201 protein-coding genes, 1 tRNA gene and 2 pseudogenes are annotated in these 226466 nt (G+C 73.6%); 82 read left to right on the forward strand and 122 right to left on the reverse strand.

Annotated elements, in window-relative coordinates:
- Positions 1–1042: hypothetical protein (locus amrb99_RS08665; protein WP_206699874.1), on the reverse strand; the 1042-nt coding region annotated here is incomplete at its 3' end.
- Between the two features lie 18 nt (positions 1043–1060).
- Positions 1061–2221: a glycosyltransferase family 4 protein gene (locus tag amrb99_RS08670; protein ID WP_347256602.1), complete on the reverse strand. Its 1161-nt coding sequence runs from the start codon at positions 2219–2221 to the stop codon at positions 1061–1063.
- 161 nt (positions 2222–2382) lie between these two features.
- On the opposite strand from amrb99_RS08670, the gene amrb99_RS08675 reads away from it, so the two are divergent.
- Both amrb99_RS08675 and amrb99_RS08680 read left to right on the forward strand, forming a co-directional pair.
- Entirely contained in the window at positions 2383–3513 is a 1131-nt protein-coding gene (locus tag amrb99_RS08675; protein ID WP_190854488.1) for a DUF1972 domain-containing protein, read from the forward strand.
- A 4-nt stretch (positions 3514–3517) separates the two neighbouring features.
- The gene (locus tag amrb99_RS08680; RefSeq protein ID WP_190854490.1) at positions 3518–4435 is read left to right on the forward strand and encodes a phosphotransferase; all 918 of its coding nucleotides are present in this window, start codon (positions 3518–3520) and stop codon (positions 4433–4435) included.
- 105 nt (positions 4436–4540) lie between these two features.
- Here amrb99_RS08680 and amrb99_RS08685 read toward each other — a convergent pair whose 3' ends face one another.
- From amrb99_RS08685 to amrb99_RS50810, 3 genes are all read right to left on the reverse strand, one after another.
- Positions 4541–6169, reverse strand: coding sequence for a hypothetical protein (locus tag amrb99_RS08685; protein WP_190854492.1), 1629 nt, complete (start codon positions 6167–6169; stop codon positions 4541–4543).
- Positions 6170–6445: 276 nt separating this feature from the next.
- Positions 6446–8089 carry a PQQ-like beta-propeller repeat protein gene (locus amrb99_RS08690; RefSeq protein WP_190854494.1) on the reverse strand — a complete coding sequence of 548 codons (1644 nt, stop codon included), beginning with the start codon at positions 8087–8089 and terminating at the stop codon, positions 6446–6448.
- Positions 8090–8298: 209 nt separating this feature from the next.
- A complete protein-coding gene (locus amrb99_RS50810; protein ID WP_190854496.1) occupies positions 8299–11460 on the reverse strand; it encodes a LamG-like jellyroll fold domain-containing protein in 3162 nt (1053 codons plus the stop codon).
- 240 nt (positions 11461–11700) lie between these two features.
- Here amrb99_RS50810 and amrb99_RS08700 point away from each other — a divergent pair, with 240 nt between their 5' ends.
- On the forward strand, positions 11701–12282 hold the full coding sequence (locus tag amrb99_RS08700; RefSeq protein ID WP_190854498.1) for a hypothetical protein: 582 nt from the start codon (positions 11701–11703) through the stop codon (positions 12280–12282).
- Between the two features lie 57 nt (positions 12283–12339).
- Positions 12340–14151: a right-handed parallel beta-helix repeat-containing protein gene (locus amrb99_RS08705; protein ID WP_190854500.1), complete on the forward strand. Its 1812-nt coding sequence runs from the start codon at positions 12340–12342 to the stop codon at positions 14149–14151.
- Positions 14152–14436: 285 nt separating this feature from the next.
- Here amrb99_RS08705 and amrb99_RS08710 read toward each other — a convergent pair whose 3' ends face one another.
- Positions 14437–15324, reverse strand: coding sequence for a sulfotransferase (locus amrb99_RS08710; RefSeq protein ID WP_190854502.1), 888 nt, complete (start codon positions 15322–15324; stop codon positions 14437–14439).
- A 98-nt stretch (positions 15325–15422) separates the two neighbouring features.
- On the opposite strand from amrb99_RS08710, the gene amrb99_RS08715 reads away from it, so the two are divergent.
- Positions 15423–16781 carry an O-antigen ligase family protein gene (locus amrb99_RS08715; protein ID WP_190854504.1) on the forward strand — a complete coding sequence of 453 codons (1359 nt, stop codon included), beginning with the start codon at positions 15423–15425 and terminating at the stop codon, positions 16779–16781.
- Here the strand turns inward: amrb99_RS08715 and amrb99_RS08720 are convergent.
- Positions 16725–17765: a hypothetical protein gene (locus amrb99_RS08720; protein WP_190854506.1), complete on the reverse strand. Its 1041-nt coding sequence runs from the start codon at positions 17763–17765 to the stop codon at positions 16725–16727. The genes amrb99_RS08715 and amrb99_RS08720 overlap by 57 nt on opposite strands.
- Positions 17766–17812: 47 nt before the next feature.
- Here amrb99_RS08720 and rfbC point away from each other — a divergent pair, with 47 nt between their 5' ends.
- The gene (rfbC, locus tag amrb99_RS08725; protein ID WP_190854508.1) at positions 17813–18412 is read left to right on the forward strand and encodes a dTDP-4-dehydrorhamnose 3,5-epimerase; all 600 of its coding nucleotides are present in this window, start codon (positions 17813–17815) and stop codon (positions 18410–18412) included.
- On the opposite strand, the gene rfbD is transcribed toward rfbC, so the two are convergent.
- Entirely contained in the window at positions 18385–19260 is an 876-nt protein-coding gene (gene rfbD, locus amrb99_RS08730; RefSeq protein WP_190854511.1) for a dTDP-4-dehydrorhamnose reductase, read from the reverse strand. The genes rfbC and rfbD overlap by 28 nt on opposite strands.
- Positions 19257–20255, reverse strand: coding sequence for a dTDP-glucose 4,6-dehydratase (gene rfbB, locus amrb99_RS08735; protein WP_190854513.1), 999 nt, complete (start codon positions 20253–20255; stop codon positions 19257–19259). Before rfbB ends, rfbD begins: the two co-directional genes overlap by 4 nt.
- 116 nt (positions 20256–20371) lie before the next feature.
- On the opposite strand from rfbB, the gene amrb99_RS08740 reads away from it, so the two are divergent.
- Entirely contained in the window at positions 20372–21541 is a 1170-nt protein-coding gene (locus amrb99_RS08740; protein ID WP_241755392.1) for a transposase, read from the forward strand.
- 58 nt (positions 21542–21599) lie between these two features.
- Here the strand turns inward: amrb99_RS08740 and amrb99_RS08745 are convergent, their stop codons facing one another.
- The 11 genes from amrb99_RS08745 to amrb99_RS08795 all read right to left on the reverse strand — a co-directional run bounded on the left by amrb99_RS08745 (position 21600) and on the right by amrb99_RS08795 (position 33745).
- Positions 21600–22667, reverse strand: a complete 1068-nt coding sequence (locus tag amrb99_RS08745; protein WP_190854517.1) for a glucose-1-phosphate thymidylyltransferase — start codon at positions 22665–22667, stop codon at positions 21600–21602.
- Positions 22668–22731: 64 nt separating this feature from the next.
- Positions 22732–23994 carry a GTP-binding protein gene (locus amrb99_RS08750; protein WP_190854980.1) on the reverse strand — a complete coding sequence of 421 codons (1263 nt, stop codon included), beginning with the start codon at positions 23992–23994 and terminating at the stop codon, positions 22732–22734.
- A gap of 59 nt (positions 23995–24053) precedes the next feature.
- Complete coding sequence (cysD, locus tag amrb99_RS08755) at positions 24054–24971, reverse strand: sulfate adenylyltransferase subunit CysD (RefSeq protein ID WP_151542371.1); 918 nt, start codon at positions 24969–24971, stop codon at positions 24054–24056.
- A 120-nt stretch (positions 24972–25091) separates the two neighbouring features.
- On the reverse strand, positions 25092–26084 hold the full coding sequence (locus amrb99_RS08760) for an inositol monophosphatase family protein (protein ID WP_190854520.1): 993 nt from the start codon (positions 26082–26084) through the stop codon (positions 25092–25094).
- A gap of 187 nt (positions 26085–26271) precedes the next feature.
- Positions 26272–27747 (reverse strand): sugar transferase, encoded by a 1476-nt coding sequence (locus tag amrb99_RS08765; RefSeq protein WP_190854522.1) that lies wholly within the window; start codon positions 27745–27747, stop codon positions 26272–26274.
- A gap of 189 nt (positions 27748–27936) precedes the next feature.
- Positions 27937–28512: an aminoacyl-tRNA hydrolase gene (gene pth, locus amrb99_RS08770; protein ID WP_190854524.1), complete on the reverse strand. Its 576-nt coding sequence runs from the start codon at positions 28510–28512 to the stop codon at positions 27937–27939.
- 74 nt (positions 28513–28586) lie between these two features.
- A complete protein-coding gene (locus tag amrb99_RS08775) occupies positions 28587–29231 on the reverse strand; it encodes a 50S ribosomal protein L25/general stress protein Ctc (RefSeq protein ID WP_190854527.1) in 645 nt (214 codons plus the stop codon).
- A 652-nt stretch (positions 29232–29883) separates the two neighbouring features.
- Complete coding sequence (locus amrb99_RS08780; RefSeq protein ID WP_190854529.1) at positions 29884–30864, reverse strand: ribose-phosphate diphosphokinase; 981 nt, start codon at positions 30862–30864, stop codon at positions 29884–29886.
- A gap of 184 nt (positions 30865–31048) precedes the next feature.
- The gene (gene glmU, locus amrb99_RS08785) at positions 31049–32491 is read right to left on the reverse strand and encodes a bifunctional UDP-N-acetylglucosamine diphosphorylase/glucosamine-1-phosphate N-acetyltransferase GlmU (RefSeq protein ID WP_190854531.1); all 1443 of its coding nucleotides are present in this window, start codon (positions 32489–32491) and stop codon (positions 31049–31051) included.
- A 180-nt stretch (positions 32492–32671) separates the two neighbouring features.
- Positions 32672–32742, reverse strand: a tRNA-Gln gene (locus amrb99_RS08790).
- A 103-nt stretch (positions 32743–32845) separates the two neighbouring features.
- Positions 32846–33745: an ADP-ribosylglycohydrolase family protein gene (locus amrb99_RS08795; RefSeq protein ID WP_190854533.1), complete on the reverse strand. Its 900-nt coding sequence runs from the start codon at positions 33743–33745 to the stop codon at positions 32846–32848.
- Positions 33746–33905: 160 nt separating this feature from the next.
- Between amrb99_RS08795 and amrb99_RS08800 the strand changes: the two genes are divergently transcribed.
- Together amrb99_RS08800 and amrb99_RS08805 are read left to right on the forward strand one after the other, a co-directional pair.
- Positions 33906–34859, forward strand: coding sequence for an acyl-CoA desaturase (locus tag amrb99_RS08800; protein WP_190854535.1), 954 nt, complete (start codon positions 33906–33908; stop codon positions 34857–34859).
- A gap of 53 nt (positions 34860–34912) precedes the next feature.
- Positions 34913–35674 (forward strand): TetR/AcrR family transcriptional regulator, encoded by a 762-nt coding sequence (locus amrb99_RS08805; RefSeq protein WP_190854538.1) that lies wholly within the window; start codon positions 34913–34915, stop codon positions 35672–35674.
- A 149-nt stretch (positions 35675–35823) separates the two neighbouring features.
- Here amrb99_RS08805 and amrb99_RS08810 read toward each other — a convergent pair whose 3' ends face one another.
- Both amrb99_RS08810 and amrb99_RS08815 read right to left on the reverse strand, forming a co-directional pair.
- Positions 35824–36186, reverse strand: coding sequence for a VOC family protein (locus amrb99_RS08810; protein ID WP_190854540.1), 363 nt, complete (start codon positions 36184–36186; stop codon positions 35824–35826).
- A gap of 225 nt (positions 36187–36411) precedes the next feature.
- A complete protein-coding gene (locus tag amrb99_RS08815; RefSeq protein WP_190854542.1) occupies positions 36412–37206 on the reverse strand; it encodes a trans-aconitate 2-methyltransferase in 795 nt (264 codons plus the stop codon).
- Between the two features lie 167 nt (positions 37207–37373).
- Here amrb99_RS08815 and amrb99_RS08820 point away from each other — a divergent pair, with 167 nt between their 5' ends.
- Positions 37374–38156 (forward strand): patatin-like phospholipase family protein, encoded by a 783-nt coding sequence (locus amrb99_RS08820; RefSeq protein WP_190854544.1) that lies wholly within the window; start codon positions 37374–37376, stop codon positions 38154–38156.
- Complete coding sequence (locus amrb99_RS08825) at positions 38156–38758, forward strand: nucleoside triphosphate pyrophosphatase (RefSeq protein WP_190854547.1); 603 nt, start codon at positions 38156–38158, stop codon at positions 38756–38758. The genes amrb99_RS08820 and amrb99_RS08825 overlap by 1 nt, the downstream gene beginning before the upstream one ends.
- Here the strand turns inward: amrb99_RS08825 and amrb99_RS08830 are convergent.
- The 3 genes from amrb99_RS08830 to amrb99_RS08840 are packed head-to-tail and all read right to left on the reverse strand — an operon-like array spanning position 38748 to position 42788.
- Positions 38748–39398: a response regulator transcription factor gene (locus amrb99_RS08830; RefSeq protein ID WP_347256603.1), complete on the reverse strand. Its 651-nt coding sequence runs from the start codon at positions 39396–39398 to the stop codon at positions 38748–38750. The genes amrb99_RS08825 and amrb99_RS08830 overlap by 11 nt on opposite strands.
- 13 nt (positions 39399–39411) lie before the next feature.
- Positions 39412–40599, reverse strand: coding sequence for a sensor histidine kinase (locus amrb99_RS08835; RefSeq protein ID WP_190854549.1), 1188 nt, complete (start codon positions 40597–40599; stop codon positions 39412–39414).
- A 5-nt stretch (positions 40600–40604) separates the two neighbouring features.
- On the reverse strand, positions 40605–42788 hold the full coding sequence (locus amrb99_RS08840) for an MMPL family transporter (protein ID WP_190854551.1): 2184 nt from the start codon (positions 42786–42788) through the stop codon (positions 40605–40607).
- Between the two features lie 202 nt (positions 42789–42990).
- Between amrb99_RS08840 and amrb99_RS53020 the strand changes: the two genes are divergently transcribed.
- Genes amrb99_RS53020 through amrb99_RS08855 form a run of 3 tightly spaced genes read left to right on the forward strand, consistent with a single transcriptional unit; the run spans position 42991 to position 44917 of the window.
- Positions 42991–43911, forward strand: a complete 921-nt coding sequence (locus amrb99_RS53020; protein ID WP_190854553.1) for a zinc-binding dehydrogenase — start codon at positions 42991–42993, stop codon at positions 43909–43911.
- A 32-nt stretch (positions 43912–43943) separates the two neighbouring features.
- Positions 43944–44384, forward strand: a complete 441-nt coding sequence (locus tag amrb99_RS08850) for a nuclear transport factor 2 family protein (protein WP_206699875.1) — start codon at positions 43944–43946, stop codon at positions 44382–44384.
- A gap of 44 nt (positions 44385–44428) precedes the next feature.
- A complete protein-coding gene (locus tag amrb99_RS08855) occupies positions 44429–44917 on the forward strand; it encodes a MarR family transcriptional regulator (RefSeq protein ID WP_190854555.1) in 489 nt (162 codons plus the stop codon).
- Positions 44918–44947: 30 nt separating this feature from the next.
- Here the strand turns inward: amrb99_RS08855 and amrb99_RS08860 are convergent, their stop codons facing one another.
- From amrb99_RS08860 to amrb99_RS08895, 8 genes and pseudogenes are all read right to left on the reverse strand, one after another.
- A complete protein-coding gene (locus tag amrb99_RS08860; RefSeq protein ID WP_190854557.1) occupies positions 44948–46060 on the reverse strand; it encodes an amidase in 1113 nt (370 codons plus the stop codon).
- A gap of 57 nt (positions 46061–46117) precedes the next feature.
- A complete protein-coding gene (locus amrb99_RS08865; protein ID WP_190854559.1) occupies positions 46118–47893 on the reverse strand; it encodes an ATP-binding cassette domain-containing protein in 1776 nt (591 codons plus the stop codon).
- Between the two features lie 42 nt (positions 47894–47935).
- On the reverse strand, positions 47936–48181 hold the full coding sequence (locus amrb99_RS08870; RefSeq protein ID WP_190854561.1) for a hypothetical protein: 246 nt from the start codon (positions 48179–48181) through the stop codon (positions 47936–47938).
- Between the two features lie 75 nt (positions 48182–48256).
- Positions 48257–48400 carry a hypothetical protein gene (locus amrb99_RS08875; protein ID WP_190854563.1) on the reverse strand — a complete coding sequence of 48 codons (144 nt, stop codon included), beginning with the start codon at positions 48398–48400 and terminating at the stop codon, positions 48257–48259.
- A gap of 137 nt (positions 48401–48537) precedes the next feature.
- Positions 48538–49458: a 4-(cytidine 5'-diphospho)-2-C-methyl-D-erythritol kinase gene (locus amrb99_RS08880; RefSeq protein ID WP_347256613.1), complete on the reverse strand. Its 921-nt coding sequence runs from the start codon at positions 49456–49458 to the stop codon at positions 48538–48540.
- Between the two features lie 30 nt (positions 49459–49488).
- A complete protein-coding gene (locus amrb99_RS08885; RefSeq protein WP_241755393.1) occupies positions 49489–50697 on the reverse strand; it encodes a hypothetical protein in 1209 nt (402 codons plus the stop codon).
- Between the two features lie 166 nt (positions 50698–50863).
- Positions 50864–51712, reverse strand: a pseudogene (gene rsmA, locus amrb99_RS08890) (16S rRNA (adenine(1518)-N(6)/adenine(1519)-N(6))-dimethyltransferase RsmA); the annotation flags it as partial.
- 18 nt (positions 51713–51730) lie between these two features.
- Entirely contained in the window at positions 51731–52525 is a 795-nt protein-coding gene (locus amrb99_RS08895; protein WP_190854567.1) for a transglycosylase family protein, read from the reverse strand.
- 617 nt (positions 52526–53142) lie between these two features.
- On the opposite strand from amrb99_RS08895, the gene amrb99_RS08900 reads away from it, so the two are divergent.
- Positions 53143–53535, forward strand: coding sequence for a nuclear transport factor 2 family protein (locus tag amrb99_RS08900; protein ID WP_190854569.1), 393 nt, complete (start codon positions 53143–53145; stop codon positions 53533–53535).
- A gap of 28 nt (positions 53536–53563) precedes the next feature.
- Here the strand turns inward: amrb99_RS08900 and amrb99_RS08905 are convergent, their stop codons facing one another.
- The 3 genes from amrb99_RS08905 to metG are packed head-to-tail and all read right to left on the reverse strand — an operon-like array spanning position 53564 to position 57920.
- Positions 53564–55237, reverse strand: coding sequence for an FAD-binding dehydrogenase (locus amrb99_RS08905; RefSeq protein ID WP_190854571.1), 1674 nt, complete (start codon positions 55235–55237; stop codon positions 53564–53566).
- Between the two features lie 53 nt (positions 55238–55290).
- Positions 55291–56121 (reverse strand): TatD family hydrolase, encoded by an 831-nt coding sequence (locus amrb99_RS08910; RefSeq protein WP_347256604.1) that lies wholly within the window; start codon positions 56119–56121, stop codon positions 55291–55293.
- Positions 56118–57920, reverse strand: coding sequence for a methionine--tRNA ligase (gene metG / locus amrb99_RS08915; RefSeq protein WP_190854573.1), 1803 nt, complete (start codon positions 57918–57920; stop codon positions 56118–56120). Before metG ends, amrb99_RS08910 begins: the two co-directional genes overlap by 4 nt.
- A 196-nt stretch (positions 57921–58116) precedes the next feature.
- On the opposite strand from metG, the gene amrb99_RS08920 reads away from it, so the two are divergent.
- Positions 58117–59727 carry a glycosyltransferase family 39 protein gene (locus amrb99_RS08920; protein WP_190854575.1) on the forward strand — a complete coding sequence of 537 codons (1611 nt, stop codon included), beginning with the start codon at positions 58117–58119 and terminating at the stop codon, positions 59725–59727.
- Between the two features lie 16 nt (positions 59728–59743).
- Here the strand turns inward: amrb99_RS08920 and amrb99_RS08925 are convergent, their stop codons facing one another.
- Both amrb99_RS08925 and amrb99_RS08930 read right to left on the reverse strand, forming a co-directional pair.
- Positions 59744–61528 (reverse strand): hypothetical protein, encoded by a 1785-nt coding sequence (locus tag amrb99_RS08925; RefSeq protein ID WP_347256605.1) that lies wholly within the window; start codon positions 61526–61528, stop codon positions 59744–59746.
- Positions 61529–61697: 169 nt separating this feature from the next.
- Positions 61698–63032: a glycosyltransferase family 2 protein gene (locus amrb99_RS08930; protein WP_347256606.1), complete on the reverse strand. Its 1335-nt coding sequence runs from the start codon at positions 63030–63032 to the stop codon at positions 61698–61700.
- Positions 63033–63559: 527 nt separating this feature from the next.
- On the opposite strand from amrb99_RS08930, the gene amrb99_RS08935 reads away from it, so the two are divergent.
- The gene (locus amrb99_RS08935; protein ID WP_241755394.1) at positions 63560–65179 is read left to right on the forward strand and encodes a glycosyltransferase family 39 protein; all 1620 of its coding nucleotides are present in this window, start codon (positions 63560–63562) and stop codon (positions 65177–65179) included.
- Positions 65180–65265: 86 nt separating this feature from the next.
- Here the strand turns inward: amrb99_RS08935 and amrb99_RS08940 are convergent, their stop codons facing one another.
- Together amrb99_RS08940 and rsmI are read right to left on the reverse strand one after the other, a co-directional pair.
- Positions 65266–65565 carry a hypothetical protein gene (locus amrb99_RS08940; RefSeq protein WP_190854577.1) on the reverse strand — a complete coding sequence of 100 codons (300 nt, stop codon included), beginning with the start codon at positions 65563–65565 and terminating at the stop codon, positions 65266–65268.
- 191 nt (positions 65566–65756) lie between these two features.
- Positions 65757–66596 (reverse strand): 16S rRNA (cytidine(1402)-2'-O)-methyltransferase, encoded by an 840-nt coding sequence (rsmI, locus tag amrb99_RS08945; protein WP_190854579.1) that lies wholly within the window; start codon positions 66594–66596, stop codon positions 65757–65759.
- A 76-nt stretch (positions 66597–66672) separates the two neighbouring features.
- On the opposite strand from rsmI, the gene amrb99_RS08950 reads away from it, so the two are divergent.
- Positions 66673–68376 (forward strand): phospholipid carrier-dependent glycosyltransferase, encoded by a 1704-nt coding sequence (locus amrb99_RS08950; protein ID WP_190854581.1) that lies wholly within the window; start codon positions 66673–66675, stop codon positions 68374–68376.
- A gap of 25 nt (positions 68377–68401) precedes the next feature.
- On the opposite strand, the gene amrb99_RS08955 is transcribed toward amrb99_RS08950, so the two are convergent.
- Positions 68402–69604: an MFS transporter gene (locus amrb99_RS08955; protein ID WP_190854583.1), complete on the reverse strand. Its 1203-nt coding sequence runs from the start codon at positions 69602–69604 to the stop codon at positions 68402–68404.
- A 114-nt stretch (positions 69605–69718) separates the two neighbouring features.
- Here amrb99_RS08955 and amrb99_RS08960 point away from each other — a divergent pair, with 114 nt between their 5' ends.
- From amrb99_RS08960 to bla, 3 genes are all read left to right on the forward strand, one after another.
- Entirely contained in the window at positions 69719–70723 is a 1005-nt protein-coding gene (locus amrb99_RS08960) for a substrate-binding domain-containing protein (RefSeq protein ID WP_190854585.1), read from the forward strand.
- A gap of 109 nt (positions 70724–70832) precedes the next feature.
- The gene (locus tag amrb99_RS08965) at positions 70833–71864 is read left to right on the forward strand and encodes a magnesium transporter CorA family protein (RefSeq protein WP_190854588.1); all 1032 of its coding nucleotides are present in this window, start codon (positions 70833–70835) and stop codon (positions 71862–71864) included.
- Between the two features lie 105 nt (positions 71865–71969).
- Entirely contained in the window at positions 71970–72938 is a 969-nt protein-coding gene (bla, locus tag amrb99_RS08970; protein ID WP_190854590.1) for a class A beta-lactamase, read from the forward strand.
- A 75-nt stretch (positions 72939–73013) separates the two neighbouring features.
- On the opposite strand, the gene amrb99_RS08975 is transcribed toward bla, so the two are convergent.
- Positions 73014–74663 carry a penicillin-binding transpeptidase domain-containing protein gene (locus amrb99_RS08975; protein WP_190854592.1) on the reverse strand — a complete coding sequence of 550 codons (1650 nt, stop codon included), beginning with the start codon at positions 74661–74663 and terminating at the stop codon, positions 73014–73016.
- A gap of 108 nt (positions 74664–74771) precedes the next feature.
- Here amrb99_RS08975 and amrb99_RS08980 point away from each other — a divergent pair, with 108 nt between their 5' ends.
- Both amrb99_RS08980 and amrb99_RS08985 read left to right on the forward strand, forming a co-directional pair.
- Positions 74772–75734 carry a LysR substrate-binding domain-containing protein gene (locus amrb99_RS08980; protein WP_190854594.1) on the forward strand — a complete coding sequence of 321 codons (963 nt, stop codon included), beginning with the start codon at positions 74772–74774 and terminating at the stop codon, positions 75732–75734.
- A complete protein-coding gene (locus tag amrb99_RS08985; protein WP_190854596.1) occupies positions 75731–76639 on the forward strand; it encodes a serine hydrolase in 909 nt (302 codons plus the stop codon). Before amrb99_RS08980 ends, amrb99_RS08985 begins: the two co-directional genes overlap by 4 nt.
- Positions 76640–76647: 8 nt before the next feature.
- On the opposite strand, the gene amrb99_RS08990 is transcribed toward amrb99_RS08985, so the two are convergent.
- A complete protein-coding gene (locus amrb99_RS08990) occupies positions 76648–77175 on the reverse strand; it encodes a hypothetical protein (RefSeq protein WP_190854598.1) in 528 nt (175 codons plus the stop codon).
- A gap of 178 nt (positions 77176–77353) precedes the next feature.
- Here amrb99_RS08990 and amrb99_RS08995 point away from each other — a divergent pair, with 178 nt between their 5' ends.
- Together amrb99_RS08995 and amrb99_RS09000 are read left to right on the forward strand one after the other, a co-directional pair.
- A complete protein-coding gene (locus tag amrb99_RS08995) occupies positions 77354–80062 on the forward strand; it encodes an AAA family ATPase (RefSeq protein WP_190854601.1) in 2709 nt (902 codons plus the stop codon).
- A gap of 102 nt (positions 80063–80164) precedes the next feature.
- On the forward strand, positions 80165–81715 hold the full coding sequence (locus amrb99_RS09000) for a toprim domain-containing protein (protein ID WP_190854604.1): 1551 nt from the start codon (positions 80165–80167) through the stop codon (positions 81713–81715).
- On the opposite strand, the gene amrb99_RS09005 is transcribed toward amrb99_RS09000, so the two are convergent.
- On the reverse strand, positions 81716–82990 hold the full coding sequence (locus tag amrb99_RS09005) for an amidase (RefSeq protein WP_190854608.1): 1275 nt from the start codon (positions 82988–82990) through the stop codon (positions 81716–81718). It lies immediately after the preceding gene.
- A gap of 460 nt (positions 82991–83450) precedes the next feature.
- On the opposite strand from amrb99_RS09005, the gene amrb99_RS09010 reads away from it, so the two are divergent.
- From amrb99_RS09010 to amrb99_RS09035, 6 genes are all read left to right on the forward strand, one after another.
- On the forward strand, positions 83451–85007 hold the full coding sequence (locus tag amrb99_RS09010; RefSeq protein ID WP_347256607.1) for a gamma-glutamyltransferase: 1557 nt from the start codon (positions 83451–83453) through the stop codon (positions 85005–85007).
- 122 nt (positions 85008–85129) lie between these two features.
- Positions 85130–87502, forward strand: a complete 2373-nt coding sequence (locus amrb99_RS09015; protein ID WP_190854610.1) for a phosphoketolase family protein — start codon at positions 85130–85132, stop codon at positions 87500–87502.
- 36 nt (positions 87503–87538) lie between these two features.
- Positions 87539–88600, forward strand: a complete 1062-nt coding sequence (locus amrb99_RS09020; protein WP_190854612.1) for an acetate/propionate family kinase — start codon at positions 87539–87541, stop codon at positions 88598–88600.
- A 99-nt stretch (positions 88601–88699) separates the two neighbouring features.
- The gene (locus tag amrb99_RS09025) at positions 88700–89941 is read left to right on the forward strand and encodes a GAF domain-containing SpoIIE family protein phosphatase (RefSeq protein WP_190854614.1); all 1242 of its coding nucleotides are present in this window, start codon (positions 88700–88702) and stop codon (positions 89939–89941) included.
- A gap of 11 nt (positions 89942–89952) precedes the next feature.
- Positions 89953–91329: a sigma-70 family RNA polymerase sigma factor gene (locus tag amrb99_RS09030; protein ID WP_190854617.1), complete on the forward strand. Its 1377-nt coding sequence runs from the start codon at positions 89953–89955 to the stop codon at positions 91327–91329.
- 60 nt (positions 91330–91389) lie between these two features.
- Entirely contained in the window at positions 91390–92169 is a 780-nt protein-coding gene (locus amrb99_RS09035; RefSeq protein WP_190854619.1) for an SDR family oxidoreductase, read from the forward strand.
- 363 nt (positions 92170–92532) lie between these two features.
- Here amrb99_RS09035 and amrb99_RS09040 read toward each other — a convergent pair whose 3' ends face one another.
- Positions 92533–92922 carry an ATP-binding protein gene (locus tag amrb99_RS09040; RefSeq protein ID WP_190854621.1) on the reverse strand — a complete coding sequence of 130 codons (390 nt, stop codon included), beginning with the start codon at positions 92920–92922 and terminating at the stop codon, positions 92533–92535.
- A gap of 160 nt (positions 92923–93082) precedes the next feature.
- On the opposite strand from amrb99_RS09040, the gene amrb99_RS09045 reads away from it, so the two are divergent.
- The 3 genes from amrb99_RS09045 (at position 93083) to amrb99_RS09055 (ending at position 94329) form a co-directional block, all read left to right on the forward strand.
- Positions 93083–93892: a helix-turn-helix transcriptional regulator gene (locus amrb99_RS09045; protein ID WP_190854624.1), complete on the forward strand. Its 810-nt coding sequence runs from the start codon at positions 93083–93085 to the stop codon at positions 93890–93892.
- Positions 93880–94068 (forward strand): DUF397 domain-containing protein, encoded by a 189-nt coding sequence (locus tag amrb99_RS09050; RefSeq protein WP_190854626.1) that lies wholly within the window; start codon positions 93880–93882, stop codon positions 94066–94068. Before amrb99_RS09045 ends, amrb99_RS09050 begins: the two co-directional genes overlap by 13 nt.
- 75 nt (positions 94069–94143) lie before the next feature.
- Positions 94144–94329, forward strand: coding sequence for a DUF397 domain-containing protein (locus amrb99_RS09055; protein WP_190854628.1), 186 nt, complete (start codon positions 94144–94146; stop codon positions 94327–94329).
- Between the two features lie 27 nt (positions 94330–94356).
- Here amrb99_RS09055 and amrb99_RS09060 read toward each other — a convergent pair whose 3' ends face one another.
- Together amrb99_RS09060 and amrb99_RS09065 are read right to left on the reverse strand one after the other, a co-directional pair.
- On the reverse strand, positions 94357–94752 hold the full coding sequence (locus amrb99_RS09060) for a DUF3224 domain-containing protein (RefSeq protein ID WP_190854630.1): 396 nt from the start codon (positions 94750–94752) through the stop codon (positions 94357–94359).
- A 144-nt stretch (positions 94753–94896) separates the two neighbouring features.
- Complete coding sequence (locus amrb99_RS09065; protein WP_190854632.1) at positions 94897–95484, reverse strand: NAD(P)H-dependent oxidoreductase; 588 nt, start codon at positions 95482–95484, stop codon at positions 94897–94899.
- Between the two features lie 88 nt (positions 95485–95572).
- On the opposite strand from amrb99_RS09065, the gene amrb99_RS09070 reads away from it, so the two are divergent.
- Positions 95573–96058: a MarR family transcriptional regulator gene (locus amrb99_RS09070; protein WP_190854634.1), complete on the forward strand. Its 486-nt coding sequence runs from the start codon at positions 95573–95575 to the stop codon at positions 96056–96058.
- 48 nt (positions 96059–96106) lie between these two features.
- Here the strand turns inward: amrb99_RS09070 and amrb99_RS09075 are convergent, their stop codons facing one another.
- Positions 96107–96724 carry a TetR/AcrR family transcriptional regulator gene (locus amrb99_RS09075; RefSeq protein WP_190854636.1) on the reverse strand — a complete coding sequence of 206 codons (618 nt, stop codon included), beginning with the start codon at positions 96722–96724 and terminating at the stop codon, positions 96107–96109.
- A gap of 84 nt (positions 96725–96808) precedes the next feature.
- Between amrb99_RS09075 and amrb99_RS09080 the strand changes: the two genes are divergently transcribed.
- Positions 96809–97564 (forward strand): SDR family oxidoreductase, encoded by a 756-nt coding sequence (locus amrb99_RS09080; protein ID WP_190854639.1) that lies wholly within the window; start codon positions 96809–96811, stop codon positions 97562–97564.
- Between the two features lie 25 nt (positions 97565–97589).
- On the opposite strand, the gene amrb99_RS09085 is transcribed toward amrb99_RS09080, so the two are convergent.
- A complete protein-coding gene (locus amrb99_RS09085) occupies positions 97590–98387 on the reverse strand; it encodes an aminotransferase class IV family protein (RefSeq protein WP_190854641.1) in 798 nt (265 codons plus the stop codon).
- A 73-nt stretch (positions 98388–98460) separates the two neighbouring features.
- On the opposite strand from amrb99_RS09085, the gene amrb99_RS09090 reads away from it, so the two are divergent.
- Positions 98461–98826 carry a MerR family transcriptional regulator gene (locus amrb99_RS09090; protein ID WP_347256608.1) on the forward strand — a complete coding sequence of 122 codons (366 nt, stop codon included), beginning with the start codon at positions 98461–98463 and terminating at the stop codon, positions 98824–98826.
- On the opposite strand, the gene amrb99_RS09095 is transcribed toward amrb99_RS09090, so the two are convergent.
- Positions 98823–99371, reverse strand: coding sequence for a CGNR zinc finger domain-containing protein (locus tag amrb99_RS09095; protein ID WP_190854642.1), 549 nt, complete (start codon positions 99369–99371; stop codon positions 98823–98825). The genes amrb99_RS09090 and amrb99_RS09095 overlap by 4 nt on opposite strands.
- Before the next feature lie 36 nt (positions 99372–99407).
- Between amrb99_RS09095 and amrb99_RS09100 the strand changes: the two genes are divergently transcribed.
- Positions 99408–100112, forward strand: coding sequence for a hypothetical protein (locus amrb99_RS09100; protein ID WP_190854644.1), 705 nt, complete (start codon positions 99408–99410; stop codon positions 100110–100112).
- A 52-nt stretch (positions 100113–100164) separates the two neighbouring features.
- Positions 100165–102843, forward strand: coding sequence for a DUF4132 domain-containing protein (locus tag amrb99_RS09105; RefSeq protein ID WP_190854647.1), 2679 nt, complete (start codon positions 100165–100167; stop codon positions 102841–102843).
- 19 nt (positions 102844–102862) lie between these two features.
- On the opposite strand, the gene amrb99_RS53025 is transcribed toward amrb99_RS09105, so the two are convergent.
- On the reverse strand, positions 102863–103459 hold the full coding sequence (locus amrb99_RS53025; protein ID WP_190854650.1) for a TetR/AcrR family transcriptional regulator: 597 nt from the start codon (positions 103457–103459) through the stop codon (positions 102863–102865).
- A gap of 90 nt (positions 103460–103549) precedes the next feature.
- Here amrb99_RS53025 and amrb99_RS09115 point away from each other — a divergent pair, with 90 nt between their 5' ends.
- A complete protein-coding gene (locus amrb99_RS09115) occupies positions 103550–103954 on the forward strand; it encodes a nuclear transport factor 2 family protein (protein ID WP_190854652.1) in 405 nt (134 codons plus the stop codon).
- A gap of 80 nt (positions 103955–104034) precedes the next feature.
- Positions 104035–105423: a DUF6882 domain-containing protein gene (locus amrb99_RS09120; protein WP_190854655.1), complete on the forward strand. Its 1389-nt coding sequence runs from the start codon at positions 104035–104037 to the stop codon at positions 105421–105423.
- Positions 105424–105457: 34 nt separating this feature from the next.
- On the opposite strand, the gene amrb99_RS09125 is transcribed toward amrb99_RS09120, so the two are convergent.
- Positions 105458–106021 carry a TetR family transcriptional regulator gene (locus amrb99_RS09125; RefSeq protein WP_190854657.1) on the reverse strand — a complete coding sequence of 188 codons (564 nt, stop codon included), beginning with the start codon at positions 106019–106021 and terminating at the stop codon, positions 105458–105460.
- Between the two features lie 99 nt (positions 106022–106120).
- On the opposite strand from amrb99_RS09125, the gene amrb99_RS09130 reads away from it, so the two are divergent.
- Positions 106121–106999: an SDR family NAD(P)-dependent oxidoreductase gene (locus amrb99_RS09130; RefSeq protein ID WP_190854659.1), complete on the forward strand. Its 879-nt coding sequence runs from the start codon at positions 106121–106123 to the stop codon at positions 106997–106999.
- Between the two features lie 66 nt (positions 107000–107065).
- On the opposite strand, the gene amrb99_RS09135 is transcribed toward amrb99_RS09130, so the two are convergent.
- A complete protein-coding gene (locus amrb99_RS09135) occupies positions 107066–107551 on the reverse strand; it encodes an Lrp/AsnC family transcriptional regulator (RefSeq protein WP_190854662.1) in 486 nt (161 codons plus the stop codon).
- 130 nt (positions 107552–107681) lie between these two features.
- Between amrb99_RS09135 and amrb99_RS09140 the strand changes: the two genes are divergently transcribed.
- Together amrb99_RS09140 and amrb99_RS09145 are read left to right on the forward strand one after the other, a co-directional pair.
- On the forward strand, positions 107682–111167 hold the full coding sequence (locus amrb99_RS09140) for an indolepyruvate ferredoxin oxidoreductase family protein (RefSeq protein WP_190854664.1): 3486 nt from the start codon (positions 107682–107684) through the stop codon (positions 111165–111167).
- A 151-nt stretch (positions 111168–111318) separates the two neighbouring features.
- Positions 111319–111843, forward strand: coding sequence for a hypothetical protein (locus amrb99_RS09145; RefSeq protein ID WP_190854666.1), 525 nt, complete (start codon positions 111319–111321; stop codon positions 111841–111843).
- A 59-nt stretch (positions 111844–111902) separates the two neighbouring features.
- On the opposite strand, the gene rpmG is transcribed toward amrb99_RS09145, so the two are convergent.
- From rpmG to amrb99_RS09160, 3 genes are read right to left on the reverse strand one after another with little or no spacing between them, the layout of a single operon-like run.
- Positions 111903–112067, reverse strand: coding sequence for a 50S ribosomal protein L33 (gene rpmG, locus amrb99_RS09150; protein WP_190854668.1), 165 nt, complete (start codon positions 112065–112067; stop codon positions 111903–111905).
- A 50-nt stretch (positions 112068–112117) separates the two neighbouring features.
- A complete protein-coding gene (locus amrb99_RS09155) occupies positions 112118–112366 on the reverse strand; it encodes a hypothetical protein (RefSeq protein WP_206699876.1) in 249 nt (82 codons plus the stop codon).
- Positions 112367–112404: 38 nt separating this feature from the next.
- Entirely contained in the window at positions 112405–113133 is a 729-nt protein-coding gene (locus amrb99_RS09160; RefSeq protein ID WP_190854671.1) for an SDR family oxidoreductase, read from the reverse strand.
- A 58-nt stretch (positions 113134–113191) separates the two neighbouring features.
- On the opposite strand from amrb99_RS09160, the gene amrb99_RS09165 reads away from it, so the two are divergent.
- Together amrb99_RS09165 and amrb99_RS09170 are read left to right on the forward strand one after the other, a co-directional pair.
- Complete coding sequence (locus amrb99_RS09165) at positions 113192–113785, forward strand: TetR/AcrR family transcriptional regulator (RefSeq protein WP_190854673.1); 594 nt, start codon at positions 113192–113194, stop codon at positions 113783–113785.
- Between the two features lie 69 nt (positions 113786–113854).
- A complete protein-coding gene (locus amrb99_RS09170) occupies positions 113855–114898 on the forward strand; it encodes a hypothetical protein (RefSeq protein WP_206699877.1) in 1044 nt (347 codons plus the stop codon).
- A 163-nt stretch (positions 114899–115061) separates the two neighbouring features.
- On the opposite strand, the gene amrb99_RS09175 is transcribed toward amrb99_RS09170, so the two are convergent.
- A complete protein-coding gene (locus amrb99_RS09175) occupies positions 115062–116483 on the reverse strand; it encodes an MFS transporter (RefSeq protein WP_190854675.1) in 1422 nt (473 codons plus the stop codon).
- A 67-nt stretch (positions 116484–116550) separates the two neighbouring features.
- On the opposite strand from amrb99_RS09175, the gene amrb99_RS09180 reads away from it, so the two are divergent.
- On the forward strand, positions 116551–117048 hold the full coding sequence (locus tag amrb99_RS09180; protein WP_194736675.1) for a helix-turn-helix domain-containing protein: 498 nt from the start codon (positions 116551–116553) through the stop codon (positions 117046–117048).
- Between the two features lie 64 nt (positions 117049–117112).
- On the opposite strand, the gene amrb99_RS09185 is transcribed toward amrb99_RS09180, so the two are convergent.
- The 15 genes from amrb99_RS09185 to amrb99_RS09255 form a co-directional block, all read right to left on the reverse strand.
- The gene (locus amrb99_RS09185; RefSeq protein WP_190854681.1) at positions 117113–117796 is read right to left on the reverse strand and encodes an ATP/GTP-binding protein; all 684 of its coding nucleotides are present in this window, start codon (positions 117794–117796) and stop codon (positions 117113–117115) included.
- Entirely contained in the window at positions 117777–118325 is a 549-nt protein-coding gene (locus amrb99_RS09190) for a DUF742 domain-containing protein (protein WP_347256609.1), read from the reverse strand. Before amrb99_RS09190 ends, amrb99_RS09185 begins: the two co-directional genes overlap by 20 nt.
- 168 nt (positions 118326–118493) lie before the next feature.
- Positions 118494–118913 (reverse strand): roadblock/LC7 domain-containing protein, encoded by a 420-nt coding sequence (locus tag amrb99_RS09195; protein WP_190854686.1) that lies wholly within the window; start codon positions 118911–118913, stop codon positions 118494–118496.
- Positions 118910–121540, reverse strand: coding sequence for a nitrate- and nitrite sensing domain-containing protein (locus amrb99_RS09200; protein WP_190854689.1), 2631 nt, complete (start codon positions 121538–121540; stop codon positions 118910–118912). Before amrb99_RS09200 ends, amrb99_RS09195 begins: the two co-directional genes overlap by 4 nt.
- 118 nt (positions 121541–121658) lie before the next feature.
- Positions 121659–122006 (reverse strand): hypothetical protein, encoded by a 348-nt coding sequence (locus tag amrb99_RS09205; RefSeq protein ID WP_190854691.1) that lies wholly within the window; start codon positions 122004–122006, stop codon positions 121659–121661.
- 152 nt (positions 122007–122158) lie between these two features.
- Positions 122159–122671, reverse strand: a complete 513-nt coding sequence (locus amrb99_RS09210) for an ATP-binding protein (protein ID WP_190854693.1) — start codon at positions 122669–122671, stop codon at positions 122159–122161.
- Between the two features lie 219 nt (positions 122672–122890).
- Positions 122891–123472: a PadR family transcriptional regulator gene (locus amrb99_RS09215; RefSeq protein ID WP_190854696.1), complete on the reverse strand. Its 582-nt coding sequence runs from the start codon at positions 123470–123472 to the stop codon at positions 122891–122893.
- 59 nt (positions 123473–123531) lie between these two features.
- Positions 123532–125394, reverse strand: coding sequence for a fatty acyl-AMP ligase (locus amrb99_RS09220; RefSeq protein WP_190854699.1), 1863 nt, complete (start codon positions 125392–125394; stop codon positions 123532–123534).
- A gap of 7 nt (positions 125395–125401) precedes the next feature.
- A complete protein-coding gene (locus amrb99_RS09225) occupies positions 125402–127150 on the reverse strand; it encodes an acyl-CoA dehydrogenase (RefSeq protein ID WP_190854702.1) in 1749 nt (582 codons plus the stop codon).
- A 136-nt stretch (positions 127151–127286) separates the two neighbouring features.
- Positions 127287–127682: a nuclear transport factor 2 family protein gene (locus amrb99_RS50830; protein ID WP_190854705.1), complete on the reverse strand. Its 396-nt coding sequence runs from the start codon at positions 127680–127682 to the stop codon at positions 127287–127289.
- On the reverse strand, positions 127679–127855 hold the full coding sequence (locus amrb99_RS50835) for a hypothetical protein (protein ID WP_190854707.1): 177 nt from the start codon (positions 127853–127855) through the stop codon (positions 127679–127681). Before amrb99_RS50835 ends, amrb99_RS50830 begins: the two co-directional genes overlap by 4 nt.
- 42 nt (positions 127856–127897) lie before the next feature.
- Positions 127898–128521, reverse strand: coding sequence for an SGNH/GDSL hydrolase family protein (locus amrb99_RS09240; protein ID WP_190854709.1), 624 nt, complete (start codon positions 128519–128521; stop codon positions 127898–127900).
- Positions 128521–128778, reverse strand: coding sequence for an acyl carrier protein (locus tag amrb99_RS09245; RefSeq protein ID WP_206699878.1), 258 nt, complete (start codon positions 128776–128778; stop codon positions 128521–128523). Before amrb99_RS09245 ends, amrb99_RS09240 begins: the two co-directional genes overlap by 1 nt.
- A 468-nt stretch (positions 128779–129246) precedes the next feature.
- Positions 129247–130278 (reverse strand): sulfotransferase, encoded by a 1032-nt coding sequence (locus amrb99_RS09250; RefSeq protein ID WP_190854712.1) that lies wholly within the window; start codon positions 130276–130278, stop codon positions 129247–129249.
- A 114-nt stretch (positions 130279–130392) separates the two neighbouring features.
- Positions 130393–131007, reverse strand: coding sequence for a hypothetical protein (locus tag amrb99_RS09255; protein ID WP_190854714.1), 615 nt, complete (start codon positions 131005–131007; stop codon positions 130393–130395).
- 453 nt (positions 131008–131460) lie between these two features.
- Between amrb99_RS09255 and amrb99_RS09260 the strand changes: the two genes are divergently transcribed.
- From amrb99_RS09260 to amrb99_RS09270, 3 genes are all read left to right on the forward strand, one after another.
- A complete protein-coding gene (locus amrb99_RS09260) occupies positions 131461–132285 on the forward strand; it encodes a hypothetical protein (RefSeq protein WP_190854717.1) in 825 nt (274 codons plus the stop codon).
- 62 nt (positions 132286–132347) lie between these two features.
- Complete coding sequence (locus tag amrb99_RS09265; protein WP_190854720.1) at positions 132348–134384, forward strand: flotillin family protein; 2037 nt, start codon at positions 132348–132350, stop codon at positions 134382–134384.
- A 97-nt stretch (positions 134385–134481) separates the two neighbouring features.
- Positions 134482–139329 (forward strand): DNA repair ATPase, encoded by a 4848-nt coding sequence (locus amrb99_RS09270; protein WP_190854722.1) that lies wholly within the window; start codon positions 134482–134484, stop codon positions 139327–139329.
- Between the two features lie 180 nt (positions 139330–139509).
- Here amrb99_RS09270 and amrb99_RS09275 read toward each other — a convergent pair whose 3' ends face one another.
- The 3 genes from amrb99_RS09275 to amrb99_RS09285 are packed head-to-tail and all read right to left on the reverse strand — an operon-like array spanning position 139510 to position 141322.
- Positions 139510–139659, reverse strand: a complete 150-nt coding sequence (locus amrb99_RS09275; protein ID WP_190854725.1) for a hypothetical protein — start codon at positions 139657–139659, stop codon at positions 139510–139512.
- The gene (locus amrb99_RS09280) at positions 139656–140540 is read right to left on the reverse strand and encodes a hypothetical protein (protein ID WP_190854727.1); all 885 of its coding nucleotides are present in this window, start codon (positions 140538–140540) and stop codon (positions 139656–139658) included. The genes amrb99_RS09275 and amrb99_RS09280 overlap by 4 nt, the downstream gene beginning before the upstream one ends.
- Positions 140528–141322, reverse strand: a complete 795-nt coding sequence (locus amrb99_RS09285; protein WP_190854728.1) for a DUF6084 family protein — start codon at positions 141320–141322, stop codon at positions 140528–140530. Before amrb99_RS09285 ends, amrb99_RS09280 begins: the two co-directional genes overlap by 13 nt.
- Positions 141323–141883: 561 nt before the next feature.
- Between amrb99_RS09285 and amrb99_RS09290 the strand changes: the two genes are divergently transcribed.
- Together amrb99_RS09290 and amrb99_RS09295 are read left to right on the forward strand one after the other, a co-directional pair.
- Positions 141884–142924: an aldo/keto reductase gene (locus amrb99_RS09290; protein ID WP_190854730.1), complete on the forward strand. Its 1041-nt coding sequence runs from the start codon at positions 141884–141886 to the stop codon at positions 142922–142924.
- The gene (locus tag amrb99_RS09295) at positions 142921–143370 is read left to right on the forward strand and encodes a VOC family protein (RefSeq protein WP_190854731.1); all 450 of its coding nucleotides are present in this window, start codon (positions 142921–142923) and stop codon (positions 143368–143370) included. Before amrb99_RS09290 ends, amrb99_RS09295 begins: the two co-directional genes overlap by 4 nt.
- A 50-nt stretch (positions 143371–143420) precedes the next feature.
- Here the strand turns inward: amrb99_RS09295 and amrb99_RS09300 are convergent, their stop codons facing one another.
- A complete protein-coding gene (locus amrb99_RS09300) occupies positions 143421–144113 on the reverse strand; it encodes an SDR family oxidoreductase (protein ID WP_190854732.1) in 693 nt (230 codons plus the stop codon).
- Between the two features lie 171 nt (positions 144114–144284).
- Here amrb99_RS09300 and amrb99_RS09305 point away from each other — a divergent pair, with 171 nt between their 5' ends.
- The gene (locus amrb99_RS09305; protein WP_190854733.1) at positions 144285–145295 is read left to right on the forward strand and encodes a helix-turn-helix transcriptional regulator; all 1011 of its coding nucleotides are present in this window, start codon (positions 144285–144287) and stop codon (positions 145293–145295) included.
- Positions 145296–145483: 188 nt separating this feature from the next.
- Here the strand turns inward: amrb99_RS09305 and amrb99_RS09310 are convergent, their stop codons facing one another.
- Both amrb99_RS09310 and amrb99_RS09315 read right to left on the reverse strand, forming a co-directional pair.
- Entirely contained in the window at positions 145484–146365 is an 882-nt protein-coding gene (locus tag amrb99_RS09310) for an alpha/beta hydrolase (protein WP_190854734.1), read from the reverse strand.
- A 126-nt stretch (positions 146366–146491) separates the two neighbouring features.
- On the reverse strand, positions 146492–147070 hold the full coding sequence (locus amrb99_RS09315) for a TetR/AcrR family transcriptional regulator (protein ID WP_190854735.1): 579 nt from the start codon (positions 147068–147070) through the stop codon (positions 146492–146494).
- Positions 147071–147818: 748 nt separating this feature from the next.
- Between amrb99_RS09315 and amrb99_RS09320 the strand changes: the two genes are divergently transcribed.
- A complete protein-coding gene (locus amrb99_RS09320; protein WP_190854742.1) occupies positions 147819–149093 on the forward strand; it encodes an HNH endonuclease signature motif containing protein in 1275 nt (424 codons plus the stop codon).
- Between the two features lie 424 nt (positions 149094–149517).
- Here the strand turns inward: amrb99_RS09320 and amrb99_RS09325 are convergent, their stop codons facing one another.
- Positions 149518–149811, reverse strand: a complete 294-nt coding sequence (locus amrb99_RS09325) for a DUF397 domain-containing protein (protein ID WP_190854743.1) — start codon at positions 149809–149811, stop codon at positions 149518–149520.
- Here amrb99_RS09325 and amrb99_RS09330 point away from each other — a divergent pair.
- Positions 149791–150152, forward strand: a pseudogene (locus tag amrb99_RS09330) (transposase); the annotation flags it as partial. The gene amrb99_RS09325 and the pseudogene amrb99_RS09330 overlap by 21 nt on opposite strands.
- 172 nt (positions 150153–150324) lie before the next feature.
- On the forward strand, positions 150325–150831 hold the full coding sequence (locus amrb99_RS09335) for a LysE family translocator (protein WP_190854744.1): 507 nt from the start codon (positions 150325–150327) through the stop codon (positions 150829–150831).
- A 277-nt stretch (positions 150832–151108) separates the two neighbouring features.
- Here the strand turns inward: amrb99_RS09335 and amrb99_RS09340 are convergent, their stop codons facing one another.
- Positions 151109–151783, reverse strand: a complete 675-nt coding sequence (locus amrb99_RS09340) for a TetR/AcrR family transcriptional regulator (protein ID WP_190854751.1) — start codon at positions 151781–151783, stop codon at positions 151109–151111.
- Positions 151784–151883: 100 nt separating this feature from the next.
- Between amrb99_RS09340 and amrb99_RS09345 the strand changes: the two genes are divergently transcribed.
- On the forward strand, positions 151884–152750 hold the full coding sequence (locus tag amrb99_RS09345; RefSeq protein ID WP_190854753.1) for an alpha/beta hydrolase: 867 nt from the start codon (positions 151884–151886) through the stop codon (positions 152748–152750).
- A 218-nt stretch (positions 152751–152968) separates the two neighbouring features.
- Positions 152969–154564, forward strand: a complete 1596-nt coding sequence (locus tag amrb99_RS09350) for a CehA/McbA family metallohydrolase (RefSeq protein WP_190854756.1) — start codon at positions 152969–152971, stop codon at positions 154562–154564.
- Positions 154565–154606: 42 nt separating this feature from the next.
- On the opposite strand, the gene amrb99_RS09355 is transcribed toward amrb99_RS09350, so the two are convergent.
- The 11 genes from amrb99_RS09355 to amrb99_RS09405 all read right to left on the reverse strand — a co-directional run bounded on the left by amrb99_RS09355 (position 154607) and on the right by amrb99_RS09405 (position 164533).
- Positions 154607–156757, reverse strand: a complete 2151-nt coding sequence (locus amrb99_RS09355) for an acyl-CoA dehydrogenase (protein ID WP_190854758.1) — start codon at positions 156755–156757, stop codon at positions 154607–154609.
- A gap of 71 nt (positions 156758–156828) precedes the next feature.
- Positions 156829–157245 (reverse strand): VOC family protein, encoded by a 417-nt coding sequence (locus amrb99_RS09360; protein WP_190854760.1) that lies wholly within the window; start codon positions 157243–157245, stop codon positions 156829–156831.
- Positions 157246–157292: 47 nt separating this feature from the next.
- A complete protein-coding gene (locus tag amrb99_RS09365; protein WP_190854762.1) occupies positions 157293–157979 on the reverse strand; it encodes a YoaK family protein in 687 nt (228 codons plus the stop codon).
- Between the two features lie 87 nt (positions 157980–158066).
- Complete coding sequence (locus tag amrb99_RS09370; protein WP_241755395.1) at positions 158067–159359, reverse strand: AI-2E family transporter; 1293 nt, start codon at positions 159357–159359, stop codon at positions 158067–158069.
- Positions 159360–159425: 66 nt separating this feature from the next.
- Complete coding sequence (locus amrb99_RS09375) at positions 159426–160250, reverse strand: ABC transporter permease (RefSeq protein ID WP_190854764.1); 825 nt, start codon at positions 160248–160250, stop codon at positions 159426–159428.
- Positions 160247–161251 (reverse strand): ATP-binding cassette domain-containing protein, encoded by a 1005-nt coding sequence (locus amrb99_RS09380; RefSeq protein WP_190854766.1) that lies wholly within the window; start codon positions 161249–161251, stop codon positions 160247–160249. The genes amrb99_RS09375 and amrb99_RS09380 overlap by 4 nt, the downstream gene beginning before the upstream one ends.
- A gap of 4 nt (positions 161252–161255) precedes the next feature.
- A complete protein-coding gene (locus amrb99_RS09385) occupies positions 161256–161807 on the reverse strand; it encodes a MauE/DoxX family redox-associated membrane protein (RefSeq protein WP_190854768.1) in 552 nt (183 codons plus the stop codon).
- Positions 161804–162232, reverse strand: coding sequence for a lasso peptide biosynthesis B2 protein (locus tag amrb99_RS09390; RefSeq protein WP_190855001.1), 429 nt, complete (start codon positions 162230–162232; stop codon positions 161804–161806). The genes amrb99_RS09385 and amrb99_RS09390 overlap by 4 nt, the downstream gene beginning before the upstream one ends.
- A 2-nt stretch (positions 162233–162234) precedes the next feature.
- On the reverse strand, positions 162235–162504 hold the full coding sequence (locus tag amrb99_RS09395; RefSeq protein WP_190854771.1) for a lasso peptide biosynthesis PqqD family chaperone: 270 nt from the start codon (positions 162502–162504) through the stop codon (positions 162235–162237).
- Entirely contained in the window at positions 162495–164321 is a 1827-nt protein-coding gene (locus tag amrb99_RS09400) for an asparagine synthase-related protein (protein ID WP_190854773.1), read from the reverse strand. Before amrb99_RS09400 ends, amrb99_RS09395 begins: the two co-directional genes overlap by 10 nt.
- 86 nt (positions 164322–164407) lie before the next feature.
- Positions 164408–164533, reverse strand: a complete 126-nt coding sequence (locus amrb99_RS09405; RefSeq protein ID WP_190854782.1) for a lasso RiPP family leader peptide-containing protein — start codon at positions 164531–164533, stop codon at positions 164408–164410.
- 184 nt (positions 164534–164717) lie between these two features.
- On the opposite strand from amrb99_RS09405, the gene amrb99_RS09410 reads away from it, so the two are divergent.
- On the forward strand, positions 164718–165716 hold the full coding sequence (locus amrb99_RS09410) for an LLM class flavin-dependent oxidoreductase (RefSeq protein ID WP_190854784.1): 999 nt from the start codon (positions 164718–164720) through the stop codon (positions 165714–165716).
- A 25-nt stretch (positions 165717–165741) separates the two neighbouring features.
- Here the strand turns inward: amrb99_RS09410 and amrb99_RS09415 are convergent, their stop codons facing one another.
- Positions 165742–166515, reverse strand: a complete 774-nt coding sequence (locus tag amrb99_RS09415; RefSeq protein ID WP_190854786.1) for an AfsR/SARP family transcriptional regulator — start codon at positions 166513–166515, stop codon at positions 165742–165744.
- Positions 166516–166825: 310 nt separating this feature from the next.
- Between amrb99_RS09415 and amrb99_RS09420 the strand changes: the two genes are divergently transcribed.
- Positions 166826–167551 (forward strand): LuxR C-terminal-related transcriptional regulator, encoded by a 726-nt coding sequence (locus tag amrb99_RS09420; RefSeq protein WP_190854788.1) that lies wholly within the window; start codon positions 166826–166828, stop codon positions 167549–167551.
- 199 nt (positions 167552–167750) lie between these two features.
- A complete protein-coding gene (locus amrb99_RS09425; RefSeq protein ID WP_190854790.1) occupies positions 167751–169178 on the forward strand; it encodes an LCP family protein in 1428 nt (475 codons plus the stop codon).
- On the opposite strand, the gene amrb99_RS09430 is transcribed toward amrb99_RS09425, so the two are convergent.
- Both amrb99_RS09430 and amrb99_RS09435 read right to left on the reverse strand, forming a co-directional pair.
- A complete protein-coding gene (locus amrb99_RS09430) occupies positions 169179–170600 on the reverse strand; it encodes an ATP-binding protein (RefSeq protein ID WP_190854792.1) in 1422 nt (473 codons plus the stop codon). It lies immediately after the preceding gene.
- On the reverse strand, positions 170597–171340 hold the full coding sequence (locus amrb99_RS09435; RefSeq protein WP_190854795.1) for a response regulator transcription factor: 744 nt from the start codon (positions 171338–171340) through the stop codon (positions 170597–170599). The genes amrb99_RS09430 and amrb99_RS09435 overlap by 4 nt, the downstream gene beginning before the upstream one ends.
- 114 nt (positions 171341–171454) lie before the next feature.
- Between amrb99_RS09435 and amrb99_RS09440 the strand changes: the two genes are divergently transcribed.
- The gene (locus tag amrb99_RS09440; protein WP_190854797.1) at positions 171455–172816 is read left to right on the forward strand and encodes a ferredoxin reductase family protein; all 1362 of its coding nucleotides are present in this window, start codon (positions 171455–171457) and stop codon (positions 172814–172816) included.
- 83 nt (positions 172817–172899) lie between these two features.
- Here amrb99_RS09440 and amrb99_RS50840 read toward each other — a convergent pair whose 3' ends face one another.
- On the reverse strand, positions 172900–173085 hold the full coding sequence (locus tag amrb99_RS50840) for a hypothetical protein (protein WP_241755396.1): 186 nt from the start codon (positions 173083–173085) through the stop codon (positions 172900–172902).
- Between the two features lie 19 nt (positions 173086–173104).
- Between amrb99_RS50840 and amrb99_RS50845 the strand changes: the two genes are divergently transcribed.
- The 3 genes from amrb99_RS50845 (at position 173105) to amrb99_RS09455 (ending at position 174579) form a co-directional block, all read left to right on the forward strand.
- Positions 173105–173335, forward strand: coding sequence for an FMN-binding protein (locus tag amrb99_RS50845; protein WP_347256610.1), 231 nt, complete (start codon positions 173105–173107; stop codon positions 173333–173335).
- Complete coding sequence (locus amrb99_RS09450; RefSeq protein ID WP_190854811.1) at positions 173328–174116, forward strand: FAD:protein FMN transferase; 789 nt, start codon at positions 173328–173330, stop codon at positions 174114–174116. Before amrb99_RS50845 ends, amrb99_RS09450 begins: the two co-directional genes overlap by 8 nt.
- Positions 174117–174195: 79 nt before the next feature.
- Positions 174196–174579, forward strand: coding sequence for a BlaI/MecI/CopY family transcriptional regulator (locus tag amrb99_RS09455; RefSeq protein WP_190854813.1), 384 nt, complete (start codon positions 174196–174198; stop codon positions 174577–174579).
- 64 nt (positions 174580–174643) lie between these two features.
- On the opposite strand, the gene amrb99_RS09460 is transcribed toward amrb99_RS09455, so the two are convergent.
- The gene (locus amrb99_RS09460) at positions 174644–176017 is read right to left on the reverse strand and encodes a glycosyltransferase family 4 protein (protein ID WP_347256611.1); all 1374 of its coding nucleotides are present in this window, start codon (positions 176015–176017) and stop codon (positions 174644–174646) included.
- A gap of 284 nt (positions 176018–176301) precedes the next feature.
- Between amrb99_RS09460 and amrb99_RS09465 the strand changes: the two genes are divergently transcribed.
- Entirely contained in the window at positions 176302–177591 is a 1290-nt protein-coding gene (locus amrb99_RS09465; RefSeq protein WP_190854815.1) for an HD-GYP domain-containing protein, read from the forward strand.
- Between the two features lie 234 nt (positions 177592–177825).
- Here amrb99_RS09465 and amrb99_RS09470 read toward each other — a convergent pair whose 3' ends face one another.
- Entirely contained in the window at positions 177826–178614 is a 789-nt protein-coding gene (locus amrb99_RS09470; RefSeq protein ID WP_190854817.1) for an ABC transporter ATP-binding protein, read from the reverse strand.
- Positions 178611–179690 carry an ABC transporter permease gene (locus amrb99_RS09475; protein ID WP_190854819.1) on the reverse strand — a complete coding sequence of 360 codons (1080 nt, stop codon included), beginning with the start codon at positions 179688–179690 and terminating at the stop codon, positions 178611–178613. The genes amrb99_RS09470 and amrb99_RS09475 overlap by 4 nt, the downstream gene beginning before the upstream one ends.
- Before the next feature lie 166 nt (positions 179691–179856).
- Between amrb99_RS09475 and amrb99_RS09480 the strand changes: the two genes are divergently transcribed.
- Together amrb99_RS09480 and amrb99_RS09485 are read left to right on the forward strand one after the other, a co-directional pair.
- Positions 179857–181083 carry a sensor histidine kinase gene (locus tag amrb99_RS09480; protein ID WP_190854821.1) on the forward strand — a complete coding sequence of 409 codons (1227 nt, stop codon included), beginning with the start codon at positions 179857–179859 and terminating at the stop codon, positions 181081–181083.
- Positions 181080–181718, forward strand: a complete 639-nt coding sequence (locus tag amrb99_RS09485; protein ID WP_190854823.1) for a response regulator transcription factor — start codon at positions 181080–181082, stop codon at positions 181716–181718. Before amrb99_RS09480 ends, amrb99_RS09485 begins: the two co-directional genes overlap by 4 nt.
- Before the next feature lie 9 nt (positions 181719–181727).
- Here amrb99_RS09485 and amrb99_RS09490 read toward each other — a convergent pair whose 3' ends face one another.
- On the reverse strand, positions 181728–182852 hold the full coding sequence (locus amrb99_RS09490; protein ID WP_190854825.1) for an enolase C-terminal domain-like protein: 1125 nt from the start codon (positions 182850–182852) through the stop codon (positions 181728–181730).
- Positions 182853–183006: 154 nt separating this feature from the next.
- Between amrb99_RS09490 and amrb99_RS09495 the strand changes: the two genes are divergently transcribed.
- Entirely contained in the window at positions 183007–184809 is a 1803-nt protein-coding gene (locus tag amrb99_RS09495) for a thiamine pyrophosphate-requiring protein (RefSeq protein WP_190854827.1), read from the forward strand.
- 90 nt (positions 184810–184899) lie between these two features.
- On the opposite strand, the gene amrb99_RS09500 is transcribed toward amrb99_RS09495, so the two are convergent.
- The 7 genes from amrb99_RS09500 to amrb99_RS09530 form a co-directional block, all read right to left on the reverse strand.
- Entirely contained in the window at positions 184900–185544 is a 645-nt protein-coding gene (locus amrb99_RS09500; RefSeq protein ID WP_190854829.1) for a class F sortase, read from the reverse strand.
- Entirely contained in the window at positions 185541–186347 is an 807-nt protein-coding gene (locus tag amrb99_RS09505) for a hypothetical protein (protein ID WP_190854831.1), read from the reverse strand. Before amrb99_RS09505 ends, amrb99_RS09500 begins: the two co-directional genes overlap by 4 nt.
- 228 nt (positions 186348–186575) lie before the next feature.
- A complete protein-coding gene (locus amrb99_RS09510; RefSeq protein ID WP_190854833.1) occupies positions 186576–188726 on the reverse strand; it encodes a trehalase family glycosidase in 2151 nt (716 codons plus the stop codon).
- A gap of 26 nt (positions 188727–188752) precedes the next feature.
- Positions 188753–190774 (reverse strand): beta-galactosidase, encoded by a 2022-nt coding sequence (locus tag amrb99_RS09515; protein ID WP_190854835.1) that lies wholly within the window; start codon positions 190772–190774, stop codon positions 188753–188755.
- 50 nt (positions 190775–190824) lie between these two features.
- Positions 190825–191736 carry a carbohydrate ABC transporter permease gene (locus tag amrb99_RS09520; RefSeq protein ID WP_190854838.1) on the reverse strand — a complete coding sequence of 304 codons (912 nt, stop codon included), beginning with the start codon at positions 191734–191736 and terminating at the stop codon, positions 190825–190827.
- Positions 191733–192668: a sugar ABC transporter permease gene (locus tag amrb99_RS09525; protein ID WP_190854840.1), complete on the reverse strand. Its 936-nt coding sequence runs from the start codon at positions 192666–192668 to the stop codon at positions 191733–191735. The genes amrb99_RS09520 and amrb99_RS09525 overlap by 4 nt, the downstream gene beginning before the upstream one ends.
- Position 192669: 1 nt before the next feature.
- The gene (locus amrb99_RS09530; protein ID WP_190854842.1) at positions 192670–193992 is read right to left on the reverse strand and encodes a sugar ABC transporter substrate-binding protein; all 1323 of its coding nucleotides are present in this window, start codon (positions 193990–193992) and stop codon (positions 192670–192672) included.
- Between the two features lie 102 nt (positions 193993–194094).
- Here amrb99_RS09530 and gcvPA point away from each other — a divergent pair, with 102 nt between their 5' ends.
- Complete coding sequence (gene gcvPA, locus amrb99_RS09535; RefSeq protein WP_190854845.1) at positions 194095–195459, forward strand: aminomethyl-transferring glycine dehydrogenase subunit GcvPA; 1365 nt, start codon at positions 194095–194097, stop codon at positions 195457–195459.
- Between the two features lie 30 nt (positions 195460–195489).
- On the opposite strand, the gene amrb99_RS09540 is transcribed toward gcvPA, so the two are convergent.
- Positions 195490–196692 carry an RNA-guided endonuclease TnpB family protein gene (locus tag amrb99_RS09540; protein ID WP_190854848.1) on the reverse strand — a complete coding sequence of 401 codons (1203 nt, stop codon included), beginning with the start codon at positions 196690–196692 and terminating at the stop codon, positions 195490–195492.
- Between the two features lie 155 nt (positions 196693–196847).
- On the opposite strand from amrb99_RS09540, the gene gcvPB reads away from it, so the two are divergent.
- From gcvPB to amrb99_RS09565, 5 genes are all read left to right on the forward strand, one after another.
- Positions 196848–198419, forward strand: coding sequence for an aminomethyl-transferring glycine dehydrogenase subunit GcvPB (gene gcvPB, locus amrb99_RS09545; RefSeq protein ID WP_190854852.1), 1572 nt, complete (start codon positions 196848–196850; stop codon positions 198417–198419).
- A complete protein-coding gene (locus amrb99_RS09550; protein WP_194736676.1) occupies positions 198416–199531 on the forward strand; it encodes an NAD(+)/NADH kinase in 1116 nt (371 codons plus the stop codon). The genes gcvPB and amrb99_RS09550 overlap by 4 nt, the downstream gene beginning before the upstream one ends.
- 42 nt (positions 199532–199573) lie before the next feature.
- Positions 199574–200332: an SDR family NAD(P)-dependent oxidoreductase gene (locus tag amrb99_RS09555; RefSeq protein ID WP_190854861.1), complete on the forward strand. Its 759-nt coding sequence runs from the start codon at positions 199574–199576 to the stop codon at positions 200330–200332.
- Between the two features lie 42 nt (positions 200333–200374).
- Positions 200375–201016 carry a GntR family transcriptional regulator gene (locus tag amrb99_RS09560; RefSeq protein ID WP_190854864.1) on the forward strand — a complete coding sequence of 214 codons (642 nt, stop codon included), beginning with the start codon at positions 200375–200377 and terminating at the stop codon, positions 201014–201016.
- A gap of 78 nt (positions 201017–201094) precedes the next feature.
- Entirely contained in the window at positions 201095–201760 is a 666-nt protein-coding gene (locus tag amrb99_RS09565) for a VTT domain-containing protein (RefSeq protein ID WP_190854866.1), read from the forward strand.
- A gap of 60 nt (positions 201761–201820) precedes the next feature.
- Here the strand turns inward: amrb99_RS09565 and amrb99_RS09570 are convergent, their stop codons facing one another.
- From amrb99_RS09570 to amrb99_RS09585, 4 genes are all read right to left on the reverse strand, one after another.
- The gene (locus tag amrb99_RS09570) at positions 201821–202174 is read right to left on the reverse strand and encodes a PRC-barrel domain-containing protein (protein WP_190854868.1); all 354 of its coding nucleotides are present in this window, start codon (positions 202172–202174) and stop codon (positions 201821–201823) included.
- A gap of 101 nt (positions 202175–202275) precedes the next feature.
- A complete protein-coding gene (locus amrb99_RS09575; RefSeq protein WP_190854870.1) occupies positions 202276–202944 on the reverse strand; it encodes a hypothetical protein in 669 nt (222 codons plus the stop codon).
- Between the two features lie 71 nt (positions 202945–203015).
- The gene (locus amrb99_RS53030; RefSeq protein WP_190854873.1) at positions 203016–204221 is read right to left on the reverse strand and encodes an ATP-binding protein; all 1206 of its coding nucleotides are present in this window, start codon (positions 204219–204221) and stop codon (positions 203016–203018) included.
- Positions 204196–204837: a response regulator transcription factor gene (locus amrb99_RS09585; protein WP_190854875.1), complete on the reverse strand. Its 642-nt coding sequence runs from the start codon at positions 204835–204837 to the stop codon at positions 204196–204198. The genes amrb99_RS53030 and amrb99_RS09585 overlap by 26 nt, the downstream gene beginning before the upstream one ends.
- Before the next feature lie 102 nt (positions 204838–204939).
- On the opposite strand from amrb99_RS09585, the gene amrb99_RS09590 reads away from it, so the two are divergent.
- The 3 genes from amrb99_RS09590 (at position 204940) to amrb99_RS53035 (ending at position 211278) form a co-directional block, all read left to right on the forward strand.
- Positions 204940–206034: a 3-oxoacyl-[acyl-carrier-protein] synthase III C-terminal domain-containing protein gene (locus amrb99_RS09590; RefSeq protein WP_277819873.1), complete on the forward strand. Its 1095-nt coding sequence runs from the start codon at positions 204940–204942 to the stop codon at positions 206032–206034.
- A 139-nt stretch (positions 206035–206173) separates the two neighbouring features.
- Entirely contained in the window at positions 206174–206575 is a 402-nt protein-coding gene (locus amrb99_RS50855) for an isoprenylcysteine carboxylmethyltransferase family protein (protein ID WP_347256612.1), read from the forward strand.
- Between the two features lie 98 nt (positions 206576–206673).
- Positions 206674–211278, forward strand: a complete 4605-nt coding sequence (locus amrb99_RS53035) for a cation-translocating P-type ATPase (RefSeq protein WP_206699880.1) — start codon at positions 206674–206676, stop codon at positions 211276–211278.
- Between the two features lie 18 nt (positions 211279–211296).
- On the opposite strand, the gene amrb99_RS09605 is transcribed toward amrb99_RS53035, so the two are convergent.
- Positions 211297–211854, reverse strand: coding sequence for a DinB family protein (locus amrb99_RS09605; RefSeq protein WP_190854880.1), 558 nt, complete (start codon positions 211852–211854; stop codon positions 211297–211299).
- Positions 211855–211951: 97 nt separating this feature from the next.
- Between amrb99_RS09605 and amrb99_RS09610 the strand changes: the two genes are divergently transcribed.
- Complete coding sequence (locus tag amrb99_RS09610; RefSeq protein ID WP_190854883.1) at positions 211952–212926, forward strand: YafY family protein; 975 nt, start codon at positions 211952–211954, stop codon at positions 212924–212926.
- Between the two features lie 12 nt (positions 212927–212938).
- Here the strand turns inward: amrb99_RS09610 and amrb99_RS09615 are convergent, their stop codons facing one another.
- The 4 genes from amrb99_RS09615 to amrb99_RS09630 all read right to left on the reverse strand — a co-directional run bounded on the left by amrb99_RS09615 (position 212939) and on the right by amrb99_RS09630 (position 218666).
- Positions 212939–214108, reverse strand: coding sequence for a hypothetical protein (locus amrb99_RS09615; protein WP_190854884.1), 1170 nt, complete (start codon positions 214106–214108; stop codon positions 212939–212941).
- A gap of 67 nt (positions 214109–214175) precedes the next feature.
- The gene (locus amrb99_RS09620) at positions 214176–215828 is read right to left on the reverse strand and encodes a serine/threonine-protein kinase (protein ID WP_190854886.1); all 1653 of its coding nucleotides are present in this window, start codon (positions 215826–215828) and stop codon (positions 214176–214178) included.
- A 101-nt stretch (positions 215829–215929) separates the two neighbouring features.
- Positions 215930–217873: a potassium transporter Kup gene (locus tag amrb99_RS09625; RefSeq protein ID WP_241755397.1), complete on the reverse strand. Its 1944-nt coding sequence runs from the start codon at positions 217871–217873 to the stop codon at positions 215930–215932.
- Positions 217874–217961: 88 nt separating this feature from the next.
- Positions 217962–218666, reverse strand: a complete 705-nt coding sequence (locus amrb99_RS09630; RefSeq protein ID WP_190854889.1) for a GNAT family N-acetyltransferase — start codon at positions 218664–218666, stop codon at positions 217962–217964.
- 168 nt (positions 218667–218834) lie between these two features.
- Between amrb99_RS09630 and amrb99_RS09635 the strand changes: the two genes are divergently transcribed.
- Positions 218835–220385, forward strand: a complete 1551-nt coding sequence (locus amrb99_RS09635; protein ID WP_206699881.1) for a N,N-dimethylformamidase beta subunit family domain-containing protein — start codon at positions 218835–218837, stop codon at positions 220383–220385.
- Between the two features lie 21 nt (positions 220386–220406).
- On the opposite strand, the gene amrb99_RS09640 is transcribed toward amrb99_RS09635, so the two are convergent.
- A complete protein-coding gene (locus amrb99_RS09640) occupies positions 220407–221312 on the reverse strand; it encodes an arginase family protein (protein ID WP_190854892.1) in 906 nt (301 codons plus the stop codon).
- A gap of 32 nt (positions 221313–221344) precedes the next feature.
- Complete coding sequence (locus amrb99_RS09645) at positions 221345–221662, reverse strand: hypothetical protein (RefSeq protein ID WP_190854894.1); 318 nt, start codon at positions 221660–221662, stop codon at positions 221345–221347.
- A gap of 70 nt (positions 221663–221732) precedes the next feature.
- Here amrb99_RS09645 and amrb99_RS09650 point away from each other — a divergent pair, with 70 nt between their 5' ends.
- The gene (locus tag amrb99_RS09650) at positions 221733–222590 is read left to right on the forward strand and encodes a LysR family transcriptional regulator (RefSeq protein WP_190854896.1); all 858 of its coding nucleotides are present in this window, start codon (positions 221733–221735) and stop codon (positions 222588–222590) included.
- A gap of 42 nt (positions 222591–222632) precedes the next feature.
- Positions 222633–223328: a pentapeptide repeat-containing protein gene (locus amrb99_RS09655; protein WP_190854898.1), complete on the forward strand. Its 696-nt coding sequence runs from the start codon at positions 222633–222635 to the stop codon at positions 223326–223328.
- A 30-nt stretch (positions 223329–223358) separates the two neighbouring features.
- Here amrb99_RS09655 and amrb99_RS09660 read toward each other — a convergent pair whose 3' ends face one another.
- From amrb99_RS09660 to amrb99_RS09675, 4 genes are all read right to left on the reverse strand, one after another.
- Positions 223359–224378, reverse strand: coding sequence for an aminotransferase class V-fold PLP-dependent enzyme (locus tag amrb99_RS09660; RefSeq protein WP_190854901.1), 1020 nt, complete (start codon positions 224376–224378; stop codon positions 223359–223361).
- Between the two features lie 61 nt (positions 224379–224439).
- Positions 224440–225390 carry an NAD(P)-dependent oxidoreductase gene (locus amrb99_RS09665; protein ID WP_190854904.1) on the reverse strand — a complete coding sequence of 317 codons (951 nt, stop codon included), beginning with the start codon at positions 225388–225390 and terminating at the stop codon, positions 224440–224442.
- A 46-nt stretch (positions 225391–225436) separates the two neighbouring features.
- Entirely contained in the window at positions 225437–226030 is a 594-nt protein-coding gene (locus amrb99_RS09670) for a dihydrofolate reductase family protein (protein WP_190854906.1), read from the reverse strand.
- Positions 226031–226047: 17 nt separating this feature from the next.
- Entirely contained in the window at positions 226048–226434 is a 387-nt protein-coding gene (locus tag amrb99_RS09675) for a pyridoxamine 5'-phosphate oxidase family protein (RefSeq protein ID WP_206699882.1), read from the reverse strand.
- Positions 226435–226466: the final 32 nt, after the last annotated feature.

Here is a 226466-nt window from a genome sequence, read left to right on the forward strand (position 1 = left end):
CGGCCCTGCGGGCGCGGTGGCCGCGGCCCCGCTCGGGGGCGGGCGCGGGCGGCGGCGGCTGCTCCTCCGCGTAGGCGTCGGACCGGTAGCCCTCGTGCCGGTACGCGTCGTCGCGGCCGTCGCCGAGGGACCGGCGGCCCTGGTAGGACCGGCCGGCCGGAAGCTCGGGCATCGGCGTCCCGGGGCCGCCGAGCATGCCGCCCGGGGCGCCTCCGGGCACGCCGCCCATCGCGCCGGCGGGCGCGGCCTGCACCTGGCCGCGCGGCCGCGAGGAGGCGCGCAGGAACGACACGATGCAGGCCAGGATCGCGCCGATCGCGAAGCCGATCGCGCCGTTCTGCGGCAGCTTGCTGGGCGTCGGCGCGGTCGGGTCGGCGGTGTCGGTGAACTGGACGCCGTCATTGTTCTTCGACCGGGCCGACAGCAGGCCGCTCTCGTCCGACTGCATCTTCGCGAGCTGGCTCGCCAGCATCTTGTACGGCCGCGTGCCCGCCTGCGTGGACTGCATCTGCTGCGTGATCTTCGTCTCCTGCTCCTTCAGCCCCTTGATCTGCTCGTCGAGGTTGCTGTTGTTCGTGGAGACGGTGACGTCCTGGTAGGCCTGGAGCACCGCGTTGGCGATGACGGCGGCCTCGGGCATGTTGGAGCCGTTGGCGGTGACGACCACGACCCCGCCGTCCGGCTTGCTGGAGGTCTTCACCCGGCCGCGCAGCTGCTCGCCGGTGAGGTTCGGGCCGTGCTTGCTCTTGACGATCTCGGCGGCGCGGGCCATCACGGGCGTGGAGCCGGCGAACGCCGCGCGCTGCGCGGTGTACGCGGCGTACCCCTGCCCGGACACGACGCCCATGCGCAGCGCGTTGTTGTTGTTCGTCGGGTCGGTGACGGCGAACCTCGCGGTGGCGGTCGCGCCGCTGAACAGGATCTGGGTGGCGGCGACCGAGGCGAGGACGCTGGCCAGCACGATGATGAGAGACATCAGCCGGTAGCGCCAGACCGCCTCGACGAGGCTGATCTCCGGTGTGACGGGGGTCTGTGCTGTCATCGGATGCTCTTGGAGTCCTCAGGAGGCCGTGGGCGGGATGAAGTCGGCGTCGGGTCCGGCGAGACGGCGGACGGCGTCCCGCAGCTCGTGGTGGTAACGGTCCTTGCCGAACCGCCGGGCGGCGTCGGCGCCGGCCCGCTTGGCCATCGCCTGGGCGCCGTCCCAGTCGTCCAGCAGCCGGGCGATCCCGGCCGCCAGGGCGTCCGGGTCGTCCGGGTCGACCAGCACGCCGTTGTCGCCGTCGGCGACGATCTCGACCAGCCCCTGGGTGGCGCTGGCGACGACCGGCCGGCCGGCGAGCATCGCCTCGACGGCGACGTTACCGAAGGGTTCGACGCGCGAGGGGACGATCGCGATGTCCGCCTCGGCGAACGAATTCCAGACCGACGCGCGGAAACCCGCGAAGGCCACCGCGCCGTCGTCGCCGGCGAGGCCGCGCAGCTCCTCCTCGAACCACTCATATCCGGGGAAGACGCTCCCGACCAGGGTCAGGTTCGCATCGTAGCCGCGATCGCGCAGTGATCGGACGGCGCGGACCGCGACATCGGACCCCTTGCGCGGCGACAGCCGCCCGACCAGGACGATCCGGGCGGGCCCGTCGAGCACCGCGCGCGGCGGCGCGACCGGCTCCGGCGGCTCCTCCACCCCGTTGTAGATGATCCGGGCGCCGCGGCCGGCGGAGCCGAGCGCGGCGGCGCTGGCGCGGCTGTTGACGACGATGGAGCGGGCGAGCCGCAGCGGCATCGACAGCGCGGCGCGCACCGGGCCGGGCACGTCGTCCTCGGCCTCGTGCACGTGGCACAGGGAGGGCACGCGGGCGAGCCGGCCGGCGAGCAGCCACAGCGGGATCGTCACGGTGTTGACGTAGAGCGCGGCGGCCCGTTCGCGGCGCAGGAGCCGCCACGCCTTCGGCAGCGCCCGCGTCGCGGCGAACGCCAGCCGGACGAGGCCGAGCGGCGTCATGTACGACTTGCGCAGGACCGGGACGGGCAGGACGACGACCTCGGCGCCCGCGTCCCTCAGCACCGGCGCGAGCGGCCCGTCCGCGGGCAGCGTCACGATGACGCGGTGGTCGGGGACCAGCGCGCGCACCGACTCCACGAGCATCCGGTCGGACCCGTAGAGATCGGGCGACGGGTGCGCCAGCACCACCGCGGACCTCGCGTGCCGTTCGGCCACTTGCCCCTCCTTCTGGTGATCCAGCCCCCTGGATACCAGTCTCCCGCAACCTTCAGATTAACTGTCGTTTACCGCAGGGACGCGCAACCCCCCTTCCGCATAATCTGTGCGGATCAATCACAAAGTGACGGTAATGGCTGGGGGTCAGGGTGCGCATCGCCATGGTAGGGACGCGCGGGGTGCCGGCGCGGTACGGCGGCTTCGAGACGGCGGTCGAGGAGATCGGCAAGCGGCTCGCGGCCGGCGGGCACGAGGTGACCGTCTACTGCCGGGGCGAGCGGCATCCGGAGCCGGAGTACCTCGGCATGCGGCTGGTGTACCTGCCGGCGATCGAGAAGAAGGTGGCCGAGACGCTCAGCCACACCGGGCTGTCGGTGCTGCACGCCTTCCGCAGCAAGATCGGTAAGGAGGGCGCGGACGTCGCGCTGCTGTTCAACGCGGCGAACGCGCCGATGCTGCCGATCCTGCGGACGCTGCGGATCCCGGTCGCGACGCACGTCGACGGCCTGGAGTGGAAGCGCACCAAGTGGAGCGGTACCGGGCAGAAGTACTACCGGGCCGCCGAGGCGATGGCGGTGCGCTGGTCGGACGCGCTGATCGCCGACGCCGTCGGCATCCAGGACTACTACCGCGAGCGGTTCGACGCCGACACGGTGTTCATCCCGTACGGCGCGCCGATCCTGACGAGCACCGACACCGGGAAGCTGGCGGAGGCGGGGTACGAGCCGGGCGGGTTCCACCTGGTCGTGGCCCGGTTCGAGCCGGAGAACCACGTGCACCTGGCGGTGGAGGGCTACCGGCGCAGCCGGGCCTCGAAGCCGCTCGTCGTCGTCGGCTCGGCGCCGTACGCCGACGAGTACACCGCGCAGGTGAAGGAGCTGGCGGGCGACGACCCGCGCATCACGTTCATGGGCGGCGTGTGGGACCAGGACCTGCTGGACGCCCTGTACGCGGGCGCGCTCACCTACATCCACGGCCACTCGGTCGGCGGGACGAACCCGTCGCTGCTGCGCGCGATGGGCGCCGGGGCGTCCGTGCTGGCCTACGACGTGAACTTCAACCGCGAGGTGCTGGGCGAGGAGGCGGGCCGGTTCTTCGGCGACGCGGCGGAGCTGGCGGCGCAGGTGGAGGCGGCGGAGGCCGACCCGGGCGCGGCGGCCGACCGGGGCGACGCGGCGCGCAAGCGGGCGGCGGAGCGGTACGTGTGGGACGACGTCGCGGCGTCCTACGAGCGGCTGTGCGAGGACCTGGTGGCCGGTCGCCGTACGCGCAAGACCATTCGCGGCAAGTGACGACATGAACGAGCAGATGACCACATCTGGTCATGAATTCGTCCGTCCCCGGATGGGCACCGGCAACGTCCTGGTCCCCGCCGGTTCACGGCGCGGTGCCCGCGCCGGCGTCTCGCTGTTCACCCGGTCGAAGCTGCCCGCGCTGGCCGCCCAGTGGGCGCTGTACGGCGCGGTGGCGGTCGCCGGGCCCCGCGTCCTGCCGGGCCCGCGCGTCCGCTGGGAGCCACCGGGAGGGCCGGAGCGGTGGCAGACGCTGGTCGACCGGATCGGCACGTTCGACGGCCTCGCCCTCTACGAGCGCCCGCAGGCGTCCCGGACGGGCCTGGCGGCGGTGCTGCTGCGCGACGGGCGCCCCACCGGGTTCCTCAAGCTCCGCGACGACCCGGGCGAGCTGGATCGCGAGGAGCGCGCGCTGTCGGCGTTCCCCGAGGGGCGCGCGGACGGCTTCCGCGTCCCCCGCGTCCTGGACCGCGACGAGACCGCCGGATGGCACTGGATGGTGATCGAGGCGATGCCGCCGCGCCCGGCCCGCCCGGTGCGCGGGATCGCGCTGGCGCCGCTGCTGGCGGACCTGCAGCGGCGGCTCGCGGCGGTGCTGCCCCGCCCGTCCGGGACCCCGGACCACTGGGCGCCGATGCACGGCGACCTGACGGCCTGGAACCTGCGGCACTGCGGCCGGGGCCTGCCGTGGCTGATCGACTGGGAGGACGCGGCATGGGCGCCGCCGGGCGCCGACCTCGTCTACTACGAGGCGACGCACGCCACCGTGTTCGGGAAGCCGTCCGGGCGCGACGACGTGAGCGGCTGCGCGGAGGCGGCGGAGTTCTGGCTGAAGCGGGTCGCGCAGCGCTCCGCGGGCGACCACGACGCCGCCTTCAACACGCGGCTCAGCGAGATCCTGCGGGGCATCGGCCGGGGCTGAGCCCCCGGCCGGGGCCTGCGGTCCCGGAACCCCGCGCGCACGACGAACGCGCCCCGGTGACGTCCACCGGGGCGCGTTCTCGTGTCAGGGGTCAGTGCGCGCGGGTCACCAGGTGACGGCCGCGGACGCCGGGCCGGTGATCGTGTTGCCCAGCGGGTCCTTCACGCGGATCCGGTAGGTGTGCTTGCCCTTCGCCGCCTTGGTGTCGGTGAAGGACATCGACGGCTCGGCCCAGAACTTCGACAGCTGCTTGACGGTGGTCAGCGCGGTCGTCGAGCTGTCGCGCAGCACCTCGTAGTGCAGCCAGCCGTTGTCCATGTCCCAGGTGCCGGTCCAGGCCACCTTGAGGCCGGTGGAGGTCTTGGTCACCGTCGGCGCCTTCAGGGAGCCGGCCTCCGGCCCGACCTTGTTCGCCGCGTTGGCCTTGATGGTGAACCGGACGAGGCCCGCCTGCGCCTTGCCGTTCACGTTCGGGAACTCGCCGCCCATCGCGATGTAGCTGCTGTTGCCCGTGACGGCCCACGCCGCCTGGTACTGCTGGGTGAAGGTGCCCATGCCGAGCTTCGGGAACCAGTCCAGCAGCTGCGGGATCGGCTGCTTGCTGTAGTTGCTGTTGGTGCCCGGCTTGCCCTTGTCGGTGCCGCGCGCGTCGAAGGTCTCGGCGATCGTGCGGTGGTACGTCTCCGGGTCGGTCTCCGGGAAGGCGCCGAGCGAGGTGCAGTCGTGCGCGTGGCCGACGCTGTAGACGGTCTGGCCGACGGGCAGGATGCCGTAGGTGGCGCCGTAGCAGTTGTCCAGCCACACCAGGTCGCCGTTGCTCGCCTTGGCGGCGAACCGGCCGTCGAACCAGTGGTACCGCTCGCCGTCGGCCGCGCCGTAGACGACGCCGTTCTGGATCCGCAGGTCCGTGACGTAGGAGTAGCCGTACTTGCCCGCGCTGTCGGGCTCGGTGGCCTTGGTCGGGATCGGCTTGCTGGTCCACTCCAGCGTGCCGCCGTTGGTCGCGCTGACGGCGCCGATGCCGACGTGCTTCTCGCCGTTCAGCTGCTGGAACCGGCCGCCGACGATCACGCGGTCGCCGTACACCGCGAGCGCGTAGACCTCGTCGTCGTTGGCCGCGGGCTTCCAGGTGTCGATGTTGGAGCCGTCGGACGCCTTCACCGCCGCGAGCCGCGTCCGCGACTTGCCGTTGACGTTGAAGAAGTTGCCGCCGATGTACACGGTCGAGTCGGTCGCGGCGATCGCGCGGACGCGGTTCTTCACGTTCGGCGCGAACGAGTCGATCAGCGCGCCGGTGGCGGTGTCGAACGCGGCGAGGTGGTTGTGCGCCTTGCCGTCCACCTTCGTGAAGTCGCCGCCGACGTAGACGCGCTTGCCGTCCGGCGAGGCCATGATCCGCAGGCCCTGGCCGTCGAGGGTGTGCACGAAGCCGGTGCTGAGCTTCCCGGTCGTCAGGTCGAACGCCATGATGTTGCCGCGGTCGACCTCGCCGGCCCCGCCCGCCTTGACGCCCGCGGGGCGCGCCTTGGTGAAGTTCCCGGTCGCGTAGACGGTGTTCCCCACGGTCGCCATGCTCCACACGACGCCGTTCACCTGCGCGGTCGGCAGCGGGTCGGCGCTCACGGTCGCGGGCACGCCCGAGGCCGGCATGGTGTCGGCCGCGACCGGTCCGGCCGGGACGAGGGCGGCGCCCACCAGCGCGAGGGCGGCGGCCGCCCCCAGGCTCGCGCGCACGCCGGTACGGCGCTGTCGGATAGAAGCACTCACGAGTCGGTTCCCCTAAAGCACGTGACCCCCGGTGGCCCCCTCGGCCACTCCGGTCTGGAGATCTTAGTGGCCGCCGGGCGCCGTCCATCCGCGGAATTGGGAAATCGTGATCGAAATCGCTTACAGAGCGCTTGATACCGACTGCTCAGCGCAGTATGGCCAATTCCGGAAATAGAAAAGCGCCCCGAGGTGTAAACCTCGGGGCGCTTTCACGCGTCGCTGTCCCGGTCGCCCGGGACGCCGTCACCGCCGGACGGAGTTGGACGCCGCGCTCGTCGCGGCGTTCCCGTTCGGGTCGACCGCGCGGATCTTGTAGGTGTGGGCGCCCTTCGGGGCGCTCGTGTCGGTGTAGGTGAGCGTCGCCGGGTTCCAGAACGACGCCGACTTCTCCAGCGTCGCGATCGGGGTCGTGCCGCCGTCGCGCAGCACCTGGTACTTCAGCGTCGCGTTGTCCATGTCCCAGGTGGTCTTCCACGAGACCCGGATGCCGCCGCTGCGCAGGCTCGCCGTCGGCGCCTTCAGGTCGGCCGTCTCCGGGCCCACCTTGTTCGGCGCGTCCGCCTTCACCGCGAACCGGACGAGCCCGGCCTGCGCCTTGCCGTTCACCTTCGGGAACTCGCCGCCCATCGCGACGTAGCCGCCGTTGCCGGTGACCGCCCACGCCGCCTGGTACTGCTGGGTGAACGACCCGATGGCGAGCTTGGGGAACCAGTGCAGCAGGCTCGGGACGGGCTGCCGGCTGTAGTTGCTGTTGGTGCCCGGCGCGCCGCGGTCGGTGCCGGTCGCGGCCTTGGTCTCCGACAGCGCCCGGTGGTTGGTCTGCGGGCTGGTGTCGGGGAACGCGCCGAGCGAGGTGCAGTCGTGCGCGTGCGAGACGCTGTAGACCTCGTTGGCCACCGGGTACACGCCGTAGGTGGCGCCGTAGCAGTTGTCCAGCCACACCAGGTCGCCGGTGTCGGCCTTGGCGGCGAACCGGCCGTCGTACCAGTGCAGGCCCTCGCCGTCGGCGCCGGCGTAGACGATGCCGTCGTCGACGCGCAGGTCCGTCACGTACGAGAAGTGCTTGCTGTCGAGCTTCGTGGGGATCGGCCGGCTGCTCCACGGCAGCGTGCCGCCGTTGTTCGCGCTCACCGCGGCGATGCCGACGTGGGTCTCGCCGTTCAGCTTCTGGAACTTGCCGCCGACGAGCACGCGGTCGCCGTACAGCGCGAGCGCGTAGACCTCGTCGTCGTCGGCGGTCGGCCGCCACGTCCCGACGTTGGACCCGTCGGACGCCTTGACCGCCGCCAGCCGCGTCCGGCCGCTGCCGTTGACGTTGAAGAAGTTCCCGCCGACGTACACGGTCGAGTCGGTCGCGGCGATCGCGCGGACCCGGTTGTGCACGTTCGGCGCGAACGAGTCGATCAGCGCGCCGGTCGTGGTGTCGAACGCGGCGAGGTGGCCGTGCGGCTTGCCGTCGACCTGGGTGAAGTCGCCGCCGACGTACACCCGGCTGCCGTCCGGCGACGCGATGATCCGCAGGCCCTGGCCGTCGAGGGTGTGCACGAACGTGGTGCTGAGCTTCCCGGTCGTCAGGTCGAACGCCATGATGTTGGACCGGGCGACCTCGCCGGCGCCGCCCTCGGCGACGCCCGCGGGGCGCGCCTTGGTGAAGCTGCCGGTCGCGTAGACGGTGTTGCCGACCGTCGCCATGCTCCACACGACCCCGTTGACCTGCGCCGTCGGCAGCGGGTCGGCGCTGACGGTGGCCGGTGTCCCGGACGGCGGGTCGGTGTCGGCGGCGACCGGACCGGCCGGTACGAACACGGCGCCAGCCAGCGAGAGGGCGGCGGCCGCCGCCAGGCCCGCGCGGACCATCGTCCGGCGCTGTCGCAGAAGAGCTCTCACGAGTCGGATCCCCTAAGCCTTGGCCCGGTGGCCACTCGCGGCCACTCCGGTGCACGGATCCTATTGGGCCGCCAATCCGATACATCCGGCCCCTTATGAAATCGTGACCGAAGTCGCTTTCGCTGGCTGACCGGGGGAATCCCGATCTTCGGCGCGGCACGGGAGAGCGCCCCGGGGCGCGGGCCCCGGGGCGCTCTCCGCGCCGGTCGTCAGCCCGCGGCCCGGGACGCGCGCAGGTCGTCGATCGACACGACCGTGGGCCCGTTGGTGGAGTTGCCCGCCAGGTAGGCCCGGACCCCGACCGCGCCCGCGGCCTGGAGGCCGCCCGTCGCGTCGGTGCCGGTCGCCTGCCAGTCCGGCTCGGCGGTGCCGTCCGCCCACACCTTCGCCTTCAGCGCGGTCGGCGACCCGCCGGTCACCTGGAGGCGCAGGCGCAGCGGCGCACCGGGCCGGTAGGTCACGCCCGCCACGGTCTGCTCGGTGCCGACGGCCGTCTCGGCGTTGCTCGCGTCGGTGCGGCTGAGCTGCAACGACACCACCCCGGACGGGCGCAGCCTGATCCGCGCCCGGTAGTCGCCCTGGCCGGCGACCCGCCGCCCGATCGCCCACACGTAGACGCCGTTGCCGGTGCCCTCCTTGTCGGTCGCGACGGTGAACGCCAGGTCGGTGTCCTGCGACGACACCGCGTTCAGGTTCGCGCCGCCGTCGTTCTTCGCGGCCGGCATCTCGATCTGCCCCGTGCCGCCCACCGACAGCACGCCGCCGGAGCCGACCCTGCTCCAGGCGCCGCCCGCGTCGGCGGTGCCCCAGCCGCCGGTGACCGTCCGCCCGAACGCGTCCGACGCCAGCACCGCCGACGTCGCCTTCACCGTGTGCACGACCTCGCCGGTCGCGCCCTTGTCGTCGGTGACGGTGAGCTTGACGGTGTAGTCGCCCGCCGACGCGTAGGCGTGCGACGGCTGCGCGCCGGTCCCCGCCGTCCCGTCGCCGAAGTCCCACGCGTAGCCGGTGACCGTCCCGTCGGGGTCCGACGACGCGGACCCGTCGAACGAGCAGGCCAGCGAGTCGCACGACGAGGTGAACGCCGCCGCGGGCGGCTGGTTCGGCCGCACCGTGCCGGTGCCGAGGCCGTGGTGGCGGGAGACCTGGTCGGCGGTCAGCGCGCGCGGGTACACCGCGGGCTCGTCGATCGTCCCGTTCAGGTAGTCGCTGGACGGCCGGTTCGGCCAGCCGGAGAGGTTGTCGCCGCCGATCCGCCAGTAGCCCGCGTAGCTCTGCGCCGACGTGACGCCGCCGTCGGCCGCGACCTGCTCGCCGTCGACGTACAGCCTCATCCCGGCGCTCCCGTCGAGGGTCCCGACGACGTGGTGCCACGCGCCGTCGTTCAGCCCCGCGCCGCTCTGGACCGTCTTCGCGGCGCCCGGGTAGACGCCGAACACGACCCGGCCGTCATTGGTCATGTACAGGTGCCGGTCGTAGGACGAGCTGTTGCCGGACGCGCTGCCCCCGTACCCGATGATCTTCCCGCCGCTGCGGGACGCCGTCTTCACCCACGCCTCGACGCTGAAGTCCCCCGGCGTGGACGCGGCGCCGCTTCCGGCCGACGAGCCGAGGAACCCGCCGAAGCCCACCGCCTTGTCGGCGTCGCCGGAGACCGCGCCGGCCTGGCCGCGCGTCGTGCCGGCGCCGAGCGCGAGGTCGTTGGAGCCGGCGTAGTCGTACGCGGGGCCGCTCGCCTCGCCGAGCCGCCAGTAGGCCTGCGCCCCGTCCGCTCTGATCTGGTCCGAGTACGGGCCGGGCGTGCCGTCCGCCGCCGTCGCCGGGTCGGACGCGGCGCTGGTCACGGCGTTCCCGGCCGCGTCCACCGCCCGCACCCGGTAGGTGTGCGCGGTGCCCGGCGCCGCCGTCTCGTCGAAGTAGGCGGCGTTCGGCTCGTCCCAGAACGTCGACGTCCGGTCGACCGTCCCGACGGGCGTCGTGCCGCCGTCGCGGAGCACCTCGTACTTCAGCGAGGCGTTGTCCATGTCCCAGGTGGTCTTCCAGCCGACGCGGACGCTGCCGTCCGCCATCGCGGTCGCGGTCGGGGTGCCGAGGTCGCCGGCCTGCGGGCCGGCCTTGTTCGGCGCCTTCGCCTTCACCGCGAACCGGACGAGCCCGGCCTGCGCCTTCCCGTTCACGCTCGGGAACTCGCCGCCCATCGCGACGTAGTCGGCGTTGCCGGTGACGGCCCACGCCGCCTGGTACTGCTGGGTGAACGACCCGATCGCCAGCCTCGGGAACCAGTGCAGCAGGCTCGGGATCGGCTGCTTGCTGTAGCTGCTGCCGACGCTCGGACTCCCGTGGTCGGTCCCGGTGGCCGCCGTCGTCTCGGCCAGCGCCCGCTGGAACGTCTGCGGGCTGGTGTCGGGCCAGGCGCCGAGCGAGGTGCAGTCGTGCGCGTGCGACACGCTGTAGACGGACTGGCCCTGCACGAACATGCCGTAGGTGGCGCCGTAGCAGTTGTCCAGCCACACCAGGTCGCCCGTGGCGGCTTTGGCGGCGAACCGCCCGTCGAACCAGTGCCAGCCCTCGCCGTCCGCGCCGGCGTATACGGTGTCGCCGGAGACGTACAGGTCCGTCACGTAGGAGAACAGGCTGCTGCCCTGCTTGGCGGGGATCGGTGTACTGCTCCACGGCACCGTCCCGCCGCCCGCCGCGTCGACGGCGCCGATGCCGACGTGCTTCTCGCCGTTCAACTGCTGGAACCGGCCACCGACGATCACGCGGTCGCCGTACAGCGCGAGCGCGAACACCTCGTCGTCGTCGGCGGTCGGCCGCCACGCGTCGATGTTGGCGCCGTTCGACGCCTGCACCGCGGCGAGCCGCGTCCGCGACTTGCCGTTCACGTTGAAGAAGTTCCCGCCCAGGTAGACGGTCGAGTTCGTCGCGGCGATCGCGCGCACCTTGGCCGACACGGAGGGAGCGAACGACGCGTCGAGGGCGCCGGTGGCGGTGTCGAAGGCGGCGACGTGGTTGCGGGTCTGACCGTCCACGGCGGTGAAGTCGCCGCCGACGTAGACGCGCTTGCCGTCGGGCGAGGCCGCGATCCGCAGGCCCTGCCCGTTCAGCGAGTGGTCGAAGGACGAGATGAGGTTCCCGGTCGTGAGGTCGAAGGCGAGGATGTTCTGCCGGGCGACCTCGCCCGCCCCGCCCTCCGCGACGCCCGGCGGGCGCGCCTTGGTGAAGCTCCCCGTCGCGTAGACGGTGCCGCCGACGGTGGTCATGCTCCACACGACCCCGTTGACCTGCGCGGTCGGGAGCGGATCCGCGCTGACGGTGGCCGGCGTGCCCGCCGGCGGGTCGGTGTCGGCCGAGGCGGGTGCGGCCGGCATGGCGGCGGCGCCGGCGAGCGCCGTCGCGAAAGCGGTGAAGACGGCTATCGCCGTTTTACGGACGCGCGGCGCGCGCCGGTGCGAAGGTACAGATCCCACTGAGCGATCCCCTGCCGATCATCTCCGGCGGCCCCCTCGGTCCCGGAGTGAGAGCAGGGTAATCCCGGGATTCCTGTTTACACTGTTCTGCCCTGGAACTTCGTTTTCGTTTTCCACTGATACCGATGAGGAGAGAGCCGGATGTCCGATCGGGGAGCGCGTCCGCACAGGCATCTCGCCGCGACGGGTGCCGTCCTCGCCCTCGCGCTGGCGCTGACCGGATGCGGCGGCGGGAAGAAGAAGGCGGCCGACCCGACGCCGCCCCCACCGCCGAGCGAGCAGCCGACCGAGCAGGCCAACGCGGCGCCCGGCTCCGCCGCGCTGAAGTCGTCCGGCGGGCTGCGCAAGCCCGTCACCTACGACGACAAGGTCAGCGTGGCGATCAGCAACATCCGCTACGTCAAGAACAAGGACCAGGGGCCCGGCGAGCTCACCGGCAAGGTGCTCACCATCTTCACGCTGAAGTTCAGCAACGGCTCCGGCAAGCCCCTCGACCTCAACAAGGTGCAGGTCACGGCCGTCTACGGGGCCAAGAAGACGCGGGCCCAGCACACCTCCTACGCCAACCTGAACGACTTCTACGGGACCGTCCCGGCGGGCGGGACCAAGTCGGCGTCCTACGCCTTCGACCTGCCGTCGACCGGCTACAAGTCCGTCATGGTCGGTGTCAAGTTCGACGCACAGCACAAGACCGCGCTGTTCGCGGGCGCCCTCCACAACTGACGGTTCCGCGAGGTACGTTCGTGGTTCCAGCGTTCCCCGGGGGTAAAGGGTCGTGACATGTCTGGCTCGAACCGGTCGCGCACCGCTCAGCGCGCGATGATCGTCAAGGTGCTCGCCCTGCCGGTGATCGCGGGCGTCGGCTTCCTCGGCTGGCAGCTGCCGCAGAGCCACGACCCGGCCCCGGAGACCGTCCCGGTGCCGGGCGCGCCGGGCGCCGCGCCCGTCGGGTCCACCGCCTACGAGATCCCCGACGGGGCGCTGTTCGTGTCCCCGACGGGGAGCGACGGCGCGGACGGCACCAGGAAGCACCCGCTGCGCACGCTCGCCAAGGCGGTCGCGAAGGCGCGCTCCGGCGGCACGGTCGTGCTGCGCGGCGGCGTCTACCACGAGTCGGTCACCGTCCCCGGCGGCAAGCGCCTGACCGTCCAGTCCGCGCCGCACGAGGCCGTCTGGCTCGACGGCAGCTCGCCCGTCGGCGGCTGGCGGCAGGGGAACCGCGCCTGGGTGCACGAGGGCTGGACGACCCGGTTCGACAACAGCCCGACCTACACGGCGGGCGCCCGCGCCAGCGGCGACTCCGACTTCCGGTTCGTCTCGCCCGACCACCCGATGGCCGCGCACCCCGACCAGGTGTGGCTGGACGGCGTCCCGCAGAAGCAGGTCGGGTCGCGCGGCGACGTCAAGGACGGCACCTTCTACGTCGACGAGGCGTCCCACCGGCTCTACCTCGGGACCGACCCGCGCGGCCACGACGTCCGCGCCAGCACCCTGTCCGAGGCGCTCACCATCGGCGGCGCCGGGTCCCGGCTGCGCGGCCTCGGGGTGCGCCGCTACGCCACGTCCCTCCCCCAGCTCGGCAGCGTGAAGGTCACCGCGCCGGACGTCACCGTCGAGAACGTCGCGGTGAACGAGTCGGCCACCACCGGCCTCAGCGTGCTCGCCGCGCACGCCCGCGTCCGGCACGTCACCACGACCGGCAACGGCATGCTCGGCGTCCACGCCAACTACGCCGACGACCTGCGGCTCGACGCGGTGCGCAGCACCGGCAACAACGTCGAGCGCTTCAAGTACTCGCCGGTCTCCGGCGGCGTAAAGGTGACCCGGTCCCGGAAGGTCGCGGTGACCGGCGGCGTGTTCGCCGACAACCTCGGCAAGGGCGTGTGGATGGACGAGTCCGTCTACGACATCACGCTCACCGGCGACCGGATCCTGCGCAACGCCGACCACGGCGTCTCGCTGGAGCTGAGCGCCAAGGCGGTCGTCGCCGGCAACGTCATCGGCGACAACGCCGGCGACGGGGTGAAGGTGAACAACACCTCCGACGTCCAGATCTGGAACAACTCGCTGTCCGGAAACGGCCGCACGATCCACCTCGCCCAGGACCCGCGCAGCCCGTCCGACCCGCACGCGGCGGGCCGCGACCCCCGGCAGAAGACCGCCGACCCGGCGATGACCTGGCGCGTCTCCAAGATCGTCATCAGCAACAACACGCTCGCCGACGCCCGCGCGGGCACCCCCTGCCTACTGTGCGTCGAGGACGGGACGCACCAGCGCGGCGGCGGCCAGATGGGCGTCACCGTCAACGGCAACGTCTACGTCCGCCCGGGCGGCGGCCCGAGCACCCTCGTCCGGTGGGCGCGCGGCTCCGGCGGCACCACCGACTTCGGCGACCTCGGCCGGTTCCGGTCGGAGACCGGGCAGGAGGCGCGCGGCGTCCTGAAGACCGCCGCGACCGCCGCCGGGCCGGGCGGCGAGCTGGAGCGCGGCCTCGCCGCCCAGGCGGACGCCGGCAACGCGCTCCCCCTCCCCGCCCCGATCGCCGCCCTCGTCGGCAAGCCCACCGGAACCCGCCACATCGGCTCGTTCTAATTGCATCGCCCTTGGCGGTCGGGCCCTGGGGCCCTCCCTTCAACGGGCGATGCGTGCGATCGCAGCATCGCTCCGACTCGCCCTGGGGGCTCGCTGCGCGATCAAGTTCTCGCTTCGCTCGAATCCGGCTTCGCACGCGATCGCGACGCTTGAGGTCCGCGACGGCTGGGGTGACGGGCTGGGGCCGGCGCTCAGACACGCTGCTGAGGCCGGCGCTCGGGCTCGCTCAGGCGTGCCGGTGAGGCCGGCGCTCAGGCTTGCTGAGGCCGGCGCTCGGGCTCGCGGTTAAGGGCGCGTCCAGGGGAACTCGCGGCCCAGGAGGGCTTCCAGGTCGGCGTTGTAGGGGGCGTAGTGCTCGGCGAGCGCCTGGCGGGTCGCGGGGGCCAGGTCCTGGCTCGGCGCCGCGTTCCACACCTTGACCGCCGACGGGGGCAGCGGCGCGGGCTCCAGCCCGAGGAACCGCGCCACCGTGTCGCAGGCGCCCTGCGGGTCGGCGTAGAACTCCTCCGCCGCCAGCACGCAGAACCGCTCCGCCGGGAAGTGCTTCATCCAGCGCCGCAGGTGCGGGGCGTACTCGCCCTGCGCCCGGTACGACTGCTGCTCGTGCGCGTAGCTGGTGTAGCCGGGCTGCTCGGCGACGATCCGCTCCTCCTCGCCGGCGAGCCGGTCCGCCTCGGCGGCCAGCGCCTCCTCGAACGAGGGCAGGTCCTCGGCGTTCTGCCGCCGCCGCTCCCGGTAGTGCGAGAACGCCCGCTCGATCGGGTCGCGCAGCACCAGCAGGATCTTCGCGTCCGGGACGTCCCGCCCCGCCCGCTCCGCCGCCAGCGGATGGAACAGGTAGTACGGCGACCCCTCGCCCACGACCTTCCCGGCCCGCCGCGCGGACGCGGGGAAGTGCGACCGGTACCAGGCGGCGCCCTTGTCGTAGTTGGAGTCGAAGTAGTGCACGCCCTTGGTGTGGTTGTCCTTGGGCAGCAGCCGCGCGTTCGGGAACAGCGGCATCACCTGCGGATGCTCCAACAGCGTGTAGTACAGCGAGGTGGAGCCCCCGCGCTTCGCCCCGATCAGCAGGAAGTCGGGGCCGGGGCGCAGCGCCGCCGTGCTCATCCCGTACCCACGGATCATGCTGCGGCCCGCGGCGACGACCGGGCCGGGAAGAGTCCCTCGATTCACATCGGACAGATTACCGGCCCGGCGCCCGTATTCTTGGTCTCGTCTTTAACGGGCCCGCGAGGGCGCGGCGGCGGCCGGACTCACCCAGGGAGGGCCTCATGACCGTCAGGAGCGTCTTCCCGCGCCGCCGGCCGCCCGCGCCGAGCGCCGGCTGGTGGGCGTTCACCCTGCCGCTCGCCCTCATGCTCGCCAGCGACTACAAGCTGCGCAGCCGCGACGTCGACAACGCCGTCGGCGGCAGCGCCGACCTGACCGTCCTGGTCGAGATCGCGATCTACGGCGCCGCCGCCTTCTACCTGGTGTGGAAGTTCGGGCTGCGGGCGCCGCGCCGCCGCACCACCGGGCTGCTGCTCGCGGCATGGCTGTTCTGCGGGTACGTGGCGTTCTCGGCGCTGTGGTCGCCGTTCAAGTCGCTCGGCCTCGTCCGCGGCGTGCAGCTGCTGATCACGATGCTGGTGGCGCACACCATCGCGACCCGCGCCACCCCCGCCGACCTGCGCAAGCTCGCGCACATCTTCGTCGGGATCGTGCTGGTGTCGGTGGGCATCGGCGTCGCGCACCCGTTCCCCCGGACGCTGCACACCGAGTCCCGGTTCAACTGGCTGTACGTCCACCCCGTCATCGCCGGCGTGTACCTCGCGGTCGCGATCCTGCTGGTCGTCGGCTACCTGATCCGGTGGAACCGGCCGCAGGACCGGCTGTGGCACCCGGCCGTCTACGCGGTGGCGCTGGCGGTCCTGACCGGCGCGCTCGTCGCCACCGGGACGCGCGGCGCCGCGCTCGGCTGCGCCGCCGGGCTGCTCGTCCTGTTGGCCACCGCCCGCGGCCCCAAGGGCCGGATCGACCTGATCGTGATGGGCGCCGCGGTCGCCGTGCTGGCGGTGCTGGCGTTCTCCGACAAGATCCTCGCGTTCGTGGCGCGCGGCGAGAGCACCCAGCAGCTCGCCACCCTGAACTCCCGCACCGAGCTGTGGTCGCTGGCGATGGACGCGTTCCGGGAGGAGCCGATCTTCGGCCGGGGCCTCGGCGCGTCCCGCGGCCTCTTCCTGGACAGCATCGGCCTCGGCGGCGGCCACAACGCGTTCATCAACGCGCTCGTCGACAACGGCGTGGTCGGCACCGTCGCGTTCGCCGCGCTGCTGCTGACGCTCGGGTTCGTGCTGCTGACGCTGTGCCGGCACCGGACGCTGCGCGCCGACGCCGGCATGCTGCTGGGGATCTTCGGCTGCTTCCTCACCGACAGCATGACCACCGAGGGTCTCGCCGCCCCCGCGAACGTGTCGTCGGTGTGGCTGTTCATCCTCGTCGCGTGGGCGGAGACGCTGCGCAGGCAGGGCGGCGACCCGCTCCCGGTCGTCCAGCGGTCGCCCGCGGAGACGGTCGTCGACGCGGCCGGCTGGTCACCCGCCGCCGTGACGGCGACCGCGCAGATAGAAGCCGGCCCCGACAAGCCCTAGCAGGACCAGCCCGACCAGCGCCCCGGTCCCGAGTAGACCGCCCGGCATGCCGGACTTGGACGGGATCTCCACCGGGGAGCCGCCGCCGTCGGTCGCCGGCGACGCCGACGGGTCCGGCTCCGTCGCCGCGTTCGCCTCGGGCAGCGCCACCGTCCGGAACACCGGACGGGCGCCCGCCCCCGCCAGCAGGACCTTCCGGCCGTCCGACGACACCCCGAACGCGGGCCCCGCCAGCGACGCCGGCGTCTTCACGACCTGCCCGACGTCGTCCCGGATCCCGCCGAGGATCCGCACGTCCGTGGTCGTCTTCAGGATCACCCGCCCGTCCCGGGTGAAGTCGCCGCCGCGCACCGGGAACGGCAGCGTCCGCAGCCGCGTCAGCGCGTTGTTCGACGGGCCGAGCACCCCCGGCAGCGCGAACACGGCCGCGGCCGCGGCGTCCCGGGTGATGATGTAGACGCGGCTCTCCGCCGGGTCGGCCAGCAGCGCCGCGCCCCGGTGCCCCCCGTCGGGGTACTTGAGCCTGAACGTCTTCACCGGCAGCGTCCCGCCGGACAGGGTCCTCGGCTCGGCGACCCGGTGCAGCAGCAGGCCCCCCGTCCGGCCGGAGCTCAGGTCCCCGACGAACAGCCCCGACTCCCCGGCCCCGTTCTTCACGATCGTGATGGCGTCCCACCGCGTCGCCGTCGCACCGGACAGCGTGTACGTCGCGCGGGTGCGGCCCTTGGCGTCCAGCGCGAACAGCCGGGGCCCGCCGGCGGCGGCCGCGACCGTCCACCAGATGTCGGGGTGCAGCACGCCCGCGACCATCGCGGCGGGCCCGGCCAGCGCGGGCCGGAACGCGGTGCGGGCGGCCGCCGTGGTCGTCACGGCGGGACTCGGTGACGGCGCCGTCTCCGCGACCGCCTCCGGCCCCGTCAGGACCACGAGCACCACCGCCGCGCCACCCGCGGCGAACCGGAGCCTGAGGGGGTTCGTTCTCACAGTCTGACGTCCATCTCTGCCGGGAACCGTGTGGCATTCTTGCGCATGTGGATCCGCTCGGCATTAAAGGTACTTACTGCTTCACCCCCCGCGTGCACGGTGACCAGCGGGGATCTTTCCATGAGTGGTTCCGGGACGACGCGCTGCGGACGGTCACGGGACACGGGCTGAACCTGGCGCAGGCGAACTGCTCGGTGTCGTCCAAGGGGGTGCTGCGCGGCGTGCACTTCGCCGACGTCCCGCCCGGCCAGGCCAAATACATCACGTGCCTGCGCGGGGCGATCCTCGACGTCGTCGTCGACCTGCGCGTCGGATCCCCCACGTTCGCTCAGTGGGAGGCCGTCCGGCTGGACGACGAGACGCGCCGCTGCCTGTACATCGCCGAAGGCGTCGGCCACGCTTTCATGGCGCTGACGGAAGACGCGACGGTCGTCTACCTGTGCTCGGAGCCCTACGCGCCGGGCCACGAGCACGGCGTGCACCCGCTCGACCCGGAGATCGGCATCGAGTGGCCCGCCGGCATCGAGCCGGTCCTGTCCGACAAGGACGCGCAGGCCCCGACCCTGGAGGAGGCCCGCCGCACCGGGCTGCTGCCGTCCTACCAGGACTGCCTCGACCACTACGCCAAGCTCGGCCTGCCCGGCTGAGCCTCCGGCCACGCCGCCGCCAGGGACGGCCAGGCGGCGTGCAGGGCGTCCCGCCAGTCGCGCATGGGCGCCAGGCCCGCCGCCGCCCACCGGCCGTGCCCGAGGACGCTGAACGCCGGACGCGGCGCGGGCCGCACGAACCTCTCGCTCGTCGTCGGCCGCACCCGGGCCGGGTCGAGGCCGAGCAGCGCGAACACCTCGCGGGCCAGCCCGTACCAGGTCGTCCGGCCCGCGCTGGTGCCGTGGTACGCCCCGGCGGGGGCGTCCGCGCGGGCCAGCGCGATGATCCGGTCGGCGAGGTCGCCGGTCCAGGTCGGCTGCCCGGCCTGGTCGTCGACCACCTCGACGGTGTCGCGCTCCCCCGCCAGCCGCGCCATCGTCCGGACGAAGCTGGGCCCGTGCGCCCCGTACAGCCACGCCGTCCGCACCACGTACCCGCGCTCGTAGCCGAGCACCGCCGCCTCGCCGGCGAGCTTCGTCCGGCCGTAGGCGTTGACGGGCGCGGCCGGCGCGTCCTCCGGGTACGGCTCGGTGGCGGAGCCGTCGAACACGTAGTCGGTGGACACCTGCACGAGCTTCGCGCCGATCTCCGCGCACGCCGCGACGAGCGCCTCGACGGCGGTGCCGTTGACGGCGAGCGCCGCGTCCTCGTGCGCCTCCGCGTCGTCCACGGCCGTCCAGGCGGCGCAGTTCACCACCACGTCGGGCCGGTGCCGCCGCAGCGCCTCCCGGACCGCGCCCGCGTCGGTCATGTCCAGCTCACTCCGCCGCGGCGCCACCGCGCCGTCGAGGCGCGCGACGACGTCGGTGCCGAGCATCCCGCCGGCACCGGTGACCAGCCATGTCACGCCGCGTCCTCCGAGCGCTTCTTCAGCGGCTCCCACCAGGCGCGGTTCTCCTCGTACCAGCGGACCGTCGCGGCCAGCCCCTCGTCGAACGCCACCTGCGGCGCATACCCGAGGGCGCGCAGCTTCGCGTCCGACAGCGAGTACCGGCGGTCGTGGCCCTTGCGGTCCTCGACGCGCTCGACCATGTCCCAGCCGGCGCCGACCGCGTCGAGCAGCCGCCGCGTCAGCTCCAGGTTCGTCAGCTCCGCCGTGCCCGCGATGTGGTACACCTCGCCGGGCTCGCCGCGCTCGGCGACCACCTGGATGCCGCGGCAGTGGTCGGCGGCGTGGATCCAGTCGCGCACGTTCCCGCCGTCCCCGTACAGCGGCACCGTATGGCCGTCCATCAGGTTCGTGGCGAACAGCGGGATGACCTTCTCCGGGTACTGGTACGGCCCGTAGTTGTTGCCGCAGCGGGTGATGCTGACCGGCAGCCCGTGTGTGCGCGCGTAGGCCCGCGCCATCATGTCGCCGCCGGCCTTCGCCGCCGAGTACGGCGAGTTCGGCGCGAGCGGCGCCTCCTCGTCCCAGGAGCCCTCGTCGATGCTGCCGTACACCTCGTCGGTGGACACCTGCACGACCCGCGGCGTCCCCGCGTCCAGGCACGCCTGCATCAGCGTCTGCACGCCGAGCACGTTCGTCCGCGCGAACTCCGCGCCGCTGGCGATCGACCGGTCCACGTGCGACTCGGCCGCGAAGTTCAGCACCACGTCATGCCCCGGCACCAGCTCCGCGAGCAGCCCGCCGTCGCAGATGTCGCCGTGGACGAAGGTGAACCGCCCTTCGACCGGCTCCAGGTTCGCCAGGTTCCCGGCGTAGGTCAGCTTGTCCAGCACGGTGATCTCGGCGCCGGCCCACGCGGGGAACGCCCCGGACGCGAGGTCCCGCACATACTGCGACCCAATGAACCCGGCCCCACCCGTCACCAGCACCCGCGGGGGTCGGTCACCCGTCATGTCCATCTGAACTCCTCATTCGGACATCCGCCTTCCGGCACAGGAGCAGCGGAGGTGGCCATGGAACTTCGAACAAACGCACGACGCAGAGCAAACGAACCGCTACAGTCCGTCCCATGCCGCGGACCGTCAAGCGAGCGTTCAAGTACCGCTGCTACCCCACGCCTCAACAAGCCACGCAGCTTGTACGGACCTTCGGTTGTGTCCGCCTCGTCTATAACAAGGCCCTGGAGGAGCACATCCGGGTCTTCCGCACCGAAGGTCGTCACCTTGGTCTCAACGAGGCGTCGGCGAGGCTCACGCAGTGGAAACGCGACCCGGCCTTCCGCTTTCTGGCGGAGGTCTCGTCGGTTCCGCTTCAGCAAGCTCTGCGGCACCTGCGGAGCGCGTTCACCAACTTCTTCTCGGGACGCGCGCGCCATCCGTCCTTCAAGTCGCGGAAGAAGGGCAAGGCAAGTGCCGAGTACACCAGGTCGGCGTTCGCCTACCGGAACGATGAACTGACGCTCGCCAAGATGGACGCGCCGCTCCGTGTCGTCTGGTCGCGTCCGCTTCCCAGCGGAGCGACGCCGTCCAGGGGCACGGTCACCCGCGATGCGGCGGGGCGGTGGTTCGTGTCCCTGCTGTGCGAGGACAGTGTCGCCGCGCTGCCTCCCGTCGCGCAGCGCACAGGCGTGGACTTCGGCATCACGGCGCTGGCGACCCTTTCGACGGGCGAGAAGGTCACCAATCCCCGGTACGGCGATCGTGACCGGAAGCGACTCGCCGAAGCTCAGCGCAGCCTCTTTCGGAAACGCAAGGGCTCGGCCAATCGCGCCAAGGCGCGGCGGCGCGTCGCGCGCGTCCATGCGCGGATCGCCGACCGGCGGCGCGATTTCCTGCACAAGCTTTCGACTCGGCTCGTCCGCGAGAACCAAGTGGTCGTGATCGAGGACCTGGGCGTCGGGAACATGCTCAAGAACCCGTCCCTGGCTCGCGCCATCGCCGATGCGGGCTGGCGCGAGCTGCGCACGATGCTGGAGTACAAGGCCGACTGGTACGGACGCGAACTGACCGTGGTCGATCGTTGGTTCCCGTCCAGCAAGCTGTGCAGTTCCTGCGGACGCCGTGCTTCCGCGATGCCCTTGGCGGTCCGCGAGTGGAGCTGCGCCGCCTGCGGCGCCCGTCACGACCGGGACGTCAACGCTGCGCAGAACATCCTCGCCGCCGGGCCGGCGGAGAGGCGAAACGCCTGCGGAGCTGCTGTAAGACCTCAACGGAGATTCTTCCCGGCGGGCGAGCGGTGATGAAACAGGAAGCCCGGCGGGCGACCGCCGGATTCCCCTTTCGCAAGGGGACTGCCGGTCAATTGCTGATCTGCACTTTGCTGTGATCTCCCAGGACGAGGCGGTGGGCCTTCGGGACGCGGGGGGCGGGGGTGACCTCGGCCTCGCGGCCGATCAGGGAGCACTCGATGCGGCCGACGCCGTCGATGGACGCGCCGCGCAGCACGATCGAGTACTCGATCTCGCTGTCCAGGACCGCGCAGTCGCGGTCGATGGAGGTGAACGGGCCGACGTAGGAGTCGCGGACCACCGAGCCGGCGCCGACGATGACCGGGCCGACGACGCGGGACCCCGCGACGCGGGCGCCCGCCTCCACAACGACCCGGCCGATCAGCTCGCTGGCCCCGTCCACCTCGCCCTCCACATGAGGTTCGACGCCCTCCAGGACGAGGCGGTTGACCTCCAGCATGTCGGTGACGTTGCCGGTGTCCTTCCAGTAGCCGGTGATCACTGTGGACTCGACCCGGTGGCCGTGGTCGATCAGCCACTGGATCGCGTCGGTGATCTCCAGCTCGCCGCGCGCGGACGGCTTCAGCTCCGCGACCGCGTCGTGCACCGCCGGGCTGAACAGGTACACCCCGACGAGCGCCAGGTCGCTCTTCGGGAACTCCGGCTTCTCCTCCAGCGCGACGACGCGGCCGGCGCCGTCGAGTTCGGCGACGCCGAACGCGCGCGGGTCGGAGACGTGCGTCAGCATGATCTGCGCCTGCGGGCGCTCCGCGCGGAACCGGTCGACGAGCCCGTCGATGCCGCCGACGATGAAGTTGTCGCCGAGGTACATCACGAAGTCGTCGCCGCCGAGGTACTCGCGGGCGATGAGGACGGCGTGCGCCAGCCCGCGCGGGGCGTCCTGGCGCAGGTACGTCACGTCGAGGCCGAACGCCGAGCCGTCGCCGACGGCGCCGCGGATCTCCGGCTCGGTGTCGCCGACGACGATGCCGACCTCGCGGATGCCGGCGTCCCGGATCGACTCCAGGCCGTAGAACAGCACCGGCTTGTTCGCGACCGGGACGAGCTGCTTCGCCGAGGTGTGGGTGATGGGGCGGAGCCGGGACCCGGCGCCGCCCGCCAGCACGAGGGCCTTCACGGCGCGACGGCGGAGGTCGGGCCCTGGGGGGCGGGCAGGTACACGGGGGGCTCCAAAGGGGTGCTTATCGGGCGCCGGTGATCATCCCGGCGCCGACGGTGTTGTTGGTGGCCTCGTCGATCAGGATGAAGCCGCCGGTCAGCCGGTTGCGGTTGTAGTCGTCGACGAACAGCGGCTGCGTCACCCGCAGCGAGATCCGGCCGATCTCGTTCAGGCCGAGGCCCTCCGCCTGCTCGTCGCGGTGCAGCGTGTTGACGTCCAGCCGGTAGTGCAGGTCCTTCACCAGCGCCTTCGCGGTGCGGGTGGTGTGCTTGATGATCAGCTTGGAGCGCGGGGTGAGGACCCGGTCCGGGGTCATCCAGCACACCATCGCGTCGAGGTCCTGCGCGACCTCCGGCCGGTTGTGCGGGCGCGCGATCATGTCGCCGCGGGAGATGTCGATGTCGTCGGCGAGCCGCAGCGTCACCGACATCGGCGCGTACGCCTCCTCGACCGGGCCGTTCGGGCCGTCGATGTGGGTGATCGTCGTGGTCAGCCCGGACGGCAGGTGCACCACCTCGTCGCCCGGCTTCAGCACGCCGCCCGCGACCTGCCCCGCGTAGCCGCGGTAGTCGTGCAGGTCGGGGTCGGTGGAGGCGTGCGGACGGATCACGTACTGCACCGGGAACCGCACGTCGATGAGGTTGCGGTCGGAGGCGATGTGCACGTGCTCCAGGTGGTGCAGCAGCGACGACCCGTCGTACCACGGCATGTTCACGCTGCGCTCGACGACGTTGTCGCCGTGCAGCGCCGAGATCGGGATGAACGTCAGGTCGGAGACGTCCAGCTTGGAGGCGAACGCGGTGAACTCGTCGACGATCCGCTCGTAGACGGCCTGGTCGTAGTCGACGAGGTCCATCTTGTTGATCGCCACGACCAGGTGCGGGACCTGCAGCAGCGTGGTCAGGAACGCGTGCCGCCGGGACTGCTCCAGGATCCCCTTGCGGGCGTCCACCAGGATGATCGCCAGGTCGGCGGTGGACGCGCCCGTCACCATGTTCCGGGTGTACTGGATGTGCCCGGGGGTGTCGGCGATGATGAACTTGCGGCGCGGCGTCGCGAAGTAGCGGTACGCCACGTCGATGGTGATGCCCTGCTCCCGCTCGGCGCGGAGCCCGTCGGTCAGCAGCGCGAGGTTCGTGTACTCCTCGCCGCGGTCCACGCTGGTCTTCTCGACCGACTCCAGCTGGTCCTCGAAGATGGACTTGGAGTCGAACAGCAGCCGCCCGATCAGGGTGGACTTGCCGTCGTCGACGCTGCCGGCGGTGGCGAACCGCAGCAGGTCCATGCCCTTGACCTGCTCGGTCGTGGCGGACGCGCGCTCGGCGGGCTCGTTCGTGCTGGCCATTAGAAGTAGCCCTCCTTCTTGCGGTCCTCCATGGCGGCCTCGCTGGTCCGGTCGTCGGCGCGGGTCTGGCCGCGCTCGGTGATCCGCGTCGCGGCGATCTCCGCGATCACCTCTTCCAGCGTCGCGGCGTTCGACTTCACCGCGCCCGTGCAGGACGCGTCGCCCACCGTCCGGTACCGGACGGACGCCTCGAACTCCGGCTCGTCGTCACCGCGGTTCGCGAACCCGGTCTCGGCGTCCAGCAGCAGCCCGTCGCGCTCGAACACCCGCCGGGTGTGCGCGAAGTAGATCGGCGGCAGCTCCAGCTCCTCGCGCCGCACGTAGTCCCAGATGTCCAGCTCGGTCCAGTTCGACAGCGGGAACACCCGGACGTGCTCGCCCTGCGTGATCCGCGTGTTGAACAGGTTCCACAGCTCCGGCCGCTGGTTCTTCGGGTCCCACTGGCCGAACTCGTCCCGGAACGACACCACGCGCTCCTTCGCGCGCGCCTTCTCCTCGTCGCGGCGCGCACCGCCGAACGCCGCGTCGAACCCGTGCTCCTCGATCGCGTCCAGCAGCGGCGTGATCTGCAGCCGGTTCCGCGACGCGCGGCGCCCCTTCTGCTCCACCACCCGGCCGGAGTCGATCGCGTCCTGCACCGACGCCACGACCAGCCGGACGCCCAGCTCGGCGACGCGCCGGTCGCGGTACTCCATCACCTCGGGGAAGTTGTGCCCGGTGTCGACGTGCATCACCGGGAACGGGATCGGCGCGGGCCAGAACGCCTTCTGGGCCAGGCGCAGCATCACGATGCTGTCCTTGCCGCCCGAGAACAGCAGCACGGGCCGCTCGAACTCGGCCGCCACCTCCCGGAAGATATGGATCGACTCGGCTTCGAGGACGTCTAGCTGGGACAGCAGGTAATCGCAACGCTGCATGGTCTGGGACTCTCTCCACGCTGTACTGGCAGATGCAACCGGTGGCACGGGACGGGCGCACGCGCTTCCCACCGGATCGAACGTCGGCCCGCCGCTGATCAATCCCGCCTGGCGAGGCGGTCAGTCGGGCAGGCTGTCGCTCACGTCTCCGATGCCGGTCAGCAGCGTCGACGCCGACACGGGATGGCACACCAGGATATCCGGCAGCCTCGGGTCCTTCCGGTTGTACTCCAGCGGGGCCCCGTCGACGCGCGACGCGTGCGCGCCCGCCGCGAGCGCCACCGCCGCCGGCGCCGCCGAGTCCCACTCGTACTGGCCGCCCGCGTGCACGTAGGCGTCCACCTCGCCGAGCAGCACCGCGGAGATCTTCGCCCCCGCCGAGCCGATCGGCACCAGCTCCACGTCCAGGCCTTCCGAGGGGGGACGACCCCCCACGCCCCCCGCAACCGCCTTTTCCAGCTTCTCGGCGAGCCGCTGCACGAACTCCGGCGGCCGCGTCCGGCTCACCGCGATCCGCAGCTTCCCCGGATCCGGCGCGGGCACGTGCAGCGGCACCTCCCGCGGCAGGCCCCGACGCGCGGCGTCCGAGCCCGCGGTCACCGGGTCCGGCTCGCCGGGGTCGTCGCGGACGAGCGCCGCGCCGCCCGTGGCGTCGGTGCGCAGCGTCAGGCCCTGCGCCGGCAGCGCGACCGCGCCCGCCGACAGCCGCGCCGTGCCCGCCGCGTCCCGCTCCCACAGCGCCACGTGGACGGCCCAGTCGCGGCGGCCCTCCTCGGAGAACTCCCGGGTCCCGTCCAGCGGATCGATGATCCACACGCGGGACGCCGACAGCCGCTCGGCCTCTCCGGTGTTGCGCGTCGGGGCGCGGTCGTCGCCCTGGGAGCGCTTGCCCGCCACCGACGAGCGGCCCTCCTCCGAGAGCACGGCGTCACCGGGACAGCGCTCCGCCAGCGCCGCCATCAGGTACTCGTGCGACCGCAGGTCGCCGGTGTCCTTCAGGGCGCGCCCGTCGGCGAAGCCCATCTCGTCCCGCACGCCCAGCAGCAGCCGCCCCGCCGCCGCGGCGAGCTCCGCCGCCAGCGCGTGGTCGTCCGCCACGGCTCTCTCGGTCATCCGTTGATCACATTCCCGACTCGACTGGTCTGCCCGGTCTACTTTCTCATGCATACCCCACACCGCCCGGTGCCAGGGTCACGTCCCACCTGGCGAGACCGGGCGTCCGGCGCGTACCGGTGTCCGGTACGCGCCGCGGCACTCGGCACCCGCCGCTCGCGAGCGCCTGCGGCCGGTGCCGCCGCGGTCAGTAGGCGCCGGAGCCGCGGAACACCGCCGACCACGTCTTCCACATGATCTGCAGGTCCAGCGCGAGCGACCAGTTGTCCACGTACCGCAGGTCGAGCCGGACCGACTCGTCCCACGTCAGGTCCGAGCGGCCGCTGACCTGCCAGAGGCCCGTCAGTCCCGGCTTCACCACGAGCCGCCGGTACACGTCGCCGCCGTACTGCGCGACCTCCTCCGGCAGCGGCGGGCGCGGCCCCACCAGCGACATGTCGCCCCGCAACACGTTGAACAGCTGCGGCAGCTCGTCCAGCGAGTAGCGGCGCAGCCACCGCCCCACCTTCGTGATGCGCGGGTCCTCCCGGATCTTGAACAGCACGCCGTCGTTCTCGTTGTGCTCCATCAGCGCGTTCTTGCGCGCCTCCGCGTCCTGCACCATCGTGCGGAACTTCAGCACCGTGAACTCGCGGCCGCCGCGCCCGACCCGGACCTGCTTGAACATCACCGGCCCGGCGCTCGTCACCTTGATCAGGAACGCGACCACCAGCATCAGCGGGCTCAGCAGCAGCAGGCCGGTCAGCGCCGCCGTCCGGTCGAACAGCCCCTTCAGCACCCGCCGGCCGCCGTCCAGCTCCGGATGCTCCACGTGCAGCAGCGGCAGGCCCGACACGGGACGGATCGAGATCCGCGGACCCGTCACGTCCATCAGCGCCGGTGCCACCACCAGCTCGACGTCGTCCCGCTCGATCTGCCACGCCAGCCGGCGCAGCGCCACCCCGTCCATCTCCGGACAGGCGAGCACCGCCACCGAGTCGGCGCCGGTCCGCTCCGCGACGGCCGCGGTCTGGCCGAAGTCGCCGAGCACCGGCACGCCCTCCACCTCGTGGACGGCGTCGTCGCCCGAGGCCAGCGCCGGCGGCAGGCACACCGCCACGATGTCCATCCCGTGGTACCGCTTCTGCCGCAGCAGCCGGATCAGGTCCGCGACGGACGTGCGGTGCCCCACCGCCACGACCCGCCGCATGCACTCCCCGTTCCAGCGCTTGCGGTGCAGCCACTTGCGCAGCCGGTACCGCGCGACCAGGTCCAGGAACGTGCCGAGCGGCATCGCCATCACGACGTACCCGCGCGCCACCTCCGTCTTGGTGGCGTACGCCAGGATCGCCAGCGTCGCGGTGAAGATGAACCCCGCGCGCAGGACGCCCTTGAACTCCTCGTACCCCACGCCGATGTACCGCGGCTGGTACGCCCGGCACAGCATCAGCATCGGCACCCAGAGGACCGGCAGCGCCACCGTCAGCGCGACGTACGGCGCCGTCGGATCGCTGGGCACCCCCGGGAAGCGGAGCACGAACGCGATCACCCCGGCCGCGAGCATGCTGAAGAAATCGAGCCCGCCGGCGAACCGGCGGTACCATCCACTCCAGCTCTGCGCATCCGGGCGACGTTGCTCCTGGCGAATCGGTGACTCGGCCTGAACCTTGTCAACGACGGCCATACGACCTCACCCAACCCATGTAACGCGCGCCCCGAAAAGCTCGATCCACCCCAGAGACGGTTGAACAGCTCCCAAGGTTCACATAAAACGTGAACCTCATCCGCGCAGAATTTTACGAGCGCCGCGCCGTGTCCGCCTCGGCACGGACCGCATCCGGCCGATTGTCGAAAACGCCTGCCCCGCGTGGTTTCAGCCCGCGTGGAACTCGTTCTGCGCGGCCTCCAGACTCCCGGTCAGCAGCGCCTCCACCGCGTCCGCCGCCCGGTCGACCTCCAGGTCCAGGACCTTCCGCTCCGCCGCCGAGAAGTCCTTCAGCACGAACGCCGCCGCGTCCATCCGCCCGGGCGGCCGCCCGACCCCGAACCTGACCCGCAGGTACTCCTTGTCGCCGAGCGACTTCGTGATCGACCGCAGCCCGTTGTGACCGTTGTCACCGCCGCCGCGCTTCAACCGCAGCGCCCCGAACGGGATGTCCAGCTCGTCGTGGACGACGATCAGCCGCTCCACCGGAACCTTGTAGAAGTCCCGCAGCCCCTTCACCGGGCCGCCCGACTCGTTCATGTACGTCCGCGGCTTCGCCAGCACCGCGCGGACGCCCGCGAGCCGGCCCTCCAGCACGTCCGCCCGCGACCGGTGCGCCTTGAACCGGCCGCCGGCCCGGCCCGCCAGCACGTCCAGCACCATGAACCCGGCGTTGTGCCGGTTGCCGGCGTACGACGGTCCCGGATTGCCCAGGCCGACCACCAGCCAGACGTCCGTGCTCACCCGATCTCCTCACAGCCGAAGACCCCCGCAGGCGTGCCTGCGGGGGCCGTTCGTCGTTCCGCCGTTCCGCCGTGCTACTCGGCGGGCTCCTCCGCCTCGGCCTCGGCCGCCGCCTCGGCGGCCTCCGCCGCGGCTTCGGCGGCCTCCGCCTCGGCCGCGGTCTCGGTGTCGCCCGCGGACGCCGACGCGTCGGCGATCTGCAGGATCAGCGTCTCCTCGTCGGTCGCCAGCGTGGTGCCCGACGGCAGCTTCAGGTCCTTGGCCAGCAGCTGCGTGCCGACCTCGACGCCCTCGATGGACAGCTCCACCGACTCGGGAATGTGCGTCGCCTCGGTCTCGACCGAGATCTGCACGGCCTCCTGCTGCACGACGCCGCCCGCGACCACCTCGCCGACGACGTTCACCGGCAGGTCGACGGTGACCTTCTCGCCCCGCTTGACCAGCAGCAGGTCGACGTGCTCCAGGAAGCCCTTGATCGGGTCGCGCTGCACGTCCTTGGGCAGCGCGAGCTCCGCACCGCTGCCGACGCCCTCGATGGTCAGCAGCACGTTCGGGGTCTTCAGCGCGAGCATCAGCTCGTGGCCCGGCAGCGTGATGTGCTGCGGGTCGGTGCCGTGACCGTAGAGGACGGCGGGCACCTTGCCGGCCCGGCGGGTGCGCCGCGCGGCACCCTTACCGAACTCGGTGCGCGGCTCGGCGGCGATGCGTACCTCGGACACGGCGAAAACTCCTTGCTTGTTGCGATCCACGGCCGTCCCGCAGGACGTCCGCTACGGACAGAGCGAATCAGGCGTAGCTCGATGCGTCAGGCGCCTCGAAGATTCTTTGCGTTACCCGGGGAGTACGGACCTGAACGGAGCCGCACTGACGACCCGGGGCATACGCGGATTCAAGAAGTCTAGCCGATCGTTTCCACGCGCAACGCCATCGCCCCCGCGACGACCCGCCGCGGGGGCCCTTCTCCTACGTTGACGGCCCGGTCAGAGCCGGACGCGAACGGCACCCTCGCCTGGAAAGACGAACGCCCGCCCCGCCGGGTTCCGCTACCCCGGCGCGCCGACCGCATAACGGCCGCCCGCCCTCGTCGCCAAAGCCGCGAACCGCAGCAAATACCGAGGCGACGCAGCGACCTCAGCCACGGCTTGACCGACGACCTCAGCCACAAGAGTGACCTTGACCGACGACCTCAGTGGACGGCCCCGGCCACGCACCGACCTCGACCGTTGCGATCGCGAGCGAAGCCAAGTTCGAGCTTGCGAGAACTTGATCGCGCAGCGAGCCCCCAGGGCGAGTCGGAGCGATGCAGCGATCGCACGCTTTGTCCGTTGAAGGGAGGGCCCCCAGGGCCCGACCGCCGAGGACAAAGCAATGTCAGCTGTGCCCGCCGAAGAGGCTGGTGACGGAGCCGTCGCTGAAGACCTCGTTGATCGCGCGGGCGACCAGCGGGGCGATCGACAGGACCGTCAGCTTGTCGAACTGCTTGTCCTCCGGGATGGGGAGCGTGTTGGTCAGGACGACCTCGGAGATCCGGGAGTTCTTCAGCCGGTCCACCGCGGGGCCGGACAGGACGCCGTGGGTGGCGGCGACGACGACCTTGTCGGCGCCGTGGTCGAACAGCGCGTCGGCGGCCTTCACGATGGTCCCGCCGGTGTCGATCATGTCGTCGACCACGACGCAGGTGCGGCCCTTGACCTCGCCGACGACGTCGAAGACCTTCACCTCGTTGGCGACGTCCGGGTCGCGCTTCTTGTGGATGATCGCCATCGGGACGCCGCCGAGCCGGTCGGACCAGCGCTCGGTCACCCGGACGCGGCCGGCGTCGGGCGCGACCACGGTCACCCGGGAGGTGTCGAGGCGGCTCTCGAAGTGGTGCGCCAGCAGGTCCAGCGCGAACAGGTGGTCGACGGGGCCGTCGAAGAACCCCTGGATCTGCGCGGTGTGCAGGTCCACGGTGATCAGCCGGTCGGCGCCGGCGGTCTTGAACAGGTCGGCCATGAGCCGCGCCGAGATCGGCTCGCGGCCGCGGTGCTTCTTGTCCTGCCGGGCGTAGCCGAAGAACGGCGCGACGACCGTGATCCGCTTGGCGGACGCGCGCTTCAGCGCGTCCACCATGATCAGCTGCTCCATGATCCACTGGTTGATGGGAGCTGTGTGGCTCTGGATCACGAAGGCGTCGGAGCCACGGACCGACTCCAGGAACCGCACGAACGTCTCACCGTTGGCGAAGTCGTACGCGGACGTCGGCGTCAGGTCGACGTGGAGGTTGTCGGCGACCTCCTTGGCCAGGTCCGGGTGGGCTCGGCCGGTGAAGAGCATCAGCTTCTTCTGACCGCTCGCTTTGATCCCACTCACCTCTGACAACTCCCCCTCAATGGAACTTGCACTCATGTGGGTTGTCGTCCCCACTCCCCGGGCACCACAAGAGTCCTCTCGGTGATGCCCGGTCGTCTGTTGTCCGTGGGGGACGCCGCTGTCCTCCACCTCCCCGCCGGACGGCGGGGCAGTCATCGGCGCGCCTGCTCTCCGGCGCGTGCCGTCAGGCCGGCTCGTCCCGGTCCTCGGCGGCGCGGCGCGCCGCTTCCGCCGCCGGCGAGCCGGGCCGCTTGCGCTCGACCCAGCCCTCCACGTTGCGCTGCCGCGCCCGCGCGACGGCCATCGCCCCCGGCGGGACGTCCTGGATGATCACCGAGCCGGCGGCGGTGTAGGCGCCGTCGCCCACCGTCACCGGCGCGACGATCATGTTGTCGCTGCCGACCTTCACGTGGGAGCCGATCACGCTGCGGTGCTTGCGCTCGCCGTCGTAGTTCACGAACACCGAGCTCGCGCCGATGTTGGAGTGGTCGCCGATCTCGGCGTCGCCGACGTAGGTGAGGTGCGGCACCTTGGTGCCCTCGCCGATCTCGGCGTTCTTGGTCTCGACGTAGGTGCCGATCTTGCCCTTGCGGGCCAGCCGCGTCCCGGGCCGCAGGTAGGCGAACGGGCCGACGGACGCCTCCGGGCCGATCTCGGCCTCGACGCACACGGCGTTCACCACGGACGCGTCGGCGCCGACGCGGGTGTCGGTCAGGGTGCAGTTCGGCCCGACGCTGGCGCCAGCCTCCAGGTGGGTGCGGCCGTGCAGCTGGGTGCCCGGGTGCACGACGGCGTCCGGTTCGGCGGTCACGTCCGCGTCGATCCAGGTGGACGCGGGGTCGACGATCGTCACGCCGGCCCGCATGTGGGCCTCGAGGATGCGGTCGTTCAGCTGCCGGCGCGCCTGGGCCAGCTGGACCCGGTCGTTCACGCCCTGCGTCTCGACCCAGTCGGCGACCAGGTGCGCGCCGGCCCGGTGGCCGTCGCCGCGCAGGATCGCCACGACGTCGGTGAGGTACTCCTCGCCGCCGGCGTTGTCGGTGGTCACCCGCTTGAGCGCGTCCTCCAGCAGGGTGCCGTCGAAGGCGTACATGCCGACGTTGATCTCGGTGACGGCGCGCTGCACCTCGGTGGCGTCCTTGTGCTCGACGATCGCCTCGACGCTGCCGTCCGCCGCGCGGATCATCCGCCCGTATCCGGTCGCGTCGGGCATCTCGGTCGTGAGGACGGTGACCGCGTTGCCCTCGTCCTCGTGCGTGCGGACGAGCGCGGCGAGGGTCTCGCCGCGCAGCAGCGGATGGTCGCCGTTGGTCACCACGACGGTGCCGTCGAGCGATCCGGTCTGCTCCAGCGCCATCCGGACGGCGTGCCCCGTTCCGCCCTGGACCTCCTGGACGACGGGCTCCACGTCCGGCGCGTGCTCGCCCAGGTAGGCGACGGCCTGCTCGCGGCGGTGCCCGACGACCGCGACGAGCCGCCGCGGCTCGAGCTCGCGGGCGGCGGCGAGCACGTGGCCCAGCATCGCGCGCCCGCACAGCTCGTGCAGGACCTTCAGGGTGCGGGACTTCATTCGCGTGCCCTCGCCCGCGGCGAGAACGATGACGGCGGCCGGGCTGTTGGCACTCACTAGGAGGCTCCTCGGCATCGCGGACGGGATCGGCTGCGAGCGCGTCCACCTGCGACATCAGGGCATGGCAGGCCGGAGCGCACCCGACACGGGAAGGATACCGCCCGCTGGGCGCGCGTCACCCCGCGGGCCACCTCACCAGGACAGACGCCCCAGAAGACGGCGATTCGGACAGATGTGCTCCCGGGGGAGGAATCGAACCTCCGTTGACTGAACCAAAATCAGTTGTCCTGCCCCTAGACGACCCGGGAAGGGCGATGTGAACCTCTCTGCGATGGAGTGTCAGCTCGCACGGGAACACGATACCGAGTGGATCCCGGGCGCCCCTACGGCTTTTCCCTCGCCCGCAGGACTTTACCGGGCGAGCCAGCCGGGCAGCGGCTCGCGGGCCTGAGACCATGCGGCGGGGACGGCCTCGGCGCCGAGATGGGCGGCCACGATCCCGCCGGCGATCGCGGACGTGGTGTCCATGTCGCCGCCGACCATGACGCACGCGCGTACCGCCGCCTCGTAGTCGGTCAGCCGGGTGGCCGCCGCCCACAGCGCGTACGGCACGGTGTCCTGCGCCGAGATGCGGTTGCCGTTGCCCAACTCGTGGGCGGCGTCCTGCGGGGACTTGGACAGCAGGCGCAATGCCCGCTTGAGGCCGCGCCGCACGTACTCCCCCATCGCGGTGTGCTCCAGCGCCACCTCGACGACGTCCCTGGGGGCGACGCCGCCGTCCTTCTGGGAGGCGACGTAGGCGGCGGCGACGGCCACCGCCACGGCGCCGGCGATCCCCTCGACGTGCGAGTGGGTGATCTCGGCCGAGAGGGCCGCCTGGGCCGCGGCGCGGTCGAGGTCGTCCGCGAAGAAGGCGCCGAGGGGCGCGACGCGCATCGCCGCGCCGTTGCCGAAGGAGCCCTTCCCGTCGAACAGCTCCCGCGAGGCGCGATGCCAGTGGTCACCGCCCCGGATGCGCTCCAGCAACTCGACGGCGCCCGCGCCGTAGCGGCGGTGGACGTCGAACCGGTCGGCGAACGACCGCGCCAGTGCGTCCTGGTCGATTTGCCCGAATCGGTTTAGAACGTCTACTACCGAGCACGCCATCTCCGTGTCGTCCGACCACCCCCACGGCGCCGGCGGCACACCCGCCTCCGCGGACACGTGCCGGTTGGCCAGGACGAAGAACTGGTCGCCGAACGCGTCGGCGGTGGAGAGGCCCGCCAGGGAGGCGTGGGCGCGCGCGGAGCGCTCGGCCGGAGTCGGGGGCATGGGCGGTCCTTCCGGGACGGACGGTGAGGTTTCGCAGGAGAGTTTTGTGGCCCATGAGAGAGATTCCCACTGAATTTACCGGCCGTCCCTGTCCAACTTACGGATCCGTAGGTTACGTTGGCGTAGGTAAGGCAGCTCTAGTCACAGGAAGTGGTGACGCATGACAACGGCTCCGACCATGGCTCCTCCCCGACCCGAACGGCGTCCCGAACTAGCACCCGACCAGCAGGGCAACGCCGAACGCGCGCTCGTCGCGGTGTTCACCGGTGTCCCGTTCCTGGCCCTGTTCGCGGCCGTCCCGCTCGCCTGGGGCAGGTTCCTCGGCTGGACCGACGTCGCGCTGACGGCCGTGTTCTACCTGCTGTCCGCGGGCGGGATCACCGTCGGCTACCACCGGTACTTCACGCACGGATCGTTCAAGGCGAACCGCGGACTCAAGATCTTCCTCGCGCTGGCCGGCAGCATGGCCATCGAGGGCCCGGTCATCACCTGGGTCGCCGACCACCGGCGCCACCACAAGCACTCCGACCAGGAGTTCGACCCGCACTCGCCGTGGCGGTTCGGCGACGACTGGAAGGCGCTCGCCAAGGGCCTGCTCTGGGCGCACTACGGCTGGCTGTTCGACGCCAACCGGACGTCCAAGCAGCGGTTCGCCAAGGACCTGCTCAAGGACCGCGACATCACCCGGATCCACCTGGCCTTCCCGGGACTGGTGGCGGTGTCGTTCCTGCTGCCGGCCGCGCTCGGCGGCCTGATCACGATGTCGTGGCTCGGCTTCTTCACGGCGCTGTTCTGGGCCGGGTTCGTGCGGATCACGCTCGTCCACCACGTGACGTGGGCGATCAACTCGATCTGCCACACGTTCGGCAAGGAGGACTTCGAGGTCCGCGACAAGTCCCGCAACGTCTGGTGGCTGGCCATCCCGTCGCTCGGCGAGTCGTGGCACAACCTGCACCACTGCGACCCGACGTGCGCGCGGCACGGGGTGCTGAAGGGGCAGATCGACATCAGCGCGCGGATCATCTGGGCGTTCGAGAAACTGGGCTGGGCGCGGGACGTCCGGTGGCCGAAGGACGACAGGCTGTCCGCGAAGCGCACGAAGCAGGCGGCTTGACCGTCACAATTGATCCCGTGACAGATCCCGCTCCCAGGCCCCGCAGAAAGCGGATGACCGGCAAGGAACGCCGCGAGCAGCTCCTCGACATCGGCCGCACCCTGTTCGCCGAGCGTGGCCTGGACGGCACCTCGGTGGAGGAGATCGCCTCCGCCGCGGGTGTGTCGAAGCCCGTGGTGTACGAGCACTTCGGCGGCAAGGAGGGGCTCTACGCCGTCGTCGTCGACCGGGAGTTCGAACGGCTGCTGAGCCTGGTGACCGAGGCGCTGAACTCGGCGATCCACTACCGGAGCAAGCTGGAGAAGGCGGCGCTGGCGCTGCTGGAGTACATCGAGGGGCATCCGGACGGGTTCCGGATCCTCGTGCGGGACTCGCACGGCGGCACCGGGACGGGCAGCTACGCGAGCCTGCTGAGCGAGATCGCCGGCGAGGTGGAGTACATCCTCGCCCAGGAGTTCGACCGCCACGACTACGACGACAAGTTCGCTCCGCTGTACGCGCAGAGCCTGGTCGGCATGGTGGCCCTGACGGGCCAGTGGTGGCTGGACGTGCGCAAGCCGAAGCGCGAGGAGGTCGCCGCGCACGTCGTGAACCTCGCGTGGAACGGCCTCGCGGGGCTGGAGCCGAAGCCGTCGCTGGACCCGCGGCAGCGGCGCAAGGAGATGGAGCGCGCGGAGAAGCGCGCGGAGAAGGCCGCCGCGAAGGCGGAGAAGGCGGAGAAGGCGGCGGCGGCGCGGGCCGAGAAGGCGCAGCGGAGGAGCCGCCGCGAGGCGGAGGCGGACTTCACCGACCCGAGCCCGCATCCGTCGGTCTGACCCGGTTCGAGGGCCGGTCGTGCGCTGCGGCGCGCGGCCGGCCTTCGGCTTTCGTGCCCCGAGCGGCCCCTTAGCGGCCCCCTGGCCTTCCGCGCGGTTTCGGCCTTCCGCGCGCTGCGGGGCGGCACCCGTCCCGGCGGGGCGGGCGGTCAGTCCTCGGGCTGGAGGAATTCGAGGCGGTTGCCGACGGGGTCGTCGGCGTAGAAGCGGCGGTAGCCGGGGAACAGGCCGTCGCGGCGGACGTCGTGGCCGGCGGCGCGGAGCCGGTCGGCGAGAGCGTCGAGGTCGCCGGTGAGCAGGCCCGGGTGGGCCTTGCGGGCGGGGCGGAAGTCCTCCTCGATGCCGAGGTGGAGTTCGAGGCCGGGGCCGCGGAACCAGGCGCCGCCGCGCTTGGCGAGCTCGGGCGGCTTGGGGATCTCCTCGAGGCCGAGGACGCCGGCGTAGAAGGCGCGGAGGGCGTCCTCGCTGCCGGGCGGGGCGGCCAGCTGGACGTGGTGGAGGGCGGTGAGCATGCGGGCCTCCTCGCGAACGGACGCCGGCGGCCGTCCGGAGTTCGTCCGGGCGGCCGCCGGCAGGGGTCGCCGGCATCGGGTCGCGAAGCCGGGGTTCGGTGCCGGGCCGGGCGGTCTGCGATCATGTGCGGGTCGCGTCCGCGCGGCCTGGATGCCGCCCGCCGGCCGAGCTGGCACACCGCAGGGGAACGAGTCGCTTCCCTCGGCCGGCGGGCGGCACCCCGTCTAGGGGGCGTGACGTGTGGCGATCACGAACACTCTCCTGAACGGGAAGACGGTGCCGTAGGGGCGGCGGGGGTAGGCGTCGCGGAGCCGGTCCCGGTAGGCGGCGAGGAACTCGCCGGCCTCGTCCGGCGGGAGCGCGGACAGCACGGGGCGCAGCGCGGTGCCCTTCACCCATTCGAGGACGGGGTCGTCGCCGCCGAGGACCTGCATGTAGGTGGTCTCCCAGGCGTCGACGGCGCATCCGTGGCGGGCGAGGCGGTCGAGGTAGCCGGCGGGGTCGAGGACGGGGTCGTCGCGGACGGTGCCGGCGAGGCGGTCGCGCCAGCGCGGGGAGCGGCACAGCTCGCGGAGCAGGACGTGGCTCGGCGCGTCGAAGTTGCCGGGGACCTGGAAGGCGAGGCGCCCGCCGGGGGCGAGGGAGTCGACCCAGCGCGGCAGCAGGTCGAGGTGGCCGGGGACCCACTGCAGGACGGCGTTGGAGACGATCAGGTCGACGGGGCCGTCGGGCCGCCAGTCGGCGACGTCGGCCACGTCGAAGGAGAGCCGTCCGGGGATCGCGTGGGCGCGGGCGGCGGCGATCATCTCGGGGGAAGAGTCGAGGGCTCGCACGACCGCCCGGGGCCACCGGCCTGCGAGGGTCGCGGTGAGCTCCCCGCTCCCGCACCCGAGGTCGACGACGTGCCGGGGCTCGATCGGTCCGAGCCGGCCGACCAGTTCGGTGAACGGCCTGGCGCGCTCGTCGCCGTAGACCCCGTACTGCGCGGGGTCCCACACGGCCTCAGCTTGTCTCGACATCAAGAGACATGATGCCGCGCCCATATCTTGATGTCAAGAATCTTGTCCGCCGCCGCGCCGGACCGGTCGACTGACGGATGCCGGGCGCGGCGCGCGCTCCGTAGCGTCGGCGGCACGGCGTCCGGCGGAGGGTCCGTCGCGGCGTCCGGCGGAGAGGGAGTGGGCACGTGAGCTGGGGACTGGTGCTGGGTCCTGGAGGGCCGGTCGGCACGGCGTGGCTGGCCGGGCTCGCCGCGGGGCTGCGGGAGGCGGGGGTCGACCCGGCCGGCGCGGGGACGATCGCGGGCACGTCGGCGGGCGCGATCGCGGGGGCGATGATCGCGACCGGCCGGGACCTGGCGGCGGTCGCGGAGCTGCCCCCGGCGAACGGCCCGCGCCCCGCGCGGGACCCGGCGGTGATGGAGCGGATGTTCGGGCTGATGCGCGATCCGGCGCTGGAGCCGGACGAGGCGCGCCGCCGCGTCGGACGGCTGGCGGCCGAGGCCGAGGCACTGCCCGCCGAATGGCACCGCAGGCGGATGGAGTTCCTGGTCGGGACGGACGCGTGGCCGGAGGGCCGGCTGCTGGTCACGGCGGTGGACGTGGCGTCCGGGGAGCCCGTCGTCTGGGACCGGGCGAGCGGCGTGCCGCTGTCGGCGGCGGTCGCGGCGAGCAGCGCGGCGCCGGGCCACGCCCGTCCGATCGAGATCGATGGGCGGCTCTACATGGACGGCGCGTTCGGCGGCGGCGCGTGGCCGTGGCTTGCGCGGGACGAGGCGAAGGTCGTGCTGATCGAGCCGCTCGCGCACATGTCGGACGGCGCGGGGGGCGACGTGCGGATCGTCCCGGACGACGCGGCGCTGGAGGCGTTCGGCGGCGACGTGGGCGACGTGAGCCGGTGGGCGGAGTGCTACCGGGCGGGCGTCCGGCAGGCCCCCGACGCCGCGCGGCTGATCGCTACTGTGGCCTGATGCGGAAGGTGGTGCTGGCGTCGGCGTCGACGGCGCGGTTGCGGATCCTGCGGGAGGCGGGCGCGGACCCGCAGGTCCTCGTCAGCGGCGTCGATGAGTCGAAGATCGCGGCCGGGTCGGTCGCGGGGCTGGCGCGCGCGCTGGCGAAGGAGAAGGCGGGCGCGGTCGCGGGCGGCGTCGCGGACGCGATCGTGATCGGCTGCGACTCGCTGCTGGAGGTGGACGGGCGGGCGTTCGGCAAGCCCGCGTCGGCGGAAGAGGCCGCCGCGTGGTGGGCGGCGCGGCGCGGCGTAACGGGCGTCCTGCACACCGGGCACTGCGTGGTCGACACGGCCTCCGGGCGGGACGCGCTGGAGGTGGCGAGCACCCGGATCCGGTTCGGCGACCCGTCCGAGGAGGAGATCGCCGCGTACGTCGCCACGGGCGAGCCGCTGCACATGGCGGGCGCGTTCACGCTGGAGGGGCGCGGGGCCTGGTTCATCGACGGGATCGACGGCGACCCCGGCACGGTGATGGGCCTGTCGCTGCCCCTCCTGCGCCGGATGCTGGCCGGTATCGGGGTTCCGCTGACCGAGGTGTGGCCGGTCCCGCTCACCGCTTGAGCAGGCCGCGCTCCATCGCCACGACGACCGCGCGGGTGCGGTCGCCGACGTCGAGCTTGGCGAACACGCGGAGCAGGTGCGTCTTCACCGTCGCCTCCGCGATGACGAGCCGCCGCCCGATCTCGGCGTTGGACAGCCCGTCCGCGACCGCGTTCAGCACCTCCGCCTCCCGGGCGGTGAGCGCGACGGGCACGGGCTGCCGCATCCGCGCGACGAGCCGCTGCGCGACGCGCGGGGCGAGGACGGTCTCGCCGCGCGCGGCGGCGCGCACCGCGTCGGCGAGCTGCTCGCGGGTGGCGTCCTTGAGCAGGTAGCCGACGGCGCCCGCCTCGACCGCGCGCTCGATCTCCTCGTCGGTGTCGTAGGTGGTGAGGATCAGCACGCGGGTGCCGGTGCGGCGGGCGAGGATCTCGGTGGTGGCGGACACCCCGTCCAGCACGGGCATCCGCAGGTCGACGAGCGCGACGTCGGGCCGGAGCCGCTCGGCGAGGCCGACCGCCGCGCGGCCGTCGCCCGCCTCGCCGACGATCTCGATGCCGGGCTCGCCGGCCAGCAGCGCGGCCACGCCGGCGCGCATCACGGTGTGGTCGTCCACGAGGATCACGCGGACCGTGCCGTCGTTCGGGGTGCGGTCGTTCACGGGGTGCCGCCGTTCATGGGGTGCTCTCGCGGGGAAGCAGGGCGAGGACGCGGGTGCCCTCGCCGGGGGCGCTGGTGACGGTGAGCAGGCCGCCGAGCTCGGCGAGGCGGCGGCGCATCCCGTCCAGCCCGAACCCGCCGGACGCGGCGCCGGGCGCGAAGCCGCGGCCGTCGTCGGTGATCTCCAGTTCGACGCCGTGCGGGTGCGCGGCGAGGACGACGCCGACGGTGGTGGCGGCGGCGTGCTTGCGGACGTTCGCGAGCGACTCCTGGGTGCAGCGCAGCAGCGCGACGCGGGTCGGCTGGTCACAGCGGACGTCGGGCAGGTCGGCGTCGACGGTGAGGCCGGTGTCCTCGGCGAACCGGTCGAGGGTGCGGCGCAGGGTCGCGGCGATGGAGCCGGCCGCGACGCCCTCGCGCGGTGCGGAGCCGACGAGGACGCGGGCCTCGGCGAGGTTCTCGCGGGCGGTCCGCTCGATGGACGCCAGCTGCCGGGCGCTCGCCTCCGGGTCGGTGCCGATGCCCGCGCGGGCGGCCTCGGCGAGCACGACGATGGACGCCAGGCCCTGCGCGAGGGTGTCGTGGATCTCGCGGGCGAGCCGCTCCCGCTCGTCGGCGGCGCCCTGGCGGCGCTGCGCCTCGGCGAGGCGCCGCTCCGCGTCCTCCAGGTCGGCGGCGAGGAGGCGGGCGCGCTCGGACTGCCGGTCGACGACGCGGGTCATCCAGATCCCGACGAGGATGCTCGCGGCGTAGCCGGTGAGGGCGGCGACCGAGTTGCCGGTGACGAGCGCCCCGTCGGGATGCCTCTGGACGGCCATGCCCGCGACGGCGGCCGCGGTCGCGGCGCCGCTGAGGGCGATCGCGCGCCGCGGGCCGCCGCCCTGGATCCAGAAGTGCGGGAGGGACACGATCAGCAGCGACGCGGTGCCGTCCGCGAGGTAGGACACCGCGCCGATGCCGGCGGTCAGCACGCCGAGGAACGTGTACCGGCGGACGGCCGCGTTCCCCGGGAACGTCCCGGTGATCGGGTGGCAGACGGCGAGCAGGGCCAGCAGCGCGAGCGTCCCGGACCGGATCCCCTCGCTGCGGTCCCAGGCGGCGATGCCCGGCGGGACGAGGCCGAAGCAGATCCACAGGGCGGTGTACCAGCGGCGCACCGCCCGTGCCTGGAGCCGGTCGTCGTGCTGTGGCCGTCGCTCCATGCCGGTCAGCCTACTTTCGCGGGGGCGGGCGCCGGGACGGCGGCGGGCGCCGGCCGGGACGGCCACCAGGTCCGCTCGCCGAGCAGCAGCATCAGGGCGGGCAGCACCACGATGCGGATGACGAACGCGTCCACCAGCACCGCCACGGCGAGCGCGAAGCCCATCTGCTTCATCTCGATGATGTGCAGCGGGATGAAGCTGGCGAAGACGGTCACCATGACGAACGCGGCGCTGGTGACGACGCCGGCGGAGCGTCCGATGCCGTCGAGGACGGCGGTGCGGGTGGAGGCGCCGGCGAGCCGCGCCTCCCGGATCCGGCTGATCACGAAGACCTGGTAGTCCATGGACAGGCCGAACAGGATCACGAACAGGAACAGCGGGACGCGGGAGCCGATCGTCCCGGTGGAGGTGAAGCCGAGCAGGCCCTCCGCCCACGTCCCCTGGAACGTCAGGACGAGCAGGCCGAGCGCGGCGCCGGCCGACAGCAGGTTCAGCAGCACGCCGACCGCGCCGAGGACCACGGACCGGAACGCCCACACCGTCATCCCGAAGGTGACCAGCAGCAGCGACGCGATGATGAGCGGCAGCTTCTGCTTCTGGTGGTCGGGGTAGTCGGCGTAGCGGGCGACGTCGCCGGTGACGGCGACCTCGACGCCGGGCAGCCTGCCGACCGTGGCGGGGACGTAGTCGTCGCGGACGCTCTTCAGGGACGCGACGGCGGCCGGGTCGCTGACGTAGTGCGGGACGGGCAGTTCCAGCAGGCTGGTCCGGCCGTCCTGCGAGACGCGGAGCCGGGACGTCCCGGACAGGCGCGGGTCGTGCCGCGCGCGGCGGCCGAGGTCGCGCAGCGCGTCCGCCACCTCCGCCCGGCGCGCCGGGTCGGCCTCCACGACGACCTGGTGCATGGCCTTGAGCTCGGGGAACGCGGCGTTGAGCCGGTCGTAGACCTGCATCGCCGGGATGGCGCGGGGGTGGGTCTCGCGGCCCATGTCGGTGAGCTTCATGCCGAGGAGCGGCGCGGTGAGGGCGAGCATGGCCAGCAGGCCGACGGCCAGCGTGGCGGCGGGGTGCTTCCCGGTCGGCCGCAGCAGGGCGCGGGTGATCCGCCCGCCGGACTCGGAGCGCGCCCCGCGCACCCGCTTGCCGCGCCGGATCCGGCGCTCCCGGCGGCTCTCCGCCCACTGGCCGAGCTTGGCGAGCAGCGCGGGCAGGACGGTCAGGGAGCTGAGGACGGCGACGACGGTGACGACGATCGCGCCGGTCGCGATGGAGGAGAAGATCACGTCGTCGGCGAGGTACAGCGTGGCGCTGGAGACGGCGACGGCGATGCCGGAGACGACCACGGCCCGTCCGGACGTGGCGGCGGCCAGTTCCACGACGGCGGCGGGCGACAGCCGGCCGCCCGACCGGGCGCGCTCCTCGCGCTCCCGCTTCAGGTAGAAGAGCGTGTAGTCGACGCCGACGGCCATGCCGATGAGCAGGATGACGTTGGTGCCGACGCCCGCGTCCGGGAAGACGTGCGAGGCCAGCATCGACAGCCCGACGGCCGCGGCGATCGAGGACAGCGCGAGCAGCAGCGGCACCACGGCCAGCGCCACCGACCCGAACACGACCAGCAGCGTGACCAGCGTGACGGGCAGCGCGATCACCTCGGTCCGCGACAGGTCCTGCCCGCGCAGGTGGTCGACGCCCTTGCTGACCGACGGGCCGCCCGTCTCCTCGACCCGCACCCCGGGGTGCGCGGCCTGGACCCGCTCGGTCTGCGCGATCAGCGGCGCGACGTGCTTCTTGCCCTCCAGCTCCGGGCCCCGCAGGGTGACCTGGACGCGGACCGCCGTCCCGTCCGCCGCGCGGATCGGCGGGGACACCGACGCGACCTCGGGCAGCCGCGCCATCCGGGCCGCGGCGTCGCGGGCGGCGGCGTCCGCCTGCGCCGCGTCCAGGCGGCCCGCACCGGGCTTCGCCGTGATCAGCACCTGCTCGGCCGGCTTCTGCTCCAGGCCGCCGCGGGCGGCCATCGCCTCGGCGCGTCCGGCCTCGCCGATCCGGAAGTCGGCGCTGGTCGCCGCGTGCCCGCCGACCGAGATGCCGACGCCGAGGCACACCGCGACGAACAGGAACCAGCCGGCGATCGCCCGCCAGGGGTGCCCGGCGCTCCACCGGGCCATGCGCACAGGAAGATCTCTCATGCCCGAAATGCTCGCGCCGCGGCCCCCTCCGGCATGAGCCCCGACCGGCTGAACCTCCCGTCCACCGACCGGTGGACAAGGGGCGACAACCGGCGGTTGTCGTTCCTGCTCAATGGCTGTTGGACCGGGGTGTTCGGGGTGCGGTCCACTGGGTCCACCGCACCGGTGAGGGGTCACCGGGGCAGGGACGCGAGGAGGGATCGTGAAGGCACTCGTGCCGACCGGCGACGCGCGGGAGGCGGTCGCGTTCGCCGACGTCGACGAGCCGGAGCCGCGCCCGGACGAGGCGCTGGTGAAGGTGGCGGCGTTCTCGGTCAACCGCGGCGAGACGTTCCAGCTGGAGGGCGACCGGCCCGGCTGGCGTCCCGGCAAGGACGTCGCGGGGCTGGTCGTCCAGGCGGCGGCGGACGGGTCGGGCCCGGCATGCGGGACGCGGGTCGTCGGGCACCCACCGTCGGCGGGCTGGGCCGAGTACGCGGCGGTGCCGGCCGGGTCGCTCGCGGAGCTGCCCGCCTCGGTGCCGGTGGAGACGGCGGCGGCGCTGCCGCTGGCGGGCCTCACCGCGCTGCGGCTGCTGCGCGCCGCCGGGCCGCTCGCGGGACGGACGGTCCTGCTCACGGGGGCGTCCGGCGGCGTGGGGCACTACGTCACCGAGCTGGCCGCCGCAGCGGGCGCGGAGGTCACCGCGGTGTCGGCGACGCCGGAGCGCGGGCGGCGGCTGGCGGAGTTCGGCGCCGCGGTGGTGCCGGACGCGGCGTCCGCGGAGGGCCCGTTCGACCTGGTGCTGGAGTCGACCGGTGGCCGGGCGTTCCCGGACGCGCTGGCGCGGCTGCGGCGCCGGGGGACGCTGATCTGGTTCGGGCAGGCGTCCCGGACGCCCGTGACGCTCGACTTCTTCCGGTTCTTCGACGGCCCGGAGTCGGCGACCATCCGGCACTTCCACTACGAGGACGCCGACACCGCGAACGCCGACGACCTGGCCGTGCTGGTCCGGCTCGTCGCCGGCGGGCGGCTGCACCCGGAGATCGGGCGGTCCGCCGACTGGGCCGAGACCGCCGCAGTCCTCGCCGACCTGCGCGAACGCCGCGTCCGCGGCAACGCCGTCCTCACCATCGACCGCTGAGAGCACCGACCGCTGAGAGCAAGGAGACCGAGATGAACACCGAGACCCAGATGACCGCCGGAACCGGGACGACCCCGAAGGACGTCGTGGTCCGCTACGTCCGGGCCGTCGCCGACGGGGACCTGGAGACGATCAGGGACAGCTTCGCCGAGGACGCGACCTGGACCTACCCCGGCGACCTGCCGTTGAGCGGCACCTGGAAGGGCCGCGACGCCATCGTGGACGACTTCCTCGGGGCCGCGACCGGCGGCCTGTTCAAGCCGGGCACCGCGCCGGAGGTGGAGCTGGTCAACGTGATCGCCGAGGGCGACCAGGTGCTCGCCGAGTGGACGGCGAAGGGGGTCACCCGGTCGGGCAAGATCTACGACAACCGGTGCGCCGGGATCTACGTCGTCCGGGACGGGAGGATCGTCTCGGTGAAGGAGTACACCGACACCCGGCACGTCGAGCGAACCCTGTTCGGTCAGCGGTGACCGGCCGCAGGTCCCTCGATATCAAGACAGGTTAGGCTTGCGGCATGGAGGATGAGGTCGACCGGCTGGTCGCCGCGTGGCAGGCCGAGCGCCCGGACCTGGACGTCCGGCCGCTGCAGGTCCTCAGCCGGGTGTCCCGGCTGGCCCGGCACCTCGACCGCGCCCGCCGCGCCGTGTTCGCCGCCCACCAGGTGGAGTCGTGGGAGTTCGACGTCCTCACCGCGCTGCGCCGGGCCGGCTCCCCCTACCAGCTCAGCCCGGGGCAGCTGCTGCGCGCGACGCTGGTGACGTCCGGCACCATGACCAACCGCATCGACCGGCTCGCCGCCGCCGGCCTGGTCGAGCGGCACCCCGACCCGCAGGACAAGCGCGGCGTCCAGGTCCGCCTCACCGAGGCGGGCCTGACGCGCGTGGACGCCGCGTTCGCCGACCTGCTGGGCCGCGAGCAGGCCATCCTGGAGGCCCTCACGCCCGAGCAGCGCGAGACCCTGGCCGTCCTGCTCCGCACCCTCCTGATCCCCTTCGACGCGTGATCTCCGCGGGCCGGGCCCGCGGGAACCGCGTCAGGCGAGCGCCTCTTCCAGTGCGGCGGCGACGGCGCAGAGCCGCTCCTCGCCGCCCGCCGGGCCGATCAGCTGCACGGACGCGGGGAGGTGCGAGCCCGGCAGCGGGACGGGCAGCGCGAACGCCGGCAGCCCCGCCACGTTGACCGGCCCGGTGAGCATCGTCAGCAGCAGGTCGTCGTCGCCGTCCGGCGGCTCCGGCGCGACCCCGGCCAGCACCGGCAGCGCGAGCACGCCATGCCGGTCCAGCAGCGCGTCGAACTCCGCCCGGACCGTCTTCTGGAGCTGCTCGGCCCACGGGCGCCTGCCCGCCGCGGCCTCCTTCAGCACGTTGAGCCGCCGGTACATCCGCTCGCTCACCTTGGACGGGTCGCCGAGCAGCCCGCCGTTCCGCGCGTACGCCTCCTCGCCGACGAACACGCCGTTCGCGAGCGCCGCGTCCTGGAAGTGCTCGCAGGTCTCGTCGGTGATCGGGCCGAGCCGGCGGAGCGCGTCGTCCACGGCCGCGTCGATCGCCGGGTCCACGTTGGGGACGCGGAGCCGCCCGACCGTCATGCCGGGGTCGTAGGCGTCCGGGGCGAAGCCCGGCTCGATCAGCCGCATGCCGGTGACGACGGCGGCGACGTCGCGGCCCATCGGCCCCACGGTGTCCAGGCTCGGGGAGAGCGGGTAGACGCCGTCCAAGGGGACGCGCCCGTGGGTCGTCTTCAGCGACGCGATCCCGCAGCACGCCGCCGGGATCCGCACGGACCCGGCCGTGTCGGTGCCGAAGGCGACGTCCGCCTCCCCGCTCGCGACCGCGACCGCCGACCCGCTGGACGACCCGCCCGGCACCCGCGACGGGTCCAGGGGGTTCACCGGCGTGCCCGACCACGGGTTGACGCCGTCGGCGCCCAGGCAGAACTCGGTGAGGTTGGCCTTCCCGACGATGCGGGCGCCCTGCGCGCGCGCCGACGCGACAACGGGCGCGTCCGCCGCCGCCGGCGCGGCGCCCTCGGCCACCGCCCGGCTGCCCGCCGTGGTGGGCAGCCCGGCCACGTCGATGGCGTCCTTCACCGCGAGCCGCGGACCGTCCCCCGGCGCGTCGTCGATCTTCACGATCCAAGTCGTCATTGTCGGATCATGGCGATTCCGGACGCCGAGCACCAGGGGTCCGGACGATCCGAGGTCTCAGTCGACGTCCTCGGCGAGCATCAGCCACTCCTCCTCGACCCGGGCCGCCTCCGCCTGGATCTCCTTCAGCCGCCCGTCCAGCTCCTGGAGCCTGACGAAGTCGGTGGCGTGCGCGGCCAGCTGCTTGTGCAGCTCCGCCTCCTGGCCGGACAGCTTCTCCAGGCGGCGTTCGAGCCGGTCCAGCTCCTTGCGGACCTTCCAGTCCTGCCCGCCCTTCGGCTTCGGCGGCGCGGCGGCGGGCGCCTCCTGCGCGCGCGCCTGGGCCGTCCGGGTCCGGGCCGTTCCGGCGGCGCGGCGCTCCAGGTACTCGTCGACACCGCCGGGCAGCATCGACACCCGCCCGTCACCGAGCAGCGCCACCACGTGGTCGGTGATGCGCTCCAGGAAGTACCGGTCGTGGCTGACGACGACGAGGGTGCCGGGCCAGCCGTCCAGCAGGTCCTCCAGCTCGGTGAGCGTCTCGATGTCGAGGTCGTTCGTCGGCTCGTCGAGCAGCAGCACGTTCGGCTCGCCCATCAGCAGCCGCAGCACCTGCAGGCGGCGCCGCTCACCGCCCGACAGGTCGCCGACGGGCGTCCACTGCCGGTCCCCGGCGAACCCGAGCCGCTCCAGCAGCTGGCTCGCCGTCCACTCCCGCTTCCCGACCGTGATGCGGCGGCGGATCTCCTCCACCGACTCCAGCACCCGCCGGGACGGGTCCAGCTCCTCCAGGTTCTGCGACAGGTGCGCGAGCTGCACGGTCCTGCCCCGCACGACCTTCCCCGACACCGGCGTGACCGAGCCGTCCAGCAACCGCAGCAGCGTGCTCTTGCCGCTGCCGTTGACGCCGACGAGCCCCACCCGGTCACCGGGGCCGAGCCGCCACGTCATCCGCTCGAAGATGTCCCGGCCGTCGTCGCCGACCCGCACGGTGACATCCTCGATGTCGTACACGGTCTTGCCGAGCCGCGCCGTCGCGAACTTCGTCAGCTCCACCGCGTCGCGCAGCGGCGGCTCGTCGGCGATCAGCGCCTGCGCCGCGTCCACCCGGAACTTCGGCTTGGACGTGCGGGCCTGCGGGCCGCGCCGCAGCCACGCCAGCTCCTTGCGCAGCAGGTTCTGCCGCTTGGCCTCCGTCGCCGCCGCGATCCGGGACCGCTCCGCCTTCGCCAGCACGTAGGCGGAGTAGCCGCCCTCGTACCGCTCGACGCGGCCGTCCACGACCTCCCACGTGCGGTCGGTGACCTCGTCGAGGAACCAGCGGTCGTGCGTGACGACGAGCAGCGCGACCCGGCGGTCCTTCAGGTGCCGGGCCAGCCACGCGATCGCCTCGATGTCGAGGTGGTTGGTCGGCTCGTCCAGCATCAGCAGGTCCGACTCGGGGACGAGCAGCCGCGCCAGCGCGATCCGGCGCCGCTCCCCGCCGGACATCCCGGCCAGCGGCGCGTCCAGGTCGACGTCGGCGAGCAGCCCGCCGAGGACGTCGCGGGCCCGGGTGTCGCCCGCCCACTCGTGCTCGGCGCGGTCCCCCAGCACCACCGACCGGACCGTGGCGCCCTCCGGGAACACGTCCCGCTGCGTCAGGTACCCCAGGCGGAGGCCACGCGCGTGCGTGACGCGGCCCGCGTCCGGCTCGACCTCGCGCGCCAGGACCTGCACCAGCGTGCTCTTGCCGCCGCCGTTGCGGCCGACGACCCCGACCCGGTCGCCCTCGTCCAGCCCGAGGGACACCGCGTCCAGCAGCGGCTTCGGCCCGTACGCCTTCGCGACGTTCTCAACGTTGATCAGATTCACGACGCCGTCCAGCCTATTGCCCCGTGCGCACCGCCCGTGCGGTCAGCCCTGGGGCGGGGCGGGCGGCCCCGGCTGCCCCGGCTGCCCCGGCTGCCCGTAGGGCGGCTGCGGCGGGAACTGCGGGTTCGGCGGGTACGGGGCGTTCGGCGGATACGGGGCGCCGGGCGGGCGGTACGCCGAGTCCGAGCCGCGCTTCCGGGCGCTCACGGAGACGATCACGACGACCAGCACGGCCAGGCCGGCGAGCACGAGGAGGGCCAGGACGATCAGCAGCGAGAGGGCGGCCATACGGCTTCCTGAGTTCGGGGGACGCGGCGCGGGCGCGTGCGGGCACGCGTGGCGCGCCGGAGCGCCCGCCTGGCCTCAGCGTAGCGGGGGACGGCGGGAGGAGATCGCCGCGTCGGGGGCGTCGCGGCGGATCGCGCGGTCGCGGCGGACGGCCCGGACGGCGAGAGTCGCCATCATCAGGACGGCCACCAGCCCCAGCAGCCCCGTCAGGTACGTCATCGCTCCACCTCGTCGCGGAATTGGCGTCATTGATCAGGACGCCGCCGAGGCGCGCGGAGTTCGCTTGTGTGCCGAGAGCACACACCGTGAAGCTACCGGCACGTCCCGGCGAGGACGCGCCGCCGCCCCGCCGGGGGTCAGAGCACGGTCGCGCCGGGCACCGGGCCCTGCGCCCGGACGATCTGCTCGGCCACCCCCGCGCCGTCCAGCGCCGCGGCGAGGTCGGCGGCGTCCTCGTCGGTCTCGGCGAGGAACGCGCAGGTCGGGCCCGACCCGGACACCAGCGCGCCGATCGCGCCGAGGTCCCGCCCGGCGTTCAGGGTGCGGGCCAGCGACGGCCGCAGCTCCAGCGCGGCGGGCTGCAGGTCGTTGGCGAGCGCGGCGCCGAGCGCCTTCGCGTCACCGGTCGCGAGCGCCGTCATCAGGTCCTCCGCGACGGACGGCCGCGGGGCGCTCTCCCCCGCCGCCTCCCGCAGCCGGTCGCACTCGGCGTAGACCTCGGGCGTCGACAGGCCGCCGTCCGCCGCCGCGAACACCCAGTGGAAGGTGCCGCGGGTCAGCGCCGGGGTGAGCCGCTCGCCCCGCCCCACGCCGATCGCGGTCCCGCCGAGCAGCGCGAACGGCACGTCGCTGCCGAGCTCGGCGCCCATCTCCATCAGGTCGTCCCGCGTCAGCGCCGGCCGCTCCCGGTCGTCCCACAGCCGCGCGCACGCGACCAGCGCGGCGGCCGCGTCGGCGCTGCCGCCCGCCATGCCGCCCGCGACCGGGATCGCCTTGCGGATCCGCAGCCGCACCCGGGGCTCCACGCCGAGCCGGGACGCGACCAGCACCGCCGCCCGCGCCGCCAGGTTCCGGGCGTCGGCCGGGACCCGGCCGATCGCCACCCGGGAGTACGGCGCGGCCTCGACGGCGAGTTCGAGGCCGTCGGCCGGTTCCGCGGTCAGCTCGTCGAACAGCGACACCGCGTGGAACACGTTCACGAGGTCGTGGTAGCCGTCCTCCCGGATCGGCCCGACCCCGAGCTGAAGGTTGACCTTTGCGGGGACGCGTACCCTCACTGCGCTCACTCCAGAACCCTACGGGAGAGATCAGCCTCCGCTCGTCACGGGGAGGTTGCGGGGATTGAAGTACGGCGTGGTCGCCAGCTCCCGCAGCGCCGACACCGCATGCGTGTCGCCCGTCACCGAGTACGCGCGCCGCTTGTCCCGGGGCTCCTCGATCTGCTCGTCGGAGTCGAAGTAGACGACGGCCTTGACCTGCGGGTCCTCCAGGGTCTTGGTGGCGGCGCGCAGCCACTCGGCGCGCCGCTGCCCGTAGGACTTCGGCACCCCGAACTCGGCGATCATGATGGGCTTGTGCCGGTTCCTGGCCCACTGCATGAACAGCTTCAGCGTCTCCGACAGGTCCCGGTACTCGTAGTCGGCGCCGGGCGGCGCGTCCGCGCAGATCCAGTCGACCTGGTCGTCCCCGGGGTAGAAGGCGCCCGCGTTCGGCGCGCCGAACCCGCGCGCGCTCGGGCACCACACCCAGGCGACGTTGTCGACCTTCTCCGCCGTGAAGATCTGCCGCAGGTGCTTCCACGCGGCGATGAAGTCCGTCGGCGAGTGCACCCGGTCCTTGAGCGACGACCGGTCCATGTCGCGGGACCAGCGCAGGAACACCGGCTTGCCGGTCGCCTTGATCGCCTTCGCGCGGGCGCGGATCAGCGCGTCGTACTTGCCCTGGACGATCTCCTTGGTGTCGGCGCCCGCCCAGGTCAGCAGCAGGTACCGGTTGCTGTCGACCACCGAGGTGTCCAGCCCGGTCGGGAAGTCGGACTTCCAGCCCCGGTAGCTCTGGACGATGTCCAGCTGCCGTCCCATGTCCCGCTCGAACGCGGCGACGGGCGCCATGCCCGGCTTGTCGGCGTCCTTCCCGGTCGGGCCGCTCGACGCGGCGCCCGACGGGCCGCCGGACGCGGTGCCGGACGGCGACTCGGACGCGGTGCCCGACGCCGTCGACGACGGCGACCTGGTCGCCGCTCCGCCCACGGCGGGCGGCACCCACGCGCCGAAGTAGGCGCCCTGCGCCGGCGGCGTCGGGGCGATGCCCGCCCGCGCGGTCGTCGTTATCTTCGGGGCCGCGCCGGCTCCGTCACTGCACCCCGCCGCCACCGTCGCGACCAGGCCGCCCGCCGCCACCAGCGCCGTCGCCGCCAGCGGCAGCCGGGCCCCCCGCGCCCCGCCGGGCCGGAAGGCGCGCGCCGTCCGGGCCCGCTCGGTCCCCGCCCGCGCCGTCCGCGAACGCGCCTTCACCATCGCCCTCCGACTCCTCCGTGTCCATCGCTCCGGCGTCCGTCCCGCCGGAGCCGCTCGCACCGGCGCCCGTCCCGTGTGAAGCCCCGTGGGAACCCGCCGTGCCGGGGTCCGTGCCGGGCCCGGCGGAAGCCGCCGGGGCGCCGGGAGCGCCGTCCCCCACGATGGAAGGACCATACTCGGCAATACGGGCGAAGGCGGCCACGTCCAGAGCTTCGCCCCGCGCCCGCGGATCGACGCCCGCCGCGCGCAGCGCCCGCTCCGCCTCCGCCGCCGACCCCGCCCAGCCCGCCAGCGCCGCCCGCAGCGTCTTGCGGCGCTGCGCGAACGCCGCGTCCACCACGGCGAACACCTGCTCGCGGGACGCCGCGGACGCCGGCGGGTCGCGCCGGGTGAACGCGACCAGCCCGGAATCGACGTTCGGCACCGGCCAGAACACCGCCCGGCCCACGGGCCCGGCGCGGCGCGCCTCCCCGTACCAGGCGAGCTTCACCGACGGCACCCCGTAGATCTTGCTCCCGGGCGCGGCCACCATCCGGTCGGCGACCTCCGCCTGCACCATGACCAGCGCCGACCGCAGCGACGGCAGCACGTCCAGCAGATGCAGGACGACCGGCACCGCCACGTTGTAGGGCAGGTTCGCCACCAGCGCCGTCGGCGCCGGTCCCGGCAGCTCTGTGATCTTCATCGCGTCGGCGCGCACGACCTCCAGCCGGTCCGCGAGCGCCGGCTCCCGCGCCGCCGCCGTCGCGGGCAGCTCCGCCGCCAGCACCGGGTCGATCTCCACCGCGACCACCCGCCGCGCCTCCGGCAGCAGCGCCAGCGTCAGCGACCCCAGCCCCGGCCCGACCTCGATGACCACGTCGTCCGGGCCCAGGTCCGCGGCCCGCACGATCCGCCGGACGGTGTTGGCGTCGATGACGAAGTTCTGCCCGAGCGTCTTGGTCGGCCTGATGCCCAGCCGCGCCGCCAGCTCCCGCACGTCCGCCGGCCCGAGCAGCCCCTGTCTGTCCCCCACGAGAACAAGTGTGGCAGGTCAGGAGAACAGGAACTTCCCGCATACCGGCCACTGCCCCTGCCAGCGCCCGTTCACCCGGTTGTAGAGCAGCTGCGCCCGGTACGTCTGCTCCCCCGCGCTCGCGTCCGACGGCTTGCCCGACCCGCCGACGGACGCCCACGACGAGATCGAGAACTGGTACAGGCCGTAGTAGCCGGACGGGTTCACCGCCTTCGGGTTGCCGTGCGACTCGCAGTTGGCCAGGCCCGCCCAGTTCAGCCTCGCCGCCGCGCCCGTGCCCGCCGACTTCGGCCCGACCGCCACGATCCGCGCGACCGGCTTGCGCTTCACCTTCCGCGCGATGACCGCCTTGACCTTCTTCCCCTTGCGCCGCACGTACGCCGTCTGCACGATCGTGACGCCGGCCCGCCCCTTGCGCAGCTCCTTCTGCGACCAGGGCGGCACCGACGCGCTCTTCTTCTCGATCGTGGGCGCCGGCACCTGGACCGTCTTCGTGACCGGCTTCGACAGCAACCGCAGCACCTTGATCACTTCACCGGCGGGCTGCTCGCGCGCGGGCTTCACCAGGTCGAACCGGCCGAGCTTCACGCCCGCCTGGTCCAACACCTGCTGGACGGTCGTCCCGGTCGTCATCGTCGTCGTCTTCTTCCTGTCCACGACGATGACGACCTTGCGCGGCGCCGGCGCGGACGTCTTCGGCGCGTCCGCCGCACGCACGGTCGACCGCGGGCTCGGCGATTCGCCGCCTCCGCACGCCGACGCCAGCAGGACCGTCGCGATCAGGACAGCAGAAGTCGCAGGGGCTCGACGCACCGTTCCTCCAGGGGGAGCCGAGCGGGCCTGGGGGGTCGCCCGCCCAACGGCCAGACACTAGAGCGGAACGCCCGCCGCCCGCCACCTCAACGCCCACATGCGCCCCCGCTCCCCCTCGGGTAAGGGGAAGCGAACCCGAACGGCCATGTTCACAAAGTCACCGCTTGACTACTTTCTGTAATCGAGAGTCCACCTCGAAGAGAAGGGAGCCCACGCCGAACGCGGGTGTCCAGGGCGCGGAAGCCCGCGAAGAGGCCAGGGGGCCGGTGCGGACGGCCAGAGCCCGGCCGTCCGCACCGTCCTGTGTTTGCTTGCATTGCCCTTGGCGTCAGGCCCTGGGGGGCCTTCCTTCGGCGGGCAATGCGGCGATCGCTGCATCGCTCCGACTCGCCCTGGGGGCTCGCTGCGCGATCAAGTTCTCGCAAGCTCGAACTTGGCTTCGCACGCGATCGCAACGCTCGGGTCGCTGCGGGCTGGACTTACGGACGATCGCCTTCCGGCCCGTCCGGAGTGCCGCCCCTGTCCGTGCCTCTCAAGGTTCTACCGTGTGGTCCTTGCGTGACGGCTCATCACCCGTGCGGGGACTTCGACTATGAGCAGCGTAGGTGAGCAGGACGATGGATCGTGACGCCGAGACCCGGGCCAGGCTGCGGGAGCACTGGGAGGCCTCCGAGCGCGGGGACATCGAAGCCGAGCACGCGATCTACGCGCCGGACGCGATCCTCGACTACCCCCAGTCCGGGGAGCGCTTCCGGGGCAGGTCGAACATCCAGGCGCAACGCGGCGGGCACGCCGCCGAACGCCACTTCACCGTCGTGCGGATCCAGGGCGGCGGGGACCTCTGGGTGAGCGAGTGTGTGATCACCTATGACGGTGCGCCCACCTGTTCGGTGAGCATCATGGAGTTCACCGGCGGTCTGGTGACACACGAGACCCAGTACTTCGCCGACCCCTTCGAGCCGCCTTCCTCGCGCGCATCCCTCGCCGACCCGATCCCCGACCGTCCATAGCGCGGCCGGTGCCGCCTGTCGACGGAAGTCAGGCGGTTGCTTGGGCGGCGGCTTGGGCCGCGGCTCGGGCGGTGAAGAGGCAGCCGCCCAGGAAGGTGCCTTCCAGGGCGTTGTAGCCGTGCATCCCTCCGCCGCCGAACCCCGCTACCTCCCCCGCCGCGTACAGGCCGTCGATGGGGCGGCCGTCGAGGCCGAGGGCGCGGGAGTCCAGGTCGGTCTGGATACCGCCGAGCGTCTTGCGGGTCAGGACGTGCAACTTCACGCCGATCAGCGGGCCGGCGGACGGGTCGAGGACGCGGTGCGGGACGGCGGTGCGGCTGAGGCGGTCGCCGAGGTAGCGGCGCGAGTTCCGGATGCCCTGGACCTGCGCGTCCTTGCCGAACGGGTTGGCGATCTGCCGGTCCCGGGCCTCGATCTGGCTCCGCAGCAGCGCGGCGTCCAGGAGCGGCTCGTCGGTGAGGGCGTTCATCCCGTCCACCAGTTGCTCCAGGGTGGGGGCGACGACGAAGTCCGCGCCGTGCCGCTTGAACGCCTCGACCGGGGCGGGCGCGCCCTTGGAAAGGACGCGTTCGCGCAGCACCGCCCTCCGGTCGCCGCTGGTGAGGTCGGGATTCTGCTCCGAGCCCGACAGCGCGAACTCCCGCTCGATGATCTTCTGGGTGAGGACGAACCACGAGTGGTCGTAGGCGGCGATGTCGGGGGTGGTGCGGAGGTGCCCGAGGGTGGCCAAGGTGTCGTAGCCGGGGAGGCAGGGGGCCGGGAGGCGCCGTCCCAGGGCGTCGAACCACATCGGCGACGGGCCCGGCAGGATCCTGATGGCGTGGCCGGGCCAGATCGGGTCCCAGTTGCGGACGCCCTCGGTGTAGTGCCACATCCGGTCGCGGTTGACGAGGCGGACGCCGGCGGCGGCGCTGATGTCGAGCATCCGCCCGTCCACGTAGGCCGGCACGCCGGTGATCATGTGCGCGGGTGCGGTGCCGAGGCGGTCGGGCCAGTAGCGGCGCACCATCTCGTGGTTCCCGCCGATGCCGCCGCTGGTGACGATCACCGCCTGCGCCGACAGTTCGAACGCCCTGGTCTCCTCGCGGTTGGACGCGACGCCGCGCGGGGAGTCGTCGTCGGCGAGGACGGCGCCGTGCACCCCGGTCACGGCGCCGCCGGTCAGGACCAGGCCGTCCACGCGGTGGCGGTGGTGGAAGGTCAGCAGGCCCTCGTCGGCGGCGCGGCGGGCGCTGCGGACGAACGGCGCGACGATGCCGGTGCCCGTCCCCCACGCGATGTGGAAGCGCGGCACCGAGTTGCCGTGGCCGTCGGCGCGGAGGTCGCCGCGCTCCGCCCAGCCGACCACCGGGGTCAGGCGGACGTCGTGGGACGCCAGCCACGCCCGCTTCTCCCCGGCGGCCCACTCCACGTAGGCGCGCGCCCACCGCACCGCCCAGGCGTCCTCGTCGTCGAGGCGGTCGAAGCCGGCGCTGCCCTGCCAGTCGCTCCAGGCCAGGTCGAAGGAGTCCCGGACGCGGAGCCGGCGCTGCTCCGGGGTGTCCACCAGGAACAGGCCGCCGAGCGACCAGTACGCCTGCCCGCCGAGGTTCGCGGCGTTCTCCTGCTCGACCAGCGCCACGCGGCGTCCGCGCGCGGTCAGCTCGTGCGCGGCGACCAGCCCCGCCAGCCCCGCCCCGACGACGATGACGTCCGCGTCCATGCCGCCTCCCCTCCCCCGGCCTATGCCCGGGGAGGGGAGGCCCGCACCTCCGGCTACCAGCCGCCGAAGGTGCGTTCGCCGTTGGCGGCGATGGCGGCGCACAGCTCGGCGAGGTCGACGTTCTTGACCTCGGCCATCGCGCGGACGGTGTGCGGGATGAGGTACGACGCGTTCGGCTTGCCCCGGTTCGGGACCGGGGTGAGGAACGGCGCGTCGGTCTCGACGAGGACGAGGTCGAGGGGCGCGACGCGCAGCGCCTCGCGCAGCGGCTCGGCGTTCTTGAACGTGACGTTCCCGGCGAAGCTCATCACGTAGCCGCGGTCGGCGCAGACCTTCGCCATGGCGGCGTCGCCGGAGAAGCAGTGGAACACCACCCGCTCCGGCGCGCCCTCCTCCTGGAGGATCGCCAGCACGTCGTCATGGGCCTCGCGGTCGTGGATGACCAGGGCCTTTCCGGTGCGCTTGGCGATCGCGACGTGGGCGCGGAACGACGCGTGCTGGTCGGTCTTCGGCGCCCAGTCGCGGTAGTAGTCCAGGCCCGTTTCGCCGATCGCCCGCACCTTCGGGTGCGCGGCCATCGCCTCGATGTCGTGCAGGACGTCGTCGTTGATGCCCGTCGTCTCGTTCGGGTGGATCGCGACGCCCGCGTAGACGTCGTCGAACTCGGCGGCGGCGTCGACCGCGAACCGCGACGACGGCAGGTCGCAGCCGATCGTCACGATCCGGGTGACGCCCGCCGCCTTCGCCGAGTGCAGCTGCTCGCTGACCGGCGTGTCGACGATGTCGAGGTGGCAGTGGCTGTCGAACACGTCGACCGGGAGCCGCTCGGGCAGCGGCGGGAACGACCGGGCGGCCTCGCCGCCCTGGCCGTCCACCGGGCTCACTCCGCCTCCAGCCGCGCGAGCTCCTCGTCCACCACGGACGCGTCGAGCTTCTTGAACAGCGGGGTCGGCTTGGCCAGCGGGACCCCCGGCTTGATCGGCGTGGACTCCCAGCGCGCCGCGGTGGCGTAGTCGCCGGTGAGGACCCGGTAGTCGGGGCCGCCCTCCTCCGAGACCGTCTCCAGCCGCGGCATGCCGCTCCACTCGCCCTCGCCGCCGAGCAGCTCGTACACCTTCTGCGAGGAGTTCGGCAGGAACGGGGTCAGCAGCGTCTTGGCGTCGTCGACGACCTGCAGCGCGGTGTGCAGGATCGACTGGACGCGGGCCGGGTCGTCCTTCAGCTTCCAGGGCGCCTGGTCCGACAGGTAGCGGTTGGCGTCCCGGACGACGTCGAGCGCCTCGGTGATCGCGTTCTTGAAGCGCGACCGCTCCAGCTCGGCGCCCACCGCCGCGAACCCGTTCCGGCTGCGCTCCATCAGGGCGCGGTCGGCGTCGTTGAGGTCGCCCGGCTCGGGGATCGCGCCGAAGTTCTTCGCGGCCATGTTCACCGACCGGTTGACGAGGTTGCCCCACGCGGCGACCAGCTCGTCGTTGTTGCGGCGGACGAACTCCGACCAGGTGAAGTCGGTGTCGTTGTTCTCCGGGCCGGCGACGGCGACGTAGTAGCGCAGCGCGTCGACGTCGTAGCGCTCCAGGAAGTCCTTGACGTAGATGACGACCTGGCGGGACGAGGAGAACTTGCGGCCCTCCATCGTCAGGTACTCCGACGACACGACCTCGGTCGGGGTGTTCAGCGCGCCCAGCGAGCCGGGCTCGCCGCCCTTGTCGCCCCGGCCGCTGTAGCCGAGCAGCATCGCCGGCCAGATCTCGGCGTGGAAGACGATGTTGTCCTTGCCCATGAAGTAGTAGGACAGGGCGTCCGGGTCCTGCCACCAGGCGCGCCACGCGTCCGGGTCGCCCGAGCGCTTCGCCCACTCCACGGACGCCGACAGGTAGCCGACGACCGCGTCGAACCAGACGTACAGCTTCTTCGCCGGGTTCTCGCGCCAGCCGTCCAGCGGGATCGGCACGCCCCAGTCGATGTCGCGGCTGATCGCCCGCGGCTGGATGTCGTCCAGCAGGTTCAGCGCGAACTTCACCACGTTCGGCCGCCACGCCAGCGACCCGCTCTGCTTGCCGCGCAGGTACCGGCCGAGCACGTCGGTGAAGGCGGGCAGGTCGAGCATGAAGTGCTCGGTCTCGACGAACTTCGGCTTCTCGCCGTTGATCCGCGACACCGGGTTGATCAGGTCGACCGGGTCGAGCTGGTTGCCGCAGTTGTCGCACTGGTCGCCGCGCGCGCCGTCGTACCCGCAGATGGGGCAGGTGCCCTCGATGTAGCGGTCCGGCAGCGTCCGGCCGGTGGACGGCGAGATCGCGCCCATCGTGGTGGTGGGGAAGATGTAGCCGTTGTCGTAGAGGCCCTTGAAGATCTCCTGGACGATCGCGTAGTGGTTCAGCGTGGTCGTCCGGGTGAACAGGTCGTAGGTCATGCCGAGGCCGTGCAGGTCCTCGGCGATCACGCCGTTGTAGCGGTCGGCCAGCTCGCGGGCGGTCACGCCCTCCTTGTCGGCCTGCACCTGGATCGGCGTGCCGTGCTCGTCGGTGCCGCTGACCATCAGGACCTGGTTGCCCGCCATCCGCTGGTAGCGGCTGAACATGTCGGCGGGCAGCGCGAAACCGGAGACGTGCCCGATGTGACGGGGCCCGTTGGCGTACGGCCAGGCGGGCGCGGTCAGGATGTGTCGGCTTGACGAGGACATGGAATCAAGGGTAGTCGCGCCGCCCCGTTGAACCGCACGGATATCGCCACCTGTGGATAACTCCGGGAGCGGGACGCCGGCTGGAAGGTTGCTGCAGATCCGGTACGGCCGACTACGGCGGGTCCGGCACGCGAGTAGCCTGGTCCGGCGCCCAGCGCAGTCCAGCCCGTCGTCCAGCCAGGGGCAGAAGCCAGCCATGCCGCAGACCACGGCCGACCAGCCGGCCGTCACGCAGGAAACGACCACCGGACGGGCGGGCGGGGCGCCCCGGCGGCTGATCGCCCGGATCCGCCGGACCCGCCGCGTGTGGTGGCTGGCGCTGCTCGTCGGGGTCTGCGCCGTGACCGCGCAGTGGGTGCTGATGACCCCGCCGCTGTACTTCGACCCGTACTACGTGTGGCTCGCGGCCCGCGACTGGCCCGACATCCCGCTCGGCGTCTTCCCGTTCGACGAGGTCCCGCACCAGGTGACGCGGATCGGGCTGGTGCTGCCCGCTCGGCTCGTCCAGGACGTCCTCGGCCCCGGCCAGGCCGCCTACTTCGTGATCGCCGCGCTCGGCGGGATCGCGTTCTTCGTCGGCACGTACCTGGTGGTGCGGGCGCTGTTCGGGGACGTCGCGGGCCTGCTGTCGGCCGGGGTCCTGCTGGTCCACCCGTTCTTCACGATGACCAACCCGTACGGCCACGAGATCACCTGGTCGACGGGGGTGATGCTGCCCGACATGCCGGGCGCCGGGCTGTTCGCGATCGGGATGGCGGCGCTGGTCGTGGCGGGCCGCCGCACGGGACGCGTCCAGACGAGGTTCCTGCTGGCGGCGGGGCTCCTGCTCGGCTGCTCGTTCCTCGTCCGGGAGTTCCTGGCGTTCCTGTTCCTCGCGATCCCCGCCTACCTGGCGCTGCTGCGGATCCCGTGGCGGCGCAACGTCACGGTCGGCGCGCCGATGGTGGTCGTGCTGGCGTTCAACTTCGTCCACAACCAGATCGTGTGGGGCAACCCGCTCGCCGGGCTGATCTCGGCGGCCGAGCACGGCGGCGAGTCCCGCGACTACGTCACGCGCGGGCTGGCGGCGCGGTCGTTCCTGCGCGCGATGCACGACTGGAACCCGCTCGGCACGATCTTCGTCGCGGCGCTGGCGCTGACGATCGTCGGGTTCGCGGTCACCCGCGACCGGCGGCTCGCGCTGGTGCTGGTGTGGTTCTTCACCCTCGCCGTCCCGCTGACGGTCTTCTCCGGCGTCCTCGACCCGCACAGCATCTCGCTGCGCGCCTGGCTCCAGCGGTACTGGTTCGCGGTGCTGCCCGCGCTGCTCGCGGGCGGGTTCGGGTCGCTGATCCTGATGTTCAGGATGATCCCGGACGGCCTGGTCGCGCGGCTGCGGCTGCGGACCCTCGTCGTCCCGGTCGCGGCGGTGGCGCTCGGCGGCGCGTACGTGTGGGCCGCCGTGACGGCCGTCCCCGAGCTGCCGCGCGACAAGGCGTGGAACCAGCTGCGGATCTACCTGGGCGAGCACCAGGATCTACGGCTGATCTGCGCCGACCGGCGCCTCGCGCAGACCCTGACGTTCTACACGCGGGACATGTGGGGCGAGCCGATCTGGCACGGCGAGATCCGCGACTTCCCGCACTACGTGCCGCAACTGCCGCTCGACGCCCTCCAGGGGCCGATGCTGTACACGCACTGGCGCGGCCAGGAGTCGCAGATCGCCGCCGGCTGGAAGCCGGACCCCGCGAAGGGCTGGCGGCTGATGTGGCGGTCGTCCGACGGCGTCCTGCAGCTGTGGAACCCGCCGCCCGGCGCCACCGGCTGACGGCCCCGCGAGGCCGTCAGCGGGTCCAGGCGACCCAGTCGCCCTCGACGGTGCGGCGGCTGTCGACGACCTTCCAGCCGGAGGGCGCGCCGTGCGGCCAGGACCGCTCCGCCGGGACGTTCTTGGGCCACCACATGATGACCATGTCCGCGGCCCGCGGCGCCGGGGTCGTCTGGGCGTTGAAGACGCTGCCGTCGCTCCACCAGGCCCAGTAGTACTGCGACAGGCGGATCGTCCACGGGACGTTCCAGTCGATCGCCACCGACCGGGTGTCGCGCAGGCCCGGGATCCCCCGCAGGTCGGTGTGCGCGATCTCGGCGTCGACCAGCGGGTGCGCGATCCGCTCCGTGGCGGTGACCGACATCGCCAGCGTCACCGCGGCGAGGAGCCCGGCGAGGAGCGCCGGGCCGCGGCGGCGCAGCAGCACCGCCGCGACCGCGAGGCCGAGCAGCGCGAGCCCCGCGACGGTGGCGTGCCACAGCTCGAACGACTTCCAGTCCCAGGTGAGGAACGACGTCTCCGGGAAGTCGTACGACGTGAACGTGTACCGGGTCAGCCGGTCGCCCGCGTACCACTGGACCACGCACGCCGCCAGGAGCGTCAGCACGGCGGCCGAGCCCGCCACGAGCGCCAGCGTCCGCCGCGACGCCCGCAGCAGCACCGCGATCCCCACCATGAACAGGACCGGGGTGATGCACGCCAGGTAGCGGCCGTAGACGTAGTTGCCGATCCGGTACTCGTCCGGGAGCGCCGCGGACGTCGCGAACGCGATCCCCGCCACGATCGCGAGGACGCCGAGCGCCAGCGTCCGCTGCCGGAGCGGCGTGCCGCGCCGGGCGGCGACGAACGCGACCGTGATGAGGCCGATCGCCGCGATCCCGCCCGTCGCGACGGCCTGATACCAGATCTGGCCGGTGCCGAGCGACAGCATCCAGGCCCAGCCGTCCTGCGTGGTGACGCGGCGGACGAGGTTCCCGCTCAGGTCGTTGTCGCCGGACGGGTACATGTGCGGCAGCAGCGAACGGTTCAGCAGCGTCCCCGCGCCGACCGCGGCGGCGAGGACGAGGGCCTGCACCGCGACGCCCCGCCAGGGCCGCCACCGGAACACCAGGGCGGCCGCCAGCAGCACGGCGTGGACGCCCAGCAGGATCGTCCCGCGCGTGTGCGAGGTGTAGGCGAACGCGACGAGCAGCGACGCGCCCGCCCCGTACAGCGCGACCCGCGGCGTCTCCCCTGCGGGCGAGCGCCCGGCGTGAAGCCAGGTGTGGACGAACAGCAGCCAGCCCACCACGACCACCGGCAGGACCGCGTCCGTCAACGCGAACTCGGAGAAGAACAGCACGCCCGGCAGCAGCGCCGTGACGTGCGCGAACAGGTACGACCAGCGCCGGCGCACCTGGAACGCCCGCAGCATCAGGTAGGCCAGCGGCATCATCAGCGCGCTGATCAGGGCGTTGACGACCAGCGCGCCCCGGTACACGCTCACCGGGTCGTGCGCGATCCACAGCACCGGCGTCAGCAGCAGCGGGTAGCCGCCGCGGTACACCGTCCCGTACGACATGTCGGCGTCAGGACCGCCGGTCAGGACCCGGGCGGCGAACAGGTACCCCGACTCGTCCGGCGTCGCCACCGGCATCGTCTGCCCGGACGCGAGCCACAGCCGCACCGCGGCCTGCACCGCCCAGCCGAGGACGAACAGCAGCACCCAGCGGCGCCGCCCCATCGATGCCGGAGCGTCCCGTCCGGCGGGGGGCGCGGCGGGCGGGCGGGACAGGACCGGCGGCGCGGCCTCGGTGCTCACGGCCGCCCGGTCCGCCGGCCGCGCGCGGTCAGGGAACGAAGATCCATGTTCGTCTCAGCCTGTCACAGCGCCGGACGGACGGACGTTTCCGGCCGGGAAACCCTCAGCAAGTTCTCGGGTTCGGCCACGCTCCGTCACCGCGCCGGAACCACGGGGGTTCGGAGGCCGGTCAGTGCTCGTCCGGCGTCCCGGCGGCCTCGGCCACCTCGGCGGGGCCGGCGGCGTCCGCGGCGGCCTTCTCCGCGTCCTCGGAGGCGGCGTCCGCTTCGGCGGCCGCGGTCTGGCGCTCGCCGGCGACCTTGTGCGCGGCGGCGTCCACCACGCCCGCGGCCTCCTCGGCCGGGTCGGTGAGCGGCGGGTGCTGGCGGCGGCGGATGCCGAGGATGCTGACGAACAGCGACGCGAACATCACCTGGAAGCTCATGACCAGCGCGGTCGCGGCCGGCACGACGATGCGCAGCGAGTCGCGCGGGTCCAGCTCGCCGAAGCTGTGCCCCCGCCAGTGCAGCAGCGAGGCGACGAGGCCGGCGAGGCCCGCGATGGCCAGCAGCCCGCCGGTCAGCAGGCCGCGCTCCAGGCTCCACCAGTCGATGAGCCTCTGCACCCGGCGGTCGTGCGGCAGGAATCCCTCCTGCATCGCGTACACCTTGGTGAGCAGCGCGAACAGCACCGCCTGGAAGCCGATCACCAGCGCGGCGGACGCGCCGACGAGGGTGTCGACGTCGAAGGCGATCGCGCCGATCCGCACCGGCCCGGCGGAGATCGCGATGCCGGCCAGCAGGCCGAGGGTCATGAAGACCAGGCCGGGGATGAGGAACAGCCAGCGCGGGCTGTACAGCATGAGGAACCGCAGGTGCCGCCAGCCGTCCCGCCAGGTGTTCAGGTGCGGGGCGCGGGTCCGGCCGTCCGGCGACAGCGTCGTCGGGACCTCGCGGATGTCGTACTTCTGCAGGGTCGCCTTGACGACCATCTCGCTGGCGAACTCCATGCCGCCGGTCTGCAGGCCGAGCCGCAGGATCGCGTCCCGGTCGAACGCGCGCAGCCCGCAGTGGAAGTCGCCGATCTTGCTGCCGAAGAACAGCCGGCCGACGAAGCTGAGCACCGGGTTGCCCAGGTAGCGGTGCAGGGGCGGCATGGCGCCGGGCGCGATGCCGCCCTTGAACCGGTTGCCCATGACGAGGTCGGCGCCGTCGCGCAGCTCGTCCAGGAACGGGCCGAGGGTGGTGAAGTCGTAGGAGTCGTCGGCGTCGCCCATCGCCACGTACTTGCCGCGCGCGGCCCGGATCCCGCCCATCAGCGCGTTGCCGTAGCCCTTGTCGACCACCGGCACGACGCGCGCCCCGGCGTCCCGGGCGAGCTGCTGGCTGCCGTCCGTGCTGCCGTTGTCGGCGATGACGACCTCGCCGTCGATACCGCTGTCCTCAAAGAAGCCGATCGTCTTGCGGACACAGGTCTCGACCGTTTCGGCCTCGTTCAGGCATGGCATCACTACGGAGAGTTCCACGCGATCTCCTTCGTTACCCCTGGTGACCGTTGGCGGTGCGGTTGTCTGGTCTCATGGTGTATCCGCCCGGCGGCCCGTCGTCGTTCATGATGCCTGCCGTGGACGGGTGATGGTGGCCGCTCTCCATAAGAGCACCCGTATCGTGTTGCCTACTTGCAACCGAAAAACCCTCTCCGCCGCGAACCGGGCGGCAGGCTAGGACGTCAAGCATACGGGTATGGCGGCCCGGAAAGGGTGGGTCGACTGTGACGCGCGGCGGAGGACGCAGTGCCACAGGTCCGAGGACAGAGCGGCGGAGGGGAGGTGCCGGAGTGGCTGTCGAATCGCCGCGCGGTGCCGAGCTGAAGGGGGCCGCGGCGGACGCGGGCACGGCGGAGACCTCCCAGGTCACGGCGGATACCGGGGCCGTCGCGGAGGGGCCGGGAACGGCCCGCGACACGCCCGGCGGACCGGAACCGGAGAACGGTTCCCCGGCGGTCGCGGAGGCACCCTCCGGCGACGTCGGAAATGGCGCCGCGAATGGGGACATGAAGGAACGGGCGAACGACGGCGCGCCGCCCGGCGACGCCGGCGACGCTCCAGGGGGCGCGACCGCCGCCTTCCCGCGCGCGTCGGTCCGAGTGCCGTCCCTGCGCGGGATCGGCTCGTGGCTCGGCGGGCGCGCCGGCGGGACGTGGGCGCGGATCCGGCGGCACCCGATCTTCAGTGTGATCATTGCCACAGCGGCGCTGCTGCGGGTGGTCGCGATGGTCGGCTACCAGCCGGCGATGTTCTTCAACGACAGCTTCGACTACCTGCACGTGGCGATGGGGCTGTACCCGCACCCGCTGCGGCCCGACGGCTACTCGTTCCTGCTGTGGGCGCTGAAGCCGTTCCACAGCTTCGCGCTGGTCGCCGCCGTCCAGCACCTCATGGGCCTGGGCATGGGCGTGATGATCTACGCGCTGCTGCGCCGCAAGTTCGGGCTGCCCGGCTGGGGCGCCTCGCTCGCCACGGTGCCGGTGCTGTTCGATGCCTACCAGATCCAGCTCGAGCACCTCGTCCTGTCCGACACGACGTTCACCTTCCTGGTGATGGTCGCGGTGACGCTGCTGCTGTGGCACGACCGGCCGTCCTGGAGGATCGCGCTGGCGATCGGGCTGATCGTCGGGTTCTCCTGGCTGACCCGGTCGGTCGGCGCGCCGGTGCTGCTCGGCGTGCTGGCGTACATGCTGATCCGGCGCATGGGCTGGCGGACGATGGCGATCACCGCGGCGGCGTGCGCGCTGCCGGTGCTGTCCTACATGACCTGGTACAAGGTGGACAGCGGCAAGTTCGCGATCACCGAGAGCAACGGGATCTTCCTGTACGCGCGGGCCTACAAGTTCGCCGACTGCCACAAGATGCACGGGCTTCCGGTCAGCGAGTACCCGCTGTGCACCGAGCCGGCGAACCGGCTGCCGAACTCCCAGGACGGCATCTGGAACGCGGCCTCGCCGCTGAACCGCTTCCCCGGGACCCGGTTCAGCCCCGAGAACAACGCGGCCAGCAACGACTTCGCCAAGCGCGCCATCCTCGCCCAGCCCGGCGACTACCTGAAGGTCGTCGCCCACGACTTCTTCCGCGTGTTCCGCTGGAACCGGACGGTGTTCCCGGACAAGGCGACCTACTCGCAGTACGAGTTCGGCACGAAGGGCAACGCGCTGCCCGACTGGCGGATGGACGCCGACTCGACCGCGTCCGGCGAGGCCCGGGCGTACGAGCACGGCGACGCCCGCACCCGCGTGATCGAGCCGTTCGGCGGCGTCATGCGCGGCTACCAGGACGCGGTCTACCTGCGCGGGACGATGCTCGGCGGCGTGCTGCTGCTCGGGCTCGGCGGCATGGTCGCGCTGTGGCGGCGGTTCGGCGGCGAGGCGCTGCTGCCGTGGACGCTGGCGACCGGGCTGCTGCTCGCGCCCGCCGCGACCGCCGAGTTCGACTACCGGTACGTGCTGCCGGCCGTCCCGCTGGCCGCGCTGGCCGCCGGGATGGCGTTCACGCCGGAGGTCCGGCACCGGCTGGACGGCTGGTGGCGGCGGCTGCGCGGGCGTCCGGGCCCGGCCCGGTCGCTGGACGTCCCGTCCGAGCCCGTCGGGCGGAAGGTCCCGGAGGTCACCGCCGGCTGACGGCCCTCCGGGACCCGCCGGCGGTCAACCATCCGCGGCCGGCGGTCAGCGCCTGGCCCCAGGGGCCCGGTCGTGGCCGCTCCCGGTCACCAGGCGTGGATGCGGCGGAGGTGGAACACCATCGCCACGTCGCTCCCGTCGCGGACCGGGGGCATCTCCCCGGCCTTGCGGGACGCCGCCCACGCCTTGACGTTCCGGCTCTGGCACTTCGGGCACAGGGAGTCCGTCCACGGCGTCGTGCACGGCTGGCCGTTCCGCTCATAGATGACGGCCTCGTTGCCGTGCCCATCGCCGACATGACGGACCTCGAGAACCTCGTCCCAGGTCGTCTCGCAGCACAGGCATTCGTAGACCCATGCCTCACGGCTCGACCATGCATCCTGCATGGCCCTCACCCCCTCGGTGACGCCATCTCGCGCTACCGGCGGCATCTCGTGCCGTCTGCCCGGCTCGCGCCGGGCTCTGAGCCGCGGGGTCCCACAAAGCATGGTGGCTCCGCCGGTCCTCTAGTGGTCCAGCGCGGGCCACCGAAGGAGCTATTCCCCCGAAATCAGCCTTTGGATCGTTCCGTACGGGGTCACTGTTTCCTGGCGGCGACGACAGCGTCGTAGACGGTCCCGCGTGGTACGCCGTTCTCCTTGGCGATCTCCCGGATCGCCTGGTTGCGCGGGGTTCCGGCGGCCTCCCGGGCGGCGACGGCGGCGACCAGGTCGGCCGGATCGGACAGCCCGGCGGGCTTCGGCGCGCCGCCCACGACCACGGTGATCTCGCCGCGCACGTCCCGCTCCGCGGCCCATCCGGCCAGCTCGGCGAGGCCGCCGCGGCGGACCTCCTCGTAGGTCTTGGTCAGCTCCCGGCAGACGGCGGCCGGACGGTCCGCCCCGAACGCCGCCGCCATGGCGCGCAGCGTGTCCGCCAGCCGGCGCGGCGACTCGAAGAACACCATGGTGCGGGGCTCGGCGGCGAGGGCCTCCAGCCGCCGCGCCTGCTCGCCCTTCTTGCGCGGCGGGAAGCCCTCGAAGCAGAACCGGTCCGTCGGCAGCCCCGACACGACCAGCGCGGTGGTGACGGCGGACGGCCCGGGCAGCACCGAGACCGGCACGTCCCGCTCCACCGCGGCGCGCACCAGCCGGTACCCCGGGTCGGACACGCCCGGCATCCCCGCGTCGGTGATCACCAGGACGTCCCGTCCGGCGAGCAGGTCCTCCAGCAGCTCTTCGGCGCGCGCGCTCTCGTTCTGGTCGTAGTAGGACACGACGCGCCCGACGAGCTCGACGCCGAGGTCGGCGGCGAGCCGGCGCAGCCGCCGGGTGTCCTCTGCGGCGATCACCGGCGCGGCCGCCAGCGCGTCCCGCAGCCGCACCGACGCGTCCCCGGCCTGCCCGATCGGCGCCGCCGCCAGCAGCAAAGTCCCCATCACGGTCCCATCCTCCCAGGGGCGCCGCGCGCCGGGACCGGGCCGGGCGGCCGGGAGTCGGCTTTACGATTGCGAGATGGCGACGACGGATCTGGCTCCGGCGAACGCGTCCCGGTGGCGGCCGCCCTCCCCCCGCGAGTGGCTCGCCCCCGCGGTCCCGGGCGGCGTCCTGGCGGGCTGGCTGGGCCCGCTGCTGGTGACGCTGTTCGCGGGCTTCCTGCGCTTCTACCGGCTCGGGCAGCCGAAGGCCGTGGTCTTCGACGAGACCTACTACGCCAAGGACGCGCTGGCCCTGCTGAAGTTCGGCTGGGAGCACAACACCGTCGACAACGCCGACAAGCTGCTGATCGCGGACCCGCACGCGAACATCTGGGGGCAGGGGCCGTCGTTCGTCGCGCACCCGCCGTTCGGCAAGTGGATGATCGCGATGGGTGAGTGGGCGTTCGGCGCGACCCCGTTCGGCTGGCGGTTCGTGCCCGCGCTGGTCGGCACCCTGTCGGTGCTGATCCTGTGCCGGGTGGCCCGCCGGATGACCGGCTCCACGCTGCTCGGCTGCGCCGCCGGGCTGCTGCTGGCGCTGGACGGCCTGGAGTTCGTGACGAGCCGCGCCGCGCTGCTGGACATCTTCGTGATGTTCTGGGTCCTGGCCGGGTTCGCGTGCCTGGTGAACGACCGGGACCGGTCCCGGTGGAGCCTCGCCGACAAGATCGAGGCGGGCCGGACGTCGGCGTACGGGCCGTTCCTGGCGCACGGGTGGCGCTGGGGCGCGGGGGTCTGCCTCGGCCTGGCGTGCGCCACCAAGTGGACGGGCGTGTTCTACGTCGCCGCGTTCGGGCTGATGGTGGTGCTCTGGGACTACGGCGCGCGGCGCGCGGCCGGGGTGCGGGAACCGATCGCCGGGACGCTGCTGCTGGACGCGGGGCCGGCGTTCGTCCAGCTCGTGGTGGTGGCGCTGGTCTCCTACCTGGCGACCTGGTCGGGCTGGATCTTCAAGCCGGGCGGGTGGGGGCGCGGACACGCGTCGAGCCACTGGTGGTGGCGGCCGTTCGAGGCGATGCCGCGCCTGTGGGACTACCACCGGCAGATGCTGGACTTCCACAACAACCTGGACGCCAAGCACCCGTACCAGTCGTGGCCGTGGGACTGGCCGGTCCTGCGGCGCCCGGTGGCGTTCTTCTACACCGAGCCGAAGTCGTGCGGGGCGCCGCGGTGCTCGCGGGAGATCCTCGGGATCGGGACGCCCGCGCTGTGGTGGGGGGCGCTGGCCGCGCTGATCGTGGTGCTGTTCATCTGGCTGGTCCTGCGCGACTGGCGGGCCGGGGCGATCGTGCTGGGGTTCCTCGCGGGCTGGCTGACCTGGTTCCCGTCGGCGTTCCGCGACCGGACGATGTTCCTGTTCTACGCGACGCCGCTGATCCCGTTCATGGTGCTGGCGGTCGTGCTGGTGCTCGGCTATCTGATTGGACCGGCGTCCGGGCTGGTGGGGGCGCACGCGGCGGCGTCCGGGCGGCCTGCGGAGGACGGCGCGCGGCCGGCCTACGAGGAGGACGCGTTCCCCGACGATCTGCACGGGCCGAGCGGCGCGCGGGTCGCGCCGGTCCCGGCGTCGGTGCCGTCGCCGGTGCCGCCGGGGGTGCGGCGCCTCGTCGGCGCGGCCGCCGCGGGCGCGTTCCTGCTGGTGGTGCTGGCGAACTTCGCCTACTTCTATCCGATCCTGGCGGCGCAGACGCTGACCTACGACGACTGGCACGCCCGGATCTGGTTCAAGTCCTGGATCTGATGCGCGGCCCGGCCCGGGGGCGTCCCTAAGAGAGGACCTCGGCCGGGACGGGCCGGGCGGCGGCGGGGCGCAGCGTCCGGGCGCCGAGCAGGCATAGGGTGAGGGCGAGGACGCCGCCCATCCCGGCGCCGGCGAACGCGCCCGGCACCCCGGCGAGCTTCTCGCCGAACCCGGCGACCGCGGAGCCGGCGGCGCCGCCCGCGCCGACCGCAGCGACGACCCACGCGAACGCCTCGGTGACGGTGCCGCTCGGCGCGAGCCGGTCGACGAGGGTGAAGCTGCAGGCCAGCACGGGTGCGAGGAACACGCCGCTGGCGAACGCCAGCACCGACATCACGGGCAGGCCGGGCGCGAGGACGAGCGGCACGTACCCGGCGGCGAGCGCGGCGAGCAGCCACGGCAGCCGCCGGTGCGGCTCGCCGGACCACGGCCGCGCGCCGTAGACGATGCCGCCGGTGAGCGCGCCGGCGGCCATGCAGGCGAGGAGCAGCCCGGAGGCGATGCCGCTGTCGAGGCGTTCGGCGTAGGCGACGACGGCGACCGCGTACACGCCGAGCGCGATGCCGGCGCAGGCGAGGGAGACCAGCAGGACGCGCAGCCCGGTCGAGCGCAGCGGCCCGGCCCAGTCGGCGGCGCGCGGCTCGCCCGTCCAGCGGCGCGACGGCCCGGACAGCGCGACGACGAGGGTCCCGGCGATGCCGACCAGGCCGGTGAGGACGAGCGCGGTCTCGGTGCCGGCCGCGGCCGCGGCGACGACGAGGAGCGGCCCGACGGAGAAGAGGATCTCCTGGGCGGCGGCGTCGAGCGCGTAGGCGGCGTCGACCTGCTCGGGGCCGTCGAGGACGTCGGGCCACAGCGCCCGGAGCCCGGCCTCCAGCGGCGGCGTCGCGAACCCGGCGAGGACGACGGCGGCGACGGCGAGGGGCAGCGGGCGCGCGCCGACGGCCGCGAGCAGCGTGAACCCGGCGGCGGAGAGGCAGGCGGCGGGCAGCAGGACGCGCGGCTGCCCGTAGCGGTCCATGGCGCGGCCGAGGACGGGCTGGCCGGCGGCCATCGCCAGGCCGAGGACGGCGGCGAGAGTGCCGGCGAGCGGGTAGCCGCCGCCGTCGGCGCGCACGTGCAGGACGACGGCGAGCGCGCCCATCCCGTTCGGCAGCCGGCCGAACAGCGTCCCGCCGAGCAGCCGCGCCGCGTGCGGCCGCCTCAGGAAGACGACATAGCCCCGCATTCTGTGCCCCCGTCGTGGCCGTCATACGTATTACCCCGTGGGTCATACGTACCACTTCCCGAGTGTCCGGCTCTAGTCTGTTTTTCGTGTCCGACGTCCCCGAGGGAGGCCCAGGTGCCGGTGGCAGGCCGTCCCACCAGTAAGGACGTCGCCCAGGAGGCCGGGGTCTCGCAGTCCACGGTGTCGCTGGTCCTGGGCGGCAAGTGGAGCGGCCGCGTCTCCCCCGCCACCGCGCGCAGCGTCCGGGTCGCCGCCGAGCGGCTCGGCTACCGGCCGAACCAGGCCGCGCGGAACCTGCGGCTCGGCACCACCCGGACCGTCCTGCTGATGGTGCCGACGCTCACCGCGCCGTTCTTCGGCCCCGTCTACACCGGCGCGGCGCGGGTCGCGGCGCGGCACGGGTTCGGGGTGGTGGTGTCCACCTGGCCGGCCGACGCGGACGGCCCGGCCGAGAGCCCGTTCCCCGCGCCGCACGAGGCGATCGACGGGGTGCTGGCGTCGTCGATGCCCGCGGCGGCGCTGGAGCGGTTCCACGGGACGCCCGCGGTGCTGCTCGACAGCGGACCGGACGCCGACGTCCCGACCGTCGACTTCGGGGTGGCCGCCGGGATGCGCGCGATCGCCCGGCACCTGGCCGGGCTCGGGCACCGCCGGTTCGGGCATGTCGCGGCGGGCGTCGACCAGTGGACGTTCCGGGCCCGCGCCGAGGTGCTCGCGGCCGAGGTCGCGGCGCTGCCCGGCGGCGAGCTGGCCCGGTCGGCGTGCGCGATCGACGTCGCCTCGGCGCGGGACGCGGCGCAGCGGCTGCTCGCCCGCCCCGATCCGCCGACCGCGCTGGTCTGCGACGACGACCTGATCGCCGCGGGCGCCTACAAGGCGGCGCGCGCGCTCGGGCTGGACGTGCCGGGCGAGCTGTCGGTCACCGGGTTCGACGACGTGCTGCTGGCGACCGCGCTGGAGCCGGAGCTGACGACGGTCCGGCTGCCCGCCGAGGAGATGGGCGCCCAGGGCATGACCGCGCTGCTGGACCTGCTGGACGGCGGCCGTCCGGCGCCCCGGGTGCTGCCCGGCCGGCTCGTGGTGCGCGGCTCGTCGGCGCCCCCGCGCGCGCCCCTGTGACCACGCCGCGATCCCGGCCCCGCCCTGCTCGGGCGGCCCCCGCTCGGACGGGCGCTGTGATCTCGACCGCACTCCGTGTTCCTCCGGCGACTCGGGTATAAGGGGGCCCATGGCGCATCCCTCCGAAGCCGGTGCCGAGCAGTCCCCCAGCGACCGGGACGAGGTCCCTCCGCCGCGCACCCGCGTGTGGCGCAAGGGCACGCTGGAGAAGCACGACTTCCCGGTCGCGCAGGTCAGCGACTACCTCGAAGAGGACGACACGGTCGTGTGGGTCGACCTGTGCGCGCCGCAGAGCGCCGACCTGCGGGTGATCGGCGACGAGCTGGGCCTGGACCCGGTGGCGGTCGAGGACGCGGTGTCCCGGCACGAGCGGGCCAAGATCGACCGCTACGAGGGGTACGCGTTCCTGAACGTCTACGTGCCGCGGATCGAGGACGGCGAGCTGACGCTGTACGAGGTGTCGGCGTTCCTGGCCGAGCGCGCGCTGGTCACCGTCCGGCAGGGCCCCGGCTTCGACATCGACGCGCTGATCAAGCGGTGGGACGAGAGCCCGGGCGTGGACATCGCCTCGGCCGGCGCGGGCTACCTGCTCTACGGGCTGCTCGACATGGTCGTGGACCTGCAGCTGGAGGCGGTGCAGGCGCTGGACGACGAGGCCGACGAGGTCGAGTCGATGATCTTCGACGAGGCGTTCGAGGTGCGGGAGATCCAGCGGCGCAGCTTCCGGCTGCGCAAGAACCTGGTGGCGCTGCGCCGGGTCGCGCTGCCGATGCGCGAGGTGGTGAACACGCTGCTCCGCCGCGACCTGCGGATGATCACCCCGGCGCTCGCGCCCTACCTCCAGGACGTCTACGACCACACGCTCCGCGTCGGCGAGTGGACCGACAGCCTGCGCGACCTCGTCGCGAACCTGCTGGACACCCGGATCGCGCTGCAGGGCAACCGGATGAACGAGGTGATGAAGAAGGTCACCAGCTGGGCGGCGATCATCGCGGTGCCGACGGCGGTCACCGGCTTCTACGGGCAGAACGTGCCGTATCCGGGGTTCTCCACGCATTCGGGGTTCATCGTCAGCTCGATCATCATCGTGGTGTGCAGCGTCGCACTCTACACCGTCTTCAAATTGCGCGACTGGCTCTGAGCCGGCAGGAACCGCCGCCGAGCAGTGCGAATATCGGAATTGATATCGATGGGCCATGGATATCAATATTGGACACGGCTGCTCGGGCTCTGGTCTGCTCTCCCCATGAGCGAATACCGACACCGTCTCCGCACGACCGCGGCGATCGCCGCGTCCGCCACGGCCCTCGCCGGGCTGGCGGCGTGCGGTTCCCACGAATCCCCTGGCGAGCGGGCCGTACCGCAGAGCGCGGTCGCGCCGCTCTCCGCCTCGCCGGGCTCTCGGCCCGCCCCGTCCCAGGCCGCCGTCACGAAGAGGTTGAACGCCCTGGAGAAATCGCGCGGCGACCGTATCGGCGCCTTCGCGGTGGACACCGGGACGGGCCGTTTCGCCTCGTACCGGGCGGACGAGCGATTTGCTTTCGCGTCCACTTTCAAGGTGATGGCGTGCGGTGCCGTCCTGCGAAAGGCGCGGCGGACCGACCCGGGCCTGATGAACCGGGTCATCCATTACACGAAGAAAGACCTGGTGGACAATTCGCCGGTCACCGAGGACCACGTCAAGGACGGAATGACGGTGTCCGCCCTGTGCAAGGCGGCCATCACCCAGAGCGACAACACCGCCGGGAACCTGCTGCTCAGGCAGATCGGCGGGCCGGCGGGCGACACCGCGTTCCTCCGCTCCCTCGGCGACCGGGTCAGCCGCCACGACCGCTGGGAGACCGACCTCAACCTCTGGAAGCCGGGCGAGCTCCGCGACACCACCACCCCGCGCGCCTGGGCCGCCGACCTGCGGACCCTCACCGTCGGCGGCGCCCTCGTCCGCGCGGACCGCGACCGCCTGACGGGCTGGATGAAGCAGACGATCACCGGCGACAAGCGGATCCGCGCCGGCCTGCCGAAGGGCTGGACGGTCGGCGACAAGACCGGCACCGGCGGCACCTACGGCACCGCCAACGACATGGCGATCGCCTGGCCGCCGTCCGGCGCGCCGGTGATCATCGTGATCACCACGAACCGCCTCACGGCGGACGCCGCGGCCGACGAACCCGCCATCGCCGAGACCGCGGGCATCCTCGCCGCCGCCGTCCACTGACCGTCGCTTGCGGCGGGGTCGTCGTCATGAGCGCCGCCATGACGACGACCCCGCCGCGAGAGACCCGGGGTTCGGTCAGAGGGAGTTGAGGAAGTCGGCGGCGATCGGGGCGGCGGCCTCGGCGCCGGTGCCGCCTCCTTCGACGATGACCGCGAAGGACAGGTCGCCGCGGTAGCCGATGAACCAGGCGTGGGTCGGCGGGTTCGCGCCCGACCCGTACTCCGCCGTCCCGGTCTTCCCGGCCGTGCCGGACGGGAAGTTCACCCCCGACGCGGTGCCCTCGCTGACGACGGCCGGCATCAGCGAGTGCAGCGCCGACTTCACCGCGGGCTCCAGCCGGTGCGGCGGCTCGGCCTTGCGGCCGCCCGCGTCCACCGCCTTGGAGACCAGCGACGCGTCGACGAGCCGGGGCGAGCGCCACACGCCGCTCGCCGCCGCGCCGGCGACCGCGGCCATGTTCAGCGGGCTGGTCAGCACCTCGCCCTGCCCGAACGAGGCCGCCGCGAACGCGGTGTCGTCCTTGTTGTCCGGGAACGAGGCGCGGACGGCGGGCAGCCCGGCGACGACCGGGGCGTTGAACCCGAACTGCGCGGCGACCTGCGCGACCCGCTTCTCCCCCAGCTTGTCCACGGCGAGCCGCGCGAAGGTGGTGTTGCAGGAGTGCGCGAACGCCTCGCGGAGCGCGACGGTCCCGAAGTCCTCGTGCTGGTAGTTGTGGAAGGAGCGGCCGCCGACCGTCGTGGTGGCCGGGCAGGGCACCTTGGTGGACGGCGACATCCCGCCCGCGACGAGCGCGGCGGCGGTGACCACCTTGAAGGTGGAGCCGGGCGGGTAGCGGCCCATCAGCGCCCGGTTGTAGCCGCCGGGCTTGTTCGCGACGGCGAGGATCTCGCCGGTGGACGGCCGGAGCGCGACCAGCGACGCGGGCTTGGCGGCGGAGCCGAGCGCCTTGCCGGCCGCGGCCTGCACCTTCGGGTCGATCGTGGTGCGCAGCGGCGTGCCGTCCGCGCCGCCGAACCGCTTCAGCGTCTTCACCGGCCTGCCGGCCGCGTCGACGATCCGGACGGCGAGGGCGGGCGTGCCCGCGAGCCGCTTCTCGTACTGCTTCTGCAGCCCGTCGGCGCCGACGGTGTCGCCCTTGCGGTACGGGGCGCCGAGCTTGGCCGCGGCCTCGGCGGACGCGGGGCCGACCGGCCCGGCCAGCTGCTGGACGGACCCGGACGGCGACCCGGAGAGGCTGCTGCCATTGGCCGCCGTGATGTCGGCGCGGGCGGGCCAGGCGCGGGAGGCGCTCAGCCGCTGCCCCTCCTTCAGCCCCGGGTAGATGACGTCGGGCGACCAGGCGACCCGCCACTTGCCGCCGCTCTTGGTGAGCGGCATCGCGCCCTCGTAGCTCCAGGTGCGGGCGCCCGCGAGCGTCAGCTCGGCGGTGTACGAGCCGCCGGCGGTGTCGCCCTTCGGCTTCCCGACGGAGGCGACCGTGTAGCGCTGCGCGGTGACGCCGAGGGCGTCGTGCATGGCGGTCAGCCGGGCGGTGAAGTCGGCGGGCGGATCGGCGGTGAGCGCGAGCATCGCGGCGTAGTCGCCGCGGCTCCAGGCCGCCGCGTAGCGCTTCGCGGCGTCCTCCGGGGACTCCCCGTCCCGCAGGAACCACACCGCTCCCGCCCCCACGAGCACGGCCGCGGCCACCACGGCGGCGACGGCGACCACGCGGGATCGGCGCATCTCATGTCCTTTCGGTCGTTGGACGCCCAAGAACACCAGGTCATCGTCCAGATGTCCAAGATTGATATCCGAGTGGCAGCGATATGGATTCTGATATGGTCCCTGCTCGTGAACATCGTCGGCCATCTCGCCTGCTTCGTCGCGGTGGCCGAGGAACTGCACTTCGGGCGCGCGGCGGAGCGGCTCGGCATGGCCCAGCCGCCGCTGAGCCAGCGGATCCAGCGGCTGGAGCGCGAACTCGGGGTGCGGCTGTTCGACCGGTCCAGCCGGCGGGTGGAGCTGACCGCGCCCGGGCGGCTCCTGCTGGACGAGGCCCGTGACATCCTCACCCGCGTGGACCGCGTCTACTCCGTCGCCGAACGGGCCCGGCTCGGCGAGGTCGGCACCGTGCGCGCCGGGCTGCCGAGCGACCTCGGCGGCCCGATCGTCGCCGCGCTGATCGCCGCGTTCCGGGACCGCCGCCCGGACCTGCGCCTCGACCTGCGCGAGACGGGCACCGCCGAGCAGGTCCGCGCGCTGGCGGAGGGCGCGCTGGACGCCGGGATCGTCCGGCACCCGTGCGACTCGCGCGGCCTCGGGCTCGGCCCGATGCTGGGGCAGCCGGTCGGCGTGCTGCTGCCGGAGGGCGCCGGGCTCGCCGCGTCCCCGGAGGTGCACCTCGCCGACCTCGCCGGCCGCGACCTGGTCGTCTTCCCCCGCGAGGAGGCGCCGGGCGCCTACGACGAGGCGCTGGCCGCGTGCCGCCGGCACGGGTACGCGCCGCCCGCCGTGCACGAGGCGCGGCACCCGCAGTTCGCGCTCGGACTGGTCCTCGCCGGGACGGCCGTGGCGCTCGTCCCGCGCACCGACGACTCCGCCGGAGTGACGTGGCGTCCGGTGGTCGGCGAGCCGCTGGTGTGGCGGACGTCGTGCGCGTGGCGGCGCACCCGCGACGCCGAGCACGAGCGCGCCATCGCCGACTTCACCGCCGTCGCGACCGCGGTGCTGCGCCGCGAGGCCGGTATGGCGCCGCTGGACGCCGCGCCGCCGCGCCGCGTCGTGTCCCGCCCGTCCTCCGGGTTCCTGGCATGACCGGCACGCGGGACGCGGTGGCCGGGGACACCGCCGTACGGATCGGGGACGCGTTCCGCGCGGCGGGCGTCACCGGCTTCCTGCACGCGGCCGACATCGACACCGGCCGGGAGGTCGCGGTCCGCGCCGACGATCCGGTGGTGCTGGCGTCGGTGTTCAAGGTGCCGCTGCTGGTCGCCTTCCACCGCCGCGCCGCCGAGGGGCTGCTCGACCCGACCGAGCAGGTCACTCTGCCCGCCGGGGACCGCACGTCCGGCCCGACCGGGGTGTCGGCGCTGCTGGACGACGTGCGGATGTCGCTGCGCGACCTCGCCTGCCTGATGATCACGGTGAGCGACAACGCGGCGGCGGACGCCCTGCTGGACCGGGTCGGGCTGGACGCGGTCAACGCCGCCGCCGCCGGGCTGGGCCTGCGCGAGACCGTGGTGACGGGCGGCGGCCGGCGGCTGTTCGAGGACCTGCTCGCCGACGCGGGCGCGTCCGGGTTCCCCGAGGTGTGGGCGCGGCTGGACGAGCCCGGCATGGCGGCCCGGCTGCGCGCCCTCGACCCGGCCCGGACGAGCCGCAGCACGCCCCGCGACATGACCCGGCTGCTCGCCGCGATCTGGCGGGACGAGGCGGCGCCGCCGGACGGGTGCGCGGCGATGCGCCGGCTGTTCGGGCTGCAGGTGTGGCCGCACCGGCTGTCGTCCGGCTTCCCGTACGACGACGTGCTGGTCAGCGGGAAGACGGGGACGCTGCTGACCGTCCGCAACGAGGTCGGCGTCGTGGAGTACCCGGACGGCGGCCGGTACGCGGTCGCGGTGTTCACCCGGTCGCTGCTGCCGATCGCGGTGCTGCCGCAGGCGGACGCGGTGATCGGCACGGCGGCGCGGCTGGCCGTGGAGTCGCTCCGCCGCCCCTGACCACCGGGTCAGCGGTCGTCCAGCATGTCGAGGTCGTCCAGGGCGGTGTGGTCCATCGGGGCGAGGGACGCGTTCCTGAGCCTGCCTTCGCGGCGGCCGCGCGGCACGGCGACGGACCCGAGCTCGATGAACACGCCGGAGCAGTCGATCCCGAACCCGCCGCCGCGCTCGAAGAGCAGCACCAGCGGCTCGTAGGGGTCGGGCAGCGCGGGCAGCGGCACCTCCGCGTCATGGAGGGCGGCGAAGTGCAGCGCGGCCGCGCAGGCCCGGGACGTCGGCGACAGGTCGAGGCCGGGCACGGTGTCGAGGACGCCCCGGACGACGACCAGGTCCGCCCGGACGCCGGGGGCGATCAGGTCAGGCAGTGTCAGGAACGGCCCGGAACCCCGGAACCCGAGGTGCCGCGCCCAGCGTTCGCCGCGGTGCAGGTGCTCGCGCATGAGGGCGATGCGGGAGCGCCTGTGAAGCTCGTCACCCTCGTACGCCCAGTCGATCGCGCGCAGCCGTGCGGCCAGTTCCGCGACGCGCTCCGGCACGCCCTCACCCCCTCATCTCCGGCGATCCGCGCTGGTCCGCGCGGGCGGCACCGGACCGCTTCCGGCCGGTGACCGAACGTGGCCGACCCAATACCGATGATCCGGCCGACCGCTAAACCAGCACTCCTTTCGTAAACGTAGGCTGTACCCCTGCTTTGATCTCTCTTGGAGGAACGCGTTGCGGCTGCCGGAGCATCTGGAGCTACTGCTCACCGACGAGCCGGTGCTCGACGTCTACGCGCACGGTCCGTGGCGCGTCCCCGACGGGCTGTTCGAGGAGATCTCGGCGCGGATCGACGCGCTGGCGAACGACCCCCGCGCCGCCGACCTCACCACCGACGAGCACAAGCTGCTGACGCTGCCCGCCTCGCTGGTCACCGCGGAGATCTTCGGCATCCTGGCGTTCCTGCCCGGTGGCGGCGCGATCAAGGCGGGCTCGTGGTCGCAGCTGCCGGAGCGGCTGCTGCACCGGCACCTCGCCAACCCCGGCACGCTCAGCACCCGGATGACCCGCTGGGACGCGCCGGGCGGCCGGTGGCGCCCGCCGGTGGACTGGCTGATCGAGGCGCCCGACCGGGAGCTCGCGATCGAGCTGGCCCGCGAGTGCCTGGGCGTGCTGGAGGGCATCGAGCCGCTGGAGGAGCGCCGCAAGGCGCTGCTGCGGCTCTACGCCGACCCGCCCGAGTGCGACGTGAACCTGCCCAAGATGGAGCTGCGCGAGCACTGGCACGCGCACGCCGGCGACGACATCGTCGCCGCCGTCCCGGAGCTGCTCGGCCCCGTCGGGTACCTCGACTGGGTGTGCGAGGGGCTCCTCGCCGCGTACGGGATCCTCGCGGAGGTCGCGCCGCGCGACGAGTCCCCCGAGTCGCACCTGATCCAGCTGCTGCTGCAGGGCAGCATGGAGCACATCCCGGCGGAACTGGCCGCGGCCCTCGGCGAGGACCGCTACCACGACCTCCAGCAGCGCTTCCCGGCCGAGCGCCGCGGCTTCAAGGCCGACGCCTGGCAGCAGCGCACCCGCGCCTGGCTCGTCCGGGCGCTGGTCGCGGGCGCCGCCGACGCGTGCCGCGCCTGGCTCGACATGGCGATGCGGTTCGTCGCGATCGTCCAGGGCCTGCCGGGCGACCCGTGGTTCCCCAAGGCCGAGTGGATCCCGGTCGGCCAGTTCCAGACCGACCTGCGCCGCCTGTACGCGCCGCGCCGCCGCGTCGTCAACCCGCTCACCGAGACCCTCAAGGCGCCCGCCGCCGGCGAGGAGGGCGAGGGCGGCGGAGCGGGCGCGACGGCCGCCGGGACGCGCGCCGAGCTGGCCAGCACGCTGGTCGGGCAGCCCGAGCTGACCGCCGCGCTGGAGGAGCTGTCGCGCGGCAAGGAGCCCGTCCGGCTGCTGATCGCGGGCCCGGACGGCACCGGCAAGCGGGACGCGGCGCAGGAGCTCGGCAAGGCGCTCGCGCTCGGCCGCGACCCGCTGTGGGTCACCGACAACCTGTACGCCGGGCAGCGGCTCTCGGACGCGGTCGCCAAGCTGCACGCCGACACCCGCGACTGCGCCGGCGACCGGCTGCTGATCATCGACGGGCTGGACGGCATCGTCGCCGACCCCGGCAACGGCGAGGCCATCGCCGACGAGCTGCACCGGCTGCTGGCGATCCACGCCGACCTGAACCTCGTCGTGCTGTGCGACGCGGACGGCGACGAGCGGATCCGCGACGTCAACCCGGTGCTGCCGGGCCGGTTCCGGATCGCGCGGACGAAGCCGTTCACCGCGCAGGGCCACGCCGAGCTGTTCCGCCGGGCGCTGGACCGGCTCGGCGCGCGCGCCACCCGGCAGGCCGTCGAGGCGGCGGGCGAGCTGCTGGCGGCGACGCCGCCGATGCAGTCGCTGCGCAACGCGCGGCTGGCCCCGTACCTCGCCGACCAGGTCGTCGCGGCGGTCCGGCGGCGGACGGAGGGCGGAGCGGAGATCGTGGTGCGCAAGGGCGACATCCCGGCCGCCCTCGACACCGCCCAGTCCGCCGGGAACCCGCTGCACGAGCTGCGCGACCTCACCGGGCTCGACACCGTCAAGCACGAGATCGCGCTGCTGGTCGCGGGCACGCACGCGGCGCGGCTGCGCAGCGAGTCCGGCCTGCGGATCACGCCGCCGACGCGGCACATGGTGTTCACCGGCAACCCCGGCACCGGCAAGACGATGGTGGCGCGGCTGCTCGGCCGCATCTACAAGAAGCTCGGCGTGCTGTCGTCCGGGCACCTGGTCGAGGCGTCCCGCGCGCACCTGGTCGGCGAGTACATCGGCCAGACCGCGCCGCGCACCCGCCGGCTCGTCGAGCGCGCGATCGGCGGCGTGCTGTTCATCGACGAGGCGTACACGCTCACCCAGTCGCCGCTGAAGGGCGACTACGGCCACGAGGCCATCGCCGAGCTGGTCAAGCTGATGGAGGACCACCGCGACGACCTCGTGGTGATCGTCGCCGGCTACCAGCAGGAGATGGCCGAGTTCCTTGCCGCCAACCCCGGCCTGGACTCCCGCTTCCCCAAGCAGATCCACTTCCCCGACTACAGCGACGACGAGCTGATCACGGTGTTCGGGCAGCTCGCGGAGGCCGACGGGTTCCGGCTCGCGCCCGGCACCGAGGAGACGCTGCGCTCGATGCTGCGGACCGCGCCGCGCGGCCCGTCGTTCGGCAACGGCCGGCTGATGCGCAACCTGCTGGACGTCGCCGTCGCCAACCAGGCCGACCGGATCGCGTCCGCGGCCGTCGGCGCCGGCGGCGACGGCGGCCCGGTGAAGCCGCCCGCGAAGAAGGACCTGGTCACCCTCACCGCCGACGACCTGCCGCCGCTGCTGGACCACCCGGAGGAGTTCTTCGGCCTGTACCTGTGACGCCCGTACCCGGGACGCCTGCGGCCGTGACGCCTGTACCCGGGGCGTCCTGGGTATGACTCAGGCGGCTTCCCCGCCGGCACGACCGAAGGCGAGGGACCCGTGACCGCCACCCCCTGGGAGGACGACCGGCGACGCCTGGCCGCGCTGCTGCGCGACATGGCCGCCCACGAGACGGCGCTGCTGCGCGACGGGACGCGGCCGTGGACGTGGTGGCTCGACCGGGCCGTCCTGCACGGCCGCCGCCACGGCTACGTCAACACGCTGCTGATCGGCGCCCAGTGGCGCGCGGCGACCGACGTCCGCTCGTACGAGGACTGGCGTGCCGCCGGACGCCAGGTCGGCCGGGGCGAGACGGGCATCCGCGTGCTGTCGCGGACGGGCCGCCCCTACGCCGTCTTCGACATCGCGCAGACGACGGGCCTGCCCCTGCCTGCGGCTCCCGCCGGGCCGCCCGCACCGCCCGCGCCGCCCGACGGGCTCGTCCAGCGGCTGGCGGGCGAGCTGAGCCGGGGCCTGCCGCGGGTGGAGGCCGATTCCGTCGCGTACCTCGTCCTGTCGTGGCTCGGACTCGAACCGGAACCGCCGGTGTTCCCGGTGAACGCGTTCTGGGCGGGCGCGGAGGCGGGCGACCGGATCCTGCGGACGGCCCGCCGCGTCCACGACCGCGTCCGCGACCCGTCCGGCGGGGTCCTCCCCGAGGCGCACCGGTTCTTCCGCGCCCGTCTCCAGGCGAGCTGGGTGCCCGCCTACCTGGACGGGCGCGGGTTCTCGCCGGGCGTGCAGCGGCGCCGCCAGATCGGCTACGCGCCGGACTCCCCGCACGCCCTCGTCGACCATCTGCGCTCGCTCGGGCACGCCGACGAGGCGATCGTCGCGTCGGGGCTGGCGCGCCACGGCGCGTCGGGACGGCCGCACGCCATGTTCCGCGACCGCGCGATGTTCCCGATCCGCAGGCCGGACGGCACGATCGCCGGGTTCCTCGGCCGCCGCCGCGACGGCGGGGAGGGCCCGAAGTACCTCAACGGACCCGACACCGGCTTCTTCCACAAGGGCGAGCTGCTCTACGGCCTGCACGAGGTCCGGGAGCGGCTGGCGGCGGGCGCGCGGCCCGTCCTCGTCGAGGGCCCGCTCGACGCGATCGCGGTCGAGACGGCGCGGGCGCCGGAGTTCGCGCCGGTCGCCACCTGTGGACTGTCCCTCACCCCCGCCCACCTGGCGGCCCTCGCGGGCACCGCCGACCTCGGCGCCACCGGCGTCCTGATCGCGCTGGACGACGACCCGGCGGGCCGGTCGGCCGCCGTCCGCGCGTGGGACGTCCTGAGCCGGGTCGCCGGACCGCTCGACCTCGCCGCGCTCCCCGGCGGCGAGGACCCCGCGGGCGTGCTGGCCGGGCAGGGCCGCGACGCCCTCCTCCAGGCGCTGCGCGCGGCGGTCCCGCTGATGGACGCGGTCGTGGACGCGGCGGCGGCCCGCGCGGGCGGCTCGCTCGCCACCCCCGAGCAGCGGCTCGCCGCGCTCCGCGCCGCCTGCGGGCCGATCGCGGCCCGTCCGTCCGGGGCCGCCCGCCAGGTCGTCCGCCTAGCGGCCCGCACGTCCCTTCCGGCGGCGCTGGTGACCGAGGTGCTCGCCGACCACCTCACGGACGGCTGATCACGGCGCGAGGCGTCCGGCGAGGGCGAACAGCAGGTCCTCCCGGCCCGGGCTCGTGACCAGCTGCAGTCCGACGGGGAGCCCGCCGGCCGTCCCGGCGGGGACGCTCAGCGCGGGCAGCCCGAGGACGTTCCACGGGCACGTCAGGCTCAGCAGCACCGGCTGCACCCGGCCCAGCGCGCACTCCGCCCGCCCGATCTCCGGCGCCGTGATCGGGACGGTCGGCAGCGCGAGCACGTCGTGGCGGCGCAGCAGCCCGGCGGCCTCCTCCATGAACCGCGCCCGCTCGCGCGACGCCCGGACGTACCGCCAGCCGGGCGTCTCACCGGCGCGGCGCAAGCGGTCGAGGGTGGCCGGCTGGTACAGCTCGGGCGCGTCCGCGACGCGTTCGGCGTGCACCTCGTACGCCTCGCTGTCCTGGATCGCGGCGAAGACGCGGCGCAGTTCCCGCAGCTCGACGCGTTCGGCGGGCGCGTCCGGGAGCAGCCCGCGCACGACCTCCGCCACCTCGTCCGCGACCGGGGCGCCCTCGACCCACGCAACCCGGAGCCCCTCGTGCCGGGCCGGGACGTCCTCGGGCTGCCCCGTCAGCACCCGGTAGGCCGTCCGGCAGTCGGCGGCCGTGGCGGCGAGCACGCCGACGTGGTCGAACGAGACCGACAGCGGGAAGACCCCCTCGGTCGGGACCGCGCCGTAGGCGGGCTTGAACCCGGCGACGCCGCAGAACGCCGCGGGGATCCGGACCGACCCGCCCGTGTCGGTGCCGAGGGCGAGCGGGACCATGCCCGCGGCGACCGCGACCGCGCTGCCGCCGCTGGACCCGCCGGAGATCCGGGACGGGTCGTGCGGGTTGCGGGACGGGCCGTTGACGGCGGTGTCGCCGCTCGCGCCGTAGGCGAACTCGTGCGTGGTGGTCTTGCCCACGATCACCGCGCCCGCCGCGCGGAGGCGCGCGACGCAGGCCGCGTCGCGGTCGGCGACGTACCCGTCGAAGTGCGCCGAGCCCATCCCGGTCGGCAGCCCCGCGACGTCGATGATGTCCTTGACCGCGACGGGGACGCCGTGCAGCGGGCCGCGGTCGCGCCCGGCGGCGAGCTCCTCGTCCGCGGCGCGGGCGGCGGCCGCCGCGCCCTCCGCGTCCACGGTGACGAACGCGTTGAGGGTCGGGTCGATCGACTCCAGGACGCGGTCGAGCAGGCCGGCGGCCGTCGCGGCGCCCGACCGCAGGTCGCCGCGCACGCCGTCGAGCGTCCGTCCGGCGAAGAATCCGGTCATGCCGCCTCCCTGAACCGTGGCCCGAAGGTCTGCCTAGCATGGCGCACCGGTTCGGTACGGCTCACCTCACCGATCACGCGGGCCCCGTCCGGCGGTCCTTGGGCCGAGCCCACGGACCGCTCATCGCAGGAAACCGTCCGCTCGTCGACGGGACCGGCGGAGCCGTGAACCTACGCGCGGGTACGCGGCAAGCTTCTTCGCACCTTGTGGAGGCGTTCCCGCCGGTTCGCTGGGGGGCGGGGCGGAGGCCCGCGGCGGCCGCCGCCCCTGTAACCGGTGCCTTCCACAGCCGGGTGGGGGGACGGGGCCACGGCGGCGCGGTCTTCAGGCGCGCACCCGCCGCCGTGGCCTCCCCCGAGGCCCGCCGCCCTCACTGCGCCCGGGGCACCCTGTCAGATCCGCTGACAATGCCCGCCATCTGGGCCTTTCGGCCCGCCGCTCCGGCAACTACCGTCAAAGTGTGAACGCGCCGGTGGATCAGCAGGAGATCACCGGTACCGCCGACCGGGCGATGATCTGCACCGCCGACCACCGCGCGTCCTCGGCGGGCCTCGCGATCCTGCGGGCCGGCGGGTCGGCGGCCGACGCGGCGGTGGCGGCGAACGCGGTGCTGGCGGTGGTCGCGCCGCACCGCTGCGGGCCGGGCGGCGACCTGTTCGCGCTGGTCCACGACCGGCCGGGCCCGCCCGCCGCGCTGAACGCCTCCGGCCGGGCCGGGTCGGGCGCCGACGCGGCGGCGCTGCGCGCGGAGGGCCGCCGCCGGATGCCGGTCCGGCACGACCTGCGGTCGGTGACCGTCCCCGGCTGCGTGGACGGCTGGCTCGCGCTGCACGCCCGGCACGGCCGGATGCCGCTCGCGGAGGTGCTGAAGTCGGCGGTGCTGCACGCCGAGCGGGGGTTCACCGCCTCGCCGGGCCTCGTCGCGGCCTGCCGGGACGCGCCGGGCGGCGACGGGCTCGCGTGGCCGTCCCGTCCCGGCGAGCAGGTGCGGCGCCCGGGGATCGCCCGCGCGCTGCGGGCCGTCGTCGCCGAGGGACGCGCGGGCTTCTACCAGGGCGAGTTCGGCGACGGCCTGCTCCGGGCGGGACGCGGGCTCTACGCGCCGTCCGACCTCGCCGAGCCCTGCGCGGAGTGGACGCGGCCGCTCGGCGTCCGCGCGTTCGGGCACGACGTGTGGACGCCCCCGCCGAACTCGCCGGGCCACGTGCTGCTCGCCGCGCTCGCGGTCGCCGCGGGCCTCGACCTGCCGGACCCCGCCGACCCCGGCTGGGCGCACCTGCTCGCCGAGTCGGTGCTGGCCGCCTCCGACGACCCCGAGCGGGAGCAGGGGCGGCAGGACGCGGAGGCGCTCCTCTGCCCGGACCGCATCGCCGCGCTCCGCGCCGCGATCGACCCGGCCCGGCACTGGCGGCGGCGCGGAACGTTCCCGTCCGGCGACGCCGCCTGCGTCTGCGTCGTGGACGACCGGGGCATGTCCATCGCGCTCCAGCAGTCGAACGGCACCGGCCTCGGCTCGCTCCTGTTCGAGCCCGGAACCGGCATCAACCTTCACAACCGGGGCGCCGAGTTCACGCTGGCGCCCGGCTCGCCCGCCGAGTACGGGCCGCGGCGCCGCCCGCCGCACACGCTCGTCCCGGTCGTCGCGACGCGGTCCGATGGCACGTTCCGGGCGGTCCTCGGCTGCACCGGCGGCGGGCTCCAGCCGCAGGTCGGCCTGCAGATCCTCGTGCGGCTGCTGCGCGGCGCGCCGCCGGAGGAGGCGCTCGCCGCGCCCCGCTGGCGCCTCGCCGGCGGGCTCGGCCCGTTCGAGGCGCCGCAGGGCAACACCCCGATCCGGCTCGACCTCCAGGCCGGCGCGCCGGACGCCTGGGCGCGCGACCTGCCCGGCCGCGGGCACCTCGTCCGGACGGCGGCGGACGACGAGGACTTCGGCGAGGCGCAGCTCATCGAGGCCGGTCCGGGCGGTGGCCTGCGCGGCGACGGCCCCTGCCCCTTCACCCTCCCCCGCGTCCGCTGAGCACGGCCCCGCGAGCGGATCCGGGGGCGTCCCGGGGTTCCCGTGCGCGGGGTTGACGGGAGAGATTGCGGGGACGTGATCCTTCCCGGGCGTACGCCGACCACCGAAGGGACCACCGCGCCATGACCGAGGCCGTCACCGCGTCCACTCCCCTGTCCGACGACGAGGTCCGGCGGATCGACGCGTACTGGAGAGCCGCGAATTACCTTTCGGTAGGGCAGATCTATCTCCTGAGCAACCCCCTGCTGCGCGAGCCGCTGCGGCGCCGCCACATCAAGCCGCGCCTGCTCGGCCACTGGGGCACCTCGCCCGGCCTGAACTTCTGCTACGCGCACCTGAACCGGGCCATCAAGGCCCGCGACCTCGACATGATCTACATCATGGGTCCGGGGCACGGCGGGCCGGCGGCGGTCGCGAACGCGTGGCTGGAGGGCACCTACAGCGAGGTGTACCCGGACGTGTCGCGGGACGGTCCCGGCATGGAGCGGCTGTTCCGGCAGTTCTCGTTCCCCGGCGGCATCCCGAGCCACGTCGCGCCGGAGACGCCGGGGTCGATCCACGAGGGCGGCGAGCTGGGCTACTCGCTGGCGCACGCGTACGGCGCCGCGTTCGACAACCCGGACCTCGTCGTGGCGTGCATCGTCGGCGACGGCGAGGCGGAGACCGGGCCGCTCGCGGCGTCGTGGCACTCCACCAAGTTCGTCGACCCGGTGCGCGACGGTGCCGTCCTGCCGATCCTGCACCTCAACGGCTACAAGATCGCGAACCCGTCGGTGCTGGCGCGGATCTCCGAGGAGGAGCTCGTCCAGCTCATGGACGGCTACGGGCACCGGCCGATCATCGTCAGCGGCGACGAGCCGGAGCCGATGCACCGCAAGATGGCCGTCGCGCTGGAGCGCGCGCTCGACGAGATCGCCGAGATCCAGCGGTCCGCCCGCGAGGGCGGCGACACCGAACGGCGCCGCTGGCCGATGATCATCCTGCGGTCGCCGAAGGGCTGGACCGGGCCGAAGGTGGTCGACGGCCTGCCGGTCGAGAACACCTGGCGCTCCCACCAGGTGCCGCTGACCGGCGTCTGCGACAACCCTGAGCACCTCGTGCAGCTCGAGGAGTGGCTGCGCTCCTACCGTCCCGAGGAGCTGTTCGACGAGGAGGGGCGCCCGTTCCCCGCCATCACCGACCTGGCGCCCGAGGGCGAGCGCCGGATGAGCGCGAACCCGCACGCCAACGGCGGGCTCCTGCTGCGCCCGCTGAAGCTGCCCGACTTCCGCGACCACGCCGTCAAGGTCGACCGCCCCGGGACGGCGACGTCCGAGGCCACCCGCGTGCTCGGGGCGTTCCTGCGGGACGTGGTGGAGCGCAACCCGGCCAACTTCCGGATCATGGGCGCGGACGAGACGGCGTCCAACCGGCTCGGCGACGTCTTCGAGGCCACCGACCGGGTGTTCGAGGGCGAGCGGCTGCCGACGGACGAGCACCAGGCGCCGCACGGCCGGGTCATGGAGGTGCTCAGCGAGCACCTGTGCCAGGGCTGGCTGGAGGGCTACCTGCTGACCGGGCGGCACGGCCTGTTCAACAGCTACGAGGCGTTCGTCCACATCGTCGACTCGATGTTCAACCAGCACGCGAAGTGGCTGAAGGTGACGCGGCGGCTGCCGTGGCGGCGGCCGATCGCGTCGCTGAACTACCTGCTGTCGTCGCACGTGTGGCGGCAGGACCACAACGGCTTCACCCACCAGGACCCCGGCTTCCTCGACGTCGTCATGAACAAGAAGCCCGAGATCGTCCGGGTGTACCTGCCGCCGGACGCCAACACGCTGCTGTCGGTCGCCGACCACTGCCTGCGGTCCCGCGACTACGTCAACGTGATCGTCGCCGGGAAGCAGCCCGCGCTGGACTGGCTGCCGATGGACGAGGCGATCGCGCACTGCACGCGCGGCATCGGCATCTGGGAGTGGGCGTCCACCGACGGCGGGGCGGACCCCGACGTCGTCATGGCGTGCGCGGGCGACATCCCGACGCTGGAGACGCTCGCCGCCGTCGACATCCTGCGGCAGCTCTTCCCGGACCTGCGCGTCCGGGTCGTGAACGTCGTCGACCTGATGCGGCTGGAGCCCGACACCGAGCACCCGCACGGGCTGCCGGACCGCGAGTACGACGCGCTCTTCACCACCGACAAGCCGGTCATCTTCGCGTTCCACGGCTACCCGTACCTGATCCACCGGCTCGCCTACCGCCGCCACGGCCACGGCCACCTGCACGTCCGCGGCTACAAGGAGGAGGGCACCACGACCACGCCCTTCGACATGGTGATGCTCAACGACCTGGACCGCTTCCACCTGGTCATGGACGTCATCGACCGCGTCCCGTCCCTCGGCGGCCGCGTCGCCCACATCCGGCAGCGCATGGCCGACCAGCGCCTCGCCCTGCGCGCCTACACGCGCGAGCACGGCGAGGACGCGCCCGAGGTCCGAGACTGGACCTGGCCTTACTGAAGCCGAACCCTGACGAAGCCGCACTGAGGGGCCGCGATGCGCATCCTGACCGTGAATCCGGGGTCGAGCAGCCTGAAGCTGAGCATGATCGACCCGGACGGCACCGTCGTCACCGAGAACGCGGGCGCCCGCCACGAGGTCGCCCCGATGGTCGCGGACATGCCGGCGCCGGACGCGGTCGGCGTCCGGTTCGTGCACGGCGGCACCGACTTCACCGAGCCCGTCGTCGTCGACGCGCGGGTCACCGAACGCCTGGAGGCGCTCGCCGACCTCGCGCCGCTGCACCAGCCCGCGTCGCTGCACGCGCTGTCGGAGATCACCGGCGCGTTGCCCGGCGTGCCCGCCGTCGCCTGCTTCGACACCGCGTTCCACGCCACCCTGCCGGACGCCGCCGCCACCTACGCGCTGCCCGCCGAATGGCGCGAGCGGTTCGGGCTGCGCCGCTACGGCTTCCACGGGCTCTCGTACTCCTACGCCGTCCGGCGGACGCGCGAGATGCTCGGCACGCTGCCGACCCGGACGGTGATCTGCCACCTGGGGTCCGGGGCGTCCCTCGCGGCCGTCGCCGACGGCCGCTCCGTCGACACCACGATGGGCTTCACCCCGCTCGAAGGGCTCGTCATGGCGTCCCGCGCCGGCAGCGTCGACCCGGGCATCCCGCTGTGGCTGATCAAGCACGGCGTCGAGGCGTCCGAGATCAACGAGGCGATGGAGGGCCGGTCCGGGCTGCGCGGCCTCACCGGGACGGGCGACATGCGGGAGATCCGCGAGCGCGCCGAGGCCCGCGACGCCGTCGCGCTGGCCGCCCTCGACGTCTACCACCACCGCCTGCGCGCCTGCGCCGCCGCGATGGCCGCCACCCTCGGCGGGCTGGACGCGCTCGTCTTCACCGGCGGCGTCGGCGAGCACGACCCCTTCGTCCGGCACCGGCTGGCCGAGGATCTCGCCTTCCTCGGCGTCTCCGTCGACCCCGCCCGCAACGAGGAGGCCCGCGGCGACGCCGACGTCACTGCCGGCGGTTCCACCGTCCGCGTGCTGGTCGTGACGGCCCGCGAGGACCTCGAGATCGCCGCCGGTGTCCGCCGGTGTCTAGGCTGAGGACCTCGGAGAACGGACGTGCGCCCGGAAGGCAATGAGATCCCCCAGCCTGCCGACAATTCCGGTAAAGCGCCAGATATCACGCATACGATGACCGAGATGGAGAGACCGGCAGACGCCCTGGCGAGCCTCGCGCGCAAGCTCGAGAACATCCAGGCGATCACCGACGAGGCGTTCGCCCACATGGGCGTCGAGGAGTTCCTCGACACCCTGCTCGCCCGCGTCCGCGAGATCCTGGACGTGGACACCGCGGTCGTCCTGCTCCTGGACCGGGGCGAGCGGTTCCTCGAGGCGACGGTGGCGAAGGGCATCGAGGAGGAGGTCACCCAGGGCGTGCACGTCCCGGTGGGCGAGGGCTTCGCCGGACGCGTCGCCGCCGAGCGGCGGCCGGTCTACATCGCCGACGTGCCCACCGCGACGATCTTCAACCCGCTGCTGGTCCAGCGCGGCCTGACCTCGCTGCTCGGCGTCCCCCTCATCGGCGGCGGAAAGCTGGTCGGCGTCATGCACGTCGGAACCCTGGCACCGCGCCTGTTCACCGCGGACGAGACCGAGTTCCTGCAGCTCGCGGCCGCGCGCATCGCCCTGACGGTGCAGTCGCTGATGAGCCGGTCCGAACGCGCCGGCGCCATGGAACTGCAACGCAGCCTCATACCGTCCGGTCTTCCGGAGATCCCCGGCATCGAGATGGCCGCCCGCTACCGTCCCGGCAGGGAGAGCGTCGGCGGCGACTGGTACGACGTCTTCGAGCTCCCGTCCGGCGAGCTCGGCATCGTCATGGGGGACGTGGCGGGCCACGGGCTGCCCTCCGCGGTCGTGATGGGCCGGATGCGCAGCGCGCTGCGCTCGTACGCGCTCGAGTCGACCGACCCCGCCGAGGTCCTGGGCAAGCTCAACCGCAAGATGATGCATTTCGAGCCCGACGCGACGGCGACCGTGCTCTACGCGGTGTGCGATCCCTCGCTGGAGCGGGTCCGGGTGTCGTCGGCCGGCCACCCTCCCCCGGTCCTCGCCCTGCCGGGCCGTCCGGCGGAGGCCGTCGACATGAAGTTCGACCTCCTGATCGGCCTGGGCGATACGCCACGCACCACCAAGGTGGTGGAGCTTCCTCCCGGGGCGCTGATGTGCTTCTACACCGACGGGCTGGTCGAGCGGCGGGACGACTCGGTCGACAACGGCGTCGCGCGGCTGTGCCGGGCCGTCCAGGCGGGCCCGCCCGAGCGGGTCGCCGCCGCGGTGATGTCGGCGCTCATCGGCCGCGAGCCCGCCGAGGACGACGTCGCCCTGCTCCTGGTGCACCGGACCAGGAACGCTCCGGTGCCGGGCGGGTCCTTGCCCTAGGCTCTGGGCGCATGACGGAAAGCGCGTGCCGGGTGTGCGGGAAGGCGCTGCCGCGCCCGGACGGGCGGCGGGGCCGGGCGTCGGTGTACTGCTCGGCCGCCTGCCGCCAGAAGGCGTACCGGACGCGGCGGACCGGCGGCGGCGATGCCGTCCACGACCTGATCTCCGATATCGAGCGGCGCGTGAAGAGCCTGGCGCCGGAACGCCCGGAGCCGTTCTACGCCGAGGTGCGGGCCCTGTCGTCGTCGGTCGGGCGGCTGCGCGGCATCGCGCGCGTGGCGGCCGACGCGACCCGGTCCGGCGCACCGGTCCGCGCGGATTCCGTCACACCGGACCCCGTGACGGATTCCGCCGCCCCCGTGACGGGATCCGCCGCGCCGGTCGCCGCGGATTCCGTCACGCCGGACGCCGTGACGAATCCGCTCCGGGACGGCGACGAGCTCGACTTCGCCGGGCTGGTCGAGCCGCACCGCCGCGAGCTGCAGGTCCACTGCTACCGGATGGTCGGCTCCTACGACGACTCCGAGGACCTCGTCCAGGAGACGCTCCTCAAGGCGTGGCGGAACCGCGACGGGTTCGAGGGGCGCTCCAGCCTCCGCACCTGGCTCTACACGATCGCCACGAACGCGTGCCTGGACTTCCTGCGCCGCAACGAGCGCCGCCCGCAGCGGTACGTTCCGTCCCCCGTCCCGCCGTCGAACGACGTGACCGCGCCTCCGTTCCTGCCCTGGCTGCAGCCGTTCCCGGACGACCCGGAGACGGCGGCGGAGACGGCGGAGACGCTGGAGCTGGTGTTCCTCGCCGCCGTGCAGCACCTGCCGCCGAAGCAGCGCGCCGTCCTGATCATGCGGGACGTGCTCGGCTGGCCGGCCGCCGACACCGCCGAGGCCCTCGGCCTGACCGTGGCCTCGGTGAACAGCGCCCTGCAACGGGCCCGGCCCGCCCTGCGCGAGCGCCTCCCCGAACGGCGGGACGCGTGGGCGCGCGGCACCGACCCGTCGAAGGCCGAACGCGCCCTCATCGAGCGCTACATGAAGGCCGCCGTCGACGGCGACATGGCCGCGATGACCGCCATGCTGCGCGAGGACGTCCGCATCACCATGCCCCCGAACCCGCTCTGGTTCGGCGGCCGCGACGCGATCATCGGCATGCTCTCGCAGACCTTCGACCCGTCCTCGCCCGCGTACATCGGCCGGTGGCGGCACCTTCCGGCCCGCGCGAACGGGCAGCTCGCCCTCGGCGGCTACGTGCAGCGGCCCGGCACCCGCGTCTACCGCGCGCAGGTCATGGACGTGCTGCGGGTCGAGGACGGCCTGATCGCCGAGATCACCTCGTTCGAGCCGCACCTGTTCCCCGCGTTCGGGCTGCCGCTGACGCTGACCGATTAGTTCTCCGGGCCCGTGCGTCTCCATAGACGTCCCACAACGACACGAGAACGGAACACGGACATGCTGCTGGAGAACAAGAACGCGATCATCTACGGCGCCGGCGGCTCGATCGGCGGCGCGGTCGCGCGGACCTTCGCCCGGCAGGGCGCCACCGTCTTCCTCGCCGGCCGGACCCGCGCGTCCCTCGACGCCGTCGCCGCCGACATCGCGGCCGCCGGCGGCCGCGCCGAGGTGGCCGTCCTCGACGCGCTGGACGAGAAGGCCGTCGAGGAGCACGCCCGGCACGTCGCCGACGCGGGCGGCATCGACGTCTCCTTCAACCTCGTCACGCGCGGCGACGTGCAGGGCATGCCGCTCACGCAGATGGCCGTGGACGACTTCGTGAGCCCGATCACGACCGGGATCACCACGAACTTCATCACCGCCCGGACCGCCGCCCGGCACATGTCCGAGCGCGGCTCCGGCGTCGTCCTCACGCTGGACAGCGGCTCCGCGAAGGGCAGCCCGATGATGGGCGGGACCGGCCCGGCGGACGCCGCGACCGACGCGCTCGTCCGCAACCTCGCGCAGGAGTGCGGTCCGGCGGGGGTCCGCGTCGTCGGCATCTGGACGGCGGGCCTCCCGGAGACCCTGTCGCCGGAGAAGCTCTCCCAGTTCGGCCCGGCCATGGACGACGCCGCCTTCCAGGCCCTGCTGACCCGCCTGGACGAGATGCGCCTGCTCCGCCGCTCCCCCACCCTCGCCCAGATCGCCGACACCGCCGCGTTTCTGGCCTCCGACGGCGCCGCCGCGATCACCGGCACCTTCGTCAACGCCACCGGCGGCATCTTCACCGACTGACCCGCCTACCGACGGACTCACCCCGGCCGGTTCCCTCTCACCGAGGGAACCGGCCTTCGCCCCGGCAGGCCCCCCGCAGCACCTCATCGAGCAGCCCCTCGACCGTTCCGCTCGTGCAAAGGGACGACACCGACATCTCGTAGCACCATCGGCGGTCCACCCGTTGAGCGGTAACGCGCACTGCGGCGCCTTCTTCTCCCTTAGGGAAGACCCATAGCACCGGTGGCGACTCCACATAGACTTTGCAATCGGACCATCCGCGTTTACGCACATGGTCCGAAAGCACGTCCAAATGCTGTTGCGCCGTGGCATGGCCGTACCGGACGCACCACCACCACGCCATTAGGCGTCCACGCCCGACCCTTACGCGCCCAGCCGCGCCCACGTCACCTTCCCTCCCTTGTCCAGCGCCGTGTAGCCCCACTCCTCGACCAGCATGGACAGCATCAGCAACCCCCGCCCCGACTCCGCCGCCGCATCCTCGCCGCGAACGACCGGAACCTCGTCGGACCGGTCCTCCACCTCCACCACGGGATGCCCGTCCCGCTGCACGAGCCGCACGATGATGCGGTCCGTACTGGTGTGCTTGTGGACGTTGGTCACCAATTCAGTGATCACCGTCCGCGCCACATAATCGTCACCCAGGTTCTGCTCGCGGAACACGTCCGCGAGCCACTGACGCGCCGCCTCCGGCGCGCGCGCGGAAGATTCGAGCACCACACCGGCCCCCGCCGGCCCATCCATTTCGATCATGGTCGCACTTCTCTCGGAATGACTTCGAGAATTCCGATCCCATTCAGCCACCGCACGGTTACGCTAGGCGACAAATCGCAGGCCACGGTCGTCAAGTCGGCCCGACCGGCGGGAATTCGCTTGTTAGGCGGTTGGGCCTTGCTTGAGAGAGGATGGAGTCATGGCGCCGCAGAAGAAGCGGGGCACGGTATCGCCAACCCTGCTCGCTTTCGGACGGCGGCTCCGCCGCCTTCGGGAGGCGAAGGGCTGGACCCAGGACAGCCTCGCCCGCCGAGCCAACAACGGGCAGGGCGTGACGCCTCAGTACATCGGGGCCGTGGAGAACGGCCGCACGCGCTGCACGCGCGAGTTCGCCGCCACCATGGACAAGGAGCTCGACGCCGGCGGCGACCTCCTGAGCCTGTACGACGACCTCGTCAAGGACTCCGCCTTCCCCGTCTGGTTCGACTGGCACCTCGTCGAACCCGAGGCCGACGAGATCGACGCCTACAGCCTGTCGGTCGTCCACGGCCTCTTCCAGACGCCCGCCTACGCCGCCGCCCTGCTCCGGGGCAACACCGACGCGGTCGAGGCGCGCATGAGGCGGCAGGACATCTTCACCAAGAAGAAACCGCCCGGCTTCTCGCTGCTCCTGGACGAGGGCGTCCTGCACCGCCCGGCGGGCAGCCGCGAGGTCATGCGCGAGCAGCTCGAACACCTCGCCGCCGTCCCCCCGGAGCAGGCGGCGATCCAGATCGTCCCGCTCAGCGCCGAACACGACGGCAACAGCGGGTCGTTCAACATCGCCACCATGGAGGACAGAACGCAGATCGCCTACGTCGAGTCCGGCGCTCGGGGGCTCACCATGAGCGAACCGGAAGACCTCGCAACACTCTCGCGGACGATGAAGGAACTACGCTCGCTGGCACTACCGGTGAGCATGTCCAAAGACCTCATACTGAGGACGGTGAAAGAGAAATGGTCGACCTGACCAACGCCATGTGGTGCAAGGCGTCCCGCAGCACCTCCAACGGCGGAGACTGTGTCGAGGTCGCGCGCGTCAGCGGCACCGTCGCGATCCGCGACAGCAAGGACCCCCACGGACCCAAGCTCCTCATCACCCCCCAAGCCCTCCGCCACCTCGCTCGCACGATCAAGGACGCTTGACGCCCTCCGGGCCGCCCTTCCATCAAAGGGCGGCCCGCGAACACTCCCCACTTCGCTCACCGAAGGGTCGAGCACATGGACCTGACGAACGCCACCTGGCGCAAGGCAAGCCGTAGCTCCAACAACGGCGGCAACTGCGTCGAGAGCGTGCGGATCAGCGGCACGGTCGCGATCCGTGACAGCAAGGACCCCTATGGCCCTGCACTTCTCCTCACTCCGCGAGCGCTACGCCGCCTCGCCGCCGCCCTCAGGAACGACTGACGGGCGACCGGTGCGGGCGCCGTCGGTTCACAGGGTGTAGGCGAGGGTGAGCACCTTAAAGGTGCGTTCCATCGCCTCGCCGGAGATGCCCGCCAGGTCTCCGGTTCCGGAGCCGGGAACGATGCTGCCGTGGCTCGTCTGCTCGTCCCCGTCGGCGAGCCCGAAGTGCTGGATGACGAACGTGCCCTTCCGTCCGTCGATCGTGCCCTCGATCCGCTCGGACGCCACATAGCCGCCGCCCGCGTCCCCCTGGGCGGTCAGCACCTCCGCGACGCCCGTGCCGTCGATCACGCCCTGGTACCGCTTGCGGATCGTGACCCGGGTCATCTTGGGTCCTTCGGAAGGCTGGTCGTACACGCTCTCGTCGAAGTCGGTGATCTCGAACTCGGCCTCGACGGTGCGGCGTTCCCGCTGGTCAGTCATGGGGCGAAAGACTAGCTTCTCCTCGTTCGGTGCGTTTCCCGTCCCTTGCGCCTCCGTTCGCTCCAGCCTCTTTTCGGGCGCCGGCTGCGTGCCGCATCCGTCGGCTCCCCGTGTTCGCTGATGTGATCGGCCGCGATCCGGGGCTCATGCGGCCGTGGAGGTCTGCTTCTTGGCATGGCGGACCGCGCGCAGGGCGCCGGACCAGGCGATCACCTGGTCGAGCATGCCGCTCACGGCGGCATCGAGGCCCTCTTGGGGGACGAAAGTGCCCGTGTGGAACGAGGGATGCGTCGCGATGGCGGGTTGGGTGCGAACCGTGGCGATCTGGAGTTCGGCGAGGACGAGCCGCAGCGCCTCGGCGGCCCGGGCCCCGGCGACCCAGCCGCCGTAGCTGATGATCCCGGCGGCCTTGTCGTTCCACTCCCGGTAGACGTAGTCCAGCGCGTTCTTCAGCGCTCCGGGATAGGAGTGGTTGTACTCCGGGACGAGGAACACGTAGCCGTCGAAGCCGTCGATGAGTTCGCCCCAGGCGCGGGTGTGGTCGTGCTGGTACTGCTGGAGGTTCGGGTTGCCGGGCTCGTCGAGGTTGCCGAGGTCGTGGTCGGCGAGGTCGATGAGTGCGTAGTCGGCGCCGCCGTGGGCACGGGCGGCCTTTAGCGCCCAGGCGGCGATCTGTTCGCCGCGGCGTCCGGGGCGGGTGCTTCCGAGGATGAGCGCGATGCGGAGCGTCATGGCTTCCCTTCCAGGGGAGTTGATACGTCAACTCTAGAGCGAGATGAGTTGATGCGACAACTCTGCTGGTCACGGTATCCTCGGCGGCATGGCGGAGCCTCGATCGCTGGAGCCGGAGGAGTGGGAGTTCTGGGATACCTGGATGCGCGCGCAGCGCCTGCTCACCGGCGAGCTGGAGCGCGGCCTGCAGCGTGACTGCGACGTCTCGAAGGCCGAGTTCAGCGTGCTGGTGACGCTGTGGCGGGCCGGCGGCCGGGAGATGCGCGTCGGGGAGCTGTCCGAGTCGCTCGACTGGGACAAGAGCCGCGTCGCCCATCAGCTGACGCGGATGGAAAAGCGCGGCTTCGTCGAACGCAGCCAGTACGGGGCCGACGGCCGCCGCGCCGGGATCGGGCTGACCGACGAGGGCCGCCGCGCCGCCCAGAAGGCCGTCCAGGTGCACGGCGACAACATCCGCCGCCACTTCTTCGACTCACTGACCCCCGACCAGGCGTCCGTCATCCGGGCCTGGAGCGAGCAGGCGGTCGAACGCCTTGAGCCGGGCCGCGGCGAGACCGGCGGCGGCGCGCCCTAGACCGCTGTCCGGTGGACGGCCGGTCCGAGGCGTTCATCCTGATCTGAATCAGGGGGCCGGGGGGCTCGCGGGCCAGGCGGCGAGGGCGAGTTCGGCCACCGGCCGCAGGTCGGCGGCCGTGGCGCCGTCGGCGGCCCGCTGGGAGAAGCCCTGGAGGACGGTCGCCAGGTATTGCGCGAGCGCCCGGGTGTCGGTGGAGCCGGGGAGTTCGCCCGCGCGGACGGCCTCGTCGAAGCGGCGGGTGAAGGCGTCGACGTTGGCGTTGCGGATGTCGCGCAGGAACGCCTCGATGTCGGCGTCCTTGGGGGTGACGTTGGTGGCGGAGCGAATGATGAGGCAGCCCGCCGGGTGGGACGGGTCGGTGTAGATCGCGGCGGCCTCGCGGAGGATGCGCGCGACGACGTCCCGGGCGGTGCGCTCCTCGCGGAGCGCGGCGCCCGCGAAGCCCGCCGGCTCGGACGCCTGGTAGGCGGCGACGGCCTCCTTGAACAGGGCCTTCTTGTCCCCGAAGGCGGCGTACAGGCTCGCGGGCCGGATGCCCATCGCGGCCGTCAGGTCGCCGACGGAGGTGGCCTCGTAGCCGCGCTCCCAGAACATCTCGACGGCCGTGGCGAGCGCCCGGTCGCGGTCGAAGGTGCGGGGACGCCCCCGGCGGCTCTCGGTCATGCCCCCAATTCTAGAGCAAACACTCAACAAACCGTGCTACCTTCTTTCTTGAGCAATCACTCAACAAATGGAGGGAGCACGGTCATGGAACGCCTGGCGAGCAAGGTCGCGCTGGTCACCGGCGGCAGCCGCGGCATCGGACGGGCCGTCGCGCGGCGGCTGGCGGCCGACGGGGCCACCGTCGCGCTGACCTACGGGCGGGACGCCGCCGCCGCGGACGAGACCGTCCGGACCATCGAGAAGGACGGCGGGCGCGCGGTCGCCCTGCACGCCGAGCTGGGCCGGCACGGCGACGCGGCGGCGCTCTGGGAGGCGTTCGACGAGCGGACCGGCGGCGCCCGCGTCGACATCGTGGTCAACAACGCCGGCATCGGCCGCAGCGCGGACCTGGCCGGCCTCACCGAGGAGGCGTTCGACGAGGTGTTCGCGGTGAACGTCCGCGCACCGTTCTTCATCGTCCAGCAGGCGTTGCCCCGGCTCAACGACGGCGGACGGATCGTGAACATCTCCAGCGGCGCGGCCCGCCTCGCGATGCCCGAGGTGATCGCCTACGGCTCGACCAAGGGCGCCCTGGACACCTTCACCCTCAACCTCGCCAAGGCGCTCGGCCCGCGCGGGATCACGGTCAACTCCGTCGCCCCCGGGATCATCGACACCGACGTCAACGCCGGCTGGCTGCGCGGGAACGCCGAGGCGTGGGAGCGCGCGTCGTCCCTCTCCGCGCTCGGCCGGGTCGGCACCCCCGAGGACGTCGCGGACGTCGTGGCCTTCCTCGCCTCCGACGACGCCCGCTGGGTGACCGGACGCGTCGTCGACGCCACCGGCGGTTCCGCCCTCTGAACCCCGGCGCCCGGCCGCGCCCCGGTCAGGGCTCGATGAGGGGTTCGGCCTGGTAGGCCGCGTGCAGCAGTTCCAGGAAGCGGGGCGCTCCGGGGACGGGCTGCGAACCGATCCGGTGGACGGCGACGCCCGGCGTCCAGGAGTTCATGACCACGGCGCCGGCCAGGTCCGGCACGTCGGCGGGCGTGACCTCCTGGACGCGCTGCGGGACGCCGAGACCGTCGAGCCGCCGGCGGACGATGCCCATCGTGGTCCCGACCAGCATCGCGGCGTCGGGCCACACCACGGCGTCGCCGTCCCAGAAGGCGAGGTTCCAGATCGTGGCCTCGCTGAACCGGCCGCGCCGGTCGACGAACGCGGCGTCGTCGAAGCCGTCCCGGACGGCACGCCGCATGAAGTAGGTCTTGGCCACCTCGCCGACGTGCTTCACGGCGGGCAGGAACCGCTCGTACTCGACCGTCGCCAGGGCCAGCGGTCCGGGCGGGCCGGACGCGGGCGGCCCGGTGCGGACCAGGACGTCGAGCTCCGCGGTCTCGCCCGCGCTGAACTCCCCCGGCGCCGCGTGCACGGTGGCCGTCAGCGAGACGTCCGGGGGGCTCGCCTCCAGCGCCGTCCGCAGGAGGGACCGCACCCGGTCGTCGGGCAGCGCCCGGCCGAACAGCTCCACGGACGCGACCCGCAGCCGCTCCAGGTGCAGGTCGAGGCCCCGGATCCGTCCTCCGCGCACCTGCATGGCGGTGAAGTGGGCATAGCCCGCGAAGGCGAGCGGCGCCAGCTCTCCGGCGGTCGCCGCGCGGCCGTTGCGGTGGGCGAGTGTCGTCATCGGCGTCTCCAGCGGTGCGGAATGATCGTTCGCAGGGCGACGTTAGGGCTTCACACCGGTGAGAAGGTCAAACGTGGACGGTGACATGCTGATCGGGGAGTTGTCCCGGCGGACCGGGGTCAGCGCGCGGCTGCTGCGGTACTACGAGGAGCAGGGCCTGCTCGCGGCCGGGCGCGACGCGAACGGCTACCGGCGCTACTCCGGCGACTCCGTGGCGACCGTGCGGAAGATCCGCGTCCTGCTGGAGGCGGGCCTGTCCACCGAGGTGATCCGGCAGGTGCTCCCCTGCACGCGGGATGCCCGGCCGGAGTTCGACTGGTGCTCCGGCATCCGCGACCTCCTGGACCGGGAGCTGGCGGCCCTCGACGACCGCATCGAGGGGCTCCAGCGCAACCGCGGCGCGATCGCCGGGTTCCTGGCGCAACCCGGCGAAGGCTAGGCGGACGGGTCAGTCCTTCCTGGCCGTGGTCTTGCGGCGGCCGTGGTCTTGCGGCGGGCGCGGTAGGCGGCGACGGTGGTCCGGCTGGCGCAGGTGTTGGAGCAGAACCGGCGGCTGCGGTTGCGGGAGTCGTCGACGTAGAAGCGCGCGCAGCCGTCCGCCTGGCACCGGCCCACGGTGACGTCGGGGTCGCCGCTGATCACGTGGGCGAGCGCAGCGCCGCAGCTCCGGCCGAGCCAGGACGCGGCGTCCTCTCCGTTGCGCGCGAAGTGCAGGTGAGGACCGCCGGCCTCGTCGTGCGTGCTCACGTGTATCGAAGGCGGGAACTCCGCCAGGAGCCGGTTGACCGGGTCGATCGGGCCCGCGTCCGCGACGGCCTCGACCGCGTCGCGCAGGGCCGGGAGGAGTTCCGCGAGCGCCGCGCCGTCCGGTTCGGCGACGCGATGCTGCGCGAAGAACTCCCGCCGCAGGTCACTGGGGTCGTCACCGTTCGCCAGCTCGACGGCCAGCTTCGCCAGATTGCCAATGTAGGCGACATAGCGCACTTGACCACCTACCTCCTCGCTCGCATAGTAGGCCGCATGACCATGAACACCAACTACAGTGCCAGATCGGCCGCGACCGCCGCGGAGTCGCTGAAGCGGGCGGGCCACTGGGACTTGGCGCTCGACCTACCCGCGGCCCTCACGACGGCGCTGCGGGCGGAGATCCTCACCGACCGGTTCTTCTGGCGCCTCGACGATCCGGCCGAGGCCGAGACCGCCGTCGTCGCGCTACGCGAGGAGGACCCGGCGCGCGGCGGGTTCTACGACGCCCAGCTCGCCTACACCCGGCTGCTCTTCGACCTGGACCCGCGCCCCGACGACGAGGCGCGCGTGCGGGCCGGCTTCGCCGCCGCGTCCGGGGACGAACGGCTCGCGGGCTGGGCCGCTTTCTGGACGGGCATCGTCACCGAGAAGTTCGACGGCGCGCCGGAGCGGGCGAAGGCGTCCTACACCGAGGCCCTCGACTCGGCGGTGAGGGACGAGGACCTCCTGCTGGAGTCCTACGCGATCCGGCATCTCGGCGGCCTGGCGCTGGAGAGCGGCGACGCGTCCGGGCTCGACGACCTGCGCAGGTCGTACCACCTTCGCGCCGCGCTCGGCGCTCGCCCGCAGACCGCCGCCGCCGCGGCCACCTACGCCGCCGAGCTGCCGCCGGGCCGCCCCGAGGCCGACGAGCTGAACCGGCTCGCCGCGCGGACGGCCCGCGAACTCGGCCTCACCTGGCTGGCCAAGAGCCTGTGACCGCGCCCGCGCGGACCCGCGATGTCAGCCCTGTGTCCTAACGTGCGGCCGCATGGTCGCTCATCCCCCTGCTTCCCGTGACGAGAACGTTCTGGACATCCCCGATGCCTGGCTGGAGGACCTGGTCCCCCGGCGCGGGGGCCTGGTCGCGGCGCCCGAGACCGTCCCGGACCAGGAGGCGCACGCCGCGGTCCGCGACCGCCTGGCGGCCTCGGAGGCCCTCGTCCGCGAGGTGCTGGGACACCGGGGCACCGTGCCCGGACTCGCCGAGGCGGGGCTCGCCTACCTGAAGGGCGACGCGACCCCGCTGGGGGCGGCGGTCGTCGCGCGTGTGGAGACGATGGCGCGGATGAGATCGCGGTTCGCCTGCGACCCCGCCTGGGCCGACCACCTGGCGGCCGAGCACGGGCTCGCCTTCGCCGCCCGCGCGTTCGCCGAGATCGAGGACGTCTTCGTCCTGCCCGGTTCCGGGACGCCCGTGCTCGACGAGGGGCCGGGCTACGTGCTGCGCGGCACGGGCGACCTCGACCACGCGCACTGGGCGGCGGGCTCCGCGGGCCTGCGGATGCGGGCGCTCCTGGCGGCGGCGGGCGAGGACGACCGGTCCGCGGCCGCGCGGTCGCTGGAGGGGCACCGCCAGGGGCCGGTCGGGCGCCTGATCGCGGCCTTCCTGATGCCGGACCGGACGGACTGGGTGGACGAGTGCTGCCAGGAGCCGCCGAAGCGCCTGTCGTACTTCACCTCGTTCGGCGCCAAGATGCTGTGGTGGTCGCTGGGCACCGCCGAGCAGGTCGAGCGGCTCGGCGACTGGGCCGTCCTGCAGGCAGGCGAACGGGACGCCGACGTGCTCTACACCGTGGTCGACGGGCTCGGCGAGGCGGCGGCCCCGGTGCTGGCGCGGGCGCTGGACGGCGACGCGGAACCGAAGGAGCGGCGCCGCATAGCGGACGCGCTGGCTCGCATCCCCGGCGACGCGGCGTTCCGGATCATGGGCGGCCGCCTCGACGCGTTGAACGTCCTGCCCGCGATGGAGGCGATGATCCAACGCTTCCCCGTGCGGGCGCTGCGGATCCTGCCGGAGCTGGGCACCGGCACCTCCCGGCGGTCGTCGATGGCGGCGGGCCTGCTGCACGCGCACCTCCAGGCGCACCCCGGCCTGCTCGCGGCGGCGGCACCGGACCTGGGCGCGCGAACCCTGGAGGCGCTCGACGCCCTCCAGGCGGCGCGCGCGACCGAGGCACCGGACGAGCAGGTGCCCGCGGCCCTGCGGAAGGGCGCGCGGAAGAGGGGACCCGCGTGGGCGCGTCCCGCCGCGATGCCGCAGATCCTGTTGCGGGGCCGCGAGCACGCCCTGCCCGCGGCGGCGACCGGGCACCTCGTCGAGGCGCTGAGCACGGCGAGCCCGGGGCGCCCGCCGCCCCAGGACCTGCGGGCCGCGCTCGACGCGCTCGACCCCGGGTCGCTCGCCGAGTTCGGCTGGAGCCTGTTCGCCCGGTGGCGGGCGTCCGGCCAGGCGGCGCGGACCGGCTGGGCGCTCGCGCAGCTGGGCTGGACCGGCGACGACGAGGCCGCGCGGCGGCTGGGCGGGATAGCCCGTTCCTGGCCCGGCCAGAACGGGATCCGGCTACCGCTGAAGGCGCTCGACGTCCTCGCCGGGATCGGCACCGACGTGGCGCTCATGCAGCTGCACCTCGTCGCGGAGAAGGCGCGGCCCAAGCGGCTCAAGAGGCGGGCGGGGGAGCTGCTGACCGAGGTCGCCGACGACCGCGGCCTCACGATGGAGCAGCTCGGCGACCGGATCGTCCCCGACTTCGGCCTCGACGCCGACGGCGGAATGGCGCTCGACTACGGGCCCCGGACGTTCACGGTGGGCTTCGACGAGCAGCTGAAGCCGGTCGTGTTCGACGACCGCGGCACGCTCCGCAAGACGCTGCCCAAGCCCGGCGTCAAGGACGACCCGGAGGCGGCTCCCGCCGCGCACCGGGCGTTCACCGGCCTGAAGAAGGACGTCCGCACGGTCGCCGCCGACCAGGTCCGCCGGCTGGAGCGGGCCATGGCCGAGCAGCGGCGGTGGACGACCGGCGACTTCCGGCGGCTGTTCGTCCAGCACCCGCTGCTGTGGCACCTCGTCCGGCGGCTGGTCTGGCTGCACGACGGGGCGGGGGCCGGTCCCGTCGCGTTCCGGATCGCCGAGGACCGCACGTTCGCCGACGCGGACGACGAGGCCCTGGTGCTCCCGGAGTCCGGCGAGGTCCGGATCGCGCATCCGCTGCACCTGGGCGAGAGCCTGCCGGCCTGGTCCGGGGTGTTCGCCGACTACGAGATCCTCCAGCCGTTCCCGCAGCTCGGCCGTCCCGTCCACGCGTTCACGGCGGAGGAGGCCGCCGGCAACCGGCTCGACCGGGTCGCGGGCACCGTGGTCGGGGTCGGGAAGGTGCTGGGCCTGGAACGCCGGGGCTGGGAGCGCGGCGCAGCGCAGGACTCGGGCGTGCAGCACTGCCTGACCCGCGGTGCGGCGGGACGCGCGGTCATGCTGGAGGTGAGCCCCGGCTTCCCGGTCATGTCCCCCGCCGACTGGCCCGAGCAGACGCTCGGCCCCGTCTGGATCGCCGAGTCCGAGGTGTCCGATCCCTACCTGACGGAGGCGACGTTCGGGGAGCTGGACGACGTCGCGGCCTCCGAGCTGCTCCTGACCCTGCACGATCTCGCCGCCCAGGCGGCGCCCGCATAGGCGGGACCCGGCGGCGCCGTCACTCGGGCCGGTCGGCCTGGTGGCACTCGGGCTGCTCGGCCTTGGTGATGGCGCGGACGGCCGGGCGGAGGATCTCGACGACCCGGTCCGGGTCGGCGTCGGCCAGGTGGTCGAGCGCGAGGAGGTGGCGGCCGAGGGCGAGCCCGATCAGCATCGCGTTGACGACGGCGGCGCGCAGGTCGGCGTCCTCGTCGGGGATGGCCTGCCCGATCCCCTCCTTGCGGAGCCGCGCCGCGGACCGGAACGCGCGGGCGGCCTCCGGGTGGGTCAGCATCGACCGCAGGAGGGCCAGCGACTCGACCGGTTCCTCGGCCAGCGAGGTGCGGAGCCGGTCGAGCAGCTGCTCGGCGACCTCGTCGGCCGTGCCGCCGGGCATCCAGCTCGCGCCCGCCTCGATGGCCCGCGCGAAGAGCTTCTCCTTGCTGCCGAAGTAGTGCATGACCAGGCCGGGGTCGACGCCCGCGGCGGTGGCGACCGCGCGGATGGTGGTCCGGTCGTAGCCGGCGTCGGCGAAGATCCGGCGGGCGTGCTCGAGGATGCGGGCCTGCGTGGCGCGCCGCTGCTCGGCCCGGGACCCGCCCGCTGGAGTGCTCACCTTCTCATTCTATGAGCGTTGACCGGGACGCCATTTCGTTCTACGTTCGTTGAATCAGTCATGCAACGCACGTTGAACGAAGGAGCGGCCATGAGCGCACCGGCGACACCCCTGGAGGTCCTCGAACGGCGGCGGGAGCTGCTGATCAACCGGGACATGGAGGCGTTCGCGGACCTGTTCGCGGAGGACGGCGTGATCGAGCTGCCGTTCGGCGGCCCGGGGCTGCCGGGCCGACTGGAGGGCCGCGAGGAGATCCGCGCGTTCGCCACGAAGGCGGGCCGGCCGGACCTGGAGATCCGCGACCTGCGCGTCCGCGACGTCCACCGCACCGCCGACCCGGAGGTGGTGATCATGGAGCTCACGTCCGTGGGCCGGGTCGTCGCGACCGGCGAGCCGTTCGAGGTGCCCTGCATCCAGGTCTTCCGGATCCGCGACGGACGGATCGTGCTCTTCCGCGACTACGTCGGAGCCGGATCGCTGCCGGCCCCGGCCTGATCGGACGTTCGCCCGGCACGCGGCGCGGCCGATCCCCTACGCTCTGGTGCTCACGGTCGGCCGGGGATGCGGGGGTTCGCGTGGATACGTTCAGTGACGCGCTGCTGGCGCTGGCGGCGCCGCGGCTGGGAGTGGCCGCCGAGCGGTCGGCGCGGCTCAACCGCGCCCTCGAAGGGACGACCTTCCGCAGGGACCTGGAGGCGGGCGTCGCGTGGTCGGACGACCGGCGGATGGCCGCCGGGATCCTCGGCAGCCACGCCGAGGACAACACCTTCCAGTGGAGCTGGGTCGTCCCCGGCTTCGCCGGGACGCCGGCCGCCGCGCACGCCGAGCGGCTCAGGGAGATCGGCGAGCGGCACGGCGTCCCCGAGCTGACCGAGCCGCTCGTCGACCTCGGCGGGTTCTACGATCCGCGGGCCGCCGCCGACGACCTCGCCCTGCTGGCGGTCGCGCTGCTGGAGGCGAGCGCCGCGATCCGGCACGGCCACGGCGGGCGGGCGCTGACGTTCATCGTCGCCGACGCGCCCGAGCTGACGGCCGGCGGGCCGGACGCGGAGCGGGCCGCGGACTGCCTGCGGCGCGCGGCCGACCTCCTCGGCGACTACGACGCCCGGCGGTACACGGACGCGATGGTGCGCGGCTACGCCGAGCACCACGGTCTCGCGGTGCGGGAGTCGGAGATCGAGCTGCCGGGCGGGGCCGTCCCGTTCCCCAGCGGGGACGACGGCCGGTCCGGCCTGCTCCTCGTCAACGAGCTCGACGTGAACGGGCCCGTCCCGCCGTCCGTCCTGGCCACGGCCGCCCCGGCGCTGGCGTGCGCGCTGGCCGGGCAGAACGCGCTGATCGACCGGCTGTCCGAGGACGGCGTGGACTGGCGGACGCCGCCCGCCTGGGACCCCGCCGCCGGGACACTGCGGTTCGGCGACGCCGTCACCGTGCAGGCCCGCGAGATCGGCGTCTTCCGGCCGGACGGCACCTGGGTCTGGACGGAGGGCGACGGCACGGCGCGGGCGAAGGAGCTGGTCGCCGGGGGCGGCGAAGCGTCGTGGGCCGCCGCCGAGGCCGACCTGAGCGGGCATCCCCGGCCCGCCCACGTCGCGGAGCTGCTGGCCTGCACGGCCGCGAGGCTCGGCGGCGGCTGGGGCGCGTGGTCGGTGCCGGGGCCCGGCGGCGAGCGGCGGTTCGCGCTCGTCGATCCCGAAGAGCCGGACATCGGCGCGGACGCCATGCTGGCGGCGCTGCACACCAGCGCCAACATCGTCCAGCAGCTCGTCCTGCGCAAGGACCGCTACGAGGTGACGCGCGCGATGGCGCTCGGGCTGTTCGAGCACTGCGGCTACGTCCCGTGGGGCGCCGGAGAACCCGAGTTCCTGATGGGCGTGCAGGGCCTGTACCAGGCGCGCGCCTACGTGAGCGTGGACGGCACCATCTACCGCCTGTCGTCGGGCCTGTTCGGCCAGCCCGGCTGACCTCGCCCCGCTTGATCCCGCCAGGCCGGCGGCATCAGGCCAGCAGGGCGGCCACCGCGTCGACGACCAGCCGGCGGCGCCGCTCGGCCGAGCCGTCCTCCATGACGGCCTCGAACTCGGGCATGCTCGCGCTCCACAGGCTCGACAGATGGATGACCAGGCCGAGCAGTTCGGCGGCCGTGAAGCGGTCGGGGAGCGTGCCGTCCGCCTGCGCGGCGGCGATGGCCCGCACCTTCGCGGTGTTACTGGCCACGACGGCGGGCAGGAGTTCAGCGGAGCCGGCACGTTCCAGGCGGTACCAGGTCGCGATGCGCTGCACCCAGGGGCGCTTCTGGTAGGAGTCGTGCAGGCGGCCCGCGTACTCGGGGAGGTTCGCGGCGTCGATGGGGACGTCGTCGAGCGTCTCCTGCACCATGGCGTCGAAGACGGCGTCGAACAGGCCATCCTTGCTGCCGAAGTAGTGGTAGATCTGCGCCTTGTTGCTGCGGGCGGCGGCGGCGATCCGGTCCACGCGGGCACCGGCGATGCCGTGCGCCGAGAACTCCTGCCGTGCCGCGTCCAGCAACCGCCGCCGCGTGGCGTCCGCGTCCCGTGCCATGCCCCGCAGCCTATATCAACTAACCGTTCAGTTGACATCTGGGCCGGAACGAGGTTCCCTAGAGCTAAACAACCAGTTAGTTAGTAAGCGGAGGTGGCCATGTCCACGCAGAGCTCACTGTCCTTCCTGATCAGCGGGGCCTCCCGGGGCCTCGGCAAGGAGATCGCCCGCGCCGCGCTGGAGGCCGGGCACCGCGTCGTCGCCGGAGCGCGCACCCCGTCGGCGCTGGACGACCTCGCCGCCGCGTACGGCGACCGGCTCGTGACCGTGCCGCTGGACGTGACCGACGACGGCGCCGCCGAGAACGCCGTGCGGACCGCGGTGGAGCGGTTCGGCCGGCTGGACGTCCTGGTCAACAACGCCGGGTACGCCAACATGGCCCCGATCGAGGACGCCGACCCCGACGACTTCCGCGCGCAGGTCGACACCAACCTGTTCGGCGTCGTCCGGCTGACGCGCGCGGCGCTGCCGGTGATGCGCGAGCAGCGCGCCGGGCGGATCGTCCAGATCTCGTCGGTGGGTGGACGGCTCGCCACGCCGGGCCTGGGCGCGTACCAGACCGCGAAGTGGGCGGTCGGCGGGTTCTCCTCGGTGCTCGCCGCCGAGGTCGCGCCGCTGGGCATCAAGGTCACCGTGGTGGAGCCGGGCGGGATGCGGACCGACTGGGCCGGATCGTCCATGCGGGTCGACCCCGTCCGGCCCGAGTACGCCGAGACCGTCGGGCGAATCTCGGAGATGCACGCCGACGGCAGCGTCACGGCGGCGAGCGATCCCGCCAAGGTCGCGCGCCTCGTCCTCGACGTCGTCGCGCTGGACGAGCCGCCGCTGCGGCTGCTCGCCGGCGCGGACGCCTACGCCTACGGCACCGCCGCGGGCCGCGCCCTGCTCGCCGAGGACGAGCGGTGGCGCGAGCTGAGCGAGTCCACCACCGCGGACGACGCCACCGCCGAGCACCTCGACCCGCTCCGCCAGGGCTGACCCTGCCCCGGGGCGCGCGCGGGCGCCCCGGCCCCGGGCGCGCGCGGGCGGGCGCGACACCCGGGGTCAGCGGGCGCGGCGCTCCTCGTCCTCCAGGAGCGGGCCCAGGCGGAACGGGACCTGCTCGGTCAGCACGATCGAGGTCGTGCTGCGCCGCACGCCCGGGCACGCGAGGATCGCGTCGATCACCTCGTGCAGCTGCTTGCCGTTCGGGGCGACCGCCCGCACCAGCAGGTCGCCCTGCCCGGTGATGCCGAGGACCTCCAGGACGCGCGGGATCGCCGCGAGCGCCTGCGCGGCCTCGCGGAGCCGGCCCTGCGCGACCTCCAGGGTGACGAAGGCGGTCAGCTCGAAGCCGAGCGCGCCGAGGTCGACCTCGCGGCCCCGGTGCCCGATGACGCCGTCGCGCTCCAGCCGCTCGACGCGGGCGTGCGCGGTGTTGCGGGCGATGCCGAGCCGGGCGGCCAGCTCGGTGATCCCGATGCGGGGCTGGTCGACCAGCCGGCGCAGGATCTGGATGTCGAGGAGGGTGGCACGCGTCACAACGCTCATCTCCGGCGGGTAACTCGGTTCTGACTTGAGCAATCCGCTCAATTGTCGCTGCCTCATCTTGCACTCCGCTCAGGCAAAGGTGCTCAATGTGGGCGAACGAGTCCGATACCGCCGGGAGAGGGGCAGCATCATGACCGGTACCTCGACGTCCGCGCTCCGCGACCGCCTGGAGCTGGAGCGGGGCCGGATCGCGCTGGGCGGCGTCCAGGCGCTGGTCCGGCTGCTGCTGGAGCAGCGGCGCGCCGACGCCCGGCGCGGCTGGACCACCGCCGGGTTCGTGTCCGGCTACCGGGGATCCCCGCTCGGCGGGCTCGACCAGCAGCTGATCCGCGAGGCGAAGCTGCTGGGGGAGCACGACATCCGGTTCGTCCCGGGCGTCAACGAGGAACTGGCCGCGACCGCGGTGTACGGGTCGCAGCTCGTCGACCACCTGCCCGGCCCGCGCTACCAGGGCGTCTTCGGCCTCTGGTACGGCAAGGCGCCCGGCGTCGACCGCTCGCTCGACGCGTTCAAGCACGCGAACTGGCTCGGCACCGCCGAGCGCGGCGGGGTGCTCGCGGTCGTGGGCGACGACCCGTCCTGCAAGTCCTCGACGCTGCCGTCCGCGACGGAGGGCGCGCTCGCCGAGGCGTTCATGCCGGTGCTCGCGCCCGGCTCGATCACCGACGTGCTGCGGCTCGGCCGGCACGGGTTCGAGATGTCCCGGTTCAGCGGCGCCTGGACCGGGTTCAAGCTCGTCACCGACGTCGCCGACTCGCTGGAGGTCGTGGACGTCGCGCCGGTCCCGGACCCGGTCGTCCCGGAACTGGAGTGGCGCGGCCGCCCCTGGAAGCCGACGCGGCGGCCCGGCGTCGACCTCAAGGACACGACGTCCCTCGAAGCCGAGGTCCTGCACGGACGGCTGCGCGCCGCGGCCGCCTACGCCTCGGCCAACGGCCTGGACGTCATCGAGGGCGCCACCGGCGACGCCGCCATCGGGCTCGTCGCGTCCGGCCGCACCTACCTCGAACTGCGCGAGGCCCTCGACCGGCTCGGCCTCGACGACGCCGCGCTCGCCCGGCGCGGCGTCCGGCTCCTCAGGCTCGCCCTGATCCACCCGCTCGACCCGGTGCGGCTCCGCGCGTTCGCCGCCGGGCTCCGCGAGATCGTGGTCGTCGAGGAGAAGCGCGCGTTCGTCGAGACGCAGATCCGCGACCTGCTGTACGACGCACCGGAGCGGCCGGCGGTGCTCGGCAAGAACGGCCCGGACGGCGCGCCCCTCGTCCCCGCGGACGGCGGCCTCGCCGCCGACCGGATCGTCAAGGCGCTCGCGCGGCTCCTCGCCGACCGCGTCGGCGAGGACCACGTCGACCTGCGCGACCCGGCGCTGCTCCCCCGCAAGCCCGCGATCAACCTGCTCGCGCCCGCCCGCACCCCGTACTTCTGCTCCGGCTGCCCGCACAACCGGTCCACGGTCGTCCCCGACGGGTCGATGGCGGCGAGCGGCATCGGCTGCCACGTCATGACCGTCTTCCAGGACCGCAGCATCGGCACCACCCAGATGGGCGGCGAAGGCGCGATGTGGGTCGGCGCCGCGCCGTTCACCGCGACCCCGCACATGTTCCAGAACCTCGGCGACGGCACGTTCTTCCACTCCGGCAGCCTCGCGGTCCGGCAGGCCGTCGCCGCCGGCGCGAACATCACCTTCAAGCTCCTCTACAACGCGGCCGTCGCGATGACCGGCGGGCAGGACGCCGACGGCGGCACCGACCCCGCGTCCGTCACCCGCCTCCTGCACGCCGAGGGCGTCGCGAAGATCGTCGTGGTGGCGGACGACCCGTCCCGCTACCCGCGCGGCACGGACTGGGCGCCCGGCGTCCGCGTCCGGCACCGCGACGACCTCGACGCCGTCCAGCGGGAGCTGCGCGAGATCCCCGGCGTCACCGTGCTCCTCTACGACCAGGCGTGCGCCGCCGAGACCCGCCGCAAGCGCAAGCGCGGCCTCGTCCCCGACCCGCAGACCCGCGTGCTGATCAACGAGGCGGTGTGCGAGGGCTGCGGCGACTGCGGCACCAAGTCCAACTGCCTCAGCGTCGAGCCCGTCGAGACCGAGTTCGGCCGCAAGACGCGGATCAACCAGACGTCGTGCAACAAGGACTACTCCTGCGTCGACGGCGACTGCCCGTCGTTCGTCACCGTGATCCCGGGCGAACGGAGGCCGTCCGGGCCCGCGCTGCCGAAGATCGGCGAGCTTGCGGAGCCCGCCTCCCGGCCCGGCGCGGCGGACGTCCTGCTCGTCGGCATCGGCGGCACCGGCGTCGTCACCGTCAACCAGGTCCTCGCCACCGCCGCGCTGCTCGACGGCCGGCACGCCCGCGCCCTCGACCAGACCGGGCTCAGCCAGAAGGCCGGCGCGGTGGTCTCCCACCTGCGGATCGGGGCCGCCCCGGCCGAGCGCCCCGGCATGATCGGGGACGGCGGCGCCGACGCCTACCTGGTGTTCGACGCCCTCGCCGGCACCGCCGAGGCCAACCTGCGCCGCTGCGCGCCCGGCCGCACCGCCGCCGTCGTGTCCACCAGCGAGGTCCCGACCGGCCGGATGATCACCGACGTGACGGCGTCGCTGCCGCCGAGCGCGTCCCTCGTCCGGCAGATCGCCGCCCGCACCGACGCCGCCCGGCTCGTCGCGCTCGACGCCCTGGAGCTGGCCGAACGCTGGTTCGGCGGCACCACCACCGCGAACTTCGTGGTCGTCGGCGCCGCCTACCAGGCCGGGCTGCTGCCGCTGTCGGCGCGCGCGATCGAGGAGGCGCTCGCGCTCAACGGCGTCCAGGTCGAGGCGAACGTCCAGGCGTTCCGGGCGGGCCGGCGGCTCGTCCTGGAGCCCGAGTGGGCCGAGCCGCCCGCCGCCCCCGCCGCCGTCCAGCGGCCCCTGGCCGCCAACGCGCCCGCCGCGATGAACCTCGTGGACGCGTCGGGAACCGACGACGAGCTGGCCCGCGTGCTGCGGATCCGTGTCCCCGACCTCGCCGCCTACCAGGACCTCGCGCTCGCCAAGCGGTACCTGGACACCGTCCTGCGCGTCGCCGCCGCCGAACGCGACGCCGTCGGGTCCGGACGGCGGCTCGCCGTCGCCGTCGCCCGCCACCTGCACAAGCTGATGGCCTACAAGGACGAGTACGAGGTCGCGCGCCTCCACCTCGACCCGGCGCTCACCCGCCAGGTCGAAGAGCAGTTCGGTGCGGGCGCGACCGTCCGGTACATGCTGCACCCGCCGCTGCTGCGCGCCGTCGGCGTCGACCGCAAGATCGCGCTCGGCCGGACGGCCCGTCCCGCCTTCCACGCGCTGCGCGCGATGCGGCGGCTGCGCGGCACCCCGTTCGACCCGTTCGGCGCCACCGCCCAGCGCCGCGCCGAGCGCCGCCTCGTCACCGAGTACCTCGCGGTCGTCGACGAGCTCGCCGGCGGCCTCGACAAGGACAACCACGACCTCGCCGTGGAGATCGCCGAACTGCCCGACATGATCCGCGGCTACGAGGACGTCAAGACCGCCAACATCGCCCGCTACCGCGGCGAGCTGCGCGACCTCCTCGCCGCCTGGCGCGCCGAGCAGCCGCTCCCGGCGGGCAGCAAATAGACCGGCCGGCCGCGCCCCGTACCCCAACGACGTGGTACCGGGCCGCGGCCGGCTCCGCGGCCGGCTCGCACGGCGCGGTCGAACCACCTCCGCCCCTCCGGGCGTACTCCCGGGTATGGTGCACGGCCGCGCCGTTCGACCGGGAGGGACCATGACCGCCGAGCCCGCAGGAGCCGAGTGGCGGCCCGCCCCACCGCGGGTCCGCCGCGGGTCGCCCTTCCCGTGGCTCGCGCTCGCCGGCGTCGTCGCGACGGTCGCCGCCGCGACGACCCTCGTCCTCGGGCTCGGCGACACCCTCGCCGGCCCCGACCGGCCGCGCGGACGGCTCCTCCCCCTCCAGGCCGCATCGCCGGCCGTCCAGACCACCCGTCCAGCGCCCCGCGAAGAACGGCACACCGGCACGACCCCCGACCCGGTGCCCTCCGTCTCCTTCCGCCAGGCCCTGCTCCGCCTGCGGTTCGCGGTGGGTCAGGGCGTCGCGGCGGGGGACGTCCGCGCGGACGTGGGCGTCGACCTCACCAACGTCATCCAGGGCATGCTCACCCACCCGCACCACGGCGGCTCGGACGTCGCCGACCTGCAGCACAAGATCTCCACCCGGACCCGCGAGGGCGCCATCACCGCCCGCCGCTCGACCGAGCTCCACGAGATCCTCACCCACGCCTCCCCACCCTGAGGACCCCGAACGCCGGCGCGCCCGCCGGACTCAGGAAGTCCGGCGGGCGCGCTCCGGGATCAGCGCTCCTCGCGGTACAGCACGTGAGCGCGCTCCACGGGGTCGTACTTGCGCAGCACCAGGCGGTCGGGGTCGTTCCTGCGGTTCTTGCGGGTCACGTACGTGTGGCCGCTCCCCGCGGTCGACCGCAGCTTCACGACCGGCCGGACATCGTTTCGTGCCATCGTCGAACCTCCTCTTCAGAACGACACCGATAACCATCCCCACCTTCTGATTAATCCCGCCGCTCACAGGTGCCGGCGGATCGCCGTCGCCAGCCCGTCCCGCCGCACGCGGCGGCCTCCGCGTCGTTCAGTTCGGCGACGGCCGTGACGTGGCGGCGCGGCATGAGAACGAGCCAGCCGGGCGTCCCGGTACCGAAGGCGTGCGCCACCCGCCAGTGCTCGTCGAACGCGACGACCTCGCGGGGCGGCAGCCCGTCCATACGGGCGTTGTGATCGCAGACGAGGCAGTACTCGGTCATATGCCGATGCTACGAACGCCCCCGCCGCAGCGCGCCGCTCACCAGGGGACGGGGCCCTGCTCGCGGAAGAATCCGCCGGTGGGGCCGTCCGCGGGCAGGGTGGCGAGGTCCACGATGATCCGGGAGCCCTCCTCGACGGTCCGGGTGCCGCGGTGCGCGCTCATGTCCGTCGCGACGTACCCCGGCGTCGCCGAATTGATCTTGATGTGCGCGAGGCCGGGGTCGGCGGCGAACGCCGCGGCGTACTGGACGGTCAGCATGTTCAGCGCCGCTTTGGAACTGGAGTAGGCGAGCCGCAGGTGGGCGTCGCCGCCGAAGTCCGCGCCGCCGCCGGTCAGGGTGAGGGACGCCGTCGTGCTGGACACGTTCACCACCCGCGGGGCCTCCGACCGGCGCAGCAGCGGGAGCACCGCGTTCAGGACGGTGACGGCGCCGAAGACGTTGACCTCGTAGGCGCGGCGCATGTCGGCGGCGGTCATCTCGGTCGCGAGCGCCTCGACCATGAGCCCGGCGTTGTTGACGAGGACGTCGAGGCGCCCGTGCTCGTCCTCGATCCGGGCGGCGGCGGCCGCGACGCACGGCGGGTCGGTGACGTCGAGCCGCAGCGGCCGCACGTCGCCGTCGGACGCGAGGTCCCGCGCGGCCTCATCGCCCCTGACGGGGTCGCGGCTGCCGAGCAGGACGGTCATCCCCCGCCGCGCCAGCCGCCGCGCGGTCTCCTTGCCCAGTCCCCTGTTCGCCCCGGTCACGAGCGCGGTCGTCCCCATGGCGTCCTCCTTCGTGTTACAGCCTGTATCCCAATATACAACCTGTATCATCGGGTCCATGGAGCGAGCAGCCGGGGTCGAGCGGACCCGCCGCGCCATCGTCGGCGCCGCGCGGCGGCACCTCGTCGAGGCCGGGTACCACGGCCTGAGCATGGAGCGGGTCGCCGCCGAGGCCGGGGTCACCCGCGTGACGGTCTACCGCCGGTTCGGCTCCAAGCCCGGCCTGCTGGAGGCGGTCGCCGACGACCTCGCGGGCCGCTCCGAGGTCGTCCCGCACCTGCGGGAGGCGCTCGACCGGCCCGCCGCGCGGGACGCGTTCCGCGGGACCGTGGCCGGGATCTGCCGGTTCTGGGGCACCGATCCCGATCTGCTGCGCCGGCTGGTGAGCCTCGCGGAGGTGGATCCGGAGGTGCGCGACGTCATCGCCGGGCGCGAGCGCTGGCGGCTGGCGCAGGTGACCGCCGCGGTCGAGCGCCTGGACGGCGAGGGCCGCCTGCGCCCGCCGTTCGGGGTGCGGGAGGCGAGCGCGGCGGCCGCCGCGGTGACGTCCTTCCCGTCCTGCGACGCGATGGCCGCCGACCTGGGCCGTCCCCACGCCGAGCTGCCGGGGCTGCTGGTCCCGCTGCTCGCGTCTATCGCCGACCTGGGGTGACGGGGCGGCACCGCCCGGCGTTCCCGGCGCGTTCATCCGCCGGTCGGACCCGGCTCCTACGGTGAGCCGGTGACCAAGATCGACAGTTTCTCCCCGTCCCGGCGGACGGTCCTGGCCGGTGCGCTCGGCGCCGCCGTCCTCGGCGCGACCGCCGCTCCCGCCCGCGCCTCGTCCCGCCCCGGTCCTCGCGGCCTCCGCGTGCTGATCGCGACCAACGAGCCGTGGGGCACCTACCACGTCTCCCCGCTGCTCCGCGAGGCCGCGGCGCGCGGCGTGCAGGTGACCCAGCTCGTCCCGGACCCGTCCCGGATCGCGCCCGGCGACCCGGTGCCGGTCGCCACGCCGGACACCGCGCCGCGCGCCGACCTGCTGGTCGTCACCGGCGCGGGCGACTGGCCGCTGGAGTGCGCCGCGCGGTTCCGGCACCTGCCCCTCGCGGCGAGTTCGCTGGCCTACCTCGGCCCGGACGAGGCGGCGGGCGCGAGGCGGCTGCGCCCGCGGCTGCGGACCGTCACCTCGTCGTCGAACGCCGAGGCCCGGTCGTTCGCGAGCTACCTCGGCACCCGCCGCCGCGTCCGCGTCGTCGGGTCACCGCAGACCGACGACCTGCCGCGCCGCGCGCCGGAGAGCGGCCTGGTGCTGGTCGTCACGAGCGTCACCCACCCGGACGGGACGGGCGGCGCCGCGCCCGGCACCGAACTGCTGCTCGCGTCGGCGGCGCGGCTGAAGGACGCCGGGAAGCGCGTCCTCGTCGGTCTGCACCCCCGCGAGGACCCGGAGCTGTGGCGGCAGTACGAGATCAGCGCGGTGCCGACGCTCCAGGCGTCCGCGCGGGCGGAGGCGGCGATCGGGATCCCCGGCACGGTGTTCCCGCTGATCGCGGCGGTCGGGACGCCGCTGGTCGGGTGCACCGATCCGGCGCTGGACGTGCCCGGCTACCTGCTGTCGGTGTGCTCGTCCACGATCGGGGACGCGGCGGACGCCGTCGCCGCCGTGTCCGGCGCGCACCTGCCGGACGCGTCCGTGCTCGCGGACGCGGTCGGGCCGGTCGGCGGGTCGGCGGCGCGGCTGCTGGAGGCGTGGCGCCGGACTCCCGGCGTCCACCCGCGCTGATCCCGCGCGCACACGCGCACACGCGCACACACGCGGGGAAAGCACGACGGGCATCCCGTCCGGATCGGGATGCCCATCATGTGGTGGGGCGGTGGGCGGACCGGGCCGTCATTGGTCCGGGTCAAGGTTCCGTCCGCGCCCGCGTTCTGTGTCAAGCAGGGGGTTAAGTGCCGGCGACCACTTCCTTCTCGGTTTCGGGGACGGGGGTGACGGGCCGGTGGCGGCGCGGGGTCATGCCGAGGGCCGCGGCCGCGGCGACGACCATGAACGCGCCCACCATCAGCCAGGCGTGCACGTAGGCGCGGTGAGCGTCCACGTAGCCGTGGGGAGAGCCGAGGACGGCGACGGCGAGGCTGACGCCGAGGACGCTGCCGATCTGCCGGCTCATGTTGACGACGGCGCTTCCCGTCGCGAACCGGTGGTCGGGCAGGTCCGCGGCGGCGGCGGACAGGATGGTGGGGAGCGCGAGGCCGACGCCGACGCCGCCGACGAGCCAGCCCGGCAGCATCTCGGAGGCGTAGGCGGGCGTGGCGTCGAGCGAGGCCGCCACCATGACGACGCCGAACGCGCAGAGCATGCAGCCGACGGCGGTGATCAGGCCGACGGGGACGCGCCGCGCGGCCATCTTCCCGGCGATCAGCGCCATGACCGGGACCATCAGCGGTCCGGGCGCGACGCCGAGGCCGGTGCGGACCGGCGAGTAGTGCCACACCTGCTGCATCCAGAGGACGCCGAGCAGCAGTTCGGCGGCGAACGCGACGGTGAAGAGCAGGACCGCGGCGTTCGACCAGGCGAAGGTGCGGACGGACAGCAGCGCGGGCTCGATCACGGGCGCCGGGTGCCGCCGGGAGCGTCCCCAGAAGAAGGCGAGGGCGATCACCGAGGTGCCCACCACGATCGCGGTGCGCTGCCCCGGCCAGTCGTTGATCTTCACCAGGCCGAGCGCGAGCAGCGCGATCGCGCCGGTCAGCACGGCGGCACCGGGAAGGTCGGGGACGCGGGCCGAGGCGCCGTCGCGGCTGTCGGGCACGAACCGCAGTGCCAGGGCGGTCGCGAGGAGCCCGATCGGCACGTTCACCTCGAACACCCAGCGCCAGGACGAGTCGACCAGGACCCCGCCGACGGCGGGCCCGGCGGCGGCGGCGAGCGCGGACGCCGACGACCAGATGCGGACGGCGCCGGCGCGGCGTCCGGGCGGGAACACCGACAGCAGCAGGCCGAGGCTGGTGGGGATGAGCGCGGCGGCGCCCGCGGCCTGGACGACGCGGAACGCGACGAGCCACCACAGCGACGGCGCGAGGGCGCAGGCCTGGGAGGCGAGGGTGAAGACGGTGAGGCCGAGGACGAGGCCGGCCTTGCGGCCGTAGCGGTCGGCGAGCCGGCCGAGCGGGACGAGCAGCGCCGCGAACACGATCGCGTAGCCGTTGAGCACCCAGGACAGGTCGGCCAGGGACGTCCCGGCGAAGTCGCGGCCGATGTCGTCGAACGCGACGTTGACGATGAACAGGTCGAGGCCCGCCATGAAGGAGGCGACGGACAGCACCGCGAGCGACGTCCCCGGGCGCACCTGACTTTGTTTCACCATAGTCAGGGACGCTAACCCGGCCACCTGACTTTGGTCAAGCGAAGTCAGCAGGTTTATAGTGGTTGCCGTGACGATCGCACTTGAGGGGCATTTCGCCGACCGCGACACCTGGTCGATGCAGAACTGCCCGGTCGCGCGGACGCTCGCCGCGCTCGGCCCGCCGTCGGCGGTGCTGGTGCTCAGCGAGGCGTACTTCGGGACGAACCGGTTCGGCGACTTCGTGAAGAACCTCGAGATGACCGAGTCCGCCGTCACCGCCCGCCTCCGCCACCTGGTGAAGGCGGGGCTGCTCGTCCGCGAGCCCTACCAGGAGCCCGGGCAGCGCACGCGCTACGAGTACCACCTGACCAAGATGGGGCTGGACCTCGCGCCGACGCTGGTCAGCCTCATGGAGTGGGGCGAGACGTACCTGCCCGGCGAGGAGGGGCGGCAGGTCGCGCTCCGGCACGCCGGCTGCGGCGAGGCCGTGACCGCCCAGGTCCGCTGCGCGGATGGGCACGACGTCGCCGTGGACGAGATCGTGATGGGATCGCCATTGCCCGCGTCCGACGGCGAATCCGCCTGACCGCGGCGGCGGACCCGCCCGGCCCCTTCCGGCGCCGGGAGCGGATCCGCCGCCTCCCGATGGGCTAGCCCTCCGCGCGGGCGGGGGCGGGCCAGGGCCGGGGCCCCGGCTCGGACGGGGGCCGGGAGGCCGCCGCGCCCGCGATCCGCAGCGCGTGCTCCACCAGCGCGACCAGCACCTCCTTCGCCGACCCGTTCCGCCGCGCGTCGCACAGCAGCACGGGCACGTGCGGGTCGATGTCCAGCGCCGTGCGGATCTCCGGCGGCTCGTAGCGGTCGGCGTCGTCGAAGCAGTTGACCGCCACCACGAACGGCGTGCCCTTCTGCTCGAAGTAGTCGATGGACGCGAAGCTCGCCATCAGCCGCCGCGTGTCGGCCAGCACGACCGCGCCGAGCGCGCCGCGCGACAGCTCGTTCCACATGAACCAGAACCGCTCCTGCCCGGGCGTGCCGAACAGGTAGATCGCGACGCCGTCGCGCAGCGTGATGCGGCCGAAGTCCATCGCCACGGTCGTGGTCGTCTTGGCGGCGACGCCGTCCAGGTCGTCCACGGCGGCGCCGAGGTCGGTGAGCGCCTCCTCGGTGCGCAGCGGCCGGATCTCGCTGACCGCGCCGACCAGGGTCGTCTTGCCGACCCCGAACCCGCCGGCGACCAGGATCTTCAGCGCGACCCGCGGCCCGTCGAGCCGCTCGTCGTGCTCGCCGGGCGGGAGGTGGTCGGGCGGGGGATCAGAGCGCGCGGAGTTCATCGAGCACCCTCCTGAGCAGGTTCGGGTCGTTGTGCGGCTGGACGGACGGGGTGGCGGGGGCCCAGCGCTGGACGCTCACCAGGCCGGAGTCGACCAGGTCGCCGGCCAGCACCCGGATCACGCCGAACGGCAGGTCCAGGTCGGAGGCCAGGTCGGCCAGGGCGTGCGGGCGGCGGCACAGCGCGAGCAGCCGGCGCTGGTGCCGCGAGAGGCGGCCGGGCTCGGCGGGCGCCCGGCCGGTCGCGACGAGGATCGCCACGATGTCGAGCGGCTCGCCGCGCGGCCGGGTCCGGCCGCGGGTCACCGCGTAGGGGCGGACGATCGGCCCGGCGGCCGCGTCGATCCACCGCTCCCGCGCCGGAGCGAACGGACCGCCGCTGCCGCCGGGCTCGCCGGGACCGCCCGGCTCGCCGTATCCGGCGGGGTCCCCGTATCCGGCGGGGTCGCCGAAACCACCGGGGTCGCCGGGGCCGGGCGGGGGCCCGCCGGAGGCGCCCGGAACACCGGACAGGCCCGGCGTACCGGACACGCCGGGACCGCCGGACACGTGCGGGCCGCCGGACACGTGCGGACGGCCGGGGGCGCCCGGACCGCCGGGAGCACCGGGCCCGCCGGGACCCGGGGGTCCGCCGGTCCCGGGAGCACCGGGACCGGCGGGTCCCCGGGGCGCGCCGGGTGCGCTGGGGGTCATGGCGGCTCACCCGGATCCGGGCCCCGGGCCCGGATGTCTCAGGCCGGTCGACAGCTGCTTGCCGACCCGTTTGACCAGCATCGTCATCTCGTAGGCGACCAGGCCGGCGTTCGCGCCGACCTCGCTGAGCAGTGCCAGGCAGCTGTTGGCGCCGGCCGGGACGACGAAGAACAGGCCGCGCTCCATCTCGATCATCGTCTGCCGGACCTCGCCGGAGTCCAGCTGCGGGCGGGCGCCGATGGCCAGGCTGTGGAACCCGGCGGCGAGCGCCGCGAGGTACTCGGAGTCCTCCCGCCCGACGCCCCGCGACATGCCCATCACGAGGCCGTCCCGCGACAGCACGACGACCTTGCGGATCTGAGGGACCCGGTCGACGAGGTCGTCGAGCAGCCAGTTCAGCTCGTTGGTCGTTCCCTGCCCGCTCATGCCCGCTCCCTGCCGTCCGGTGCCTCGTCCTCGTCACGTCCCCGCAGCCAGCCCGCCTGCAGTGCGGCGAACAGGTCGCGGGACGCCTCCGCCGACCGCTCCTCCCACGCGACGAGCGCGTCGTCGGGGTGGGCCGGTGCCGTGCGCGGCGTCGCCCGCGGGTCGTCCCGCAGCTGCGGCGCCAGGTTGCCGCCGCGGACCCGCCGCGGCAGCGGCGCGCGCCCGCCGCCCGCCCGCACCTCGCCGAACGAGGCGGGCGTCTCGAACGCCCGCGTCTCGGCGGGACCCGCGTCCAGGTGCGGCGTCTCCAGCCGCCACGCCTCGTGGAACGGCTGGGTCGCGTGCGGGGACGGCTGGGTCGCGTCCGGGGACGGCATGGTGCCGTCCGGTTCCGGGAAGTCCACCACCGCCGGCGCCTCGACGTCGAACGGGGTCGGCGCGTTCAGCATCGCGGTCCCGTTCGACGGCGCCGACCCGGCCACGCCCGAAGGCCAGGCGCGCAGCGAGCCGTTCGCCGCGCCGTTCGCCGCGCCGTTCGCAGGTTGGGGCGCCGGAGCCGCCGGGGCGGCCGCCTGGTGCGCGATCGGCGCGTCGTCCTCGTCGTCCGGCCCTTCGGCCTCCACGATGAGCCGGCGCGGGATCAGCACCACGGCGCTGACGCCGCCGTACAGCGACGGCTGCAGGGCGACCCTGATGCCGTGCCGGTGGGCGAGCCGCCCGACGACGAACAGCCCGAGCCGGTCGGTGACGGCGAGGTCGAACTCCGGCGGCTGCGACAGCCGCAGGTTCAGCGCGTCGAGCTCGGACTGGTCGAGGCCGATGCCGCGGTCGATGACGTCGACCGCGAACCCGTTGGCGCCCATCTCGCCGCGCACGAGCACCTCGGTCGGCGACGGCGAGAACACCGTGGCGTTCTCGATCAGCTCGGCGAGCAGGTGCACGATGTCGGCGACGGCCTCGCCGATCACCGCGGCCCGCCCGGACACCACCACGACCTCGACCCGGGTGTAGTCCTCGACCTCCGAGATCGCCGACCGCAGCACGTCCTCGACGTGCACGGGCCGGCTCCAACCGCGGCCCGGCGCCGTCCCGGACAGGATGACCAGGCCCTCGGCGTGCCGGCGCATGCGGGTGGTGAGGTGGTCGAGGCGGAACAGGTCCTCCAGCGCCTTCGGGTCGGACGCGCCGCGCTCCATCTCGTCCAGCATCCGCAGCTGGCGGTGCAGCAGCGACTGGCTGCGCCACGCCACGTTCAGGAACACCCGGCTGATGCCCTGCCGCAGGTAGGACTCGCGGACGGCGGTCTCGATCGCGGTGTGCTGGACGCGGGTGAACGCGTCCCCGACCCGGGACACCTCCCGGCTCTTGCCGATGACCAGGGGCGGCGCCTCCGCCTCCACGTCCACCTCCTCGCCGCGGCGCAGCCGCGCCACCACCCGGGGCAGCCGGTTCGAGGCGAGGTCGAGGGCGGCGCGCTGCAGCCCGCGCAGCTCGCGGGAGAGGCTGCGCGCGGCCAGCAGCGACAGCACGATCGACGCGATCACGGCGAGCAGCCCGAACCCGCCCGCGATGACCAGCCGCATGATGATCCGGTTGCCGATCGGCTTGGCCATGTCGTCCAGCGCGAGGCTCGCCTGGGTGACCCGCTGGTCCCACGCCTGCCCGAGCAGCTGCGTGGTGGCCGTCCAGTCGCCCGCCTCGGCGGGCAGCCGGTCGCCGCGGGCGTTGACGATCGCCGACTCGGCCGCGCGGTACCGCTGGAAACCGGCGGACTGGGCGAGCTGCTGCAGCGGCGCCCGGATGGTGGCGTTGAGGTCGGCGAGCCCGGCCTCGAACGCCTGCCGGCCCTGCGCCGCGAACTGGACGAACGCGATGTGCTCGGCAGGGGTGAAGCGGCCCCCGCGCGCCATCGCGGAGATGACCAGCGAGTCCTCCTTCAGCATGGAGGCGCGGGCGTTGCCGAGGCTGATCAGCGCGCGGCCCTGGGTGAGGATGTTGACGTCGTCGACGGCGACGAAGCCGTTGAACACCGAGACGAGGTCGTCGAGGACGGTGCTGTAGGAGTTGATGAGGTCGAGCGTCTCGAAGCGCCCGGCGTCGACCCTGGCGCGCAGCTGCGGCAGCTTCGCCAGGTCCCGGACGGCGACGGTGAGCCGCTGCTTGGTCTCGGGCTTCGCGGCGTCCTGCGCGTCCTTGGACAGCGCCGACCTCTTGAAGGCGGCCTCCAGGCCGTCGACCCGGGCCCGCTGCTGCGCGAGCTTCTGCTTGTACTGGGGCTGCTGCGTGACCAGCGCCGCGACGCTCAGGGAACGTTCCGCTTGGAGCTGGCTCACGAGCGTGATGCCGGGCAGTCCGATCTTCTCGTAGGTGGTGGAGAAGTCGTACTTGTCGAACGCGTCGCCCAGCGTGATGTTCGCGGCGAACGCCCACAGGGCTATCAGGGAGACCAGGGGGACGAGGAGCAGCGCGGTGATGCGCATGCGGATCGGCCGCCGTTTCCGGGACCGGGCGCTCTCCTCGCCGGTGCGTCTCGTGCGTCGCGTGCTCTCCGCGGCGAAGTCGCCGTCGCCGGGATCCTCCCGGGCCGGGGCCGCGTTCGGGGCCGTCGGCCGGCCTTCGGTGTCCAATCCGATCACCCACTCGTCGGGGTCGGGCCGGCTGTCGGCCCGGTGCAGGGTTCGTCGAACTCGGGTCGGGGCGGGCGGGCTCCGGGGGCCGCGCCTCGCCGGGGGCGGGACGGGGCGCTCACGGGCGCGCCTCGTCCAGTGCGGCGCGGGCGACCAGGCCGCGCAGCCGGCCGGTGATCATCTCGACCGCCTCGGCGTGGCCGCGCGCCGCCTTCTCCCGCGTGCTGTAGCGGCCGACGTCGGCGTGCATCGACAGGTCGGACACGATCGTCTGCCAGAGCAGGGGTCTCCCGTTCGCCGCGAACCCGAGGTCGATCACGGTGAACCAGGTGGAGACGACCACCACGACTCCGCCGACGCGGATGACGTCCTGGGCGAGCAGCCTCGACCGCGCGTCCAGCAGCAGCCGCTGCGCCTCGTCCGCCGTGGCGCGTATCCCATCCGCCCGGTAGTACTCCACGGACATGGCAATCCCCATCGCCGCCGGTATGGGCGTCCGTCGGCGCGCGCGCGTGGGTCCCGCCGTTCAGGTGACCGGCGGGAAGGGGCGGCGCGGCGCCGCGAACGGTGCACCGCGCCCGGGCCCGCGCGGGTGCTCGGGCCGGGACGGTGCCCGGGTCAGCGCGCGTGCCGCTCGTCGAGCGGCCAGCCGTCCAGCTCGCACCAGACCGTCTTGCCGGAGGCGGTGAGGTCGGTGCCGTGCCGGTAGGCGAGCGCGGCGACGAGGAACCAGCCGCGGCCGGTCTCCTCCATGAGGTCGACGGGCCTGGAGTGCGGCAGCGCGGCGCCGCGGTCGTGGACCTCGATCCGCAGCCGGGACCCGTCCCGCAGCAGCCGCAGGCACAGCAGCGAGCCGGTGCCGGCGGCGTGCCGGACGGCCCCCGTGACCAGTTCGGAGATCAGGACCTCCGCGTCGTCGCCGACGTGCGCGGCCCCGGCGGAGCCGAGGACGGCGCGGCCGAAGGCGCGGGCCCGCGGGACCGACGCGCGCTCGGCGGGCAGGGTCAGCTCGCCGAGCAGGACGGGGTCCGGCCCGTCCATCGCGGTGAGCCCGTGCGGGTGTGCGGGGACGGAGTGGTGGGGGGTGGCCAGGGTGCTAGGCAACTCGATGGTGCGGTGTTCGCCCGACATGTGGAACGCCTCCTTGACTAAGGCGTGGCGGCCCGTCCCGGCCCGGCCTTGACTCCCGGCCGGGGAGGTCGCTGGGGGTGAATGCCCGTGCCGCCGTCCGGGGCGCCCGGTGGGGCGTCCCGCGCCGCCCGCCCGGCGGCGCCGGGACGGGGGCGTACGGAGGCACGGTGTGCGAAGGGGCCGGAGCCGTGCGGCCTGCGGCCGTGCGGCCGGCGCCGGTCATGGCGCCTCGCCCCCTTCGGCGTGGGCGCCCGCCCTGGCGCGCAGCAGCCGGGCGGTGCTGGTGAACCACTCGTGGTGCTCCTGCTCGAACCGGCGGCCCCGCAGGCACGTCAGGTACGGGCCGATCGGCGTGGCGCTGCGCAGGAACGTGTGCTCGTCCAGGTCACCGCGCAGGCGTACGAGCATGCGCTCGAACAGCTCGACCTTCGCGGCGGACATGCGGGCGCGCTCCTCGAGCTGCGCGATCACCGCGTCCGCGGAGATGTGGTCGACGGCCTGCACCATGACGAGGATGTTCTCGCGGATGGTCCCGGGTTTCGCGGGCGTGCTGGCGAAGCGCTCCAGCTCGTCCACGCCGGCCCGGGTGACGGTGTAGACGCGCTTGTTGGGTCGGTCGTGCTGGATGACCTGCCGTCCGCTGATCAGTCCTTCGGTCTCCAACCTCGACAGCTCGGAGTAGAGCTGCTGCGGAACGGCGTGCCAGAAGTTGGAGACCGACAAATCAAAGATCTTGGCCAGCTGGTAGCCGCTGTACTCGCCGTCGAGCAACGCCGCCAGGACCGCGTGACGCAAGGCCATCGGACTTCTCTCCCTGCTTGACTCAGGGTGATGCCCGACGTTATCAGACAACGACATGATTAGTCATGCTTTTGACTAGGTCGAGTATGGACGAATTTCGCGACGCCCGGTTCGAGGTCCGCCCCGAGCGCCCCGATCTCGCCGTCCAGCAGCGCCTGGCGGGTCGGGCCGCGCCGCAGCTTCCCGCTCGTCGTGCGGCGCACCGAGCCGCGCCCGGTCAGCACCACGCTGAGCGCGGGCAGCTCGTGCGCGCGCGCCACGGCGGCCTTGATGAGCCCCGCGAGCTCGTCCGGCGTCGTCCCCGCGGCGGCCCGCGTGCTGATCTCCTGGACGAGCACGACCTGCTCCCTGCCGTCCTCGGTCGTCACGCCGTCGAGCACGAACGCGGCGCCGATCAGCGCCGCGGGATGGGCCGCCTGCGCGGTCTCCTCGATGTCGTGGGCGTGGATGTTGCGGCCGTTGACGATGATCAGGTCCTTGCGGCGGCCGGTGACGAACACCTCGCCGCCGTCCACGAACCCGAGGTCGCCGGTGCGCAGGAACGGGCCGTCGCCGTCCGCGGTGCGCGCCTGGAACGTCACGCGCGTCGCGACCGGGCTGCGCCAGTAGCCCGCGGCGACGCTGCCGCCGCGCACCCAGATCTCCCCCGCCCGGCCGTCCGGCAGCGGCTCCAGGCTGTCGGGGTCGACGATGCGGACGTCCAGGGTGACCGGGCGGCCGCTGCTCACCAGCCGCCGCACCGTTCCGTCCACCCCGTCCGCCGCGTCCCCGCCCGCGTCCGCCGCGTCCCCGCCCGGCCCCTCGCGCTCCTCGGACTCCTCCGTCGGCACAGCCCGGCCGCGGGACAGGGCGGCGGCGTCGAAGTCGCGGATCACCGGGCCCGTGCCCCACGGCGCGGCGCTGATGAGCAGCGTCGCCTCCGCCATGCCGTAGCACGGCATCCACATCCGCGGCTCGAACCCGGCGGGCGCGAACCGCTCGCACCACCGCTCCAGCGTCGCCGCGCGGACGGGCTCGGCGCCGTTCTTCACCGTCTGCAGCGACGACAGGTCCAGCGCCTCCAGCTGCCGGTCGGTGACGCGGCGCAGCGTCAGCTCGTACCCGAAGTTCGGCGCGACGATGATCGTCGCGCGGTGCCGGGTGACGAGCTCCAGCCACAGCGCGGGCCGTTTGATGAAGGTGATCGGCGACGTCAGCACGTACCGCATGCCGAGGTACAGCGGCTCCAGGAACTGGCCGACGAGCCCCATGTCGTGGAAGTGCGGCACCCAGCCGACGCCGATCGACTCCGGCGTCCCCTGGATGCGCCGCCTGATCTCCTCGGCGTTGTACAGCAGGTTCCGGTGGGTGACCATCACGCCCTTCGGCTCGCTCGTCGAACCGGACGTGTACTGCAGGAAGGCGAGCGTGTCCGGGCCGAACTCCGGCATCGTCCACGCGTCCGCGAGCAGGTCCTCCCCGCCGGCGGCCTCGGTGTCGAGGCACTGCACCTTCCCGGCGAGCCCCGCCTCCTTCAGCCATCCCTCCAGCCCCGCGAGATGGGCGCTGTCGGTGAGGATCCAGGTGATGTCGGCGTCGGCGATGATCCGGCGGGTGCGGTCGAAGCGCCCCGCGTCCAGCACCGGAAGCGGCGCCGGGACGGCCACGACCCGCGCGTACAGGCAGCCGACGAACGCCGCCATGAACTCCAGGCCCTCCGGATACAGCAGCAGGACGGCCCGGTCCCGCAGGCCGCGCTCCTCCAGCCGGCGGGCCAGCGCCCTGGCCCGCCGGTCCAGCTCGGCGAGGCCGAGCACGTCCTCGCGGTAGGCGCGGCCGGGGCCCGGCTCCTCCTTGACGAAGGTGAAGCCCCGCGCGTCCCCGTGCGTCCGCACGGTCTCCCGGACGGCCGACACGAAATCGATGTGCTTGCCCATGCTCATGGCGCCGTCACACGTCCTCGGCCAGCGTCGTCAGCGTGAACCAGCGGCCCTCGCCGGAGGAACGGAACATCGCGTCCTCCAGCGTCGGCAGGAACTCCTCCGACAGGACGGTGTCCGGGTAGGTGCGCTGCAGCAGCCGCTGGAGGCACAGGACGAGCCACTGCCCGCCCGCGAACGCGCCGCCGAACTCGCGGTGGTTGTGCAGCCACGTGAGCATGCACGACACCATCGCGTGCAGCTCGCAGTACCGGCGCGCGCGCATCAGCGCCGCCACCGACGAGGTGTCGCCCTCGCTCTCCCGGATGCCCTCGTCGACGTTCGCGCGGAGCGCGCCGATGCTCGACACCAGGTCCTTCAGCTCGGCGGCGACGCCCGGCGCGGCGTGCGCGTTCGCCGCCGCGAGCAGCTCCTCGGAGATCTGCTCGAACCGCTGCCCGACCTCGTCGCGGCCCTCGTTGGTGAGCTGGAGGCGGCGTCCGTCCGGCTGCCAGGTCGGCGGCGTCCGGGTCCAGGAGAACAGCTCCGCGAGCAGCTCGTCCTCGCCGCCCGTCTCGTCCGGCGGCCGGCAGAGGAACGGCAGCTGGGCCGCGACGTTCGCGAGGTTGACGTGCGTGGTGCCCTCGAAGATGCTCGCGATCGCGTGGTCGCGCTGCAGCTTCTGGAACACCCCGTGCGCGACGCCCTCGCGCAGGTAGCCGCGCGCCGCCAGGACCGTTCCCATGCTCGCGACGACCTCGTCCCCCTGCACCGGGACGAAGTACTTCACGATCGACGACCACAGGCTCAGCCGGCCCGGCGCGACCGTCAGCGCGCGCGCCACCGGTATCGCGACGCACTCGGCGATCAGCAGGTCCAGGTGCGCCTTCAGCAGATGGTCGCGGATCACCGGGATCTGGTAGATGTCCGCGCCGTAGAGGGTGCGCTGGTGCGCGTACTCCATCGCGATCCGCACCACCGCGTCCATCGTCCCGACCGACAGCGCCGCGATCGCCGTCCGGGTGATCTGCAGCGTCTTCAGGGTCTGGACGAGCCCGGCCCCGCGCCGCCCGATCACGCAGTCCGCGGGCAGGCGCGCCCCGTCGAACACGACGCCGCTGAGGTCGTGGCCGCGCAGCCCGACCGTCCGGACGGGCGGCAGCGTCGACCAGCTCTCCGGCTCCAGGGCCGTCTTGTCGACCAGCAGCAGCGAGAAGTCGCGCGGGCCGGTCCTGGCGTACGTCGTGACGAACCGCCCGCGCGTCGCGTTGCCGACCGGCCACTTCGTCCCGGTCAGCACCAGCTCGTCGCCCTTGCTCACCGCCTCGGACTCGCTCGCCATCACGTCGCTGCCGTGGTCGGCCTCCGACACCCCGAAGCACGCGAGGTCGCCGTTGAGGACGCCGTCCGCGACCGTCCTGCGCTGCCGGTCGTCGCCCCACAGCCATACCGGGTTCACCGCCAGCAGGCCCGACCCGTACATCACCGCGACCGTGACGCTGCGCCGCGAGATGCCTCGGGTGACGAAGAACAGCTCCTCCAGCGTCGTCAGGCGCCCGCCCAGCCCGGACGGCACCAGGTACTTGGGGAACCCCCAGGCCCGGACGGCGTCCACCGCGCCGGGGGGCAGCTCGTCGCGCTCCTCGGCCTCGACGATCGCCTTGTAGGAGAACGGGCCGGCCTCGTCGTCCATGGGATCGCCGAGGAAGCCGTCCAGATCGGCTGCGATGCCGTGCGCCGGTGACAGGCCGGCGCGTGCGGGGACCATTCCGCTGTCCATCTTCCACTCCCTGTAGCCGAACTTGTCGCGGCGCCCGCGTGCCCTCACCGGCACGCGCCGCCGCCGGGACGGCGCCTTCCGGGGCGGCCCCCCGCAGCCCCGGTCCGCGCCGCCCCATCACGAAGGGGGCGTCCCGTCACGCCCCCTGGTCCTCCATGCGGCGGCCGACCGCGCGGGCGAGCGTCATCGCCGCGGGCAGCGGCCGGACCATGACCGTCAGCCCCGTCACCAGCCCGGTCTCGCCGAACCTCAGCAGGTCGAGGCCCTGCACCGCCTTGCCCATCACCCGCGCGCTGAACACCAGCGCCTGGGACGGCGCGCTCGCCGGGTCCGTCCCGGCGAGCTCGTCGGTGTAGCGGAAGTCCTCGAACACCTCCAGCAGGACGCGCAGCAGCGCGGTGACCGCGTCGCGTCCCAGGTAGGGCTTCACCATCACCGGGCTGTGGAACTCGATGCCCGGGTCCAGGGCCCGCGTGATGGCGTCGAGGTCCTTGGCCTCCACCGCCGCTCGGAACGTTCCGGGGACCGTCACGTCGCCGCTCCCTTCGCTGTGACGGCGCGCGCCGCGGTGGCGGCGCCCGCCTCGGCGGCCCGGGCGCGGTCGTGCGCCCGGGCCCGGTGGACGGCGGGGGGCGGGTGGGAGCCGCCGGCGGCGAACCGCGCCGGCGATCGCGGGACATGGGCGGGCGAGAATGGTCTCTTCATCGTCATCCCGACTGTTCGACTGCCCCCGAGACTGTCCCGATCTCAGTTGGCACGCTCGCCGAGCATGCCGGCGGCGAGGTGTTCGATCACCTCCGCGACATAATCGTGCCCGGCCGGGCTGAGGTGGATCCCGTCGGAACTCCACATCGCTGGGTCAGCGATTTTCGTCACCGTTTCACGGGCCGGGAAAGCCATTCCGAAGTCGCGCGCGGCACGTTCCAGCTCGATGTTGAACAAGGCGATGCGCTGGAGCACGCGTTTCTTACGGAACTGCGAGATGGGCGACCGGTCGAGCAGCGGCGGGCGGGGCACCGGAATCGCCAGCAGGACGGCGCCGGCGTCCCGCGCCCAGCCGTGCACCTCGTCCAGCCGGGCGCCCGCCGCGGCGGGCTCGAACCCGTTCAGCGCGTCGTTCATGCCGCAGCCGAGCACCGCCAGCCGGGGCCGCGCGGCGCGCACGGCGGGGAGCTGGTCGCGCACCACGTCCTCGATCGTGGCGCCCGCGTCGGAGACGTTCAGCACGTCACCGGAGTCCACGCCGAGGCGCCGCGCGAGGCGGCCGGCCCAGCCGAGCCAGCCGCCCGCGGGGTCGGGATCGTCGCGGCCCTCGGCCACGCTGTCGCCGAGCACCACCAGGGCGGCGCCCGCGGCCGGCGGGCCGGCCATCACGCGACGAGGTCGAGGAGGTAGGCGGTGAGGTCGGCGACCGTCTCGCGGCGCCGCGCCTCGGCCACGTCCACCTCCACCTGCAGGTGGTCCTCGATGTCGCTGATGATGCTGATGGCGTACACCGAATCGACGCCGTAACGTGCCAGTTCGACCGCCGGGTCAATATTTTCCGTCGGCCTGTCGAGGTAGAAGGCGATGCGGTCAAGAAGCCACATCTGGAGTTCGTCGTGGGAAATTGTTTGCGATCCGCTCACCGCGCTCCCCTTTTTGTCAGAGGATCTTCTGAACCAAACCCCGATGGCCATCCGTAGCTGAGCACATGGCACGGTACATGCATATGTTCGGCATGTCACATAGCCGTCTGTGAACTATCGGCCACGAGCATGTCACTTTTCCGTAAATTAAGTCAGCGGGGCGGTAAAACGGAGCCGGTGTACCGGACGGTAACAGGTTCCGTAAGGGGCCCACGACGGGCGCCGTCAGGCGACCGCCGTCACGGCCGCCCCACGCGGCCACTCCTCCCCCGCCGGCCGTCCCACGGCACGCGACCTGCACCGTTCCCCAGGACCGCGCCCCCGCGCCCGCGGCGGACGGCGGGCCGGGCCGGGTACGTTCCATGAGAATTTCGGACAACCGCCCAATCGGGCCCTGAAGACGGGCGCCGGCGGGGTGGAAGGCGGTCCGAAAGGGGCGCCGCGCGCCCGACGGACGCGCCCGTTCGGTCACTGATCGGGTGAAATGGGAAGTATTTCCGATCTGGTCGCCGGACCGGTCAGCAATGAACCGACGGGATTCGGCTCGCGCAGCCGCGCCGCCCGATCCCGGATCGCCCGCGCGCGCTGGGCCCGCCATCGGTGCGCCGCCGTCCGGCGGAATCGCGCGACGTGCGCCGCCTCCGGACGGTCCCGTCCCGCCAGCGCGTACCCGTGCCGCCGCAGCCGGTCCGCGAGGACGTGCTCGACGAGGTCGGCCTCCCACGGCCGCATCCGCACCGCCCACGCGCCGACGTTGCGGTCGTTGACGGCCTCGTGCGTCCGCAGGTGCCACCGGCGCTCGGCCGGGACCGTCCGGCGCGCGTGGTGGTGCGGCTCGGCCATCGCCTCGTCGTACTCCTCCCCCAGGAACCCGCACAGGGCGACCAGCGACCGCTCGGGTTCGGCGACGAGATCCTCGTAGCGCATCTCGAAGTAGCGGCCTGGGCCGAGCCTCCGCGCGAGCCGACTCCCGGTGTCGACGGCCTCCCGCCAGGTCAGCGCAGCGCTGTAGACGTCGCCGTCGTACCAGGGCATCCGTGCGAGCGAGCTGACCGCGTCGCGGCCGTCGCGGACCAGGTGGACGAACTGCGCGTCCGGGAACATCCGCAGCAGCATCGGCACCTTGCGGAAATAGCTCGGCCGCTTGTCGCCCCACCGCGCCTTGCCGTGCTCACGGGCGTAGCGGCGGAACACGGCCGCGAGCGCCGAGCCGAGCGTCGGCGGGCCGTGCACGATGTCGCCGGCGACCGCGCCCGGGTCCAGCCCGAGGACGTCGAACTTCGTCCCCTCGCCCGCGGTGATCCACTCGGCGAGCGCCCGCCGGTTCGGCTTCTCCCGCAGGTCGCCGAAGCCGAGCCGCCGCGCGTACGCGACGTGCACGAATCTGGTCTCGGACGGCACCGCCAGGCGCCGGTGCGAGTGCAGCATCTGCTGCAGCAGCGTCGTGCCGGAGCGCGGGCAGCCGAGGACGAACACGGGCCGGTGGGACTGGCTGGTCATGGCGCGTGAAGCTAGGGGCGCCGCCTGAACCGGACCTCAGACCGACCTCAGAGTTCGCTGAACGTGACAGCTCGACTACTCATTGCGAGCGCTCATCGCGGCTGCTTGCCGCGGCTACTTGATCCGGCGGCGCAGGCTCGCGGAGAACGTCGCGACGCCGGTGACCACGAAGAGACCCGCCGCTATCTCCAGGGCCAGAGCCGTGTCACCGCCGTCGTCGGGACCGTCCGGAAGCCGCGGCTTCAGCAGGCCCGCCGGATCCGTGCGCAGCGTGACCGCCTGGAGCGGCCTGAGATCGGTGGAGCAGTTCTGCTGCTCCGTGAGGTGGTGGACGGCGCGCCCGCCGCCGGCCTCGACCACGGTGCACGACAGGTCGGCCCCGCGCCGGGCGTCCCGCTTCTCGACGTGCGCGACGACGGCGCGGACGGGCTTCCCGGCCGTCTTCATGTAGAGCTCGTACAGGCCGGGTCCGGCGAAGAAGGTCAGGGCGAGGCCGGTGCAGGAGAGCAGGACGGCCGCGCCGGGCCGGTGCCAGATCCCGCCCGCGAGGGTCGCGGCGACGGCGAGCGCGGCCAGGGCGACGACGACGCCCGCCACGACGAGCCCGTGCGGGTACTGGGCGAGGAAACCGCCGGCCGTGAACGACACCGGGACGAGCAGCCCCCAGCCGAGCGATCTCCAGAATGGGCGGGCCTGCGGGCCGTCCAGGGCTGCGGGGGGCGATCCCACGATGACTCCTGCCTTCTCCGAGGGGGGACGAATGCCTGCCATCCTGCCGTATCCCGGAAACGGCGCTGTCCACCCGGAAACGCGGGCAACGGACGCCGGAAGCCCACAAAAGGCTTCCACCCCCGTCAAAACTGCGCTAAAGTAACTCCCGGTGTGCCGGGAAGTCTGGTCGGCGAGACAGGATTTGTCTCCGACCAGGAGGTTGCACCTGATGACTCCCCGGCCCTTTCTCACACCGCGGCGGACGCCGCGCGACACCCCGCACCCCGCTTCGCGCGGCTTCGGCGCGCGCCCTGGCCTGACGGCCGCGACCTGGGCGGACTCCTTTCCGGACACATGACCCGCCGTATCCGGCGGGAACGTCGAATACGGCTGCGCATTTCCTGGTGAACCGGCGACCGCATTTACGGCCCGGACGGTGAATGACGCCTCGAGGCGGGAGCGTGCACACCCATGCGTGAATTCATCGACACCGTGCTCGGCTTCCCCACGGCGCTTTTCAGCTTCTCTCTGGTGGTGGTCGCCGCGTACTGGGCGCTCGTCCTGCTCGGCGGCCTGGGGCACTTCCACGCCGGCACCGATGGCCATACGGGGGCCGGTGCCGGCGGGGGAGGCCACTTCCACGGAGACGGCGCCTTCCACGGGCACGGCGGCTTCCCCGGGCACGACGGCATGGACGGGCACGGCGGCGGCCACGACACGTCCGGCGGCCACGAGGACGGCCACGGGTCGGGCGGGCCGCTGGCCGCGATCGGGCTGGGCGGCGTCCCCGCCACCATCACGCTGTCGCTGCTGATCGCGCTGGCCTGGTTCGCGAGCCTGGCCGGGTCGGTGCTGGCCGGCGGCGGCACGCCCGCGGCGCCGCTCGCCGCCGCCGTCCTGGCCGTGGCGCTCGCGGCGGCATGGCTCGGGACGCGGCTCGCCATCGTCCCGCTGCGCCGCGTGTTCCGGGAGGAGCCGGCGGCGTCGCTGCGCGACTTCGTCGGCCGCACCTGCGTCATCCGCACCGGGCGGGTCGGCGTGGACTTCGGCCAGGCCGAGGTGACCGCCGACGACGGCTCGTCCGCGATCGTGCAGGTCCGCCGGCACGCGCTGGACGTCGCGGCCGAAGGCGCAGGGACAGCGGCGGCCGAAGGCCCGCCGGGCGGCGCGGCCGGCGGGCCGCCGGGCGGCGCCGTGCGGCCCGTACTCGGCGCGGGCAGCATCGCGCTGATCTTCGACTTCGATCCGGAGGGCCAGTTCTTCTGGGTCATGCCCTACGACGGCCCGACCCCCTGAGCTCCCCCTCGCACGCTCTTGACCCCCGCATCCCCACATCCCCCCAGTAGACAGGGATCCCGATGGACGCCATCACGATCGGAGCGGGCGTGCTGATCGCGCTCGCGCTGCTCATCGCACTCGGCCTCGCGCTGATGATGACGCGGCTGTTCCGCAAGGTCGACCAGGGCAGCGCACTGATCATCTCCAAGCTGAAGAAGGTCGACGTCACCTTCACCGGCGCGGTGGTCCTGCCGGTGCTGCACAAGGCCGAGCTGATGGACATCTCGGTGAAGACGATCGAGATCGAGCGGACCGGCCGGGACGGGCTGATCTGCAGGGACAACATCCGCGCGGACATCCGCATCACGTTCTTCGTCCGGGTGAACAAGACCGTCGAGGACGTGATCAAGGTGGCGCAGGCGATCGGCACCGACCGCGCCAGCCACCAGGACACGCTGCAGGCGCTGTTCGCGGCGAAGTTCTCCGAGGCGCTCAAGACCGTCGGCAAGCACCTGGACTTCACCGACCTCTACACCCGCCGGCACGAGTTCCGCGACCACATCATCGAGCTCATCGGCACCGACCTGAACGGCTACAGCCTGGAGGACGCGGCGATCGACTACCTGGAGCAGACGCCGCTGCTGTCGCTGGACAAGTCCAACATCCTCGACGCGCAGGGCATCCGGAAGATCACCGAGCTGACCGCGATCGAGCACGTCCGGACCAACGAGTACACCCGCAACGAGGAGAAGGAGATCACCCGCCAGAACGTGGAGGCGCGCGAGGCGATCCTCGAGCTGGAGCGCCGCCAGGCGGACGCGGAGCTGCGGCAGCAGCGCGAGATCGAGACCGTCCGGGCGCGGGAGAAGGCGGAGACCGAGCGGGTGCAGGCGGAGGAGCGGCTGCGCGCGCAGACCGCGCACATCCGCACCGACGAGCAGCTCGGCGTGCAGCAGGAGAACCGCGACCGCGAGGTGGCGGTGGCCGCGAAGAACAAGGAGCGGGTCATCGCGGTCGAGAACGAGCGGATCGAGAAGGACCGGATGCTGGAGGTCATCGCCCGCGAGCGGGAGACGGAGCTGACCCGCATCGCCGCGAACAAGGAGGTCGAGGGCGAGAAGCGGGAGATCGCGAACGTGATCCGGGAGCGGATCGCGGTCGAGCGGACCGTCGCCGAGCAGGAGGAGTCCATCAAGCGGGTGCGGGTGGTCGAGGAGGCCGAGCGGACCCGCCAGGCGGTCATCATCCAGGCCGAGGCGGAGGCGCAGGAGAGCCTCGTCAAGGACATCAAGGCGGCGGAGGCGGCGGAGGCCGCCGCGCAGCACCGCGCCCGCGAGCAGCTGACGATGGCCGACGCGCGGCGGCAGGCGTCCGAGCTGGACGCGCAGGCCAAGATCCGGCTGGCCGAGGGGATCCGCGCGGAGGCCGCGGCGGAGGGCCTCGCGGAGGTCGAGGTCCGGGAGCGGGACGCGGCGGCGATCGAGAAGGTCGGCCGCGCCGAGGCGGCGGTCGCCGAGCAGAAGGCGCTCGCCGAGGCGGTCCGGATCAAGGGCGGGCTGAAGGCCGAGGCCGAGGGGCTCACCGACAAGGCGGCGGCGATGGCGGCGCTGGACGACGCGACGCGCCAGCACGAGGAGTACCGGCTGCGGCTGGCGGCGGAGAAGGACATCCGGCTGGCCGGGATCCAGGTGCAGCGGGAGGTCGCGGAGGCGCAGGCGACGGTGCTGGCGGCGGGGCTGGAGAAGGCCGACATCGACATCGTCGGCGGCGACAGCGTGTTCTTCGACAAGCTCCTCGGGTCGATCGCGCTCGGCAAGAGCGTGGACGGGTTCGTCGGGAACTCCGAGACCGTGCGGGCGCTGGGCGGCTCGTGGCTGGACGGGACGGGCTCGCTCAGCGGCGACCTGACCCGGGTGCTGGGGGCGGCCGGCGGCGGAGGCGTCGGGGACCTGACGATCGCGGCGCTGCTGACGCGGCTCGCCTCGTCCGGCGGCCCGAACGCGCCCGCGCTCAGCGACCTGCTGGACGCCGCCGAACGTCTCGGCGTGGCGAACGCGCCGGTCGGGGCGGTGCCGCCCGCGGGGTCGAACGGCACCCCGCTGACCCCGGCGAGCTGACCGTCCGGCCGCATCGACTCGCGGCGCGCCGTCCGCAGCGACCCCCCATGGGGCGGCGCGCCGCGACCGGACTCCCGACCAGGATGGAAGTGAACGCGTGAGCGGGCTCGACCAGGGGACGTACGAGGTGCTGCGGGCGCGGCTCGCGGAGCGGGCCGCGGAGGCGGCGCGGCGGGCGGAGGCGCTGAACGCCCGGCGGCTGGAGGTGTTCGGCGGCGCCGAGCTGCGGCTGACCGGCACCGAGCAGGTCCGGACGGAGCGCGCGGGCGTGCCCCGCGACGTGGTCGCGCTCGGCGGGACGCTGCTGCTCGGCTGCAACGCGCCCGGGACGGCGGGCGTGACGTCCGTCGAGGACGTGTTCTCGCTGCACCGGTTCCGCGACGGCGGCGACAGCGACGACAGCGGGGACGGGGACGGCGGCGCCGGTGCCATCGGGCCGGCGGGCCCGGACGCGGTGCCGGGGCTGCTCGACGACCCGCGCTTCCACCGCGACTTCGCCGACATGTTCCGGTACTACCGGCAGGCGCGGCTGCTGCAGCTCCGGCTGGTGGACGGGCGGCTGCTCGCGGTGTTCCAGACCGGGCCGCAGCTGTCCGACCTGCGCGTCCTGCGCTGGCGGACGGCCCCGGACGGCACCGTCGCCTACGAGGACAACCAGGGCGAGCGCGACCACTCCTTCCCGCCGTCGCACGACGTCGAGTGGATCGAGACGACCCGCGACGACCACGTCCGGGGCAAGCACCCGCACATCTCGATCGAGGGCGAGGTGTTCGTCGCCACGGTCGGCGGGACCCTGACCGTCAAGGTCGACAATGACACGTCCACCGACAGGGGGATCCACTCCGAGCCGGTGGACGAGCCGCTGCAGGCCCTCGCGGACGCCGACGTCCGGTACGCGCGGGTCGGCGCGCTGATCCTGCTGCGGATCCGGCCGTACAACGAGCCGGCGTGGCGGCACCTGGTGTTCAACGTGCGGACGAAGGAGGTCGTGCGGCTCGACGGGATCGAGCAGGCGTGCCGGCGGCTGCCCGACGACCACGGGATCGTCTTCCCGGGCGGCTACTGCCTGGACACCGGTGTGGTGAAGACGTTCGACACCGACGTCACCGGGCTGGAGTACGAGGGGGTCGTCCGGTCGCCGAACGGCGAGGACGTGCTGTACGCGTTCCACTCGCGGGGGGACGGGCGGTCGCTGCTGCTGCCGTACAACGTGATCCGCAAGCGGGTGGCGGCGCCGATCGCGTGCCACGGGTACTCGCTGTTCGAGGACGGCACGCTGGTGGTGCTGCGGGCGCTGCCGGCGGAGCCGGTCCGGGCGCATCCGATGCAGGTGTGGGCGACGCCGTTCGTGTCGGAGGAGCACGCCGCCGCGCAGCCGGTCGGGACCGGGCCGCTGGAGCGGGTCGGCAACGCCGACCTCGTCCGGGGGATCTCCGAGTGCCTGTCGATCACCCGGATGGTGGACGAGATGTCGCCGTCCGCGCGGGTGTTCGAGGCGCTGATCGCGGCGTGCACGCGGGCGTCCGACCTGTTCCACTGGCTGGCGGACGAGGAGCTGGGCGACCTCGCGGCGCCGATCGCGGACGTCCGGGCGACGGCCGGGCAGGTGCTGGACGAGTACGAGAAGGTCCGCGCGCTGACCGAGCAGGCCGCGGCGGCCGTGGACGAGGCGGGCGAGGACGTCGCCGCGCTGGTCCGGCGGGCGGGCGCCGAGGAGCCCGCGACCGCCGACGGCTGGGTGTCCCGGCTCGCCGAGATGCGGCGGGCGCTCGGCCGCCTGGAGACGCTCCGCGACCTGCGGTACGCCGACACCGCCCGCATCGACGAGCTGTCGGGCACGGTCGAGACCGAGCTGCGCGCACTGGGCGAGCGCTCCGTCCGGTTCCTGCAGGGCGAGGACGCGTTCACCGGCTACCACGCCGAGGTGGAGCGCATCGCCGAGGAGGCCGGGGCGATCGCGACGGCCGCCGCCGCGGCGCCGCTCGCCGAGCTCCTCGACGCGCAGAACGAGGGCCTGGAGGTCGTCACCGAGGTCGTCGGGGACCTCGACATCACCGACGCGACGGCCCGCACGGCGATCCTGGAGCGCGTCGGCGAGGTGCTCGGCGGGCTCAACCGGGCCCGCGCCGTCCTCGACAACCGGCGCCGCGAGCTGCTGGAGCACGAGGGGCGCGCCGCGTTCGCCGCCGAGCTGGCGCTGCTGGACCAGGCGGTCGCGGGCGCGCTCGCCGGCGCGACCACTCCGGAGCGCTGCGACGAGCAGCTCGGCCGGCTGCTGCTCCGGCTGGAGACGCTGCAGGCGCGCTTCGCCGAGCTGGAGGAGTTCGCCGCCGGGCTGGAGACCAAGCGCACCGAGCTGTACGAGGCGTTCTCGTCGCGCAAGCAGACGCTGCTGGACGAGCGGGCGCGCCGCGCCGGCCGGCTCACCGGGTCCGCCGACCGGATCCTCACCGGGGTGCGGCGCCGCGCCGCGTCCCTCGCCTCGCCGGACGAGGTGAACGCCTACTTCGCGACGGACGCGATGGTGGCGCGGATCCGCGCGATCGCGGACGAGCTGCGCGGGCTCGGCGACGACGTGCGCGCCGAGGAGCTGGAAGGGCGGGTGAAGGCGGCCCGCCAGGAGGCGGCGCGGGCGCTGCGCGACCGGCTCGACCTGTACGGCGAGGACGGCACCACGATCCGCCTCGGCCGGCACCGGTTCGCGGTGAACACCCGCCCGATCGAGCTGACGCTCGTCCCGCACGACGGCGGGATCGCGTTCACCGTCACCGGGACCGACTACCGGGCGCCCGTCCGCGACGAGGCGTTCGCCGCGACCCGCGGCCTGTGGAACCAGACCCTCGTCTCGGAGACACCGGAGACGTACCGGGCCGAGTACCTGGCGACGTCGGTCCTGGCCGCCCGGTCCGCGGACGAGCTGCGGGGCGCCGACCTGCTGCGGGTGGTGCGGGAGGCGGCGGCCGACCGGTACGACGAGGGCTACGAGCGCGGCGTCCACGACCACGACGCCGCCCGCATCCTCGACGTGCTGCTGCGCCTGCACGCGGACGCGGGCCTGCTGCGCTACCCGTCGTCCGCCCGCGCGGCGGCCCAGCTGTTCTGGACGCACGGCGCCGACGACGCCGCCCGCGCGGCCTGGGCGACCCGCGCCCGGTCCCTCGTCCGGGCCCGCCGGTCGTTCGGGCGCGCGCCCGCGCTGGACGACCTGGCGGGCGAGCTGACCGCGGCCGTCGGGGAGTTCTCGGCGCGCACCGGCCTGCCCGCGCCGGACGGCCCGCCGGCCGCCGAGTACCTGATCGAGGAGCTGGCCACGGCGCCGGACGGGTTCGTCATCGGCACCGGCACCCGCGACCTGCTGAAGTCGTTCGGCCCGCACCTGTCCGCGCTGGAGGAGGACCTGCGGGCGCTCGGCGGCGACCTCGCCGCCCGGTACCAGCTCGCCGGCGCCTGGCTCGGCTCCCACCTCGCCGCGTCCCCGGACGCCGACCCGGCCGACCTGCCCGAGGCCGTCGCGACCGTGCTGTGCCCGTCCGCCCGCTATGACTCCCCCGCCGCGCTGACCGCGACCGTCGAGGACCTGCTCGGCGCCCACCCGCGCATCACCGCTGGCGCCCTGCCGCTCCGCCTGGACGAACTCCTCGCGCGCACACAGCGGTTCCGCACCGAGCGCGTCCCCGCGTTCCGCGCCTACCAGAAGCGGCGCAACGAACTGGTCGCCGTCGAGTCGGAGCGGCTCGGCATCCCCGGCCTCAAGCCCCGCACGATGAGCGCGTTCGTCCGCAACCGGCTCGTCGACGAGGTGTACCTGCCGCTCATCGGCGACAACCTCGCCAAGCAGATCGGCGCCGCCGGGGACGGCAAGCGCACCGACCAGATGGGCCTGCTCCTGCTGATCTCGCCGCCCGGCTACGGCAAGACCACGCTGATGGAGTACGTCGCGGACCGGCTCGGCCTCGCCCTCGTCAAGGTCGACGGCCCGGCCCTCGGGCGCGACGTCACGTCCCTCGACCCGGCGAAGGCGCCGAACGCCACCGCCGCCCGCGAGCTCGAGAAGATCGACTTCGCGCTGGAGATGGGGAACAACGTCCTGCTCTACCTCGACGACGTCCAGCACACCTCGCCGGAGTTCCTGCAGAAGTTCATCCCGCTCTGCGACGCGCAGCGCCGCGTCGAGGGCGCCACCCGCACCCACGACCTGCGCGGCAAGCGGTTCGCCGTCTGCATGGCCGGCAACCCGTACACCGAGTCCGGGCAGCGGTTCCGGATCCCCGACATGCTCGCCAACCGCGCCGACGTCTGGAACCTCGGCGACGTCCTCGCCGGCAAGGACGAGCTGTTCGCGCTCAGCTACATCGAGAACGCCCTGACCTCCAACCCGGTGCTCGCGCCGCTGGCCGGCCGCGACCGCGCCGACGTCGAGCTGCTCGTCCGGCTGGCGTCCGGCGACCGGAGCGTCCGCCCGGACCGCCTCGCGCACCCGTACTCGCAGGCCGAGCTCGACCAGATCCTGTCGGTCATGGCGAAGCTCCGGCGCGTCCAGGAGGTCGTGCTGACGGTGAACCGCGCCTACATCGCCTCGGCGGCGCAGGACGACGCGTCCCGCACCGAGCCGCCGTTCCGGCTCCAGGGCTCCTACCGCGACATGAACAAGCTCGCCGAGCGGGTCCTCCCCGTGATGAACGCCGAGGAGCTCGAGACGCTCATCGACGACCACTACCGGGCCGAGGCGCAGACGCTCACCTCCGACACCGAGTCCAACCTGCTGAAACTGGCGGAGCTGCGGAACGCCCTCACCCCGGAGCAGGAGGCCCGCTGGGCGGAGGTGAAGGCCGCCTACGTCCGCGCCCGGACCCTCGCGGGGAACGAGGACGACCCGTCGGTCGGCGCCCTCCTCCACCTGGCCGACCAGCTCTCCGCCATCGAGAAGGCCCTCCGCGACCGCTGACGCGACCGGCCCGCGCCGCCTCTGGCCCGCGGCGGCCCGACTCGGCCTCGCGGCCCGGCGGCCCGGCGGCCTGCGCAGGAAAGGCGCGCCCGATCGGTCGGGCGCGCCTTCACGCAGTCGCGGGGGCGGGGATCGAACCCGCATCGCCGGCTTACGGGACCCGCATGCTCCTCGTCCCGGTCACTCCTGCTCGGACCGGGCCCGGCGCATCAGCGCCGGCATCATCTTGATCAGGACGGCGGCCATCGCGGCCACCAGCATCCCGACCATCATGCGGCCCGCCATGGCCCGCATGCCGCCCTTGCGCATGCCCATGTTCTGCTTCCTCATCGCTCACTCCTTCCTGTTCCGGTGGTGGCGCGGTCTCCGCCGCGCGGGTCGCCGGCGGCGAGCTCGGCCAGCAGCCGGTCGAGACCGGCGCCGCCGAACAGGTCGGCCGGAGTCTGCGGGGCCACCTGGGGCCAGTCGTAGAGGACGATCGGCGCGGCCAACACCGTGCCGTGCCCGCCCTGCGGGCCCGCCAGGACGGGCCACAGGCCGTCGCTGTGGCAGGCGGCGGCCGCGTCGGCCAGGCGCGGGGGCGGGGCGGCGGAGGAGACGAACGACCCGCCGGACGCGTCCGCGACGAGGTGCGCGCACAGCATCCCCGTGCGGTCCGCCTCGTCCCGGTCCCCGGCGGTGCCGGTGTTGACGATCACGGCGCGGAGCCGGACGGCGCCGGGCGCGGCCCGCTCCGCCGACAGCACGACGGTCCCGGTCACCCGGTCCCAGGTGCGGAAGACCCGCGCCGTGCCCTCGATCCGCTTCTCGTCGAAGCCCGCGGCGATCGCGACGGGCACGCGGACGGGCGAGCGCAGCAGCCGGTCCAGCCGCAGCCGCCCGCTGGTGATCTCGCGTTCGCGGGCCTCCTGCCGCGTCCGGTACGTCCCGGCGCCGGCCTTCAGCTCGTGCACCGGGGCGTCGCCGTCCATCATCTGCCGGTGCACCGCGTGCAGGAACCGCAGCGTGAACTCCACGGTCGTCTCGGGGCCGTCCTCCAGCAGGAACTCCGCGGAGACCGTCCAGCGGCCGCCGGACCGCTCCGCCTCGTCCTTCGGAAGGACGCCGCCGATCGTCCAGCGCTTCCCGGTCCGTGCCGCCGAGGCACGGTACGGCCACAGGAGATGCCCTTCGTAGAGAACCGTGTCGGCGATCGCCCTCACGGCGTCCATGGGCCGCTCTCCTCCGGCCGCATGGCCATCTCAGCGCTGAGCGCGGTGTCGCGCAGGGCGGTGCCCGTTTCGTTCAGCGACTCCAGCCGCGCGGCGTCCCGCAGGCGCTCGGTGTCGTCCGGCTCGACGTCGCCGTGCAGGGACTCGGCGGCGTGGAGCAGCTCGTCCACGGTGTCGTCGAAGGACGTGTGCGCGCGGCGGGCCCGGTAGGCGGCGAGGCGGTCGAAGCGGTCCTCGTCGAGGCGCAGCCACCGCACGGCGCCGTAGTAGCGGTCCACCAGGCTCCGCCACATGGCGACGGACAGCTCGCCGGTCGCCTGGTGCCGGCATGGGATCTGCGCGGTGCGCAGCACGCCGTCCTTGCCCGGGTAGAAGACGGTCCCGTCGAAGGCGAGGTCGAGCGGGACCTCGCCGCCGCCCAGGGCGCGCAGGTACTGGTCGGCGGTGACCTGCATGTCGTGCCCGCAGGGCAGCGCGACCGTCACCTCCGTCTCGCCGCGGAACGTCGGGACGGTCAGGCCGATCCGCGCCCACAGCAGCCCGCCGGGCGGGTCGTCCGACAGCGAGGCCGGGCCGATCATGCGGACCAGCCGGTCGCGCTCGGCGTCCTCGTAGCGGCGCCGCGCCGCCGCGATCGTCACGGTGGTGGTGAGCAGGACGCACTGGACCGGCCCGCCGTCCGGGCGGCGCAGCGCGATGCGCAGGTTCAGCGTGGGCGCCGCCGCGAAGGGCTCGGGTTCGATGCCGAGCAGGTCCAGCGCCAGTTCCGGGACCGCGTTCATGCGGGCGTCACGCCCCCTTCGCCGACGGTGGTCATGGCCACTCCCCCCAGAGATCATCGACCAATTCGACCTGCCCGGCGGGATTCGCCCGCAAACACCGCCGGAAATCACCCTCGGGCATTTCCATGACCGCGCAAAGAGCACGATCTACCTGGGAAGATCCGCGCGGCGGAACCGCTGCCGCGCGGCGAGCGGGGTGGGCGGTGCGGGCGGCGGAGCGGGTGGGTGGAATGGGCCGTGAGCGGGAGCGCCATGGACGCGATATCGAGGTATTAGTCCGATATGCGGGGGACGGCGGGCCGGTCGGAGATCGCAAAACTTTCCGGAGTCATGCACGACACGGTGCGCTTCCGCGCCGCATCGCGTCGCATCGTGGCGAGTCGTGGCGAGTCGCGTCGTGGCGAGTCGCGTCGTGGCGAGTCGCGTCGCATCGCGGCGAGTCGCGGCGAGTCGCGGCGGCGGAGCGGGAGCCGCCGGGGCGGGAGCCGGGGGTCGCGGCTTGACCTGGAGCGCGCTCCAGCTTCTAGCGTCGTGCCCGTCCACCACGAGAAGGAGCCCGCATTGCAGTACCGGAAGCTCGGCCGTACCGGCGTCGAGGTCAGCACCCAGTGCCTCGGGGCCATGATGTTCGGCGCGGTCGGCAACCCCGACCACGACGACTCCGAGCGCATCATCCACCGCGCGCTCGACGCCGGGATCAACTTCGTCGACACCGCCGACATGTACTCCGCCGGGGAGAGCGAGGAGATCGTCGGCCGCGCCCTCAAGGGCCGCCGCGACGACGTCGTCCTCGCCAGCAAGTTCTTCTTCCCGCTGGGGGACGAGCGCAACGCCCGCGGCGGGTCCCGCCGCTACATCGTCCGCGCGGTCGAGGCCAGCCTCCGCCGCCTCGGCACCGACCACATCGACCTCTACCAGATGCACCGCCCCGACTGGGATACCGATCTGGAGGAGACCCTCGACGCCCTCACCGACCTCGTCCGCCAGGGCAAGGTCCGCTACATCGGCTCGTCGTCCTTCCCGGCGGACCAGATCGTCGAGGCGCAGTGGGCGGCGGCGCGCCGCGGCGGCGCCCGGTTCGTCTGCGAGCAGCCCCAGTACTCGATCTTCGCCCGCTCGATCGAGGACGCGATGCTGCCCGCGGCGCGGCGGCACGGCATGGGCGTCATCCCGTGGAGCCCGCTCGCCGGCGGCTGGCTGACCGGCAAGTACCGGCGCGACGAGGCGGCGCCCGCCGGCTCCCGCTTCGCGCCCTCCGACGACTCGAACTGGAAGGGCCGCACGGTCGACACCGACCCGAGCGCGCCCGTCCGCTACGACGCCGTCGAGCGGCTCACCAAGATCGCCGATGAGGCGGGCCTGTCGCTGACCCACATGGCGCTGGCCTTCGTCGGCGAGCACCCGGCGATCACCTCGACCATCATCGGCCCGAAGACGATGGCGCAGCTGGACGACCTGCTCGCCGCCGCCGACATCCGCCTCGACCCGGCCGTCCTGGACGCGATCGACGAGGTCGTCCCGCCCGGCACCGACATCGCGGGCATCAAGCACCTGACCGGCAACCCGGCGCTGGACCCCGAGAACCGCCGCCGCCCCCGGTGACCGGCTTCTACCACGTCTGCTTCGCCGTCCCCGACCTCGCCGCGGCGATGCGCGACCTCACCGCCGCCGCGGGCCTGGCCTGGCGCGACCCCGCCGACGGGCGGCTCGGAGAATGGGACTACCGGATCGTCTTCTCCGCCGATGGTGCCCCGTTCGTCGAGCTCATCGAGGCCGCGCCGGGCGGGCCGTGGGGCGACACGTCCCGGCCGGGCTTCCACCACCTCGGCTTCTGGACGTCCGACCTCGCGGCCGGGACGGTGAGGCTCACCGCGGACGGCTTCGCCGAGACGTTCTCCGGCTGCCCCCACGGCCGCGCGTTCGCCTACCACCGCGTCGACTCGATCGGCGCGGACGTCGAGCTCGTCGACCGGAGCCTCCAGGCGTCCTTCCTGGACACCTGGAGCCCCGGCGGCCCGCCGATGCCCGCCATCGACGAGCCCACCTGAGCCGCCGCCCACGCTCTGCCGCGCCGCCTCTCGTGCCGGGCGCTCTCGGGTCAGACGGGCTGACCGATCGGCCGGATGGTCAAGGTGTTGAGGTCGACGCCCGCCGGCTGGTCGAGGGCGTGGCAGACCGCCTCGGCGATGGGCTGGGGAGGCAGCGCGAAGGGCGGAGCGCCGGCGCCCTGCCAGAAGGGCGTGTCGATCATGCCGGGGTTGACGAGGGTGACGCCGATGCCGCGGGTCGTGGCGTGCAGGCGCAGATTCTCGGCGAGTCCGGTGGTGGCCCACTTGGTGGCCGAATAGAGATTGCCGGGCGAGTTCTTCAACCCGGCGACGCTGCCGATGAGCACCAGCCGTCCGCTGGTGGCCTCGAGGTGGGGCAGGGCGGCGTGGGCCAGCAGGGCGGGGCCGAGAACGTTGGTGAGGACCATCGGCGCCCACGACGTCGGATCGCCGGCCCCGACGGAGTCACCGGTCATGAATCCGGCGTTGGCCACCGCCGCGTCGAGGGCACCGAAACGCTCCACGGTGCGGGTCACGGCCGACTCGGTGGCCTCCCAGTCCGCCGCGTCCGCGATCATGCCCAGCAGCCGGTCGGGGTGGCCGGTCTCGTCCAGGAAGGTCTTCAGCCTGCCCTCGTCGCGGCCGGTGACGGCCACGCGGTGGCCGCGGTCGAGCAGCAGCCGCGCGGTGTGCGCGCCGATACCGCTGGTCGCGCCGGTGATCAGTACGGTCTTGCCGGCCATGGTCATGCTCCTGAGGGGTGATGGGGATGAGGGGCGGCGGACGGCGGTGATGGAGCGCCGTCCGTACCGCCGATCCCACGAAACCGGTGCCGTCAGGGGCGAGCAAGGTCCCGTTTATGGGGGGTACAAGCGCGACCTCCCTATCGTCCGGGCCGTGGGTACGGTGGACGAATGGAGTTTCCGCCCGAGAGCCACGGCGGCGATCGCACCGACAGCCGGACCGACAGCCTGACTGACAGCCGCGCCGACAGCCTGACTGACGGCCGGACTGACAACCGCGCCGACAACCGCTCGGAAATCCGCGGCTTCCTCACGAGCCGGCGCGCCAGGCTCGCCCCGGAGCGGGTCGGGCTGCCCACGAGCCGGCGACGCCGGGTGCCGGGACTGCGGCGCGAGGAGGTCGCGGCCCTCGCCGGCGTGAGCACCGAGTGGTACACGCGACTGGAGAAGGGCCACATCGGCGGCGTCTCCGAGGACGTGCTGGAAGCGGTCGCCCGGGCATTGCTGCTCGACGAGGACGAGCGCACCTACCTGCTGGATCTGGCCAGAGCGGCTCGTCCCGCCCGCCGGGCGGCACGGCGCCGCCGCCGCAACGACGTCGAGATCCCCTCCTCCGTGCAGTGGATGGTCGACTCCATGACCATGGCCCCCGCCTTCGTGCGCAACGGCCGCTTGGACATCGTCGCGAGCAACGCGCTTTGCAGGGCCCTTTATTCACCGATGTTCGACAGCGGCACCACCGCTGATCGGGGCTGCGCCAACTTCCCCCGCTATTTCTTCCTCGACCCCGGCTCTTCTTCCCATTTCTTCGTCGACTGGGAAGAGGGCGCCAAGGCCACGGTCGCCGTGCTCCGCGCCGAAGCCGGACGCGAACCTCACGACCGCGCTTTGCGCGAGCTCGTCGGGGAACTGTCCACGCTCAGCCCCGAATTCCGCACCATGTGGGCCAGTCACGACGTCCGGATCCACCACGGGGGCGTCAAGCGGCTGGACCATCCCGAGGTCGGCCGCCTGGAGTTGGCGTTCCGCTCTCTGAACCTGCCGCTGGCTCAAGGGGCCGTGCACGACCTGACCGTCTATGCGGCCGAGCCGGGCACCCCCTCGGAGGACCGCCTTAAAGTCCTCGCCAGTTGGTCGGCACCTCGCGGCTCGGCCGCAGAACCGATCCGCCCGCCCCGCTGACGTCGACCCCGTGACGTCGAACGCGGGGCAGACCCGAACGCCGCGAGCGCTCGCTTCCGAAGCCGGACGCGGCGTCCGGGTGCTTCGTCCGGGTGCTTCGTCCGGGTGCGGCGTTCGGGTGCGGCGTTCGGGTGCGGCGTTCGGGTGCGGCGGTGCTGCCGCTACGTCCGGGTGCGGCGGCCTTGCTGCTACGTTCGGGCGGCCAGGAAAGGCAGCACGACCTCCGCCATCTCGTCGGGCACCTCTTCGGCGAGGTCATGTCCGGCGTCGAAGACATGGCCGGTGACGTCATCGGCGAACAGCCGCATCTGAGCCTCGTTCCGGTCGCCGATGAAGGCCGAGCCGCCGAGCGCCAGCACGGGGATGTCCAGCTTCTTCTGTGCGGCCTGCCGGTTCTGCTCGGCGTCGACGAGCATCGCCCGATAGATCGCCAGCATCGAGCGGACGCCTCCGGGCATGGAGTAGCAGCGCACGTACTCCTCGATCGCGTCGGCGGTGGCGCTGTCCGGGCGGCTGCGCTCGCTCTTGATCATGTACGTGATCAGCTCCCGTTCGTGCCCGGCGATGAGCATCTCGGGCACGTCCGGCTGGAAGTAGAAGCCCAGGTGCCACAGGTGCATGCCGCTCGAGACGTTCTCGGGGGTGAGCGCCGTGTGGTCCTCGAAGCCGAACCCGGGGAACAGCGCCTCGACGAAGACCAGGGCGCTGACATGGTCGCGGTGGCGGGCGGCGAGCTGGTAGCCGATCACGGCTCCCCAGTCCTCTCCGATCACGCTGTAGGTCTCGTGCCCGAGACCGGCCATCAGCGCGGCGACGTCGTCGCTCATCGTCGCGGAGTCGTAGCCGTCCGCGGGATGCGCCGAGTCGCCGAGACCACGCAGGTCGGGCACGACGACGGTGTAACGCGGCGTCAGCTTCGGGACGAGGTGCCGCCAGTGGTAGCCGGTCTTCGGGACGCCGTGCAGGAGCACGACGGCCGGCCCGGACCCGGCCGTCCGGTAGTGCAGGCTCGTCCCGTTGACGGCGGCACGGCCCGTCCGGACCGGCTCTCCCTGGTGATCAAGCATCATTCTCTTCTCCCTTTCATGGCGTATTCCACATGGCTGCGGATGCAGCGCGTCGGGTGGCGGCGGCCCGGCATCGACGCCGACTCGCCGTTTTATGGATCGTGCGATCCAGATAGCGGGCATGCGACATCAGTCGAGGGCGGTCAGGGCGACCTCCACGAGCGGTTCGAGGGCGCGGGCGTCCGGCGTGACCTTCGAGGAGACCAGCAGCCCGTTGAGGAACGTGACGAGGAAGGCGGCCAGGGTCTGCGGGGCATGCCGCGCCGAGATCTCACCGCGCTCCGCCGCCGCGCGCAGCAGGTCGGCGAGAGCGTCCTGGTTGGCGCCGAGCACGTCTCGAACGATGCGTCCGGTCTGCTGGTCCTCGGGCAGGCGTTCCGTGGCAGCGTTGACCAGGAGGCAGCCCTGGCCGCCGTGCTCGACGGCGATCCGGATCCGCTCGACCAGCAATGCGCGGACGGCCGAGCGGGCGTCCGCGCCCTCTTCGAGGGTCCGCAGGGCGGCCGCCGCGAAGGTGGAGCGATAGTGGTCCAGCGCGGCCCGGTAGAGGCCGTCCTTGTCGCCGAACGCGGCGTACAGGGAGCCCTGCCCGATCCCGAGATGCCTGGTCAGATCGCGCACCGAGGTCGCCTCGTATCCGCGCGCCCAGAACAGCTCCATCGCGCGGCTCACCGCCGCCTCGGTGTCGAACTCCCTGGTCCTCGCCATGCGCTCACAATACCGTATCTGGATCGCACGTTCAAGAATCCGGACTCTTGCCGCTCCGGGTCGTCACACCCCAAGTCCGAGTCCGAGTCCGAGTCCGATCGCACCGCACCGCACCGGGACCGCCACCGCGACCGCTGATTCAATGCAGTCGCCGACATTGCCGGCCACTGTGGATTGCTCCTGCGCCACGCAGGCTCCACCGGCGCAGACCAGGCTTGACACCTACAAAAATGTCGAGCTGCTCAAACGCGGGCCGTCGACGCTACCAAGCCCACCCGTACGCGGGCTTGACAGCGCCGCCTAGGCCACGCGGACTACACCCTTCAATAAGAGCGGATCTGAATTTGCTCGATGCCATCATTTAGGACTCATCGGCGTTCCAGCAACACCGAGAAGGGGTGTTCGGGTGGTGGGGTGGCGCTTGCGTACGGGGCCGCCCCTCCAAAGTCAAGGGCGCCTTCGGCGTCGCTTCGCGATGGACTTCGTCCACCCTTGACTTCGGAGCCTCTGCGGCCCCTAGGCAGGTGATGGGGGCAGGCTCCGCCTGCCCCGCCCCGGGTCGCGCCACCCCACCACCCCCTTCCGCCAGGAACCAAGAGGCGAGACCTCCACCTTCCATGAGGCGCGAAGATCAGCAATGGGCCACGTGGTGCGGCCGCCTTTCCCGCCCTGATAAATACCGGGAAGAATATGACTCGAACGGCCTTGAACCGCCTCGAATGTCGGTCACACAGGGTACTATTTACGTATGCAATCAGTGACGGTCGAGCTTGAGGCCGCGTCCACCATGGAACTGGTGAACGCGCTCTCAACCATCGCCACTGAACTCGCATCGCGAGAAGCTCCCGAATCCGCTGCGGTCTGCCTTGAACTCACCGAAACCCTCGCGGCCGCATCCGATATGCAGGAAAGCGCGCTGGCATCGTTCATCGGTCGGGTCGACACCGCCGGAGAACAGGCCCGCTGGGGATATCCCTCCACCCAAGCATGGCTGCGATCGCGGCTGGGCATGCGCGACAGCCGAGCCAAGGAGCGCCTCACCCTCGCCCGGCAGCGTCACCGCCTGCCCCAGGTTTCAGCCGCGCTCGCCTGCGGCGACCTGCCCTACGGCTACGCCGTCACGGTCGCCGACTCGGTCGCCCGCCTGGACGACACCGACTGCGCTGAAGCCGAGACAATCCTCCTCGGCTTCGTCGACCAAGGCTTCTCGGCCGGAAAGGTAGCCGCGTTCGGCCGCCGCATCCGCGACCTCATCGCCGAACGCGACGACACCGAAGACGCCCCCGACGAGGACACCAAGCGCGGCTACGACAAGTCCTGGCTCACCACCACGCGTTCGCTGGACGGCGGCCGGTACGTCAAAGGCTGGCTGAACCCCGAGGACGCCGCGATCTGGGACGGCACCCTCGCTCCGCTGGCCAAGCCGGCCGGACCAGACGACCGCCGCGACCTCCCCGAACGCACCGCAGCCGCCCTGTCCAGCGTGCTCTCAGGCGGACACAAGGCCTCCAAGGTCACCGTCATCTGCGACCTGGACACCCTCACCGGAGGCAACGCCCCCGCCCGCCTCACCGACGGCACCCCCATCCCCGCCGCCCAAGCCCGCCGCATCGCCCTCTCCGCCGGAGTCTCACCCCTCCTACTTGGGCGCGGAAACACCCCGCTGTACCTGGGCTACCGCGAACGATTCGCCTCCCCAGCACAACGCCAAGTCCTGGAGACGCTCTACCCCTCATGCGCCGTGCGGGGCTGCGAGGTCCCCGGCACACTGTGCGAGGTCGACCACGTCCATGGGTGGGCACTCGGCAATAGCCCCACCGACATCGACCAGCTCACCCTCACCTGCGGATGGCACAACCGCTTCAAACACACCAGCCCCGACAAGATCCAGATCACCAAAGATCAAGACGGGCGATACATCTACCGGCTACTCCCACCAGCCGACGCCAGAAGATCCACAACCGGGACCGGGCCACCAGGCAGCATCGGGCCACCCGGTTCGGCCCTCGGCTGGGCCGCATAACGATCATGTCCGACGCCACACCGGCACCCGGCACGCCGATGCAGCGCCGGTAGCTGTTCTACGCCCCTGGGCGCTTCCAGGGGTGGCTCCAGCGCCAGCGCGGGAACGCGGTGTCACGATCCGGGCTCGCACCGAAAGCCATCCAGCGTCCGAAGGCAGGGTCCAGACCGTCACAGCAAGGCGACGCACGCCCTCCGTGGCGCGCGGCGGGCCGTCCAGGGGTAGGCGGACGGCCCGCCGCGACTCAGCCTCGCGGCGCGGCGGGAGACGGTTGAGGATCGCGCGGGCAGAGTTCACCGCACCGCGCGAGGCAGCGCGGGTGACCAACAGAACGGCCCCGTCCGATTCCTTGCCGTCCCGGACCGGGGTTGGGTGGACGGCTCGCCACGACTCGCCCTGTGGAAGGTGGAGACGAAATCGGGGGTCAGCGGGTCGCGTGGGCGAAGTTCACGGCGTCACGCAGAGCCGCATGCGTCACCAGCAGGACGGGCCACGTCCACCACCGCCCGGCCGCGTCCGCCAACTCAGCGCAATCCCCGCCATCGGAGCCGCTGTGGTTGCTCTTGCGCCATGAGAGCCCCGCCAGCTCCACGCAGTTGCCACCGTTCTCGCCACTGCGTGTGCTTTTGCGCCACGACAGCCGCGCCAGCTCGATGCAGTTGCCGCCGCTGGAGGTGCTGTAGCTGCTCTTACGCCAATGGACGCTTTGCAGAGACATGGCTCGGTTGTGGCGAGCTTCAACGAGAGGCTGGTTCCCGACGAGCTGTGGGAGTTGTTCCAGCAGGTGGCGCCACCTGCGCCGGTCCGGCCGCAGGGCGGCGGACGACGCCGGGCCGACGACCGCAACGTGCTGGCCGCGATCGTGTTCGTGGCGACCACCGGCCCGCACCTGAAGGCAACTCCCGCCGATCTTGGGTGCGTTCTGGCAGACGGTGCACCGCCGGTTCACCGAGTGGACCCAGGCGCGGGTATGGGCCAAGATGCACCGCATCATCCTGGACGAACTGGGCGCGGCCGGCGAACTGCGCATGCGCCATCGACTCCGTCAGCGTCCGGGCGGCCTCAGAGCCTCTAATACCGCCTTGGCAGTCCACCTTCTGAACTGGCTCACTCGCACTCGATTTGGAAGATGCTCACTTAACTGATCGATTTCGTGCGAGGTGTCGGTCGCGGTGATCTGCACTCCCGGCCTCGACACCGCCCTGACCGTTCGTAACGCCGTGGGCGGCGGGTGCCGTACGGGCGTCTGGACCGCTGCTGGGTTTTCCTCGGCCAGGCGGCCTGGACGGTTGCCGCCGCGCTCGGCCTGGCCGGCCTCGTCCACGCCTCCCAGCCGGCCTTTTGGGCTTTGAAGATCGCCGGTACGGCTTGCCTGCTCTGGCTGGGAGGGCAATCGTTGTGGAGGGCCTGGCGTGGCCAGAGGCATGGTGGGGAGCGGCAGGATGGACGGTCGCGGCTCTCGGCGGGACGGGCACTGCGCCAAGGGCTGATCAACGACCTCGCCAATCCGAAGATGGCGGCGTTCTTTATGAGCCTGCTGCCTCAGTTCGCCTCCGTGGACGGCGGGGCACTGGCCGCGATGCTCTGCTGCTGGCCTTCGTCTGGCTGGCTCTACAGCCTGGTTATCGACAAGGCCAAGGACACGCTCCGGCGTTCGGCAGTTCGCCGTGTTCTTGAAGCTCTTACTGGAAGCGTCTTGGTCGGTTTCGCCGCACGGCTAGCGCTCACCCCTCGCTGATCAGCCTCGGATCGCGGGCAGATCATCCGCGGCCTATCCGCAGGTACAGAGCGTCACGCTGATGACCGTCAAGGTCCGGAGGCGGTACGGCGTTGGCGGTGCGCTATCGCTGCCCGTTGAGCAGTTCGATCTGCATTCAGCCCCAGAACGATTCGATGCCCCCGTGATCGGAGTGCGGGCCGTTTCGGTGATGCCGTCGCCCACAATTGGGCGGAGCGGTCGCGGGTCGAATGGCGATCGCCCCTGTCGGCCACCGGCTCGGTATGCTCCGCCGAGGTCATTCCCGGCTCCAGCCTGGCGCCGATGTGGTCTTGGCGGAGCCGGACGTGGAAGGTCTGACCGGAGGCTCACTTGGTTCGGTCGGCTGCAAGAGGCGATTGAGAAACTCCTCGACGGCGATCTCCGCGGTGTTCTGAGCGGCCGCTATGTCGTCGGCCAAGGCGATGACCAACGCCATCTCGTTGCCGGCGGCCAGCAGGATGTGCGCGAACGGTTCGACGAGCTGCGCCGGAACGCGTCCGGCGTCGGCGGCCTCCTGCAGGACGGCTTTGAGCATCCCCAGCCCGTACTGCTCCTCGATGGCGCGCCAGCGACGCCAGCCCAGCACGGTGGGCGCGTCGATCAGCAGGATCCGGCGCACGACCGCGTCGCCCGCGAGCCGGATCCAGGCCAGCTCCGCCGCCTTGAGCAGGCCGTGCGCCTCGGTCGCCCCGCTCGCCCGGGCGGCGGCGAGGGTGGCTTCCCCCACCTTCGCGTGGACCGCCTCCACCACCGCCTCGAACAGACGGTCCTTGCCCCGGAAGTGGTGGTACAGCGATCCGCGGCTCACCCCGGCGCGCTCGAGGACGGCCTCGATCGAAGTGCCCTCGTAGCCCCGGTCGGCGAACAGCTCCGTGGCCACCTCGATCAGGCGCTGCCGGGTCGCCTGCCCGCGGTCAAGGCGTCGGTCCATGCGTTACCTCCGTTGACAAACCGACAGTCGGTTTATAACTTCTAGACCGACAGTCGGTTTCCTGGGTTGTCGCTGTTCACCCTACGACCACGGAGGCAGCATGTACCTGGCCGGATACGACGATCACCGGCACACCGTGCGCACCCCGTCCGGGACGCTGAGCCATGTGGAGATCGGCACCGGGCCGGCGGCGCTCTTCGTCCACGGAGTCGCCACCAACGCCTATATCTGGCACGACCTGATTCCCCTGCTCGCCGACACACGGCGCTGCATCGCCATCGACCTTCCGCTGCACGGCCAGAGCCCGGCAGCACCCGAACACCCGCTCACCGTCGGCGCGTTCGCCGACACCCTCGCGGACGTCTGCGCGCACCTGTCCCTCGACCAAGTGGACCTCGTCGGCCATGACACCGGTGGCGCGATCGCCCAGGTGTTCGCCGCCCGCCACCCCGAACTGATCCGCACGCTGACGCTGACCAACTGCGAGACACAGGACAACATCCCGCCGGCCGCCATGGCGGCCACCGTCGAGGCGGCCCGCGCCGGCCAACTCGCCGCCGCGGCCCCGGACCTCGTCGCCGACCCCGCCGCCGCCCGCGCGATCTTCAGCACCGGCTACCAGGACCAGCGGTATCTGACCCCAGAGCTGGTCGATGCTTTCCTCCAGCCGGTCATGGGAACCCCGGCGGCCGCCGCGCGTTTCCAGGAACTGGTCGCCCGGCTCGGCCCGGACGACCTGCTCGCCGCCGAGCCGGCCCTGCGGGCACTGCGCGCCCCCACCTTGATCGCCTGGGCGACCGACGACGAGTTCTTCGACGTGAAGTGGGCGCGCTGGCTGCACGACGCCATCCCGGGTGCCCGCGACGTCGTCGAGATCACCGGCGGAAAGCTCTTCTTCCCACACGAACGCGCAGCCGAACTCGCGCCGCACATCCGTTGCCACTGGACCGCCGCCGACCACGCATGATCGACGGCTGCGGCGCTCCAGGAAGCCGCGGTTCTGCCAGTGCTGGGGAGTGCGGCCGGTCGGCGGGGGTGCGGGCAAGGTCGTCTTCGCGGTGCTCGACCCGTCCTGAGCGAGGGATTCGTCATGTCGGCGACGGCTGCGGGAAATCGGACGATCATCTGGGCTTCGGCGGGGCGGCCGAGCATGCAGGGGTTTTTCCCTTCTCGGTGAGGATGCCCATGTGCCTTGATGGACGATGCGAGCGGCACGCCGCCGCGCTGCCGGCCGACGACGGCGCGCACACCCTGGACCGGCGGCGGCTGCTGATGGCGGCGGCGACGGGAGCGGCGCTGACCCTGGTCCCCGTCTCCTTCCCCCAGGCGCGGGCTGCGGCGGCGCCTCCCGGAGGGGAGGTCAGCCGTACCGTCACCGGGCACCTGGAGACCGGTGCCGCCGACTTCGTGTACCTGCCCGTCGAGGTGCCGAAGGGCGTGCAGAAGATCGCGGTCGAGTACTCCTACGACAGGCCGGCCGTCCCGGCGGGCACGCCCGGCAACTCGTGCGACATCGGCATCTTCGACCAGCGCGGCACGAAGGTGGGCGGGAAGGGCTTCCGCGGCTGGTCCGGGGGCTTCCGGACCTCGTTCGAGATCAGCGCCGCGGAGGCCACGCCCGGCTACCTTCCCGGCCCGATCGGCGCCGGGACCTGGAACGTCGTCCTCGGCCCGTACCAGGTCGCGCCGCAGGGCATGGACTACCAGGTCAAGATCACGCTGACGTACGGCAGGGACGGCGCGCCGTTCGCGCCGAAGTACCCGCCCGCGAAGGCGAAGGGGCGCGGGCGGGCCTGGTACCGGGGCGACGGGCACCTGCACACCGTCCACTCCGACGGCCGGCGGCTCCCGTCCGAGGTGGCGGCCGGGGCGCGGGCGGCCGGGCTCGACTTCATGGTGTCCACCGACCACAACACCTCCTCGTCCCACGGCGTCTGGGGCGAGTTCGCCGGGGACGACCTGCTCATCATCACCGGCGAGGAGGTCACCACCCGCAACGGCCACTGGCTGGCGCTCGGCCTGCCCGCCGGGGAGTGGATCGACTGGCGCTACCGCGCCCGGGACGACGGCTTCGCCCGGTTCGCCCGGCAGGTGCGCCGTTCCGGCGGCGCCGTCGTGCCCGCCCACCCGTACTGCCCCTACGTCGCCTGCCAGTGGAAGTTCGGCTACGACGAGGCCGACGCGGTCGAGGTGTGGAACGGTCCGTGGACGTATGACGACGAGTCCGCGGTCGACACCTGGGACGCCAGGCTCGGTGAGGCGGTGCGCGCGGGCAAGGGCTGGCTGCCCGCGATGGGCAACAGCGACGCGCACAGCGAACCGCAGGTCATTGGGCTGCCGCACACCGTCGTGCACGCCGACGAGCTGAGCACCGGCGCCGTCCTGGACGGGATCCGCGCCGGGCGCAGCTGGATCACCGAGTCGTCGGCGGTGGACCTGGCGTTCACCGCGACCGCCGGAGGGCGGGAGGCGGGCATCGCGGACACGCTCACCGCGAAGGCCGACGCGCCCGTCGACGTGCGGCTGGAGGTGTCCGGGGTGCCGAACGGCACCGTCCGGTTCATCACCGACGAGGGCCAGATGCACCAGGAGTCGCTTCCGGCCTCCGGGAAGGGCACCGTGGTGTGGCGGACGACGACGTCGCTCACGGCGTACGTGCGGGCGGAGGTCCGCCACCCGATGGCCGACGGCAGTCCCGGCAAGGGCAACACGATGGGACCGGCCCTGGTGTGGGGCCTGATGGCGGCGCTCACCAACCCGATCTTCCTCAAGCGCGCCTGACGGCGCCGGGGGTTCCGGGCTCCCGGAACCCCCGGGCCGCGGTCACTTGATGAGCGGGTCGCGGGGCAGGCGGAGGATCCGCTCGGCGATCTGGTTGCGGGTGATCTCGGACGTGCCGCCCGCGATGGACATGCCGCGCGAGCCGAGCCGCATCCGTCCGGCGACCATGCCGAGGCCCTCGGAGAACACCAGGTCGGGCCCGGCGAACGCGGACAGCAGGGCGGCGGCGGCGTGGCCGTGCTCGGCGAGGACGAGCTTGGTGATGTTGCCCTCGGGGCCGGGCTCGCCGCCCGCGACGGCGCGCTCGGCGCTGCGCAGGTTGAGCAGGCGCAGCGCCTGCGCCTCGGCCTCGTGGGCGCCGACCCGCTCGGCGCCGGCCGGGACGCGGTCCGGGTGCTCGGTGCACAGTTTCACCAGGTCGGGCAGCTGGTAGGAGCCGCCGACGCCGCCGCCGATGCTGACGCGCTCGTTGCCGAGCGTGGCGCGGGCGACCGTCCAGCCCTGGTTGGGGGTGCCGACGACGTCGGAGTCGGGTACGAAGACGTCGGAGAGGAACACCTCGTTGAACTCCGAGTCGCCGGTGATCTGGCGGAGCGGGCGGACCTCGACGCCCGGGTGCTCCATGTCGATCACCATCATGGTGACGCCGGCGTGCTTGGGGGCGTCGGGGTCGGTGCGGACGGTCGCGAAGCCCCAGCGGCAGTAGTGGGCGCCGCTCGTCCACACCTTCTGGCCGTTGACGATCCAGCCGCCGTCGGTCTTCACGGCGCGGGTCCGCACCGACGCGGCGTCCGACCCGGCCTCGGGCTCGCTGAACAGCTGGCACCAGATCTCCTCGCCGAGCAGCGCGGGCCGCACCCAGCGGTCGACCTGCTCCCGGGAGCCGTGCTGGATGATGGTGAGGATGTTCCAGCTCGTGATGCCGTACTGCGGGCGCTTCACGCCGGCGGCCTTGAACTCCTCCTCGATGACGAGCTGGAGCCCGGCCGGGGCCTCCAGGCCCCACGGCTTCGGCCAGTGCGGCTGGACGTAGCCGGTCTCGATCAGCCGGCGGCGCTGCTCGTCGGGGGGCAGCGCGGCGATCTCGCGGGCCAGCCCGCGGACCTCGGCGCGCTTGGCCTCCGCCTCCGGCGGCAGGTCGAGGGCGGTGGCGCGGACGACGCCGGCGGCGAGCAGGCGGGTGACGTCGCGGGCGGCGGCCTCCGGGTCGACGACGGCCTCGATGGCGGCGGCGCGGCGCATCAGCAGGTGCGCGTCGTGCTCCCAGGTGAAGCCGATGCCGCCGTGCACCTGGATGTTCAGCCCGGAGTCGTCGAGGAACGCCGGGACGGCGAGCGTCGCGGCGATCGCGGCGGCCAGCTCGAACTGGTCGGACGGCCCGGACGCGGCGCGCGCCGCGTCCCACACGGCGGCGGTGCCCAGCTCGGCGGCCACGAGCATGTTCGCGCAGTGGTGCTTCACGGCTTGGAACGTGCCGATCGTGCGGCCGAACTGCTGCCGGACCTTCGCGTACTCGGTGGCCGACTCGACGCACTCCAGCGCGCCGCCGACGGCCTCGGCGGAGTAGAGGGCGCGGGCGATCGCGGTGGCGTGGGCGGCGGCGCCCCCGACGACCTCCACGGACGCCCCGTCGAGCCGGACGCGGGCGGCGCGGCGGGACGGGTCGAGGTTCGCGGGCACCTCGACCGTCACGCCTTCCGCGTCCGGCCGGACGATCACCACGTCGTCGCCGGCGGTCAGCAGCAGCAGGCCGGCGAGGCCGCCGCCGAGCACCACGGCCTCGCCGGACGCGGTGCCGCCGTCCACGGTCACCGAGCCGTCCAGGCCGAGGGCGGCCGGGACCTCGCCGGACGCGAGGTCCGGCAGCAGCCGCGCGCGCTGCTCGTCGCTCCCGCGCGCGGCGATCACCGCCGACGCGGCCATGGTCGGGACGAGCGGCCCCGGGGCGACGGCGCGGCCGATCTCCTCCGCGACGACCACGAGCTCCGGGAGCCCGTACCCGCCGCCGCCGTGCTCCTCCGGCAGGTGCAGGCCGAGGAGCCCAAGACCGGCGAACTCCTTCCAGAACGCCGGGAGCGTCTCCTCGCCGGCCTCCAGCAGCGCGCGGTTCGCGGCGCGCGCGTCATGGTCGCGCAGGAAAGCGCGCGCCGTCCGCGCCAGTTCGCGATGCTCCTCGCCGATGGCGATCGCCATGGATCCTCCCAGGGTGTTCCGCGCCGGCGGCGCATGTCGGGTGGTGTGCCGCTCAGCTAATAATTGCTCGCTTACACCCCGTCCTGTCCACCGGCCCCCCGCGGACGCTCCTGGAGCACCCACGCGTTGCCGTCCGGGTCGGCGAAGAACGCCATGGTGCTCCACGGCTCCGTCCCCGGCCCCTTGACCTGCACGCCGTTGTCGAAGTGCACGACGTCGCCGACCGGCACGCCCCGTCCGGCCAGCTCCTTGTGCGCCGCGACGACGTCGGAGACGACCAGGGTCAGCCCGCTGAGGCTCCCCGGCGCGCCACCGGTGACCAGATGGATCGAGCACCCGGAACCGGGCGGGGTGAGCTGGACGATCCGCATCCCGCCGGGGACGGTCCGGTCGAGGTCGACCGCGAAACCGACCTGCTCCCCGTAGAACGCCTTGGCCCGGTCCACGTCGGAGACGGGCACCGGCACGACTTCCAGTTTCCATTCCATGACGGTGATGACGTACGGCGGCGCCGGAAATCATCGCGTCCGCCGGTTCAGTCCGCGGCGGACTCGTCCTCCGGCGGGAGCACGTACGCCGCCGGGACCACGATCGCGAGCATCGCCAGCGGGATGAGCACCGCCCCGGCCCCTTCTCCGTTGGACGTGAACCCGGTGGCCACCGCACCGGCCAGGAAGGACGCGAGGACGAGCGCCTGGAGGACATGCCCGAGGCGGCTCTGGCGCCGCAGCCCGGCGCCGTGCAGGCGGGTGCTCAGATCGACGACGAGCGACGTCATGGTTCCCGTGATGAAGACGGTCGTCACGCCGGACACCCCCAGCCGCGTCACCGCCCCGGCCTGGAGGCCCATCGCCACGCCGGCGAGCGCGATGAAGCCGAACCTCGGCGCGCTGTGCGCCGGTCCGCCGAGCGCCGCCCACCAGCCGAACCACGCGGCCAGCGGCACCAGCTCGATCGCCAGGCAGGACGCGAGGAGCCGCCGCCCGGACGGCAGGAGCCCGCTCGCGGACGCGCCGAGGACGAAGGCGCCGAGCGCGCAGAGCGACCGCAGCGCGGCGCCGGCCTTGCCGGTGGCGATGCCGATGCCGAGCAGCGCGGTGTTCCCCGTCATGTTCCCGGTGAAGACGTGCCCGAGCCCGAGGTAGCTCACGACGTCGGTGGCGGCGGCGACCACGGCCAGGCCGGGGAGGATGACGGCCCGCCTGGGCGTGGGAAATGCCATGCAGCCGCACTACCCGGGCGCCGCCGCGCCATTCGAAGGCGGGCGCGCGGCGGAAGGGCTGGTCGGGCGGACGGTCGGGGCGGACGGTCAGTCGTCCGCTCCCCCGCGGCCCGCCTTCCCGCCGGAGCCGTCGCCGTCGTTTTCGCCTTCCGGCGGCCGCTCGCGCTCGTCGCCCCCCGCGCGCTCGTCCTCCCCGGCGCGCTCGTCGCCCCCGGCGCGCTCGTCGCCCCCGGCGCGCTCGTCGTCTCCGGGGGGCTTGTCGCCTCCGGGCGGTTCGGTGGCGGCGGCGACGTCGGGAGGCAGTTCCTCGGGCGGGTCACGCAGGGCGGGCCAGGCCCGGTACACGACCGCCGCGACCGGCACCGCGACGGCCGCCCCGGGGATGCCGCCGACGATCCCGCCAACGCTGATCGCCAGGATGATGGCGAGCGGGTGGAGCCGGACGAGCCGTCCGACCAGCAGCGGCTGCAGCAGGTGGCTCTCGGCCTGGTGCTCGATGATCAGCACGCCGAGGAAGATCAGCGCGATGAGGCCGCCCTTGGCGGCGAACGCGACGGCGACCGCGAGCGCGCCGCCGACCAGGATCCCGACGATCGGGATGAAGCTCCCCAGGAAGATCACCACGGCGAGTGGCGCGACCAGCGGGACGCCGAGGACGGCCAGCACGACCGCCAGCACGACGGCGTGGATCGCGGCGACCATGACGGTGCCGTGCACGTACTGCGACAGCGTCTCCCAGGCGGCGCGGCCGGCCCGGTCGATGCGGGGGCGGTAGCGGCCCGTCCCGCCGATCGTCCAGTCCCAGATCCGGGCGCCGTCCTTGAGCAGGAAGAACGTGATGAACAGCATCAGCACGAGGGCGGCGAGCACCTCGAGGGTGACCGCGCCCGCCTGCACCGCGGTGTTCGCGAGCTTGCCGCGCCGCTTCTCCAGGTAGTTGATGCCCTGGTCGATGGAGTTCTGGATCTGGGAGTGCTTGACGTGCAGCGGGCCGGTCTCCAGCCAGTGCTGCAGGGAGCGGGCGGTGGCCTGCACCTCGGTGGCGAGCTTGGGGAACTCCTGGTTCGCCTGGATCCCGACGAACGTGCCGATCCCGCCGAGCACCGCGAGGGCGATCAGCATGGTGATCCAGGTTGCGGCGAGGGACGGCAGCCCGGCCCGTTCGAGCCGGGCGGTGAGCGGGCGCAGCAGCGCGCACAGGAACAGCGCGATCGCGCACGGCAGGAAGACGATCTTCAGCGTGCCGATGATCCACACCAGGCCGTAGCCGACCGCGCCGATGGCGATCAGCCGCCAGGACCACGCCGCGGCCGCTCTGAGCAGGGGCGGTGCCGGCGGCGATGCCGACGCCGCGGACCTGCGGTGCCGTTCGTCGTTCATCCGCGCCCCTCCGCCGGGACGCCGGTCTTCTCCCCCACTCCGGAAACTCTATGCGTCCGGCGCGGCTCAGATGCCGCGCCGGAAGCCCCGGATCGCGAGCGCGGCCGCGGCGGCGCCGACGGCCGCGCTGACCGCGAGGGCGGTGACCGCGTCGGCGAGTGCGGGGCCGCCGAGCGCGAGGGCGCGCGCCGCCCGGATCCCGTAGGTGGCGGGGTTGGCGGCGACGACCGCGCGCAGCCAGCCGGGCAGCGCGCTCGCCGGGACGAACGCCTCGGAGGCGAAGATCAGCGGGAACGTCGCCAGGCCCGCGACGCTCTGCACCAGCTCGGTGTTGCGGATCCAGCAGGCGATGGCGATGAAGATCCAGCCGAGGCAGCAGCCGACCGCGAGCGCGAGCGCCGCGGCGCCGAGCGCGCCGAGCGGCCCGCCGGCCGGGCGGAACCCCAGCAGCGCCGCCGCGAGGACGAGCAGCAGCAGTTGCTGGAGCGCGCAGCGGACGGTGTCGGCGGCGCTGCGCGCGAGCAGCACCGCCCCAGGCCAGATCGGCATCGACCGGAACCGGGCGATGATCCCGTTGCGCATCTCCTGGGTGAGCCCGACCGCGGTGTTCAGCGCCGCCTGCATCGCCGACGTCACCATGATCGCCGGGACGAGGAAGTCGACGTAGCGGACGCCGGGCGGGAAGCCGGGCGCCCGCGCGACGCTGCCGAACAGCTGGCTGAACGTGCCGAGCATCAGCAGCGGCCCGAGCATGCTCGCGACGACGAGCCGGGGGTCGAGGACGAGCGCGCGCAGCGACCGCCCGGTGAGGACCCGCAGCTGCGTCCAGATCCCGGCGTCCTGCGGGGGTGCCGTGCGGGCGGTGTCCCGGGCGGGCGCGCCGACCGTCACGACGCGTCCCCCGCCGCCGCGTCCCCCGCCGCCGTGTCCCCCGCCGCCGCGTCCGTGCGGCGGGGGCCGGTCAGCGACAGGTACACGTCGTCGAGGGTCGGCGCCGTCACGGCCAGCTCGTAGTCGCCCGCGACCTCGGCGTCCAGCGTCCGCGCGACGACCGCGAGATCGCGGGGGCCCGCCAGCGGGACGGCGAGGACGTCGCGGCGAGGGTCGTACTCGGGGCCGAGCCCCTCCAGGCGGAGCGCGCGGGCGGCGGCCCGTGCGGCGTCCCGGCCGGAGAACCGCGCGGTGGCGGTGCGCCCGCCGACGCGGGCCTTCAGGTCGGCGGGCGCGCCGGCCGCGACGACCCGGCCGTCGGCGAGCACGGTGATGGTGTCGGCGAGCCGGTCCGCCTCGTCGAGGTACTGGGTGGTGAGCACGACGGTCGTCCCGTCCCGGACGAGATCCTCGACGATCGCCCAGGTCGCGAGGCGGGCGGCCGGGTCCAGGCCGGTGGTGGGCTCGTCGAGGAACAGCACCTCGGGGCGGCCCGTCAGGCTGGCCGCGAGGTCGAGGCGGCGCCGCATCCCGCCGGAGTAGCCGCGCACCGGCCGGTCGGCCGCGCCGGCCAGGTCGAACGTCTCCAGCAGCTCGGCGGCGCGGCGGAGCGCGGCGCGCCGCCCCGTCCCGCGCAGCCGCGCGACCAGCACCAGGTTGTCGCGGCCGGAGATCTGCTCGTCGACGGCCGCGAACTGCCCGGTCAGCGCGATCCTGCGGCGCACCTCGCGGGGCTGCCGGACGACGTCGTACCCGGCGACGCGGGCGGTGCCGGCGGCCGGCCGGCACAGCGTGGCGAGCACGTTGACCAGCGTGGTCTTCCCGGCGCCGTTGTGGCCGAGCAGCCCGAGCACCGAGCCGGGCCGCGCGGCGACCGTCACCCCGTCCAGCGCCTGGACCGGCCCGAACCACTTGCTGACGCCCGCGGCCTCGATCGCGTGATCCGCCGCACGGTCGGACACCGGGTCAGCCCGCGTTCCGGGCCGGGGCGACCAGCCGCTTCATCAGCGCCGCGACGATCCGGTCGTACCAGCGGGTGAAGGCCCACGCGCCGACCGCCCCGGCGGCGACCGCGGCCGCCGCCCCCACCGGCCGGCCGACCGGGACGGGCGCGCCCGCGACGGCGCCGGGCAGCGCGGCGGCGAGCAGCAGCAGGTTCCGGACGATCATCGCCTGCCCCATCACCGAGCCCTTCGACCCGAAGCAGCGGCATTCGGCGAAGACGCCGCCGCGGACGGCGCGCACCACGATGCCGATGAACAGCACGAGCAGGGCGGACGCCAGCGCGAACCCGGCGCGGGCCGCGGCCGGCAGCGCCAGCAGCACGACCGCCGTCCCCTCGCCCGCGACGACCAGCGCGCCCGCCGGGACCGCGACCCGCTCCGGCAGGATCGCGAGTTGCCGGATCGACCCGGTGAACCCGCGGAACCGCGACGCGCTGCGCGCCTTCCCGACGAACGCGGCGGCGAACACGGTGAGGATCAGCGCCCGGCAGGCGAGCAGGACCAGGTCCGTCATCGGTCCGCCTGCGCGCTGCCGGGCGCCGCGACCACCATCGTCTTGGCGAACGCCAGCACCTCGGCGCGCTCGCCGACCGGCGCCCCGCCGGCCTCCACCCAGGCGTGGGCGCGGAACGGCTCCAACCGGACGCCCGTGCACCAGTCCGGCCACGTCCCGCCCGCGCGGCACAGCAGCACCGTCGCGAGGGACCGCTGCAGGCAGCCCTGCCCGGCGCACTGGACGCTCACCGTCACCACCGCCTGCCGCGCCGCGAGCGCCTCCTCCCCCGACGCGGGACGCGCGCCCCGCCGCAGGAAGGCGAGGACGCGGCGCAGCCGGCGCGGCGGCAGCGCCGCGATCAGCCGGGCGGCGCCCACCGCGGCGCGGGCCCCGGCCCGCCGCCGCCGCGTCAGCCGGACGGACGGCTCCAGCGCGACCGGCATCGTCACGGCGCCATCACCTCGGCGTCGCGGAGCGTCCGGACGAACGCGGCGACGTCGGCGGTGACCCGCTCCGCCGCGTCCGGGTGCCGGGCCCGCAGCTCGCGGACGGCGTCGTCGACGGTCCCGCCGTCCAGCAGCAGCCGGATCACGGTGGTGCCGGTCGCGTTCAGCGCCCAGTAGCGGCCGGTGCGCTCGTCCAGCAGTACCGTGCCGTGCTCGGTCTCGGTCATCGTCACGTGGGGCGACAGCGACGCCCCGGGAGTCACGGGCATCTCGGGCCTCCGGTTGATGGGTGCGGGACGCGGTCGCGCTCGACGGCGCGCAGCCACGTCTCGCAGGCGAACGTGCTGATCAGCGGCATCAGGGTCAGGGACGAGGGCGGCGGCGCCTCCAGCACGGCGCGCAGCGCGGCGGGGTCGACGAGCCCGAGCCGCGCGAGGCGCATGTCGTCTCCGCACAGGCCGAGGAGGTCGGCGCGGTGCCGGCGCAGGCTGTCGTAGGCGTCCGCGCTGTACTCGGATTTCGTCGCCCGCCCGAGGATCCGGGCCGGGACGGTGCCGGCCATCGCGGCGGACAGGGCGGGCTTGTACCGGTCGGGCATCGTCGTGTCCCGCAGGCGGACGGCGAGCGCGGCCTCGATCACTCGGTCGTCGACGAACGGCGCGTGCCAGGCCACGCCCTCCCGGGAGGTGAGCCGGTCGACGCGGCGGATCGTGTCGCCGCAGAGCCGGGCGTCCTGCAGCGCGGCGTGCTGCCCGCGCAGCGGCGCGAGCGGTTCGACGCCGGACGCGCCGACCCGCCGGAACAGGGTCCGCGCCGCGCCGGCGGCGTCGGCGGTCGCCCAGGGCGGCAGCCGGTAGGCGATCCCCCAGCCGAACGCGGGCGCGCCGCCGACCTCGCGGACCGGGTCGGTGAGCGTGTCCGCCGACGCGGCGAGCCATCCGCCGAACGTGTCGCGGTTCAGCAGCGCCCGCACCGAGGGCAGCAGCCGCCACCGGTACATCGCCCGGTACGCGCGCAGGTGCCGGACGGCGCCGCCGCCCCGCGTCCGCGCGAGCGTGTGCAGGTTGAGCGGGTTGCCGAGGAACAGCTCGTCGCCGCCGTGCCCGGTCAGGTGGGAGGCGGAGCCGGCGGCGGCGACGCGGCGGGCCTGGTGGACGAGCCGGGCCCGGGTCCGGATCCAGGCGAAGGGCCCCTCGACGTCCGGGTCCGGGCCGGGTTCGGCGATCCCGTCGAACCAGGTGGGGGCGGTGTCGCGGGCCAGCACCAGGTGCTCGGCGGACGGCAGGTCCTCGGCGGCGAGCCGCGCCCAGTGCCGGTCCTCGTCGGCGCGGTCGGCGGCCTCCCAGCGGGTCGTGACGAGCCGGTCCGCCTCGCCGGCGGCGAGGAAGCACAGGCTGGTGGAGTCCATCCCGCCGGACAGGTCCGCGCTGATCGTCTTGACGCCCCGCGCGCGCACGGCGACCGCGTCGCGCAGCGCCCGCCTGACGCGGCGCGCACCGTCGGCGAGCGGCAGGTGCGGCTCCGGCGGCGTCCACCACCGGACCGGGCGGCCCCGGCCGTCGGGGCCGATCTCGAGGTAGCAGCCGGCGGGGACGGCCTCGATGCCCGTCCACAGCGGCGTCTCGCCGATCGGCCACGGCGGCCACGGCGCGACGAGCCTGGCCGCGAGCAGCTCCTCGTCCACCCGGTGGTCGCCCGGCAGGGACATCGGCGCGGCGGCGGCGACGGTCACCCCGCCGAGCGAGGTGTGGAACACCTGCCGCGCGGCCGACACGGCGCCCTGCACCCGGACGCGCCCGTCGATGGACGCGACGAGGTGGAAGCACCCGGCGAGCCGCCCGCACAGCGCGTCCAGTTCCCGCACCGAGCGGACGCGGGCGAGGACGCGTTCCAGCTCGTCCGGCGTGGTGTCGGCGGGCCCGAACAGCACGACGCGGTCGCGCCCGCACGTGGCGGACACGACGCTCTCCCTCTCCCAGCGTCCGACGATCCAGGGGCGGCCCGACGCGTGCTCGAACCGCGAAGCGGCCGGGCCCGCCATCGCGGCGGCCTCGGGCGTGTCCGGAAGGACGCGGAACTCCACCATTCCCAATTCCCTTTCACCGGGCGCGCCGGCGCCGGGGCGAACCGGCGCCGGCACTTCCGTTCCGAGCCGACGGGCCGCGCGGGACGTCAGCAGAGCATGACGCACGACCAGTCGTTCTCGAATCCCCAGCTCGGCCGGCCGAGGGTCAGCTCGGCGAAGCCGCCGACCTCCATCAGGGAGGGCGGCTCGTAGGCCGCCGCCTTCTGCTGCATGAAAAACACCCTCCTTGCGAACCGGTGCGGCCCCGGATGGGCCTTCCCGTTGCGCTACCACATTAGGAGGAAGGTCATTTCACTTACCTTGCAGTTGCCTCTCAGCGGAGCCGGGCGGTATTGAGATCGCCTGTTCCCGGCGCGAATATCGGCAGGACGGCAGAACCGATCGAAGGAGCCGGCGATGACGATCCTCTCCATCCTCGACACCGCGCCCGTGTGGCAGGGCTCGTCGCCGTCGCGGGCGCTGCGGGAGACCCTGCGGACGGCGCCGGAGGCCGAGCGGATGGGGTACCACCGGTACTGGGTCGCCGAGCACCACAACGCCCCGTTCATCGCCAGCTGCGCGCCGCCGGTGCTCGTCGCGCTGCTCGCGGCCGCCACGTCCCGGATGCGGGTCGGCTCCGGCGGCGTGATGCTGCCGAACCATCCGCCGCTGGTCGTCGCCGAGCAGTTCGGGACGCTGGCGACGCTGCACCCGGACCGCGTCGACCTCGGCGTCGGCCGGTCCCCCGGCACGGACATGAGCACGGCGAAGGCGCTGCGCCGGGTCAGCAGCCCGCCCGGGTCGGAGGCGTACCGGGAGCAGGTCCGCGAGCTGGTCGCGCTGCTGTCGCCGCGGCCCGGGGACCCGGTCGTCGCGGTCCCGGCGGCGGGCGGCGCGCCGGACGTGTGGCTGCTCGGGTCGAGCGTCGAGAACGGCCGGTTCGCCGGGGAGCTCGGGCTGCCGTTCGCGTTCGCGCACCACATCCGCCCGCAGAACGCCGAGCCCGCGCTCCGCGCCTACCGCGACGCCTTCCGGCCGTCGGCCGCGTTCCCGGAACCGCGGACGCTGCTCGCGGCGTCGGTCATCGTCGCCGATTCCGCCGAGCGCGCGGAATGGCTCGCCGGGCCGTCCAAGGTGATCGTGGCGCAGTCTTTGAGGGGCGTCCGGAACGGACCGAACGTCACCCCCGAGGACGCCGCGAAAGTCCATTGGACGGCGGAGGAGGACGCGGTTCTCCGCGAGCGCATGGCACATCATGTGGTCGGCGATCCGGAAACCGTCCGGGAACGCCTCGGCGAACTGCTCGCCGGAACGGGCGCCGACGAACTCATGGTGCTGACGCTCGTCCACGATCTCGACGAGCGGCTGCGCTCCTACGAACTGCTCGCCAAGGCGATGTCCGCCGGAAACCCGTGAGAGTCCCCTGGAAATCCCCTGCGGTTCAGAGCGAAAGGACCGAATGGTCGTCGCGCAGAATCGCCATCTGGAGGCGGCGGAGTTCGAGGTCGGGGTCGACGCCGAACTCGGTGCGCAGCTGCGAGCTGACCTTCCGGTACGCCGCCAGCGCCTCCACGCGGCGGCCCGACCGGGTCAGCGCCAGCATCAGCTGCCACCAGAACCGCTCCCGGAACGGGTACCGGTCGGTCAGCGCGCGCAGCTCCCCGACCATCCCGTCGTGCTCGCCGAGCGCCAGCCCGACCTCGCACCGCCACTCCACCGCCCGCAGGTACTCCTCGGTCAGCCGCGGCACCTCGGTCTGCTGCAGGGCGTCGGACCGGACGTTCGCCAGGACGGGCCCGCGCCACAGCGCCAGCGCCTCCCGCAGCCGCGCCGACTGGGCCGCGAGGTCGCGCCGCTCCCCCGCGGCGGCGGCCTCGCGCATCAGCGCGCGGAAGCACAGCAGGTCCAGCCCGCCGGGCCCGAGCTCCAGGACGTAGCCGCCGGAGGAGGTGGCGAGCAGCCCGGCCGAACCGGGCGCGTGCCGGTCGAGCCACTGCCGCAGCCGGGACACGCAGGAGTACAGCGCGCCGCGGGGACGGTCCGGCAGCCGGTCGCCCCACAGGTGGTCCAGGAGCTGCTCCAGCTGGACGACCTGCCCGGCGTTCAGCGCCAGCACGGCGAGCAGCACCCGCTGCCCGCCCTTCGGCAGCTCCACCCGCCGGCCGTCCACGGCCGCCTCCAGCGGCCCGAGTACCTTGAGACCGACCCCGTTCATGTGGTTCCCCCCTGCGTCGGTGCGGCTGCTTCGGCAGTACGGCTCAGTTTGCGCAGAGTCGGGTCGCCTGTCATGACGGTCGTTCGGCGGTCATGGCACGGTCGTGGCCCCCGCGCCGCCGGGGCCGCACGGCGTCACCGGCGGGCCAATCAAAACTCTCTATGACGGGACGGCTCCGCTCAGTAAGATCGAGGGGTTATCGCTCCCCGCACCGTCCCGCCCGTGCCCGCACGCCTTCGCCCCGCCTCGCCCCGTCCGCCCCCACCGACGCACGCTCCCCGCCCTGAACGAAGGTCTGACCCGCTCCCCGATGGCTCCCACCCGCCGAGTCACCGTCGCCGTCGTCGACGACCACGACGTGGTGCTGTCCGGCGTCCGCGCCTGGATCGACGGCGACCCGCGCCCCATCGAGATCGTGGACACCGCCACCAGCATCGACGGGCTCGACCCGCGCCTCGCCGCCGACGTGCTGGTCATCGACCCGCGGACGGCCGGCGAGCCGGCGTTCGAGCTGATCGCCCGGCTCGCCGCGGCCGGGCACCGCATCGTCGTCTTCTCCCAGCAGGCCGGGGCCGACCTCGCCCGCCGGGCCGAGCTGGCGGGCGCCCGCGCGTTCGTCCGCAAGGAGTCCGCCGAGGGCCAGCGCCGGCTGGTCGAGGCCATCCTCGCCGTCGCCGACGACGCGACCGGCGGTGCCCCCGACGACGCGTCCGGCGGTGCCCCCGGCGACCCGACCGGCGACGCCGCAGGCGGTGCCTCCGGCGACGCGGCGGGCGACGCCTCCGGCGGTGCACCCGAGCCCCGCGAGGCGAGCCCGTGCCGTCCGCGGTTCTCCGAGCAGGAGCTGCGGACGATGCGGCTGTGGCTCGGCGGCCTCACCCGCGCGGCCGTCGCCCGCAAGATGGGCATCAGCGAGCACACGGTCAAGCAGTACCTCGCGCGCGCCCGGGAGAAGTACGCCAGGGCCGGCCGCGACGCCTCCAACCGCATCGCGCTGTACCGCGAGGCCCGCCGCGACGGCCTGCTCGACGACTAGAACGGCCAGAGCTGCCGGAACGGCCGGAACGCCCGGTCCGGTCACCCGCTGGAGTCGTCCCAGCCGACCTCGTGACCATCGTTCCTGGAGGGGGGAGGGTAGTGGATACTGTCGTCTGAGTCACGTGTTTGAACAAGGTTCGACTGAGCGCGGTGGCCGCTGACCGGTGCTCACGATTCAGACGGAGTCGCTGGAGCCGATGAGCAGCAAGCCGACCTACATCGACTACGCGGACGAGGTGGACCCCGACCCCGATCCCGCGCCGCCGCGACGGCGCGGCCGGCGGGTCCTGAAGTGGGTCGCGATCGTCACCGCCGTGCTGGTCGTCGCGGCCGGAGCCACCGGCTACGGGTTCTACTGGCAGCTCCAGCACAACATCGACCACGAGGACACCGACAAGCTGATCGGCGGGAACCGGCCGCCGAAGCTGAACAACGCGCTGAACATCCTGATGCTCGGCACCGACAGCCGCGCCGGCGCCAACGCCAAGTACGGGCGGCGCATGAAGGACGACCCGCCGCGCTCGGACACGATGATCCTGCTGCACCTGTCCCCGGGCGGGAAGCAGGCGACGGGCATCAGCTTCCCGCGCGACCTGATGGTGCCGATCCCGGCGTGCCGGCGCGCGGACGGCACCGCCTCGCCCGCCGTGACCATCGGGATGATTAACAGCTCGTTCACCAACGGCGGCGCGTCCTGCACGGTCAAGACGATCGAGGACCTCACCCACATCAAGATCGACCACTTCATGCAGGTCGACTTCACCAGCTTCAAGAGCGTGACCGAGGCGGTCGGCGGCGTCGAGGTCTGCCTGCCGCAGGACGTGAACGACAAGGACTCCAAGCTCCACCTGACCAAGGGCAAGCACACCATCCAGGGCGAGACGGCGCTGGCCTACGTCCGCGACCGGCACGGCCTCGGCGACGAGTCCGACCTGCAGCGGATCAAGCGGCAGCAGCAGTTCATGGGGTCGCTGGCGAACAAGGTGCTGAGCGCCGGGACGCTGACCGACCCGAAGAAGGTGTACGACCTGGCCGAGGCCGGCACGAAGTCGCTGACCACCGACAAGGGCCTGGACCTCGGCACGATGGTGAAGATCGCGCGGAGCATGCACGGGCTGACCGCCGGCAAGCTCGACTTCGTCACCGTGCCCGTCACGGCCTACGCGCCCGACCCGAACCGGGTGGCGCTCAGCCAGCCGGCCGCCGGGCAGTTCTTCACCGCGATCCGCCAGGACCAGTCCGTCGAGGCCGCCGCGAAGAAGACCACCGGGCCGGTGCAGGTGCGGCTGTACAACGCGACCGGCCGCGCGAGCACGGCGGCGACCGTCGCGAAGCAGCTCAAGGCGCAGGGCTTCGTGATCGTCGGGACGGACACCATGAAGACCCGGCCGACGACCGGCGTGTACTACGCGCAGGGCTCGCAGGCGCAGGCCGCCGCGCTCGCCGCGGTGATCCCGGGCGCGAAGAAGGCGCTGTACCCGAAGGCCGGCCCGGGAGTCGTGAACCTGGTGCTCGGCACCTCGTTCACCGCGGTGAAGACGAAGAAGAAGGCGGGCATCCCGACCCTGGAGGGCGAGATCCACGCCGACGGCGACATCTGCGCGACGAGCACGGCGGGGACCTGATCACCCGCCCGGCAGGGTGATGCGGAAGGTCGACCGGCCCACCAGCCTCGCCGTGCCGCCGTGCGCCGCGGCGACGGCCTGGACGATGGCGAGGCCGAGGCCGGTGCCCCCGGCCGCGCGGGACCGGCCGTGGTCGGCCCGCACGAACCGCTGGAAGATCTCCTCGCGGGCCTCCGCCGGGACGCCCGGCCCGTCGTCCTCCACGTCCAGCACGACGGCCGGCGGCAGCGGCTGGGAGAGCCGGACCGTGACGTGCGTGCCGGGCGGGGTGTGGGTGCGGGCGTTGGCGAGCAGGTTGGCCAGCAGCTGGTGCAGCCGGCGGGCGTCCCCGGTGATCGTGACGGGCTCCTCCGGCAGCACCATCTCCCAGCGGTGGTCCGGCCCGGCGGCGCGGGCGTCGCTCGTCGCGTCCAGGACGAGCCGGGTCAGGTCGACCGGCTCGGACTCCAGCGGGCGGCCCGCGTCCAGCCGGGCGAGGAGCAGCAGGTCGTCGACCAGGTCGGTCATCCGGACGGACTCGGCCTCGATCCTGCCGAGCGCGTGCCGGACGTCCGGCGGGACGCCCTCGCGGGTGCGCAGCGCCAGCTCGGCGTGGCCGCGGATGGCGGCGACCGGGGTGCGCAGCTCGTGGCTGGCGTCGGCGGCGAACCGGCGCAGCCGCTCCTCGCTCGCGTGCCGGCGCGCGAGCGCGTTCTCGACGTGCCCGAGCATCCGGTTGAGCGCGGCGCCGACCTGCCCGACCTCGGTGCGCGGGTCGGTGTCGGGCACGCGCTCGGGCATCGCGACCTCGCCGCTGGCCAGCGGCAGCTCGGTGACGCGGGACGCGGTCGCCGCGACGCGGCGCAGCGGCCGCAGCGTGAGCCGCACCCACGCCGCCGCGGCGATCCCGGCCGCGATCAGCACGGCGCCGAACACGGTGAGCTCCACCAGTTCCAGCCGGTGCACGGTGTCCTCGACGGGCCGCAGTGGCAGCCCGCTGACCAGCACGTCCCCGTCGTCGCCCCGGTGGGCGCTCACCCGGTAGTCGCCGAGCGATGACAGTTCGACGTCGTGCCCGCGGCCGTCGGCCGGCAGCGCCGCCAGGGCGCGCACGTCCGCGGCGGTGGCCGGCACCGCCTCGACCGCCTGGCCGCGGACGACGGCGGCCCGTGTGACCCGCCCCTCGAACAGGCGGGCCCCGAACGTGCCGGACGCCTGGCCGCGCGAGTCGGGGCGGTTGTCGGCGTCGGGGTGGTGCTCGTGCTCCAGGCTGGCCGGGAAGCGCACCCCGACCGCCGTGAGCTGCTGATCGATCCGGCTCACCAGGAAGCGCTGCAGCGCCGTGGTGGTGGCGATGCCGACCGCGAGGCAGCTGAGCGCCAGCAGGACGACGAGCCCCGCCGTCAGCCGGGCCCGGAGGGTCCGGACGTGCGGCAGCCTCACGGGGCCTCCGACGGCTTCAGCACGTACCCGACGCCCCGGACGGTGTGGATCATCGGCGCCCGGCCCGCGTCGATCTTCTTGCGCAGGTAGCTGATGTACAGCTCGACGACGTGCGCCTGGCCGCCGAAGTCGTAGTCCCACACGCGGTCGAGGATCTGCGCCTTCGACAGCACCCGGCGCGGGTTGCGCATCAGGAACCGCAGCAGCTCGAACTCCGTCGGGGTCAGCTCGACGATCTCGCCGTCCCGGGTGACCTCGCGGGCCTCCTCGTCCATCGCGAGGCCGCCGACCGTCAGCAGGCCCGCCGTCCCGGCCTGCCGGGTCATCCCGGCGCGGCGCAGCAGCCCGCGCAGCCGGGCGAGGACCTCCTCCAGGCTGAACGGCTTGGTGACGTAGTCGTCGCCGCCCGCGGTGATCCCGGCGATGCGGTCCTCGACGGCGTCCCGCGCGGTCAGGAACAGCACGCAGACGTCGGGGGCGTCGGCGCGCAGCCGCCGCAGCACCTCCAGGCCGCCGATGTCGGGCAGCATCACGTCCAGCACGACGGCGTCCGGGCGGAAGTCGCGGGCCGCGGCGAGGGCGCCCGCGCCGTCCCCGGCGGTGCGGACCGCCCAGCCCTCGGACGCCAGCACGCGCGACAGCACCTCGGCCAGATCGGGCTCGTCGTCGACGACCAGGACGCGGACGGGCGTGCCGTCGGCGCGGCGCAGTCCGGCGCCGGCGGGTTCGGGAGTGCTCATGATGGGATCAGCCTCCCTCTCCAACCTCTGCGTTCGCTCAGAGAAACCTCTCAACCGGGCTGTTCCCCCCTGAATCAGAAGGAACGCAGAAACTCGGTTGGCAGGGTGGCCCGCATGACCACGACCAGGCATGACATCAGGCGCCCAGCGCCGCCGGCGCCCCGCGCCGCGGCGTGGCGCGTCCCGTCCTCGTGGCCGCAGGTGCTGATCTACGCCGGCGCGGCGGCCGTGCTGCTGCTGTGGTGGCACGGGACCCGGTCGGTCACCGGCCTGGACGGCTGGCTGACCGAGGCGGGCCGCGTCACCGGGCTGCTGGCGGGCTACGGCTGCGCCGTGCTGCTCGCGCTGATGGCGCGGATCCCGGCACTGGAACGGGGCGTCGGCACCGACCGGCTGGCCCGCTGGCACGCGATGGGGGGCCGGTACACGGTCTCCCTGATCTGCGCGCACGTCCTGTTCATCATCTGGGGATACGCGGTGACGTCGCACACCGACGTCGTCCACCAGACCACCTCGATCGTCTTCGGCTACCCCGAGATGCTCAAGGGCACGCTCGGGTTCCTGCTGTTCATCGGCGTCGGGATCACCTCGGCGCGGGCCGCGCGCCGCCGGATGCGCTACGAGACCTGGCACTACCTGCACTTCGCCACCTACCTGGCGATCTTCCTGGCGTTCGGGCACCAGCTCGCCAACGGCGCCCAGTTCGTCTCCAGCCCGCTGGCCAGGGCCGCCTGGTACACGCTGTACATCGGCGTCGCCGTGGTGCTGGCGTGGTTCCGGTTCCTGATGCCGCTCGTGCGGGGCCTCCGGCACGACCTGCGGGTCGCCGCCGTCCGGCCCGAGGCGCCGGGCGTCGTCTCCGTCTACATGACGGGACGGCATCTGGAGGAGCTGCGGGTCCAGCCCGGCCAGTTCTTCCGGTGGCGGTTCCTCACCCGGGGCCTGTGGTGGGCGGCCAACCCGTACTCGCTGTCGGAGACCGCCCGCGGAGGCCGGCTCCGGATCACCGTGAAGGAGGCCGGCGACCACAGCCGGGCCCTCGCACGGCTGCGTCCCGGCACGCGGGTGTGGGCGGAGGGCCCGTACGGCGGGTTCACCGGGGCGCGCCCGCACCACGAGCGGGCGCTGCTGCTGGCCGGCGGTGTCGGCATCACGCCGCTGCGGACGCTGTTCGAGACGCTCCCCGGCGACGTCGTCCTCATCTACCTGGCCCGCAGGCCCGAGGACCTGGCGCTGCGCGGCGAGCTCGACGCGATCGCCGCCGCGCGCGGCTCCCGCGTCCTGTACTTCGTGGACGAGCCGGCCGGCTATTCGCTGCCGCTGCACGGGCGGGCGCTGCGCGGCCTGGTCCCGGACATCCGGCACCGGGACGTGTACCTGTGCGGACCGCCCGGCATGACCGACGCCGCGTTCCGGGCGCTGAAGCAGGCGGGCGTGCGCCGCCGCCACATCCGCAACGAGTCGTTCGAGTTCTGAGAGGGCCGTCCCATGCGCAGAGCATTGATCGCCACGGGGTCGACCGTCGCCGGCGTCGCCCTTCTCCTCGGCCTCAAGCCGCATCACAGCGAGGTGACGGGGGTGTCCTCGTCCGCGCCGCAGAGCAGCGCGCCCGGCACCGCCAGCGGCTCCTCGTCGGGGTCCTCGGGGTCCTCGGGGTCGTCCGGGTCATCCGGGTCCTCGGGGTCGTCCGGGTCGTCGGGCGGGACGTCCGCGAAGACCGGCGGCACGTTCAAGGGCGACGTCATCGACACCCGGTACGGCCCCGTGCAGGTCGAGATCACCACGTCCGGGGGGAAGCTGAAGGCCGTCCGCGTCCTGCAGGTGCCCTCGGAGAACGGGCGCGACCGGGAGATCGCCGGCTTCGCGGTACCGCAGCTCACCCAGGAGGCGCTCAAGGCGGGCAACGCGCACATCGACGCGGTGTCCGGCGCCACCTACACCAGCGAGGGCTACATCCAGTCGCTGCAGAGCGCATTGGACGCCGCCCATGTCTGAGTCGATCCGGCACGTCGAGCACGTCATGGGGACGGTGTTCTCGTTCGACATCCGCTCCCCCCGCACCCCGGAGATCACCGTGGCGCTCGCGGGGGCCGTCGCGTGGCTCCACCACGTCGACCGCGTGTTCTCCACCTACCGCGAGGACAGCGACGTCTCCCGGCTGGCGCGCGGCGAGATCGACCTGGCCGGCTGCGACCCCGACGTGGCCGGCGTGCTGCGGCGATGCGACGAACTGGAGCGCGAGACCGGCGGGGCGTTCAGCGCCAGGGCGGACGGGCGGCTCGACCCGAGCGGCCTGGTGAAGGGCTGGGCGATCGAGCGGGCGTCCGCGATCCTCCACGACGCCGGAGCCCGCGACCACTGCGTGAACGGCGGCGGCGACATCCAGCTGCGCGGCGAGGCCGCCCCCGGCGAGCCCTGGCGGATCGGCCTCGCCGACCCCGCGGACCCCGCGGCCCTGGCCGCCGTGGTGTCCGGCACCGACCTCGCCATCGCGACCTCCGGCACCGCCGAACGCGGCCACCACATCGTCGACCCGCGCACCGGGCGGCCCGCCGCCGAGCTGGCCTCCCTCACCCTCGTCGGACGGCACCTCACCGAGGTCGACGCGCTCGCCACCGCCGCGTTCGTCATGGGCGGCGCGGCCCGCGAGTGGGCGTCCGCGCGCCCCGGCGTCGAGGCGTTCGCCGTCGCGCCCGACCGGACCCGCTGGTGGACGCCCGGTTTCGAGCGCCTGGCGCTGCTGCCCGCCGCGCCCGGTGCGCCGGGAACGCGCTGATCCGCAGCCTTAGGGCGCGGACCGGGTAGGTTGGGAGCGCCGTACCGTACCGCCGCGAACCGCACGAGAGGGACAGCCCATGCCCAGCCCCGCAGGCGACCGGCGTGCGAAGGGCGGCCTCGAGGCCGAGGTCCTGGCGGTCCTGAAGGGGTCCGGCGAACCGCTCACCCCCCGTCAGGTCGGGGAGCGGCTGGCCCGCCCGCTCGCCTACACGACGGTGATGACCGTCCTGGCACGGCTGCACGAGAAGGGCCAGGCCGGACGGGAGCGCGCGGGACGCGGCTACGCGTACACGTACCGGCGCGACGAGGCGGGCCGCAGGGCCGCGCAGATGAAGCGGCTCCTCGGCGGCGAGGACCAGCACGCCGACGTCCTCGCGCACTTCGTCGGCGAGCTGTCCCCCGAGGACGAGGACGTCCTGCTCCGGCTGCTCGGCGGCGACCCCCGCGAGCAGCCGTCCTGACGGCACGGCAGCCAGGCGGCACGGCGGCGGGACGGCACGGCGGTTGGACGGCGGGGGCGCCGCGCTAGAGCAGCCCGGCCTCCTTCTCCGGAACGCGCGGCCTCGCGGGACGCCGCGCGTGGACGGGCCTGACCAGGTCGTCGAGCAGCGCGTCCCATTCGGCGCCGACCGCCTCCGGCGTGTAGCGGGCCGTCGCGCCGACGGCCTGCTCTCCGAGCCTGGCGCGCAGCCCTTGGTCGTCCATCATCCGGCCGATCGCCGACGCGAGCGCCGGCACGTCGCCGTCCTTCACGAGCAGGCCGTCGACGCCGTCGGTGAGCAGCTCCCGGGGACCGGTCGGGCAGTCGAACGACACCACCGCGAGGCCCTTGCTCATCGCCTCCAGCAGCACCAGCGGCAGCCCCTCGTACCGCGAGCTGAGCACGAAGATCGACGCCTTCGCCATCGCCGTGCCGATGTCGCCCGTCCGGCCCATCAGGAACGCGCTGGACGACAGCCCCCGGCGGTCGATCCGGCGCTGCAGCCGCTGCCGCCACGGGCCGCCGCCGTAGATCCGCAGCGTCCAGCCCGGATGGTCCGCCGCGACCCGCTCCCAGGCGTCCAGCAGCAGGTCGAAGCCCTTCTGCCGGACGAGCCGGCCGGCCGCGAGCACCGTCCGCGCGGCGGGGTCGGCGGGCCCGCCGTCCAGCTCGGGCAGCGCGTTCGGGATGCACACCAGCCGCCGCGCGTCCGGCAGCTCGCGGCGGTACCCGGCCAGGTCGGTCGCGGTCAGCGTGACGACCGCGTCGAGCCGCCCGTACCGGCGCAGCACCCGCTCGCGGACGGCGGGCCGGTGGCAGCCGAGGTTCATGTGCTCCTGCCCGACCGTGCGCACCTCCGGCGGCGCGAACACCGCCGCCGCGAGGTTCAGGCTCGGCCGGGTGGTGATCAGCAGGCCGGTGCGCAGCGACCGCAGGAACCGGATGAGCAGCAGGTCCGTCCAGAGCGAGCAGCGCCGGTAGGACGGCTCGCCGACCGGGACGAGCAGGCTCGGCAGCCGCGACAGCACCCGGCGGGCGAGGCCGCGCGCCCCGCCGGGCGGCGCCACCCGGTCGTCGAGGCTGGACACGCGGACGCCGTCCGGGATCGGGAAGCTCGGCCGGCGCAGCTCCCGGATCAGCCCGACGACCTCGACCTCGCGCTGCCGCGCGAGCTGCCCGGCGCAGTTCAGCACGGTCCGGACCGTGCCGCCCGCCCCGTAGGCGTGCTGGACCAGGAAGACCACCTTCCGGGCCGTCGCGGCGGGCGCGCGCCGCGCCCGCCGCCGGTTCGCCGGGCGCAGCAGCAGCAGCGCGAGCGGCTCCAGCATCGCGGACAGCGCCCGCACGGCCGTCCTGCCGCCCCATCGCACCGCGCGCCGCAGCACCGTCCCGCGCTCGCGGCCACCCGCCCCGATCACGACATCCGCCCCCCAACGGAGCGAAGCGCCCAGGCTTCACCCCGCTCGACCTACTACCGGTTACGTAGTACTACATGCCCCGGCGACCGGGACCGCATCCAGGCATTACCCCGATTGCTCCCGAACGTGCCGTAAACGATCGAGGGTCGGAGCGCGGCCGTCCGGTGCCGGACGGGTGCGTTCCGCATTCGGCGCATCGCCCCATGGCGAACTCAAGGTGGCGTATGCTTTTGGTGATCGCTCGACCACACAGAGTGATCACAGTCGACTCCCCGGGGGACGGCATGCCTGGACTGCCCCGCGCCGCCTGGCTCTACGTCTGCGTGGTCATCGCCCTGGCGGCGGTCCTGATCGGCGCGTCGTCCCCCGGGGGCGTCGATCCGCGCGTGCTGGTCGCGCTGGTCGCGCTGTTCGTCCTCTGCGACTCCCTGCCGGCCCGGCTGACCGTCGAGCGGGCCCGGATGTCGCTCGGCTTCGCGGTGAGCCTGGCGTCCGTGGTGCTCCTCGGCCCGGCGGGCGCCGCGCTCGTCGGGCTGAGCGCGGTGGCGACCGGGCAGCGCGGGGTCGCCCTCGTCAAGCGGCTGTTCAACGGCGCGCAGTTCGCGGTCGGCGGCTACGCGGCCGGGGTGGTGTTCCGCGCGCTCGGCGGCGCCCGGTTCGAGCCGGGGCAGGCCGGCTGGGTCTGGGACGCGCTCGGCCCGTTCGTCGGCGCGCTGCTGACTTTCGTGCTGGTCAACCTCGTCCTGACCTCGGGCGCGCTGCTGCTCAGCGGCGAGTCCGAACCCGGCGAGATGGTGCGCGACAGCGGCCAGCTCGCGGGGGTGTGCGTCGGGTACGGGATGTACGGGCTGCTGATCGCGGGCCTGTGGCCGGCGCTCGGGCCGCTGGTCGCGGTGCTGGTGCTGCTGCCGCTGTTCGTCACCCGGTGGGCGCTGGAGCAGACGTTCGGGCAGCGCCGCGCCTACGACGCGACGCTCGCCGCGCTGTGCCAGGCCGTCGAGACCAAGGACCCGGCGACCCGCGGGCACTCCGAGCGGGTGTCGCGCGGCGCCGTGATGATCGCGCGGCAGATCGGGATGCGCCCGGAGCGGGTCGAGGCGATCCGGTACGCGGGCATGCTGCACGACATCGGGAAGATCGGCGTCCCGACGAAGATCCTGCGCAAGGGCGGCGGCCTCACCGAGGAGGAGTTCGCCGCGATCCAGCTGCACCCGATGCGCGGGCTGGAGATCGTCCGCGAGATCGGGTTCCTGGACGAGGCGCTCGCCGGGATCATGCACCACCACGAGAAGATGGACGGCGGCGGCTACCCGATGGGCCTGGTCGGCGACGAGATCCCCGAGTTCGCCCGGGTGATCGGCGTGGCGGACGCCTTCGACGTGATGACCTCCGCCCGCCCCTACAAGGACCCGATGCCGGTCGGCGACGCCCAGCGCGAGCTGCGGCGCTGCGCGGGCAAGCACTTCGACCCGGTGATGGTGGAGGCGTTCCTGCGCGCCCTGGAGACGCACGGCTGGGAGCCGCAGCGGGAGCAGCGCGTCGACACCGGCCACGAGGAGCCCGCCGGCCGCTGACGCCCGCGCGCGTGGCGGCCGGGCTCTCGCCGCGATGCCGCCTGACCTGGGGTTTCCGTACCGAGTCCGCTCGCCGAGTTTGCCCGTCCTGGGGCATAGGGCGCGCTCGTCCGGAGACATCGCCCTTGACGCATCGTCGGACGGAACGGGTGGTGAACGTGCGCGCCAGGCGTGGACACAGGGCGGCGGGCCCGAACTGGCCGCTGCTGCTGGGACTGATCGCGACCGGGTTCCTCATCTACCTATGGGTGTGGGCGGCGACGCAGGGCGGCCCGCCGTGGCCGCCCCGGTGACCTGGCCGTCCGCCGCGCCAGCGGTCTCCGACAGTCGGCCGTCCCGCATCGACCAGACCCGGTCCACCGCGTCCAGCTGGGCGAGGTCGTGGGTGACCATGACGGTGGCCACGCCGCGCTCGCGGGTGAGACGGGCGAGCAGGGCGACGACCGAGGCGCCCCGCTCGTGATCGAGCGCGCTGGTGGGCTCGTCCACCAGCAGCACGCGCGGGTCGTTCATCAGCGCGCGGGCGATGTTGACGCGCTGCCGCTCGCCGCCTGAGAGCTGGTGCGGCCGCTTGTGCTCCAGCCCGGCCAGCCCCACCGCCGCGAGCAGCTCGCGGGCGCGGTCGGCGGCGGCGCGGGCCGAGCGGCCCGCCATGTGCGCCATCACGGTCAGCTGGTCGAGCGCGGTCAGCGCGGGCAGCAGGTTGGGCTGCTGGAACACGACGCCGATGTGGTCGCGGCGCAGCCGGGTGCGCTCGGCGGGGCTCAGCCCGGCGGCGTCCCGTCCCGCGACGGCGACCGTGCCGGACGCCGGGGCGATCAGCAGCGCGGCGACCGCGAGCAGGCTCGACTTGCCGGACCCGGACGGGCCGGCGACGGCCGCGAACTCGCCCGCCGCGACGTCCATCGTCACGTGGTCGAGGGCGGTCAGCGTGCGGTCCCCGTCGGGGTAGGTCAGCACGACGCCGGTGAGGGCGAGTCCGGCCGGCGCGGTGCTCGCCGGGCGATTCGGCGGGGTGTTCATCGGGCGGCTCCCAGTGCGGTCAGCGGATCGACGGCGGTGATCTTCCGGACGGCGAGGGCGGCCCCGGCGGCGCCGAGCACGATCATGGCGGCGACCGGCAGGACGGTGGTGCCGGCCGACACGACGAACGGGACGCGGCCCGCGACCGCGGCCCCGGCCAGCCCGCCGGCCAGGCCGCCGGCCCCTGCCCCGGCCAGCAGCACCAGGACGGCCTGCGCGAGCGCGTCGCGCAGCAGGTAGCCGGTGCTCGCGCCGAGCGCCTTCAGCACGGCGACGTCGCCGCGGCGCTGGATCGTCCAGACGGTGAAGAACGCGCCGATGACCAGCGCCGAGATGGCGAGCAGGAACCCGCGCATCAGTTGCAGCGACCCGTTCTCGGCGCTGAACGACGGGATCGCCGACCTCGCGTCGCGAAGCGCGACGGCGGTGGTGCCGAGCCGCGCGTCGGCGGCCCGCAGGTCCGGGCTCCCGTGCGTGCGCAGCAGCAGGACCGTCGCGGCCTCGCCGCCGCCCTGCGGGTCCACCGCCCGCCAGTCGGCGAGCGCCAGCCAGGCGACCGGGGTGTGGCTGTACGACGCGTCGCCGCGGACCCCCGCGACGGCGAGGGAGCGCCCGGCGACCTGGATCCGTGCGCCCGCTGCGAGGCCGGTGCGGTCCGCCAGCTCTTTCGACAGGACGGCCTGCCCGGCGGCCGGGGCGCCGCCGCCGGCCTTCCCGCCGGGAGCCACGCCGAAGAAGGCGGCGGGCACGCCGCGTTCCCCGCCCGAGCCGTAGGACAGGCGGCCCATGGCGATGCCGAGCGGCTCGGCCGTCACGCCGGGGACGTCCCGCCAGCCGTCGAGCGTCCGCTGGTCGATCCGGCTGTCGGAGAACGAGGGCTTCCCGTCCGCCGACGCGGCGGTGCCGAACGCGACGCGGTCGGCGGGCAGGCCCTCGACGGCGGAGCCGCTGTCCCTGGCGAGCCCCGCGGTGAGCCCGGACAGCATCGTCACCAGCAGCGTGATGAGCAGCACCACCGCGCCCATGAGCGCGAACCGCCCCTTGGCGAAGCGCAGGTCCCTGAGCGCGACGAACACCGTGCGTCCCCCCGTTCTTCGGTGATCTGGACGCTTCCAGCCTCCGCCGCGCGCGCCCCCGGGCGCATCGTCCGCGCGCACCGCCGGACCGCCTTACTCCGGACGGTCCCGGATCCACCTTTCGATCGATTCCGGGGACCGTCCGGTCGCCTACGCTGGGTGAGAAATGAGGGACGATCCGTTCTCGCCGGCGGTGCGGCTGCTCGGCTGGGCCGTGCACGGCACCTTCCTGGTGCTGCTCGCGATCGCCCTGGTCCGCGTGGCGCACGCCGGCCTGGCCTGGGCCACCGCGGGCGGCGTGCTGCTCGGCATCGCGTACGCGGCCGCGGTCGTCCCGCGACTGCGCGAGCACCGCACCCGTCCGGCGCTCGCGCGCGCGTGGCTGGGGCTGATCAGCGCGGGGTGGGTCGCGCTGGCGCTGGCGTCCCCGGACTTCGTGTGGCTGGCGTTCCCGCTGTTCTTCGCCTACCTGCACCTGCTGCCGCCGCCGGCGGCGCTGCCCGGGGTGGCCGTGCTGACGGGCGCGGCGATCGCCGCGTCCGCGTGGCACGGCGGCGGGCCGACGCTCGCCGAGGTGCTCGGCCCCTGCATCGGCGCGGCCGTGGCGACGATGATGGCGCTGGCGTACGGGGCGCTCTACCGGGAGAGCGAGCGGCGCCGGCTGCTGATCGAGGAGCTGGTGCGCACCCGGGAGCGGCTCGTCCGCGCGGAGGCGGGCGCCGCTCGGCTCGCCGAGCGCGAGCGGCTCGCCCGGGAGATCCACGACACGCTCGCGCAGGGCATGTCGAGCATCATCCTGCTGCTGAGGGCCGCGCGCCGCGACCTCGACCACGCCCCGGGCGCGGCGCGCGGACGGCTGGACGAGGCGGAGAAGGCCGCCGCCGAGAACCTGGAAGAGGCCCGCACGTTCGTGCGGGGGCTCGCGCCGCCCGTCCTGCAGCGGTCGTCGCTGACGGACGCGCTGCGCCGCGTCACCGAGTCGGCGGGCGCGCGGTCCGCCGCCCGGATGCGGTTCGAGGTGTCCGGGACGCCCGCCGGGCTCCCGACCGAGTACGAGGTGGCGCTGCTGCGCATCGCGCAGGGCGCGCTCGGCAACGCCGGCCGCCACGCGGCCGCCCGGAACGTCGGCGTGACGCTGACCTACCTTGACGACATGGTGGTGCTGGACGTGTTCGACGACGGCCGCGGCTTCGACCCGTCCGCCGCCGCCCCCGCCGAGCCGGACGTGCCGGGCGAGCCGGACGTGCCGGGCGAGGGCACCGGCTACGGGCTGCGCGCCATGCGGGACCGGGCGCGCGCGCTCGGCGGGACGCTGACCGTCGAGTCGGCGCCGGGCGAGGGGACGGCGGTGGTGGCGAGCCTGCCGCTGCCCGCCGGGCCGGAGGACCGATGAGCGACCCGATCCGGATCCTGCTCGTCGACGACCATCCCGTGGTCCGCTCCGGCATCCGCGCCATGCTGCTCGACCAGCCCGACTTCGCGCTGGTCGGCGAGGCCGCGACCGGCGAGGAGGGGGTCGCGGAGGCCGCCCGGCTGCGCCCCGATGTCGTCCTCATGGACCTGCAGCTCGGCGCCGGGCTGCACGGCGCCGAGGCGACCCGGCGGATCACCTCGGCGGGGCCGCGCCCGCCGCACGTGCTGGTGCTGACGACGTTCGACTCCGACTCCGACATCCTCGCGGCGATCGAGGCGGGCGCGACCGGCTACCTGCTCAAGGACGCGCCGCCGGAGAAGCTGCACGCCGCGATCCGGTCGGCCGCCGCCGGGGACAGCACGCTCGCGCCGTCGGTCGCGTCCCGGCTGCTGGGCCGGATGCGGGCGCCGTCGGCGAGGCTGACCGGGCGGGAACTGGAGGTGCTCGGCCTGGTCGCCGAGGGCCTGTCGAACCGGCAGATCAGCAAGCGGCTCTTCCTCAGCGAGACGACCGTGAAGACGCACCTGGTGCACATCTACGCGAAGCTGGAGGTCGACTCCCGCACCGCCGCCGTGGCGGCCGCCACCCGCAGCGGCCTGATCCGCCCCCGCTGACCGCCCGGCTCAGGTGGGGCCGTGGACGCGGTACTTGGCGGCGTCCGCCCACTTGACGTCCAGTCCGAGTCCGGGACGGTCCGGGTCGGGCCGCAGCGCGCCGCCCTCCGGGCTGAGCGTCCCGTCGAAGACCAGGTCCTCGAAGCGGACGTGGTCGTGGAAGTACTCCAGGTGCCGCAGCCGCTCGACGGCGCAGAACGCGTGCGCCGACACGGCCGGGGCGCAGTGCGCGGACAGCCCGGTCTGCCGGGCCGCCGACAGGCCCGCGACCTGCAGCAGCCCGGTGACGCCGCCGCAGCGTGTCACATCGGCCTGCAGGCAGTCCACGGACGGGCCGTCCAGCAGGTCCGCGAAGTCCTTCAGCACGAACCCGTACTCGCCGGCGGCCACCTCGAGCCGCCCTGGCCCGTGCTCGCGGACGAGCCGCAGCCCCTCGGTGTCGTCTGAGCTGACCGGCTCCTCGAACCAGCGCACGTCCCATTCATCGGCGAGGCGGCGCGCCCAGTACAGCGCCGCCTTGCGGGTCAGCGCGCCGTTGGAGTCGACGAACAGGTCGGGGTCGGGCCCGATCGCCTCGCGGACGGCGGTCAGCCGGCGCGGGTCGTCGTCCGGCGACCGGGAGATCTTCAGCTTGACGCGGGGAACGCCCTGCTCGACCCAGCCGGCGAGCTGCCCGGCGAGCCGGTCGAGCGGGTAGTTGGTGAAGCCGCCGCTGCCGTAGACGGGGACGCGGTCGTGGAAGCTCGGCAGCACCTGGAACAGGGGGCGGTCGAGCAGCCGGGCCTTGAGGTCCCACAGGGCGATGTCGACGGCCGACACCGCCATCGCGCCCGCCCCCGGCCGGCCGGCGTTGCGGATCGCGGCGAACATCCGGTGCCAGGTCGCGGCGGGCGCGAGCGCGTCGGCGCCCCGCACGAGCGGGGCGAACGTCGACTCGATGAGCGTCGCGACGGCGGTGGCGCCGTAGGTGTAGCCGATCCCGGTCCGGCCGCCCGCCCGCGCCTCGACGAGGACCATCGTCGTCGACTCCCAGCGCAGGGTGCCGTCCTCCTCCGCGCCGTCCGGGCCGTCCGTCGGCACCGTGAACGCGTGGACCGTGATGCCGTCGACGGGTATGCCGCTGCCCGTGCCCATCGGCCGCTCCCCTCTCGGTTCCGCCTCTAAGTACCGCCGGGAACGGCGGCGAAACGGTCCGGGCCGCCGCGGCACCGCTCCCTGTTTGCCTTGCCCTTCCTCGGGGACGTGGCGAAGGACGGCACACGCGCACCGACCGACGTCTGGAGAGATCATGGGGCAGCAGGTAGCCGACTACGTGCTCGAGCGGCTGCGTGAATGGGGCATCGAGCGGGTCTACGGATACCCGGGCGACGGCATCAACGGCATGCTCGGCGCGTTCGACCGGGCGAAGGGCCGGCCGGAGTTCATCCAGACCCGGCACGAGGAGATGGCCGCGTTCATGGCCTGCGCGCACGCCAAGTTCACCGGCGAGGTCGGGGTGTGCACCGCCACGTCCGGACCCGGCGCGATCCACCTGCTGAACGGCCTCTACGACGCCAAGCTGGACCACCAGCCGGTCGTCGCGATCATCGGGCAGCAGAAGCGGCTGTCGCAGGGCAGCCACTACCAGCAGGAAGTGGCGCTGGAGAACCTGTTCGCGGACGTGTCGGAGTTCGTGCAGATCTGCATGGACCCGGGGCAGATGCGGCACATCATCGACCGCGCGTTCAAGACCGCGCTCACCACCCGCGGCGTGGCGACGATCATCATCCCGGAGGACGTCCAGGAGAGCGACGCCGTCCCGTCGCCGCCGAAGGAGCACGGCGCGGTGTACTCCAGCGTGGGGTGGAGCCGGCCGCGCATGCTGCCGAACCCGGAGGAACTGCGGAAGGCCGCGGACATCCTCAACGAGGGCAAGAAGGTCGCGATGCTGATCGGGCAGGGCGCGGCGAACGCGGAGGCGGAGGTCATCGAGGTCGCCGAGCTGCTCGGCGCCGGGATCGCCAAGGCGCTGCTCGGCCGCGAGGTCGTCCCGGACGACCTGCCGTTCGTCACCGGCCCGATCGGGCTGCTCGGCTCCAAGGCCAGCGATGAGATGATCATGAACTGCGACGTGCTGTTCATGATCGGGTCCAGCTTCCCGTACGCCGAGTGGCTGCCGGACGAGGGCAGCTGCAAGGGCGTCGAGATCGACATCGACGGCCGGATGATCGGCATCCGCTACCCGATGGACGCGCACGTCGTCGGCGACGCGAAGGAGACGCTCACGGAGCTGATCCCGCTCCTGAAGCGCAAGAAGGACCGGTCCTGGCGGGAGAAGATCGAGGAGAACGTCCGCGCCTGGAACACGGTGATGGACAAGCGCGCCGCGCAGTCCTTCGGCGGCAAGATCAACCCGCAGGCGGTCGCGCACGAGCTGTCGCCGCTGCTGCCGGACGGCGCGATCCTCACCGCCGACTCCGGCTCGGCCACCAACTGGTGGGCCCGGCACATCAAGCTCCGCGACGGCATGAAGGCCTCGCTGTCCGGGACGCTCGCGACGATGGGGCCCGGCGTGCCGTACGCGATCGCGGCGCGGTTCGCGTACCCGGACCGTCCGGTGATCTGCTTCGTCGGGGACGGCGCGTTCCAGATGAACGGCATGAACGAGATGCTGACCGTCAAGCGGTACGCGGACCGGCTGGCCGGTTCACCGCCGCTGGTCTTCTGCGTGTTCAACAACCAGGACCTCAACCAGGTCACCTGGGAGCAGCGCGCGATGGGCGGCGACCCGAAGTACCCGGGCTCGCAGACGATCCCGGATTTCCCGTATGCCAAGTTCGCCGAGCTGGCGGGGCTGAAGGGCATCTACTGCGACGAGCCGAAGAAGGTCACCGACGCCTGGAAGCAGGCGCTGTCCAGCGACCGCCCGGTGGTGCTGGAGTTCGTCGTGGACAACGAGATCCCGCCGATCCCGCCGCACATCATGAGCGACCAGGCCAAGAAGACCGTCAAGGCCGGCTTCAAGGACCCGCAGAAGTTCGGCATCGCCGAGCGCGGCTTCCGGCAGAAGCTCACGGACCTCTACGAGAGCCTCCCCGGCCGCAAGCACTGACGGCCGCCGCGCTTCGCCGGCCTGCGGCGAGCCGTCGTCATGCGCGGTGCCAAGACGACGGCTCGCCGCACCCCATCGTGCGGCGGTGGATCAGTGTGCGGCGGTGAGGTGCGCGAACGCGACGGTGTTGTCCCTGTAGTGGCGGGCGGCGGGGTCGAACCGGCCGCCGCAGGTGATGAGCCGGAGGGACGGCCCCGCCGTGTCGGCGTACACCGTCCGCGTCGGGAAGGCGTCCTTCGGGAAGCGGCGGACGGCGTCGACGGTGAACACCGCCGTCGTCCGGTCCGCGCGCCGCACCCAGACGGTCTGGCCGGGGCGCAGCCGTCCCAGCCGGAAGAACACCGACGGCCCCGCCGCCGAGTCGAGATGCCCCTCGATGACGGCGGTGCCCGCCTCCCCCGGCGTGACGGAGCCGGTGTACCAGGCGGGCTCGTCCTCGTGCGGGGGGCGGGGCGGTCGCAGCGTGCCGTCGGACCGGAGCCCGGCCCGCCCGACGCGGGCGCGGACGCCGAGCGCGGGGATCGTGAGCCGGGTCGGCGCCGCGGCGGGCAGCGCGAGGGCGTCCGCCGCCTCCGGTTCCCGCGGCGGAGCCCAAGTGGGCGCCGCGGGCGGTGCCTGCGGCGCCCGGTCCCGCTGCCCGGCGACCGAGGCCGCGACGGCGGCGGCCCCGCACGCGACCGCCGCGAGGCTCAGCCCGAGGGCGCGGCGGTCGCCGCGGAAGAAGGCGGTCCTCATGCGGGCCGGAACGTCGCGCGGTCCCGCCGCCGGACGAACAGGACGCGCGCGAGCGCCCCGGCGCCGAACAGCACCGCGCCCGCGCCGAACAGCCACGCGCCCGTGGCATCCCTGGCGACGGCGGTGGAACCGGTCCCCGTCCCGGCGCCGCCCGCCGGGACCGCTTTCAGCACGCCGCAGAGCGCGGGCGACGTCACGGCGAGCGGCAGCGAGGGCACCAGCTCGCTCTTCTCGTTCCGGGCCTTCCGGCCGAGGGTCCTCGGGTCGTCACCGTGGACGACGACGACCGCGATGCCCTTGTGCAGGGAGGCGACGGCCGCCGGGCTCAGCGTGATCGTCCGCTCGTAGCGCACGCTCGGCCCCTTCGGCGCGTTGTTCAGGTTCGTGCCCCCCTGCGGGGTGATGTCCCCCTTCACCGAGAGGGTCGCCTGGATCGGGCCGTAGTACGGCCTGCCCTCCGCCGTACTGATGACGCCGTCGCCGTTCCGGTCGGCGGACGCGGGCGGGCACATGCCGCGGGCGCCGCCGTGGATGTGCTGCAGGTGCGGGTACGGCCTGCCGTCGAGCGTCGCCGCGAGCCCGGAGTACCGCTCGGTGATCGTCGCGGTGCTCCCGCGCAGCCGCAGCGTCAGCCGTCCGGAGCCGGTCTGGTGGTTCAGGGGCCGCAGCCGGGCCTGGTACGTGACGGTGCCCGCGCCGGTCGACCCTCCTCCGGCCGGGCCTCCTCCGGCCGGCGCCGCCGACGCTGCTGGGGCCGTCGCCGTCAGCGCCAGGCCGGCCGCACCGCCGAGCGCCAGCGCCACCCGCCCACCCCGCGACCGAATTGCTCCTTTTATCCGCATTCCTGCCCTTCCCCCCGGCGCCGCCCATCGCTTGGTGATCGCAGGGGAATTGCCCCGGCACAAAGCCCGCTAATGCGCATCGGGCTCACAGGAACGGCAAAATCCGGCGGACCGGAGCGGGCACCGCCGCCCGGCCGCCCGTGCGGGCGGCCGGGCGACCACCGGTGCGGGCGGCCGGGCGGCCACCGGTCAGCCGAGTTCCAGGAGCAGCGCCGCCGACCAGCTGAAATTGGTGGAGTTCAGCGCCGCGCCGGTCAGCGGGTCGTAGTTCTCCGCGATCGGGGCGTCGCCGAGCAGGCCCGCCGCCGAGCCGCGCAGCCGGTCCGCGAGGGACGCCGCGTCCCGCCGGTAGCCGTACCGCTGGAGCCCGGCCAGCGCGAAGTACGCCTGGTCGAGCCAGACGGGCCCGCGCCAGTACTCCTCGGGCGCGAAGTACGGCGAGCTCTTCGCCACCGTCGCGAACGGCACCTTCGTCGCGAACTCCCCCGGGTCGGTGAGCTTCCCCCGGACGGCGGCGGCCTCGGCGCCGCCCGCGACGCCCGCCCACAGCGGGATCGCGCCCTCGATGCCCCGGCCCCGCTCGGTGAGGCGCCGGCCCGAAGCGAGGTCGGTGTCGTAGAAGTAGCCGGTCGCCGGGTCGTACATCGCCTCGCGGACGGCGGCGGTGACGGCGCGCTGCCGGGCCGTCCAGCGGTCGGCGTCGGCGCCGCGGCCGAGCCGCCGGGCGATCGCGGCGAGGTAGCCGTCCTCGGCGGCGAGGTAGGAGTTGAGGTCGACCGACTCCTGGTTCAGCGAGTAGCCGACGAGGCGCCCGCCCGCGTCGCGGTTCTCGACCACGCCGGTGCCGAGCGCGGCGTCGAAGCGCGGCGCGTTGTCCATGCCGCTCTCCCAGGCGGCGGCCTGCCGGGCGTCCTCCGGCGTCGCGTTCGCGGGGTCGACGGTGGCGCCGTACTCGGCGAGGCCGTCGTGGTCGTGGTCCCGGTCGCGGTACCACCAGTCGTGGTAGGCGACGAGCTTCGGGTACATCTCGCGCAGGAACGCCGCGTCGCCGTTGCGCTGGTAGACCTCCCAGACGGCCCAGGCGGCGAGCGGCGGCTTGCTGTTGCGCTCGTTCCAGTTGCCGCCGCCCTGCGCGGGGTCGTTGTAGAACACGCAGTCGGGGATCATGCCGGCGTCCTGCGGGCGGTCCTTGGAGTCCGCGCGGACCTGGTAGTCGAACATCGACCTGATCTGCGACTCCGCGAGCGCGGGCGCGAAGCGGGCGGTGCCGACGGCCTGCTTCCAGGTGTCCCAGGCCCAGAACCCGCCGGTGAACCACTTGTAGGTGATGGACGGGGTCATCCCGCCGTGCTTGAGCATCCCGGCGGGACCGCGCCAGTTCGTGACCAGCGTCTCCAGCGACTTCACGGCGAGGCGGCGGCGGTCCGCCGGGACGCCGCGGGTCACGGCGGCGACGTAGCCGCGCCAGCGCTCGTCCGTCGCCGCGATCACCCGATCGGGATCGCGCAGCGGCGCGGCGGTGTCCTCCCGGCTCCGCTCGGCGGCAGTGAAGGTGTAGCTCTCGGTCCAGGCCAGCGCGGACGACCGGTGCGGCGCGACGGTCAGCGGGCGGGCCAGGTCGGTGCGGTAGGCGTCCCCGGTGACGGTCGTACGGACGGGCCCGTCGTGCCGGACCTCGAACCGCTCGGTGCCGCCGGTGAGGTAGTCCCACGTCTTCCTGACCTTGGCGAACGCGACCGCGACGCCGTCCGCGGTGGCGTGCAGGGACGGCGCGCCCCGCATCGGCTCGGCGTCGGGGCGCAGCAGCTCGCCCGTCCAGCCGACGTGCAGGGTCCGCGGGGCGCGGCCGGTGTTCGCCACCGACGCCCGGACGAGCGCGGTGCGGTCGGACGCGAACCGCAGCTCCAGTGTGAGCCGCAGCCCCGGCAGGTCGTAGGTCTGGCGGAGCGCGCCGGGCAGCGAGGTGAAGCGCGGGTTCGCCGCGGACGCGAGGTCGATCTCCTTGCCGTTCTCGCTGAGCGTGATGCGGCTGAACGCCTTGCTCAGCCACCACGGATACTCCTGCGCGATGTACAGCGGCCCCGTGAAGCCGCCGTAGGTGGACGTGTCGCCGGGCTTCGGCAGGGCGTAGGCGTGCCAGGCGCCCTGGTCGGCGAACACGTTGACGTCGCTGACCTCGGGCGGCAGGGCCTTCACCGGGACGCCGTGCAGGTCGAGCACGTCGGCGTAGCCGGCGGGGCCCGGCGGCCGGGGAGGCGGGGCGGCCTCGGCGGCGCCCACGGGGAGGACGAGTGCGGAGCCGAGCGTCAGCCCGGCCAGGACATGCAGCGATCGACGCATGACGACCTCTTCGGAAGGGGGTGGGTTCAGGCGCGTGCGGTCTTGACGACCGCCGCTCCGTACGGGGGAAGGCGCAGGGACCGGCGGACGCCGGCGCCGGTCAGCAGGTCGGTTCCGTCCGGCGCGGGCGTCTCGCGCTCCTCACCGCTCTGGTTGAGCAGGAAGTAGTAGGAGTGGCCGGACCCGTCGCGGCGGGTGACCTCGACGCCCGGTGCGGCGTTGAGCACGGGGCGCACCCCGGCGTCGGCGAGCGCCTCGTCCAGCACGGCCCCGATCGCGTCGCCGAGGTGGCAGCCGACGTACCAGGCGCGGCCCTCGCCGTGGGCATTGCGGGTGACCGCAGGTCGGCCCTCCAGCTCGCCGGACAGGTAGGTGCCCGCGACGTCGGCGGTCAGCGGCTCCAGCCACTCGCTCCACAGCGTCGCGGCGGCCCGCCGCCCGCCGATCTCCACCGGGACGGACGCGTCGTCGGGCACGGGCCAGAACTCGTCCACGACGACGCCGAGCACGTCGCGCAGCGGCGCCGGGTAGCCGCCGAGGTGGACGTGGTCGTGCTCGTCGACGATGCCGCTGAAGAAGCCGCACACGAGCCGCCCGCCGCCGGCGACGTACGAGGTGAGCCGCGCGGCCGTGGCCTCCGCCGTCAGGTACAGGTTCGGCGCGAGGACGAGCCGGTACCCCGCCAGGTCGGCGTCCGGCGGCACGAAGTCGACGGCGACGTTGCGGTCCGCCAGGGCGGCGTACCACGTCCGGACGAGGTCGCGGAGCCGGAGCCGGGCGGACGGGCGGTCGTCCAGCTCCAGCGCCCACCAGGAGTTCCAGTCCAGGACGATCGCGACGTCCGACGCGATCCGGGTGCCCGCGACCTCGGCGAGCCGGGCGAGGTCGCGGCCGAGCGCCACGGTCGCGGCCCACTGCCGTCCCTCGGTCCCGCGATGCGGCAGCAGCGCGCTGTGGAACTTCTCCGCCCCGGCCCGCGACGCCCGCCACTGGAAGTGCAGGACGCCGTCCGCGCCGTGCGCCACCGTCTGCAGCGACCACAGCCGCGCCAGCGCGGGCGGCTTCGGCACGTTCACCGGACGCCAGCTCACCGCCGACGGCGCCTGCTCCATCAGCAGCCACGGGCGGCCGCCCTTCAGCGACCGCATCAGGTCGTAGTTCATCGCCGCACCGACGTGCGCCTCCGGATCCGCCGGATCCGGATACGCGTCGTCGGACACCACGTCCTCGTGCGCGGCCCACGTCCAGTAGTCGAGCGGCTTGAACATCGACATGAAGTTCGTCGTCACCGGCACGCCGGGCGTGACCTCGTCGAGCTCGGCCTTCTCCCGCAGGTAGCAGCCGAGGAGCGCGTCCGAGCAGAACCGCCGCCAGTCCAGCGCCTGCGTCGGGTTCACCGGGCCGGGCGCGGTGCGCGGCGGCTCGATCTCCTCGAACGTCCCGTAGCGCTGCGACCAGAAGTCGGTGGCCCACGCGGCGTTCAGCGCGGCGACGTCGCCGTACCGGTCGCGCAGCCAGCACCGGAAGTCCGCCGCGGACGCCTCGCAGAAGCACTCGGTGACGTGGTCGCCGTACTCGTTGTGGACGTGCCACATCGCCAGCGCCGGATGGTCCCGGTACCGGGCGGCGATGGTGCGCGCCAGCCGCGCCGCCGCGTCCCGGTACACCGGGGACGACGGGCAGTAGTGCTGCCGGGACCCGAACTCCAGCCGCACCCCGTCCGCCGTGACCGGCAGGATCTCCGGACGCGCCCGCACCAGCCACGCCGGCGGGGACGCCGTCGCGGTCGCGATGTCGGCGGCGACGCCGTGCTCGGCGAGCAGGCCGAGGACCCGGTCGAACCAGCCGAAGTCCCACTCGTCCGGTCCGGGTTGCAGCCGCGCCCAGGAGAACACGCCGACCGTCACCAGCGTGACCCCGGCCTCCCGCATCAGCCGGGCGTCCTCCGCCCACACCTCCTCGGGCCACTGCTCCGGGTTGTAGTCGCCGCCGTACAGCAGCCCCGGCACCCGCGTGACCCCCCGCACCCCCCGGTTCGCTTCGCTCATCCCTGCTATCGGCGGGGGGACGACCCCCCGCACCCCCCGGTTCGCTTCGCTCATCCTTTGACCGCCCCTCCCAGCAGGCCGGACACGAACTGCTTCTGGAACAGGAAGAACAGCAGCATCACGGGCAGCGTCGCGAGGAACGAGCCGAGGATCAGCCCCGCGTAGTCGACGTGGCTCTGCCCGATGAGCGTGTACAGCGCGACGGGGGCGGTGTACTTGTCCTCGGTGTTCAGCATCAGCAGCGGCCACAGGAAGGCGTTCCACTGCGTCATGAACGAGAAGATGACGAGCGCGCCGAGCTGCGGCCGCACCACCGGCAGCACGATCCGGTAGAAGATCCGCAGGTCGCCGGCACCGTCCATGCGGGCCGACTCGATCAGCTCGTCCGGGAAGCCGAGGAACGCCTGGCGCATCAGGAAGATGCCGAACGAGTTGGCGAGGAACGGCAGGATCACCGCCTGGTAGGTGTCCACCCAGCCGAGGCTCGCCATCATCTGGAACAGCGGGACGAGCAGCACCTGGAACGGGATCATCATCGTCGCCAGCACCAGGCCGAGCAGCAGCCCGCGGCCCCGGAACCGGTACTTGGCCAGCCCGTACCCGCACATCGCGGAGATCAGCGAGCTGAGCACCGTGTACACGACGGAGACGCCGACGCTGTTCAGCATCACCCGGCCGAAGCCGATCGAGTGCTGGAGCGCGACCAGGTTGTGCAGCAGCCGCCCGCCCGGCAGGAACGGCGGCGGCGACGCGAACAGCGCGGCGTTGTCGCGAGTCGAGGCGACCACCATCCAGTAGAACGGGAGGGCGCTGACCAGCGCGCCGGCGGTGAGCGCGAGCACCGCGGCGGCGCGGCCGAGCAGGCGGACGCGGCGCGGCGCGGGCGGCCGGATCCGCGTGCGCGGCGGTGTGCGGGGCGGCGTGCGCGGGGGTGTGGACGCCCGCGCGGGCAGGGAGGTCATCGCGACGCGTCCTTCCCGAGGAAGCGGAACTGCGCGTACGAGATCAGCCCGATGATCAGGACGACGACCCAGGCGATGGCCGCCGCGTAGCCGAAGTCCAGCTGCTCGAAGCCGACCTTGTACAGGTAGAGGACCGGCGACATGGTGGCGTTGCCCGGCCCTCCCTTGGTGAGCACGTAGTTCTCGTCGAACAGCTGCAGCGTGCCGATCGTCGAGGTGACGAGGCAGAACAGGACGACCGGCCGCAACTGCGGCAGCACCACCCGGACGAACGTGGTCGCCGGCCCCGCGCCGTCGATCGCGGCGGCCTCGTACTGCTCCCGGCCGATGCCCTGCAGCCCGGCGAGCAGGATCACCGCGTTGTAGCCCGTCCACCGCCAGGTGATCGAGCCGATCAGCGCGATCCGCGCCCAGCCGGGGCCGTTCAGCCAGTCGACGCTCGGCAGCCCGACGGCGGTGAGCGCCTGGTCGACGAGGCCGTCGTCGGTCTTCAGCAGGACGCGGAACACCACCGAGTAGGCGACCAGCATCGTCACGGCGGGCAGGAAGCAGGCGATCCGGTACGTCGCGCGGAACCGCAGCCACGACTGGTTCAGCCCGTACGCCATCGCGAGCGCCAGCGCGATCATGACCGGGACCTGGACGACGAGGATGAGCGCGATGTTCCGCATCGACGTCCAGAAGACGGGGTCGTGCATCATCCGGCGGTACTGCGCGAGCCCGACCCAGGTGGTGACGCCGTCGCGGTCGGCGGTGAAGCTCTGGTAGAGCCCGGCGAGCAGCGGATAGGCGAAGAACACGCCGAACAGCGCCGCCGCCGGGCCGGCGAACATCCACGGGGCCGTCCGCGAGGTCCGCCGCCGCCCGCGCGCGGAGGGCGCCTTCGTCCGGGCGGCCGCGGCCGGTTTCCGGGCCGTCGTCTGCTGCGCCATGTCAGCCGGCGATCCGCCGGCCGGTGGCGGCGGCGATCTGCTTGGCGGCCGAGTCGAGCGCCCGCTTCGGATCCTCGCCGTGCAGGACGATGCCGGAGATCGTGCCGTTGACGATGTCGCGGGCCTTCGGCATGTCCTTGGTGTCCTCGACGGGCGGGACGCTGCTCTCCAGGTCGGCGAACGTCTTGAAGACTGGCTGGCCGCCGTAGTACTCCTGCGGGGCCGTGACGTACGGGTCCTTGAGGGCGGGCAGGTAGGCGGGGAACAGCCCCTCGGTCCTGAGCATGGACACCTGGTTCGCGGTGTCCGCGAGCATGAACTCGACGAACGCCCAGGCCGCCGCCGCGTTCTTCGTCTGGCCGCTGACGGCGAGGGCGGACCCGCCGTCGTTGGACGTCCGCACGCCGCCGGCGTCGAACGCGGGCAGCGGCACGACGCCGAACTTGCCTTTGAGCTCCTTCATCTCATCGGTGAGGGTGCCCGACCACCACACCGCGTACGGGGTGGTCGCGACCTTGCCGGCCTTGGTGGCGGCGACGAGGCCGTCCCAGCCCTTCTCGAACTGGATGAGGCCCTTGCCGGCGAGCGTCTTCAGCAGCGTCGCGGCGCGCACGCCCTGCTGGTCGTTGACGGCGATGAGGCCGTTCTTCATGTAGTGCTGGCCCTGCTGCTGGAGCAGCATCGGGAAGACGCTGTCCTCTTCGGGGTCCATGACGAGGAGCTTCTTGCCCGTCCTGGCCTTGATGCGTTCGCCTGCGGCGACGTAGTCGTCCCAGGTGCGGATGGAGGCGGGGTCGACGCCGGCGTCCTTGAGCATGTCGGTGCGGTAGAAGAGGGCGCAGGGGCCGCTGTCCCAGGGCAGCGCGAAGACCTTGCCCTTCTCGTCGGTGACGTACTTCCAGGCGGCCTGCGCGAAGCTCGTCCGGTACCGCGCGGCTAGCGCGGTGACGTCGTAGAGGCCGCCGGGGAAGACGCCGATGTAGCCGGGCAGCCGGCCGCCCTCGACGGTGAGGACGTCGGGCAGGCCCTTGCCCGACTTCAGCCCGACGGTGATCTTGTCGTAGGCGTTGTCGTAGCCGATGTCGACGACCTCGACCCGCACTCCGGGGTGCCGCTGTTCGAAGGCGGGCGCCAGCCGCTTGAGCGCCTTCGCCGCCACGTCCCACGACCAGACGCTGACGGTTCCCTTGATCTGGCCGGACGCGGCCGAGCTCAGCGCGGGCCCGGCCTTGCGGACGCCGCCGGTCGCGCAGCCGGTGGCCGCGAACAGCGTCGAGACGACACCGGCGGTCAGCACCGTCCGCCGCTGGATGCCCGTCGCCATCTTGCCTCCAAGTGGATGCAGGGATAATGCTGTATACAGCACACTGCATCATGTGTTTTCGTCAAGAGGTCCGACGAGAAAGCGACGAAAGCGAGGGAGCGCGTGGGCGTTCACCCGTACATCCCGAACTCCGTGCCCGCGGTGAAGGCGGAGATGCTGGCCGCCGTCGGCGCCGCCGACGTCGCGGAGTTCTACGCGGACGTGCCCGAGTCCATCCGGCTCGGCCGCCCGCTCGACATGCCCCCGCCGCTGCGCTCGGAGGCCGCGCTCGTCCGGCACGTCGGCGGGCTGCTGGCCCGCAACACCGGCACCGGCGACGCCCTCAGCTTCCTCGGCGCGGGCTGCTACCGGCACCACGTCCCGGCGGTCGTCGACGAGGTGGTCAACCGCAGCGAGTTCCTCACCGCCTACGCGGGCGAGCCCTACGAGGACCACGGCCGCTTCCAGGCGCTGTGGGAGTACCAGTCGCTGATGGGCGAGCTGCTGGAGATGGACGTGGTGAACGTCCCGGTCTACGACGGGTACCAGGCGTCCGCGACGGCGCTGCGGATGGCCGGCCGGATCACCGGCGCGCGGCGGCTGCTGCTGGTCACCGCCGTCGCCGCGGACAAGCTCTCCAAGATCGAGGACTACGTGCGGCCGGTGCACGACGTGGTCGTCGTCCCGGTCGACGCGTCCACCGGGCTGGCCGACCTCGCCGCCGTGCGGGCGGAGCTGGCGGCGGGCGACGTCGCCGCGGTCTACGCGGAGGCGCCGTCGGCGTCCGGCATCATCGATCCCGCGCTGACGTCGCTGGCGGACCTCGCGCACGGCGCGGGCGCCCTGTTCGTCGCCGCATGCAACCCGATCTCGCTCGGCGTCGTCGCGCCGCCCGCCGCCTACGGCGCCGACATCGTGTGCGGCGACATCCAGCCCCTCGGCATCCACATGGCCTACGGCGGGCTGAACGGCGGGTTCATCGCCACCCGCGACGAGGAGCGGTTCGTCGCGGAGTTCCCGTCGCGGCTGTTCGGGCTCGCGCCGACCCGCGTCGAGGGCGAGTACGGGTTCGGCGACGTCGCCTACGACCGCACCTCGTTCGCGCTGCGCGAGGAGGGCAAGGAGTGGGTCGGCACCGCCGCCGCCCTCAACGGCATCACCGCCGGCGTCTACCTCGCGCTGATGGGCCCGCAGGGCATGCGCGAGGTCGGCGAGACGATCATGGCGAACACCCGGTACGCGCTGGACCGGCTCGCCGCGGTGCCCGGCGTCGAGACGCCGTACGCCGCCGCGCCGCACTTCGCCGACTTCACCGTCCGCTTCCCCGGCTCCCGCACGTCAGCCGAGGTCAACGACGCCCTGCTGGAGCACGGGATCTTCGGCGGTGCGGTGCTGTCGCGGACCGACGCCCTGTACTGCGTCACCGAGGTGCACACCAGGGACGAGATCGACCGCCTCGCCGACACCCTCCAGGAGATCGTGAATTGACTTCCTTCCCTCCCCGAGGAGAGGGGAGTCCTACGGCTCGCGCCGCGGGCGTTTCTGCTTCACGGCCGACTGCGGAAGGGAGGATCCTTGCCGTCTGACATCGGCTCCACAGACATCGCCGGGGGTGTCCCCGGCTACGGCTCGACCAGCCGCAAGGATGTTCTTGGCCGCGTTGAGGTCCCGGTCGTGCCGGGTGCGGCAGCCCGGACACGTCCATGCCCGGGTCGAAAGACTCAACTCCGCCAGCCGGTGCCCGCAGGCCGAGCAGATCTTGGACGAGGGGTACCAGCGGTCGATCACCACCAGGGTGCGTCCGGCCCGCCGGCACTTGTACTCCAACTGCCGCCGGAACTCGCCCCATCCGCAATCGGAGATGGCGCGGGCGACCCTGCGGTTACGCACCATGCCAGAGACGTTCAGATCTTCGATGACGATGGTGTCGGCGTGGCGGACGAGGTTGGTGCTCGTGCGGTGCAGGAAGTCGGTGCGGGCGTTGCGGACCTTGCGGTGCGCACGGGCGACCTTGGCCTTGGCCTTGCGCCGGTTGTTGCTGCCGGGTTGGCAGCGGGCCATGCGCCGCTGGTAGCGGGCAAGGTTGCGCTGCTTGTTCTCCAGGTGCTTCGGGTTGGCGATGCGGTGCCCGTCGGAGGTCACCGCGAAGTCCTTGACCCCCAGGTCGACGCCGAGCCGGTGCCCGGCAGCGGCCATGGGCTCAGGGGCGTCGGTGTCAACGGCGAAGGTGACATACCAGCGGCCGTCGGGCTCCCGGGAGATCACCACCATCGTCGGGTCCAGGGCCGCCAGGTCCACCTCGTCGAAGGACCACACGAAGACCAGCGGTGCGCTGGTCTTGGCCACGCGCAGCTCGCCGTCGCGCATGCGGAATGCCGAACGGGTGAAATGGGCGGACTGACGGGCGTTGCGGTTCTTGAATCGCGGAAAGCGGGCCCGTCCGGCAAAGAAGTTGACGAACGCTGCATGCTGATGCCGCAGCGCCTGTTGCAACGGCACCGAGGACACCTCGTTCAGAAAGGCCAGATTCTCGGTCTTCTTCCAAGCCGTCAGCGCCGCGTCGGCCTCCTTGTAAGAAGTGCGCCTGCCGTCGGCATGCCACGCGCGATGCCGCTCGGCGAGCGTCTTGTTCCACACCAGGCGCACACACCCGAACGTACGGCCGAAGATGGCCGCCTGCTCGGGGTTCGGGTAGGCCCGACATTTGTACGCCGTCCGCATGGCACCGAAGTTACCGAGACCAGCGGCCTCTGTGAAAGACCAAGCCACATGTCGGGGAACCCCGCTCTCGGAATGTGCCGGTCTCCCCGCAGCGGGGCGAACGAAGTTCGAATTCTTCTCCGGCCTGATGGCCAAGGCATTCCCCGGAGGATCAAGTGAAGACCGACCGCTCCCCTGTCTCTCGCGCCGACGCCGTGATCGGGCCGAAGCCGCCGCTGCGCCGCTTCCACCAGGCCCGCTGGGACGAGCCGCTGCTGTTCGAGCTCGGCAGCCCCGGCGAGCGCGGCGTGCTGGTGCCCGCGCCCGAGGTGCCGCTCGACGACACGCTCCCCGAGGGGCTGCGCCGCGCCGAGCCGCCCGCGCTGCCGGAGCTGTCGCAGCTGCACGTCCTGCGGCACTACCTGCGGCTGTCGCAGGAGAACCTCGGCGTGGACCTCAACGTCGACGTCGGGCAGGGCACCTGCACGATGAAGTACAGCCCGAAGGTGAACGACCAGTTCGTCCGCGACCCCCGCATCGCCGACCTGCACCCGCTGCAGGACGAGCGGACCGTGCAGGGCGTCCTGGAGATCGTCCACCGGCTGGAGGGGCTGCTCAAGGAGATCTCCGGGATGGACCGGTTCTCGCTCCAGCCGGGCGCCGGGTCCGCCGCGATCTACGCGAACGTGTCGATGATCCGCGCGTACTTCGCCGCGCGCGGCGAGACCGAGCGGGACGAGGTCATCACGACGATCTTCTCGCACCCGTCCAACGCCGCCTGCGCGAAGACCGCCGGGTTCAAGGTCATCACGCTGTACCCGGACGCCGACGGCTACCCCGACATCGAGGCGCTCAAGGCCGCCGTCGGGCCGCGCACGGCGGCGCTGCTCATCACCAACCCGGAGGACACCGGGATCTTCAACCCGCGGATCGAGGAGTTCGTCCGGATCGTCCACGAGGCGGGCGGGCTGTGCGCCTACGACCAGGCGAACGCCAACGGCATCCTCGGCATCACCCGGGCCCGCGACGCCGGCTTCGACCTGTGCCACTTCAACCTGCACAAGACGTTCTCCACCCCGCACGCGTGCGGCGGGCCCGCCGCCGGGGCGTGCGGCGTCACCGCCGAGCTGGCGCCGTTCCTGCCGACGCCGACGGTCGAGTTCGACGGCGAGCGCTACCGCCTGGACGACGACCGCCCGCAGTCGGTCGGGAAGATCCGGCCGTTCCACGGCGTCGTGCCGAACCTCGTCCGCGCGTACGCGTGGATCATGTCGCTCGGCGCCGACGGGCTGCGCGAGGCCGCCGAGGTCGCGGTGCTGAACAACAACTACCTGATGAAGAAGGTGCTGGAGATCCCGGGCGTGTCCGCGCCGTACGCGGCGGGGCGGCGCCGCATCGAGCAGGTGCGCTACAGCTGGGAGCGGCTCGCGGAGGAGACCGGCGTGCACACCGAGGACATCGGGCTCCGCACGGCCGACTTCGGCACCCACTACTGGACGAGCCACCACCCGTTCCTCGTCCCGGAGCCGATGACGCTGGAGCCGACCGAGTCCTACTCCAAGGCGGACCTGGACGAGTACGCCGCCATCCTCGCCGAGGTGGCGCGCGAGGCCCGCGAGGAGCCGGAGACCGTGCGGACGGCGCCGCACCGCTCCACCGTGCACCGCGCGCGCGAGGACGTCCTGGACGACCCCGCGACGTGGTCGGTGACCTGGCGCGCCTACCGCCGCAAGGTCCTCGGCGGATGAGGTTCGGGCTGGTGGTCAACCCGGTCGCCGGGATCGGCGGCCGGGCCGGGCTGAAGGGCAGCGACGGCGCGGACGTTCAGGCGCGGGCGCGCGCGCTGGGCGCGGTGCCGCGCGCGGGCGAGCGGGCCGCGCTCGCGCTGGCCGAGCTGCGGTCGCGGCTCGGCCCGGTGGAGGTGCTGACCGCCGCCGGTCCGATGGGCGCCGACGCCGCGCGTACCGCCGGGCTCGCGCCCACGGCCGTCTACGAGCCCGGCGACCCGACCACCGCCGCCGACACGCGGGCGGCCGCCGCCGCGCTCGCCCCGCGCGTGGACCTGCTGCTGTTCGCGGGCGGCGACGGCACCGCCCGCGACGTGCTCGACGCGCTCGGCGACGGGGGCGGAGGCGGAGCTGCGGTGCCGGTGCTCGGCGTCCCGACCGGGGTGAAGATGCACTCGGCCGTGTTCGCCGTCCATCCGCGGGCCGCCGGCGAGGTCGCCGCGCTGTTCGCCGCGGGCGCCGGGACGCGCCCCGCCGAGGTCATGGACCTGGACGAGGACGCCGTGCGCGACGGCCGGGTCTCGGCCCGGCTCCACGGCCACATGGCGGTGCCGGACGTGCCGGTCCGCGTGCAGCAGCGCAAGATGGGCAGTTCGATCACGTCCCCGTCGTCGGTCGCGGGCATCGCCGCCGAGCTCGCGGACCGGGCCGGGCCGTCCGATCTGCTCGTCCTCGGGCCGGGCGGCACCATGCGGGCGGTGGCCGCCGCGCTCGGCGCCGACGTGCCGGTGATGGGCGTCAACGTGCTGCGCGACCGGCGCGCCGTCGCGGTGGACGTGGCGTCCGGCCCGTTGGAGAAACTGGTCCGGTCGGCGCCGGCGTGGCTGGCGGTGACGCCGATCGGCGGGCAGGGGTTCCTGCTCGGCCGCGGCAACCAGCAGATCTCCCCGGACGTCGTGCGCGCCGTCGGGCGCGACCGGCTGATCGTCGTCGCGACCGAGGCGAAGCTCGCGGGCCTCGGCGGCCGCCCGCTGCTCGTCGACACCGGCGACGAGGACCTCGACGCCGAACTGCGCGGGCACGTCCCCGTCCTGACCGGGCACGGCCGCGCCGCCATGTACCCGGTCCACTGACCTCACGACCCCGTCCACTGATCTCACGAGAAGGAGAAGCGGTTGATCACTCTGGAGGGCAAGCGCGCCGTGCTGACCGGCGCCGCGTCCGGCATCGGGCGGGCCACCGCCGAGCTGATGGCCGGGCTCGGCGCCGCCGTCGTCCTCGCCGACGTCGACGAGGCGGGCGCCGAGGTCGCGGCGGGCATCGAGAAGGCGGGCGGGCGCGCCGCGTTCGTCCGCGCGGACGTGTCCCGGGCGGACGACTGCGCCCGCGCCGTCGCGACCGCGCGGGACCGGTTCGGCGGCCTCGACGTGCTGTTCAACAACGCCGGGATCATCCGCCGCACCACCGTCACGGAGATCACCGAGGACGACTGGGACCTCGTGATGGCGGTCAACGTCCGGTCGGTGATGCTGATGAGCCGGTACGCCGTTCCGCTGCTGGAGGCGGCGGGCGGCGGCAGTATCATCAACACCGGCTCGGGCTGGGGCATCCAGGGCGGCGCGCGGGCGGTGTCGTACTGCGCGTCCAAGGGCGCGGTGGTGAACATGACCCGGGCGATGGCGATCGACCACGGCGCGAGCGGGATCAGGGTCAACTGCGTGTGTCCGGGGGACACGGCCACCGGCATGCTCGCCGAGGAGGCCCGCCAGCTCGGGGAGCCGGCCGAGGCGTTCTACGCCGACGCGGCCGACCGGCCGCTCGGCCGGATCGGGCAGCCGGCCGACATCGCGCGGACGGTGGCGTTCCTGGCCAGCGACGCGGCCGCGTTCGTGAGCGGTGCGGTGATCCCGGTCGACGGCGCCGGGACGGCGTGACGACGATGCGGCCGCCGGCCGTCTGGAGAGGGTGACGCGAGCATGGCGATCGAACGGCGCCCGCTGCGCGAGCAGATCAAGGACGAGATCCTGGAACGGCTCGGCCGCGGCGAGTTCGCGCCCGACCAGCCGATCAACGAGATGGCGCTCGCCGCGGAGCTGGGGGTCAGCCGCACCCCGCTGCGCGAGGCCCTGATCGGGCTGGAGCGCGAGGGGATCATCGTCAGCGAGCGGGGCAAGGGGTTCCGGTTCGCGCCGATGAGCCCCCGCGAGTTCCACGACCTGACCACGATCGTCGCGGCGCTGGAGTCGCTGGCGCTGGAGCTGACCGATCCCGGGCATCTGCGGTCGGTGGCGCCGCGGCTGCTGGAGGAGGCGCGGGCGTTCTCGGTGCCGGAGGCGGAGTACGAGGTCATCGAGCGCTACGACGACGCGTGGCACGACCTGATGCTGTCGGGCTGCCCGAACGAGCGGCTCATGGACCTCATCACCTCGCTGAAGCTGACGATGCACCGGTACGAGCGGGTCGTGGTGGGCGACCGCGAGGTCCTCGAACGGTCCGCGGAGGAGCACGAGCGGATCGCCGAGCGGCTGGTCGCGGGCGACGTGCCCGGGGCCGTCGTGGCGCTGAAGGCCAACTGGATGAGCGGGAAGGACCGGATCATCAAGCGCCTGGAGGCGTGACGGCCCGCCGGTCTTCTCGGCCGCACCGTCCGGGGCCGCGGTGCATCAGTTCCGCGGCACGGGGAACGGTTCCCGGTCGTGAGCGACGCCATCCTGGAGTACCTGCGCGGCCTGATGTCGTCGCCGTGGATCTACGTGGCGCTGTTCGGGCTGTCGATGGTCGACGCCTTCATCCCGATCTTCCCCAGCGAGTCGCTGGTGGTGACCGCGGGCGTGTTCGCCCACCACGGCAAGCCGTGGCTGCCGCTGGTGATCGTCACCGCGTGGGCGGGCGCGTTCTGCGGCGACCACGTCTCCTACTTCATCGGCCGCTACGCGGGCGGCTGGCTGGAGCGGGTCTGGCTGCGTCCGGGCAGCCGCCGCCGCAAGGCCTACGACCAGGCCGGGAAGCTCCTCGACAAGCGCGGCGGCCTCGTCCTGCTCATCGCCCGCTACATCCCCGGCGGGCGGACGGCCGCGACCCTCGTGATGGGCGCCGTCGCCTACCCGCTGCACTCGTTCTCGCTGTTCGACGCGCTCGCCACCGGCCTGTGGGCCACGTACTCGACGATGATCGGCTACCTGGGCGGGGCGGCGTTCCAGAACGACCCGTTCAAGGGCCTGCTGCTCGGCCTCGGCATCGCCATCGGCGTGTCGGTCCTGGTCGAGGCCGGACGCTGGCTGTGGCAGCGGTTCGGGCCGTCCGGGCATGGCGGCGGGTCCCGGCGGGACGCGGACGAGGCGGCGGACCGCCGGTCCCGCTGACGCCGGCCCGGCCGTGCGGGCGCGTCAGCGGGGGTAGCGCGTCCCCCTGCTCGGGGGCGGTCAGCGGCGGCCCAGCCGGCGCTCGGTCGGGCCCGCCCCGTACGGCAGGTCGTAGTACTCGAAGACGGCCTGCTCCTCGCTCGCGGGCAGCTCGCCGTCGGTGCCGATCGAGGGCGCGCCCTTCACTTCCTTCTTGTCGTGGGCGAGCCGCAGGTGCCCCGGCCCCACGGCGGCTCCGGCGAGCGGCGCGAACACCAGCCGCTGCCGCGTCGGCAGCCCCACCTTGACGGTGGCGAAGGACGGCTGGTCGGTGGCGGTGTCGACGTACACCGCCTCCAGCTCCCCGATCCGGCTCCCCGACGGGTCGACCACGTCGTGCCCCCGCCACTCCCGTATGTCCTCTATGGCGAACATGTCACACACACCCAGACATCAAGTCGTTCTTCCCCTTAATTCACATCTACCCAGTTCAGAGCGGATATCTCGGTGCCGCGCGGCGGCGGGCTCACAAAGGCTCAGGACGAGCTCGGCAGCGGGAAGGGGGTGCCGTCGAGCCGGAGCGCCCAGACGGCCTTCGTCGTGGCGAGGCCGTTGGTCAACGAGTCGGCCCGCAGGGCGGCGACCACGATCTGGTCGTGGGCCGGGGCGGCCGACGCCTGCAGCTCCAGGTGGACGGTCGCCGCGCCGCGCGCGGGGATCGCCATGATCTTGTCGGAGACGGCCTCGAAGGACCGGCAGCTGTAGTCCGCCACGACGAACGGGTCCTCGGGCGTCGCGTCCGGGTCCTGCCGGCCGTCGGCCCGGCCGGTGCCGAGTTCCAGACCCGGGGTCGAGCTCCGGCCGGAGTCCTCGGTCCAGCCGGTCGGGTCGTCGTTGTGGATGGTCAGCGTGACCGGGTACACGGTGGCGGTCCGCATCCGGCCGCAGCCGGTGTGCCGGGTCGGCTTGCCGATGGTCATCGTCATGCGGGCGCGCACCGCGTCGTTCTCGCCCTCGGCGGGGAGCGCGAACGTGTGGGAGGCGCTCCTGGCGCCGTCGCCGCCGGAGGACGCCAAGGCGGCGGCGCCGAGCCCCGCCGCCGTCGTCACGAGGGCCGCGGCTCCCGCGAACAGGCCCAGGCGGAGCCGCCGCGTCCCGCCCCGCCCCGCGCCGCCCGTGCCGGGCGGAAGGTTCACGTTGTGCATGGTCACGTTGTACGGTCCGGGACGATCATCGGGCCAGGCCCGCGCCGTCCCCGGTTTCGGGGACAGGACGGTCAGCGCTGGTCGGCGGCGCCCCGGCCGGGCCCCGGCAGCGGGACGCGCAGCTCCACGCAGGTGCCCGCGCCGGGCGCCGCGTCCACCCGGACGGTGCCGCCGACGTCCGCCACGCGCCCCTCGACCGAGCGGGACAGCCCGAGGCCCCGGGGCCGGGCGGCGGGGTCGAACCCGCGGCCCTGGTCGACGACGGTCACCACGACCGCGCCGTCCTCCACGGCGGCCCCCAGCACGGCCCGGTCCGTCCCGGCGTGCTTGATCACGTTGGTCAGGGCCTCGTGGCAGGCGTCGAGCAGCGCGCCCGCCACCGCGTCCGGCACGCCCGACAGGTCGTCGTGCGGAGGCGGCGGGAACCGCACCGCCACCCGCAGCCCGTCGCGGGCGCGGTCGCGCGCGAGCGCCTGGAGGCCCGACGCCAGGTCGGGGACGTCGCCGTCCGGCACGGCACCGCCCCGCTCCACGAGCCAGCGCAGCCAGGCCGCCTCGGCCCGCACCTGGTCGCGCATCCAGGCGTCGGCGACCCACGTCCCGCCGCCGAGGGTCTCCAGCGTCTGCAGGACGCGGTCGTGCAGCATCCGCGACTGGCGCTCCCGTTCCGCCTCGACGGCCCGCCGCCGCGCCAGCTCCAGCGCCGCCGCGCGGGAGGCGTCCAGCTCGGCGGCCATCCGGCGCAGCTGCCGCGCGACGAACCAGACGACGGGCGCGATGCCGAGGTAGCTGGCGGCGTTCGGCACGGCGTTCCACAGCGGCTGCCCGCTGGACAGGTGGTCGGCGGCGCCGTAGACCAGCGCGAGCGTCGCGGCGCCCGCCGCGACCTGCCAGGCGCGCGGGAACAGCAGGCCGAGCGCGCACGACCCGACGAGCGTGTACGGGTAGGCGAAGAACCCCCAGGTGTGGACGTCGGCGCCGGCGACCAGCGCCGCGTTGGCCGCGAGCGCGGCGCAGCCCGCCGCCAGGTCCGCCCAGCCCGCCCGCGGATCGGGCCCGCCCCGCCGCAGCGCCCACCCGGCCAGCAGCATCGACTCCGCGAGCATCGCGGCCGCCAGGACGACGGCGAGGCCGAGCAGCTGCCCGCCGCCCGCTCCGGTGCCCAGCGCCACCGCGACGTTGAGCAGGGCCGCCAGCCGGGTGGCGAGCAGCGACCACGCCTCCATCCGCACCACCCGCGCCGCCGCCGCGTCAGCCGGGCGGGCCGCCGCGTCCACCGGGGTCCCCTTCGGCGAGGTTGCGGGCGAACCAGGCCAGCTCCGCCTTGTTGCCCAGCCGGAGCCTGGCGCGGATCCGCTTCACGTACGTGTCGACCGTGGACGGCGCGACGCCCATCCGCCGCGCGGCCTGCGCGTGCGTCATCCCGCGGGCGATCCAGTCGAGCGCCTCCCGCTCGCGGGCCGTCAGCGCCGTCCCGCCGCCGCCCGGCCGGCTCCGCTCCGCCGCCCCGACGATCGCGGCGAGCTGCGGCGACAGGGCGAACCCGCCCGCCGCCACCTCGCGGACCGCCGCCCGCAGCGCGTCCTCCTCCATGTCCTTGGTGGCGTAGCCGGCCGCGCCCGCCGCCATGCAGGCCAGCACGTCCGCCGGACGGCTCGCCGCCGACACCACCAGCACCCGCGTGACCCGGCTCAGCTCCCGGACCGCCGCGACGGACGGGCGGTCCCCGTCCAGGTAGAGGTCGCACAGCACCACGTCGCAGCCGCCCGGATCGGGCAGCGCGGCGGGCGCCGCGACCGAGGCGACGACCCGGACGTCCGCGTCCTCGGCGAGGATCGCCGCCAGGCCCCGCCGGGCCACCGGGTGGTCGTCGACGATCGCCAGCCGCAGCACGGCCCCATTGTCGCGGCGGCGATCATCCGGCGGAAGCCGCCCGGCGCGGCACCGGAACCACCTCACCGCCGTCCGACCGGCATCGACGCCGTCAAGGTGGGCATGGGAGGCGGGAGGGCTGGAGGTCTCATGCGCGTGCTGGCGGTTCGGACCGTTCTTCCGGAACATCGCTATGACCAGCAGCAGATCACCGAGGCCGTCGCCGGGACGGTGCGGACCGACCAGCGGCTCCTCGCGCGGCTCCACTCCGCGACGCAGGTGAGCGGCCGCAACCTCGCGCTGCCGATCGAGGACTACGACCGGCTCACCGACTTCACCGCCGCCAACGACACCTACATCGCCACCGCGCTGGACCTGGCGGAACGCGCCGTCCGGGACGCCCTCGACGGCGCCGGCCTCGACCCCGGGGACGTCGACCACCTGATGTTCTGCTCGTCGACCGGGGTGGCGACCCCGTCGCTGGACGCCGCGCTGGCGCAGCGGGTGGGGCTGCGCGAGGACATCCGGCGGCTGCCGGTGTTCGGGCTGGGCTGCGCGGCCGGCGCGGCCGGGCTGTCCCGCGTCCACGACTACCTGAGCGCCTGGCCCGAGCAGGTCGCGGTGCTGGTCTGCGTCGAGCTGTGCTCGCTGACGGTCCAGCGCGACGACGCGTCGGTGGCGAACCTGGTGGGCAGCGGCCTGTTCGGCGACGGCGCCGCGGCCGTGGTCGCGGCCGGCGACCGGCGGAGGGTCCGCGTGCGGCGGCCGGACGGCCCGGGCCGGGGCCCGCGCGTCGTCGCGACCGCCAGCCGCCTCTACCCGGGCACGTCCCGGCTGATGGGCTGGAACGTCGGCGAGCACGGCTTCCGCATCGTGCTGGCCGCCGACCTCGTCGACCACGTGAAGGCGACCCTGGCCGACGACGTCGCCGCGTTCCTCCAGGGGCACGGCCTGTCCCCCGGCGAGATCGCCTCGTGGGTCTGCCATCCGGGCGGCCCCAAGGTGATCGAGACGATCGCCGAGGCGTTCGGGCTCGACTCCGGCGAGCTGGACCTGACCTGGGAGTCGCTGCGCGGCGCCGGGAACCTGTCGTCGGTGTCGGTGCTCAACGTGCTGGAGCAGACGATCGCGCGGCGGCCGCGGCCGCCCGGCGCGCCCGGCCTGCTCATGGCGCTCGGCCCGGGGTTCTCCGCCGAGATGGTGCTGCTGCGGTGGTGACCCCCTGATCGCCTACACGCTGCTGATCCTGCTCGTCGCCGCCGAGCGGCTCGCCGAGGTCGCCCTGTCGCGGCGCCACCTCGCGTGGGCCAGGCGGCGCGGCGGCGTCGAGTACGGGCGGCGGCACTATCCGGGGTTCGTGGCCGTCCAGGTCTTCCTGCTGGCGGGGGCGCCGCTGGAGGTCTGGCTGCTGCACCGGCCGTTCGTCCCGGCGCTGGGATGGCCGATGCTGACCGTCGCCGTCCTCGCCCAGGCGCTGCGCTGGTGGTGCATCGCGTCGCTGCGCGAGCAGTGGAACACCCGGGTCGTCACCGTCCCGGGGCTCCCGCTCGTCGACCGCGGCCCGTACCGCCTCGTGCGCCATCCGAACTACGTCGCCGTGGTCGCGGAGGGCGTCGCGCTGCCGCTCGTCCACACCGCGTGGCTCACGGCGTCGGTCTTCACCGTCGCGAACCTCGGGATGCTGGCCGTGCGGCTCCGCGTCGAGAACGCGGCGCTCCGGCAGGCGCCCCCCGCGGAGGCGGCGCAGAGCGCGCGCTGACGACTCCGCTGGGTGCACCGCTCGTTTACTGAGCGTGGTCGCGGGTACCCGCCGATCGTCGGGGGCAAGGCGAACCGCGCGGGCGGGAGGGGCGGGCAGTGGCGTTTCCTGGAGCGTCCCTGGCCAGGGCGGCGCTGAACGTGCCGGCCGCCGCCGCGGACGCGGCGTCGAGCCTGGCCGCCAAGGGCGCCGAACTGGGCGCGCGGACCACCGCCACCGGCGTGCGGACGGGAGCGCGCCACACGTCCCACGTCCTCGGGGCCTTCGCGTCCCTCGCCTCGGGCGGGCGCAGGCGGCGGGTCTGGGCGCACGGCGGCCGGGCCCACATACAGGCCAACGGGCTGGGAGGCGGCGGGGAGCGCCACCGCCGGTACGTGAGGGCGCTGACGGAGGCGCTGCGCGCTCTCGAAGGCGTGGACTGGGCGGAGGTCAACGCGGTCACCGGCCGCGTCATGGTGACCTACGCGGAAGGCGCGGTGGACCCCGGCGACCTCGTCTCGACCATCGAGGACGTCGAAGAGGCGCACGACGCGGACAAGTTCGACCACGCCGCGCACGCGATGCCGACCGACGACGACGCGGCCTGGGCGGCCGCCACGTCCTCGCTCGTCGCCGACTGCGCCGGGGCCGTCGGCGCCGTCGCCGCACGGCTGCTGAACCTCCCGCCGATGCCGAGCCCCGTGCGGGCCGCGGTGTCCGTCGCGGACGCGCTGCCCCGCTTCCGATCGGTGCTGGAGCAGCAGCTCGGCAGGCTCCGCGCCGACGCGCTGCTCGGCACCGCCAACGCCATCGTCCAAGGGGCAGGGCAGGGCATCGCCCCGCTGGCCGCCGACGCCGCGCACCGCGCCTTCCAGCTCTACGAGATCGGAGCGCGCCGCGACGTGTGGCGGCGCCGCGAACCGGACCTCGCGGTCGCCGGGGAGCTGCCGCACGCCGGCGCCGGACGCGCCGAGCGGCCGTGCCCGCTGCCGGACGGCCCGGTCGAGAAGGCCGGGAACCGGACGGCGCTCGGGCACCTGCTCGGCGGCGCCGGGGTCCTGGCGGGCACGCGGGACGCGTCCGCCGCCGCAGACCTGCTGCTGGCGACCGTCCCGAAGGCGGCGCGGCACGGCCGGGAGGCGTTCGCCGCGGTGCTGGGGCACGACCTGGCGGTCCGCGGCACGGTCGTCCTCGACCCCACCGCGCTGCGCCGCCTCGACCGGGTCGACGCCGTCGTCATCGACTCGGGAGTGCTGTGCGACGGGGAGCTGCGCCTGCTGTCGGCCGTCGCCCTCACCGAAGGCATGGACGACGCGGACGTCTGGCGCGCCGCCGGGACGGTCCTGGCGGGCCGCGAGCCGGACGACCTCGCGGGACCGGGCCCCTGGCCCGCGGACGGCGACGGGGACGCGTGGCGCCTCGCGCGCGCGCCGGACGCCCCGTCCGGCGGCCCCGCCGACCCGCAGGGCGTCACCCTCGACCTGCTGGACCGGCGCGACCGGCGCTGCGGCCGGGTACGGGTAGGCTCCTCCCTCGACCCCCTGGCGGAGGCGCTGCTGTCGGCGGCGCACGAGGCGGCCGACGTGGTCGTCCTGACCGAGCACGCCAGCATCCAGGAGCTGGTCGCCTGGGGCGACGACTCCCCCGTCGACGTCGGCGGCCTGCCGGAGTCCGTGCGCCGCCTCCAGCGCGACGGCCACGTCGTGCTGGCGATCTCCAGCGGGCAGGACGAGGCGCTGGACGCCGCCGACGTCGGCGTGAGCGTGCTGCGCGGCCGCGGCCTCGCCGACTGGCGCGCCGACCTCGTGACCGGGCCCGGGCTCGCCGGCGCGTGGCGGCTGCTGACCGCCGTCCGGCCCGCGCGGCGCGCCAGCGACCGGGCCGCGGAGCTGTCGCTGAGCGCGTCGGCGCTCGGCGCGCTGCTGATCGCGGGACGCCGTCCCCGGCGGCGCGTCGGCGGGCCGCTGCTGCGCCGGGCCGTCGCGTCCTGGCCGGACCTGCCGCCCGTGCACGCGGCGTCCCTGATGGCGATGCTCGCCAACGGGCTGAGCGCGCGGCGGCTGGAGCACCGGCCGCTGCCGCCCCCGGTCGTCCGGGACGCCTGGCACGCCCTCACCGCCGAGGAGGCCGCCCGGCGGCTGGCCCGCGCCGCCGGTCCCGGCGAGGACCGGGAGCCGCGGACGGCCGGCCCGCTGGTGCAGCGGACCGCCATACGGCCGGTGAAGGCCGTCCTGCGGCTCGCCGCCGCGGTGCGGCAGGAGCTCGACGACCCGCTGACCCCGGTGCTCGCGCTCGGCGCCGCCGCGTCCGCCGTGGTCGGCTCCAGCGTGGACGCGCTGCTGGTCAGCAGCGTCATGGCGGGCAACGCCCTGATCGGCGGCGCGCAGCGGATGCGCGCGGAGAAGGCGCTCGGCGAGCTGATGCTCGGCCAGCAGACCCGCGCCCGCCGGGTGCGTGCCGCCGCCGCGCCGGACCGGACGGCCGCCGACCCGTTCGCGCACCTGCGGACCGCCGCCGTCGAGCAGATCGCGGCCGGCCGGCTGCGCGTCGGCGACGTGATCCAGCTCCGCTCGGAGGACCTCGTCCCGGCGGACGCCCGGCTGCTGTGGGCCGCGTCCCTGGAGGTGGACGAGGCCACCCTCACCGGCGAGTCCGTGCCCGTCGACAAGAACGTCGAGCCGTCGCCCGGCGCCGACCCCGCCGACCGGCACTGCATGCTGTACGAGGGCACCACGGTCGTCGCGGGCAGCGCGATCGCCCTGGTCGTCGCCACCGCCGAGGCCACCGAGAGCGGGCGCGCCGCCGCGCTCGCCGGGACGGCCGACGCCTCGTCCAGCATGCAGGCGCGGCTGGCGGAGCTGACCCACCAGGCGCTGCCCGCCACGCTGCTCGGCGGCGCGGCGGTCACCGTGCTCGGCATGCTGCGCGGCCTGCCGCTGCGGCGCGCGCTCGGCTCCGGCGTCGCGGTCGCCGTCGCGGCCGTGCCCGAAGGGCTGCCGCTGGTCGCCACCCTCTCCCAGCTCGCGGCGGCCCGGCGGCTGTCGCGGCTCGGCGTGCTGGTCCGCTCGACGCGGGCGCTCGAAGCGCTCGGCCGGGTCGACACCCTGTGCTTCGACAAGACCGGCACGCTCACCGAGGGACGGCTCCGGCTCGTCCGCGCGACGGGCCCGGCCCGCCCGCACCCGCTCACCGGCGAGGGCGAGCGGCGCGTCCTGCGCGTCGCGGCGCGCGCGTGCCCGCCGCCGGGGAGCCGGCAGGTCCCGCACGCCACCGACCGCGCCGTCCTGGACCGGGTCGGCGACCTGCCGCCGGACGGCCGGTGGTCCCTCGCGGAGGAACTGCCGTTCGAGACCACCCGCGGCTTCTCGGCGTCGCTCGGCCACGACGGCTACCGGACGGTCCTCGCGGTGAAGGGCGCGCCCGAGGTGCTGCTGGCCCGCTGCACCCGCGTCCACACCTCCGCCAACCGCGACGAGCCGCTCACCGCGTCCCGGCGCCGCGCCGCCGCGTCGACCGTGCGGCGGCTCGCCGGGCAGGGGCTGCGCGTGCTCGCCATCGCCGAGCGGCCCGTCCCCGACCCCGGGACGGTGCGCGGCCGGATCGCCGACCACGTCGAGGACCTCGCACTGCTCGGCTTCATCGGCATCGCCGACACCCCGCGGCCCACCGCGCAGGAGGCCGTGCGGCGGCTCGGCGCCGCGGGCGTCCGCACCACCATGATCACCGGCGACCATCCGGACACCGCCGCGGCCGTCGCCGCCGAACTCGGCATCCCCGACGCGGACCGGGTCCTCACCGGCGCGGAGCTCGACGCGATGGCCGCCGCCGACCGGATCGCCGCCGTCCAGCGGGCCGCGGTGTTCGCCCGCGTGTCCCCCGCGCAGAAGGTCCGGATCGTCAAGGACCTGCGGCGGGCCGGCCGGGTCGTCGCGATGACCGGCGACGGCGCCAACGACGCCGCCGCCATCCGCCGCGCCGACGTCGGCATCGCGGTGGTCGGCCGCGGTTCCGGCGCCGCCCGCATCGCGGCCGACCTCGTCCTCACCGCCCCCGACACGGCGCTCATCCTGGACGCGCTGCGCGAGGGCCGCGCGCTGTGGAACAGCGTCCGCGACGCCGCCGCGATCCTCGTCGGCGGCAACGCCGGCGAGGTCTCCTTCACCGTCCTCGGCACCGCGCTCAGCGGGGACGCGCCGCTCAGCACCCGGCAGCTGCTCGTGGTGAACATGCTCACCGACATGCTCCCGGCGCTCGCCGTCGCGATCACGCCGGCCGACTACGGCGGGGACGGGGCGGCGCCGCTCGGCGGCGAGCCGGTCCGCGGCTTCACCGGCCGCGAGATGCGGCGGGCGCTGGCCGTCCGCGGGACCGCGACCGCCGCGGCGGCGCTGGTGTCCTGGCAGCTCGGACGGCTGACCCGGCTCGTCCCGGGGGGCCGCCGCCGGGCCTCCACGATGGCGCTCGCCGCGCTGGTCGGCGCGCAGCTCGGGCAGACGCTGATCTCCCGCTGGCGCAGCCCGCTCGTCATGGCGACCTGCGCCGTCTCGGCCGCCGCGCTGGTCGCGGTGATCGAGACGCCGGGCGTCAGCGGGTTCTTCGGCTGCACGCCGCTCGGGCCGGGCGCCTGGGCGATCGTCACGGCGTCGGCGGTGGCGGCGACGCTGGCCGCCGCCCTGGCGCCGCGCCTGCTGCCGTCCCCCGCCCCCGTCCCCGAGCCGGCCTGACGACCGCCGCGCCGCCGGTCAGCCCATGCTCTTGGCGCCGTCCAGGGCCTCGCGGATGATGTCGGCGTGCCCCGCGTGCTGGAGCGTCTCGGCGGCGATGTGCATCAGCACCAGGCGGGCCGACCAGTGGGTGTCGGCCTGGAACCAGGGCGCCTTCGGCAGCGGCTGGGAGGCGTCCAGGTCGGGCAGCGAGACGATCAGCTCGTCGGTCCGCCGCGCGACCTCCTCGTAGTCCGCCAGGACGCCGTCCAGGGTCTCGCCGGGCAGCATCCGGAACTCGTCGGCGCGGCGCTGGAAGTCCGCCTCCGTCATGGCGGTGAAGTCGGGCATCGCGGACGGCCCCTCCAGGATGAAGTCCACCCAGCCCCGCTCGCACGAGGTGACGTGCTTGATCAGGCCGCCGAGACACAGCTCGCTCGCGGTCGTCCGCAGCCCGGCCTGCTCGTCGGTGAGGCCGCGGGCGGGGAACCGCAGGAAGTGCCGGGCCTTGGCCAGCAGCGCCAGCAGGTCGGCGCGCTCGCCGGTCACCGCCGGGGCGTCCTCGCGCGTTCCGCCGACGATCGCGTGCTCGGTCATGGTCCGTACCTCCTGGTCTCGTCCTTCTCCCTGACAACGACCACGCTACGGGCCATAGCGGCCACTTTCTGACCTCAATTGCGGGAGACTCGGAACCATGGCGAACACCAGCAACCGCACCCTGCGGCTCCTCTCGCTGCTGCAGAGCCACCGCTACTGGCCGGGCGCCGAGCTGGCCGAGCGCCTCGACGTCTCGCAGCGCACGCTGCGCCGCGACGTCGACCGGCTGCGCGAGCTCGGCTACCCGGTCGAGGCCCGGCGCGGCGTCGACGGCGGCTACCAGCTCGCCGCGGGCGCGGCCCTGCCGCCGCTCGTGATCGACGACGAGGAGGCCGTCGCGCTCGCCGTCGGCCTCCAGGCCGCCGCGCAGGGCCCGGTGGACGGGATCGCCGAGCCGTCCCTGCGCGTCCTCGCCAAGATCGTCCAAGTGATGCCGGGCCGGCTGCGCCGCCGCGTCGAGGCGCTGCGCGCCATGACGGTGACCGGCGGCTGGGGCGGGCCCGCCCGGACCGACGTCGACCCCGACGTCCTCACGTCCGTGGCGCTGGCCTGCCGCGACACCGAGCGGCTCCGGTTCGCCTACACCGCCGCCGACGGGCGGCGCACGGAGCGGCACGTCGAGCCGCTCCGGCTCGTGTCGCTGGGCCGCCGCTGGTACCTCGTCGCCTACGACCTCGACCGCGCCGACTGGCGCAACCTCCGCGTCGACCGGATCGCGGACCCGGCGGGCACCGGCGCCCGCTTCCGCCCCCGCGAGCTGCCCGCCGCCGACGCCGCCGAGTTCGTCCGCGCCCGCCTCGACGCCGTGCCCCGCTCCCACCGCGTCGAGGTGCTGGTGGACGCGCCCGCCGCGGCGGTCCGCGAGCGGATCGGGCGCTGGGCCGCCGCCGAGGAGGCCGGGCCGGACCGCTGCCGCGTCCGCTTCACGTCCGACTCGCTGGACTGGGCGGCCCTGGCCGTCGGCGCGATCGGCGCCGACTTCCGGGTCGTGCACCCGCCCGAGCTGGTCGACCTGCTCCGCGACTGGGCCGACCGCTTCCACCGCGCCTCGTCCGTCCCCCGGGACGGCTGACGCGGGCGCCGGTCACCTCGGCAGGGCGGACGGGGCGCCCGGACCGCCGATGACCGGGCCGTCCGGCCAGAGCGCGGCGAGGTCCGACGGGGTGAGCGGGGCCCGGTACGCGGCCCGCAGCACCTCCCGGGACGTCTCGCCGCCCGCCTCGGCGAGGGCCGCGAACCAGTCCATCCCGGCCGGGTACGCCCACATGTAGGAGCGGTGCTCCGGGTTCGCCCCCCGATCGGCGAGGGCGCCCGCGATGGCCTTGTCCGTCATCCACGGGACGGCCGCGCGCAGATGGGCGGCGCACTCGGCGGCGGGCGTCCCGGCGTTGATCGCGCGGTGGACCTGGGCGAGGACGAGCTGCACGTAGTGGCCGAGCCGGACCCGCGCCGTCAGCACCCGGTCACCGGGCAGGAGGAACAGCGGCCACGCCTGGGCGAGCCCTTCGAGCATCACCTGATGCGGTGCGTGGACGCTGAGCAGCCGCACCCACGGGACGTCCTCGGCGGACGCCCGCTCGGTGAGGCTCGCGCTCTGCAGCCCGTGGCCGAGCACCTCGTGCAGCGCGAACTGCCGGGCGCCGGACTCGGTGAACGCGACGTTCGGGAGGTTGAGCCGGAGCCGGACGTCGTGGCCCGCACCGTCCAGCCAGTAGGCCCAGTACGCGTCCACCTCGGCGGTCTCGATGGTCAGCGTGTATTCGGCGGTGCCGCCCGTCGCCTCCCGGACGGCGGGCTCCAGTTCGGCTGCGGCCTGCCGGATGGCGTCCGGGGCGTCGCGGACGTCCAAGGGCCCTTCCAGCTCCCGGAGTTCGGCGTTGGCGTCCGGCCCCCAGCCGATACCGAGGGCGGACAGCGCGGCGCGGGCCCGGTCGCCGCGCTCCGCCACGTACTCCTCGGGCCACCCGGCGGTGCCGCACCCCTGCGTCCTGCGGACGTAGTCGCCGAGGGGCGGCCGCTCGCCGAGCAGGGCGCCGAGGTAGGCGAGGTCGGCGTCCAGGCGCGCCGCCACCGGTCCGGCGGCGTCCGCGCGCAGCTCCGCGAGCCGCCGGTGGACGGCCAGCCGGTCGGAGGCCGGTTCGGGCTCCACCCCCTCCGGACGGCAGTCGAAGTCGATGATCGGGGACCCGCCGCGGGCCGTCTCATGGGCGTTCCACGCCCGCAGGACGCGTTCGGTCTCGTCGCGCAGCCTCATGCCCCACGTCTACCGCACCACCGCTGCAGGCCGCGTTCACCTAGGCCGCCGGGGGGCACCGGGCTGGTCAGTGCTGGGGCAGCGCGGCCAAGCGGCTCTCGGCGTACTTCCGCATCTCCTTGTCGTTCAGAGAGCCGGCGACGTCCCGCGCCCGCTCGTACGCGGCGGCGGCCTCACCGGCGGCGCCCGTGTCGCGGAGGGAGCTGGCGAGCTTGCACAGGGTCCAGCCCTCCATGAGACAGTCGCCGAGCCGGGTCGCGATGCCCAGAGCGGTCTCCAGCACGGTCGTGGCCCGCTCGTGGTCGCGGTGCTCGCGCGCCACCTCGCCCAGGTCGTACCAGGCCCAGCCCGCCGCCCGCAGGTCGTCGACCTCCTCCGCGCGGCGGGCCGCACGTTCGAGGAGCTCCTCCGCCGTCCCGTACTCCTTCTGCTTGCGCGCGCAACGCGCCCTGCCCTGCAGGGCGTCGAGCTCGATGCCCGGATGCCCCTGGGACGCCTCGATCGCCTCCTCGTAGCGGGCCACCGCGGTCGTGAGGTCTTCCCGCCGCAGGGCGAGGTCACCGAGATTGCACAGGTTCCAGGCGCGCAGCTCGGCGTCGCCGACCTCCTCGGCGATGGCGAGGGCCTCCGCGAAGGCCGCCCGCGCGAGATCGTCGTCCTTGCGGTGGCGGCGGCAGACACCGAGGCCGTCCCACGCCCAGCCCTCGTCGCGGCGGGCGCCGACGGCGGCGGACGCCTCCCTGGCCTGCTCGAACAGGGTCTCCGCGCGGCCGAACCCGCCCGCGTAGCGCGCGGCGTGCGCCTGGTCGAGCAGGCTGCTCGCGGCCAGCACCCGGTCCTCGGCGGCGACGGCGACGGCGTGCAGGCCGAAGGCGATCCCTTCGGCGCGGGCGTGGTCGTGCTCCGCCCGCGCGGCGGCGTACGCGGCCTGGAGCAGTTCCACCTGCGGCCGGCGGGTCATCGCCTCCTGCAGCGACCGGACGGACGGGCGGTCCGCCGGTTCCTTGGCGAGCGCCCGCGCGACGATGTCCCGCAGCCAGCCGGGCAGGCCGGACAAGTCCGGTTCCATCGTGAGGATCTGGTGGACGAGCGCCGGGATCGTGTCCGCCGGGAAGCAGGGCCGGCCGGTCGCCGCGTGGGCCATCACCGCGCCCCAGCCGAACACGTCCGCCGCCCCCGTCGGCCGCTGCTCTGCCAGGAGCTCCGGCGCCATGTAGCGCAGCGTGCCGATCGGCATCGTCGTGATCCGGGTCCGGTCGAGGTGGTGAGCGACGCCGAGGTCGATGAGGACCGGGCTCCCGCTCGGCATGATGATGTTGGCCGGTTTGACGTCGCGGTGGACCAGGCCCGCCCCGTGCACGGCCTCCAGAGCGCGCGCGAGGCCGAGCCCGAGGCGGTCGAGGCCGTCCGCCGCGAGCGGCCCGTCCGCGATGAGCGCTTCCAAGGGCAGACCCTGGACGTACTCGGTGACCAGATACGGCTCCGGGCCCGCGAGGTCGGCCTCGACGAACGCGGCGACGTGCGGATCGTCGACCTTCCGCAGCGCGGCCGCCTCCCGCTCGAACCGGCGGTGCCCGCTCTCGCTGCCGACGGTGGCCCCGTTCATCGTCTTCAGCGCGACGATCCGCCCGTCCGGCGCGCGTCCCAGGTGGACGGTGCCCATCCCGCCGGCACCGAGTTCCGCCAGCAGTTCGTAGCGCCCGAACCGTCGTGGGTACATCCGGCCCCCCGCCTCATATGCCAGGACATGTGCGGACACGGTAAACCCGATGGGGCCGGCTCCGCCGGACGGTCCTCGTTCCGGCACGCGGCGGCCGGGCGTCAGAGGTCGATCCGGGAGCCCATGAGGACGGTGCGGGTCTCCGGCAGGGCGAAGTACTCGGCGGGATTCGCGGCGTTGCGGGCCAGCGCCAGGAACAGCCGCTTGCGCCACCGGCGCATGCCGGACGCGCGCGTGAGCCGCAGCGCGCCGTAGGACAGGAAGTAGGAGGCCCGGTCGGGGTCGAAGCGCAGTTCGGCGCCGGGCAGCCGGGCCGCGCGGCGCAGCTCCGCCGGCAGGTCCTGGCGGTCCTGGAAGCCGTGCCGGACGGTGACGTGGACGATCCCGTCGTCGCTGTACCCGAGGTCGTCGATGCTCAGCCGCTCCTCGATCGGGATGTACGGGACGTTCTCCGACACCATCGAGACGATCACGACGTGCTCGTGGACGACGTGGTTGTGCTCGAAGTTGGCGCGCAGCGCGATCGGCGTCGTCGTCTTGGTCGGATGGGGGAAGACCGCGGTGCCGGGCACCCGCCGCACGCCGTCCCGGTGCAGCTTCTCGATGAACTCCGGGAGCGGACCCTCCTTGGAGTTCCGGTTGGCGGTGACGATCTCCCGCCCGCGCTCCCAGGTCGTCATCAGCGTGAACACCGTGAGCCCGATGAGCAGCGGCAGCCAGCCGCCGTGCGTGACCTTGGTGAGGTTCGCGGAGAAGTAGGTGATCTCCGCGCCGCCGACGACGACCCCGGTCAGCACGAGCTTCCAGGCCGCCCACCGCCAGGCCACCCGCGCGATGACCAGGAACAGCGCGGTGGTGATGAGGAAGGTGCCGGTGACGGCCATGCCGTACGCGGTCGCCAGCCGGCCGGACGAGCGGAAGCCGAGCATGAGGATCAGCACGCCGGCGAACAGGATCCCGTTGATCGCCGGCAGGTAGACCTGGCCGATCTCGCGCGGCGAGGTGTGCTTGATCCGCAGCGGCGGCAGGTAGCCGAGCCGGACGGCCTGGCGGGACACCGAGAACGCGCCGGAGATCACCGCCTGGGAGGCGATCACCGTCGCGGCGGTCGCCAGCACCACCATCGGGAGCCGCGCCCAGTGCGGGTACAGCAGGAAGAACGGGTTCCGGATGCTGCGCGGGTCGTCGAGGATCAGCGCGCCCTGGCCGAGGTAGTTCAGCGTCAGCGCGGGGAACACGACCGCGAACCAGACCCGGCGGATGGGGGCCTTCCCGAAGTGCCCCATGTCGGCGTACAGCGCCTCCGCACCGGTGATCACCAGGACGACCGCGCCCATGGCGATGAACGCGGTGTAGGGGCGGTCCGCGATGAACTCGACGGCGTAGGACGGCAGCAGGGCGCGGGCGATGGCGGGCCGCTCGACCACCTCGACCAGGCCGGCCGCCGCCAGCGCCGCGAACCACACCAGCATGACCGGGCCGAACAGGCTGCCGACCCGGTGCGTGCCCCAGCGCTGGGCGAGGAACAGCAGCGCGAGGATCGTCACCGCGACCGGCACGACCGCGTGCGACAGGCCCGGCGTGCTCACCTTCAGGCCCTCCACGGCGGACAGCACCGAGATCGCCGGGGTGATCACGCTGTCGCCGTAGAACAGCGAGGCGCCCAGCACCCCCAGCCCCATCGCCACGGCGGCCCTGCCCCGCACGTCGCCCAGCACCCGCCGGACCAGCGCGGCGAGCGCCATCACGCCGCCCTCGCCGTCGTTGTCGGCCCGCAGGATGAGGGTCACGTACTTCACCGACACGATCACCGTGATCGTCCAGAACACCAGCGAGATCACGCCGTGGACGTCGCTGTGCGTGGGGTGGACGGCCCCGTGGTCGATCGAGAACACCGTCTGAAGGGCGTACAGCGGGCTGGTACCGATGTCGCCGTAGACGACGCCCAGCGCGCCCAGCATCAGCGCCGCGCGCCCCCTCGTCCCGGACGCGGAGGTGCCGTGCCCGGCCATCGCCGTGCCGGTCGCCTTCTCCGGGTCGCCCATGAGCGGATACTTATCCGGATCGGCCCCGTATAGGCATCACCGGGGACGACAGGCCGGCTCGTCCGCCTGGCCCGGCGGACAGGGGCCGCTACGGGACGCGGAATCCGCGGAACGTCACCCGCTTGCGGACCTCGAAGCCGAGCCGCTCGTAGAGCGCGATCGCCCCGGTGTTCTGCTCGGCCACGTGCAGGAACGAGCGCTCGCCGCGCGCCTCGACGCGCGCCGCCAGAGCGCGCACCAGGCGGGCGGCGTGGCCGCGCCCGCGGGCCTCGGGCGCGGTGCAGACGGCGCTGATCTCCGTCCAGCCCGGCGGCCGGAGCCGCTCGCCCGCCATCGCCACCAGGCGGCCGTTCTCGCGGATGCCGAGATACGTCCCCATCTCGCGGGTGCGCGGCCGGAACGGCCCCGGCCGTGTGCGCGCGACGAGGCCGAGCATCTCGGGCACGCCGTCCGCGCCCAGTTCCACCACGCCGCCGTCGCGGTCGTGGAGATCGCCGGGGTCGGCGCCTCCGCGCCAGAGCATCTGGAGACCGTCGAGGACGAAGACGGGCTCCCAGTCCGGCGGCGGGGCCGCCGGGCTGCTGAACAGGTCGGCGAGTTCGCCCCGGCCCAGCAGCCGGGCGAGATCGTCCCATTCCGCCGCGTCCGGGACGGCGGACACCGCGGCGAAGGTCGCGACCTCCGGGAGGTACGTGGCGGCCCTGCCGGCCCGTCGGGCGAGGTGCGCGTGAGCGCCGCGCAGCGACTCGCCCACGGGGTCGTCGAGCGCGACGGCACCGTCCTCCACCAGCATGTTCCGCACCTCCGGGGGCGTACGCGACGTTCCAGGCGACCTTGACGCCACCGGCGGTTACCCAGAATGCCACCGGCGGTTAAACGGCCGCGCGGCGGGGGAAGCGATCATTGGTGCGTGGCGGCGGACGGGACACCCGCGGAGAACGCAGGGAGGGGTGGGTGCGGCGTGTCCGATGGGGAAAAGGGGCGGCCCCCGCGCGAAGGGTCGGTCCTGCGCGTGCTCGGGGCGCCGGTCGTGCTGGTGATGCTCTCGGTGGTCGTCCTGGTCGGCGGATGCACGTCGTCCCGCCACCCGTCCTCCGGACGGCCCAGCGCGGCGGCGGTCGCGGAGAAGGCCGAGAACGCCAAGTCCGGCACGCCTGACTGGCAGATCCGCCACAAGGGCGCCGAGCACGAGATCGAGGGGTACGCCGATCACGTGAGCGTGCCGCCCGGGGGATCGTTCCGGCTGTTCGTGTCGACCACGACGCCCGGGTTCACCGCCGAGGCGTTCCGGATGGGCTGGTACGGCGGCGCGGAGGCGCGGCGCGTGTGGCGGTCCGGGCAGGTCGCGGGCGCCCGGCAGGCCGCGCCGCGGATCGACCGGACGACCCGCACCGTGTCGGCGCCGTGGCGGCCGTCGCTGACCGTCCCCACCTCCGGCTGGCCCGCCGGCAGCTACCTGATCAGGCTGACCGCCGCGTCGGGCGCGCAGCGGTACGTGCCGGTGACCGTCCGCTCGCCGAACGCCTCCGGACGCGTCGTCGTGCTCAACGCGACCACCACCTGGCAGGCGTACAACATGTGGGGCGGCTACGACCTGTACAAGGGGCCGTCCGGCGGCGAGACCGACCGCGCCCACGCGGTCAGCTTCGACCGCCCCTACGACGGCAACGGCGCGAGCAAGTTCATGCTCTACGAGCAGCCCGCCATCGCGCTCGCCGAGAAGCTCGGCGTCCCGCTGGCGTACGCGACGGACAACGACCTGCACGCCGACTCCCGCGTGCTGGAGGGGGCGCGCGGGCTGCTCAGCCTCGGGCATGACGAGTACTGGTCGTCCACCATGCGGCAGCGCGCGACGCAGGCCCGCGACCACGGCGTCAACATCGCCTTCCTCGGCGCCAACGCGGTCAACCGGCACATCCGGTTCGGCGGCACGGCGCTCGGCGCCGACCGGCTCGTCATCTGCTACAAGGACTCCACGGCCGACCCCATGTCCCGGACGAACCCGGCCGAGACGACGCAGGACTGGCGGCTGCCGCCGAAGCCAAGACCGGAGAGCGACATCATCGGCATCCAGTACATGTGCTTCCCGGCCGAGGGGGCGTTCACCGTCTACGAGCCCGACTTCTGGCTGTTCCGCGGCACCGGCGTCCGCGCGGGGACCCGCTTCCCCGGCGTGGTCGGCCCCGAGGCGGACGCGCTGAACCGCGCCGGCCCGACGCCGTCCACTTTGGAGATCGTCGCGCGCTCGCCGATCACCTGCGGGAACGCCCAGGCGACCGCGCACGCGTCCTACTACACCACCCGCAGCGGCGCGGGCGTGTTCGCGACCGGCACGATGCGCTGGGTGTGCGCGATGCGCGGGCGCGCCTGCGGGCACGGCGTCAACGACGCCGGCCGCGCGTTCACCACCCAGGTCACGGGGACGCTCGTCCGCGCCATGGCCGCCGGGCCGCTCGGCCGCGACCACCCGTCCCGTCCCAACACCAAGGAACTGGCCAGCGCGCCCAAGTAGCCGGGGCCGGGACGGTCCCGCTCAGCGGCGCTCGCCCAGCGCTTCGAGGCCGGCGGCGAGGACGTCGGCGAGCAGGCGGGCGCGGCTCCGGTCCGGGTCGAGGTCGGGGTCGAAGACGGTCACCTGCGCCCCGATCGCCCGCGGCGCGAGGGCGGCGAGGAGGCCGGTCAGCTCGGCGGCGTCGAGCCCGCCGGGATCCGGGGAGTCGACGGCGGGCATCACGCTCAGGTCGAGGATGTCGACGTCCAGGTGGAGCCAGTAGCCGTCGAGGTCGTCGCGGTCGACGACCTCCAGGATCCGGCGCGCGGCCTCCGCGGCGCCCTGCCGCCGGATCCGCGCCGCGGGGACGACCGCCCCGAGGAGCGCGGTGGTCTCGTCGAGGGCGGCGTCGTCGTCCCGGCAGCCCGCATGGACGGTGTCGGCCGGGGCGAAGTAGGGGCTCAGGCCGTCGATGTCGGCGACGGCGGGCCAGTGCAGGCCCACCGCGGCGGCGAGGTCCTCCCCCGCCAGGCTGGCGCACCGGTCCGAGTTACCGGGATGCCGGAAGTCGGTGTGCCCGTCGAGATGCACCAGGCCGTGGCGCCCCGGCGCCCGCCGCAGCGCGACCCCCGCCCCCACCAGCAGGCTGCAGTCCCCGCCGATCACCAGCGGCACGAGCCCGTCGGCGCGGACGCTCCCGATGCGCTCGGCGAGCCGCCGGGCGTGCTCCACGATGGCCGCCTGGTTGCGGAGCACGCCCGGTGCGGCGTCGTCGGCGTACCGTCCGGGGAGCACCACCCCCCGCTCGTGCGCGCCGCGCTCGGCGAAGCGCCGGTACAGGCCGGCTTCACGCAGCGCCTCGGGCGCCTTGGCGGTGCCGGGCACGCTCGCCGGGGCGGGCGGGCGCAGCCCGAGATTGGTGGGGGCGGAGATCAGGCCGATCGTCATCAGCCGAAGCTACAGCAGCCGGGCGGCGCCGCTCAGGCCAGCGGCTCGTGGTTCGCCCAGGCGACCTTGTACGGGTGCCGCGACTGCCAGCGGTCGATGACCTCGTGGATGGCGGGCGCCGCGAACGCCTTCGCCAGCGCGCCGGCGTCCGCCACGGCGACCTGCACGATCGCGGTCGCGACCAGCGCCGGGACGGCCTCCTCACCCGGCACGGGAATGTGGCGCCGGGCCTCGACCGACTCGACGGAACCGGTGTCGCGCATGGCGCGTTCGATGTCACCGAGGTATTGATCGAGCTCGGCGTCGGGCAGGGACTCGTCAAAGGAAACGATCATCGTGTGCTGGATCATGCTTCGATTCTCGGCCGTACCCGCCTCCGGAGTCCAAGACCGGTTCGGCCTCCGGCGATAACCTGGAGGCATGGTCGAACTGGAGACCCGCGAACTCGAGTACTTCATGGCGGTCGCCGACGAGCTGCACTTCGGCCGGGCCGCCGTCCGCCTGTCGATCGCCCAGCCGGCGCTGTCGAAGGCGATCCGGCGGATCGAGAACCGGCTCGGCGTCCCGCTGTTCGTCCGCTCCAGCCGGCACGTCGAGCTCACCGAGCCCGGGAAGGCGCTCCAGGAGCACGGGCGGCACGCGCTCAACGCGGTCGCCGCCGCCGTCCGCAGCGCCCGCCGCGCCGCCGATCCCCGCGCCCACCTGCGGCTCGTGCTCAAGCCCGGCGGCGACGCCGGCCTGCTGTCGGGGATCCTCGCCGCGTACGCCCGGCGGCCCGACGCCCGCCGGGTGGACATCCTGTTCAGCGGCCCCGCCGACCGCACCGACTTCCTGCGCGACGGCCGCGCCGACGTCGGCCTGCTCTACGCGCCGTTCGACGACCTCGACGGCCTGGCCCACGAGACGCTGCACGCCGAGGACCGCGTCGCCGTCGTCCCGTCCGGGCACCGCCTGGCCGGGCGCGCCTCCGTCCGGACGGCGGATCTGGACGGTGAGACGCTGCCGCGCTGGAAGGGGGTCCCCGGAGGCGACGGCACCGGCCCGGAGGTCGCCGACGCGGTGCAGCTGCTCCACATGGTCACGGTGGGCCGGATGATCGGGATGCTGCCCCGTTCGCTGGTCGAACCGCTCCCGCCCGGCCTGGTGGGCGTCCCCGTGACCGACGCGCCGCCCAGCCGCCTCGTCCTCGCCTGGAACGAGCAGGACCGCCGTCCGCTGGTCGCGTCCTTCGTCGCCGCCGCCCTCGAATCCGGCCGCCAGGACGGCCGGGCGGGCTGACTCGCCCCGGACCCGTGCGGGAGGCGCAGTAGGGTCGCCGTCATGTCCGCGACCCCACACGCCGCGCACCGCGCGCGTCCGCCGCGCGAACCGCGCCCCCCGGCACTCCCCGAGAACCTGGCGGCGGCCGGCATCGACGAGCTGGAGCTGCGCGACGACGGGACGTACCTGTCGCTGGCCTACGGCGAGGCCGACCTCACCACCGGGGACGCCGAGGACGCCGAGGACGTGGAGTTCGAGCGGTGCCGGTTCGCCCGCAGCGGCCTGGCCGGGTTGCGGCTCCAGCGCGCCGGGTTCGCCGACGTCGTCTTCGAGGGCTGCGACCTGGCCAACCTGCGGATGTTCAACACGCGGATGTTCAACACCGAGGTCCGCAACTGCCGCATGACGGGCCTGCAGCTCACCGAGGGCGGCCTGCGCGACGTGCGGTTCGACGGCTGCCGCGCGGACATGGCCGGCTTCCGGTTCGCCCGGCTGCGGACGGTCGTGTTCGCGGACTGCAACCTGAGCGAGGCCAGCTTCCAGTCCGCCGAGCTGCACGACGTGCGGTTCGAGGGCTGCAAGCTGAGCGGCACCCAGTTCTCCGGCGCGACCATGAGCGGCACCCGCTTCCGGGACTGCGAGCTGTCCGGTGTCGCGGGGATCAGGTCGTTCGACGGGGCGATCGTCGCCGCCCAGGACGCGATGAGCCTGCTGGACGTCCTGGCCGCCGACGCGGGCATCACGATCGAGCCCTGACGGCGGCCGGCGCGGTCGCCCGGGGCGGGCTCAGCTCAGTGCCGCGACGGCGGCGTCCACGTCGGCTTCGGTCGTGTAGAGGTGGAAGGCCAGGCGCACCGCCCCCTTGCGGACCGACGCCCTGACGCCGGCCGCCGCGAGCCGCTCGGCCGCACCCGGGCGGTCGACGGTGACGATCGCGCTGTCGCCGGACGGCATGCCGAGGCCGGCCCGGAACCGGTCGGCCATCCGCACGTCGTGGTCGTGGATCGCGCCGATGCCGATCTCCAGGAGCAGCTCCAGCGTGGGGGCCGCCGCGACGTAGGAGAACCAGGGGGCGGCGATGTCGAAGCGGCGGGCGTCCTTGGCCAGTCGCAGCGGCGGGCCGTAGGAGGCGTCGCCGTCACCGGCGTACCAGTTGGCGGCGAGCGGCCGGATCCGGTCGCGCACGGCGGGGCTCACGTAGCAGAAGGCGGTGCCGCGCGGGCACATCAGCCACTTGTACGCCGAGACGGCCAGGACGTCGAAGGGCGTCGCGTCGACCGGCAGCCAGCCGACCGCCTGGGTGGCGTCGGCGACGACGAGCGCGCCGTGCGCGCGCGCCGCCGCGACGACCGCGGCGGCGTCGGCGACCTCGCCCGTCGCGGACTGGACCAGGCTGAAGGCCACCGCGTCCGTGTGCCCGTCGATCGCGCCGGGCAGGTCGGCGGGCGGCACCGTGCGCACGTCGAGGTCGTGCACCAGCCACGGGAACAGGTTCGACGTCTGCTCGATGTCGGGGACGACGACGCGCGAGCCGGGCGGCAGCGAGGCCGCGACCGGGGCGAGCACCTGCGCGGCGGAGGCGCCCACGGCGACGTCGTCGGACGCGACGCCGACCAGCCGCGCGAACGCGTCGCGGGCACGGCCGGTGGACCGGTCCCACTTGTCCCAGCCGGTGGCGCCGCGGCGCCATTCGGCCAGCGCGTCCTGCAGCGCGGCGAACGCCGGCTCCGGCGGGATGCCGTAGCTCGCGGTGTTCAGCCACCCCGGTTCCGGGTCCCACATACGTACCGCTTCGCCCAGATTCACCCTAGTGAGCCTAGAGGAGCGGACGAGGCGCCGGCCGACCGGCGCGGCCCGGACCGGCTCTTCAGCCGTCGTGCCTCCTGAGCCAGTCGACGTAGTCCGGTACGGCGTTCTCGACGTCATACTCCGGCCGGAATCCGGTGTCCTCTCGCAGCCGGGTGATGTCGAGGTGGTTGGGCCGAGGCTGGTCGGGATTGCGCCCCTCGGGGAGGACGATGCCCGCGTCCGGAACAGCGGCGTTGATCGCGGCGACCACCTCGCTGAAGCGCACCAGCCGTCCGGTCGAGACGTTGTAGACGCGGTGGTTCAGCCGCTCCGCGAGCATGAGCAGCGCGATGGCCCGGCCGCAGTCCTTCACGTAGCAGAGGTCCGTGGCGTCCTCGGCATAGGCGGGCGGACGGGGCGGGGTGAGATCGGGGTCCTCGCCCCGGACCGCCGCGCTGAGCAGGCGGGGAAGCGGGAAGAACGGCGAGTCGGGCAGGCCGAGGGGCCCCCAGATCGTGCCGATCCGCAGGCTCACCGTCTCGAACCCGGCGCTGTCGCCGGCCAGCGCGGTGAACAGCTCGGCGGTCTTCTTGAACGCGTGGATCTGGTGCGGCGCCACCACCGGAAGCGGGACGTCCTCGCGCCACGGGGATCCGTCGACCCCCGCGTACACGCCGATGGAACTGGCGACGGAGAACCGCCGCACGCCCCACTCCCTCGCCGCCTTGAGCGCGTTGAGCAGCGCGGCGGTTTCGGCGCGGAGGTACTCGACAGGATCGGGCATGTCGTACCGGCCCGCCGCGAGATGCACGATGCCGGTGATCTCGTGCCGCTTCCCGATGCCGAGGAACGCGGTCTCGTCCGTGGCGTCCAGCGGCTCGACGGCGACCCGGCCGCCGGGCTCGCCGGCGAGGTGCTCGGGCAACCGGGTGGACCGGTGCGCGGTGAGCACGACGGACTCGCCCATATCGAGCAGTGCCCGTGCGGTGTGCGACCCGATGGAACCCAGGCCGCCGGTGACGAGGATCATTCGCACCCCTGTTGTCTCTGGTGGAGTCGTCTCTGGACGGCGCCGGTCAGCGCCTGACGGTGTAGTGCAGGTGCAGCACGCGGTCGCCCTGGACCACCGCGTCGGGATCCCCGAGCAGGACCGTTCCGGTGTGGCCGCCGAAGAAGCGCACCCCTTCTCCGAAGACCACCGGGACGACGTCCATCGCCACCTCGTCGACGAGCCCCGCCGAGAACGCCTGGCCGCCGACGTCGCCCGCGCACACACAGACCAGACCGTCCCCGGCGAGTTCCTTGGCGCGGGTGATGGCCGCCTCGACCGAGTCGGCCGTATGGAACGGCGCGTCGGGGAACCTCGCCCGCCATTCCTCGGGCAGCGGCCGGTGGGTGACGACGACGAGCTGCTCACCGGCGGCCGGTATGCCCGACCAGCCGTCGGTGGTGTCGAACAGGTGCCGTCCGATCACCGTGACCTTGACGGCGTCCCAGAAAGGCTGGACGTAGTCCGCGGACGCGCGGCTGACGCGGAACTGCCATTCATCGTTCGCGCGCACCACCACGTCACCATTGCCGTACCAGTCGAACAGCGGCCCCACCGTGTCATCGGGGTAGGCGATGAAGCCGTCCACCGAAACCACGGCCTGCATGACAACCCTGGCCATTCCACCCGCTCCTTGGCTCATCCGAATGTCGGGACGGTCACGTGCTCCGGCTCGACGAGATACGCCTCGCGGTCCTCGCGCGACGGATACGGACCGCCCGTGTACTTCGCGAAGATGCGATCGACGATGGCCCAGCCCTCGTCCCCGCCGACCCGCTTCACGACGCGTCCGCGCACGAGCGCGCTCAGCACCAGGTTCTCCCGGTCGGTCACGGAGATCGCGATGCGGTCGTCCGCGGCCAGGTTCCGGCCCTTGCGGGAGTCGGGCGAGGTGAAGAAGGCCAGATGATCGCCCTCGACGTCGATCATGACCGGCACCGAGTGCGGCCCGCCGTCGGGCAGGAGCGTGGCGACATGGGCGATGTTCGGCCCCTCGAAAAGGGCGCGGGCGGCCTCGTTGAGCACGGTCGTTCCATTCCGCTGGGAATCGCGATCAG

The sequence above is a fragment of the Actinomadura sp. RB99 genome, assembly GCF_014706005.1.
GTDB lineage: Bacteria > Actinomycetota > Actinomycetes > Streptosporangiales > Streptosporangiaceae > Spirillospora.

What these genes read in the sequence shown, in the direction of transcription:
- amrb99_RS09210 (WP_190854693.1), bottom strand. Translation starts at nt 122,671, where the DNA reads ATGTCGGGCGAACACCGCACCATCGAGTTGCCTAGCACCCTGGCCACC.
- amrb99_RS09320 (WP_190854742.1), top strand. Translation starts at nt 147,819, where the DNA reads ATGCAATCAGTGACGGTCGAGCTTGAGGCCGCGTCCACCATGGAACTG.
- amrb99_RS09240 (WP_190854709.1), bottom strand. Translation starts at nt 128,521, where the DNA reads ATGGCCGGCCCGCCGGCCGCGGGCGCCGCCCTGGTGGTGCTCGGCGAC.
- amrb99_RS09405 (WP_190854782.1), bottom strand. Translation starts at nt 164,533, where the DNA reads ATGCAGCAGAAGGCGGCGGCCTACGAGCCGCCCTCCCTGATGGAGGTC.
- amrb99_RS09315 (WP_190854735.1), bottom strand. Translation starts at nt 147,070, where the DNA reads ATGGCGAGGACCAGGGAGTTCGACACCGAGGCGGCGGTGAGCCGCGCG.
- amrb99_RS08860 (WP_190854557.1), bottom strand. Translation starts at nt 46,060, where the DNA reads ATGACGACTTGGATCGTGAAGATCGACGACGCGCCGGGGGACGGTCCG.
- amrb99_RS09310 (WP_190854734.1), bottom strand. Translation starts at nt 146,365, where the DNA reads ATGATGCTTGATCACCAGGGAGAGCCGGTCCGGACGGGCCGTGCCGCC.
- amrb99_RS09390 (WP_190855001.1), bottom strand. Translation starts at nt 162,232, where the DNA reads ATGCCGGTCGCGCTGGAGCCGTCCGTCCGGCTGACGCGGCGGCGGCGG.
- amrb99_RS09470 (WP_190854817.1), bottom strand. Translation starts at nt 178,614, where the DNA reads ATGAACACCCCGCCGAATCGCCCGGCGAGCACCGCGCCGGCCGGACTC.
- amrb99_RS09495 (WP_190854827.1), top strand. Translation starts at nt 183,007, where the DNA reads ATGGGGCAGCAGGTAGCCGACTACGTGCTCGAGCGGCTGCGTGAATGG.
- amrb99_RS09630 (WP_190854889.1), bottom strand. Translation starts at nt 218,666, where the DNA reads ATGCTGGTGGAGGACGGTGCCGTCGCGCTCGACGACCCCGTGGGCGAG.
- amrb99_RS08715 (WP_190854504.1), top strand. Translation starts at nt 15,423, where the DNA reads ATGACCGTCAGGAGCGTCTTCCCGCGCCGCCGGCCGCCCGCGCCGAGC.
- amrb99_RS09345 (WP_190854753.1), top strand. Translation starts at nt 151,884, where the DNA reads ATGTACCTGGCCGGATACGACGATCACCGGCACACCGTGCGCACCCCG.
- amrb99_RS09340 (WP_190854751.1), bottom strand. Translation starts at nt 151,783, where the DNA reads ATGGACCGACGCCTTGACCGCGGGCAGGCGACCCGGCAGCGCCTGATC.
- amrb99_RS09515 (WP_190854835.1), bottom strand. Translation starts at nt 190,774, where the DNA reads ATGAGCGAAGCGAACCGGGGGGTGCGGGGGGTCACGCGGGTGCCGGGG.
- amrb99_RS08705 (WP_190854500.1), top strand. Translation starts at nt 12,340, where the DNA reads ATGTCTGGCTCGAACCGGTCGCGCACCGCTCAGCGCGCGATGATCGTC.
- amrb99_RS50810 (WP_190854496.1), bottom strand. Translation starts at nt 11,460, where the DNA reads ATGCCGGCCGCACCCGCCTCGGCCGACACCGACCCGCCGGCGGGCACG.
- amrb99_RS09455 (WP_190854813.1), top strand. Translation starts at nt 174,196, where the DNA reads ATGCCCAGCCCCGCAGGCGACCGGCGTGCGAAGGGCGGCCTCGAGGCC.
- amrb99_RS08840 (WP_190854551.1), bottom strand. Translation starts at nt 42,788, where the DNA reads ATGAGAGATCTTCCTGTGCGCATGGCCCGGTGGAGCGCCGGGCACCCC.
- amrb99_RS08870 (WP_190854561.1), bottom strand. Translation starts at nt 48,181, where the DNA reads ATGGCCGCCCTCTCGCTGCTGATCGTCCTGGCCCTCCTCGTGCTCGCC.
- amrb99_RS08940 (WP_190854577.1), bottom strand. Translation starts at nt 65,565, where the DNA reads ATGCAGGATGCATGGTCGAGCCGTGAGGCATGGGTCTACGAATGCCTG.
- amrb99_RS09570 (WP_190854868.1), bottom strand. Translation starts at nt 202,174, where the DNA reads ATGTTCGCCATAGAGGACATACGGGAGTGGCGGGGGCACGACGTGGTC.
- bla (WP_190854590.1), top strand. Translation starts at nt 71,970, where the DNA reads ATGAGCGAATACCGACACCGTCTCCGCACGACCGCGGCGATCGCCGCG.
- amrb99_RS09125 (WP_190854657.1), bottom strand. Translation starts at nt 106,021, where the DNA reads ATGGCACGGGACGCGGACGCCACGCGGCGGCGGTTGCTGGACGCGGCA.
- amrb99_RS09265 (WP_190854720.1), top strand. Translation starts at nt 132,348, where the DNA reads ATGGACGCCATCACGATCGGAGCGGGCGTGCTGATCGCGCTCGCGCTG.
- amrb99_RS09590 (WP_277819873.1), top strand. Translation starts at nt 204,940, where the DNA reads ATGGGAGGCGGGAGGGCTGGAGGTCTCATGCGCGTGCTGGCGGTTCGG.
- amrb99_RS09350 (WP_190854756.1), top strand. Translation starts at nt 152,969, where the DNA reads ATGTGCCTTGATGGACGATGCGAGCGGCACGCCGCCGCGCTGCCGGCC.
- amrb99_RS08875 (WP_190854563.1), bottom strand. Translation starts at nt 48,400, where the DNA reads ATGACGTACCTGACGGGGCTGCTGGGGCTGGTGGCCGTCCTGATGATG.
- amrb99_RS08950 (WP_190854581.1), top strand. Translation starts at nt 66,673, where the DNA reads ATGGCGACGACGGATCTGGCTCCGGCGAACGCGTCCCGGTGGCGGCCG.
- amrb99_RS09615 (WP_190854884.1), bottom strand. Translation starts at nt 214,108, where the DNA reads ATGAGGCTGCGCGACGAGACCGAACGCGTCCTGCGGGCGTGGAACGCC.
- amrb99_RS09045 (WP_190854624.1), top strand. Translation starts at nt 93,083, where the DNA reads ATGGCGCCGCAGAAGAAGCGGGGCACGGTATCGCCAACCCTGCTCGCT.
- amrb99_RS09015 (WP_190854610.1), top strand. Translation starts at nt 85,130, where the DNA reads ATGACCGAGGCCGTCACCGCGTCCACTCCCCTGTCCGACGACGAGGTC.
- amrb99_RS08965 (WP_190854588.1), top strand. Translation starts at nt 70,833, where the DNA reads ATGGCGCATCCCTCCGAAGCCGGTGCCGAGCAGTCCCCCAGCGACCGG.
- amrb99_RS09625 (WP_241755397.1), bottom strand. Translation starts at nt 217,873, where the DNA reads ATGGGCGACCCGGAGAAGGCGACCGGCACGGCGATGGCCGGGCACGGC.
- amrb99_RS09160 (WP_190854671.1), bottom strand. Translation starts at nt 113,133, where the DNA reads ATGGGGACGACCGCGCTCGTGACCGGGGCGAACAGGGGACTGGGCAAG.
- amrb99_RS09530 (WP_190854842.1), bottom strand. Translation starts at nt 193,992, where the DNA reads ATGGCGACGGGCATCCAGCGGCGGACGGTGCTGACCGCCGGTGTCGTC.
- amrb99_RS09220 (WP_190854699.1), bottom strand. Translation starts at nt 125,394, where the DNA reads ATGAGCATGGGCAAGCACATCGATTTCGTGTCGGCCGTCCGGGAGACC.
- amrb99_RS09050 (WP_190854626.1), top strand. Translation starts at nt 93,880, where the DNA reads ATGGTCGACCTGACCAACGCCATGTGGTGCAAGGCGTCCCGCAGCACC.
- amrb99_RS09100 (WP_190854644.1), top strand. Translation starts at nt 99,408, where the DNA reads ATGACCATGAACACCAACTACAGTGCCAGATCGGCCGCGACCGCCGCG.
- amrb99_RS09215 (WP_190854696.1), bottom strand. Translation starts at nt 123,472, where the DNA reads ATGGCCTTGCGTCACGCGGTCCTGGCGGCGTTGCTCGACGGCGAGTAC.
- amrb99_RS09060 (WP_190854630.1), bottom strand. Translation starts at nt 94,752, where the DNA reads ATGACTGACCAGCGGGAACGCCGCACCGTCGAGGCCGAGTTCGAGATC.
- amrb99_RS09605 (WP_190854880.1), bottom strand. Translation starts at nt 211,854, where the DNA reads ATGACCGAGCACGCGATCGTCGGCGGAACGCGCGAGGACGCCCCGGCG.
- amrb99_RS09005 (WP_190854608.1), bottom strand. Translation starts at nt 82,990, where the DNA reads ATGACCGGATTCTTCGCCGGACGGACGCTCGACGGCGTGCGCGGCGAC.
- amrb99_RS09550 (WP_194736676.1), top strand. Translation starts at nt 198,416, where the DNA reads ATGAGGTTCGGGCTGGTGGTCAACCCGGTCGCCGGGATCGGCGGCCGG.
- amrb99_RS08675 (WP_190854488.1), top strand. Translation starts at nt 2,383, where the DNA reads ATGGTAGGGACGCGCGGGGTGCCGGCGCGGTACGGCGGCTTCGAGACG.
- amrb99_RS08765 (WP_190854522.1), bottom strand. Translation starts at nt 27,747, where the DNA reads ATGGCCGTCGTTGACAAGGTTCAGGCCGAGTCACCGATTCGCCAGGAG.
- amrb99_RS08760 (WP_190854520.1), bottom strand. Translation starts at nt 26,084, where the DNA reads ATGACCGAGAGAGCCGTGGCGGACGACCACGCGCTGGCGGCGGAGCTC.
- amrb99_RS08800 (WP_190854535.1), top strand. Translation starts at nt 33,906, where the DNA reads ATGACAACGGCTCCGACCATGGCTCCTCCCCGACCCGAACGGCGTCCC.
- amrb99_RS09480 (WP_190854821.1), top strand. Translation starts at nt 179,857, where the DNA reads ATGAGGGACGATCCGTTCTCGCCGGCGGTGCGGCTGCTCGGCTGGGCC.
- amrb99_RS08805 (WP_190854538.1), top strand. Translation starts at nt 34,913, where the DNA reads ATGACCGGCAAGGAACGCCGCGAGCAGCTCCTCGACATCGGCCGCACC.
- amrb99_RS09645 (WP_190854894.1), bottom strand. Translation starts at nt 221,662, where the DNA reads ATGATCCAGCACACGATGATCGTTTCCTTTGACGAGTCCCTGCCCGAC.
- amrb99_RS09165 (WP_190854673.1), top strand. Translation starts at nt 113,192, where the DNA reads ATGGAGCGAGCAGCCGGGGTCGAGCGGACCCGCCGCGCCATCGTCGGC.
- amrb99_RS09500 (WP_190854829.1), bottom strand. Translation starts at nt 185,544, where the DNA reads ATGAGGACCGCCTTCTTCCGCGGCGACCGCCGCGCCCTCGGGCTGAGC.
- amrb99_RS09365 (WP_190854762.1), bottom strand. Translation starts at nt 157,979, where the DNA reads ATGGCATTTCCCACGCCCAGGCGGGCCGTCATCCTCCCCGGCCTGGCC.
- amrb99_RS08920 (WP_190854575.1), top strand. Translation starts at nt 58,117, where the DNA reads ATGCCGCAGACCACGGCCGACCAGCCGGCCGTCACGCAGGAAACGACC.
- amrb99_RS09450 (WP_190854811.1), top strand. Translation starts at nt 173,328, where the DNA reads ATGTCTGAGTCGATCCGGCACGTCGAGCACGTCATGGGGACGGTGTTC.
- amrb99_RS08750 (WP_190854980.1), bottom strand. Translation starts at nt 23,994, where the DNA reads ATGGACCTGCTGCGGTTCGCCACCGCCGGCAGCGTCGACGACGGCAAG.
- amrb99_RS09415 (WP_190854786.1), bottom strand. Translation starts at nt 166,515, where the DNA reads ATGAACGGGGTCGGTCTCAAGGTACTCGGGCCGCTGGAGGCGGCCGTG.
- amrb99_RS08835 (WP_190854549.1), bottom strand. Translation starts at nt 40,599, where the DNA reads ATGGAGCGACGGCCACAGCACGACGACCGGCTCCAGGCACGGGCGGTG.
- amrb99_RS50840 (WP_241755396.1), bottom strand. Translation starts at nt 173,085, where the DNA reads ATGACGTCGCCCTTGAACGTGCCGCCGGTCTTCGCGGACGTCCCGCCC.
- amrb99_RS09385 (WP_190854768.1), bottom strand. Translation starts at nt 161,807, where the DNA reads ATGACGGACCTGGTCCTGCTCGCCTGCCGGGCGCTGATCCTCACCGTG.
- amrb99_RS09655 (WP_190854898.1), top strand. Translation starts at nt 222,633, where the DNA reads ATGTCCGCGACCCCACACGCCGCGCACCGCGCGCGTCCGCCGCGCGAA.
- amrb99_RS09370 (WP_241755395.1), bottom strand. Translation starts at nt 159,359, where the DNA reads ATGAACGACGAACGGCACCGCAGGTCCGCGGCGTCGGCATCGCCGCCG.
- amrb99_RS08700 (WP_190854498.1), top strand. Translation starts at nt 11,701, where the DNA reads ATGTCCGATCGGGGAGCGCGTCCGCACAGGCATCTCGCCGCGACGGGT.
- amrb99_RS09325 (WP_190854743.1), bottom strand. Translation starts at nt 149,811, where the DNA reads ATGTCTCTGCAAAGCGTCCATTGGCGTAAGAGCAGCTACAGCACCTCC.
- amrb99_RS09140 (WP_190854664.1), top strand. Translation starts at nt 107,682, where the DNA reads ATGACCGGTACCTCGACGTCCGCGCTCCGCGACCGCCTGGAGCTGGAG.
- amrb99_RS09360 (WP_190854760.1), bottom strand. Translation starts at nt 157,245, where the DNA reads ATGGAATGGAAACTGGAAGTCGTGCCGGTGCCCGTCTCCGACGTGGAC.
- amrb99_RS08955 (WP_190854583.1), bottom strand. Translation starts at nt 69,604, where the DNA reads ATGCGGGGCTATGTCGTCTTCCTGAGGCGGCCGCACGCGGCGCGGCTG.
- amrb99_RS08905 (WP_190854571.1), bottom strand. Translation starts at nt 55,237, where the DNA reads ATGGACGCGGACGTCATCGTCGTCGGGGCGGGGCTGGCGGGGCTGGTC.
- amrb99_RS09520 (WP_190854838.1), bottom strand. Translation starts at nt 191,736, where the DNA reads ATGACCTCCCTGCCCGCGCGGGCGTCCACACCCCCGCGCACGCCGCCC.
- amrb99_RS09435 (WP_190854795.1), bottom strand. Translation starts at nt 171,340, where the DNA reads ATGAGCACTCCCGAACCCGCCGGCGCCGGACTGCGCCGCGCCGACGGC.
- amrb99_RS09610 (WP_190854883.1), top strand. Translation starts at nt 211,952, where the DNA reads ATGGCGAACACCAGCAACCGCACCCTGCGGCTCCTCTCGCTGCTGCAG.
- amrb99_RS09285 (WP_190854728.1), bottom strand. Translation starts at nt 141,322, where the DNA reads ATGAACGCGGTCCCGGAACTGGCGCTGGACCTGCTCGGCATCGAACCC.
- amrb99_RS08810 (WP_190854540.1), bottom strand. Translation starts at nt 36,186, where the DNA reads ATGCTCACCGCCCTCCACCACGTCCAGCTGGCCGCCCCGCCCGGCAGC.
- rpmG (WP_190854668.1), bottom strand. Translation starts at nt 112,067, where the DNA reads ATGGCACGAAACGATGTCCGGCCGGTCGTGAAGCTGCGGTCGACCGCG.
- amrb99_RS09280 (WP_190854727.1), bottom strand. Translation starts at nt 140,540, where the DNA reads ATGGACGCCGTGAGGGCGATCGCCGACACGGTTCTCTACGAAGGGCAT.
- amrb99_RS09135 (WP_190854662.1), bottom strand. Translation starts at nt 107,551, where the DNA reads ATGAGCGTTGTGACGCGTGCCACCCTCCTCGACATCCAGATCCTGCGC.
- amrb99_RS09300 (WP_190854732.1), bottom strand. Translation starts at nt 144,113, where the DNA reads ATGGCCGGCAAGACCGTACTGATCACCGGCGCGACCAGCGGTATCGGC.
- amrb99_RS08825 (WP_190854547.1), top strand. Translation starts at nt 38,156, where the DNA reads ATGCGGAAGGTGGTGCTGGCGTCGGCGTCGACGGCGCGGTTGCGGATC.
- amrb99_RS09115 (WP_190854652.1), top strand. Translation starts at nt 103,550, where the DNA reads ATGAGCGCACCGGCGACACCCCTGGAGGTCCTCGAACGGCGGCGGGAG.
- amrb99_RS09155 (WP_206699876.1), bottom strand. Translation starts at nt 112,366, where the DNA reads ATGACCGAGTACTGCCTCGTCTGCGATCACAACGCCCGTATGGACGGG.
- amrb99_RS09105 (WP_190854647.1), top strand. Translation starts at nt 100,165, where the DNA reads ATGGTCGCTCATCCCCCTGCTTCCCGTGACGAGAACGTTCTGGACATC.
- metG (WP_190854573.1), bottom strand. Translation starts at nt 57,920, where the DNA reads ATGTCCTCGTCAAGCCGACACATCCTGACCGCGCCCGCCTGGCCGTAC.
- amrb99_RS09035 (WP_190854619.1), top strand. Translation starts at nt 91,390, where the DNA reads ATGCTGCTGGAGAACAAGAACGCGATCATCTACGGCGCCGGCGGCTCG.
- amrb99_RS09540 (WP_190854848.1), bottom strand. Translation starts at nt 196,692, where the DNA reads ATGCGGACGGCGTACAAATGTCGGGCCTACCCGAACCCCGAGCAGGCG.
- amrb99_RS09195 (WP_190854686.1), bottom strand. Translation starts at nt 118,913, where the DNA reads ATGAGCGGGCAGGGAACGACCAACGAGCTGAACTGGCTGCTCGACGAC.
- amrb99_RS08740 (WP_241755392.1), top strand. Translation starts at nt 20,372, where the DNA reads ATGCCGCGGACCGTCAAGCGAGCGTTCAAGTACCGCTGCTACCCCACG.
- amrb99_RS09525 (WP_190854840.1), bottom strand. Translation starts at nt 192,668, where the DNA reads ATGGCGCAGCAGACGACGGCCCGGAAACCGGCCGCGGCCGCCCGGACG.
- amrb99_RS09410 (WP_190854784.1), top strand. Translation starts at nt 164,718, where the DNA reads ATGACGATCCTCTCCATCCTCGACACCGCGCCCGTGTGGCAGGGCTCG.
- amrb99_RS09225 (WP_190854702.1), bottom strand. Translation starts at nt 127,150, where the DNA reads ATGGACAGCGGAATGGTCCCCGCACGCGCCGGCCTGTCACCGGCGCAC.
- amrb99_RS09065 (WP_190854632.1), bottom strand. Translation starts at nt 95,484, where the DNA reads ATGACGCTCCGCATCGCGCTCATCCTCGGAAGCACCCGCCCCGGACGC.
- amrb99_RS09175 (WP_190854675.1), bottom strand. Translation starts at nt 116,483, where the DNA reads ATGGTGAAACAAAGTCAGGTGCGCCCGGGGACGTCGCTCGCGGTGCTG.
- rfbB (WP_190854513.1), bottom strand. Translation starts at nt 20,255, where the DNA reads ATGACGGGTGACCGACCCCCGCGGGTGCTGGTGACGGGTGGGGCCGGG.
- amrb99_RS09620 (WP_190854886.1), bottom strand. Translation starts at nt 215,828, where the DNA reads ATGTACCCACGACGGTTCGGGCGCTACGAACTGCTGGCGGAACTCGGT.
- amrb99_RS09020 (WP_190854612.1), top strand. Translation starts at nt 87,539, where the DNA reads ATGCGCATCCTGACCGTGAATCCGGGGTCGAGCAGCCTGAAGCTGAGC.
- amrb99_RS50835 (WP_190854707.1), bottom strand. Translation starts at nt 127,855, where the DNA reads ATGAAGAGACCATTCTCGCCCGCCCATGTCCCGCGATCGCCGGCGCGG.
- amrb99_RS09400 (WP_190854773.1), bottom strand. Translation starts at nt 164,321, where the DNA reads ATGGTGGAGTTCCGCGTCCTTCCGGACACGCCCGAGGCCGCCGCGATG.
- amrb99_RS09040 (WP_190854621.1), bottom strand. Translation starts at nt 92,922, where the DNA reads ATGATCGAAATGGATGGGCCGGCGGGGGCCGGTGTGGTGCTCGAATCT.
- amrb99_RS09085 (WP_190854641.1), bottom strand. Translation starts at nt 98,387, where the DNA reads ATGACGACACTCGCCCACCGCAACGGCCGCGCGGCGACCGCCGGAGAG.
- amrb99_RS09665 (WP_190854904.1), bottom strand. Translation starts at nt 225,390, where the DNA reads ATGATCCTCGTCACCGGCGGCCTGGGTTCCATCGGGTCGCACACCGCA.
- amrb99_RS09575 (WP_190854870.1), bottom strand. Translation starts at nt 202,944, where the DNA reads ATGCACAACGTGAACCTTCCGCCCGGCACGGGCGGCGCGGGGCGGGGC.
- amrb99_RS09420 (WP_190854788.1), top strand. Translation starts at nt 166,826, where the DNA reads ATGGCTCCCACCCGCCGAGTCACCGTCGCCGTCGTCGACGACCACGAC.
- amrb99_RS09640 (WP_190854892.1), bottom strand. Translation starts at nt 221,312, where the DNA reads ATGACGATCGGCCTGATCTCCGCCCCCACCAATCTCGGGCTGCGCCCG.
- amrb99_RS08795 (WP_190854533.1), bottom strand. Translation starts at nt 33,745, where the DNA reads ATGCCCCCGACTCCGGCCGAGCGCTCCGCGCGCGCCCACGCCTCCCTG.
- rsmI (WP_190854579.1), bottom strand. Translation starts at nt 66,596, where the DNA reads ATGGGGACTTTGCTGCTGGCGGCGGCGCCGATCGGGCAGGCCGGGGAC.
- amrb99_RS09670 (WP_190854906.1), bottom strand. Translation starts at nt 226,030, where the DNA reads ATGGCCAGGGTTGTCATGCAGGCCGTGGTTTCGGTGGACGGCTTCATC.
- amrb99_RS08815 (WP_190854542.1), bottom strand. Translation starts at nt 37,206, where the DNA reads ATGTCGAGACAAGCTGAGGCCGTGTGGGACCCCGCGCAGTACGGGGTC.
- amrb99_RS09260 (WP_190854717.1), top strand. Translation starts at nt 131,461, where the DNA reads ATGCGTGAATTCATCGACACCGTGCTCGGCTTCCCCACGGCGCTTTTC.
- cysD (WP_151542371.1), bottom strand. Translation starts at nt 24,971, where the DNA reads ATGCAGCGTTGCGATTACCTGCTGTCCCAGCTAGACGTCCTCGAAGCC.
- amrb99_RS09305 (WP_190854733.1), top strand. Translation starts at nt 144,285, where the DNA reads ATGGAGTTTCCGCCCGAGAGCCACGGCGGCGATCGCACCGACAGCCGG.
- amrb99_RS09465 (WP_190854815.1), top strand. Translation starts at nt 176,302, where the DNA reads ATGCCTGGACTGCCCCGCGCCGCCTGGCTCTACGTCTGCGTGGTCATC.
- amrb99_RS09145 (WP_190854666.1), top strand. Translation starts at nt 111,319, where the DNA reads ATGACCGCCGAGCCCGCAGGAGCCGAGTGGCGGCCCGCCCCACCGCGG.
- amrb99_RS08855 (WP_190854555.1), top strand. Translation starts at nt 44,429, where the DNA reads ATGGAGGATGAGGTCGACCGGCTGGTCGCCGCGTGGCAGGCCGAGCGC.
- amrb99_RS09250 (WP_190854712.1), bottom strand. Translation starts at nt 130,278, where the DNA reads ATGACCAGCCAGTCCCACCGGCCCGTGTTCGTCCTCGGCTGCCCGCGC.
- amrb99_RS08935 (WP_241755394.1), top strand. Translation starts at nt 63,560, where the DNA reads ATGAAGGAACGGGCGAACGACGGCGCGCCGCCCGGCGACGCCGGCGAC.
- amrb99_RS09510 (WP_190854833.1), bottom strand. Translation starts at nt 188,726, where the DNA reads ATGCGTCGATCGCTGCATGTCCTGGCCGGGCTGACGCTCGGCTCCGCA.
- amrb99_RS09185 (WP_190854681.1), bottom strand. Translation starts at nt 117,796, where the DNA reads ATGAACTCCGCGCGCTCTGATCCCCCGCCCGACCACCTCCCGCCCGGC.
- amrb99_RS09080 (WP_190854639.1), top strand. Translation starts at nt 96,809, where the DNA reads ATGGAACGCCTGGCGAGCAAGGTCGCGCTGGTCACCGGCGGCAGCCGC.
- amrb99_RS08975 (WP_190854592.1), bottom strand. Translation starts at nt 74,663, where the DNA reads ATGCGCCGATCCCGCGTGGTCGCCGTCGCCGCCGTGGTGGCCGCGGCC.
- amrb99_RS08885 (WP_241755393.1), bottom strand. Translation starts at nt 50,697, where the DNA reads ATGGTGAAGGCGCGTTCGCGGACGGCGCGGGCGGGGACCGAGCGGGCC.
- amrb99_RS09030 (WP_190854617.1), top strand. Translation starts at nt 89,953, where the DNA reads ATGACGGAAAGCGCGTGCCGGGTGTGCGGGAAGGCGCTGCCGCGCCCG.
- amrb99_RS09440 (WP_190854797.1), top strand. Translation starts at nt 171,455, where the DNA reads ATGACCACGACCAGGCATGACATCAGGCGCCCAGCGCCGCCGGCGCCC.
- amrb99_RS09025 (WP_190854614.1), top strand. Translation starts at nt 88,700, where the DNA reads ATGGAGAGACCGGCAGACGCCCTGGCGAGCCTCGCGCGCAAGCTCGAG.
- amrb99_RS09425 (WP_190854790.1), top strand. Translation starts at nt 167,751, where the DNA reads ATGAGCAGCAAGCCGACCTACATCGACTACGCGGACGAGGTGGACCCC.
- amrb99_RS08900 (WP_190854569.1), top strand. Translation starts at nt 53,143, where the DNA reads ATGGATCGTGACGCCGAGACCCGGGCCAGGCTGCGGGAGCACTGGGAG.
- amrb99_RS08680 (WP_190854490.1), top strand. Translation starts at nt 3,518, where the DNA reads ATGAACGAGCAGATGACCACATCTGGTCATGAATTCGTCCGTCCCCGG.
- amrb99_RS09355 (WP_190854758.1), bottom strand. Translation starts at nt 156,757, where the DNA reads ATGGCGATCGCCATCGGCGAGGAGCATCGCGAACTGGCGCGGACGGCG.
- amrb99_RS09055 (WP_190854628.1), top strand. Translation starts at nt 94,144, where the DNA reads ATGGACCTGACGAACGCCACCTGGCGCAAGGCAAGCCGTAGCTCCAAC.
- amrb99_RS09395 (WP_190854771.1), bottom strand. Translation starts at nt 162,504, where the DNA reads ATGCCCGTGACTCCCGGGGCGTCGCTGTCGCCCCACGTGACGATGACC.
- amrb99_RS09275 (WP_190854725.1), bottom strand. Translation starts at nt 139,659, where the DNA reads ATGAGGAAGCAGAACATGGGCATGCGCAAGGGCGGCATGCGGGCCATG.
- amrb99_RS09205 (WP_190854691.1), bottom strand. Translation starts at nt 122,006, where the DNA reads ATGTCCGTGGAGTACTACCGGGCGGATGGGATACGCGCCACGGCGGAC.
- amrb99_RS09560 (WP_190854864.1), top strand. Translation starts at nt 200,375, where the DNA reads ATGGCGATCGAACGGCGCCCGCTGCGCGAGCAGATCAAGGACGAGATC.
- amrb99_RS08985 (WP_190854596.1), top strand. Translation starts at nt 75,731, where the DNA reads ATGACCGGCACGCGGGACGCGGTGGCCGGGGACACCGCCGTACGGATC.
- amrb99_RS09075 (WP_190854636.1), bottom strand. Translation starts at nt 96,724, where the DNA reads ATGACCGAGAGCCGCCGGGGGCGTCCCCGCACCTTCGACCGCGACCGG.
- amrb99_RS09490 (WP_190854825.1), bottom strand. Translation starts at nt 182,852, where the DNA reads ATGGGCACGGGCAGCGGCATACCCGTCGACGGCATCACGGTCCACGCG.
- amrb99_RS08850 (WP_206699875.1), top strand. Translation starts at nt 43,944, where the DNA reads ATGAACACCGAGACCCAGATGACCGCCGGAACCGGGACGACCCCGAAG.
- amrb99_RS09070 (WP_190854634.1), top strand. Translation starts at nt 95,573, where the DNA reads ATGGCGGAGCCTCGATCGCTGGAGCCGGAGGAGTGGGAGTTCTGGGAT.
- amrb99_RS09485 (WP_190854823.1), top strand. Translation starts at nt 181,080, where the DNA reads ATGAGCGACCCGATCCGGATCCTGCTCGTCGACGACCATCCCGTGGTC.
- amrb99_RS09650 (WP_190854896.1), top strand. Translation starts at nt 221,733, where the DNA reads ATGGTCGAACTGGAGACCCGCGAACTCGAGTACTTCATGGCGGTCGCC.
- amrb99_RS09130 (WP_190854659.1), top strand. Translation starts at nt 106,121, where the DNA reads ATGTCCACGCAGAGCTCACTGTCCTTCCTGATCAGCGGGGCCTCCCGG.